Origin of the sequence: Mycolicibacterium setense (genome assembly GCF_000805385.1) — a bacterium.
Lineage (GTDB): Bacteria > Actinomycetota > Actinomycetes > Mycobacteriales > Mycobacteriaceae > Mycobacterium > Mycobacterium setense.
On the sequence record NZ_JTJW01000006.1, the window covers coordinates 111,380 to 338,056 of the forward strand.

The 226,677-nt window shown below is 66.0% G+C and carries 218 protein-coding genes (2 of these 218 only partly in view); 130 read left to right on the forward strand and 88 right to left on the reverse strand.

Annotated features, from left to right (window positions below):
* Both QQ25_RS11215 and QQ25_RS11220 read right to left on the reverse strand, forming a co-directional pair.
* Nucleotides 1-870, reverse strand: the 5' portion of a protein-coding gene (locus QQ25_RS11215; RefSeq protein WP_039378786.1) for an amidohydrolase family protein. It extends 330 nt beyond the left edge of the window; the window shows 870 of its 1,200 coding nt (coding positions 1-870); it begins with the start codon at nucleotides 868-870; its stop codon lies off the left edge, out of view.
* 60 nt (nucleotides 871-930) lie between these two features.
* A complete protein-coding gene (locus QQ25_RS11220; RefSeq protein WP_039379812.1) occupies nucleotides 931-1,593 on the reverse strand; it encodes a cysteine hydrolase family protein in 663 nt (220 codons plus the stop codon).
* Between the two features lie 49 nt (nucleotides 1,594-1,642).
* Between QQ25_RS11220 and QQ25_RS11225 the strand changes: the two genes are divergently transcribed.
* On the forward strand, nucleotides 1,643-2,086 hold the full coding sequence (locus QQ25_RS11225; RefSeq protein ID WP_039378787.1) for a nuclear transport factor 2 family protein: 444 nt from the start codon (nucleotides 1,643-1,645) through the stop codon (nucleotides 2,084-2,086).
* Nucleotides 2,087-2,093: 7 nt separating this feature from the next.
* Here QQ25_RS11225 and QQ25_RS11230 read toward each other — a convergent pair whose 3' ends face one another.
* On the reverse strand, nucleotides 2,094-2,993 hold the full coding sequence (locus QQ25_RS11230) for a TIGR03619 family F420-dependent LLM class oxidoreductase (RefSeq protein ID WP_039379814.1): 900 nt from the start codon (nucleotides 2,991-2,993) through the stop codon (nucleotides 2,094-2,096).
* A gap of 15 nt (nucleotides 2,994-3,008) precedes the next feature.
* A complete protein-coding gene (locus tag QQ25_RS11235) occupies nucleotides 3,009-4,115 on the reverse strand; it encodes an acyl-CoA dehydrogenase family protein (RefSeq protein ID WP_039378788.1) in 1,107 nt (368 codons plus the stop codon).
* Between the two features lie 103 nt (nucleotides 4,116-4,218).
* On the opposite strand from QQ25_RS11235, the gene QQ25_RS11240 reads away from it, so the two are divergent.
* The 7 genes from QQ25_RS11240 to QQ25_RS11270 are packed head-to-tail and all read left to right on the forward strand — an operon-like array spanning nucleotide 4,219 to nucleotide 12,049.
* Complete coding sequence (locus QQ25_RS11240; protein WP_039378789.1) at nucleotides 4,219-5,415, forward strand: amidohydrolase family protein; 1,197 nt, start codon at nucleotides 4,219-4,221, stop codon at nucleotides 5,413-5,415.
* Between the two features lie 45 nt (nucleotides 5,416-5,460).
* Nucleotides 5,461-6,420: an acyl-CoA dehydrogenase family protein gene (locus QQ25_RS11245; protein WP_039379816.1), complete on the forward strand. Its 960-nt coding sequence runs from the start codon at nucleotides 5,461-5,463 to the stop codon at nucleotides 6,418-6,420.
* Entirely contained in the window at nucleotides 6,417-7,616 is a 1,200-nt protein-coding gene (locus QQ25_RS11250) for an acyl-CoA dehydrogenase family protein (RefSeq protein WP_039378790.1), read from the forward strand. Before QQ25_RS11245 ends, QQ25_RS11250 begins: the two co-directional genes overlap by 4 nt.
* A complete protein-coding gene (locus tag QQ25_RS11255; RefSeq protein ID WP_039378791.1) occupies nucleotides 7,616-9,157 on the forward strand; it encodes a class I adenylate-forming enzyme family protein in 1,542 nt (513 codons plus the stop codon). Before QQ25_RS11250 ends, QQ25_RS11255 begins: the two co-directional genes overlap by 1 nt.
* Nucleotides 9,158-9,170: 13 nt before the next feature.
* On the forward strand, nucleotides 9,171-10,049 hold the full coding sequence (locus QQ25_RS11260) for a mycofactocin-coupled SDR family oxidoreductase (RefSeq protein ID WP_039378792.1): 879 nt from the start codon (nucleotides 9,171-9,173) through the stop codon (nucleotides 10,047-10,049).
* 14 nt (nucleotides 10,050-10,063) lie between these two features.
* Nucleotides 10,064-10,930, forward strand: a complete 867-nt coding sequence (locus QQ25_RS11265) for a hypothetical protein (protein WP_039378793.1) — start codon at nucleotides 10,064-10,066, stop codon at nucleotides 10,928-10,930.
* A gap of 27 nt (nucleotides 10,931-10,957) precedes the next feature.
* Entirely contained in the window at nucleotides 10,958-12,049 is a 1,092-nt protein-coding gene (locus tag QQ25_RS11270) for a dihydrodipicolinate reductase (RefSeq protein ID WP_201774222.1), read from the forward strand.
* On the opposite strand, the gene QQ25_RS11275 is transcribed toward QQ25_RS11270, so the two are convergent.
* The 6 genes from QQ25_RS11275 to QQ25_RS11300 are packed head-to-tail and all read right to left on the reverse strand — an operon-like array spanning nucleotide 12,006 to nucleotide 18,305.
* Nucleotides 12,006-13,463: a class I adenylate-forming enzyme family protein gene (locus tag QQ25_RS11275; RefSeq protein ID WP_039378794.1), complete on the reverse strand. Its 1,458-nt coding sequence runs from the start codon at nucleotides 13,461-13,463 to the stop codon at nucleotides 12,006-12,008. The genes QQ25_RS11270 and QQ25_RS11275 overlap by 44 nt on opposite strands.
* Entirely contained in the window at nucleotides 13,460-14,260 is an 801-nt protein-coding gene (locus tag QQ25_RS11280) for an enoyl-CoA hydratase/isomerase family protein (RefSeq protein WP_039378795.1), read from the reverse strand. Before QQ25_RS11280 ends, QQ25_RS11275 begins: the two co-directional genes overlap by 4 nt.
* A complete protein-coding gene (locus QQ25_RS11285) occupies nucleotides 14,257-15,003 on the reverse strand; it encodes an enoyl-CoA hydratase/isomerase family protein (RefSeq protein ID WP_039379819.1) in 747 nt (248 codons plus the stop codon). The genes QQ25_RS11280 and QQ25_RS11285 overlap by 4 nt, the downstream gene beginning before the upstream one ends.
* Entirely contained in the window at nucleotides 15,000-16,244 is a 1,245-nt protein-coding gene (locus tag QQ25_RS11290; RefSeq protein ID WP_039378796.1) for an acyl-CoA dehydrogenase family protein, read from the reverse strand. The genes QQ25_RS11285 and QQ25_RS11290 overlap by 4 nt, the downstream gene beginning before the upstream one ends.
* Nucleotides 16,241-17,047: an enoyl-CoA hydratase/isomerase family protein gene (locus QQ25_RS11295; protein WP_039378797.1), complete on the reverse strand. Its 807-nt coding sequence runs from the start codon at nucleotides 17,045-17,047 to the stop codon at nucleotides 16,241-16,243. The genes QQ25_RS11290 and QQ25_RS11295 overlap by 4 nt, the downstream gene beginning before the upstream one ends.
* 7 nt (nucleotides 17,048-17,054) lie before the next feature.
* Complete coding sequence (locus QQ25_RS11300; RefSeq protein ID WP_039378798.1) at nucleotides 17,055-18,305, reverse strand: hotdog family protein; 1,251 nt, start codon at nucleotides 18,303-18,305, stop codon at nucleotides 17,055-17,057.
* Between the two features lie 195 nt (nucleotides 18,306-18,500).
* Here QQ25_RS11300 and QQ25_RS11305 point away from each other — a divergent pair, with 195 nt between their 5' ends.
* A complete protein-coding gene (locus QQ25_RS11305) occupies nucleotides 18,501-19,223 on the forward strand; it encodes an enoyl-CoA hydratase/isomerase family protein (RefSeq protein WP_234711893.1) in 723 nt (240 codons plus the stop codon).
* A gap of 2 nt (nucleotides 19,224-19,225) precedes the next feature.
* Here the strand turns inward: QQ25_RS11305 and QQ25_RS11310 are convergent, their stop codons facing one another.
* The gene (locus QQ25_RS11310; RefSeq protein WP_039378800.1) at nucleotides 19,226-20,089 is read right to left on the reverse strand and encodes an SDR family NAD(P)-dependent oxidoreductase; all 864 of its coding nucleotides are present in this window, start codon (nucleotides 20,087-20,089) and stop codon (nucleotides 19,226-19,228) included.
* A 100-nt stretch (nucleotides 20,090-20,189) separates the two neighbouring features.
* Here QQ25_RS11310 and QQ25_RS11315 point away from each other — a divergent pair, with 100 nt between their 5' ends.
* Nucleotides 20,190-21,725, forward strand: coding sequence for a class I adenylate-forming enzyme family protein (locus QQ25_RS11315; protein WP_201774235.1), 1,536 nt, complete (start codon nucleotides 20,190-20,192; stop codon nucleotides 21,723-21,725).
* Between the two features lie 4 nt (nucleotides 21,726-21,729).
* Here QQ25_RS11315 and QQ25_RS11320 read toward each other — a convergent pair whose 3' ends face one another.
* The 3 genes from QQ25_RS11320 to QQ25_RS11330 are packed head-to-tail and all read right to left on the reverse strand — an operon-like array spanning nucleotide 21,730 to nucleotide 24,585.
* Entirely contained in the window at nucleotides 21,730-23,037 is a 1,308-nt protein-coding gene (locus tag QQ25_RS11320) for an amidohydrolase family protein (RefSeq protein WP_039378802.1), read from the reverse strand.
* A 1-nt stretch (nucleotide 23,038) separates the two neighbouring features.
* Complete coding sequence (locus tag QQ25_RS11325; RefSeq protein ID WP_039378803.1) at nucleotides 23,039-23,440, reverse strand: Zn-ribbon domain-containing OB-fold protein; 402 nt, start codon at nucleotides 23,438-23,440, stop codon at nucleotides 23,039-23,041.
* Nucleotides 23,440-24,585, reverse strand: a complete 1,146-nt coding sequence (locus tag QQ25_RS11330) for an acetyl-CoA acetyltransferase (protein WP_039378804.1) — start codon at nucleotides 24,583-24,585, stop codon at nucleotides 23,440-23,442. The genes QQ25_RS11325 and QQ25_RS11330 overlap by 1 nt, the downstream gene beginning before the upstream one ends.
* 77 nt (nucleotides 24,586-24,662) lie before the next feature.
* Between QQ25_RS11330 and QQ25_RS11335 the strand changes: the two genes are divergently transcribed.
* From QQ25_RS11335 to QQ25_RS11350, 4 genes are read left to right on the forward strand one after another with little or no spacing between them, the layout of a single operon-like run.
* Complete coding sequence (locus QQ25_RS11335; RefSeq protein ID WP_234711894.1) at nucleotides 24,663-25,445, forward strand: HpcH/HpaI aldolase family protein; 783 nt, start codon at nucleotides 24,663-24,665, stop codon at nucleotides 25,443-25,445.
* 34 nt (nucleotides 25,446-25,479) lie between these two features.
* Nucleotides 25,480-26,595, forward strand: a complete 1,116-nt coding sequence (locus QQ25_RS11340; protein WP_039378806.1) for a TauD/TfdA family dioxygenase — start codon at nucleotides 25,480-25,482, stop codon at nucleotides 26,593-26,595.
* Nucleotides 26,592-27,689: a hydroxyacid dehydrogenase gene (locus QQ25_RS11345; RefSeq protein ID WP_039378807.1), complete on the forward strand. Its 1,098-nt coding sequence runs from the start codon at nucleotides 26,592-26,594 to the stop codon at nucleotides 27,687-27,689. The genes QQ25_RS11340 and QQ25_RS11345 overlap by 4 nt, the downstream gene beginning before the upstream one ends.
* A gap of 5 nt (nucleotides 27,690-27,694) precedes the next feature.
* Nucleotides 27,695-28,516 (forward strand): enoyl-CoA hydratase/isomerase family protein, encoded by an 822-nt coding sequence (locus tag QQ25_RS11350; RefSeq protein ID WP_039379821.1) that lies wholly within the window; start codon nucleotides 27,695-27,697, stop codon nucleotides 28,514-28,516.
* Here QQ25_RS11350 and QQ25_RS30150 read toward each other — a convergent pair.
* Nucleotides 28,446-29,084: a TetR/AcrR family transcriptional regulator gene (locus tag QQ25_RS30150; RefSeq protein ID WP_082017508.1), complete on the reverse strand. Its 639-nt coding sequence runs from the start codon at nucleotides 29,082-29,084 to the stop codon at nucleotides 28,446-28,448. The two genes, QQ25_RS11350 and QQ25_RS30150, sit on opposite strands and share 71 nt — an antisense overlap.
* Nucleotides 29,085-29,097: 13 nt before the next feature.
* Nucleotides 29,098-30,285: an amidohydrolase family protein gene (locus QQ25_RS11355; RefSeq protein WP_039379823.1), complete on the reverse strand. Its 1,188-nt coding sequence runs from the start codon at nucleotides 30,283-30,285 to the stop codon at nucleotides 29,098-29,100.
* A 191-nt stretch (nucleotides 30,286-30,476) separates the two neighbouring features.
* Here QQ25_RS11355 and QQ25_RS11360 point away from each other — a divergent pair, with 191 nt between their 5' ends.
* Nucleotides 30,477-31,271 carry a TetR/AcrR family transcriptional regulator gene (locus QQ25_RS11360; RefSeq protein ID WP_039378808.1) on the forward strand — a complete coding sequence of 265 codons (795 nt, stop codon included), beginning with the start codon at nucleotides 30,477-30,479 and terminating at the stop codon, nucleotides 31,269-31,271.
* Here QQ25_RS11360 and QQ25_RS11365 read toward each other — a convergent pair.
* Nucleotides 31,260-32,420: an acyl-CoA dehydrogenase family protein gene (locus QQ25_RS11365; protein WP_039378809.1), complete on the reverse strand. Its 1,161-nt coding sequence runs from the start codon at nucleotides 32,418-32,420 to the stop codon at nucleotides 31,260-31,262. The two genes, QQ25_RS11360 and QQ25_RS11365, sit on opposite strands and share 12 nt — an antisense overlap.
* Before the next feature lie 93 nt (nucleotides 32,421-32,513).
* Here QQ25_RS11365 and QQ25_RS11370 point away from each other — a divergent pair, with 93 nt between their 5' ends.
* Complete coding sequence (locus tag QQ25_RS11370; RefSeq protein WP_039378810.1) at nucleotides 32,514-33,527, forward strand: acyl-CoA dehydrogenase family protein; 1,014 nt, start codon at nucleotides 32,514-32,516, stop codon at nucleotides 33,525-33,527.
* 36 nt (nucleotides 33,528-33,563) lie between these two features.
* On the opposite strand, the gene QQ25_RS11375 is transcribed toward QQ25_RS11370, so the two are convergent.
* On the reverse strand, nucleotides 33,564-34,472 hold the full coding sequence (locus tag QQ25_RS11375; protein WP_039378811.1) for an enoyl-CoA hydratase: 909 nt from the start codon (nucleotides 34,470-34,472) through the stop codon (nucleotides 33,564-33,566).
* 89 nt (nucleotides 34,473-34,561) lie between these two features.
* Between QQ25_RS11375 and QQ25_RS11380 the strand changes: the two genes are divergently transcribed.
* The 11 genes from QQ25_RS11380 to QQ25_RS31530 all read left to right on the forward strand — a co-directional run bounded on the left by QQ25_RS11380 (nucleotide 34,562) and on the right by QQ25_RS31530 (nucleotide 45,914).
* Nucleotides 34,562-35,752, forward strand: a complete 1,191-nt coding sequence (locus QQ25_RS11380) for an amidohydrolase family protein (RefSeq protein ID WP_039378812.1) — start codon at nucleotides 34,562-34,564, stop codon at nucleotides 35,750-35,752.
* 11 nt (nucleotides 35,753-35,763) lie between these two features.
* Nucleotides 35,764-36,849: an NAD(P)H-dependent amine dehydrogenase family protein gene (locus QQ25_RS11385; RefSeq protein WP_039379825.1), complete on the forward strand. Its 1,086-nt coding sequence runs from the start codon at nucleotides 35,764-35,766 to the stop codon at nucleotides 36,847-36,849.
* 44 nt (nucleotides 36,850-36,893) lie between these two features.
* Nucleotides 36,894-37,496, forward strand: a complete 603-nt coding sequence (locus QQ25_RS11390) for a nitroreductase family protein (RefSeq protein ID WP_039379827.1) — start codon at nucleotides 36,894-36,896, stop codon at nucleotides 37,494-37,496.
* Nucleotides 37,497-37,739: 243 nt separating this feature from the next.
* Nucleotides 37,740-39,020 carry an MCE family protein gene (locus tag QQ25_RS11395; protein WP_039378813.1) on the forward strand — a complete coding sequence of 427 codons (1,281 nt, stop codon included), beginning with the start codon at nucleotides 37,740-37,742 and terminating at the stop codon, nucleotides 39,018-39,020.
* The gene (locus tag QQ25_RS11400; protein WP_039378814.1) at nucleotides 39,017-40,045 is read left to right on the forward strand and encodes an MCE family protein; all 1,029 of its coding nucleotides are present in this window, start codon (nucleotides 39,017-39,019) and stop codon (nucleotides 40,043-40,045) included. Before QQ25_RS11395 ends, QQ25_RS11400 begins: the two co-directional genes overlap by 4 nt.
* A complete protein-coding gene (locus QQ25_RS11405) occupies nucleotides 40,042-41,136 on the forward strand; it encodes an MCE family protein (protein WP_039378815.1) in 1,095 nt (364 codons plus the stop codon). Before QQ25_RS11400 ends, QQ25_RS11405 begins: the two co-directional genes overlap by 4 nt.
* The gene (locus QQ25_RS11410; RefSeq protein WP_234711895.1) at nucleotides 41,124-42,503 is read left to right on the forward strand and encodes an MCE family protein; all 1,380 of its coding nucleotides are present in this window, start codon (nucleotides 41,124-41,126) and stop codon (nucleotides 42,501-42,503) included. Before QQ25_RS11405 ends, QQ25_RS11410 begins: the two co-directional genes overlap by 13 nt.
* Before the next feature lie 2 nt (nucleotides 42,504-42,505).
* A complete protein-coding gene (locus QQ25_RS11415) occupies nucleotides 42,506-43,666 on the forward strand; it encodes an MCE family protein (protein WP_276015951.1) in 1,161 nt (386 codons plus the stop codon).
* Complete coding sequence (locus QQ25_RS11420; protein WP_039378817.1) at nucleotides 43,666-45,261, forward strand: MCE family protein; 1,596 nt, start codon at nucleotides 43,666-43,668, stop codon at nucleotides 45,259-45,261. The genes QQ25_RS11415 and QQ25_RS11420 overlap by 1 nt, the downstream gene beginning before the upstream one ends.
* Nucleotides 45,258-45,761: an Rv2253/PknI dimerization domain-containing protein gene (locus tag QQ25_RS11425; protein ID WP_234711896.1), complete on the forward strand. Its 504-nt coding sequence runs from the start codon at nucleotides 45,258-45,260 to the stop codon at nucleotides 45,759-45,761. Before QQ25_RS11420 ends, QQ25_RS11425 begins: the two co-directional genes overlap by 4 nt.
* A 27-nt stretch (nucleotides 45,762-45,788) precedes the next feature.
* Nucleotides 45,789-45,914 carry a hypothetical protein gene (locus QQ25_RS31530; protein WP_264020554.1) on the forward strand — a complete coding sequence of 42 codons (126 nt, stop codon included), beginning with the start codon at nucleotides 45,789-45,791 and terminating at the stop codon, nucleotides 45,912-45,914.
* Between the two features lie 13 nt (nucleotides 45,915-45,927).
* Here the strand turns inward: QQ25_RS31530 and QQ25_RS11430 are convergent, their stop codons facing one another.
* A complete protein-coding gene (locus QQ25_RS11430) occupies nucleotides 45,928-46,506 on the reverse strand; it encodes a TetR family transcriptional regulator (RefSeq protein WP_039378818.1) in 579 nt (192 codons plus the stop codon).
* 184 nt (nucleotides 46,507-46,690) lie between these two features.
* Here QQ25_RS11430 and QQ25_RS11435 point away from each other — a divergent pair, with 184 nt between their 5' ends.
* Entirely contained in the window at nucleotides 46,691-48,289 is a 1,599-nt protein-coding gene (locus QQ25_RS11435) for an FAD-dependent oxidoreductase (RefSeq protein ID WP_039378819.1), read from the forward strand.
* On the opposite strand, the gene QQ25_RS11440 is transcribed toward QQ25_RS11435, so the two are convergent.
* The 3 genes from QQ25_RS11440 to QQ25_RS11450 form a co-directional block, all read right to left on the reverse strand.
* Nucleotides 48,267-49,169, reverse strand: coding sequence for a DMT family transporter (locus tag QQ25_RS11440; protein WP_039378820.1), 903 nt, complete (start codon nucleotides 49,167-49,169; stop codon nucleotides 48,267-48,269). The genes QQ25_RS11435 and QQ25_RS11440 overlap by 23 nt on opposite strands.
* A gap of 90 nt (nucleotides 49,170-49,259) precedes the next feature.
* A complete protein-coding gene (locus QQ25_RS11445; RefSeq protein ID WP_039378822.1) occupies nucleotides 49,260-50,399 on the reverse strand; it encodes an acyl-CoA dehydrogenase family protein in 1,140 nt (379 codons plus the stop codon).
* Nucleotides 50,400-51,632 carry an acyl-CoA dehydrogenase family protein gene (locus QQ25_RS11450; RefSeq protein ID WP_039318011.1) on the reverse strand — a complete coding sequence of 411 codons (1,233 nt, stop codon included), beginning with the start codon at nucleotides 51,630-51,632 and terminating at the stop codon, nucleotides 50,400-50,402.
* A 198-nt stretch (nucleotides 51,633-51,830) separates the two neighbouring features.
* On the opposite strand from QQ25_RS11450, the gene QQ25_RS11455 reads away from it, so the two are divergent.
* The gene (locus tag QQ25_RS11455; protein ID WP_201774236.1) at nucleotides 51,831-52,193 is read left to right on the forward strand and encodes a PAS domain S-box protein; all 363 of its coding nucleotides are present in this window, start codon (nucleotides 51,831-51,833) and stop codon (nucleotides 52,191-52,193) included.
* An 11-nt stretch (nucleotides 52,194-52,204) separates the two neighbouring features.
* On the opposite strand, the gene QQ25_RS11460 is transcribed toward QQ25_RS11455, so the two are convergent.
* Entirely contained in the window at nucleotides 52,205-52,858 is a 654-nt protein-coding gene (locus QQ25_RS11460; RefSeq protein WP_039378823.1) for a ScbR family autoregulator-binding transcription factor, read from the reverse strand.
* Nucleotide 52,859: 1 nt separating this feature from the next.
* Nucleotides 52,860-53,570, reverse strand: coding sequence for a TetR family transcriptional regulator (locus tag QQ25_RS11465; RefSeq protein WP_039378825.1), 711 nt, complete (start codon nucleotides 53,568-53,570; stop codon nucleotides 52,860-52,862).
* A gap of 370 nt (nucleotides 53,571-53,940) precedes the next feature.
* Between QQ25_RS11465 and QQ25_RS11470 the strand changes: the two genes are divergently transcribed.
* Nucleotides 53,941-54,813 carry an FAD-dependent oxidoreductase gene (locus QQ25_RS11470; protein ID WP_039378826.1) on the forward strand — a complete coding sequence of 291 codons (873 nt, stop codon included), beginning with the start codon at nucleotides 53,941-53,943 and terminating at the stop codon, nucleotides 54,811-54,813.
* On the opposite strand, the gene QQ25_RS11475 is transcribed toward QQ25_RS11470, so the two are convergent.
* The 3 genes from QQ25_RS11475 to QQ25_RS11485 all read right to left on the reverse strand — a co-directional run bounded on the left by QQ25_RS11475 (nucleotide 54,793) and on the right by QQ25_RS11485 (nucleotide 59,593).
* Nucleotides 54,793-56,592 carry a putative bifunctional diguanylate cyclase/phosphodiesterase gene (locus QQ25_RS11475; protein ID WP_052235779.1) on the reverse strand — a complete coding sequence of 600 codons (1,800 nt, stop codon included), beginning with the start codon at nucleotides 56,590-56,592 and terminating at the stop codon, nucleotides 54,793-54,795. The two genes, QQ25_RS11470 and QQ25_RS11475, sit on opposite strands and share 21 nt — an antisense overlap.
* Before the next feature lie 80 nt (nucleotides 56,593-56,672).
* On the reverse strand, nucleotides 56,673-58,841 hold the full coding sequence (locus QQ25_RS11480) for an Rv1355c family protein (protein ID WP_039378827.1): 2,169 nt from the start codon (nucleotides 58,839-58,841) through the stop codon (nucleotides 56,673-56,675).
* Nucleotides 58,838-59,593 carry a hypothetical protein gene (locus tag QQ25_RS11485; protein ID WP_039378828.1) on the reverse strand — a complete coding sequence of 252 codons (756 nt, stop codon included), beginning with the start codon at nucleotides 59,591-59,593 and terminating at the stop codon, nucleotides 58,838-58,840. The genes QQ25_RS11480 and QQ25_RS11485 overlap by 4 nt, the downstream gene beginning before the upstream one ends.
* A gap of 459 nt (nucleotides 59,594-60,052) precedes the next feature.
* Here QQ25_RS11485 and purU point away from each other — a divergent pair, with 459 nt between their 5' ends.
* The 5 genes from purU to QQ25_RS30590 all read left to right on the forward strand — a co-directional run bounded on the left by purU (nucleotide 60,053) and on the right by QQ25_RS30590 (nucleotide 66,045).
* Nucleotides 60,053-60,943, forward strand: coding sequence for a formyltetrahydrofolate deformylase (gene purU, locus QQ25_RS11490; protein ID WP_039318604.1), 891 nt, complete (start codon nucleotides 60,053-60,055; stop codon nucleotides 60,941-60,943).
* A gap of 22 nt (nucleotides 60,944-60,965) precedes the next feature.
* Complete coding sequence (locus tag QQ25_RS11495; protein ID WP_039318606.1) at nucleotides 60,966-61,418, forward strand: MaoC family dehydratase; 453 nt, start codon at nucleotides 60,966-60,968, stop codon at nucleotides 61,416-61,418.
* A 123-nt stretch (nucleotides 61,419-61,541) separates the two neighbouring features.
* Nucleotides 61,542-62,894: a flavin-containing monooxygenase gene (locus QQ25_RS11500; protein ID WP_039378829.1), complete on the forward strand. Its 1,353-nt coding sequence runs from the start codon at nucleotides 61,542-61,544 to the stop codon at nucleotides 62,892-62,894.
* Nucleotides 62,891-63,814, forward strand: a complete 924-nt coding sequence (locus tag QQ25_RS11505) for an alpha/beta hydrolase (protein WP_039378830.1) — start codon at nucleotides 62,891-62,893, stop codon at nucleotides 63,812-63,814. Before QQ25_RS11500 ends, QQ25_RS11505 begins: the two co-directional genes overlap by 4 nt.
* Before the next feature lie 140 nt (nucleotides 63,815-63,954).
* Nucleotides 63,955-66,045 (forward strand): hypothetical protein, encoded by a 2,091-nt coding sequence (locus tag QQ25_RS30590; protein WP_052235780.1) that lies wholly within the window; start codon nucleotides 63,955-63,957, stop codon nucleotides 66,043-66,045.
* Between the two features lie 24 nt (nucleotides 66,046-66,069).
* On the opposite strand, the gene QQ25_RS11515 is transcribed toward QQ25_RS30590, so the two are convergent.
* The 3 genes from QQ25_RS11515 to QQ25_RS11525 are packed head-to-tail and all read right to left on the reverse strand — an operon-like array spanning nucleotide 66,070 to nucleotide 69,657.
* Entirely contained in the window at nucleotides 66,070-67,548 is a 1,479-nt protein-coding gene (locus QQ25_RS11515; RefSeq protein WP_052235781.1) for a class I adenylate-forming enzyme family protein, read from the reverse strand.
* A gap of 7 nt (nucleotides 67,549-67,555) precedes the next feature.
* A complete protein-coding gene (locus tag QQ25_RS11520) occupies nucleotides 67,556-68,377 on the reverse strand; it encodes a mycofactocin-coupled SDR family oxidoreductase (protein ID WP_039378832.1) in 822 nt (273 codons plus the stop codon).
* A gap of 56 nt (nucleotides 68,378-68,433) precedes the next feature.
* The gene (locus QQ25_RS11525) at nucleotides 68,434-69,657 is read right to left on the reverse strand and encodes an acyl-CoA dehydrogenase family protein (protein ID WP_039378834.1); all 1,224 of its coding nucleotides are present in this window, start codon (nucleotides 69,655-69,657) and stop codon (nucleotides 68,434-68,436) included.
* An 81-nt stretch (nucleotides 69,658-69,738) separates the two neighbouring features.
* On the opposite strand from QQ25_RS11525, the gene fabG reads away from it, so the two are divergent.
* Genes fabG through QQ25_RS11550 form a run of 5 tightly spaced genes read left to right on the forward strand, consistent with a single transcriptional unit; the run spans nucleotide 69,739 to nucleotide 74,826 of the window.
* Complete coding sequence (gene fabG / locus QQ25_RS11530) at nucleotides 69,739-70,527, forward strand: 3-oxoacyl-ACP reductase FabG (protein WP_052235782.1); 789 nt, start codon at nucleotides 69,739-69,741, stop codon at nucleotides 70,525-70,527.
* Complete coding sequence (locus QQ25_RS11535; protein WP_039378835.1) at nucleotides 70,524-71,756, forward strand: acetyl-CoA C-acetyltransferase; 1,233 nt, start codon at nucleotides 70,524-70,526, stop codon at nucleotides 71,754-71,756. The genes fabG and QQ25_RS11535 overlap by 4 nt, the downstream gene beginning before the upstream one ends.
* A complete protein-coding gene (locus tag QQ25_RS11540; RefSeq protein WP_039318043.1) occupies nucleotides 71,753-72,946 on the forward strand; it encodes an acyl-CoA dehydrogenase family protein in 1,194 nt (397 codons plus the stop codon). Before QQ25_RS11535 ends, QQ25_RS11540 begins: the two co-directional genes overlap by 4 nt.
* Nucleotides 72,947-72,949: 3 nt before the next feature.
* A complete protein-coding gene (locus QQ25_RS11545; RefSeq protein WP_039318046.1) occupies nucleotides 72,950-73,618 on the forward strand; it encodes a GntR family transcriptional regulator in 669 nt (222 codons plus the stop codon).
* A gap of 20 nt (nucleotides 73,619-73,638) precedes the next feature.
* Complete coding sequence (locus tag QQ25_RS11550; RefSeq protein ID WP_039318049.1) at nucleotides 73,639-74,826, forward strand: CaiB/BaiF CoA transferase family protein; 1,188 nt, start codon at nucleotides 73,639-73,641, stop codon at nucleotides 74,824-74,826.
* A gap of 1 nt (nucleotide 74,827) precedes the next feature.
* Here QQ25_RS11550 and QQ25_RS11555 read toward each other — a convergent pair whose 3' ends face one another.
* The 7 genes from QQ25_RS11555 to QQ25_RS11585 form a co-directional block, all read right to left on the reverse strand.
* Nucleotides 74,828-75,655, reverse strand: coding sequence for a TIGR03619 family F420-dependent LLM class oxidoreductase (locus QQ25_RS11555; RefSeq protein ID WP_039318052.1), 828 nt, complete (start codon nucleotides 75,653-75,655; stop codon nucleotides 74,828-74,830).
* A gap of 80 nt (nucleotides 75,656-75,735) precedes the next feature.
* Nucleotides 75,736-77,235 carry a class I adenylate-forming enzyme family protein gene (locus tag QQ25_RS11560; protein ID WP_039378836.1) on the reverse strand — a complete coding sequence of 500 codons (1,500 nt, stop codon included), beginning with the start codon at nucleotides 77,233-77,235 and terminating at the stop codon, nucleotides 75,736-75,738.
* Complete coding sequence (locus QQ25_RS11565; protein ID WP_039378837.1) at nucleotides 77,228-78,664, reverse strand: class I adenylate-forming enzyme family protein; 1,437 nt, start codon at nucleotides 78,662-78,664, stop codon at nucleotides 77,228-77,230. The genes QQ25_RS11560 and QQ25_RS11565 overlap by 8 nt, the downstream gene beginning before the upstream one ends.
* A complete protein-coding gene (locus QQ25_RS31335; protein ID WP_039378838.1) occupies nucleotides 78,657-80,105 on the reverse strand; it encodes a class I adenylate-forming enzyme family protein in 1,449 nt (482 codons plus the stop codon). Before QQ25_RS31335 ends, QQ25_RS11565 begins: the two co-directional genes overlap by 8 nt.
* The gene (locus QQ25_RS11575; protein ID WP_039318064.1) at nucleotides 80,105-80,884 is read right to left on the reverse strand and encodes an enoyl-CoA hydratase/isomerase family protein; all 780 of its coding nucleotides are present in this window, start codon (nucleotides 80,882-80,884) and stop codon (nucleotides 80,105-80,107) included. Before QQ25_RS11575 ends, QQ25_RS31335 begins: the two co-directional genes overlap by 1 nt.
* Nucleotides 80,884-81,699 (reverse strand): enoyl-CoA hydratase/isomerase family protein, encoded by an 816-nt coding sequence (locus tag QQ25_RS11580; protein ID WP_039318067.1) that lies wholly within the window; start codon nucleotides 81,697-81,699, stop codon nucleotides 80,884-80,886. Before QQ25_RS11580 ends, QQ25_RS11575 begins: the two co-directional genes overlap by 1 nt.
* Nucleotides 81,700-81,712: 13 nt before the next feature.
* Entirely contained in the window at nucleotides 81,713-82,507 is a 795-nt protein-coding gene (locus QQ25_RS11585; RefSeq protein WP_039378839.1) for an enoyl-CoA hydratase/isomerase family protein, read from the reverse strand.
* Between the two features lie 91 nt (nucleotides 82,508-82,598).
* On the opposite strand from QQ25_RS11585, the gene QQ25_RS11590 reads away from it, so the two are divergent.
* The 3 genes from QQ25_RS11590 to QQ25_RS11600 are packed head-to-tail and all read left to right on the forward strand — an operon-like array spanning nucleotide 82,599 to nucleotide 85,504.
* On the forward strand, nucleotides 82,599-83,372 hold the full coding sequence (locus tag QQ25_RS11590; protein ID WP_039378840.1) for a FadR/GntR family transcriptional regulator: 774 nt from the start codon (nucleotides 82,599-82,601) through the stop codon (nucleotides 83,370-83,372).
* Nucleotides 83,362-84,270, forward strand: a complete 909-nt coding sequence (locus QQ25_RS11595; RefSeq protein WP_039378841.1) for an enoyl-CoA hydratase/isomerase family protein — start codon at nucleotides 83,362-83,364, stop codon at nucleotides 84,268-84,270. Before QQ25_RS11590 ends, QQ25_RS11595 begins: the two co-directional genes overlap by 11 nt.
* A 52-nt stretch (nucleotides 84,271-84,322) precedes the next feature.
* On the forward strand, nucleotides 84,323-85,504 hold the full coding sequence (locus QQ25_RS11600) for a thiolase family protein (RefSeq protein ID WP_039378843.1): 1,182 nt from the start codon (nucleotides 84,323-84,325) through the stop codon (nucleotides 85,502-85,504).
* Between the two features lie 71 nt (nucleotides 85,505-85,575).
* Here QQ25_RS11600 and QQ25_RS11605 read toward each other — a convergent pair whose 3' ends face one another.
* On the reverse strand, nucleotides 85,576-86,340 hold the full coding sequence (locus tag QQ25_RS11605) for a TetR/AcrR family transcriptional regulator (protein WP_198530778.1): 765 nt from the start codon (nucleotides 86,338-86,340) through the stop codon (nucleotides 85,576-85,578).
* 264 nt (nucleotides 86,341-86,604) lie between these two features.
* Between QQ25_RS11605 and QQ25_RS11610 the strand changes: the two genes are divergently transcribed.
* The 9 genes from QQ25_RS11610 (at nucleotide 86,605) to QQ25_RS11650 (ending at nucleotide 96,150) form a co-directional block, all read left to right on the forward strand.
* Entirely contained in the window at nucleotides 86,605-87,366 is a 762-nt protein-coding gene (locus QQ25_RS11610; RefSeq protein WP_039378844.1) for a crotonase/enoyl-CoA hydratase family protein, read from the forward strand.
* Between the two features lie 43 nt (nucleotides 87,367-87,409).
* The gene (locus tag QQ25_RS11615; protein ID WP_039378845.1) at nucleotides 87,410-88,204 is read left to right on the forward strand and encodes an SDR family NAD(P)-dependent oxidoreductase; all 795 of its coding nucleotides are present in this window, start codon (nucleotides 87,410-87,412) and stop codon (nucleotides 88,202-88,204) included.
* Between the two features lie 33 nt (nucleotides 88,205-88,237).
* Nucleotides 88,238-89,245: a dihydrodipicolinate synthase family protein gene (locus QQ25_RS11620; RefSeq protein ID WP_039378847.1), complete on the forward strand. Its 1,008-nt coding sequence runs from the start codon at nucleotides 88,238-88,240 to the stop codon at nucleotides 89,243-89,245.
* 112 nt (nucleotides 89,246-89,357) lie between these two features.
* Nucleotides 89,358-90,179 carry an enoyl-CoA hydratase gene (locus QQ25_RS11625; RefSeq protein WP_039318085.1) on the forward strand — a complete coding sequence of 274 codons (822 nt, stop codon included), beginning with the start codon at nucleotides 89,358-89,360 and terminating at the stop codon, nucleotides 90,177-90,179.
* A 4-nt stretch (nucleotides 90,180-90,183) separates the two neighbouring features.
* The gene (locus tag QQ25_RS11630; RefSeq protein WP_039378848.1) at nucleotides 90,184-91,434 is read left to right on the forward strand and encodes an amidohydrolase family protein; all 1,251 of its coding nucleotides are present in this window, start codon (nucleotides 90,184-90,186) and stop codon (nucleotides 91,432-91,434) included.
* A 9-nt stretch (nucleotides 91,435-91,443) separates the two neighbouring features.
* A complete protein-coding gene (locus tag QQ25_RS11635) occupies nucleotides 91,444-93,063 on the forward strand; it encodes an acyl-CoA synthetase (protein WP_039378849.1) in 1,620 nt (539 codons plus the stop codon).
* Complete coding sequence (locus QQ25_RS11640) at nucleotides 93,060-93,911, forward strand: amidohydrolase family protein (RefSeq protein ID WP_039318093.1); 852 nt, start codon at nucleotides 93,060-93,062, stop codon at nucleotides 93,909-93,911. Before QQ25_RS11635 ends, QQ25_RS11640 begins: the two co-directional genes overlap by 4 nt.
* Complete coding sequence (locus tag QQ25_RS11645; protein ID WP_039318097.1) at nucleotides 93,911-94,972, forward strand: acyl-CoA dehydrogenase family protein; 1,062 nt, start codon at nucleotides 93,911-93,913, stop codon at nucleotides 94,970-94,972. The genes QQ25_RS11640 and QQ25_RS11645 overlap by 1 nt, the downstream gene beginning before the upstream one ends.
* 2 nt (nucleotides 94,973-94,974) lie before the next feature.
* Nucleotides 94,975-96,150 (forward strand): acyl-CoA dehydrogenase family protein, encoded by a 1,176-nt coding sequence (locus QQ25_RS11650; protein WP_039378850.1) that lies wholly within the window; start codon nucleotides 94,975-94,977, stop codon nucleotides 96,148-96,150.
* A gap of 82 nt (nucleotides 96,151-96,232) precedes the next feature.
* On the opposite strand, the gene QQ25_RS11655 is transcribed toward QQ25_RS11650, so the two are convergent.
* The gene (locus QQ25_RS11655) at nucleotides 96,233-98,533 is read right to left on the reverse strand and encodes an MMPL family transporter (RefSeq protein ID WP_039378851.1); all 2,301 of its coding nucleotides are present in this window, start codon (nucleotides 98,531-98,533) and stop codon (nucleotides 96,233-96,235) included.
* A gap of 101 nt (nucleotides 98,534-98,634) precedes the next feature.
* Between QQ25_RS11655 and QQ25_RS11660 the strand changes: the two genes are divergently transcribed.
* Entirely contained in the window at nucleotides 98,635-99,234 is a 600-nt protein-coding gene (locus QQ25_RS11660; RefSeq protein WP_039378852.1) for a TetR/AcrR family transcriptional regulator, read from the forward strand.
* On the opposite strand, the gene QQ25_RS11665 is transcribed toward QQ25_RS11660, so the two are convergent.
* From QQ25_RS11665 to QQ25_RS11675, 3 genes are all read right to left on the reverse strand, one after another.
* Nucleotides 99,231-100,463: an amidohydrolase family protein gene (locus tag QQ25_RS11665; protein WP_039378854.1), complete on the reverse strand. Its 1,233-nt coding sequence runs from the start codon at nucleotides 100,461-100,463 to the stop codon at nucleotides 99,231-99,233. The two genes, QQ25_RS11660 and QQ25_RS11665, sit on opposite strands and share 4 nt — an antisense overlap.
* Before the next feature lie 113 nt (nucleotides 100,464-100,576).
* Nucleotides 100,577-101,722: a thiolase family protein gene (locus QQ25_RS11670; protein WP_039318105.1), complete on the reverse strand. Its 1,146-nt coding sequence runs from the start codon at nucleotides 101,720-101,722 to the stop codon at nucleotides 100,577-100,579.
* The gene (locus QQ25_RS11675) at nucleotides 101,719-102,156 is read right to left on the reverse strand and encodes a Zn-ribbon domain-containing OB-fold protein (RefSeq protein ID WP_039378855.1); all 438 of its coding nucleotides are present in this window, start codon (nucleotides 102,154-102,156) and stop codon (nucleotides 101,719-101,721) included. The genes QQ25_RS11670 and QQ25_RS11675 overlap by 4 nt, the downstream gene beginning before the upstream one ends.
* Nucleotides 102,157-102,286: 130 nt before the next feature.
* On the opposite strand from QQ25_RS11675, the gene QQ25_RS11680 reads away from it, so the two are divergent.
* Together QQ25_RS11680 and QQ25_RS11685 are read left to right on the forward strand one after the other, a co-directional pair.
* Complete coding sequence (locus tag QQ25_RS11680; protein ID WP_052235865.1) at nucleotides 102,287-104,407, forward strand: molybdopterin-containing oxidoreductase family protein; 2,121 nt, start codon at nucleotides 102,287-102,289, stop codon at nucleotides 104,405-104,407.
* Between the two features lie 103 nt (nucleotides 104,408-104,510).
* Nucleotides 104,511-106,046 (forward strand): aldehyde dehydrogenase family protein, encoded by a 1,536-nt coding sequence (locus QQ25_RS11685; protein ID WP_039379839.1) that lies wholly within the window; start codon nucleotides 104,511-104,513, stop codon nucleotides 106,044-106,046.
* A 54-nt stretch (nucleotides 106,047-106,100) separates the two neighbouring features.
* On the opposite strand, the gene QQ25_RS11690 is transcribed toward QQ25_RS11685, so the two are convergent.
* The 3 genes from QQ25_RS11690 to QQ25_RS11700 form a co-directional block, all read right to left on the reverse strand.
* Complete coding sequence (locus QQ25_RS11690) at nucleotides 106,101-106,793, reverse strand: TetR/AcrR family transcriptional regulator (protein ID WP_039318113.1); 693 nt, start codon at nucleotides 106,791-106,793, stop codon at nucleotides 106,101-106,103.
* An 11-nt stretch (nucleotides 106,794-106,804) separates the two neighbouring features.
* Nucleotides 106,805-108,013, reverse strand: coding sequence for a cytochrome P450 (locus QQ25_RS11695; RefSeq protein ID WP_039378857.1), 1,209 nt, complete (start codon nucleotides 108,011-108,013; stop codon nucleotides 106,805-106,807).
* An 89-nt stretch (nucleotides 108,014-108,102) separates the two neighbouring features.
* A complete protein-coding gene (locus tag QQ25_RS11700) occupies nucleotides 108,103-108,888 on the reverse strand; it encodes an SDR family oxidoreductase (RefSeq protein WP_039318119.1) in 786 nt (261 codons plus the stop codon).
* Nucleotides 108,889-109,047: 159 nt separating this feature from the next.
* Here QQ25_RS11700 and QQ25_RS11705 point away from each other — a divergent pair, with 159 nt between their 5' ends.
* Nucleotides 109,048-110,535, forward strand: a complete 1,488-nt coding sequence (locus tag QQ25_RS11705) for an aldehyde dehydrogenase family protein (protein ID WP_039318614.1) — start codon at nucleotides 109,048-109,050, stop codon at nucleotides 110,533-110,535.
* Here QQ25_RS11705 and QQ25_RS11710 read toward each other — a convergent pair.
* From QQ25_RS11710 to QQ25_RS11720, 3 genes are read right to left on the reverse strand one after another with little or no spacing between them, the layout of a single operon-like run.
* A complete protein-coding gene (locus QQ25_RS11710) occupies nucleotides 110,519-112,186 on the reverse strand; it encodes a medium-chain acyl-CoA ligase Mig (protein ID WP_039378859.1) in 1,668 nt (555 codons plus the stop codon). The genes QQ25_RS11705 and QQ25_RS11710 overlap by 17 nt on opposite strands.
* 8 nt (nucleotides 112,187-112,194) lie before the next feature.
* A complete protein-coding gene (locus QQ25_RS11715; protein WP_039378860.1) occupies nucleotides 112,195-112,812 on the reverse strand; it encodes a cysteine hydrolase family protein in 618 nt (205 codons plus the stop codon).
* Entirely contained in the window at nucleotides 112,809-113,849 is a 1,041-nt protein-coding gene (locus tag QQ25_RS11720) for a Rieske 2Fe-2S domain-containing protein (RefSeq protein ID WP_039318128.1), read from the reverse strand. Before QQ25_RS11720 ends, QQ25_RS11715 begins: the two co-directional genes overlap by 4 nt.
* A gap of 259 nt (nucleotides 113,850-114,108) precedes the next feature.
* On the opposite strand from QQ25_RS11720, the gene QQ25_RS11725 reads away from it, so the two are divergent.
* Together QQ25_RS11725 and QQ25_RS11730 are read left to right on the forward strand one after the other, a co-directional pair.
* Nucleotides 114,109-115,314: a cytochrome P450 gene (locus QQ25_RS11725; protein WP_039378861.1), complete on the forward strand. Its 1,206-nt coding sequence runs from the start codon at nucleotides 114,109-114,111 to the stop codon at nucleotides 115,312-115,314.
* A 57-nt stretch (nucleotides 115,315-115,371) separates the two neighbouring features.
* Complete coding sequence (locus QQ25_RS11730; protein WP_039318132.1) at nucleotides 115,372-115,806, forward strand: nuclear transport factor 2 family protein; 435 nt, start codon at nucleotides 115,372-115,374, stop codon at nucleotides 115,804-115,806.
* On the opposite strand, the gene QQ25_RS11735 is transcribed toward QQ25_RS11730, so the two are convergent.
* Nucleotides 115,803-116,723, reverse strand: a complete 921-nt coding sequence (locus QQ25_RS11735; RefSeq protein ID WP_039378862.1) for a TIGR03619 family F420-dependent LLM class oxidoreductase — start codon at nucleotides 116,721-116,723, stop codon at nucleotides 115,803-115,805. The two genes, QQ25_RS11730 and QQ25_RS11735, sit on opposite strands and share 4 nt — an antisense overlap.
* Before the next feature lie 80 nt (nucleotides 116,724-116,803).
* Here QQ25_RS11735 and QQ25_RS11740 point away from each other — a divergent pair, with 80 nt between their 5' ends.
* The 3 genes from QQ25_RS11740 to QQ25_RS11750 are packed head-to-tail and all read left to right on the forward strand — an operon-like array spanning nucleotide 116,804 to nucleotide 120,508.
* Nucleotides 116,804-117,823 (forward strand): NAD-dependent epimerase/dehydratase family protein, encoded by a 1,020-nt coding sequence (locus QQ25_RS11740; protein WP_039378863.1) that lies wholly within the window; start codon nucleotides 116,804-116,806, stop codon nucleotides 117,821-117,823.
* Complete coding sequence (locus QQ25_RS11745; protein WP_039378865.1) at nucleotides 117,820-119,436, forward strand: flavin-containing monooxygenase; 1,617 nt, start codon at nucleotides 117,820-117,822, stop codon at nucleotides 119,434-119,436. The genes QQ25_RS11740 and QQ25_RS11745 overlap by 4 nt, the downstream gene beginning before the upstream one ends.
* Entirely contained in the window at nucleotides 119,429-120,508 is a 1,080-nt protein-coding gene (locus QQ25_RS11750; protein WP_039318147.1) for an acetylxylan esterase family protein, read from the forward strand. The genes QQ25_RS11745 and QQ25_RS11750 overlap by 8 nt, the downstream gene beginning before the upstream one ends.
* On the opposite strand, the gene QQ25_RS11755 is transcribed toward QQ25_RS11750, so the two are convergent.
* Entirely contained in the window at nucleotides 120,491-121,099 is a 609-nt protein-coding gene (locus QQ25_RS11755; protein ID WP_039318148.1) for a TetR/AcrR family transcriptional regulator, read from the reverse strand. The genes QQ25_RS11750 and QQ25_RS11755 overlap by 18 nt on opposite strands.
* Nucleotides 121,100-121,168: 69 nt before the next feature.
* Here QQ25_RS11755 and QQ25_RS11760 point away from each other — a divergent pair, with 69 nt between their 5' ends.
* The 4 genes from QQ25_RS11760 to rox all read left to right on the forward strand — a co-directional run bounded on the left by QQ25_RS11760 (nucleotide 121,169) and on the right by rox (nucleotide 125,240).
* Complete coding sequence (locus QQ25_RS11760; RefSeq protein WP_039378867.1) at nucleotides 121,169-122,215, forward strand: phosphotransferase; 1,047 nt, start codon at nucleotides 121,169-121,171, stop codon at nucleotides 122,213-122,215.
* On the forward strand, nucleotides 122,212-122,583 hold the full coding sequence (locus tag QQ25_RS11765; protein WP_039378869.1) for a nuclear transport factor 2 family protein: 372 nt from the start codon (nucleotides 122,212-122,214) through the stop codon (nucleotides 122,581-122,583). The genes QQ25_RS11760 and QQ25_RS11765 overlap by 4 nt, the downstream gene beginning before the upstream one ends.
* 28 nt (nucleotides 122,584-122,611) lie before the next feature.
* Nucleotides 122,612-123,676 (forward strand): TIGR03857 family LLM class F420-dependent oxidoreductase, encoded by a 1,065-nt coding sequence (locus tag QQ25_RS11770; protein ID WP_039378871.1) that lies wholly within the window; start codon nucleotides 122,612-122,614, stop codon nucleotides 123,674-123,676.
* Between the two features lie 127 nt (nucleotides 123,677-123,803).
* Complete coding sequence (gene rox, locus QQ25_RS11775; RefSeq protein WP_039378872.1) at nucleotides 123,804-125,240, forward strand: rifampin monooxygenase; 1,437 nt, start codon at nucleotides 123,804-123,806, stop codon at nucleotides 125,238-125,240.
* A gap of 55 nt (nucleotides 125,241-125,295) precedes the next feature.
* Here rox and QQ25_RS11780 read toward each other — a convergent pair whose 3' ends face one another.
* Nucleotides 125,296-126,792 carry an acyl-CoA carboxylase subunit beta gene (locus QQ25_RS11780; protein WP_039379841.1) on the reverse strand — a complete coding sequence of 499 codons (1,497 nt, stop codon included), beginning with the start codon at nucleotides 126,790-126,792 and terminating at the stop codon, nucleotides 125,296-125,298.
* A 133-nt stretch (nucleotides 126,793-126,925) separates the two neighbouring features.
* Between QQ25_RS11780 and QQ25_RS11785 the strand changes: the two genes are divergently transcribed.
* Both QQ25_RS11785 and QQ25_RS11790 read left to right on the forward strand, forming a co-directional pair.
* Nucleotides 126,926-127,981, forward strand: a complete 1,056-nt coding sequence (locus tag QQ25_RS11785; RefSeq protein WP_039378874.1) for an LLM class F420-dependent oxidoreductase — start codon at nucleotides 126,926-126,928, stop codon at nucleotides 127,979-127,981.
* Nucleotides 127,978-129,213, forward strand: a complete 1,236-nt coding sequence (locus QQ25_RS11790; protein ID WP_039318162.1) for a cytochrome P450 — start codon at nucleotides 127,978-127,980, stop codon at nucleotides 129,211-129,213. Before QQ25_RS11785 ends, QQ25_RS11790 begins: the two co-directional genes overlap by 4 nt.
* Before the next feature lie 77 nt (nucleotides 129,214-129,290).
* Here QQ25_RS11790 and QQ25_RS11795 read toward each other — a convergent pair whose 3' ends face one another.
* From QQ25_RS11795 to QQ25_RS11810, 5 genes are all read right to left on the reverse strand, one after another.
* Nucleotides 129,291-130,577 carry an amidohydrolase family protein gene (locus QQ25_RS11795; RefSeq protein WP_039318165.1) on the reverse strand — a complete coding sequence of 429 codons (1,287 nt, stop codon included), beginning with the start codon at nucleotides 130,575-130,577 and terminating at the stop codon, nucleotides 129,291-129,293.
* A gap of 91 nt (nucleotides 130,578-130,668) precedes the next feature.
* On the reverse strand, nucleotides 130,669-130,806 hold the full coding sequence (locus QQ25_RS30160) for a CstA-like transporter-associated (seleno)protein (protein WP_216615863.1): 138 nt from the start codon (nucleotides 130,804-130,806) through the stop codon (nucleotides 130,669-130,671).
* On the reverse strand, nucleotides 130,806-133,112 hold the full coding sequence (locus tag QQ25_RS11800; protein ID WP_039318168.1) for a carbon starvation CstA family protein: 2,307 nt from the start codon (nucleotides 133,110-133,112) through the stop codon (nucleotides 130,806-130,808). The genes QQ25_RS30160 and QQ25_RS11800 overlap by 1 nt, the downstream gene beginning before the upstream one ends.
* Nucleotides 133,113-133,225: 113 nt before the next feature.
* Nucleotides 133,226-134,749: an ATP-dependent DNA ligase gene (locus QQ25_RS11805; RefSeq protein WP_039378876.1), complete on the reverse strand. Its 1,524-nt coding sequence runs from the start codon at nucleotides 134,747-134,749 to the stop codon at nucleotides 133,226-133,228.
* A gap of 21 nt (nucleotides 134,750-134,770) precedes the next feature.
* A complete protein-coding gene (locus tag QQ25_RS11810) occupies nucleotides 134,771-135,151 on the reverse strand; it encodes a GatB/YqeY domain-containing protein (RefSeq protein ID WP_039378877.1) in 381 nt (126 codons plus the stop codon).
* A gap of 166 nt (nucleotides 135,152-135,317) precedes the next feature.
* Between QQ25_RS11810 and QQ25_RS11815 the strand changes: the two genes are divergently transcribed.
* A complete protein-coding gene (locus QQ25_RS11815) occupies nucleotides 135,318-136,085 on the forward strand; it encodes an SDR family NAD(P)-dependent oxidoreductase (protein WP_039318176.1) in 768 nt (255 codons plus the stop codon).
* A gap of 71 nt (nucleotides 136,086-136,156) precedes the next feature.
* The gene (gene poxB / locus QQ25_RS11820; protein ID WP_039378879.1) at nucleotides 136,157-137,893 is read left to right on the forward strand and encodes a ubiquinone-dependent pyruvate dehydrogenase; all 1,737 of its coding nucleotides are present in this window, start codon (nucleotides 136,157-136,159) and stop codon (nucleotides 137,891-137,893) included.
* Between the two features lie 4 nt (nucleotides 137,894-137,897).
* Here poxB and QQ25_RS11825 read toward each other — a convergent pair whose 3' ends face one another.
* Complete coding sequence (locus QQ25_RS11825; protein ID WP_039378880.1) at nucleotides 137,898-138,572, reverse strand: winged helix-turn-helix transcriptional regulator; 675 nt, start codon at nucleotides 138,570-138,572, stop codon at nucleotides 137,898-137,900.
* Between the two features lie 160 nt (nucleotides 138,573-138,732).
* Between QQ25_RS11825 and QQ25_RS11830 the strand changes: the two genes are divergently transcribed.
* A complete protein-coding gene (locus QQ25_RS11830; RefSeq protein ID WP_039378883.1) occupies nucleotides 138,733-139,548 on the forward strand; it encodes a class I SAM-dependent methyltransferase in 816 nt (271 codons plus the stop codon).
* 29 nt (nucleotides 139,549-139,577) lie between these two features.
* Entirely contained in the window at nucleotides 139,578-140,642 is a 1,065-nt protein-coding gene (locus QQ25_RS11835; RefSeq protein ID WP_039378884.1) for a phosphotransferase family protein, read from the forward strand.
* A 2-nt stretch (nucleotides 140,643-140,644) separates the two neighbouring features.
* Here QQ25_RS11835 and QQ25_RS11840 read toward each other — a convergent pair whose 3' ends face one another.
* Entirely contained in the window at nucleotides 140,645-141,406 is a 762-nt protein-coding gene (locus QQ25_RS11840; RefSeq protein ID WP_039318186.1) for a sulfite exporter TauE/SafE family protein, read from the reverse strand.
* Nucleotides 141,407-141,629: 223 nt separating this feature from the next.
* On the opposite strand from QQ25_RS11840, the gene QQ25_RS11845 reads away from it, so the two are divergent.
* A complete protein-coding gene (locus QQ25_RS11845) occupies nucleotides 141,630-142,091 on the forward strand; it encodes a 2-isopropylmalate synthase (protein WP_082017563.1) in 462 nt (153 codons plus the stop codon).
* Between the two features lie 83 nt (nucleotides 142,092-142,174).
* Here QQ25_RS11845 and QQ25_RS11850 read toward each other — a convergent pair whose 3' ends face one another.
* Complete coding sequence (locus QQ25_RS11850; protein ID WP_039318190.1) at nucleotides 142,175-143,656, reverse strand: cytochrome P450; 1,482 nt, start codon at nucleotides 143,654-143,656, stop codon at nucleotides 142,175-142,177.
* 128 nt (nucleotides 143,657-143,784) lie between these two features.
* On the opposite strand from QQ25_RS11850, the gene QQ25_RS11855 reads away from it, so the two are divergent.
* Both QQ25_RS11855 and QQ25_RS11860 read left to right on the forward strand, forming a co-directional pair.
* A complete protein-coding gene (locus QQ25_RS11855; protein WP_039318192.1) occupies nucleotides 143,785-144,450 on the forward strand; it encodes a TetR/AcrR family transcriptional regulator in 666 nt (221 codons plus the stop codon).
* An 11-nt stretch (nucleotides 144,451-144,461) separates the two neighbouring features.
* Nucleotides 144,462-145,355: an SDR family oxidoreductase gene (locus tag QQ25_RS11860; protein ID WP_039318193.1), complete on the forward strand. Its 894-nt coding sequence runs from the start codon at nucleotides 144,462-144,464 to the stop codon at nucleotides 145,353-145,355.
* Here QQ25_RS11860 and QQ25_RS11865 read toward each other — a convergent pair.
* From QQ25_RS11865 to QQ25_RS11875, 3 genes are read right to left on the reverse strand one after another with little or no spacing between them, the layout of a single operon-like run.
* A complete protein-coding gene (locus tag QQ25_RS11865) occupies nucleotides 145,352-146,530 on the reverse strand; it encodes an AAA family ATPase (RefSeq protein ID WP_039378888.1) in 1,179 nt (392 codons plus the stop codon). The genes QQ25_RS11860 and QQ25_RS11865 overlap by 4 nt on opposite strands.
* 10 nt (nucleotides 146,531-146,540) lie before the next feature.
* Nucleotides 146,541-147,620: a DNA polymerase IV gene (locus tag QQ25_RS11870; protein ID WP_039318196.1), complete on the reverse strand. Its 1,080-nt coding sequence runs from the start codon at nucleotides 147,618-147,620 to the stop codon at nucleotides 146,541-146,543.
* Between the two features lie 4 nt (nucleotides 147,621-147,624).
* Nucleotides 147,625-148,242: a TetR/AcrR family transcriptional regulator gene (locus QQ25_RS11875; protein WP_039378890.1), complete on the reverse strand. Its 618-nt coding sequence runs from the start codon at nucleotides 148,240-148,242 to the stop codon at nucleotides 147,625-147,627.
* A gap of 89 nt (nucleotides 148,243-148,331) precedes the next feature.
* On the opposite strand from QQ25_RS11875, the gene QQ25_RS11880 reads away from it, so the two are divergent.
* The 4 genes from QQ25_RS11880 to nrdE all read left to right on the forward strand — a co-directional run bounded on the left by QQ25_RS11880 (nucleotide 148,332) and on the right by nrdE (nucleotide 152,239).
* Entirely contained in the window at nucleotides 148,332-148,874 is a 543-nt protein-coding gene (locus QQ25_RS11880; protein ID WP_039378891.1) for an NAD(P)H-dependent oxidoreductase, read from the forward strand.
* A 502-nt stretch (nucleotides 148,875-149,376) separates the two neighbouring features.
* A complete protein-coding gene (locus QQ25_RS11885) occupies nucleotides 149,377-149,616 on the forward strand; it encodes a redoxin NrdH (RefSeq protein ID WP_029111492.1) in 240 nt (79 codons plus the stop codon).
* A gap of 35 nt (nucleotides 149,617-149,651) precedes the next feature.
* On the forward strand, nucleotides 149,652-150,104 hold the full coding sequence (gene nrdI, locus QQ25_RS11890; RefSeq protein ID WP_039318207.1) for a class Ib ribonucleoside-diphosphate reductase assembly flavoprotein NrdI: 453 nt from the start codon (nucleotides 149,652-149,654) through the stop codon (nucleotides 150,102-150,104).
* Complete coding sequence (gene nrdE / locus QQ25_RS11895) at nucleotides 150,071-152,239, forward strand: class 1b ribonucleoside-diphosphate reductase subunit alpha (RefSeq protein ID WP_082017510.1); 2,169 nt, start codon at nucleotides 150,071-150,073, stop codon at nucleotides 152,237-152,239. The genes nrdI and nrdE overlap by 34 nt, the downstream gene beginning before the upstream one ends.
* Before the next feature lie 81 nt (nucleotides 152,240-152,320).
* Here nrdE and QQ25_RS11900 read toward each other — a convergent pair whose 3' ends face one another.
* The 4 genes from QQ25_RS11900 to QQ25_RS11915 are packed head-to-tail and all read right to left on the reverse strand — an operon-like array spanning nucleotide 152,321 to nucleotide 157,194.
* Entirely contained in the window at nucleotides 152,321-154,567 is a 2,247-nt protein-coding gene (locus QQ25_RS11900; protein ID WP_039378895.1) for a molybdopterin-dependent oxidoreductase, read from the reverse strand.
* Between the two features lie 27 nt (nucleotides 154,568-154,594).
* The gene (locus QQ25_RS11905) at nucleotides 154,595-155,221 is read right to left on the reverse strand and encodes a TetR/AcrR family transcriptional regulator (protein ID WP_039379843.1); all 627 of its coding nucleotides are present in this window, start codon (nucleotides 155,219-155,221) and stop codon (nucleotides 154,595-154,597) included.
* An 8-nt stretch (nucleotides 155,222-155,229) separates the two neighbouring features.
* Nucleotides 155,230-156,303, reverse strand: a complete 1,074-nt coding sequence (locus QQ25_RS11910; RefSeq protein ID WP_052235784.1) for an NAD(P)H-dependent amine dehydrogenase family protein — start codon at nucleotides 156,301-156,303, stop codon at nucleotides 155,230-155,232.
* Nucleotides 156,304-156,312: 9 nt separating this feature from the next.
* The gene (locus tag QQ25_RS11915; protein WP_234711897.1) at nucleotides 156,313-157,194 is read right to left on the reverse strand and encodes an SDR family oxidoreductase; all 882 of its coding nucleotides are present in this window, start codon (nucleotides 157,192-157,194) and stop codon (nucleotides 156,313-156,315) included.
* 100 nt (nucleotides 157,195-157,294) lie between these two features.
* On the opposite strand from QQ25_RS11915, the gene QQ25_RS11920 reads away from it, so the two are divergent.
* Nucleotides 157,295-157,735 carry a hypothetical protein gene (locus tag QQ25_RS11920; protein ID WP_039378896.1) on the forward strand — a complete coding sequence of 147 codons (441 nt, stop codon included), beginning with the start codon at nucleotides 157,295-157,297 and terminating at the stop codon, nucleotides 157,733-157,735.
* Nucleotides 157,736-157,764: 29 nt separating this feature from the next.
* Here the strand turns inward: QQ25_RS11920 and QQ25_RS11925 are convergent, their stop codons facing one another.
* Entirely contained in the window at nucleotides 157,765-158,151 is a 387-nt protein-coding gene (locus QQ25_RS11925) for a DUF5997 family protein (RefSeq protein WP_064873132.1), read from the reverse strand.
* Nucleotides 158,152-158,244: 93 nt separating this feature from the next.
* Here QQ25_RS11925 and QQ25_RS11930 point away from each other — a divergent pair, with 93 nt between their 5' ends.
* The 5 genes from QQ25_RS11930 (at nucleotide 158,245) to QQ25_RS11950 (ending at nucleotide 162,005) form a co-directional block, all read left to right on the forward strand.
* Nucleotides 158,245-158,958, forward strand: coding sequence for a LysR family substrate-binding domain-containing protein (locus QQ25_RS11930; protein ID WP_039378897.1), 714 nt, complete (start codon nucleotides 158,245-158,247; stop codon nucleotides 158,956-158,958).
* 51 nt (nucleotides 158,959-159,009) lie between these two features.
* Nucleotides 159,010-159,363, forward strand: a complete 354-nt coding sequence (locus tag QQ25_RS11935; protein WP_039378898.1) for a cupin domain-containing protein — start codon at nucleotides 159,010-159,012, stop codon at nucleotides 159,361-159,363.
* Nucleotides 159,364-159,424: 61 nt separating this feature from the next.
* A complete protein-coding gene (locus QQ25_RS11940; protein WP_052235785.1) occupies nucleotides 159,425-160,297 on the forward strand; it encodes a GNAT family N-acetyltransferase in 873 nt (290 codons plus the stop codon).
* A 78-nt stretch (nucleotides 160,298-160,375) separates the two neighbouring features.
* Nucleotides 160,376-161,089, forward strand: coding sequence for a TetR/AcrR family transcriptional regulator (locus QQ25_RS11945; protein WP_234706065.1), 714 nt, complete (start codon nucleotides 160,376-160,378; stop codon nucleotides 161,087-161,089).
* A complete protein-coding gene (locus QQ25_RS11950) occupies nucleotides 161,076-162,005 on the forward strand; it encodes a class I SAM-dependent methyltransferase (protein ID WP_039378899.1) in 930 nt (309 codons plus the stop codon). Before QQ25_RS11945 ends, QQ25_RS11950 begins: the two co-directional genes overlap by 14 nt.
* Nucleotides 162,006-162,187: 182 nt before the next feature.
* Here QQ25_RS11950 and QQ25_RS11955 read toward each other — a convergent pair whose 3' ends face one another.
* Together QQ25_RS11955 and QQ25_RS11960 are read right to left on the reverse strand one after the other, a co-directional pair.
* Nucleotides 162,188-162,685, reverse strand: coding sequence for a hypothetical protein (locus QQ25_RS11955; RefSeq protein ID WP_039378900.1), 498 nt, complete (start codon nucleotides 162,683-162,685; stop codon nucleotides 162,188-162,190).
* A 205-nt stretch (nucleotides 162,686-162,890) separates the two neighbouring features.
* Complete coding sequence (locus QQ25_RS11960) at nucleotides 162,891-164,069, reverse strand: NAD(P)/FAD-dependent oxidoreductase (protein WP_039318231.1); 1,179 nt, start codon at nucleotides 164,067-164,069, stop codon at nucleotides 162,891-162,893.
* A 151-nt stretch (nucleotides 164,070-164,220) separates the two neighbouring features.
* Between QQ25_RS11960 and QQ25_RS11965 the strand changes: the two genes are divergently transcribed.
* From QQ25_RS11965 to nrdF, 3 genes are all read left to right on the forward strand, one after another.
* Nucleotides 164,221-164,961: a TetR/AcrR family transcriptional regulator gene (locus QQ25_RS11965; protein WP_039318236.1), complete on the forward strand. Its 741-nt coding sequence runs from the start codon at nucleotides 164,221-164,223 to the stop codon at nucleotides 164,959-164,961.
* An 80-nt stretch (nucleotides 164,962-165,041) separates the two neighbouring features.
* Nucleotides 165,042-166,592 carry a flavin-containing monooxygenase gene (locus QQ25_RS11970; protein ID WP_039378901.1) on the forward strand — a complete coding sequence of 517 codons (1,551 nt, stop codon included), beginning with the start codon at nucleotides 165,042-165,044 and terminating at the stop codon, nucleotides 166,590-166,592.
* A 75-nt stretch (nucleotides 166,593-166,667) separates the two neighbouring features.
* On the forward strand, nucleotides 166,668-167,630 hold the full coding sequence (gene nrdF / locus QQ25_RS11975) for a class 1b ribonucleoside-diphosphate reductase subunit beta (RefSeq protein ID WP_036477774.1): 963 nt from the start codon (nucleotides 166,668-166,670) through the stop codon (nucleotides 167,628-167,630).
* 22 nt (nucleotides 167,631-167,652) lie between these two features.
* On the opposite strand, the gene QQ25_RS11980 is transcribed toward nrdF, so the two are convergent.
* Nucleotides 167,653-168,114, reverse strand: coding sequence for a hypothetical protein (locus tag QQ25_RS11980; protein WP_234711898.1), 462 nt, complete (start codon nucleotides 168,112-168,114; stop codon nucleotides 167,653-167,655).
* Complete coding sequence (locus tag QQ25_RS31340; RefSeq protein ID WP_039378902.1) at nucleotides 168,111-168,497, reverse strand: hypothetical protein; 387 nt, start codon at nucleotides 168,495-168,497, stop codon at nucleotides 168,111-168,113. The genes QQ25_RS11980 and QQ25_RS31340 overlap by 4 nt, the downstream gene beginning before the upstream one ends.
* 144 nt (nucleotides 168,498-168,641) lie before the next feature.
* On the opposite strand from QQ25_RS31340, the gene QQ25_RS11990 reads away from it, so the two are divergent.
* Nucleotides 168,642-170,015, forward strand: coding sequence for an alpha/beta hydrolase (locus QQ25_RS11990; RefSeq protein ID WP_039378903.1), 1,374 nt, complete (start codon nucleotides 168,642-168,644; stop codon nucleotides 170,013-170,015).
* 15 nt (nucleotides 170,016-170,030) lie between these two features.
* Here the strand turns inward: QQ25_RS11990 and QQ25_RS11995 are convergent, their stop codons facing one another.
* Nucleotides 170,031-171,482: an LLM class flavin-dependent oxidoreductase gene (locus QQ25_RS11995; protein ID WP_039318245.1), complete on the reverse strand. Its 1,452-nt coding sequence runs from the start codon at nucleotides 171,480-171,482 to the stop codon at nucleotides 170,031-170,033.
* A gap of 144 nt (nucleotides 171,483-171,626) precedes the next feature.
* On the opposite strand from QQ25_RS11995, the gene QQ25_RS12000 reads away from it, so the two are divergent.
* A complete protein-coding gene (locus QQ25_RS12000; RefSeq protein ID WP_039378904.1) occupies nucleotides 171,627-171,977 on the forward strand; it encodes a DUF3349 domain-containing protein in 351 nt (116 codons plus the stop codon).
* A gap of 63 nt (nucleotides 171,978-172,040) precedes the next feature.
* On the opposite strand, the gene QQ25_RS12005 is transcribed toward QQ25_RS12000, so the two are convergent.
* The 3 genes from QQ25_RS12005 to QQ25_RS12015 all read right to left on the reverse strand — a co-directional run bounded on the left by QQ25_RS12005 (nucleotide 172,041) and on the right by QQ25_RS12015 (nucleotide 174,225).
* Complete coding sequence (locus tag QQ25_RS12005) at nucleotides 172,041-173,090, reverse strand: NAD(P)-dependent alcohol dehydrogenase (protein WP_039378905.1); 1,050 nt, start codon at nucleotides 173,088-173,090, stop codon at nucleotides 172,041-172,043.
* A 171-nt stretch (nucleotides 173,091-173,261) separates the two neighbouring features.
* The gene (locus QQ25_RS12010) at nucleotides 173,262-173,537 is read right to left on the reverse strand and encodes a YciI family protein (protein WP_039379852.1); all 276 of its coding nucleotides are present in this window, start codon (nucleotides 173,535-173,537) and stop codon (nucleotides 173,262-173,264) included.
* A 10-nt stretch (nucleotides 173,538-173,547) separates the two neighbouring features.
* Nucleotides 173,548-174,225: a TetR/AcrR family transcriptional regulator gene (locus QQ25_RS12015; RefSeq protein WP_039318671.1), complete on the reverse strand. Its 678-nt coding sequence runs from the start codon at nucleotides 174,223-174,225 to the stop codon at nucleotides 173,548-173,550.
* A 223-nt stretch (nucleotides 174,226-174,448) separates the two neighbouring features.
* Between QQ25_RS12015 and QQ25_RS12020 the strand changes: the two genes are divergently transcribed.
* The 11 genes from QQ25_RS12020 (at nucleotide 174,449) to QQ25_RS12070 (ending at nucleotide 186,232) form a co-directional block, all read left to right on the forward strand.
* Nucleotides 174,449-176,500, forward strand: a complete 2,052-nt coding sequence (locus tag QQ25_RS12020; RefSeq protein ID WP_082017511.1) for a dipeptide ABC transporter ATP-binding protein — start codon at nucleotides 174,449-174,451, stop codon at nucleotides 176,498-176,500.
* Nucleotides 176,500-177,372 carry an ABC transporter permease gene (locus QQ25_RS12025; RefSeq protein WP_039378906.1) on the forward strand — a complete coding sequence of 291 codons (873 nt, stop codon included), beginning with the start codon at nucleotides 176,500-176,502 and terminating at the stop codon, nucleotides 177,370-177,372. Before QQ25_RS12020 ends, QQ25_RS12025 begins: the two co-directional genes overlap by 1 nt.
* A gap of 144 nt (nucleotides 177,373-177,516) precedes the next feature.
* Complete coding sequence (locus tag QQ25_RS12030; RefSeq protein ID WP_039378907.1) at nucleotides 177,517-178,521, forward strand: ABC transporter permease; 1,005 nt, start codon at nucleotides 177,517-177,519, stop codon at nucleotides 178,519-178,521.
* Nucleotides 178,522-179,157: a cysteine hydrolase family protein gene (locus tag QQ25_RS12035; protein WP_039318677.1), complete on the forward strand. Its 636-nt coding sequence runs from the start codon at nucleotides 178,522-178,524 to the stop codon at nucleotides 179,155-179,157. It abuts the gene before it with no gap.
* Nucleotides 179,154-180,734 (forward strand): ABC transporter substrate-binding protein, encoded by a 1,581-nt coding sequence (locus QQ25_RS12040; protein ID WP_039378908.1) that lies wholly within the window; start codon nucleotides 179,154-179,156, stop codon nucleotides 180,732-180,734. Before QQ25_RS12035 ends, QQ25_RS12040 begins: the two co-directional genes overlap by 4 nt.
* Nucleotides 180,734-181,585 carry an N-acyl homoserine lactonase family protein gene (locus QQ25_RS12045; RefSeq protein ID WP_039378909.1) on the forward strand — a complete coding sequence of 284 codons (852 nt, stop codon included), beginning with the start codon at nucleotides 180,734-180,736 and terminating at the stop codon, nucleotides 181,583-181,585. Before QQ25_RS12040 ends, QQ25_RS12045 begins: the two co-directional genes overlap by 1 nt.
* A complete protein-coding gene (gene allB, locus QQ25_RS12050; RefSeq protein ID WP_039378910.1) occupies nucleotides 181,578-182,873 on the forward strand; it encodes an allantoinase AllB in 1,296 nt (431 codons plus the stop codon). The genes QQ25_RS12045 and allB overlap by 8 nt, the downstream gene beginning before the upstream one ends.
* Entirely contained in the window at nucleotides 182,870-183,619 is a 750-nt protein-coding gene (locus QQ25_RS12055) for an aspartate/glutamate racemase family protein (protein WP_039378911.1), read from the forward strand. The genes allB and QQ25_RS12055 overlap by 4 nt, the downstream gene beginning before the upstream one ends.
* Nucleotides 183,616-184,641 (forward strand): allantoicase, encoded by a 1,026-nt coding sequence (gene alc, locus QQ25_RS12060; RefSeq protein ID WP_039378912.1) that lies wholly within the window; start codon nucleotides 183,616-183,618, stop codon nucleotides 184,639-184,641. Before QQ25_RS12055 ends, alc begins: the two co-directional genes overlap by 4 nt.
* Complete coding sequence (locus QQ25_RS12065; RefSeq protein ID WP_039379855.1) at nucleotides 184,638-185,171, forward strand: hypothetical protein; 534 nt, start codon at nucleotides 184,638-184,640, stop codon at nucleotides 185,169-185,171. Before alc ends, QQ25_RS12065 begins: the two co-directional genes overlap by 4 nt.
* Complete coding sequence (locus tag QQ25_RS12070) at nucleotides 185,168-186,232, forward strand: isopenicillin N synthase family dioxygenase (RefSeq protein WP_234711899.1); 1,065 nt, start codon at nucleotides 185,168-185,170, stop codon at nucleotides 186,230-186,232. Before QQ25_RS12065 ends, QQ25_RS12070 begins: the two co-directional genes overlap by 4 nt.
* On the opposite strand, the gene QQ25_RS12075 is transcribed toward QQ25_RS12070, so the two are convergent.
* The gene (locus tag QQ25_RS12075; protein ID WP_039378913.1) at nucleotides 186,225-187,298 is read right to left on the reverse strand and encodes an iron-siderophore ABC transporter substrate-binding protein; all 1,074 of its coding nucleotides are present in this window, start codon (nucleotides 187,296-187,298) and stop codon (nucleotides 186,225-186,227) included. The genes QQ25_RS12070 and QQ25_RS12075 overlap by 8 nt on opposite strands.
* A gap of 176 nt (nucleotides 187,299-187,474) precedes the next feature.
* On the opposite strand from QQ25_RS12075, the gene ctaD reads away from it, so the two are divergent.
* Genes ctaD through QQ25_RS12090 form a run of 3 tightly spaced genes read left to right on the forward strand, consistent with a single transcriptional unit; the run spans nucleotide 187,475 to nucleotide 190,837 of the window.
* Nucleotides 187,475-189,202, forward strand: a complete 1,728-nt coding sequence (ctaD, locus tag QQ25_RS12080) for an aa3-type cytochrome oxidase subunit I (protein WP_039320334.1) — start codon at nucleotides 187,475-187,477, stop codon at nucleotides 189,200-189,202.
* 42 nt (nucleotides 189,203-189,244) lie between these two features.
* Nucleotides 189,245-190,489, forward strand: coding sequence for a phosphoserine phosphatase SerB (serB, locus tag QQ25_RS12085; RefSeq protein WP_039320335.1), 1,245 nt, complete (start codon nucleotides 189,245-189,247; stop codon nucleotides 190,487-190,489).
* Between the two features lie 39 nt (nucleotides 190,490-190,528).
* Nucleotides 190,529-190,837, forward strand: a complete 309-nt coding sequence (locus QQ25_RS12090; RefSeq protein ID WP_039318690.1) for a hypothetical protein — start codon at nucleotides 190,529-190,531, stop codon at nucleotides 190,835-190,837.
* A 10-nt stretch (nucleotides 190,838-190,847) separates the two neighbouring features.
* Here the strand turns inward: QQ25_RS12090 and yczR are convergent, their stop codons facing one another.
* Entirely contained in the window at nucleotides 190,848-192,287 is a 1,440-nt protein-coding gene (gene yczR, locus QQ25_RS12095; RefSeq protein WP_039378914.1) for a MocR-like transcription factor YczR, read from the reverse strand.
* 64 nt (nucleotides 192,288-192,351) lie between these two features.
* Here yczR and QQ25_RS31090 point away from each other — a divergent pair, with 64 nt between their 5' ends.
* From QQ25_RS31090 to QQ25_RS12130, 8 genes are all read left to right on the forward strand, one after another.
* Nucleotides 192,352-192,498 carry a hypothetical protein gene (locus QQ25_RS31090; RefSeq protein ID WP_165612185.1) on the forward strand — a complete coding sequence of 49 codons (147 nt, stop codon included), beginning with the start codon at nucleotides 192,352-192,354 and terminating at the stop codon, nucleotides 192,496-192,498.
* Entirely contained in the window at nucleotides 192,495-193,214 is a 720-nt protein-coding gene (gene yczE / locus QQ25_RS12100) for a membrane protein YczE (RefSeq protein WP_039378915.1), read from the forward strand. Before QQ25_RS31090 ends, yczE begins: the two co-directional genes overlap by 4 nt.
* Nucleotides 193,145-194,014 carry an ABC transporter ATP-binding protein gene (locus tag QQ25_RS12105; protein WP_198530786.1) on the forward strand — a complete coding sequence of 290 codons (870 nt, stop codon included), beginning with the start codon at nucleotides 193,145-193,147 and terminating at the stop codon, nucleotides 194,012-194,014. The genes yczE and QQ25_RS12105 overlap by 70 nt, the downstream gene beginning before the upstream one ends.
* Nucleotides 194,011-194,892, forward strand: coding sequence for an NUDIX hydrolase (locus QQ25_RS12110; RefSeq protein WP_052235786.1), 882 nt, complete (start codon nucleotides 194,011-194,013; stop codon nucleotides 194,890-194,892). The genes QQ25_RS12105 and QQ25_RS12110 overlap by 4 nt, the downstream gene beginning before the upstream one ends.
* Nucleotides 194,889-195,560 (forward strand): enoyl-CoA hydratase, encoded by a 672-nt coding sequence (locus QQ25_RS12115; protein WP_039378917.1) that lies wholly within the window; start codon nucleotides 194,889-194,891, stop codon nucleotides 195,558-195,560. Before QQ25_RS12110 ends, QQ25_RS12115 begins: the two co-directional genes overlap by 4 nt.
* Before the next feature lie 91 nt (nucleotides 195,561-195,651).
* Nucleotides 195,652-196,608 carry a class I SAM-dependent methyltransferase gene (locus QQ25_RS12120; RefSeq protein ID WP_101906304.1) on the forward strand — a complete coding sequence of 319 codons (957 nt, stop codon included), beginning with the start codon at nucleotides 195,652-195,654 and terminating at the stop codon, nucleotides 196,606-196,608.
* A gap of 12 nt (nucleotides 196,609-196,620) precedes the next feature.
* Nucleotides 196,621-197,793: a THUMP-like domain-containing protein gene (locus QQ25_RS12125; RefSeq protein ID WP_039378918.1), complete on the forward strand. Its 1,173-nt coding sequence runs from the start codon at nucleotides 196,621-196,623 to the stop codon at nucleotides 197,791-197,793.
* Between the two features lie 74 nt (nucleotides 197,794-197,867).
* Nucleotides 197,868-198,557 (forward strand): esterase, encoded by a 690-nt coding sequence (locus QQ25_RS12130; RefSeq protein ID WP_039378919.1) that lies wholly within the window; start codon nucleotides 197,868-197,870, stop codon nucleotides 198,555-198,557.
* A gap of 5 nt (nucleotides 198,558-198,562) precedes the next feature.
* On the opposite strand, the gene QQ25_RS12135 is transcribed toward QQ25_RS12130, so the two are convergent.
* The gene (locus tag QQ25_RS12135; RefSeq protein ID WP_039378920.1) at nucleotides 198,563-199,846 is read right to left on the reverse strand and encodes a BamB-related PQQ repeat family beta-propellar protein; all 1,284 of its coding nucleotides are present in this window, start codon (nucleotides 199,844-199,846) and stop codon (nucleotides 198,563-198,565) included.
* Between the two features lie 164 nt (nucleotides 199,847-200,010).
* Between QQ25_RS12135 and QQ25_RS12140 the strand changes: the two genes are divergently transcribed.
* Nucleotides 200,011-200,754 carry an acyltransferase gene (locus tag QQ25_RS12140; protein ID WP_039378921.1) on the forward strand — a complete coding sequence of 248 codons (744 nt, stop codon included), beginning with the start codon at nucleotides 200,011-200,013 and terminating at the stop codon, nucleotides 200,752-200,754.
* A gap of 5 nt (nucleotides 200,755-200,759) precedes the next feature.
* On the opposite strand, the gene QQ25_RS12145 is transcribed toward QQ25_RS12140, so the two are convergent.
* The 6 genes from QQ25_RS12145 to QQ25_RS12170 all read right to left on the reverse strand — a co-directional run bounded on the left by QQ25_RS12145 (nucleotide 200,760) and on the right by QQ25_RS12170 (nucleotide 207,405).
* Nucleotides 200,760-201,350, reverse strand: a complete 591-nt coding sequence (locus tag QQ25_RS12145; protein WP_052235867.1) for a hypothetical protein — start codon at nucleotides 201,348-201,350, stop codon at nucleotides 200,760-200,762.
* Nucleotides 201,351-201,436: 86 nt separating this feature from the next.
* Nucleotides 201,437-202,195 carry an ArsR/SmtB family transcription factor gene (locus tag QQ25_RS12150; protein WP_039378922.1) on the reverse strand — a complete coding sequence of 253 codons (759 nt, stop codon included), beginning with the start codon at nucleotides 202,193-202,195 and terminating at the stop codon, nucleotides 201,437-201,439.
* Entirely contained in the window at nucleotides 202,188-203,582 is a 1,395-nt protein-coding gene (locus QQ25_RS12155; RefSeq protein WP_039378923.1) for an MFS transporter, read from the reverse strand. The genes QQ25_RS12150 and QQ25_RS12155 overlap by 8 nt, the downstream gene beginning before the upstream one ends.
* A 40-nt stretch (nucleotides 203,583-203,622) precedes the next feature.
* A complete protein-coding gene (locus QQ25_RS12160) occupies nucleotides 203,623-204,864 on the reverse strand; it encodes a glycosyltransferase family 4 protein (protein ID WP_039378924.1) in 1,242 nt (413 codons plus the stop codon).
* Nucleotides 204,865-204,964: 100 nt separating this feature from the next.
* Complete coding sequence (locus QQ25_RS12165; RefSeq protein ID WP_039379859.1) at nucleotides 204,965-206,476, reverse strand: 1,4-alpha-glucan branching protein domain-containing protein; 1,512 nt, start codon at nucleotides 206,474-206,476, stop codon at nucleotides 204,965-204,967.
* A 131-nt stretch (nucleotides 206,477-206,607) separates the two neighbouring features.
* Complete coding sequence (locus QQ25_RS12170; protein WP_039378925.1) at nucleotides 206,608-207,405, reverse strand: class I SAM-dependent methyltransferase; 798 nt, start codon at nucleotides 207,403-207,405, stop codon at nucleotides 206,608-206,610.
* A gap of 229 nt (nucleotides 207,406-207,634) precedes the next feature.
* On the opposite strand from QQ25_RS12170, the gene QQ25_RS12175 reads away from it, so the two are divergent.
* The 12 genes from QQ25_RS12175 (at nucleotide 207,635) to QQ25_RS12230 (ending at nucleotide 217,498) form a co-directional block, all read left to right on the forward strand.
* A complete protein-coding gene (locus QQ25_RS12175; RefSeq protein ID WP_029111438.1) occupies nucleotides 207,635-208,426 on the forward strand; it encodes an electron transfer flavoprotein subunit beta/FixA family protein in 792 nt (263 codons plus the stop codon).
* Nucleotides 208,427-208,471: 45 nt separating this feature from the next.
* The gene (locus QQ25_RS12180; protein WP_039378927.1) at nucleotides 208,472-209,428 is read left to right on the forward strand and encodes an electron transfer flavoprotein subunit alpha/FixB family protein; all 957 of its coding nucleotides are present in this window, start codon (nucleotides 208,472-208,474) and stop codon (nucleotides 209,426-209,428) included.
* A gap of 184 nt (nucleotides 209,429-209,612) precedes the next feature.
* Complete coding sequence (locus QQ25_RS12185) at nucleotides 209,613-210,356, forward strand: SDR family oxidoreductase (protein WP_039318718.1); 744 nt, start codon at nucleotides 209,613-209,615, stop codon at nucleotides 210,354-210,356.
* Nucleotide 210,357: 1 nt separating this feature from the next.
* Entirely contained in the window at nucleotides 210,358-210,768 is a 411-nt protein-coding gene (locus QQ25_RS12190) for a cupin domain-containing protein (RefSeq protein WP_029111435.1), read from the forward strand.
* Nucleotides 210,768-211,427, forward strand: coding sequence for a nitroreductase (locus tag QQ25_RS12195; protein ID WP_039378928.1), 660 nt, complete (start codon nucleotides 210,768-210,770; stop codon nucleotides 211,425-211,427). Before QQ25_RS12190 ends, QQ25_RS12195 begins: the two co-directional genes overlap by 1 nt.
* An 86-nt stretch (nucleotides 211,428-211,513) precedes the next feature.
* Nucleotides 211,514-212,374 carry a GNAT family N-acetyltransferase gene (locus QQ25_RS12200; protein WP_039378930.1) on the forward strand — a complete coding sequence of 287 codons (861 nt, stop codon included), beginning with the start codon at nucleotides 211,514-211,516 and terminating at the stop codon, nucleotides 212,372-212,374.
* A complete protein-coding gene (locus tag QQ25_RS12205; protein WP_201774224.1) occupies nucleotides 212,371-213,252 on the forward strand; it encodes a lysophospholipid acyltransferase family protein in 882 nt (293 codons plus the stop codon). Before QQ25_RS12200 ends, QQ25_RS12205 begins: the two co-directional genes overlap by 4 nt.
* 47 nt (nucleotides 213,253-213,299) lie before the next feature.
* Nucleotides 213,300-214,526, forward strand: coding sequence for a cysteine desulfurase family protein (locus QQ25_RS12210; protein ID WP_039378932.1), 1,227 nt, complete (start codon nucleotides 213,300-213,302; stop codon nucleotides 214,524-214,526).
* Entirely contained in the window at nucleotides 214,523-215,593 is a 1,071-nt protein-coding gene (mnmA, locus tag QQ25_RS12215) for a tRNA 2-thiouridine(34) synthase MnmA (protein WP_039318726.1), read from the forward strand. The genes QQ25_RS12210 and mnmA overlap by 4 nt, the downstream gene beginning before the upstream one ends.
* Nucleotides 215,594-215,603: 10 nt before the next feature.
* A complete protein-coding gene (locus QQ25_RS12220) occupies nucleotides 215,604-216,614 on the forward strand; it encodes a uroporphyrinogen decarboxylase/cobalamine-independent methonine synthase family protein (RefSeq protein WP_039378933.1) in 1,011 nt (336 codons plus the stop codon).
* Between the two features lie 69 nt (nucleotides 216,615-216,683).
* Nucleotides 216,684-217,178: an SRPBCC family protein gene (locus QQ25_RS12225; protein WP_039378935.1), complete on the forward strand. Its 495-nt coding sequence runs from the start codon at nucleotides 216,684-216,686 to the stop codon at nucleotides 217,176-217,178.
* Nucleotides 217,175-217,498: an ArsR/SmtB family transcription factor gene (locus QQ25_RS12230; RefSeq protein ID WP_039378936.1), complete on the forward strand. Its 324-nt coding sequence runs from the start codon at nucleotides 217,175-217,177 to the stop codon at nucleotides 217,496-217,498. The genes QQ25_RS12225 and QQ25_RS12230 overlap by 4 nt, the downstream gene beginning before the upstream one ends.
* A 34-nt stretch (nucleotides 217,499-217,532) precedes the next feature.
* On the opposite strand, the gene QQ25_RS12235 is transcribed toward QQ25_RS12230, so the two are convergent.
* Entirely contained in the window at nucleotides 217,533-219,107 is a 1,575-nt protein-coding gene (locus QQ25_RS12235) for a 4-coumarate--CoA ligase family protein (protein WP_039318734.1), read from the reverse strand.
* A gap of 12 nt (nucleotides 219,108-219,119) precedes the next feature.
* The gene (locus QQ25_RS12240; RefSeq protein ID WP_039318736.1) at nucleotides 219,120-219,521 is read right to left on the reverse strand and encodes an MmcQ/YjbR family DNA-binding protein; all 402 of its coding nucleotides are present in this window, start codon (nucleotides 219,519-219,521) and stop codon (nucleotides 219,120-219,122) included.
* Between the two features lie 82 nt (nucleotides 219,522-219,603).
* Here QQ25_RS12240 and ligA point away from each other — a divergent pair, with 82 nt between their 5' ends.
* Complete coding sequence (gene ligA, locus QQ25_RS12245) at nucleotides 219,604-221,706, forward strand: NAD-dependent DNA ligase LigA (protein WP_039378937.1); 2,103 nt, start codon at nucleotides 219,604-219,606, stop codon at nucleotides 221,704-221,706.
* A gap of 6 nt (nucleotides 221,707-221,712) precedes the next feature.
* Here the strand turns inward: ligA and QQ25_RS12250 are convergent, their stop codons facing one another.
* Nucleotides 221,713-222,381 carry an ACT domain-containing protein gene (locus QQ25_RS12250; RefSeq protein ID WP_204354908.1) on the reverse strand — a complete coding sequence of 223 codons (669 nt, stop codon included), beginning with the start codon at nucleotides 222,379-222,381 and terminating at the stop codon, nucleotides 221,713-221,715.
* A 94-nt stretch (nucleotides 222,382-222,475) separates the two neighbouring features.
* Between QQ25_RS12250 and gatC the strand changes: the two genes are divergently transcribed.
* From gatC to QQ25_RS12265, 3 genes are read left to right on the forward strand one after another with little or no spacing between them, the layout of a single operon-like run.
* The gene (gene gatC, locus QQ25_RS12255) at nucleotides 222,476-222,814 is read left to right on the forward strand and encodes an Asp-tRNA(Asn)/Glu-tRNA(Gln) amidotransferase subunit GatC (RefSeq protein WP_039318740.1); all 339 of its coding nucleotides are present in this window, start codon (nucleotides 222,476-222,478) and stop codon (nucleotides 222,812-222,814) included.
* Between the two features lie 5 nt (nucleotides 222,815-222,819).
* Nucleotides 222,820-224,301: an Asp-tRNA(Asn)/Glu-tRNA(Gln) amidotransferase subunit GatA gene (gatA, locus tag QQ25_RS12260; RefSeq protein ID WP_039320342.1), complete on the forward strand. Its 1,482-nt coding sequence runs from the start codon at nucleotides 222,820-222,822 to the stop codon at nucleotides 224,299-224,301.
* A 55-nt stretch (nucleotides 224,302-224,356) separates the two neighbouring features.
* Entirely contained in the window at nucleotides 224,357-225,388 is a 1,032-nt protein-coding gene (locus tag QQ25_RS12265) for an ATP-dependent 6-phosphofructokinase (protein WP_039379863.1), read from the forward strand.
* Nucleotides 225,389-225,394: 6 nt separating this feature from the next.
* On the opposite strand, the gene QQ25_RS12270 is transcribed toward QQ25_RS12265, so the two are convergent.
* Nucleotides 225,395-226,087 carry an NAD(P)-dependent oxidoreductase gene (locus tag QQ25_RS12270; protein ID WP_039378939.1) on the reverse strand — a complete coding sequence of 231 codons (693 nt, stop codon included), beginning with the start codon at nucleotides 226,085-226,087 and terminating at the stop codon, nucleotides 225,395-225,397.
* 74 nt (nucleotides 226,088-226,161) lie between these two features.
* Here QQ25_RS12270 and QQ25_RS12275 point away from each other — a divergent pair, with 74 nt between their 5' ends.
* Complete coding sequence (locus QQ25_RS12275) at nucleotides 226,162-226,635, forward strand: MarR family winged helix-turn-helix transcriptional regulator (RefSeq protein ID WP_039378940.1); 474 nt, start codon at nucleotides 226,162-226,164, stop codon at nucleotides 226,633-226,635.
* Between the two features lie 25 nt (nucleotides 226,636-226,660).
* Nucleotides 226,661-226,677: the start of an Asp-tRNA(Asn)/Glu-tRNA(Gln) amidotransferase subunit GatB gene (gene gatB, locus QQ25_RS12280; RefSeq protein ID WP_039318746.1), read on the forward strand. Its footprint extends 1,495 nt past the window's final position; 17 of the gene's 1,512 nt are visible here — the first part of the coding sequence; the start codon lies at nucleotides 226,661-226,663; the stop codon falls past the right edge of the window.

Sequence of the window (226,677 nt, forward strand, 5' to 3'; positions counted from 1 at the left end):
CACCACCAGCACCCGTAGGTCCGGGAACCGGGATAGTGCCCCGTGGCAGATGAGCGCGGCCAGGGTGTCCTCCATCGCGCGGAAGCCCATGACGACCTCGCGAAGTGCGCTGGGCTTGAAGGACAAATACTCGTCGCCGCCCTCCCACTCCATCAGGTGCTTCTGATAGCCACTGTCGGACGCATGGAATGTCACCGGGATATCGGCCTTGACCACTTCCGCCCAGAACGGATCGAACTCGGGCAGGCCCATCGACCGCGATCCGCCGAAGCGGCTCGGCACCGGCGCCGGCCGCACCAAGAACGTCTTCATCCCGCGCTCAAGGCACCAGTGGAATTCCTTGATCGCCTCGTCGACCAGCGGGAGGCAGATGACGGGTGTCGCGAAAATCCGGTCCTGATAGTTGAACGTCCAGTGCTCGTGCATCCATTCGTTCAGGGCGTGGATGATGGCGTGGGTCAGCACCACGTCCTCGGTGGTGCGTTCCTCGATGAGGCTGGCAAGGGTGGGATACATGACGCACTGGTCGATGCCCATCTCGTCCATGAGCTCCAAACGCGGTGCCGGTGACTGATAAGCCGGAATGATATCCATTGCCTCGCCGACGAACTCGCGGAAGTTCAGGCCCTCGGGGTTGTTGCCGAGGAAGTAGTTCTCGGCGCTGCCCGGCCGGGCCACGCGCGAGAAAGTCGGGTTCGGGATCATGTGGCTGATGTGGTCTTTGACGACCAGCTTGGTGCGTCCGTTGACCTCGACATAGCCGACCTTGCCTCGGTGCTGCTTCGGCAGGTACTTGAGCAGTGCGTCCGTCGTCTCGTACATGTGGTTATCGATGTCGAACACCGGATACGGAAGCGAGCGGGAAGGCATGTGGCTAATCCTCCTCGGACCAGTGAAAATGATCATTTACATGTTTCGAGAACGACGTTATCACCCTCCTGTATGAACATCTACATCCTGGTCGGATCGTGCGCCCGACCAGGCCTGTATCACCTCTTCGGTCGTCGTGACCGTGACAAGTAGCGCCAGCGTGTTATCGATCACGGCCTCGGCGTACTCCCGGGGGTAGCCGGCTACCGCATCGCGGGGGAGCACGAACTGGTAGCTGCGGTTCACGGCGTCCATGACGAAGTTGGTCATCGCCACGTTGATCGAAACGCCCACGCCGACAATGGTTGTGATCCCCATGTTCCGTAGCACGGAGTCGAGGTCGGTGCCCGTCATCGGGCCGGCGCCATGGGTTCGGGCGAGCACCAAGTCGGAATCGTCAGGGCCGAGTCCGGGCAGCAGGGACGCTCCCGGGCTGCCTGGACTCAGGTCGGCATCGAAGGACTTGCCTGCGGCGAACAACCTCGCATTGGAGTTCGAGCCGCGACCGTCGGGCCGGCGTTGGATCAGACAGTGCACAACGGCCACGCCGGCCGCCCGAGCGGCCGGCAGCAACTTGACGATATTTGGGATCGCCTGGCGCTCCGCCTCGTGGGCCAGCATCGGCAATCCGGCCTGTGGGCCTATCACGCCGCCCTGGCATTCCTGGGTGACAACGGCTGTCGTACGTGGCGAGATGAGGTCGCTAAGTTTGGGGCGAGGCATGAGAACAGACGTTATCGTCTGTGCCAAGGCAATTTCCAGAGGAGAATCGATGTACGAGTGGGAGCTCTCGATCCGAGAGGCCGCGCGACAGCTGTTGGCGGACTACACCGCTGCGACTGACCGTTTCGACCTCCGGGGGCTGGCTGAGTGTTTCGCCTCCGATGGGATTTTAGAGTTCACCGGGGGCGACGATCCCCTGACCGGCCCCGCCGCGATCGAAGCCGGACTCGGTGCCGCGATGTCTGCGCCGCAGGACGCCACTCGTGCCAGGCCGACGTTCGTGCGACATCACGTCTCAAGTATCAGATTCGGAGCTGTCAGCACCGAGCGGGTCGAGGTCAGCAGCTATTTCGCGGTGCACACCGATATCGGGCTCGACCATTGGGGCCGGTACCGTGACCTGTTGGTGCCTGAAGAAGGGCGCTGGCTGTTCGGGTATCGCCGAATCTCGGTGGATGCCTTCGCGCCGGCCAGCCTGATGCGATCCGGATGATTGTCGTTCAGTCGCAGATGAATTCCTTGGCGAACGCTTGCGCACGTTCGATGTACCCATCGCGGTCATCGCCATTCGGCGCGATGGGAAGCCAGGTGACGCCGGCCGTGGTCAGCCGCTCGATCAGGGCGTGGCGTTCATCGGTCGATCTGCTCTCGTCGAGCATGTTTCCCGCAGAGAAGCAGATGTCCAGCGGTGCGGTGCGCCCGATCTCGTCGGCGTAGCCCTTCGCCCAGGCGATCGCTGCCTCAAGTTCCTCGACGGTCGAGATCTCGGCGGTTCGGGACGCGGTGGCGTAGCCGAAGGTGTTGAACGGTGCCCAGCCCTGGCCCCGTGTGATCGCGCGGCGCACGGCAGGTTTGCTGTTGCCGCCGACCCACACCGGCGGAGGTGCCGCGACGGGACGCAAGCGCACGCAGCGTGCGGCGAATGATGAACCGGCATAAGCGATATCGTCACCGCTGAGCACCTTTTCCAAGACGTCCAGTGCCTCGTCCAGCAACGCGCCACGATGATCGAACTCCACCCCGAGTGCCCGGAACTCGGGCTTGAGATAACCGGCGGCGGTGCCGATGATGAGCCGACCATCGGACAGTACCTGCAGGCTCTGAATCGATTTCGCGCCGAGGAACGGATTGCGGTACGCGGCGATGTAGACGTTGGTGAGCAGCCGCAGTGTGTCGGTAGCTGCGGCCGCGAAGGACAGTGCGACGAACGGATCAAGCGCATGATGCCCGCCGTGGTCGAGCCATCTGGCATCCGGTGCGGGATGGTCGGTGACGTGTACCGCGGCATACCCGGCGGCCTCGGCGACGCGTGCGATATCGGCGATGGCTGCCGCGGTGACGAATTCGTCCGGGGCGTCGACGCGTTGGGTGGGTAGCTCGAGAGAAAACGAAACGGTCAAGAGATGTTTCTCCAATCAGACAGGTGTCGAAGCGATGAGGTCGGCCAGTCGCGATGCGTGGTGATCGGCATCGCCGAACATCAGCGCGCTCGCCTTGGCGCGCCGCATGTATAGGTGTGCGTCGTGTTCCCAAGTGAAGCCGAGTCCGCCATGGATGCGCATGTTGTCGAAGGCCACATGCATGAATGCCTCGGAGGCCGCCAGTTTGGCCACTGACGCGGCAATCGCCAACTCGTCGGGAGCCGTCGTCGCCGCTGCGTGCACCACCGCCGAGCGGGCGCCCTCCACCTCCACGAGCATGTCCGCGCACCGGTGTTTTACGGCTTGGAAACTTCCGATCGGTCGTCCGAACTGGATGCGGTCCTTGGCATATCCGACTGCGGTATCCAGGCAGCGGACGGCACCCCCGAGTTGCTCGGCGGCCAACAGTACGGTTGCGATGTCCGAGCACAGGGCCAGGCCGTGCGCCGCAGCTCCCGGGCGACCGATGAGCCGGGCCGGTGCGCCGTAGAAATCGAGATGGGCGATCTTGCGGGTGCGATCCATTCCGGCCAGTGGCGTGCGGGTCAGTCCCTCGGCGTCGCCTGCGACCGCGAACAGCGACGTGCCGGCGCTGTCGTGGGCCGCGACCAGCACGATCGCCGCGGTATGGCCGTCGAGGACCATCGGCGCCGAACCGCGGATGGTGTAAGCCCCGCCCTCGTCATGCGCGGTCAATGCGACCGTGGTCGGATCCCACGGCCCGAGCCGGCTGTTGAGAACCAGCGTCGCGGTATCGGTGCCGTCGACCAGTCGCGGGATGAGGTCCGCCGCGGCCTGTTCGTCGCCGCTGGTCAGGATGGCCGGAATGGCAAGGGCCACGGTGGCGAAAAACGGTGCGCACACCAGGGCCGCACCCATCTCCTCGAACACCACGGCGAGTTCAGCGGCAGTCGCGCCGGCGCCACCGAACTGCTCTGGAACCGCGATGCTGTGCAGGCCGAGTTCGGCTGCCATCCGCCGCAAGGTGGTCTCGTCGTAGCCCACGTCTGTGTCCATCAGGCGCCTGACCACCTCGCTGGGGGTTGTGGCGGCTAGGAATTCGCGGACGGCCTGCCGGAGTTCGTCGGCCGCTGAGGTCATGGTCTCCCTAACTGTGTGCCGCCCTGATATAGGCATTTCCGGATCAGGATAGTATCTTTTCGGAAAACAGAGAATAATCATTCTCACCGAAGGGAGATGACCGGTGACGGCGAAACTCGACTACGGGATTTTCGACTGCGACACCCATTGCTACGAGACGCGTGATGCGTTTACCCGGTATCTGCCCAAAGAGTTTCATGATCGTGCCATCGCGCCGGTGAGGGGTGTCGACGGCAAGGAGGTCATCCTTGCCGGGCACCGGATCGCAACGTTCAACAGTGAGGCGGGGCTGGGCTTCGACCTGGCCTACCGGCCGGGGTCGCTCAAGGAGATGCTCAAGCAGATGGGCTCGGGGAACCCGGACGAAACCTATGAGCCCCAGCCCATGCAGCCGGAGTGGCTGGAGCGCGATGCGCGATTGAAAGTGATGGCCGAGCAGAACGTCGAGCGCGCCGTGATCTTCCCGGCGGGCATGGCCCTGGCCGCCGAACACTACGTCGACGACACCGAGGCGCTCTACGCGAACCTGAGATCCTTCAACCGCTGGTTCGACGACACCTGGGGTTTCAACTATCAGGACACGATCTACGCGACCGCGCTGCTGTCGCTGCGTGACCTGGAGTCGTCCATCGCCGAAACCGAGGCGATCATCGCCCAAGGTGCGAAAATGGTGCTACTTCCCACCGGCCCGGCGCACGGGCGCTCGCCCGGAGATCCGTACTTCGACCCGATCTACGCCCGCCTCCAGGAAGCCGGCTGCACACTGGTCTTCCACATCCAGCCGTTCTGGTACTTCAACGCCATCTCGCCCGCGTGGGGACACAACCCGGACCCCGCTGCGTGGCATATGTCGGCATGGCAGTGGATGAACATCTATGGTCAGCGCCCCATCGAGGACACCCTGTCGGCGTTGGTGTTCGACAACCTGTTCGGCCGGTTTCCAGGCCTCAACGTCCTGGTGGCAGAACACGGCGCGGAATGGGTACCGCAGTTCGTGATCCATATGGACAAGAGCCGCGGTATGGGCCGCAACGGGCCGTGGATCGGCGGCAAGCTCACCGAGCGCCCGTCAGAGATCTTCCGCAGGCATGTCGGCGTCGTGCCCTATCCCGAGGACGACATCCCCACCATCGTGGACCGACTCGGTTACGACGAGTGCCTGCTGATGGGGTCGGATTATCCGCACGCCGAAGGTCTGGCCGAGCCCGCCGACTTCGTCAAGCTCCTCGACCCGCTCGACGATGCCGCCAAGAAGCGGATCATGCGGGACAACGCCGACGCGCTGCTCGCTCGGAGCTAATCGGCGGTGACCGTCGACGAACGCTCCCATGGCGTCCTGGACTACATGAACACTGTCGATCTGGAATTCCTACGGGATTCGGCACGCGAATTCCTCACCGGCCGCGGTGAGAAGGATTCGCTGACCGAGCTTGCCGGCATGGACTGGACGGGGCTGCTGGTCGATGAGTCACTCGGTGGAGCCGGCTGGCGGCCGGTGGAGGCGACCGTGGTGGCCGAGGAACTCGGGCGCGCCGGCGACCGGTCGACGTGGCTGGGCGCTGTAGTGGCCGCTGCGGCGCTGGAATCGGCGCCGGCCGAGATTCGCGAACGCTGGCTCGGCGGAGTTCTGGCCGGCGCTGCGCCGTCGGCAGTGGCGCTGGGCGGCGATACCGTTCGGGTCATCGGTGCGGATTCCCTGCGAGTCTTGATCACGCTGGGAAGCAACGGAATTCAGCTGTTCGAGATATCCGATAGGGTGCCGAGGACCCGCGACGACGAACTACTGGAGGTCAGCCGGCCGGCCTGGCGTGTCGAGCTCGCGGGCACAGACGGTGTGGCCATCGGAGGACCGCAGCGGGCCGAACAGCTGCTGGCGGTGGCCAGGGTCCTGCTCAGCGCGGACTCGCTGGGCGCTCTGTCGCGGACTTTCGCTCGGTTGGTGGCGTATCTGAAGGAGAGGATCGCCTTCGGTGCGCCCATCGCGAGCTTTCAAGCGGTGCAGCACCGACTCGTCGATCTTCTTGTCCTGGAGGCGAAGGCACGCGCAGTGACCATGAAGGCTGCTCGTGCGCTGGCACGCGCGGACCTGACGGCCGACGCGACTGCGTTGTCCGCCACCGCGCACGCCTTCGTCGCGTCGAAGGCTACCGCTGCCGTCGACGAATGTATGCAACTGTCCGGTGGTATCGGATTCACCTGGGAGTACCCCTTGCACCACGAATTGCGCCGTACCTTCACCAATGGCCATCTACTCGGCTCGGCCCGCACGAGCCGGGCGGATCTGGCGGAGAAGGCCGGCTGGTGAGTATCACGGTCGACCGGCCCGGTGCGGTGCAACTGTCGGAATTCAGGCAGCGTTTGCGGACGCATATCGAGGAGCACGCGCCGCCCTTTGCCGCACGCGAGGGGCGCCGGGCACCGGAGAATGCCGAGCAGGAGGCTCAGCTTCGCAGCTGGTTCGCGAGCCTGTTCGCAGCGGGTTTCGTCGGCGCGGACTGGCCGGTCGAGTACGGCGGCAGGCCGGATCACCATCCGCTGCACGATCGCATCGTCAGCGAAGAACTCCTGCGGGCCCGGGTGCCCCGGCCGGTCGATCAGGTCAACCTGGCGGCACACGTGCTGCTTCACTTCGGGTCTGACGAGCAGAAGGCCGCCCTGCTGCCGCCGATCCGGCGCAGCGAGCACGTGTGGTGTCAGTTGCTCAGCGAGCCCGATGCCGGCAGCGACATCGCCGGGGTGCGCTGCCGGGGTGTGCGCCGCGCCGACGGCTCCTGGGTTCTCGACGGGCAGAAGACCTGGATCACCGACGGACATTGGGCCGACATGGGTCTTGCCTTGATCCGGACGGACCCCTCGTCGACACGGCATCACGGATTGTCGGCGTTCATCGTCCCATTGTCGGCGCCGGGGGTGCAGGTGCGGCCGATCCGGACGATCAACGAAGCGATCGAGGTGAACGAGGTCTTCTTCGACGGTGTCACCATCGCCCCGGACGGGCTCATCGGCGAACCCGGCCAGGGATGGTCGATCATCATGGCAGGCCTGGACTTCGAACGCTTCGGTATCGGTGGCAACGTCATCCTGCTGGAGTTGCTGATCGACGATCTGGTGACGGTGGCTCGGCACGCGACCCTCGGGGGCAGGCCCGCCCTCGACCATGACGACATCCGTCAGATGGTGACCGAACTCGCCGTCGAGGTCGAGGTGGCCAAGGCGTTCATCGATGATCATGTCGAACGGATGACCGCCGGTGCCGATGAGATCGGCGACGGCTCCATCGCGAAGCTGAGTTTCGCCGAGACATACCACCGGGTTTCGGCGTACGGCACCGAACTCGGTGCGACCGTGTGTACCGTTGCCGCCGATGTCGATGTGCAGCAGGCGAAACAACGGCTGCGCGAGTGCTGGTTGTGGTCTCGTGCGTACACCGTGTCCGGCGGGAGTTCGGAGATGATGCGAAACATCCTCGCCAAACGCCGGTTGAACCTGCCGAGCCGGTGATGTCGCAAACATATTGGGATCTGGTTGAAACCGCGGCCCGGCACCATCCCAACCGGTTGGTCCTGATCGACGATTTCGGCCGCAGCCTGACCAGCGCGCAGTTGCGCGATACCGCGCTGGACACCGCGGCGGCGTTGGCGCAGCGCGGGGTGTCGGCGGGCACCGTGGTGTCCTGGCAGCTACCCACGACCATCGAGACGATGGTCGTGATGGTGGCACTGGCTCGGTTGGGCGCGGTGCAGAATCCCATCCTGCCCATCTGGCGGTCAGCCGAAGTGCGGTTCGCGACAACGCAACTCGACACCGAGGTGATGATAGTCCCGGGGAAGTGGCGGGGTTTCGACCATGCGGCGCTGGCCGCCGAACTCGCCGCCGAACGTGAGATGTCGATCGTGATCGTCGATCACGACGCACCCATCTCGGACGGCCTGCGACTACCCGCTGCTGACCCCGCCGGGCTTGGACCCCCGCCCACCTCGGCGGAGCAGGCGCGCTGGGTGTACTACTCGTCGGGAACGACCGCTGCCCCCAAGGGCATCCGGCACTGCGACCGGTCGGTCATCGCCGGGTCCGCCGGGGTCGTGGAGATGGTGGGTGCCTCCAGCGACGATGTCAACCCGATCGCGTTCCCGGTGTCGCATATCGGGGGAGCCGCCGTGCTGGCTGCTTCGCTGCTGACCGGGATGCGGCTGGCGCTGTTCGACGCGTTCGACCCGGTGGACACGCCGAAGGCCATAGCGGCTCACGGCGCCACCATTCTGGGTTCGGCCACACCGTTTTTCGTCGCCTTCATGGCTGCGCAGAGGCGGCACGGCACCGAGCCGCTGTTCGATCGTCTGCGCGGCTGTGTGGGCGGCGGAGCGCCGATCACCGCCGAGCTCGGCCACCAAGTGCGCGAGACTCTCTCGGTGCCCGGTGTGGCGAACGCATGGGGACTCACAGAGTTCCCGGTCGCGACCTCACCGCGACCGGACGCCGATCCGGATGTGCTCGACCACACGGTGGGCAGTCCGGTGCCCGGGGTATCGGTGCGGATCGTCGACGAGTCTGGGCACGAGGTGAAAAGGGGCAGCGAGGGCGAGTTGCGGCTCAAGGGGCCGCAGTGTTTCCAGGGGTACGTCGACGCCACTCTGGATGCCGATGCGTTCGACGCCGACGGCTGGTTCCGCAGCGGTGATCGAGGGCAGATCGATGTGCGGGGGAACATTATCGTGACCGGCCGGATCAAGGACGCGATCATCCGCAACGCCGAGAACATCTCCGCACTGGAGATCGAGAACGTGCTGGCAACCCACCCCGCGGTGGCAGATGTCGCCGTCATCGGGGTACCCGATGAGCGCACCGGAGAGCGGGTGTGCGCCGTCGTCGTCGCCCGCCCCGGCGCCCCGGTCACCCTCGACTCGTTGTTCGCGCACTGCCAGAGCAGCGGACTGAGCAAACACAAGGCACCCGAGCGCCTCGAGTTGATGGAGGCGCTGCCGCGCAACCTCACCGGCAAGGTGCTCAAGACCGAACTGCGTGCGCGGTTCGCATCTCGATGAGACAGGAGAAGTCATGGGCGGACGTCTGGCGGGCAAAGTCGCATTCATCACCGGAGCCGCGCGCGGCCAAGGCCGGGCACATGCACTGGCCATGGCGCGCGAGGGTGCCGATATCGTCGCGGTCGACATCTGCGCCGATATCGCTTCGAACCCATACCCGCTGGCGACGCCCGATGACTTGGCCGAGACCGAACGTGCCGTAAAGGAGATCGGGCAGCGCGTTTACGCCAGAGTCGCCGACGTCCGGGAGCGGCAGGGCCTGCGTGAGGTCCTCGATTCGGCATTGGCCGACTTCGGCAGGCTCGACATCGTCGTCGCCAACGCCGGCATCCTGCCGATGGCGATGGGGGCACCGGATCCGATGCACTTCGTCGATGCGACCGACGTGGACCTGGTGGGCGTGCTGAACACCGTCGCCGTATCGCTGCCGCACCTGTCCGACGGTTCCTCGGTCATCATCACGGGATCGACGGCCGGGATGATGCCCGGCAACGCCGACAGTCCCGAGATGGGCCCGGGCGGCGCCGGCTATGCGTGGAGCAAGCGGACCCTGATCGAGTACGCCGAGCAGATGGCGATCCACCTGGCGCCCAGACTCATTCGGGTGAACGTGATGCATCCGACCAACGTCAACACCGACCTGCTGCACAACGACGGTATCTACGGCGTCTTCCGGCCGGACCTGGTCGCGGAGGGGAAGAAACCGACCCGCGAGGACGCCGACCTGGCATTCACCTACTTCCAGGCGATGCCCATTCCGTATGTCGAGCCGGAGGATATCGCCAACCTGGCGGTATTCCTGGCCAGTGACGACAGCCGCTACCTCACCGGCCAGCAGATCCGGGTGGACGCCGGGTCATTCCTCAAGTTCCCTAACGGCCCGGGCCGTTAGCACACGGAGGCAGCATCATTCGCGATATCAGGGAACTCACCGACGACCCGGTTGCCTACGCCGCCGAACTGCAGCGGCGCTGGGGTGGCCTGCTCAGCTACCGGTACATCGGCCGAAACCACGGTTCGATGAACGTCGGGCCCGCGGACGACACCGTCGCCGTGCGCTCCGATATGCACGATGACGCCGGCGCAATTCTGATGTGCGTCTTCGGTATCGCCTCGCCCGAGGGCGGCTTGGTGTCAGATTTGGAGGCGGTCCCGAACCCGGTGGTGCACTCGTGCCAGGTTCTGGACACAGGTGCGGGCGTGACCCGGTTCGAGGTGCGCACCGAGGACTTGAAACGCGGCCGGAGCATGGCCTACAGCCGGTCTCTGATCGTGGACGCCGACGAACCGGCCCGCGTGCTGGCGGTCACCGAAGGCCAGGGCGTGACGATCGGCATCCCCCCGGACGGTCTGCAGAAGATGACCGTGGAACCGATCGAGGTGGTCGACTCGCCGGATCTGCCTCCGTTATGGCAGGTGTTCGGTGGCCGCCGGGTAGATGCCGGCACCTGGCTGCTGCCCGAACTGTCGGCCGAGGTGGCCTCGCCGGATGCGGCGCTGCACGTGGGCCCGCAGTTCGTGATGACCGAGACAGCGGCCCGCAGCAGCGCCGCCGAACTGGCACAGACGGACACGCTCACCGGAGTCTCGTCGCACACCATGTTCCTGGCCAGGGCCAAGGTGGGTCCGTTCCGTTTCGTGGCCGAACCGCTCGCGGGGGCCGATGGCACCGTGGCGGCACGCACGCAGGTCTACGACGATGGCGCTGGTGGGAAGCTGGTCACCGTGTCGACACACGTGTTTCGGCCCTTATACGAGCGCATTCAGCTGTAACCCGGTGCGTCATCGAGGAGGGGTTCTATGGCAGTCACCGTCGTCCATGCTGGAACAGGTTTGACCGGACGCGAAGCGCTTCGCGGGGTGATCGATGACCCGGATCTGGCACTCGTCGGGTTGCTCGTATCGAACCAGGGCAAGGTGGGCAGAGACGCGGGTACCTTCTGCGGACGTGGCGACACCGGTGTGCTGGCCCATGCTGATCTCGATGCCGTGCTGCGGCAGAAGCCGGACTGCGTTTCGTACTGCGCGACGGCTGTCGGCCGTGAAGAAGCGGCATACCAACAGATCGCACAGCTCCTGCGGTCGGGGATCAACGTCGTGACGATCTCGACGATTCCGATGGTCTACCCGGCCGCGGCGCCGGTACCTTGGCGCGATCTGCTCGAAGCTGCTTCTCTGGCAGGAGATTCGACGTTTTACGCATCGGGGTGCGAGCCGGGGATCGTCAGTATGAATCTACCGGTCGCGCTATTAGCCGGTGCCGGCCGGGTCGACAGCTACCGAATGGGCGAGTACGCCGTGAACATGGACCTGGCGTACCCGATCTGGGATGTGCTGCACGAGTCCATGGGTTTCGGGAAGCCGGATGGACACGTGCCGGCACGTATCGCGTCGGGCAAGGTTCGTCATGACTGGGAGCCGGTGGTGCGCTATATCGCCGACGTGCTACGGCTGCAGCTGGATTCGGTGGACCTGGACTGGGAGACGCTGCTCGCGCCCAAGGACCTGGAGACATCGTTGGGAGTGATAGCCCAAGGAACGATTTCTGGTCACCGGTGGCGATTGGCCGGCATTGTCGACGGACAACCGGTCGTGGCTGTGCAGTACTTCGCCACGGTGTCGTCCACACCGTGGCCGGACTCGTGGCCGAAGCCCGAAGGCGGCGCAGGAATGGTTCACCGGATCGTCGGACGCCCCGGTCTGAGGATGCAATTGTGCTTCGAAGACGGACCCGGCGACCGCGCGAACCCATCGCTGGCGTTCACCGGCCAAGCCATCGTCAACGCGATTCCACATGTCGTCGCGAGCGCACCCGGACTGCTCGAACCCGTTCTTGGTCGGTCCGTCGTCACACGACAATCCCGTGCCGGCCATCAACCAGATCACGCTTGACCACCTTGCCGACATCGTTGCGCGGTAGCCGCTCCACGAACACGATGCGGGCGGGTACCCGATAGGGCGTCAGTCGCTCCCGGCACCACGCCTCCAGGGTCTGCTCGGTGACCGTGTCGTCGAGGCGGGCCACGAAGGCCCAGGGCACCTCGCCGAGGCGTTCGTCGGGCATGCCGACCACGGCGGCTTCGCGTACCCCGGCGGCAGCCAGCAGGACATCCTCCACGGTGCCGGGGAACACTTTCAGTCCACCGCGGTTGATCATGTCCGACACCCGGCCGTCGAGCCACAGGAAACCGTCGTCGTCGAACCAGCCCAGATCGCCCGTGTGGAACCAGCCGTCATCGGTGAGCCTATCCAGGAAGGCCGGGTCGATCTTGCGGGCGGCTGTTGTCGGGGTGCGCACCATCACCTCGTCTTCGGTGACGGTGACATCGATACCAGGCAAAGGGCGACCGACCGAACCGAGTTTGGTCTCACCCCATTCGCGGGCGTCGGCAGCCGACCAGCCCACCACCTCGCCGCCGAGCTCGGTCTGTCCGTACGAATTCAGCACCAGCACACCGAATCTCTCGCGGAACCGCGCGGCCTGAACGGGCGAGAGCGGCGCGGTGATGGACCGCACGATCTTCAACGGCGACAGGTCGGTCACCGTCTCGTCGTGCAGCACCATCGTCAGCGCGGCCGGCGGCAACACAGTGGAACGCAACTGGTGTCGTCGAACCAGCGCGGCGAAATCCCCCGGGGCGAAGCGGTTCATCAGTACGACTCCGGATCCGGCCCGGAACGCGAACAGCACCTGATAGATACCGGCCCACAGTGACAACGACAGTGGGACCAGATTGGGCATGGGCGCACGTTTGGGTTTGTCGGGGTCCGGTTTGCCACGCAGTTTGGTCAGTAGCCGGTCGATGAGATCGAGCACCGTGGCGTGGCGTAGTGGCACCGGTTTGGGTTGCCCTGTGGTGCCCGAGGTGAACTGCAGCAGTGCCACGTCGGCGTCGTATTGTCGCGGACTCTCCTGCGCCCCACCTGTTGCAGCGAGTTGCCAGGACAGCCCTGAGCCGACGATGACCGGCAGCGCTGACGACGAGAAGCGATGTGCCAGTTCGGGTGTCGTGATGACGGCGACCGGTCGAAGGGTGGCCAGCTGGGATGTCACCTCGGCGTCGGCAGCCCGCGGATTGAGCGGGGTGTAGACGCCACCGGCGCACCAGGTGCCGAAAAGTCCGGCGATTGTGGTGGCTTCGTTGGGCAGCATCGCCGCGACCACGCGGCCGGTCTCAACTCCGGCCTCTGTCAGCAGCTCGCCGAGCCGGCGGGCTGAGGTCACCAGATCCTCCCGCGGTACCTCGAGATCGACCGTGTACACGGCGACAGCGGGCAGGTCCGCCAGTAGTTCGGTCAGGCTCATGACTGCGCCGCCAGGGGAAGCCAGTTGGGACTGCGTTTTTCGGCAAAGGCTTTCGGGCCCTCGTCCTGGTCGGGGTGACCCCACATCGAAGTCAGGTGTTCTGCCCCTGCGCGGCACGCGTCGGTCAGCCCGTATTCCAAGGCGCCCCACAGTGCCCGTTTGGTGGCCCGCATCGCCGCGGGTGAGTTCCTGGCGATCTTCTCCGCCAGTTCCTGTGCGACATCGCGTAGATTCTCCGGCGGATCCACCACCTGGCTGACCATGCCGAGTTCGTAGGCGCGTTGCGCTGTGAGCCGCTCATGGCTGCCGACCAACGCCATCCGCAGCACAGCCTCGGCGGGCATCTTGCGCATCAGGGCGATCGTCTCCAGAGCGCTGACCTGACCGATCGACACATGCGGGTCGACGAACGTGGCGTTCGAGGAGGCGATGACGATATCGGCGTCAGCCACCCAGTGCAGGCCGCCGCCGGCGCACACACCGTTGACCGCGGTGATGACCGGTTTGCCCACATTGCAGTGCCAGCTCGTCAGACCGAGATCGAGGGAGGCCATGGTCTCCTGGAATTGCTGCACGGCATCGCCGTCGAGTTCCTCGACATCGGCGCCCACCTGGAACGCGCGTCCGTTTCCGGTGTGCACGATGACGCGGACATCGGCGTCGGCATCCAATTCAGCCCAGGCTCTGCGGAATTCGTCGCGCATGATGACGTCATAGGCGTTCAGTCGATCGGGCCGGTCGTTGATGATCCACCCGACCGGACCGCGCCGCTCGACGATGAGTCGCTGGTAGGTCATGACACCTCCGTGGGCTGGTTGTGCATCTGTCGGATCGCTTCCGCCGCCTCTTGGCGGGCCTGGGTCAGTCCGACCTCCAACGACCGCCACAGCGCCTTCTTGGTCACGCGCATCGCGGTAGGGGAGTTATTCGCGATCGCGGCGGCCAGCGTTCCCGCCGCCGCGCACAATGCGTCGTCTGCCACGACCTCGGAGACGATGCCGAGCTGATAGGCACGCTGGGCAGAGATCCGTTCACCCCTACCGCTCAACGTCATTCGGGTGATCGCCTCCATCGGTGATTTGCGCACCAGGGTGATCGCCTCATAGGCAACGGCCTGCCCCACGGAGACGTGCGGGTCGACGAATGAGGCTTGTTCGGCGGCGATCACGATGTCGGCATCGGCGACCAGGTGCAGGCCGCCGCCGGCACAGACCCCGTTGACCGCGGCGATCACCGGCTTCCAGACGTCGCAGTGCCAGGACGAGATCTTCAGCTCGGCGTCCCTGGTGCGCCGGGAGTGCTTGCGCATCGCTTGTTTGTCGCGGGCGACTTGCACGACGTCCATCCCAGTGCAGAAGGATCGTCCGTTGGACGTGTTGACGATAACCCGCACATCAGGGTCGGCGTCGAGGTCGGCCCACGCGCTTTCCAATTCGTCGAGCATCAACGCATCGAAGGCATTGCCCGCATCCGGGCGATTCAGGATGAGCCAACCGACCCCGTCGGACTTCTCCACCACAATCCGTTCGTAGTCGGTCACGATCGCGGGATGTCCTTCCAGGGCTTGCCCTTCCACGGATCGGGCTCCTTGGGCAGACCGAGCACACGTTCGCCGAGAATGTTCTTGTTGATATCGGTGGTGCCGCCTTCGGTGCCGTTGGCCAGGCTGCGCATCCACCCGCGGACCTCCCTCGGCAACGCGTCTGGGTCCTCGGTGGCGGGCCAGGCCAGCGCTCCCGTGCCGACCATGTCGACCATCAGATCCTGGATCTGCTGGTTCAGGGTGGCCTGATGGACCTTGCCGATAGAGGATGCCGCTCCGGGTGACTGGCCGGCCTTGAGCGCCTCCCGGACCCGGGCATTCGTCCAGCCGCGGATCTGCTCCTGCGCCCACAATCGCATGACCTTGTTGCGGATCACCGGATCGGACCAGCGGCCGGTCTCCTGTGCGAGCGTGATCAACCTTTGCGCGCTGGAGCCGCCGAGGCGGCCCATACCACCCGAACCCGAGCCCGACACCATCTGGCGTTCACTCGACAGCGTCGATGCGCTGACTCGCCAGCCGTCGTTGATTTCGCCGACCCGATGCGCATCGGGCACCCGGGCGCCATCCAGGAACACCTCGTTGAACTCGCGCTCACCGGTGATCTGCCGCAGCGGTCGCACCTGGACGCCGGGCTGGTGCATATCGAGCAGAAAATAGGTGATGCCTTGGTGTTTGGGCTGGTCCGGGTCGGTGCGGGCCAACAGTAGGCCGAAGTCGGCCTCATCGGCCCAGGTGGTCCATACCTTCTGGCCGGTGACCACCCAATCATCACCGTCGCGGACGGCGCGAGTGGCCAGCGATGCCAGGTCCGAACCGGCGCCGGGTTCGCTGAACAGCTGGCACCACTTCTCTTCGTTGGTCACGATCGGCGGGAGAAAACGCAGGCGCTGTTCCTCGGTGCCGTGGCTGAACAACGCGGCTGCGGCATTGTTGAGGCCCAACGGGTTCAACCTGGTCAGCCGCAGCGGTGCGAGCACAGACTCGATGCCGCGGGCCACCGCGTTGGAGATGCCGAGGCCACCGTGTTCGGGAAGCCAGGTCGGCGCGACGAGGCCGGTCGCCGCGAAGGTGGGATACCAGGCTCGATAGTCGGCGGGGGTCCGGACGGCGCGCAGTGCCTGGGCGCCCTGCGCTGCAGCGGTCCGCCAGAGCGCGGGTACCTCGGCCTCTGCCCACATCCGTACCGCTGCGACCGCATCGTCGGTACTGGTGGTGTTGTCGATAGGTAGTGTCATCGGCCCTGAAACTCCGCATTCCGTTTGTCCCGGAAGGCGGCCAGCCCCTCCTTGAAATCGTCACTTCGGCTTGATAATTCGAGGGCCATGGCCTCGTTGTGCAGGTGCCGGTCCAGGTCCAGCCCGCGGCCGCTCTGCAGCAGCCACTTCGTCAGCCCCAGGGCAACCGTGGGTGCCGCGGCCAGCTTGCCCACCAGTTCGTCTGCCGCCGAATCCAATTGACCGACGGGATGGGCACCGTGGATGATGTCCCAGTCGGCGGCGTCGGCCCCGGAGATCTCCTCACCGAGCATCAGCAACCGCCGGGTGCGCACCATCCCGATCACGCGGGGCAGTAGCCACGCCGCGCCGCTGTCGGGGCTGAACCCGCGGGCCATGAACGGCTCCCAGAACCGGGCATCGGTGGCGGCCACGCAGAAGTCGGCGGCCATGGCGATGTGGAATCCGAGTCCGGCGGCCCAGCCTCGTACTACGGCGACGATGGGCACCTGTGTCTCGAGCATCAGTGGGATCAGCCGGTTGGCCTTGTTCGGCATCCGGCGCTGCGTGCTCCCGACCCGCGGTTTACGTTCGGAACGTGCGTTGTTGGCGATAAGGTCAGAGCCCGCGCAGAAGTCGGGACCGTTGGCGTCGATGCGGATGACGCGGACCGTCTCGTCGATACCGGCGGCCGCGACATGTTCGATCATGGCGTCCAGAACGGTGTCGTTGACGGCGTTGCGGCGGTCGGCGCGGTCGAGTGTGAGATGCAATTCGGGGCCGCGGTGTTCGACCACGAGTCCGTCGACGCTGGAGTAGGCCATCTGCGTATCAGCGCTCGGCGAACTGCGCGGAGACAGCGGTCAGCAACTCGGCGAGGTCGGTCGCCCCGCCGGGGGGATCGGGAAGCCGAACCGGTCCGCGCTCGCGACTGGGCAGCAGGATGGTGGCGTGGCCGGGCGTCGTGATCTGGCCCCGCTGGTTGGTGGCAGCGAGTTCGAGTTCGACGGCCGGCCGGTCACCTTCGGCGAGGAACTTGCGTGTCACGGTGCCGCTGATGGTGTGCAGATCGCCGACGTAATTGAACAGCCGGAACTCACAGTCCAGTTTCCACAGCCATGCGTCGTCACCCATCCAGTCTGTGCACAGGTGGATGAGCCAGGTCTCGCGCATCCTGCCGTAGTCGAATGTGGTGGGATTACCGGCATTACGGGCGGCGTCGGGCTCCCAGTGCACCCGCTGCTGGACGTCGGGGACGCCGTGCTCGTTGGGAGTGTAGAACCGCGGTATGCGTTGCCGGTTGCGCCATGCCAGCCGCAGTGGGCGCACGCCGTACATTCCGGTTCCCATGCCGACGTGCCAGCAGACCATATCGGTCACCGTGAGTGGGCCCTTGGTCAGTGGCCCGACGGCGTCGCCCTCGGCCACGTCTTCCCACCAGCGTGGTTCGGCGCCGCGCGGGGTCTCGTGTGGATAGCGGGCGTCGATCTCGGCGATCTGCTCCGGGGTCCAGGCCGTGAGTTCGACAGCTTCGTACTTCTTGCGGCCGCGCGCCTTGCTGCGTTCGGTGCGGATCATGTTGCGGTACTGGCCGCCCAGGATGGTGCCTTCGTCATCGCGGAACACCTGGGCAGACCACTCGTGGATGGCGCGCCCGGCGAAATCGCTGCTCTTGTCCAGGGCCGCCACCAGGGCATTGCGTCGGAATACCCGATGCCCGGCACGCAGCGGTGCCCACCATTCCCGGGAGGAGGACGCGTAGAACGCGTGCACGCCGCGGAGCGGATCGCCTTTGGTCAGCGCCCGGTCGGCGTCGGACAGTTCGGTGACCTCGTCCTCGCCGATCAACGTGTCGCCGCCGACGAGGGCAGGCGGCGCGATCGGCTGGCCCCAGACCGACTTGGTGGCGTAGTCGGGCTCGCACCACAGCGGGTTGGCATCTCCGTAGCTCTCCGCGACATGGCGGAAGGCGTCCTCGTTGGGACGATGGTAGTGGGGTGGCTGAGTGTGGGGGACTGCGATGCCGACAGTGGCCCGCAGCCGGTCCAGGCCCGCGTCGGTGATCTGGCCGGTCTCGGTCATCGAGCAGCCTCCTCGTAGTGCGTGTCCTTGGTCATGACCAAAGTGAGAATTAAGATACCCGAAAAGTGGAAATGCCGTTAACGGAGTGTGAGTGGAATGTCAGAAGAATCGGCAGGGATCAGGGTCGACGCTGGGGATGATGGCGTGTGTCGCATTGTGATCGATCGTCCGGATGTCGGAAATTCGTTGTCGCCCTTGGCACGAGACGCCCTCGCGGACGCCCTGGCCGACGCACACGCGGACACCGACACGCGAGCCGTGCTCTTGACCTCGGCCGGGTCGCGACACTTCTGCGCGGGCGCCGGACTGGCGTCCCGGCCCGCCGGCGCGAGCGCCGTGCTACCTGCGGACAGGCGGCCGGGCGATATCGCCCGCATGCTGGCGCAGGGCTGGCAGCGGTTGGTGAATGCCGTACTCGACTGCGACAAACCGGTTGTCGCGGCCGTTAATGGGACCGCGGTAGGTGCCGGTGCCAGCCTCGTGCTGGCCTGCGACATCGTGGTGATGGGCCGCCAGTCAACCCTCGTGGAGGCGTTCGTGCACCGCGGAATTCTGCCTGATTCCGGGGCGGTGCACCTGCTCACCAGGATCGTGGGTCTGCGCAAGGCAACCGAACTGTTGATGCTCGGCGAACCGGTGGATGCCGATGAGTGCCTTCGGCTCGGTCTGGTGAACCGCGTGGTGCCGGCGGAACAGGTGGATCAGGCAGCGGATGCACTGGCAGTGCAGTTGGCAGCGGGCCCCTCGGTGATGCTCGCGCTCACCAAGCGTCTGCTGTCGGTCTCGTCGGAGTCTCCGCGTGAGCGTGCGTTCGAGCAGGAGGCCTGGGCGGCCGAATTGATCTCCCGGACAAGCGATCTGCAGGAAGGGCTGCGCGCGTTCGCCGAACGCCGACCGCCCCGCTTCACCGGACGCTGACCTCAGCCGACGGCAGGTCCGCCGCGGATGATGAACGACGAGCTGTCGTCGATCCGGTCGATGGCCTCGGCAACCCCTTCGGCGGTGAGGGCGGTGTCTTCGATTCCCTTGGTCACGCCGATGAACACCCTGGACACCTTGCCCGCCCCGACCGAATAGATGTGTGCCGTGCGCTCGCAGGTGCGGTGTGCCAGATAGATCACTACCGGGGTGACCAGTTCCGGGTCCATCGCCTTGCCGGCCTCGCCCATGATGTCCTCGGTCATCCGGGTCCGCGCGATGGGGGCGATGGCGTTGACGGTGATGCCGTTGCGTGCGCCCTCGATCGCCAGTACATGCATCATGCCGACCATACCCATCTTGGCCGCACCATAGTTGGCCTGACCGAAGTTGCCGAAAAGTCCGGTACCCGAGGTTGTTTGCACGATTCGGCCGTAGTTCTGCTGCCGCATCACCGGCCACACCGCGCGTGTGACGTTGAACGCGCCGACCAGGTGCACAGCGATCACCGCGTCCACCTGGTCGGCGGTCATGTTCTTGAAGGCGGCGTCGCGCAGGATGCCGGCGTTGTTCACCAGGATGTCGACGCGCCCGAACGCCTCGGTCGCTGCCTCGACGATGGCCTGGCCTCCAGCCTCGGTGGCCACCGAGTCACCGTTGGCGATGGCGGTGCCGCCTTCGGCGGTGATCTCGTCCACCACCCGCTGCGCAGCCGACGTAGAAGCTCCGCTGCCGTCGACCGCGCTGCCGAGATCGTTGACCACCACCCGCGCGCCGCGCCGCGCCAGTTCGAGCGCGTGGCAACGGCCGAGGCCCCCGCCCGCTCCGGTGACGATGGCTACCTGGTTGTCGAATGTGATTGTCATGAGTGAGAGGTTACATTTGCATCAACGAGAATATGCATTTGCATCGGAGGATTTCATGACAACCGATCTGCTGGGTGATGCGCCATCCCGCGCCGCGCGCATGCGCCCGCGATACCGCGCGGCCGGCGTGTGGTCCGAACGGCCGCTGGACCTCGTTCGCTTCACCGCGGCAAGGTATCCCACGCGGCCCGCGCTCATCGCGCGTGGCGTCGAACTCAGCTACTCGGCATTGGACGAACGCGTCGACCGGGTCTGTCAGACGCTGATCCAGGCCGGCGTGGCGCCGGGCACGCCGGTTGTCGTCGTGGTCGGCAATGACGTCGACTCGGTGGTGGCCATCCATGCCGTAGAACGTGTGGATGCCGTGGTGCTGCTGGTGCCACGCAGCGCCGGCGCCGCACAGGTCGCCGATATCGTCGATCGCACCGGAGCGGCGTTCGGCCTCGCACCGAATTGGCCTGAGACCGCGGAACCGAACCTGGCGGCGCGCTGCATCTGGATCACGGTCCCGGCAGCGACCAACCCGGCAGCGACCAACCCGGCACCGGCACCGGCCCACTCGCAGCGGCCTGCCGACGAACCGTCGTTCGTGCTGTTCACCTCCGGAACCACCGCGAAACCCAAGGGGGTGGTGCACTCGCTGAGCACCCTGCAGAAGGCGTCGGCCAACTACATCGCGGCCGCCGGGCTGGGGGCGCGGGACCGGATCTTCCTGATCAGTCCGCTGGCATCGGTCACCGGGGTCGTGCAGGCGCTGTTCATCGGTCCGATGCTCGCGGTGCCGGTGGTGCTGGAGGATCGTTGGGATCCCGCGGCCACTTGCGAATTGCTATTGGCCACAGGTGCGACGTGGTACGGCGGGCCCGACCGGCTGCTGGACCGACTGCTCGACGAAGCGGTGGCACGGGATCGGGCGGTACCGTTGCGGGCGGTGTATCTGGGCGGCACGATGCTGGACCGCCGGATCGTCGAGCGCATCGAGGACGAGTTCGGGATCGTCGTGATGCGTGCCTACGGGTCGTCGGAAGTTCCGGTCAGCACCTCCGGTCGGCGCACCGATACCCTGCGGGCACGGCATGCCGATGACGGAATGCCGCTGGCGGACGTCGAGGTCCGGCTGGGCTCGGCCGGCGATCCCGCGGAATGCTGCATCCGCGGCCCGCACACCTTTCTGGGCTACACCGACGCCGAGGCCGACACGGCCGCTTTCGAGGGGGAGTGGTTCCGCACCGGCGATATCGCCGAGGTGGCGGACGGCCACGTGCGTATCGTGGGGCGGATCAAGGACATCGTGATCCGCAACGGCATGAAGATTCCGGCCGCTGAAGTGGAGGAGGCGGTGGCCAGGATCGCAGGCGTGCGCGAGTGCGCCGCGTACTCGGTGCCCGACGCGACCACCGGTGAGCGGCTCGCCGTTGCGGTGGTGCTCGAAGGGTCCACGGAACTTTCCCTGCAAGAGGTGACGGCAACGCTGGTCGCGGCCGGCCTGCCCAAGTACAAGCTGCCCGAGGAATTGGTGTTCTGGGACCGGCCGCTGCCGGTAAACGCCAACGGCAAGGTGGAACGAAAAACATTGCACCAGAATGCAAACGGTCGGCCCCGCGCGGTAGCCGACCGCCTGGCTGCGACGCCCTGACGCGCTAGCCCTTGGCGCCACCGCTGACGTTGATGGTCGCCTTGTTCATCTGGGCCTGCCAGTCTGACGAGCTGTCGCTGTGCTCCCGCTTGGACAGCGCCTGGATGGACACGTCGTGGCCCTCGGCGGCCTTACGCAGGCTCCCGACTGTCGCCTGCTCCTTGCTGATGTGGGTGAAGGGATCCCAGTGGTACCAGCGCATTGCATTTTCATACGTCATCTTGTTGATGTCGGCGTCCGGAACGTCGAACTTCTTGAGGACCTCGTCGAGCGCTTCGGGGGCGTCCGGCCACATCGAGTCGCTGTGCGGGTAGTCGGCCTCCCAGCAGATGTTGTCGATACCGATCTGATGGCGCAGTTCCACGCCGACGGGATCGGAGATGAAACAGGTCAGGAAGTGCTCCCGGAAGAACTCGGACGGCTTCTGATCCCCGAAGTCCTGCCCCGTCCACGTGGAGTGCATCTCGTACGTCCGGTCGGCACGGTCGAGGAAGTACGGGATCCAGCCGGTGCCGCCCTCGGAGAGGGCGATCTTCAGGCCGGGGTAGGTCTTCACGGGCTTGGACCACAACAGATCCGCCGCGGCCTGCACGATATTCATCGGTTGCAGGGTGATCATCACGTCCATCGGGGCGTCAGGCGCGGTGATCGCCAGCCGGCCCGATGAGCCGATGTGCACGTTGAGCACCGTGTCGGTGTCGACAAGCGCTTCCCACATCGGTTTCCAGTAGTCCAGATCGTGGAAGCTCGGATAGCCCATAGCGGCCGGGTTCTCGGTGAAGGTCAGCGAATGTACTCCGCGGGCGGCGTTGCGACGGATCTCCTGTGCGCAGGCCTCGGGGTCCCAGATGACCGGCAGGGTCATCGGAATGAAGCGGGCGGGATAGGCCCCGCACCACTCCTCGACGTGCCAGTCGTTGTAGGCCTGCACCAGGGCCAGGGAGAACTCGTGGTCCTCGGTGGCGAACAGCCTTCCGGCGAAGCCCGGGAACGACGGGAAGCACATCGAGCCGAGGATGCCCCCGGCGTTCATGTCCTTGACGCGCTCGTCGACCTGAAAGCAACCGGGCCTGATCTCGTCGAGTCCCTGTGGTTCCAGGCCGTACTCTTCCTTCGGCCGGCCGGCCACCGCATTGAGTGCGACGTTGGGGATTACGACGTCGCGGAACTGCCAGGTATCGCTGCCGTCAGCGTTGTGCAACAACCGTGGCGCGTCGTCCTGATACTTCTTGGCCAGGTGGTTCTTGAACATGTCGGGCGGCTCGATGATGTGGTCGTCGACGCTGACCAGGATCATGTCGTCCTTGTTCATGTCATTTCCTCTCGAGTGCGGCTGTGAGGGGCTTGAATACGGGAACGGCGAAGCCGTCGTCGTCGTGCCGGAAGTCGAGTTGCAGCGGCAGTCCGGCCTCCAGTACGTCGGGGGAGCAGTGCTCGATCTTTGTCATCAGCCGGGGCCCCTCGGCCAGGTCGACCATGGCGACCAACGAGGTTGCAGAGCCCTGGTGGACGACCGTCCAGGTGTACAGCGTGGCGCGACCGCTGGCGGGGATCGAGGACACTTCTTCACTCCAGCAGTAGGGGCAGAAGGGTCTGGGATACAGGGAATTCCGGCCACATGATGCGCAAGTAGTGACCAGCAACGTGCCGTTCTGGACGGCGGCCCACCACGTTTCGCTGTCGCTGTCGGTTGTCGGCCGGTCGGGAGCGCTCATCAGTTCCTCCCCAGAATCATGGTGGCGCTGTGGCTGAAGAAGCCGCCCATCGCATGTACGCAGGCGAGTTCGGCATCGTCGACCTGGCGGTCACCGCATTCGCCGCGCAGTTGCCGAACGGCTTCGACGAGAAGGAACATGCCGCGCATACCCGGGTGACAGGACGCCAGCCCCCCTCCGTCGGTGTTGGTGGGCAGCGCCCCACCGGGCCGCAGTACGCCGGATTCGATGAACTTCCCGCCATCGCCCTTGGCGCAGAACCCGAGATCCTCAACGGTCAAAAGGACTGTGGCGGTGAAGGAGTCGTAGAGCTGGCAGACGTCGATGTCCGCTGGCCGCACTCCGGCCCGGGCGAAGGCTGCCGGTCCGGACACCGCGGCCGCCGACGTGGTGAAATCACCCCATTCACTCATCCTGACATGCGAGGCCGCGTCCGCGGATCCGAGGATCCATACCGGGTCCTTGGCGCACGAGCGGGCGACGGCTTCACTGGCGAGTACCACAGCGCCGCCGCCGTCGGTACGCAGGCAGACGTGCTTGGCGGTGAAAGGGTCTGCCAGCATGGGGGCCGACGCGACGTCGGCCAGGGTGATGCGGTCGCGTTCGAACGCATCGGGGTTCATGGCGGCCCACTCGTGCGCTGCCACCGCCACCTCGGCGAGTTGCTCTACGGTGGTGCCGAATTCGATCATGTGCCTGCGCGCTGCCATGGCGTATTTGGCTATCAGGGAGGCGCCGTACGGGGCCTCGTACTGCATGGCGCCGCCGGTGCTCATCGCCGCAACCGACCCGCGCACCCGGCGTTTGACATCGGAGCGAGCGGTGGACCCGTAGGTGAGCAGGATGACGTCGACCTCACCTGTCGCGATGGCCGCGACCGCGTGTCGAGCCATTACCTCCCAGGAGGATCCGCCGACATTGGTGGCGTCGACCCAGCGCGGCCGCAGCCCTAGGTATTCGCTGACCTCGATCGGCGGGAGCAATGTGCCGTGGCCACCGAAGCCGTCGATATCGTCCTTGGTCAGTCCCGCATCGCTGACGGCACGGCGCGCGGCCTGGGCCATCAACCCCATCGCAGTCATCTGGGGAACCCGCCCGCATTCGGAGAGGCCGGCCCCCACGACGGCAACACGTCTGGTTGGCATAGCCCATGTTAACCACACCGATAATGGCGTATGCGAATCGGTGCAAATGATCGTTCTCGTTGCGTAAGGTGAACCCGGTGCAACAGAATTTCAGGGCGAAGCTGCGCGACGATCGGTTGCTACTGTGCCTGGCCCTGTTGAACTCCCGAACTCCCGAGGTCCCCGCCATCGCCGCCTCCTGCGGTTACGACGCGATCTATGTCGACCTCGAACACACGTCGACATCGCTGGATACCGCCGCGCTGATGTGTGCCGGAGCGGCGGGGGCCGGCATTGCGGGCTTGGTCCGGGTGCCCTCGCATGATCCGAGTGTGATCGCCCGAGTGCTCGATGCGGGAGCGGTGGGAATTATTGTGCCACATGTTGATTCGGCAGACGAGGCGTTCGCTGTGGTGGACGCGGCCCGATTTCCTCCCATCGGGCGGCGGTCGATCTCCGGTCCCAATGTGGTCAGCGGATTCGGTCCGCGAAGTCCGTCGGAGCTTACCGCCGCACTAGAGGATCAGACTGTGGTAGCGGTGATGGTCGAGACTCCTGACGCGGTTGCGGACTGCGAGGGTATCGCCGCTGTGCCGGGACTCGACATGATCCTGCTCGGACCGAGTGACCTGACCGCCGAGATGGGAATTCACGGCGACTATGAGAATGAGCGTTTCCGTTATGCGGTAAGCTCTGTTGCAGCGGCCTGCCGTAGGCACGGCGTGGCACTCGGGATAGCCGGTATCAAGTCGGTTGACCTGCTGGAACGTTTCGTCGGCTTGGGCCTGCGATTCATCTCGGCCGGTACCGATATCGGGATGATGACGGAGGCGGCCACCTCCCGGGCGCTGGCGCTTCGTGCCCTGTCGGCCGGTCGCTGACAGCACAGGCCGCGTCACGACGACAGGAGCACGGATGCCCACCGCGATTTACACCGAACAGGTCACCGACTCGATGGCCTGGACCGGCGCCGATTTCACCAGCAAGGAAGACTTCTGCTTCGATCTGTCGGCACGCAACGTGGCGGCGCTGGAGTCGATCCTGGTGAAGACGGCCGCCAAGGACCGGGATGACATCACCTTTGACGACGTCCGCCACCCCGACCTGGATGACGACCTCGGGAAGTTGTATCGGGATCTGATGTTCGGCAAGGGGCTGGCGTGCGTCCGCGGGTTCCCGGTCGAGCAGCATTCGGTGGAGGATCTCGAGCGCATCTACTGGGCGTTCTGCTGGCACCTGGGTTATCCGGTGTCCAACAACTCCTTTGGGCATCGACTGGTGCGGGTGCAGGAGGAGATCCTGCCCAACGGGGTGCAGCCGGCACGCGGTACGAAATCCAGCGCGGAGTTGGCCATGCACAACGATGCTGCCGACATTCTGTCGCTGCTGTGTGTGTACCCGGCGCTCTCCGGCGGCGAAAGTCAGTTCGCCAGCGGCCCCGCCGCGCACAATCGGATTCTCGTCGAGCGGCCGGACTTGCTCGAGGTGCTGTACCAGGGCTTCCCGCACCATCGCCGCAGCGAGCAACCCGATGACCAGCCCGACGTCACACCCTATGACGTGCCGGTGTTCTCCCAGATCGACGGCCGCATCTGCATCAATTTCACCTACAGCAGCATCCTTCCCGCGATGAAGACGATCGGTCGTGCATTCACGCCGATCGAGGAGGAGGCGATCGAACTCCTGCGCAACATTCTCGTGGAGCAGCAGGCGGAGTTCCGGCTCGAATCGGGTGAGGCGGCGGTGGCCAACAATTTCGCGATGTGCCACTCACGTTCGGACTTCGTCAGCAGCAACGACCCCAAGAAGGCGCGTTGTTTCCTCCGCGCCTGGATGGAGGTCCCGCGGGAAGACCGTCGACTGCCACTGGGGCGTGAGTACTTCCACATGGAAAACAAGGATCTGCGGCTCGGCTACGACGTCGTCGAAGGTCGTGACGGCGCCATCGCACGCAATGACTACAAGAACGTCGACCCCGCGCTGGCCGACATGTTCAAGGCCGCGCAGGCCAAGCCCAAGCTGAACAGGTGACCGGACATGGGCCGCAACCGCGGCTGGTCTATGAGCGGTGGACCGACCCGATCGCAGGTGACGTGCTCGGGCTCGCCGATATCGAGGTGGTCAAGCTGGAGCTGTCGGCGCCGGACGAACAGAATTGGGCGGCGCTCGAGTCGGCGCACGGCTACCAGGTAGCCACCCGCACCGACACGGCCTCGGTATCCGGCGGAGCGCAGTGGCTCGTCGGAGGTGAGCTGATCTCGCGCTGTGAGAACCTGTTGGCCGTCTGTTCGGCCGGCGCCGGCTACGACGTCATCGACGTCGAGGCCTGTACCCGTGCCGGGGTGGCGGTGTGCAACAACTCGGGCCCGGGTGCGGAGGCCGTTGCCGAACACGCACTCGGATTCATGCTCGACCTGGCGAAGAAGATCACGGTCTCGGACCGGGCCCTGCGCGCGGGCCCGCTGGAGAACCGGTTGACGTTGCGGGGCACCCAATTGCTCGGCAAGACACTGGGTGTGATCGGACTGGGGGCCATCGGAAGTCGGTTGGTGGAACTCTGCGCACCGTTCGGGATGGAAGTCCTGGCCTTCGACCCGTACCTGGACGAGGTGACGGCCGCCGGTCGCGGGGTGACCCGGGTCGCCCTCGCGGAGTTGGTACGACGATCGGATTTCGTGCAGGTGACCTGCCCGCTCACAACGGAGACCACGGGCCTGATCGGTCGGGCAGAGTTCGCCGCCATGAAACCCACCGCGTACTTCATCACGACCGCACGCGGACCGGTACACGACGAGTCAGCTCTGTTGGACGCCCTACGGAGTGGTGGTATCGCCGGGGCGGGCCTGGATGTCTTTCATACCGAGCCGCCACGGGTCGATGATCCGCTACTGCAGATGGCCAATGTGGTGGCCAGCCCGCACACAGCGGGGATCACCGTCGAGGCCGCCCGCGATATCGCCTTGGCCACGGCCTCCCAATGGTCCACGATCTTCGGCGGTCAGCTGCCGCCGCGATTGCTCAATCCAGATGTGTGGCCTCGCTATTGCGAGCGTTTCCACGACGTGTTCGGGTTCCGTCCCAGTACCGATCTCGACGCGGCAGATCTCGATCCGAACCGAAGGTGACCAGCGTGGGATATCAGACAATCGAGTTCGAGGTGCGTGGACACACGGCTTGCGTGACCCTCAACCGACCCGAGGTGCTCAACGCCATCAACGATGAGATGATCGCCGAACTGGCCGAGGTCTACACCGAGATCGAACTCTCGCAGGACATCTGGACGGTTATCGTCACAGGTGCAGGCCGAGCGTTGTGTGTGGGTGCCGATGTCAACAAGGCTGCCGACCACGACATGGAGAACGCACCGGGTATCGACAACCAGGGTGAACCCATCCTGAGCTCTCTGCGGCAGTGGGATGCGCCGCAGGAAGCTACTCCGCCGTGGCTTCAGATGACCAAACCGATCATCTGTGCGGTGAACGGGATCGCCTGTGGCGCCGGAATGGATCTCGTCACCACGGCCGATATCACCATTGCCTCGGAGACGGCGACGTTGATGGATCCACATGTGAGCATCGGTGTGACATCCGGCCGCGAAGCCGTGCGGCTGGCCAGGATCCTCCCGCTGCCGGTGGCCATGCGACTGGTGCTGATGGGGCGGCACGAACGCCTGGACGCTCGGCGTGGCTATGAATTGGGCATCTTCACCGAGGTGGTACCTGCCGAAGCGTTACTGGACCGGGCTTGGGAGATCGCCGGCATCGTGAATGCGAATGCGCCGCTGGCGGTGCGCGGTTCGCGTATGGCGGTACGGAAGGGTCTGACGCTGCCGATCTATGAGGCCGAGCTACTTGCCGAGAACTACCGTATGAAGGTGGCGCTCACGAAGGACGCGGTCGAGGGTCCGCGGGCATTCCTGGAGAAGCGCACGCCGCAGTGGCGAGCGCGCTAGCGCGAACTCCGGAATCCTGGCGCGCGAGCAGGCGCACTGTCACGGCTAGCCGACGACGCAACTCAGTCGCGCTTATCCTGTTGTGGGACAACGCCAGTACGTTGGCTGCCCATACGTCGGAGAGCAACATCCCGACGGCTTCGTGATGGCCGGAATCGTCGTCACCGAGGGCGGATGCGAAGATTTCGATCAGCCTGGTGCGGATATTCTCGATCTGATCCGCCGCGTTGACATCGGCGGCGGCATATGCGCGGGCCATTGCCTCGGCAAGCAGTGGACTGTGACGTAGTGACGCATACAGCGCATCGACCACAGACCACAGCCGATCGAATGGGTCGTCCGGCACCGATATCTCGCGCGCGGCGCGGATTTCGAATTGTTCCAGCCAGCGCTCAAGTGCGGCCACCAGAATGTGGTGTTTGGACGGGAAGTACCGGTACAGCGTCGCGGTGGAGAGGTCGGCATGCGCCGCGACGGCCCGCATGGTGACCGCGTCATATCCGCCGGCCGCCGCAAGAGAACCGGCAGCAGCGACGATGCGAGCCCGGCGATGATCACTCGGCCTCATCGGAAGCCGCGAGCTACGTCAAGCCGAAGAAGTTCTTGGCATTGGTGGACAGCACTTTTCGTTTGGTCTCTTCATCCAGCCCGGCGGTGGCTTTGTTGGCGACGTCGGTGCTGTGCGGCCAGTTGGTGTCGTTGTGTGGGTAATCGGTCTCGAACATGAGCTGATCGGGTCCGACCAGGTCGAGGATTCGGAACGCCACCGGGTCGCCGAAGGTCGAGAACCACACCCGGCCCGGAACCTGACTGCTCGGTGGCTCGGTGAGCAAGGGATGAATGCCACCCCAGGCCCGCCGATCTTCCCAGACCTCGTCGACGCGTTGCAGGTAGTAGGGGATCCACCCGGCCTGCGCTTCGGCGAATGCCAGTTTGAGCTTGGGGAATTGCCTGAGCTTGGCGGAGAAAAGCCAGTCCACCAGCGCGATGGTGCAGTTGACCGCCATGAGCGCACTGGTGACGACATGCGGGGAATCGGGCGAGGACTTTGTCAGCGAGGAACTCGACCCAATGTGCAGCATGATGCCGACATTGTTGCGCTCGCAGGCGGCAAAGAACGGGTCCCAATAACCGCTGTGGATGGACGGCAGGTCCAAGCGCGCGGGCAGTTCTGAGAAGCAGACGGCCGGCATCCCTTTGGCGGCGACTCGTTCAACTTCCTTGGCGGCCAGCTCGACATCCCAGAGGGGGATGATGCCGAGCGGGATCAGCCGCCCGTTCGAGCCCGCTCCCCACTCGTCGATCTGGAAGTCGTTGTAGGCCTGCACACACAGCAGGGCGAGATCTTTGTCCTTGCCGTGCAGGAACCGCTGTCCGCAGAAGCGCACGAGTGTGTTGGGGAAGCAGGCCGAGGCTTCGATCCCGGCGATGTCCATGTCGGCAAGGCGATCGGCCGGACGGTAGCAGCCGGGCCGCATCTCGTCGTAGGTGATCGGGTCGGTTGTCAGCTCGTCGATTTCATAGCCGACCGCCGCACTTATCAGCGGGATCGGGATGATCGCGTCTTCGTAGTGCCAGATGTCGGCATCTCGGCCGTCCTCGTCGTCGATGAACGCGACATCCGAGGTAACGGTCGGGTCCATGCGCCCGCGGTGCCGGATGATGCGTGGACCGACGTCCCGAAAGCGTTCCGGCAGTCTGCTCGTCCACAGATCCGCCGGCTCCACCAGGTGGTCGTCGGGCGAGACGATGGGGATATCGGTAGAGATCGCTGAGCTCAAGGCTGCACTCCTTAGGGGCGCCGATACAAGGCATTCCCGATTACGAGAATGATCGTTATCACGATAGCGCACGCCGTCTGGCTGCGTGTCGCGCGGGCGAGTGTGGTGCGTGAAAATCAACATACCCGTGAATGTAGATCGCAAATTCTCGCTGACGATCCCGTATTCTCCTAGGCATCATGAACGCGAAAAAGGGCACGACTGCCGGCGGTGCGGGGGCCGGCTTGGAGATCGTCGACGCCGAGTTGGACATCCCCGCGACGACCTGGCAGCAGCGGACCATCGAACGGCGGCTCAGTACCGCGCGGGCGCGTGCGTTGGCGCGCAGCTCCCGGTTTCTGGCCACCGCGCTGGAGCTCGTAGAGGAATCCGGTCGAGCCGACTTCACCATCCAGGCCCTCATCGACCGCTCGAACTTGAGCTTGCGGGCCTTTTACCAGCATTTTGCTGGTAAGGAAGAACTGCTCCTGGCGCTGTATGAGAACGTCACCAGCCAGTTCACCGAGAGCATCCGCCAAGAGGTCGCGGCCGCGGATGGTCCGATGGACCAACTCGAAGCCTTCTGCCGGGGGTTCCTCTCCCGGGCGGAGTCCTCGGAGAAGGTGGGCGGCCGGGTGATGACCATTTACAACCTCAGCCTGGAGATCGAGCGTCCCGCTGACTTCGCGAAGATCTGGGAGCCGCATCAGAAGCTGCTCACCAAGATCGTCACCTCCTGCTCACGGGCCGGACTGGTGCGCAAGGACCTGACCCCCGCCCAGTTGACCACGCTGTTGAACTCCACGCTGACCGCGCTCGCGCAGATTGGGGTTTTCCAGGTCGGGACCAAAAGCGTCGCACTCAGTGAGGATCAGCTCTGGGCCTGGTGCAAGCAGGCAGTCTCGCCGCCTGCCGGCGAGAAGCCGAAACCGGTGCGGGCGAAGTCTGCGCCGCGCAGCGGTACGGCTCGCCGGCCCGGCAAACTAACGGGGTAGGCCGAGCCCCCGCTGGGCGATTATCGATCGCTGCACCTCGCTGGTGCCCGCATAGATCGTGGTACCCAGGGAGAACCTCAGCAACTGCTCGAATCTGCCCTCTTCGGGTGCAGTGGGGTCGAGGAAGCTGCGTACCCCGTCTGGCCCGAGTAGTTCGACGATGTCCTGGCTGGCGCGCTCCAACGCCTCGGTGCTGAATACCTTGGACATCGGGCCCTCCGCCACCGGGTGCCTGCCCTGTTCACTCATCCACACGCAGCGTCGTAGCAGCAACTCCGAGACCTCTGTTTCCATTGCGACCCTGGCGATTCGGCGTCGCACATCGGAGTTGGCGATGGGCGGCTGACAACCCTCTGCCGGGGCTGTCTGCGCCCACCGCTCGGCGTGGTGCAGAAGCCTGGCAATGTGGGGCCCCCACCCCGACGCGTGTTCATCCTGCAGGGACAATCCGAGAACCTGCCAGCCGCCGTCGATCTCGCCGATCCGCCACTCGTCGCCGATGCGGACGTCACTGTAGAAGGTGATGTTGGTGCGCTCTCCGGATAGCGTCCAGACCGCCTGTGCCTCGAATCCTGTGCTGTCCAGCGGCACCAGGAACATGGTGAGCCCCTTGTGCTTGGGCTTCTCCGGGCTGGTGCGGGCGAGCAGGAACACGTAATCGGCGATGTGGCCGTTGGTGGTGAACATCTTGGAGCCGTTGATCACCCAGTCCTCGCCATCACGTACGGCGCGAGTGGCCGCCGCGGCGACATCTGAGCCGCATTCGGGTTCGGTGAAGCCCAGCGCGATCGTGACATCCCCGTTCATCGCGGCCGGAACGATCCTCTCCTGCAGCTCCGCGGAGCCGATGGCGCGGATGATGGATGCCACCATCCTGGTGGTCTCCGACAGGTAGACCGGTGCGTCGAATCGCATCATGAGTTCCTTGACCACCTGCTCGGCCCATGGACCGCGATCCTGGCCGCCGAATTCCACCGGCCAGCCCGGGGCGAAGTAGCCCTTCTCGACCAAACCCTTGGCGAAGCCGTCGTCATGGGCGACGCCGCTGCGATAGTTCTGCTCCTCGAACTCCGGCGTAAGGACATCCTGTAGGTATGCGCACACCTCGTCGCGGAATGCCGTGGTCTCCGAGTCGAGCCGAAAGTGCATGTCCTCACGCCTATCTGTCGTCAAACCGATTGCATCGATACTGATATTCTCAAAAGTAAGAGCAATCATATCCGCTGGAACGGGGCAATTGACGTGGACCTGACTCTGTCCGAGGAACAACGCCAACTCGCTGATTCATTCGCCGCCTTGTACGTGCGCGAATCCAGTTCGGACCGGGTGCGTGACGCCGAACCGCTGGGATTCGACCCTGACCTGTGGGCCGCACTGAGCGCCACCGGTGTGGTCGAAATGGCGGTCCCCGAGGGCCATGGCGGCTGGGGCGCGTCGGTGCTGGACCTGGCGCTGCTAGCCGAACAGCACGGCAGGGCAACGGGTTCCGCCCCACTGGTCGAGACGCAGGTGGCCGCCTGGCTACTGGCCCGATGCGGCGCGGCCGGAGCAGACTTGTTGGCCGCGGCGATGTCGGGGGACAGGTTGATCACCTTCGCTCCTCGCCGTGTCACCCGGCAGGAACTCGCGTTGGTGCCGGCAGGCGCCGTCGCCGACGTGGTGATCGCACTGATTGGAGACCGACTGGTGGCGTCGCCGATTCGGACGCGCACCATCGTCGAGAATCTCGGCACTCTTCCGCTGGCCGATGTGGAGATCGATGCGGAGGCGGTCCTCCTGGCCGAGGGGGATGTGGCGGCGGCAGCGTATTCGGCAGCGCTGGATCGTTGGCTCGCGCTGACGGCGGCCGCGCTGGCCGGCATAGGGGCCCGTGCCATCGAGGTAGGCGTGCAGTACGCCAAGGAGCGGCACGCGTTCGGCACGCCGATCGGGACCTTCCAGGCGGTCGCCCATCCGCTGGCAGACGGTGCCACCGCCGTCGACGGTGCGCGGCTGCTGGCGCTCAAGGCGGCCTGCGCTTTCGGCGATGAGCCCGACCGGGCAACCGAACTGTCCGCCATGGCATTTGCCTTCGCCGCCGAGTCCGCCCGCGCCGCGACCCGCACCAGCCTTCATGTGCACGGTGGGTACGGCTTCGGTATGGAGGCCGATGTTCAGCTGTACTACCGCCGCGCCCGCGGATGGACGATGGTGTACGGGGATCCGATGACTGCATTGGACAGGGTCGCCGACGCCCGCTACGGCACCGCCTGCTGATCGGCGGCCCGCGCCCGCACCATCGCCGCCACGGTGTCATTCGTGGGCCCGGACCTGATCCTTGTGCGCCAGCACCACGGGCGGGGCGCTGCGCCAGTCCGGCACGCCCTGTTCCGGGCCCGCGGTGGCCAATTTGTCCTCTCGAATACCGGCCCAATGCGAGTGATTGAGCTGGTGGAGGGTGAAACATGATTGCAGAGAGTTGTAGAAACCCATGTTGTCCTGGGTCTGGTTGACCGACTCCTTGATGAGCAGCGCGGCCATGGTAGGCACCGCGGCGATGCGACGCGCGAGCTCAAGTGTGTTGTGGGCAAGATCATCGCGGGTGAACACCTTGCTCACCATGCCGATTCGGTGTGCCTCGTGGATGTCGATGGCATCGCCGGTGAGCATCAGCTCCTTGGCCTTTCGCGGACCGAACTCCCAGGGATGACCGAAGTACTCCATTCCGCACATGCCGAGCCGGGTGCCGACTACATCCGCGAACCGCACGTCATCGCTGCCGACGATGAGGTCGCACGCCCACATCAACATCAGACCGGCGGAGAATACGTCGCCATGCACCTGGGCGATGGTGATCTTGCGAAGGTTGCGCCACCGCAGGGTGTTCTGGAAGAAGTAATGCCATTCCTGCAGCATGCATTTCTCGGCGCCCTCGCGAGTCCCACCGTTGATAGCCGCGGTCGGATGTTGGTCGGGCCCGGGCAGATACTCCCTGATGGCCTGCTTTGATCCGATGTCGTGGCCGGACGAGAACATTTTGCCCTCGCCGGCCAGGATGACCACCCGGACGGTGTCATCGGCCTCGGCGGCGCCGAAGGCCTCGTCGAGCTCCGCGAGCATGCCGCGGTTCTGGGCGTTGCGCTGATCCGGGCGGTTCAGCGATATCCGCACGATTGCGCCGTCGTCGTAGGTTTGCCACTTCAGGAACCGGTATCCGCTCATTGTTCTCCCTATTCTCCCCACGCTGCGTGTGGTAATGATGTTATCGGTTAATGAGAAGCAATATTCTCACAACGTGTCAGGAGAGCCCCATGGCCCAGCCGATCCGTGAGATCTGGGATGCCGACAATCACCTGTACGAACCCATGGATGCCTACACCCGGCACCTGCCGAAGCGGTACCGCAGCGCGATCCAGTGGATTCAGGTCAACGGTCAGACGAAGCTGATGATCAAAGGCCAGCTCACCGACACGATTCCGAACCCGACCTACGATGTGGTCGCGTCGCCAGGAGCCTGGGCCGACTACTTCCGCGGGATCAATCCGGATGGAAAGTCATTGCGGGAGTTGGCCAATCCCATCGCTTGCCCGGAATCGTTTCGGCGGCCCGACGAGCGGTTGGCCCTGCTCGAGGAGCAGGGTGTGCACGCCTGCGTGATGTTCCCGACCACCGGCGGCATGCTCGAGGAACGGATGACCGACGATATCGAACTGGCTCACGCTGTTGTGCACGCGTACAACGAATGGCTGCTGGAGGAGTGGAGCTTCGACTACGCCGGACGCATCTTCGCCACCCCGGTGATCACTCTGCCCGATGTCGACAAGGCGGTGGCTGAACTGGACTGGTGTGTGGAGCGGGGTGCGCGTGCGGTACTGGTGAACCCTCGACCGGTGGCGACGGTCTCCGGTCGCACCACGTCGATGGGTCAGCCGTACTTCGACCGGTTCTGGGCGCGACTGGCGCAACACGGCATCCCGGTGCTCATGCACGCCTGCGACTCCGGCTACGACCGGTACAGCCGCGACTGGGAGGGGGCCGGGGCGGAGTACCTGCCGTTCAAACCCGACGCCTTCAAGACGATCGTGTACGAGGACGCACGATCGATCCTGGACAACTGCGCGGCGCTGGTCGCCCACGGTGTCTTCACCCGTCATCCGGGCGTCCGTGTCGGTGTCGTCGAGAACGGCGGCAACTGGGTGCCCAGACTAATCGAACTCTTCGACCGTGTTTACCGGAAGATGCCCGGAGAGTTCGCCGAACACCCAGTCTCCCAATTCAAACGGCACGTATGGGTGAATCCCTTCCACGAAGAGGACATGACCGGACTCATCGACCTGATCGGTGCCGACCGGGTGCTGTTCGGATCGGACTATCCGCATCCGGAAGGCCTGGCACACCCGGCGGAGTTGACTCCCGAGATCGCTGCCCTGGACGAACACGTGATCGGTCGCATCATGGGCGCCAATCTGCGTGAGCTGCTGACGGCGGTGCCGCGGATATGAGCAATCCGAGGGTGATCCTCTGGGGGCCAGGCCAAGTCGGCGTCGGGGCACTGCGCGCGGTCATCACGCATCCTGGGCTCGACCTCGTCGGGCTGATCGTACATTCGGAGGCCAAAGACGGCCGCGACGCCGGCGATATCTGCGGCATGCCCGACACCGGCGTGATCGCCACCCGCGATATCGATGCCGCGCTCGCGATGGACGCCGAAGTCGTGGCGTTCTTCGCCTCCGGCGACTACCGCTACCGAGAGGCGGCCCAGGACGTGGCTCGATGTCTGCGTGCCGGCAAGAATGTGGTGTGCACATCGCTTGTGCCTCTGTGCTATCCGCCAGCCGCCGATCGTGAAACCGTAGAACTGTTGGAGGCCGCCTGCCGCGAGGGCGGCACCAGCCTGTTCAACAGCGGCGTCGATCCTGGCTGGGCCAACGATGTGATCGCGCTGACCATGACGGGATTCAGCAGCCGAGTCGATACCATCACGATGCTGGAGATTCTCGACTACGGTCCGATAGCGCAGCCCGAGATCATGTTCGACTTCATGGGCTTTGGCCACGAACCCGACTACCCGGCGCCGCTTTTCGATACGACCCGACTGGCCGCGCTGTGGTCTCCGATCGTTCACCTGGTCGCCGACGGTGTCGGGCTGCCGCTCGATGATGTGGTCACGACCATTGACAAATGGCTGGCGACCGAACGCTACGAGGTCGCCTCCGGATCGATCGAACCGGGCACCATGGGCGGCATGCGATTCAAACTCGCCGGCATCGTCGACGGAGAGGAACGAATCATGTTGGAACACATCACCAGAATGGGGAAACAGTCTGCCCCGGACTGGCCGCGACATCCTTCACCGCACGGTGGCTACCGCGTGATAGTCGACGGGTTGCCCACCTACACCGTCGATCTCGAGATGCACGGACGTGGCAACAACATGCGCGGGCTCACCTACGCAACGGTGATGCGCGAACTCAACGCCATCCCGGCCGTCATCGAGGCTGAACCGGGCCTGCTGTCCACGCTGGATCTGCCCCTGATCACTGGACCGGTGCGTGAAGGCAGCCGGCGAGGGGGCCGGCACCGGACGGTACACGCGTGACCCGTCAGGCGGCCGACCAGGTTTCGGATGACCTCTGGACAGTCATGAGGACCGCGACTGCCGTCAGGCGGTACCGCGACGAGTCCGTCCCGGATGCAGTTCTGGAGAAGTGTCTGCTCGCGGCATCTTGGGCGCCGTCGGGCGGCAACGGGCAGCCATGGCGATTCGTGGTGCTCAATTCCCCCGAACTCCGTGAGCTGGTCACGGCCGCGGCACGGCGTACCTGGGAGGTGATGAAGGACTTCTACAAACTGCCGGCAGTCATCGATGGCGCTGGCGATCCGAGATCGCGCATGCTGCGGACCATGGCCGAACACATGCAGGTCGGCGGCGCAGCACCCGTGCTGGTGCTGTTCTGTGTACAGCCGCAACGTGGAACGACCGAACTGCAACAGGGCGGGTCGATCTTCCCCGCCGTGCAGAACTTCTTGCTGTCCGCTCGCGCTCAGGGGCTGGGAGCTGCCATCACGCTCTGGCACGACGCGTGCGACGCCGAATTACGTTCTTTCATCGGTATTCCCGGCGACTGGAAGATCGCGACGCTGCTGACGGTGGGCTGGCCCGCGGGACGACATCATCCCGTCCGTCGCCGCCCGCTGTCGGAAGTCGCGATGTGTAACCGCTGGGACCGGCCCTGGCTGGCCTGACCGCGTGAAGGCGCCCCTGTTTCAGTCCCGAGAACAACACCACTGCCAAGACGAATACTGTCATTCTCTTTTCAGAGACGAAGTATTTGCATACGATGACCGGTGTGTTGTCCGTCACTGCTCGATGAGGGGGATGGTGATCAGGCGAGTGGACAGCCCGCAGCCCACCGGCACCTCATCGCAGCGGCCATTTGAGCAGCCATACCGTGACCAGAGCGCCTCGACAGCCGGAAAAAGAGTTCAGTGACAAAACATTTCGGACCGGGTCCGATACACCGATCAGAGGCCGACAGCGATGCACGTCCTGTGGGTGGCGAGGTGGGCCGCAGTTTCGGAGCGCGCGGATTCATCCGCCCTCTCGCCGGCATGGCGATGGTTCTCGTAGTTGGCGCGATTGTGACGCTGAGTACGGCGCTGTTCCGCGGGACGTTCGACAACACTGTGCCGATCACTGTTGTCTCTGACCGCGCCGGCCTGGTCATGAACGCAGACGCCAAGGTCAAGATGCGCGACATCCAGATTGGGAGGGTGTCGTCCATCGAACAACGCGCGGACGGCAAGGCGCTCTTGCACCTCGCCATCGATCCGGCTGCCGTGTCGATGATTCCTGCGAACGTGCGTGTCGACTTGGCATCTTCGACCGTGTTCGGTGCGAAGTTCGTTTCGCTGAACTCCCCGCCGAATCCGTCGAGTGAGATTGTGCGTGCGGGCCAGGTGATCGAAGGTGACCATGTCACCGTCGAGATCAACACGGTATTCGAGCAATTGACGTCGGTGCTGTCGACGATCAAACCTGAACAACTGAACGAGACCTTGAGCGCCCTGTCGACTGGCCTCACTGGCCGCGGGCATGCCCTCGGCGTGGTGATTGCCGACGCCAATGCCGGACTCGCCCAAATCCGTCCAAGCCTGCCCAACCTCAGCCATGACATCGCCGTTGCGCCTGAGGTGTTGAGCGCTTATGCGGACGCGGCGCCCGACTTGCTCACCACCATCAACAACGCGAGCCAGATCAGCAAGACGATCGTGGACCAGCGAGACGGATTGGACTCATTGCTTACAAGCGTCATTGGACTCGCCGATATCGGAAACGACATCATCGGAACGAATCGGCCCCCGCTCACCGATGTCTTTCGGTTGCTTACGCCGATAACCGGTCTGACCAAAACCTACAATCAGGCGCTCACCTGCGCGCTTTCAGGGGCAGTGAACATGTCGAACGTCCCGCCGCTGCGGGTGCCGGGGGCAGAGGTGATCGCCGGTCTGCTGTGGGGAGCCGACCCCTACCGATATCCCTCGGATCTGCCGAAGGTGGCGGCCACCGGCGGCCCGCGCTGCGTAGGCCTGCCGCAGGTGCCGTTCGAAACCCGTCCGCCCTACGTCGTTGCCGACGTCGGGACCAACCCATGGGAGTACGGGAATCCGGGCAACGAATTCAACACCGCGGCGCTCAAACAATGGCTGCTCGGTATGCGCGTCGACGGCCCGCCTCGAAACTCGGCGCAGATCGGAATGCCGGGATGAGCCACGGAAGATTCACCCTGCTGAAATTCGGCACCTTCGCCACCGTCATGGCGATCCTGACGGCCGCGCTCATCGCCGTGTTCGCCGACTACCGGGGCGGTACGGATGCTCGCTACTCGGCCGTGTTCACCAACGTCTCGGACCTCAAGGTCGGCGACTCCGTGCGGGTGGCCGGGGTCCGCGCCGGAACGGTGGATGCAGTCACGCTTCGGCCGGACAAGACAGTGGTCGTGGACTTCGACGCCGACACCGCGGTGACACTGACGACTGGGACGCGGGCGTCAGTCCGCTACCTCAACCTGGTCGGGGACCGCTACCTCGAACTCACCCAGGGACCGGGGTCGACGCAAATTATGGCCTCGGGCGCGCAGATTCCGATCGAGCGCACCTCTCCCGCGCTCGACCTAGACGTCCTGCTCAACGGTCTCAAGCCGGTCATGCAGGGGCTCGCACCCCAGGATGTAAACGTCCTCACGACCACACTGATCGAGATCATGCAGGGCCAGGGTGACAATGTGCACTCGTTGATGGCGCGCACGGCTTCCTTCACTCGCACGCTCGCCGACAACGGTCAGGTCATCGAGAGCCTCATCGACAACCTCAACGTAGCGATCGGGACCGTCAGCCAGAGTGGTCAGCAATTCGGCGGTGCCCTCGACCGGCTTCGCCAACTCGTTGGGGACCTCGCGGCAGACCGTGATTCGATCGGCGCGGCGATCGAATCACTGAGCAACGGCACTGCATCCGTGGCCAGTCTGCTCGGCGATGTTCGCCCGCCGCTGGCAGCCACGGTCGATCAGCTCAACAGGTTGGCTCCGGCATTGGATTCCGACAAAGACCTCATTGACAGCGCACTGCAGAAGGCGCCCGAGAACTATCGCAAGCTTGCCCGAATCGGATCCTACGGCAGCTTTTTCAACTATTACCTGTGCGGAGTCACCTGGAGGGTGAGCGATCTGCAGGGCCGCACCGCGGTGTTTCCGTGGATCAAGCAGGAGACCGGAAGGTGCGCGGAGAACCCATGAACAAATACCGCGGAATGGATGTCATCCGTGCTGGATTCATCGGCGTCGCGCTCATCGTCCTCATCATCGCCGTTGGCCTTCAGCCTGAACGACTGACCAATTGGGCGTCCTCGATCAGATATCAGGCGGCGTTCGCCGAAGCTGGTGGACTCGAGCCTGGCAATCCAGTCAAGATTTCCGGGGTCAAGATCGGCACTGTCACCGAGGTCAAGCTCGACCATGGCGACGCGCTGGTCACCTTCGCAGTTGACCACAACATCCGGCTGGGTTCCCAGACTACGGCCCACATCGGCACCGGAACCCTACTCGGTGAGCGCATGCTGACGCTCGAGTCGACCGGGTCGGAAACGATGGCTCCGCTCGACCGAATTCCGTTGACGCGTACCGCTTCGCCATACTCGCTCACCGACATGGTGGGTGACCTCACCACCAACGTCGCGCATACCGATACAGACTCTCTGAACCAGTCCCTCGACGTGCTGTCGAGCACGATCGACCAAATCGCCCCGGAACTGGCCCCGACCTTCGATGGGCTCACCCGGCTCTCGAGAACGCTCAACGGCCGGAACGAGAAGGTTTCCGAACTCCTCCGGAACACCTCGGAGGTGACTGAGATCCTCGCTCAGCGCAGCGACGCGGTGAACACGCTGATACTCGACGCCAACGATCTCACCGGCACCTTGGTTCAGCGCCGGCAGGCCATTGTGAACCTCATTGCCGACACATCGGCACTGGCCCAGCATATTACGGGCCTCATCAAGGAGAACGAGCAGGAGTTGAAGCCAACATTGGACAAGCTGAACTCGGTGACGGCCGTCCTGGAAAAGAACCGTGACAACCTCGCCAAGGCGATTCCGGGTCTGGCGAAGTACGAGAGCGGTCTGAGCGAATTGGTCGCGAACGGTCCCTACTACGTCGCTTACCTCCCCAATCTCACCCAAGGGTCGCTGCTGCAGCCATTTCTCGACTACGCCTTCGGCTTCCGTAGAGGAACCGATGCCGGTCAACCACCGGACAATGCCGGGCCGCGCGCCGAGATTCCGTTTCCTCGCAACGGTATTCCACAGCCGCAGGAGCAGTGGGGCCGGTGATCAGAAGCAGAACTGCCCAACTGACCGCGCTGCTGCTGGCGGCATTGCTGGTCGCCGGCGTGGCGTACCTGGCTCACATGCGTTACTTCGCGCCGAGAGCGTTGACGGCGATCTTCACCACAGCGACCGGCGTATACCCCGGAGATCAGGTGAAGGTCTCCGGTGTTCGGGTTGGCACGATCAAGTCGATCGAGGCCGATGGGGCCTCTGTGCGTGTGACGATGACTGTGGATCGCCACGTGCCGATACCTGCCGACGCGCGTGCTGTCATCGTCGCTCAGAACTTGATTTCCGCGCGATACGTTCAGCTCACGCCGCCGTATCGGTGGAACGGTCCCATGATGTCCGACGGCGCCGAGATACCGTTGGAGCGTACTGCGGTGCCCGTTGAATGGGATGAAGTAAAAGACCAACTCAACAGACTTGCAAGCGAATTGGGCCCCCAGAACGGCGTCTCCGGCACTTCAACCGCACGGGTGATCGACAGTGCCGCAAATGCCATGGCGGGCAATGGACCGAAGCTTCGTGAAACGCTGAACCAACTGTCCGGCGCCGGGAGAATACTGGCCGACGGAAGTGGCGACATCGTCGGGACGATCAAGAACCTGCAGAGGTTCATCACGACGCTGAAGGCCAGCTCGACTCAGATCGTGGAATTCCAGGATCGGCTCGCCAGCTTGACCAGTGTGCTCGACGGCAGCAAGTCCGATCTCGACGCCATGTTGGCGAATGTTTCCGAAGTCGTCGGTGAGGTCCAGCGGTTCGTTCGAGATACCCGCGATCCGGCTGCAGAGCAGGTGAGGGGATTGGCCAGCGTCATGCAGAACGTCGCGGATCATCAGCGCGACCTGAAACAGATCCTGCATGTTGCGCCGACTGCTATCGCGAACACGTTGAACATGTTCGATCCTCGTGATGGCGGTGCCACCGGGGTCTTTACATTTGTCAATTTCAGCAATCCGGTTGAATTCTTGTGCGGCGCGATCGGCGCGATCGAAAACACCACTGCGCCGGAAACCGCGAAGCTCTGTAATCAGTACCTCGGTCCCGCGTTGAAGCAGATGAATTTCAACTACCTCCCGTTCCCCGTCAATCCGGGCTTGACATCGGTCCCGCCACCGGAAGATCTGCTGTACACCGAACCAGGCCTCGTCCCAGGAGGTTCCGGCCCGAAGCCGCAAGCGCCGGAAACGCCACCGGCGGTCTCTGCCTACACCGGCGCCGGGGACGTGCTCCCGCCACCCGGCGACGGGCCACCGTCGGGCCAGTCAGACCTCAGCGGGATTCTGATGCCGGCGTCCCCGCCCGATTTGCCCGTGCCGCCGCCCCCGGAACCGCCACGAGCCGCAGAGGGAGGAGCGCCGTGACCTTGAGCCCCATCGGATCGCTGCGCCGCGGTGCGGTGCTGGGCTGCTGCGCCCTCATCACGGCCGGTTGCAGCTTCGGCGGGTTGAATTCGCTACCCTTGCCGGGTGCTGATGGCCGCGGCCCAGGCGCCATCACCTACCACATCGAGATGTCCAATGTCAGTACACTGGAACCTAATTCGCCCGTACTGCTTGATGACGTCACGGTCGGGAGTGTGCGCAGCCTGCGCATCGAGGGCTGGCATGCCCACGTGGAAGTCTCGGTGCGACCCGATGTCGTCGTCCCGGGCAACGTCAAAGCGTCGGTGGGGCAGACCAGCCTCCTCGGTTCGATGCACCTGTCCCTCGATGTGCCCGCGGACCAGGTGCCGCAGGGGCGCCTTGCCCCCAATTCCACCCTTTCTCTGGACGAAACCACCGCGTACCCCACCACCGAGCGGACACTGACGACACTGTCGGCAGTGGTGAACTCCGGCGGATTGGGACAGATCGGTGACATCATCCACAACTTCAATATCGCGCTGAGCCCGCACCGATCCGACGCGCGTGAGTTGCTCACCAACCTCAACGAGATCGTTGGTGTGTTCGACACCCAGCGAGCCGACATTGTCGCGTCGATCCAAGCGCTGAACCGGCTGGCCGGCGAGCTGGCTGATCAGCGTGACGTAATCACCCGTGCGCTTGAGGACATTCCTCCGGCTCTGAACGTGTTGATAGCCGAGCGGCCGCGAATAACAACAGCATTGGACAAGATGCGTGTCTTCAGCACCACAACGCGCGGATTGATCGACGACAGTCGAAACGATTTGGTCGCCACATTGCACAATCTCGACCCGACAGTTCGGGCGTTGGCAGACGTGGGACCCGACATCGACACAGCATTGGCCTTCTTGCCGGTTATGCCCTTTGGGCAAAACGTGATTGACCGCGGAATCAAGGGTGATTACATGAACTTGTTCGCGGTGTTCGACCTCACCGTACCCAGGTTGAAGCGAGGAGTGCTCTCCGGAACTCGTTGGGGGAACGAGCATATCCAGTTGGTGCCTGCACCCGGCGACCCTGGATACGACGCCTACTACGCGAACAATCCGCTCACTGCACCGTTGCAATCGCCACCGGCGCCGCCCCTACCGACACCCGCACCACCGAGTGGGGGTGGCTGATGCTGACCCGCTTCATCCGTGTCCAGTTGCTGATCTTTGCGATCGCCTCTGTCGTCGGAATGGTAACGATGACCGTGGTCTACATTCAGGCACCGACCCTGCTCGGCCTCGGCCGCATCATCGTCCGACTCGAACTCCCTGCCGGCGGCGGGATTTACCGGATGTCCAACGTCACCTACCGGGGGGTCGAGGTCGGCAAGGTCATCGACGTCAAACTCACTCCTGAAGGTGCCGAGGCGACGATGTCGCTCGCCTCCTCGCCGCGCATTCCCGCAGATCTGGTTGCCGAAGTGCGCAGCGTCAGTGCTATCGGTGAGCAATACGTTGATCTTCGCCCCCGCGCCTCGGCACCTCCCTACCTGGAGACGGGCTCGGTGATCGCGCGTCGCGACGCGAGCATCCCACAACCTGTCGGTCCGATGCTCGACAACGTCAGCGCACTACTTGGCAGCATCCCAAAGGACAAGCTTGCCGCTCTGCTCGATGAGTCCTCCACAGCGCTCGACGATGCAGGATTCGACGTTGGGTCACTCATCGATTCCTCGGCAACTGTGGCCCGGGACTTCCATTCGATCTCCGGGCAGACGCAGGCGCTGATCGATGACTCGGGACCGCTTTTGGATGGTCAGGTGCAGTCCGCCGACGCGACCAGAACATGGGCCCGCAGCCTGGCCGGCGTAAGCGGCCGCCTGGTTGCAGGGGATCCCCATATCCGGACGATACTGCAGCAGGGACCGGGTGCACTGCAAGAGGTATCACGTCTGCTCAATAGCGTGAAGCCGACGTTGCCAGTGTTGCTGGCCAACCTGACGAGCCTGGGGCAGGTGGGCATGACGTATCTGCCTTCCCTTGAGCAACTACTGGTGTTGATCCCGCCGTATTTCGCGGATCTGCAAGCCATCGCGCCGAACAACAATGCGACGGGACTGCCGCTGGCGAATTTCAGGATCGAGATCAGCGACCCCCCGGCGTGCACAGTGGGGTTCCTCCCGCCCTCACAGTGGCGGTCGCCGAGTGACACCACGACCATCGACACACCCGACGGCTTGTATTGCAAACTGCCGCAGGATTCCCCGATCCTCGTACGAGGTGCCCGCAACCTGCCGTGTATGGGTAAGCCGGGTAAACGGGCACCGACAGTCGAGATCTGCGAGAGCGACAAGCCATACATGCCGTTGGCGATGCGCCAGCACGCGCTCGGCCCCGGACCGGTCGACCCCAATCTTCTGGCCCAGGGAGTCCCCCCCGATGATCGGGTGACCTACGACGGTCACACCCACGCGCCACTCGGCGGCACACCCTTGCCACCCGGCGTCGATCCCTCCGCGCCCGTGCCCGACGGCCCGCCGCCTGCACCGGAACCCGTGCCGGGCGACGCTCCGCAGCTCGGGGTACCCGCAGCACCGTCCGCGTATTCCAAATCCTCGCCGGGCCCATCGGTTGCGGTGGCTACATACGATCCGCGCACTGGCCGGTTCATGACACCCGATGGTTCGACACATGTCCAGGCCAACTTGGTCGCACGACCGTCGCAGGAGCAGTCGCAAGACAAGTGGAAGGACCTGATCCTCGATCCTGCGGTCGGTATGTCATGACCGCGGCCTGGTCCGCGATGCGGCATGTCGCCACGGCCGTTACGACCGCAGCCGTGGTGGCCGTAGCGGAGTCGGTTCCTGTCGCACGGGCTACATTTGAGGACATCGCGATCAACGCCACGATGCGGGCCGTATCTGATGGGCAGTGGGCCAAGACCAACGAGATCTTCCACGATGAGCCAACGGTGTCGAGCACCTGGACCATCACCTCGACATGCAGCGGAGCCTATGACTGCGTGGGTCATGTCAGCAGCGACCGCGGCTGGAGTGCCGAGGCGCGCTACGTCAGTAAGCTGTGGTTTGTCACGCGCACCGTCCCTGACTGGGTGCGCTGTGACGATGGCAGCACCGCTCCGGGCAAGCAGATCTTCAAGTTCTACCGAGATCCCAACGATACTGCGATGTTCAGGGGTTGGGACTCGACTGTCGGGCCCAGCGGTGCGTGTGGAATCAATCTGCCCCTGGCCATCGAGATGCCCTTCACGCTGAGCCCCGTGTAAGGCGATTGCCTTCCCGAGTGAGAGCGCATGTGGATGAACTCCGCGCTGGGCGTCGGCGCCACCAATGGGCTGGAGTGGATTCGCAAGCGGATCCTCGCGAGCTCAGAACTGAATTTCGAGCACGCCTGGGTGGTTCCGGCGGGCACCTGTTGAGCCACAGCCTGATTCAGCTCCCGGGCACGATCAGCGAGACCATGGTCTCGAGCTGGCGGGCCATCTGCCGGTAGCTCATCGCCCCCGATTGGGCCTGCAACAGTGCGCCCCAGAACACCGACTCCAACGTGGCGAGTACCTCGGGCCACGCCCCGGCGCCCAAGGCCGTCGAGATCCGGCGGGTGATCTCGGCGGCGATCCGGGAGCGGACGTCGTCGACCATGTCGTCGTCGGTGCTCACCAGCGCGTGGGTGCAAGCCCGTGCCAAGCGGGGCTCATCGGCCATCAGCAACGTCAGGGCCGTGAGTTGCTCGGTGACCCGGTCGGTGGCACTGGCCGCGGGGTCGATGTCCAGCGGCAGCTGAATCACCCGGTCCAGGTACAGCTCGGCGAACACCACCTCGATGGACGAGAAATGTGCGTAGAGCGCCGCGGGCGCCATCTTCGCGCGCGCTGCCAGCGCCGGCACCGAAACGTCGTCGTGTGTATCGAGAAGCTGCGCCGCCGCACCGAAGACACGACGCTGCGTGCGAACACGCTGACATTGTGGGTCGTGTAGGCGAGTGACCGTAGCCACCGCTGGCCTGGACATGTGTCCAAGATATAGACCCACGGCGCAGTTGGCAATCACTGCTTGAAATTGCCTGTATCAACACATTTTCAATACTGAGATTCGTCCAGGTCGACTGCCGGTGGGCGGGCGTGCCGAGGTTCTCGGCTCGCTAAATCGGACAGGTGTCCAGTACGCTCGACGGCAGATCTGAAGGGGAGGCACGATGGCTTACGTGATCACGCAGAACTGCTGCAAGGACGCCAGCTGTGTGCCGGTGTGTCCGGTGGACTGCATCCGTCCGGCTGAGGGCGGACTGGATTCGGCGTCGGCAGAGATGCTCTACATCGATCCGGACTCGTGCATCGACTGCGGCGCATGCTTCGAGGAGTGCCCAGTTGGCGCCATCCATTACGAAGAGGACCTGCCAAGTGAGATGCGGCGGTTCAAGGAACTCAACGCCGCATACTTCGAGCGCCATCCACTTGAGCCGGCGACTCTGCCCGCGCCCGCCTCGCGAGCCCGGGTCGAGGCGGGGTCCCTACGGGTGGCGATCGTCGGATCGGGGCCGGCGGCCTGCTATGCCGCGGCCGAGCTGATCGACGTCGACGGCGTGGAGGTCAATCTGTTCGAACGCCTGCCCACGCCGTTCGGCCTGATACGCGCCGGCGTGGCCCCTGACCACCAGCACACCAAGTCGGTGGTCGACATCTTCGAGCGGGCGTTCATCAACCCGCGGTTCGCCAGCCATTTCAATGTCGAGGTCGGCCGCACCATCAACCATGACGAGCTGCTGGCCCATCACCACGCGGTGATCTATGCGGTGGGTGCGGCCACCAGCCGGCGACTGGGAATCGACGGCGAGGATCTCATCGGGCACCACGCGGCCGCTGAGTTCGTCGGTTGGTACAACGGCCATCCCGACCATGCCGCGCATCAGTTCGACCTGTCGGCCGAGCGGGCGGTCATCGTCGGCAACGGCAACGTTGCACTCGATGTCGCCCGGGTGTTGTTGATGGACCGGGATGCGCTGGCGGCCACCGATATCGCCGAGCACACCCTGGATGCCTTGGCCGACAGCGCGATCCGGGAAGTGGTGATCCTGGCCCGGCGAGGTATCGCTGACGCCGCGTTCTCGGCGGGGGAATTCCTGGCGTTGGGGCACCTCGACGGTGTCGACGTCATCGTGGACGCTCACGACCTTCCCGCCGACGACGACCACGACGACATCGAAACCTCGTTCAAACTCGCCATTGCCCGCGAGTATTCCCAGCGCATCCCGACCCCTGGAAACAAGCGCGTGGTGTTCCGCTGCGGCGCCACCCCGGTCGCCATCCGTGGCACCGATCGTGCCGAAGGGTTGGAGGTCCGCGGCGACAGCGGTACGGAGATGATCGAGACGTCCCTGATCCTGCGGTCGATCGGCTACCGCGGCCTGCCCATTCAAGGACTGCCCTACGACGAGGACTCCGGGACGGTGCCCAACGAGTCGGGCCGCGTCGTCGACGGTGCACCGGTGCGCGGCACCTATGTGACCGGATGGATCAAACGCGGACCGCGTGGGGTGATCGGAACGAACCGGCTGTGCGCCGAGCAGACCGTGGCCCAGCTGTGGGCGGATTTCGACGCCGGCCTGCTGACCCGTGACGTCGCGGGCCGTGAATCGCTCGATGCCCTGTTGGCGGCGCGGGGAGCACAAGCCGTCGGGTGGTCGGGCTGGCGTGCGATCGACGCCGCCGAACGTGACCGCGGGGTCCAGGCTGCGCGGCCCCGGGTGAAGTTCGTTTCGATCGAGGAGATGCTCAGCGCGGGCCGGCGCGGCTGACTTCTTCGGGGTCGATCTCCGGATCGGCTTCGCGGGGCGTGCGGGTGGCCAGGACCGATCCGGCGAGGATCAACGCGAGCCCGGCGGCGTTGTACACGGTCAGCGGCTCGCCGAGCACGATGACTCCGGCGGCCAGAGCGACGGCCGGGTTGATGTAGGTGAACACCAGCGCCCGCGCGCCTCCGACTTCGCGGATCAGCGCGAAGAACACCACGAAGGCCAGCGCGGTGCAGATCACGGCGAGTGCGGCCAGGGCGATGAGCACGCGCCGAGACGGCATCTGGTCGGGCCAGGTCATCAACGCCGGTGTGGTGTAGATCAGCGCCGCTATGGTCAGACACGCCGCGGTCAGCGGAAGCGTGGGCACCTCACCCAGATAACGAGCGGCGATCAGCGGAGCGATGGCGTAACAGGTTGCCACCAAAAGCACTTCGGCGATCGGCCAGCCGTGCCCACCGGCCAGCCCGGGTCCGGCGAGCACAGCAACCCCGGCCAGACCCACCCCAAGTCCAGCGATTCGTTTGGCGCCCAACCGTTCTCCGCCGGTGAGCCGGTCGAGCACCGCGGCGATGATCGGGGCGGTGGCGATCAGCAGGCCCGTCAGCGAGCTGCTCAGGTGGCGTTCGGCATCGGAGAGCAGGTACCACGCCGCGATGATCTCGAAGAACGCGAACGCCAGCACGGGTCGCCAATGCCGCAGCACCGGTGCCCACGCGGCGCGCGACATCACCAACGGCAACAGCACGGCTGCGCCGACGGCCGTGCGGGCCAGGACCAGAACGGGTACCGAGACGCCGTCGACGGCGATCTTGATCAGTAGGTACGGGATGCCCCAGATGATGCTCATGGCGCCCAGCAGCAGCCAGCCCCGCACACTCACCCGATCCAGATTACGGCGCCGGGGTGCCGGCGGAGGCGTCCGCCTCCGGCAACGCCGACTGGCCTGGGTGCGACTCCGCGGCCGCAGCCCTCAGCCCCGGGTCAGCTCCGCGTAGCGGGCGACGTGGTAATCGGTTGAGCCGAACTCGAACTGGACCGCTGTCAACCGCTTGAAGTAGTGACCGATCGCCAGTTCCTCGGTCATACCCATGCCACCGTGCAGCTGCACCGCGTTCTGCCCGACGAAGCGTGCGGCACGTCCGATGGTGGCCTTGGCCGCCGATACCGCCTTGGCCCGTTGCGCGGGATCGGCATCGAGGTTGAGCACCGCGAGATAGACCGCCGCCGAAGCCTGTTCGACTTCCATGTGCATGTCGACCATCCGGTGCTGTAGCGCCTGGAAGCTGCCGATGGGCTGGCCGAACTGCTGGCGTTGCTTGCAGTATTCGACCGTGTCGGCCAGCACCTTGCGCATAGCGCCCACCGCCTCGGCGCCCACCGCCGCGGCTCCTTCGTCGCGAGCCAGTTCCAGCGACGGCCAGGCCCGGCCCTCGGCGCCCAGCAGCGCGCCGGCCGGTACCCGCACGTCGGAGAACGTCAGATCGGATGCCCTGCGGTCGTCCACCGTGCGGTAGTGATGGGCAGTGAATCCTGTTGTCACCGAGTCGATATCAACGAGAAACAGGGAGATCCCGTCGGTGTCGGCGCGTTCCCCCGAGGTACGCGCGGTCACCAGCAGGTGGGTGGCCAGCGGTGCGCTGACGGCCATCACCTTCGAGCCGTTGAGCACCCATTCGTCACCGTCGCGGCGTGCAGTGGTAGACACGTCGCGCCAGTTGTCTCCGGAACTCGGTTCGGTGGCCGCCAGCGCGACGATGGCCGAGCCCGCGACGATTTCCTCCAACAGGTCGGCGGCGGCGTCGCCGGACCGGTGCAGCAGGCCGCCGGCGATCACCGCGGTGTCGACGAACGGCTCGATTACCAGGGCATAGCCCAACGCCTCGGCAATGACCATGGTTTCGACCGGGCCGCCACCGATGCCACCGGCCTCCTCGGGCAGCGTGGCACCCAGGATGCCCAGTTCGTCGGCGAAGCCGCGCCAGATCTCGGGCTGCCAGCCCGGGCCGGTCTTGGCCGCGGCACGGCTCGATGCCAGGTCGTATCGGCCGGCCAGGAACTTGGTCAGCCCGTCGCGCAACAGTTGCTGTTCGTTGGTCAGGTTGAAGTCCATCTAGAGCCCCAGTTCTGCCTTGGCGAGGATGTTTCGCTGAATTTCGTTGCTACCGGCGTAGATCGAGCCGGCCCGGTCGTTGAAGTAGCGCAATGGGGCGACCGCCTGCCACGGCGCGCCGCTGTGATAGCCGTCGGCCGGCGGTTCGTATTCGGCCACCGGGCCGCCCGGGAACGTGGCATGCGGCTGGTAGGCGCGGGCCAGCGGACCCGCGGCCTCCATGGACAGTTCGGTCAGCGTCTGGCTCAATTCGGTGCTCAGGATCTTGAGCATCGACGACGCCGTACCGGGATGGCCGCCTTCGGCAACCGCGGCCAGTACCTGGTACTCCAGGATCTCCAGCACGTCGGTGCGGATACGGGCGTCGGCGAGGCGGCGGCTGAAGGCCGCGTCGTCGATCAGCCGGCCACCGGCCGGTCCGGGCATTTCGGCGGCGACCGCTGCGATCTCGTCACCGAGCACCTGGAGGGCCGGCGCGTTGGCACCGCCGCCGCGCTCGAATTCGAGCAGGTATTTGGCCACGGTCCAGCCATCGTCGATGGCGCCGATCACGTTCGATTTCGGCACCCGAACCTCGTCGAAGAAGACCTGGTTCTGCACCTCTTCGCCGGAAGTCATCACCAGCGGCCGGATTTCGATGCCGGGGGAGGTCATGTCGATCAGGACGAACGTGATGCCCTGCTGTTTCTTGGCGCCACGGGTCGTGCGCACCAGTGCGAACATCCAGTTGGCTTCCTGGGCGTGGGTGGTCCAGATCTTGCTGCCGGTGCAGACGAGGTCGTCGCCATCTGACACAGCGGCCATCGACAGCGCGGCCAGATCCGACCCGGCCTCGGGCTCCGAGTAGCCCTGGCAGAAGAACACCTCGCCGGTCAGGATGCGGGGGAGGAAGTAGTCCTTCTGCTCCGGTGTGCCGAATTTGATGATGGCGTGGGCCACCATGCGGATGCCCATGGGTGACAGTGACGGTGCGCCGGCCAGCGTGGACTCGCGGCTGAAGATGTAGTGCTGGGTAAGGCTCCAGTCGCAGCCGCCGTATTCCACCGGCCAGGCCGGAGCTGCCCAGCCACGTTCGTGGAGGATCTTCTGCCACGCCATGCTCGCGTCGTGGTCGGCGTAGACGCTCGTCATCAGCCGGCCCGCACGCTGGATCTCGGGGGTCAGATTCTTGGCGAGAAAGTCGCGCACCTCGTCGCGGAACTCCTGGTCACTCGTCGACCACTTCAGGTCCATGCCTGCCCCTGTCTGCCGGTGTTGCTCCACAGAGTAAACCTAGTTAGTCAAGTGGCGCAGGCCACCCCAGTCCTTCCCGTGGGTCGACGGATCGCCTTCCCCGCACGTTGCGCAGTGTTGGTGGCGCCGGCCCCGCGCCTGCAGGCGATAATCGACGACGTGGAGCGTCGCCAGAGCGGTCAGGATCCCCAGTCGCCGATGGCACTGCTGCAGAACATTCCGGCCCTGGTGGTTCTGGAGCGGTTCCCGGTGCCGGTTCTGGCCATCGCCGAGGACGGAGCGATCCTCTTCGCCAACACCGCATTCGGCGAGATGATCGGACGCGACACCGATGCCGTCACGAACATGCAGTTTGCTGAGATGTTCCACTCGCTGCCTGCTGACGGGTCGGCCGTCTCGGTCATGCGGGCCAACGCGGGCCTGCTGGTCGACCTGGTCCACCGCGACGGTTCGATCGTGCGCGCGCGCATGAGCAAGTCGGCGCTGCTGCGCGGCGACGATCCAGTGGTGCTGGCCACGTTCCAGGACCTCACCGAGCGGCTGTGGGCCGAAGAGTTGTAGGACCGGCCTACCTAGCCCGCTGCTTGTGCCCGGCGCAACGATTCGCGGGCCAGGAACTCACGGAAGTAGTCCAGCGCTTCGACGCTGGCGATCGCGGGGAGCAGCAGATCCCATGTGCGGGCCACCCGTTGGCGGAGATCCGTTCCGGTCGCGTTTGCGCGCGAGAGAGCTTCGGCGCCCAGCATCGACCCGAGGATCACCTCGGCTGCGCTTGCGACGTCGAGGTTTTCGCGTAGATCGCCTTCATCGGCTGCCTGGGTCAACTGCTGGGCGAGCTCATCGAGCCAGCTCGCGTACACCCGGGTGGCGGCGGGATTGAAACCGCTGAACGTCCGCAACAGCTGCATGCCGATCTGTGCCACCCTGTCCGAGCGGGTGAAGTCGGCCACCACGAACAACCCGTGGATGGTGTTCTCCAAAGCCGGCGCGGAAGATTCGGTGATGGTTCGGAACGCGGTCAGCATCGTGTTGCCGCCATCGGCGATGATCGCCTCGGCCAGTGATTCTTTCGAATCGAAGTGGTAGTAGAGCGCGCCCTTGGTCATCTCCGCTCGCGCGATGATGTCGCCGAGTCCGGTCGCCGGATAGCCGTGTTCGCTGAACAGGTCGACGGCGGCGGCGATGATTTTCTGCCGGGTCAGCTCGGATCGGGCCTGGCGTGCCATTTCAGGTTCGCCCGGCCGCTGCGTCGGGCGCGGTGTCGGGGGAGTGGGGGCGCAGCGGCACCACCTTCTTGACGCCCACCGCGGTGCGACGCCGGATGAACTGCTTGAGGTAGCCGAGCCGCTCCGGTTCGACGAACCCGGGTAGCGCCAGCCGCCAGCTGTGCTCGAGGTCGGTGAGAAAACGCGGGGGATCGTCGAGGTCACTGGTCTGGCGTACGCCGAGGTAGATCGACACCAACAATCGGGCGATCGCTTCCGGATCGCTGTCGGCGGTGAAATCTCCCTCACCAATGGCGCGTTTGGCGATACCGGCGAATCCCTGCACCCATTCCCCGAGGACGCGCGGTCCGAGGTCGTCGGTCCGGCCGATGGACTCGACCAGGTTCAGGCAGGCGCGCGCCATCGGGTCACCGATGTCCTCGGCGGCCACCAGGCACGAGAGGTCGATCAACGTCTCGGCGCCGGACAGGTTGCGGGCCAGGACGTCCTCGACCGACTTGTCCGCCCGCGCGGTGCGGTGCTCGACGATCGAGACCGCAAGCGCGTGCTTGGACCGGAAATGGAAGTACAGCGCACCCTTCGTGACGGTGGCATCGGCCAGGATGTCGTCGAGGCTGACCAGGCTGTAGGGCGTGTGGGCGAACTGTCGGGCCGCCGCCTGCAGGATCTGGAGACGGGTCAGCTCTGCTCGTCGGTCGAGCTGCTCAGTCACCTCAGGGCCTTTCTGACTCTGACCGGCCGGCGCCGTGTCTTATTCGCCGTCGCCACCAGCAGACTCAAAGTCTTCACCGTACGTGCAGATCATTCTAAAGGTATGTATCGTGCTTAGCGTGATAACTCTTGGTTCGTCGCGGGATGCCCGCCCGGCGGCTCGCGCCGCTGCGGCACGGGGCACTGTGGCGAGCGCCACCATTTCTCGGTCGGTGGTTGCCAGGGGCTATCGTGGAAACGTTGCCATGGCCTGCACCGGCAATCCCCCTCGAATCCCGGTGCGGGCCGTGGCAACCCCAAAATTTCTTTGCCACCAAGAGGGTTCGATCTTGATGAGGTACCCGTTGGTGCATCCGGAGTGTCGCTAGCCGATGTGGGATGAGGAAGTCGACGTCGTTTGCTGCGGTTCAGGCTTTGGGGCGCTGGCGGCGGCGGTCGCGGCAGCGGATGCCGGGCTCGACGTGTACATCGCCGGCCAGGGCAGCGCGACCACAGGTTCGGTGACTCCCGGCCCGGAGGCCCCGTGGTTGGGAAGCGGCATCGCCGATCCCGACACCCGCGACTATCTCGATGCGTTGTCGGCCGATCTGAAACCGGTCACCGATGCCGAATATGACAGCGGGCTGACGGTCCGGCCGGTCAGTGACTGGACTCCGGTTTCCGGACGCGGCCGGATCGCCCCGTTCTACGGCGCACGGCTTCAGGAGTGGGCGCAGGACTGCCTGACCTCTCCCTACGGGGTGCTCTACACCCGCTTGGCGGACCGGGGCACGACCTCGATGAAGACCCGCGCCGGCGAGGAGATCCAGGTCAAGGTGCTCGGAACGCTGGATGCGGACAACGCGGCCGGCACCGCAGCGGTGGTCGGTGACTGGCTGTCGGCCCAGGTACTCGACCGGCAGATCCAGGCCCTGGACAACAGCACGCTGCAGAGCCTCGTTTTCGAGGAGGGCGAAATACTCGGTGTGGTGCTCGACACCGCCGACGGTCCACTGGCCCTCCGGGCCCGTCACGGCGTGGCGCTCTCGACCGAACCCCGGGTCGCCGGCCCGGCCGCGGACGGTCAGCTCATCGAGCCCGGCAAGCCCCTGCAGGTGGGCCTGGTCGGCTACAGCGCCAGCAGATTCGGCCGCGTCGAGCTGCTGGACCATCAGCCGGACACGACACGATCGGATTACTGCCATTCCGGGGGAGTGCAGGACGCACCGCGTGAGTCGTATCGATCACGTGCGCGGCGCGGCTGAGAAATGCACGGGCACGCGCCCTTTGGCCAGTAGCGCAGCCATCTCATGGCCGAGGATCGGCTTGGACAGCAAGAAGCCTTGCGCGCGGTAGCAGCCGTGCCGCAACAGCGTCAGTGCCGCGCGTTCGGTCTCCACGCCTTCGGCCACCAGTTGCAGGCCGAAGGCGCCGGCCAAGGCGATCACCGCGCGCACGATCGGCAGGTCTCCCGGGTCCGATCCGAGTCCGGCTACGAAGCTGCGGTCGATCTTGAGGGTGTCCACCGGAAGCGATTTCAGCAGGGACAGCGCGCTGTAGCCGGTGCCGAAGTCGTCGATGGCCACCTGCACACCCACCTTGTGCAGCCCGGTCAAGGTCGAGCGGGTGGTTTCGATGTCCTGCACGACGATGCTCTCGGTGATCTCCAGGCACACCGATCCGCGGGGCAGGCGGAACTCCTTCATGATGCCGGCCACCGACGCGACGAATCCGTCGGTCACCAGCTGCACCGGGGACACGTTGATCCGCAGCACGATGTTGCGGCCCACGCCGTTGGACCGCCACCGGGCGAACTCGGCGCACGCGGTCCGCAGCACCCAGCGACCCAACTCGCCTGCCAGGTTGATGGATTCGGCCACGCCGATGAACGAGTCGGGGGACAACAGGCCGCGGGTCGGATGCTGCCACCGCACCAGCGCCTCGGCGGCCAGCACCTCGCCGGTCCGCATGTCGATCTCGGGAAGGTAGTGCAGCACCAGCGCGCCGCTTTCGATCACACTCTGCAGGTGCAACTCGATGTCGTTGCGGAAGTCGATCTCCATCGCCATCGCATCGGAGAACACCGTGACCCGGTTGCCCCCGGAGTTCTTCGCGGTCAACACCGCATGGTCGGCCCGGTTGAGCAGATCGGAAGTGGAATCACGGCCCGGAATGCCTTGGGCCAGGCCGATACTGACGGTGCGGGTGAGCATCTCGCCGTCGATCGTGACCCGTTCGCGGAGAACCGACTGGAGCCGGTAGGCCAGCGCCGTGGCCGCCTCGGCCGTCATCGGCGCAGCGGGAACCACGACGAACTCGTCGCCACCGAGACGCGCGATGAGTTTGGGTTGGTCGTCGCCGCGCTGCAAACGTTCGGCCAGGATGCTGATGAAGGCGTCTCCGGCGGTATGGCCCAGATAATCGTTGATCGCCTTGAGCCGGTCCAGGTCGAAGAACATCACCACCACCGGGCCGGGCTGACCGGCGGCCAGGCGGGCCTCCAGATGGGCCATCAGCGCCCTGCGGTTGTGCAGCCCGGTGAGGTGATCGTGATCGGCGAGGTACCGCAGCCGGTCCTCGGCCTCGATGCGCGCCTGCACCTGGGCGAACAACGACGCGATCGCCTTGAGTGCGTTGAGCTCTGCGGGGAGCCACTCGCGGTCCCCGAACTTGACGAAACCCAGCACGCCGGTGGTGACATCTCCGGAGAGCAACGGCACGCAGGCCATCGAGGTGCTCGGAATGTGCCGACCGGCCTCGATGGTGCGCTGGTAGTCGTCGGTGGCCGGCTCCGGGCGGAACACCGCGGGTTCCTTGAGATGTTCGGCCATCGCGAACACCGGGTCGGCGTCGGCGAAGTGGATGACCGCGATCGGGTCGGTCTGGGTGTCCGGTGGGCGTGGCGGCCACTCGGCCACCAGCCGGGTCGCGTGTGCCTCATGATCGTTGTGCCGCAGGAAGCTCACGTCCACATCGAAGAACGAGACCAGCTCGGCCAGCACCTGCTGACTCACCGGGACCGACGTCGCGGCGTCCACCGCCATCAGTTGTGTGGCAACGGATGTGACGAGTAGTTCGAGGCTGCCTGGCACCAGATACCTCCGCTTATACCTCAGCACGTGACTCAGCCGTACTGTGGCGTCGAACCCGTTCTGGCTCGGCGCCGGCTGCGTACGGCCGGACGCGGCGCGTAGGACAACCGGAGCACCAGCGCCTGTGATTCGTCGCGCTCGGTGGTGGTCAACCTGCGAAAAGCGTACTGCAGGTCGCGTAGCGCGTCGGCATGCCCGGGCGAGAGTTCGTCGCGGTCCCGGTCATCGTGGGCGTAGAGGAACACCGGCGATACGGGTTGCACGGCGAGTCCGCGGCGCTGCGCGTCGACCCAGACCGCCTCGACAGCCGATCCGGCCTTGGCGTAGTCGGTCAGCCGGCGGCCCCGAATCGAGACGACCGCCAGTGCCGAGCTCGAGGTGACGCGGTCGTATGTGTCCTCACCGAGTGCCGTGCCCGCGTCCCAGTCCGCCAGCTTGGCCATCACCTCGGGCCGGCGCAGGATGTCGAGAATCACCATGTCCGCCGGCGGCAGCCCGAGCGTCGTCACATCGATACCGGTATCGGGTTCCGGATCTCCGGGCCAGCGCAGTTCCGACATCATCTCCCGGTGCAGGTTCGGGGTCAGATAGCGGATCCGGTCCGCCTCGGCGAGTATGCCTGCGGCAGCCTCGATCTCTGCCCGATCGCGCAGGATCCTCAGATCGGCGCCCTCGTTGCGGGCGGATGCCCGCAGACCGTCGAGTACGTCGGTGGGTATCGGAGCCGAGGTGCCGCGGAGTCGGTTGGTCTCCCGGGCCAGCATCGGTTCGTAGAGCGCGGCCAGTTCCGGCGCACTGCCGGGGGAGAACTCCCCGACCCCGTACAGCGGCGTTCCCTCATCTCCGCGGGACCACTCGATGTGGCCGGTGAGGCCGTGCGCGGCGGCGGCCACCCGTGCGTTGAACGCCGCGGCGCCCAGCGCCACCGCGCTGCCGCGGTACCCGACGTCCATGGCCGTGGTGTATTTCGTCGCCAACCGAAGGGTGATCCGATCGTCGCTCGTCTCGATGTGCCACGGCTGGACGTTGCCGCCCGAGGGTGCGCGAGTGGCCGCGTCGGTCAGGATGTCCGCCAGCCCGCCCGGTGCGGCCTGGATGTCTGCCGGGACGGGTGCGGGTTCCGGCGCCGGCGCGATGACGAGCGGATCGCCGATGCGGTCCAGCGCGTCGGCGACATCGACGCGGATCCGCCCCGACGGCATCGGCTCACCCAGCCCGATGCGCCGCACGGCATTGGCGACGACGGTCGCCCCGAGTACGACCTCGGAGGCCAGTTGGGGCCAGGTGCTCAGGGTCTTCCCGACCTCCACCAGTGAGGCCGCCATCCGCGGTGAGAGCTGGGCGGCGTCGAGAATGCGCAGGACATGTGGCACCTTGTCCTTGCTGCTGAGCCCGGCCAGATCGCGCGCGCTGACATCGCCGAGGAGACCATGCAAGATCGGCCGCGCAGGTTCCAGGTCGAACCGCTCGACGTCGAGCAGCCCACGGTCGCCGGTGGTCATCAACACCGGCAGCCGGCGGCCCCGGGCCGCTTCGCGGACAAGAACTTTCGCGTCCAGTGAGTCGCACTCCTCGACGACGATGTCAAGCCCGTCCAGGAACGCCTCGATGGACTCGGGCGCCGCACCGTTGCGATCGATGTCAACCCTGATGTACGGATCGATCTCGGCAATTCGGCGTGCGGCGACCACCGTCTTGTTCAGTCCCAGGTCGAAAACGGTTCCGGGAACCCGGTTGAGGTTCGCCAATTCGAGTTCGTCGAAGTCGGTGAGGCGGATCTCGCCGCACAGGCCTTCGATGGCGAGGTTGTGGGCGATGGCGTGGCCGACGCTGAGCCCGATGACACCGATCCTCAGTCGCGACAGTCGCCGCTGTTCGTCGGCGCTGACGAGATTGCGGTTGCGGTCCAGGCGTAGTCGGTTGAAGGCCGACGGCCCCAGAATATGGACCAGACACCGACGCCACGGGTAGTAAGCCCATCGGGTCGGCTCGTCGAGCATTTCCTCTCCGACGGCGGGAACCAGCCCGCGCAGCGCGGCCTGCTGCTCGCCACATTCATCGATGACGCTGATGCGCGGGTCCCGCCGGAGCTCGCCGAGGGTGAATTCGTCATTGATGAAGATGGCGCGATGCTGATCGGGGTGGTCGAGCTCGCCCAATTCGGAATTCTCGATGCTTGCCTGAATGTTTCTGGCGCTCATCGTCCCGCCGCGATCCCGGCACCGACGTCGAAGCCGGGTGCGACCGTGTGCGAGCCGATTCGTTGCGCCTCGGCGAAGTAACGCGACAGTTGGCCCGGATCTGCGTGGTTGGCGAATGTTCTGCTGTCCCACCACATCATCTTCGTCTGGTAACGCTCGTCCGGATAGGGGGTTGCCGGAATTTTCGCCGCGAGGACGCCGCCCGAGGACAACCAACGTTTGAGCACATAGGCCGCCGCCGTGGCCATGGCAAACTGAATGTCCAACAGTGTCATCGCATGCAGCGGCATACGCGCCAGCGTATCGGTGAGTGCGCGGCTCTGTTGCGGGTCGTCGCAGACCCACGCGGTCTTCATCTCGACCACTCCGAACGGCAGACGGTCGGCGATCATCTTGCGTACCGAGTCGAGTGCGGGCTGTCCGTTCCATTCGATGAGCGCGTGACTGTCCTCGACTGTCCGATGCGGGCCCTTGGCCCGCAGACCGCCGACGACGCGGCCGGCGCTGTTGATGCCGACACTGAACAGCGCCGTATCCTCGCCCGTTCGCAAGGTTTTCGGATCCAGCGCGCACTCCACACCGTGTTTGCGGTAATTGGACTGGGCTCCGCGGACATATTCGTTCCACAGCTCACGCTCGGCGGACGGTTTGGCCACGACGATCGTGCACTCGCTGTCGGGGTCCCACCAGCTTGGGCTTTCGTCCAATGTCATGCAGCGGCGGCCTGTGGCATCGAGTTGGGGAGCGGTCATCTGCAATCCATTTCGTCGGTCAGCCGTGCCTTCCAACTGGACGGCTGATTTTGTTGTGTAGCACGGTTGTGCGAATACGTGTGATGAGTATTGCGCCGCCTCGCAGTGGAATTCCAGCGAGCCGAGAAATCTTGTCCAGCGGTGTGTTGAATTGCATCGGGGTCACTCCGATTTACTCACGGGTACATGCAATTTTGGCAAATTCAGAAATGGCCGTTTATGCGTGTATATCCGCCTCAGGGTCCGGTATGGCAAAAAATTCGAATTGACGCCGACGCCGAATGGGTGAGCGCTGGGAGGCGGGACAGCCTTTTGCTGCGGAGGCACTCAGCCAGCCCACCGGCGATAGCATGCCGCGGTGAATGGCGATCGACTTCAGGCGGGCCCGGCGCTTTCGCGCGGGTGTTGCATTGGCGGGTTGTGGCTCGGCCATCCCGGCCGGATGAGATTCTTGTGGTGATGACTCAGGAGTATCCGAAAGCAGCGGGCCTGCCGGTCCGCGATATGGGCCGGCTGCTGCTGCGCTGTGCGGACCGGCCGGGCCTGGTGGCGGCGATCAGCGGGTTTCTCACCGGGGTCGGTGCCAACATCGTTTCGCTGGATCAGCACTCCACGGAACAGTCCGGCGGCACGTTCATCCAGCGCACGATCTTCCACCTGCCGGGCCTGGCCGCCGTCCGCGACGATCTGGAGCGCGATTTCCGGCAGCAGGTGGCCGGGCCGTTCGAGATGGACTTCCGTCTCACGGAGGCCGCCAAACCCAAACGCGTGGCATTGATGGCCTCCCGGGAGGACCATTGCCTGCTGGATCTGTTGTGGCGCAACCGGCGCGGTGAGCTCGACATGTCGGTGGTCATGGTCATCTCGAACCATCCCGACCTTGCCGATCAGGTGCGCGCGTTCGGTGTGCCGTTCCTCTACGTTCCGGCCACCCGGGAGAACCGGGCCGAGGCCGAGCAACGGCTCTTGGAGTTGTTGCGCGGCAACGTCGATCTGGTGGTGCTGGCCCGGTACATGCAGATCCTCACGCCGGAGTTTCTCGATGCCGTGGGCTGTCCGCTGATCAACATCCATCATTCGTTCCTGCCCGCGTTCATCGGGGCGGCGCCGTACCGCCGGGCCAAGGAGCGCGGGGTGAAGTTGGTCGGTGCGACAGCGCATTACGTGACCGGGGATCTCGATGAGGGGCCGATCATCGAGCAGGACGTGGTGCGAGTGGACCACCGCCACTCGGTCGGCGATCTGGCGCGGCTGGGCGCGGACGTGGAGAGGCTGGTGTTGTCCCGAGCGGTGCTGTGGCACTGTGAGGACCGCGTAATCCGGTTCGGGAATCAGACCGTAGTCTTCTGACCACGGTTCGAGAGGAGTGAGCGTGAAAGTCTTCGACGGTCTTGACGAGTTCGTGGCGGCAAAGGGCACCGAGCTGGGCCCGACCGAATGGATGGAGATCACCCAGGACCGGGTGAACCTGTTCGCCGATGCCACCGACGACCACCAGTGGATTCACGTCGATCCGGAGAAGGCGGCCGGCGGCCCCTTCGGCGGCACCATTGCCCATGGTCTGCTGACCCTGTCGCTGCTGCCGCATTTCACCCATCAGCTCTACCGCGTCGACAACATCGCGATGGCGATCAATTACGGCTACAACAAGGTTCGATTCATCACTCCCGTCCGCGTGGGCTCCAAGGTGCGGGCACGTGCCGCGATTGCCGATGTCGCCCAACTCGACGGCGCGGTGCAGGCGACCATGACGGTGACCGTCGAGATCGAAGGTTCCGACAAGCCGGCCGCTGTGGCCGAGTCGATCGTGCGCTTCATCGCCTGACGATTTCTCCCGTTCTCCCGCTTGCCGGGGACTGCTCGCGGTTTCTGACAGTTGTCAGAATTCATTGACGGCCGTCAAAGCCCGCTGTTAGTGTTCTGCATCACAACGTGAGGGAGCACTGGATTGCAGCATTCACTGCCGCGGACCGCCATCATCGGCGCGGGCATCAGCGGGCTCACCGCCGGCAAGATGCTCAAGGACTACCGGGTGCCGTACACGACGTTCGAGACCTCGGACCGCATCGGCGGAAACTGGGCCTTCGGCAATCCGAACGGACACAGCAGCGCCTATCGCTCCTTGCACATCGACACCAGTAAGCATCGGTTGTCGTTCAAGGACTTTCCGGTCCCCGAACATTTCCCGTCGTTCCCGCACCATTCCGACATCAAGGCCTACTTGGACGCCTACGCGAATGCCTTCGGGTTGTCGGAGCACATCGAGTTCAACAACGGCGTGGTGCACGCGGCCCGGGTCGACGGCGGTGGTTGGGAGATCGAGGATCAGGCCGGCGCCCGCCGGGAGTTCGATCTGCTCGTCGTCGCCAACGGGCACCACTGGGACCCGCGGCTGCCCGATTTCCCCGGGACGTTCACCGGTGAGGAGATCCATTCGCACCACTACGTCGATCCCAAGGAACCGCTGGAGCTGACCGGCAAGCGGATTCTGGTGGTGGGCATCGGCAACAGCGCCGCCGACATCACCGTGGAGTTGTCGTCCAGGTCGCTGCAGAACCGCGTGACGCTGTCCACCCGATCGAGCGCCTGGATCGTGCCGAAATACATTGCGGGACAACCGGGTGACAAGTACTTCCGCACCAATCCGTATCTACCGCTGTCGTGGCAGCGCAAGATGGTCCAGCTGATCGGGCCCATGCTCGGTACCGATCCGACGATGTACGGGTTGCCCGCACCGAATCACAAACTGTTCGAGGCGCATCCGACGCAGTCCGTGGAATTGCCACTGCGGCTGGGCTCGGGCGACGTCGTTCCCAAGCCCAACGTGTCCCGGCTGGACGGTGACACCGTGCATTTCGAGGACGGGACCAGCGACGTCTTCGATGCGATCGTCTACGCCACGGGCTACAACATCACCTTCCCGTTCTTCGATCGCGATCTGGTCAGCGCCCCCGGCAACCACATCCGCCTCTACAAGCGGATGTTCAAACCCGGGATGGACGATCTGGTGTTCATGGGTTTCGCGCAGGCGATCCCGACGCTGTTCCCGTTCGTGGAATGTCAGTCGCGGTTGTTGGCCGCCTATGCGGTCGGGCGCTACGCCCTACCGCCGGTGCCGGAGATGGAGCGGGTGATCGACGCCGATCAGGAACTTCACGGCGGACATTGCACCGACCGGCCACGGCACACCCAGCAGGTGGACTACTTCTATTACGAGCACGACATCCGCACGCGGGAGTTGCCCGCCGGGGCCAAACGAGCCGCCGATCGCGTCGGCGCTGTCGCGGGGGTGACAGTGTGACCTACACCGAGCTCACGTTCTATTCAGCGGGCGACCGGTGTAGCGCTTGGCATTTCGGCGCCACAGGTGAGGAATTCACCGGGCCCGCGGGGCGACCTGTGGTGGTGATGGCCCACGGGTTCGGCGGCACCAAGGACTCCGGACTGCAGCCGTTCGCGGAGCGGTTCAGTGCGGCGGGCCTGGACGTGCTGGCGTTCGACTACCGCGGTTTCGGAGCTTCCGAAGGGCAACCGCGGCAAAGTGTTTCGGTCGAGCGCCAGATGGCGGACTACGGCGCGGCTGTCGTAGCCGCCCAACAACTGCCCGGAGTGGATCGCAGCCGGGTGGTGCTGTGGGGATCGTCGTTCTCCGGCAGCCATGTCCTGCGGGTGGCCGCACAGTGCGCCGATGTGGCGGCGGTGATCGGCATGACCCCGCTGACGAGCGGGCTGGCTGCCAGCCGCGCGGCGGTGGCGCACCGTGATGTCGCATCGGCACTGCGCTGGACACTGGCGGGCGTGAAGAGTCGGGTGGCGGTGGCAGCGGGCCGGGCGCCGACGTTGATGCCGCTGGCGGCCAAAGCGGGGGAGTCCGGTGCGCTGGCACTCGACGGCGCCTACGACAGTTACCGCGCCATCGCCGGGCCGACGTGGCGCAACGAAGTCGATTCGGCCATCGGGATGGAGCTCGTGCAGATCCGCACCGGGGCCGCGGCCAAGGCGCTGAAATGTCCTGTGCTGATCCAGGTTGCCGACTTCGACCGGTTCGTGCCTGCCAACTCGGTGACGAAGACGGCGGTGCAGGCCAGGGCTCAGGTCCATCACTACCCGTGCGACCACTTCGACGTCTGGCCCGGCCATGACTGGTTCGACACCGCCGCACAGGACCAGGTCAAGTTCTTGGCCCGGACGTTGGGCAGGACTCCAGTGGCATCGGGTTGAGCCGGTCGGATTCGTTGCGCCACAACGGCTGGTTCATGTGGCGTTATACGAATCGAGTAGTCGGCTACTCGCGCCCCGCTCCGGGTACCCGGCCATGCTGAATCCTGCTGGATTTCCCATCCACAGGACAGGACACCGCCATGGCCAAGAATGTCCGACTCGGCATCATCCGGGCACGACACGACACCAGTAAGCCCTACATTCCCGATGCCGCCTGCCTGGCCATGTTCATGACCGGCGAGCACTCCATCTTCAGGTACTGGCAGAACACCACCCGCGGATATCTGGACTTTCTGGATTCGTCGATGTTTCCGTGGGTCGACATCGTGCTGGGTGCCGACACCAGCCGGGACACGCAGGCCACCGCGGCCGTCAACGCGCTGCGCGCGGCATTCCCCGATCCGGACCCGCTCGCCGGCCTGGAGGGCCTGGTCGTCATCACCTACCCCGCGAACAGTGGATTCGACGGCGGTACCACGGGCGTCGCCGGTCTACCGGTCGCTGTCCTGCCTGTGATGAGCAGCGACCACACCTTCATGTGTCACGAGGTGGGCCACGTGCTGGGTTTCGACCACACCTTCGGGCTCGACAACAACGGCACGGACTGGGATCCGAACGATGCCACGATCATCGTCGGACCCGAGTACGGATCGCCGTACGACCTGATGTCCTCGGCCTCGTTCGGCAGTCGCTGGTTGGGTGCCGGGCCGACGTACTCGGCCAACCCGACGTTCGTCGGGCCCAACATCGCCAACTGGCCGAATGCCGCGGCGTTCTCGATGGGTCCGCACCTGTCGCGGGCGAATCTGCACCTGAAGATGCCCGGGGCGCTGGCCGGGCGCGTCATCGAGCGTCCCTTCCCGCAGCCCGGCGCCACCGTCACCGCGAATATCGTGCCCGCATCCGCGTCCTCCGGTAACTGTGCGCTGATTCTCCAACCGCCGGGCGAGCCGGCCAACGGCACCGGGCGGGTGTACGTGGAATACCGGATACGGGACGGGTGGGATGCCGGGATGGATCCGGTGGGTCCGGACGTGGCGCGTGAAGGCGTGGTGGTTCACTCCCTGGTTGACCAGCCAAATGTGGGCGTGTGCGCGTGGTACCGCGGTTGTATTCCATCGGTATCGATGGATCGCGATCTCGCGGTGGCGACGACGTCGCTGGTGGTGCGCGTCGACGCGGTGGGCCCGAACGGCGATTGGGTGGATCTGGCTGTCACGGTCGGGGCCGGTCGCGCCGTCGAGATCGTGCCCGGATACCACTCCGACGACATGGTCGGAGTCGTGGGCGAGCTGCGGGAGGGCACTACGCCGTGCGGCGACATCATTCGGGAGGGCAGCTTCGCGACGGCGACGACTACCCAATTCGGATTGCGAACGGCCGGTTTCGGCGGCGGCGGTGAGCCCGGCGCAGCACCGCCCACCGCGGCCTGGACTGTCGGCGGTATACCCGTGAGCGGCACGGGCGGAAAGATCGATGTTCCCGTCGGGGACGTCACCTTCGAACTGGAATACACGATCGACCCGCTGGTGTTCGAACTCGGGCTGACGTCGCGGGGCGGGGAACGTTACGAGACCCCGGTCACCGTGACCGTTACCGGCGAAGGGACGACGGCCACCACGAGTACGACGTTCAGCGCGCTGGGCTGGTTCGACGGAATCCATCCGGACGACATCGGCATACTCAGTAACTGCCTGCGCCGAATCATCGACAAGTACCGGGTGGTGGTAGCGCCTCCGTTCCGTAAACCCAGCCCGGACCCGCCGTGGGACACGCCACTGCTCCGGCGCCGGCGCGACGTGGTGTGGTTCGACAAGGCAGTCAGGCTCATCCGTCAATTGCCCGGTCTGGTTGTCGAGGGCCGCACGGCATTGATGCAGCTCGTGGAGCTCCAGGTTCAGCCCGTCCCCACCATGCTGGAGCGGTTGGACGTGATCGGCGTGGACTACAGCGTCTCAGCGGCCGACATCACCGACTGGCTGAACAACCCGGAGTTCACTCCCTACCCGGCGCTGGCCGACTCGCTGCTGAATTTGTTTGACGGGAAGCATCTTCGACGTCCGGTGTACCTCGACGTGATCGCGTTCAACTACGAGAGCTCGCCCGGCAACCCCTCGCCGCGCCGAGTGGATGACGTCGACGCCGGTGTGCTCAAAGCCGCCGTCGTCGAAGGCTCGAACAATCGCTATGGCGAGGCGGTGTCGAACTTCCAGGAGCTGCTGGCACCGTGATCGGAGCAGGGCACCGGGACGCCGCTAAGTGTCCGGAGAAAATAATGCCGCGACGTCTCCCGGCCGCACCTTGAGAGCGGCGTTGCGGGGAAGCGCGTCCACGACCGCCACGGCCACCGGCACGTGATGGCTCGGAAGCGCCTCCCGCACCAGATCTTTCAATTCTGTTTCGGTGGGCGTGACGGCATCCCGGCGCAGCTCGACCGCGGCGAACGGAACGGCGCCGAGGCGGACGTCGGGCACGCCGACGACGCAGGCGTCGAGCACGCTGGGATGTGAGATCAACACCCGCCGAACGGTTTCCGGTAGGATCTTGAAGCCGCCGCGGTTGATGGCGCCGTCGCCACGCCCGTGCAGGGTGACGAATCCGTCGTCGTCGATGGACGCCAGGTCGGTCGTGCGCACCCAATCCGGCCCGATGGCCTCCACACGGGCTTCGAGCAGCCCGATGGCGCCGGTGGGAGTCTGGGCGCCGGTGTCGGGGTCGACGATGCGGACGCGTACGCCCGGCAGCGGCCGTCCCACGCTGTCGGGTTTCGCTGCGCCGTACCGGCTGTACAACTCGGGTGTCCAACTGCATACGGACCCGGCGAATTCTGTTGCACCGTAGGCCCACAACAGTGGTATCCCGTAACGATCCTCGAACTCGGCCCGCAACTCGGGCTCCAGAGGCCCGGACCCGCCAGAGAGGCCTTCCAGCGACGCCAGGTCCTCCGCAGGGACGTCGGCCTGCAACAGCATCCGCAGGATCGCCGGTTGCACGCCTGCCCGGGTGATCCGGTAGGTCTTGATCGCCTGGACCCACTCGTCGACGCTGAACTTCTCCAGCAGCACCATGCGCTTGCCGGAGCACGGCGCGGCCAGCAGCTGGCAGACACCGATGCTGCCGAACGGCCAGTACACGAGGGCAGGCGGCGTGTCGGGGCCCACCTCCTCGGTGCCCGCGCCGATCGTCATGCTCAGCACCGTGTGAGCGAGCACGTTGGTGGCCACCGGGATTCGCTTGGGGGGTCCGGTGGTGCCACTGGTCAGTATGTGCAGGCCCGACTGTTCCAGTGCACGGTCGTGGCTGCTTCCCGGTTGCCGTGCTGCGGTCACGCCGACCGCGAGCGGATCGCCCGACAGTGAGAGACCGGCCGATCCCGCTGATGCCACCGCGGCGTGCAGCTCGGGTGTCCAGTCATCGGTGTCGGCGACAATCGCCGGCAGGGCGAGGTTTTCGGCGTCCCGGGCGATCGCGGTCGCGGATTGGTACGAGTAGATCATCACCACCGGGCGCCGTGTCGCGATGAACCCGAGGATGGTCGCGGCGTGGGCCACCCGGTTGCGCACCACGATGCCGACGGGCTCGTCAGGTCCGACGCCGGCATCCGTCAAGGCGACCGAGACCCGCTCGATGAATCGCGTGATCTCATTGCCCGTGTACCACTTTCGGGCGAACTCGATGAACGGACGGTCGCCGTAGGCCTCCAGTCCGGCCGCCAGGTTGTCGGCGAAGTCCATCGCGCAGTCAGTACTGCGAGGACCCGAGATCGACTGAGATCGCCGAAGCGGTAATGCATTTGGATTCGTCGGATGCCAGCCAGCAGACCGTGTCGGCGATGTCCTCGGCGGTGCTGATGTACGGCGGCATCATCGGGGTGCCCATGTGGGCCAGCTGCGGGTTGGTGTCGCCGGCGCGTTGCAGCGCACCGATCATGTCGCCCGTGCCCATGTCGGTGGCCACCGGTCCGGGGTGCAGGCTGTTGACCCGGATCGAGTGGGGCCCGAGTTCGGCGGCAAAGGCGCGGGCCATGCCCGTTACCGCGTGCTTGCTGGCCGTGTAGTGAATCATGAAGGGCTGCATGCTTATTCCTGCTGCCGAGCTGATCAGGATGACCGACCCGCCGTTGCCGCCGTCGATGATGTGCTGGGCGCCGGCCATCACGGCGTTCCAGGTTCCGGTGACATTGATGTCGAGGACGTCGCGGAAGTCTTCGGGAGAGATCTGGTTCCAGGCCTGCGGCGCCGAAACGCCGGCGTTGGCCACGATGACGTCGAGGCCACCGAACTCGGCTACGCCGGTATCGACGGCGGCGGTCAGGGCGCCCAGGTCACGGGTGTCGGCGACGACGGCGTGGATGCGACGGCCGGTCTTCTCCACCAGGCGCACGGTCTCGTCGAGATCCTCCGGGGTGGCCGGGTTGTACGGCACGCACGATGGCAATGGCCCGGCGATGTCGACGGCGATGATGTCGGCGCCCTCGTCGGCCAGCTTGACCGCGTGTGCGCGGCCCTGACCGCGCGCTGCTCCGGTGATGAATGCAACCTTGCCGGACAACCGGTCAGCCATACGCGCTCCTCATATCGTGGACATCACTGTAATGCGTTCGATAGTAGCGTCGCCGTTCAGAGCTGACGCTGGGCGGCCTTGACCAACCCGCCGCCGATAATGAGTCGCTGAATCTCGCTGGTGCCCTCGTAGAGACGCAGCAGCCGGACCTCCCGGTAGATGCGCTCGACCGGGACCTCACGCATGTAGCCGGTGCCGCCGTGGATCTGTACCGCGAGATCGGCTACGTTGCCTGCCATTTCGGTGCAGAACAGCTTGGCCGCGGACGGGGCGATGCGACGGTCCTCACCGGACACCCACTTGGCTGCCGCATCACGAACCAGCGCGCGCCCGGCGAGTACGCCGGTCTGCTGATCGGCGAGCATGGCCTGCACCAGCTGGAAGCTGCCGATCGGCTGGCCGCCCTGGGTGGCCGAGGCGGCGTAGGCGACCGATTCGTCGAGCGCGCGTTGTGCGGATCCCACTGCGAGTGCCGCGATATGGACCCGGCCGCGCGCAAGGGACGTCATGGCGGCCCGGTACCCGACGTCTTCGCTGCCGCCGACCAGTGCGCTGTCGGGGACCCGTACGTCATCGAAGGCGACATCGGCGGTCCAGGCGCCTTCCTGGCCCATCTTGGCGTCTTTGACCCCGACCTGAACACCCTCGGCGTCAGCGGGCACGAGGAAAACGGCGATCCCCGGACCGGCGTCGTCCGCGGGCCGCGTGCGGGCGAACACGACAAACAGGTTTGCGGTGGGTGCGTTGGTGATGAACCGCTTCTGACCGGTGATCACCCAGCCCGCGTCATCCGCGGTGTTGATTCCCCGGTCGCTGCGCTCCTGCCCGCCGATGCGAACCGCCTTGGTGCGCAAGCCGGCCGGGTTGGATCCGGCCCCGGGCTCGGTCAGCGCGAATGAGGCGACGACATCGCCGGAGGCGATGCCTTCCAGCCACCGGGTCTTCTGCTCATCGGTTCCGAACGCCACCAGCACCTGCCCGGCGATGCCGTTGTTGGTACCGAACATCGACCGCAGGGCCAGCGACGTGTAGCCGAATTCCATTGCCAGTTCGACATCTTGGGCAAGGTTCAGCCCGAGGCCGCCCCACTGCTGGGGTATCGCGTAACCGAACAGCCCCATGTCCTTGGCTTGCTGGCGCAGGTCGTCGGGCACCTGGTCGGTGGCCAGGATCTCGTTCTCGCGGGGGACGACGGCGGTGCGGATGAAGCTGCGGGTCTGCGCGAGGATCTCTCCGAAGTCCTCGTCGCTGACTTCGGTGGTGGCCGCGGTGGTGGACACAGGGCAGCTCCGTTTCTTCGCATGAGATCCGTGGGGATGGCCCGCGTTGGGGCGACTGCTTGCCAATATCGTATATGAAATATGATCTGGGTCGGACAGAGCCCTCACGATCGGAAGTTAGGTGATCAGGTGTCGTTGCTGAGCGGTCGGACTGCAGTGGTGACGGGCGGTGCCCAAGGTCTTGGCCTGGCCATCGCCAGACGCTTCATCGACGAGGGTGCCCAGGTGGTGCTCGGCGATGTCAACCTGGAGGCCACCGAGGCGGCGGCCCAGGAACTCGGCGGTCCCGAGGTTGCCACCGCGGTCCGTTGTGACGTGACGTCCTCGGCTGAGGTCGAGGCGCTCGTGCAGGCCGCCGTCGAGCACTTCGGCGGGCTGGACATCATGGTCAACAACGCCGGGATCACCCGGGACGCCACCCTGCGCAAGATGACCGAGGAGCAGTTCGATCAGGTCATCGCGGTGCATCTGAAGGGCACCTGGAACGGCACCAAGTCGGCTGCGGCGATCATGCGGGAGAACAAGCGCGGGGCCATCGTGAACATGTCCTCGATCTCGGGCAAGGTCGGCCTGGTCGGTCAGACCAACTATTCGGCGGCCAAGGCCGGCATCGTCGGCATGACCAAGGCCTCGGCCAAGGAACTCGCGCACCTCGGGGTGCGGGTCAACGCCATCCAGCCGGGGCTGATCCGCTCGGCGATGACAGAGGCCATGCCGCAACGTATTTGGGATCAGAAGCTGGCCGAGATCCCGATGGGACGCGCTGGTGAACCCGACGAGGTGGCCAAGGTCGCGCTGTTCCTGGCCAGCGACCTGTCGTCGTACATGACCGGCACGGTGCTCGAGGTGACCGGCGGTCGGCACGTATGAGTACCAGTGTGAGTTCCCGCGAGGCGGTCATCTGCGAACCGGTCCGCACCCCGATCGGCCGCTATGGCGGCATGTTTCAATCGCTGACCGCCGTCGAACTCGGTGTCGCCGCACTCAAGGGGCTGTTTGAACGCACCGGTGTGGCGCCCACAGATGTGGACGATGTCGTTCTGGGCCACTGCTATCCGAACAGTGAGGCCCCGGCCATCGGCCGGGTGGTGGCTCTCGATGCCGGGTTGCCGGTGACGGTTCCCGGCATGCAGGTGGACCGGCGGTGCGGTTCCGGATTGCAAGCGGTGATCCAGGCCTGCCTTCAGGTGCGCAGCGGAGACAACGATCTCGTGGTCGCCGGCGGCGCCGAGAGCATGAGCAACGTCGCGTTCTACTCGACCGACATGCGGTGGGGCGGCGCTCGCAGCGGCGTCCAGATCCACGACGGGCTCGCACGCGGACGTACCACGGCCGGTGGACAGTTCTATCCGGTGCCGGGCGGAATGCTGGAGACCGCCGAGAACCTGCGCCGCGAGTACGGCATCACCCGTGCCGAGCAGGACGAGCTTGCGGTGCGTTCGCATCGCAGCGCCGTGGCGGCCCAGGAGTCGGGTGTCCTGGCTGAGGAGATCATTCCGGTGACCGTGCGCTCACGCAAAGGCGAGACGGTGATCGATACCGACGAGCACCCGCGTGCCGACACCACGGTCGAGGCGCTGGCCAAGCTCAAACCCGTTCTGCTCAAGCAGGATCCGGAGGCCACCGTGACCGCGGGCAACTCCAGCGGCCAGAACGACGCCGCGTCCATGTGCATCGTGACGACTCCGGAGAAGGCGGCCGAGCTCGGCCTGCGGCCGCTGGTCCGGCTGGTGTCGTGGGGATGCGCGGGCGTCGCACCCAACGTCATGGGTATCGGTCCGGTGCCTGCCACCGAGGTCGCCTTGGCCAAGGCAGGCCTGCAACTCAGCGAAATCGATCTGATCGAGCTCAACGAGGCGTTCGCCGCCCAGGCATTGGCCGTGATGAAGGAATGGAAGTTCGGCGAGGCCGACTTCGAACGCACCAACGTGCGGGGATCCGGTATCTCGCTGGGACATCCGGTCGGGGCGACCGGCGGACGGATGCTCGCCACCCTGGCCCGGGAACTCGATCAACGTCAGGCCCGCTATGGGCTGGAGACCATGTGCATCGGCGGCGGGCAGGGCCTGGCCGCTGTATTCGAGAGGGTGGCACCGTGACCAGACTCGCGCAGACGTTGGGGCTCAGCGAGTTCCAGACCGAGATCGTCACGACCGTGCGGCAATTCGTCGACAAGGAAGTGATCCCCACCGCCCAGGAGCTGGAGCACTCCGACACCTACCCGCAGGCCATCGTCGACAAGATGAAAGAGATGGGCCTGTTCGGGTTGATGATCCCCGAAGAGTACGGCGGGCTCGGCGAATCGCTGCTGACCTATGCGCTGTGCGTCGAGGAACTCGCCCGCGGCTGGATGAGCGTGTCGGGGGTGATCAACACCCACTTCATCGTCGCCTACATGATCCGCCAGCACGGAACCGATGCCCAGAAGCAGAAGTTCCTGCCGCGCATGGCCACCGGTGAGACACGCGGCGCATTCTCGATGTCCGAGCCCGAGTTGGGTTCGGACGTGGCGGCCATCCGGACCCGGGCCAAGAGGCACGACGACGGCACCTACACGATCGACGGCCAGAAGATGTGGCTCACCAACGGCGGCAGTTCAACCCTGGTGGCCGCGCTGGTCCGCACCGACGAAGGGGCCGACAAGCCGCACCGCAACCTGACCGCTTTCCTGGTCGAAAAGCCCACCGGCTTCGGTGAAGTCGTTCCCGGGTTGACGATTCCCGGGAAGCTGGACAAGCTCGGATACAAGGGCATCGACACCACAGAGCTGATCTTCGACGGCTATCGAGCCAGTGCCGACGATGTCCTCGGCGGCGCCACCGGGCAGGGCTTCTTCCAGATGATGGACGGGGTGGAGGTAGGTCGGGTGAATGTGTCTGCGCGTGCTTGTGGGGTGGGCATCCGCGCCTTCGAGTTGGCGGTGCGTTACGCGCAACAGCGGGAGACCTTCGGCAAGCCGATCGCCGAACACCAGGCGGTAGCCTTCCAATTAGCCGAGATGGCAACAAAAGTCGAGGCCGCGCACCTGATGATGGTCAACGCCGCCCGACTCAAGGACTCCGGCGAACGCAACGACGTGGCTGCGGGCATGGCGAAGTATCTTGCCAGTGAGTTCTGTTCCGAGGTCACCCAGCAGAGCTTCCGAATCCACGGCGGCTACGGCTATTCCAAGGAGTACGAGATCGAGCGGCTGATGCGCGACGCACCTTTCCTGCTGATCGGTGAGGGCACCAGCGAGATTCAGAAGAACATCATCAGCAAGCGGCTGTTGTCCGACTATCGGGTCTGAACCGTGTCCATACCCGATTTCGCGGCACGGCCGCAGCTGGCCGAGGATGTGGCACGGCTGATCCGGCGGCGGATCTTCGACGGCACCTACCCGGCGGGCAACTACATCCGGCTCGAGCAGCTGGCCGCCGAGCTGGGTATCAGTGTGACGCCGGTGCGGGAGGCGTTGTTCGGCTTGCGAGCCGAGGGGCTGCTGACCCAACAGCCCCGGCGCGGGTTCCTGGTGCTGCCCGTCACCCGCCGGGACATCGACGACGTGGCCGGTGTGCAGGCCCACATCGGCGGACAGCTGGCGTTGCGGGCCGCCGGCCAGATCAGCGACGCGCAGCTCGATGAACTCGACCGGATCCAGCGGGAGCTGGAAGAGGCGTATGCGCGCGACGACCATGAGGCCGCGGTCCGGCTCAACCACGCCTTCCATCGTGGCGTCAACCGGGCGGCCGAATCGCCGAAGCTCGCTCAGCTCATGTCCCAGATCACCCGTTACGCACTGGAATCGGTCTACCCGACGGTCGAGGGCTGGCCCGAACAGTCCACGCACGACCACCGCCGGGTGCTGGCCGCGCTGCGGGCCCGCGACGGGGATTCGGCTCGCGATGCCATGGCCGAACATCTGTGTGCGGCGTCCAAGCCGTTGACCGATCACCTCGACCGGTTGGGTGTGTTGGAGTAGCCAAGAGAAAAAGGTGCGTAATGGCAGGCGTTCTCGACGGGATACGGGTGCTCGACTACGGGCGGTTCATCGCCGCGCCCTGGTGCAGCGCGATCCTGGCCGACATGGGCGCGGACGTGCTGCGAGTGGAGAAGCGCGAAGGCGGGGAGGATCGTTGGGTTCAGGCCGTCACCGAAGGCGGTGAAGGCGGAACCTTCCTGCAGTGCAACCGCAACAAGCGCTCGCTGACGTTGGACTCCACCACCGCGGAGGGCGCCGAGATCACCCGGCGACTGGTGGCGAGCGCCGACATCGTGGTCGCCAACATGCCCGCGGCCGGAATGCGGGCCAGCGGTTTGGATTACCAGACGCTGAAGGCGGTCAAGCCCGACATCATCCTGGCCAGCGCGACGGCCTACGGTGAGGGTGGTCCCTACAGCGACAAGATCGGCTTCGACGGGGCCGGGCAGGTGATGTCAGGGGCGGTCTATCGGCAGGGTCTGCCGGAACAACCCATCCGAACCGTCGTGCCCTACGCGGATTTCGGGACGGCGCTGACGTTGACGATCGGTGTGATGATGGCGTTGTATCACCGCGACAAGACCGGGGAGGGCCAGCACGTCGAGGGTGCGCTGCTCCCCACCGCGCTGATGCTGTCGAACGCCTTTCTGATCGAGCGGGAACTACTGCAGGTCGACAAGCCCCGGATGGGCAACAAGGGCGCTTCGGTCGCGCCGTGCGACCTCTATCGCACCGCTGACGATCAGTGGGTCCTGTTGCAGGTCGCCGGACAGCCCATGTTCAAGCGCTGGTGCCGGCTGGTGGGGCGCGAAGAACTGTTCGACGATCCGCGCTTCGCCAACGACGACATCCGCTGGGCCAACGGCGACGTCCTCAACGACATCATGGCCGACTGGTGTGCCGACAAGACCAAGGCCGAAGTGATGGACCTGTTGGAGAAGGCGAAAATGCCTGCCGCGCCGCTACATTCCCCGCAAGACGTGCTCGATGACCCGCATGTGCAGGCCATGGGCTACCTCCAGCGGGTGCCGTTCCCCGGCGCATCGCGCGACGTACCGATCATCGAAACGCCGTTCCGGATGTCGGCGACGCCGGGCACGATCCGGCATCGGGCCCCGCTGCTCGGCGAGCACACCGACGAGGTGCTCGCCGAGATCGGCTATGACGCAGGCGCGATCGCGGGTCTGCGAGCGAACCAGATCGTGTGAGTCAGAGACTCTCGCCGATGGACTGCAGAGCCTCGAGTTGATCGCAGAAATGCTCGGCGCTGCTCGCCTGCACCGAGCAGTTGGCGATCGTGGCACCGACGTCGCGTAACCGGCCCAGCCGTGTGCGTGCGGCATCCGGGTCGCCGAGCGGGTCCAGCGCCGCACCGGGGGACAGGACGATGTCGAAATCCGCGGGCAGCTGACGAGACCCGAGGAACTCGGCGATGGTGTCAGGCGACAGGCCGAAAGGCATCCAGCCGGTGCCGAATTCGACGGCGCGACGTAGCGAGCGTTTGGTGCGACCGCCCACCCACACTGCGAGATCCGTCCTGGGCGCGTGGGGCTCGATGGCGAAGCCGTCGACCACCGGCTGCCCCCACGCGTCCCGCAGCTTGGCGATGTCGCGGTCGGCCGCGGCTCCGCGATCGTTCCACCGGGCACCGAGCAGCTCGAATTCCTCGGTGAGCGACCCCACGCCGACGCCGAGGATGAGGCGTCCACCGCTGAGCCGGTCCAGGGTCCCATAGCTCTTGGCCAGCGCCACCGGATGGTGGTACGGGAGTACCACCACCGCGGTGGTCAAGCGAATGCGTCGAGTCCGCGCGGCCAGGAATGACAAGGTGGCCAGAGGATCCCAATAGACCGTCCCGCGCACTGCTGCGGCCGAGGCTGGTATTCCCGTGTGCTCGGCACACGTGAGGTGGTGAAACCCCAACTTGTCTGCCGCCTCGGCGACCAACGCCAGCTCATCGGGGCCGGCGCCGGCCTCCCACGGGGAGAACTCGCCGGGGTGTTGCATCACGATGGGTGTGGATAGCCCGAGTTTCATGGCGCTGCCTCCTTGATTGGATCCTTGCAAAGCTGACGGCGGCGACGACGGCCAGGTCGGTGGCAGCCTGCCGTTGGTGGTCACCGCTCACGGTCCCTCAGCATCGCGCGCAGCGCGGCGTTGTCGATTTTTCCGGTTGCGCCGCGCGGGACGGCGTCCTCGTCGTCGAGGAGCAGCCACAGCGTCGGCACCTTGAATGAACTGATGGCTTCTCGCGTGGCCGCACGTAGTGCCTCCACCGACAACCCGTCGCCCACTATCGCCGCACCGACCTGATTGACCTGGCCGTCAGGAACATTGGCCACATACGCCTCGCGGACCCCCGGAATCGATCTCAACGCCCGCGCCACCTCACTCGGATACACCGTGGCGCCGCGGACCTTGAACATGTCGTCGGATCTACCGCGGTAGAACAGGAATCCGTCGTCGTCGAAGTATCCGAGATCGCCGGTGGGGTAGTAGCCGTCGGCGGTGAACACCTGCTCGCGGCTGCGCCGGCAGATTCCCCGCATCACGTGCGGGCCGCGTATCTGGATCGCCCCGATTTCGCCATGGGGCAGCGCCCCGCCGGTCGCGGTGTCGACGATGCGCACGTCCATGCCGTCGAACGGCTTTCCGCAGCTGCCCCACGCCGATGCGGGCATGTCGGTGTCCGCCCGGAATCCGCAGTACGGGCCGAACGATTCGGTCATCCCCAACAACGCCGCCCGTGCCCCGGGCCGTGACCGCATCCCCTCCGGCAGCAGCGCCTCCAGGCTTCCTGGTCGCAATGAGCTCAAGTCTGCGGTACCGGCGTGGCGGGCCAGTGCCTCGGCCTGCTCGGGCCAGCCGCGGAACAGCGTCACCCGTTCGCGCTGAAGCAGTGCGAGAGTCGAGTCGGGGGTGGGTATCGGTTCGGTCACCAGAGTCGCACCGGCCACCAGGGCCGACAGGATGCCTGCGCCGAAGCCGCCGACCCAGAAGAACGGCATGGGCAGGTACAGGCGGGTGTCGGCGGTGATGCAGCGTGCATCGAGGCCGGCCCGGGTGGCGCCCAGAGCATTTCGGTGCGAGTGCACCGTTCCCTTCGGGGGACCGCTGCTTCCCGAGGTGAACATGATCACCATCGGATCGCTCTCTCGTACCTGCGCGGACATCGCGTCAGCCACACCGCGGGGCCCGGCGAATCGCAGCGCCTGCTCGGCGGTCCACACGGTGTGCAGGGCAGGCAACCGATCCGGGTCCACCGCATAACGATGTCCACGGAACTCCTCGACCACGATGAGGAACTGCACCGAGGCCATCCGCAGCTGGGCTGCCAGTTCGGCCGGACGCAGCAAGGTGCTCAACGGCACCAGCACCGCACCGATCCGCATCAGCGCGAGGGCGATGCGCACCCAGTCCACCCCATTGGGCATGACGAGGCCGACGCGTGACCCCTTGGTGATGCCCTGCGCGATGAACCCCGCGGCCAATTCGGCTGTACCGGCGTCAAGTTCGGCGTAGGTGAGGCCGGCATCGGGGTCGACTACCGCGGACGTCGTGGACGACGAATGAGCGCGCAGCAGTGCGTCGATGGTGTCGGGTTCTCGATCAGACACCGAACAACCTCGCCAGTGCGGGCACGTCCGGTTTGCCACTGGACAGTGTCGGCAACTCGGCGGGACGGCACACCGCGAATACGCGGGGAATCTTGTAGGCCGACAGGGTGCCGCGCAGTTCGGTCCGGACCGCTTCGATGTCGACTCGGCCATCGGTGACGATGACCGCGGCGACGATCTGTCCGCGCTCGTCGTCGGGCAACCCCAGGACATGTGCGGTGAATCCCAATGCTGCCAGCGCCTTCTCGATCTCACCGGGGGTGACGTTGGCACCGGTCGTCTTGATCATCGCGCCCGCGCGGCCGAGAAAGTAGAAGTAGCCGTCGTCGTCGATGCGCACCAGATCACCGGTGTGAAACCAACCGTCGGCGTCGAAGCAGTCCTCACGATTGCGTCCGTAGTAGCCCTGCATGACATACCGACCGCGGACACACAGTTCGCCTGATGCCGTCACTTTGGTCTCGAACCCGGGAGCGGGCTTGCCATAGCTGCCGCGCCGCTGCTCAGGTTGGTCACCTTCGTCGGCGTCGATCAACAGCACGCTGCCGGTTTCCGTCATTCCGAGCATGTTGTGACGAAGTTCTGGGTCGGGAGGTCGGGCGTCGGGGGCCATGATGGGGTAGAGGTTGCCGCGTCGTGCCGAAAAGTGCCGGTCCGGATAGCTCGGGTGACGGGCCAGGTGGGCGATGCCGGAGACGAATCCGTTGGTGATGGTGGGGTTTTCGGCCTCGATGAGATCGAGAGTGGCGCCGGCATCGTCCGCGTTCGAACAAATCAGGGTCGCCCCGGCTGCGATCGTGGCCAGCAGACCGAACGCGAAGCCGCCGACCCAGAAGAACGGCGAGTTGCAGAACAGCCGGTCAGCGGCGGTGAGCCCACGGATCTCGTTGAGATTGCGCTGATGTCCGATCAGCGACCCGTGAGTGTGCACGACACCTTTGGGAGAGCCGGTGGATCCTGAGGTGTAGATGATGGCCAGTGGATCGCATCCGTCCACATCGTGCTCGATATCAGCCAAGGTCGGGATGTCGGCGCGCGGCATATCGAACAACACGTGCCGAAGACACGGTGTCTCGATATCCGCGAGGCGTTGCACGTAGTCGTGATTGCGGAAGGTGCGCGCCGACAGCAGGATCGCGGTATCGCTGTCGCGAAGTTGGGTATGCAACTCGGTGGCGGTCAGGAAGGTGGAGTACGGCACCACGACCGCACCGATGCGTGCGGCAGCCAACATGCCCACCACGAAATCGACACCGTTGGGATAGAGCAGTCCGATGTGCGTGCCCTTGCCGGCGCCGAGCGCGATCAGGCCGCCGGCCACCTCGGCCGAACGCCGCTGTGCCTCGGCGTAGCTGATCCGCTCGTCATCGCAGTTCAGCAGTGGGCGCTGACTCGCCCCACGCAGCAGCCCGGCAACAGTGTCAGACACGAGAGGCGAAATGATCCCGTACTGCGCCCAGATCGGCTTTCCCGGAAGGTGTTCGGGGAATCGTCTCGACGATGACGATGTCGGTGGGGATTTCGTAACGCGCCAGACGGCCGTGTAGGTATTCGAGCAGAGCGTCGACGGTGGTCGTGCCGTGCAGCTCCACCATGGCCACCGGTGTCTCGCCCAATCGGTCATCGGGCATGCCGATCACGGCCGCCCCGCGGACGGCCGTGTGGCCCTCCAGCGCCGTGCGGACATCGTCGGGCATCACCTTGAACCCGCCTCGGATGATGGCCTGATCGGCACGGCCGAGGATCCAGACGAATCCGTCGGCGTCGATACGGGCCAGGTCGGTGGTGCGCAACCAATCGGCATCGGCATCGAACTGTGCCGGTTTGACCTCCAGCAAGCCTGTCTCGTCCGGCTTGAGCGGAGTGCCGTTCTCATCGACCACCCGCAGCCGGGCGCCGGGATTGGCCCGCCCGACACTGCCACGCTTGGCTTTCCAGTATTTCTGGTGATCGGCAAGCGTCCAGCCGGCCACCCCGCCGCCGAACTCGGTGGCGGCATACGACGTCAGCACCGGGATACCGAACTTCTCGGTGAATGCGTCGGCGTCGTCGGCGGACAGGGGCGCGGTACCCGAAGTGACGGCGCGAATACCGGCGAGGTCGTCGCGGGTGAGGTCAGAGTGCAGCACCATGCGCAGCGCAGCCGGCACCAGCGAGACCGCCCTGGGCTGATGCTCGCGGACCGCAGCAGCCCAGCGCGCCAGGTCGAACTTGGGCAGCAATACGAAAGGCCGGGCCTCGGCGATGCACAACAGCACCCGGAACACGCCGCCGACATGCACCAGAGGAGAGTTGACGATCGCCACACCCCGCCGCAGTTCGGTTGGTGGCGGCGCGGTTTCGGGATCGCGGCCGATGACGCTGCGGGCCAGCATGTCGTAGGTGAGGTCGACGCGTTTGGGTGGGCCGGTGGTGCCGCTGGTCAGCATCCACACCGCCACACCCGGGCGCCCTGCGTCCTGGGACGGTCGGGTGGCGGGGCTGATCTCAGGCTCGGTATCGAGATCGTGGATCGTCACCGTCGTCGTCGTGGCCGACGGCGTTGCCAGGGTGGCGATGTCCTCGGCCAGGCCGACGAGTACCGGCAGCCCGAGGGCGTCGATGTCGGCACGGGTGCGCTCATCGCCGCGGGATGGATTGATCACGACGACGGTGCCGCCCGCGGCCAGTACACCGAGCAGTGCCGCCACATGCGCGGGCTGATTGCGCAGCATGATGCCGACCCGCATGCCGGAAGACGCCGCGCTGATGCGCCGCGCCAGCGTCGCGACCTGGCCCCAGGTTGCCCACCGGCCGTCGAACTGGATGGCGTGCGCGGCCGGATCCAGATCGAGAACCGCATCGATGCGCCGTGAAAGGGGATGGGCCATCAGCGGATCCGGGGCGCTGTCTTGGGCACAGGACGGCCGGCCAGTTCCGCCTTGGCGATCGGGTTGCCGAGCCGGGTGTAGATGAGTCCCTGATCCATCGCGGCACGGTAGGGCTTGTCCAGGGACTCCCAGATCGCCTTCACGGTTCCCTGCGTGGCCGTTGGGGGTTTCGCGGCGATGGTGGTGGCGATCTCGTTCGCGCGGTCCCACAGCTGATCCCTCGCGACCACCTCGGTCACCAGGCCGATGCGCAGCGCGGTATCGGCGCCCACGCGTTCGTCGTTGCCCATCAACGCCATTCGCAAGGTATCGCCGAGCCCGATGCGGCGCATCAGCCCGACCGGCTCCAGCGCCGACACCAAACCGGCACTGACGTGGGAATCGAAGAACGTGGCCTCCTGCGAGCAGATCACCACGTCGGCTTCGTTCACGAAATACAGCGCGCCTGCCGTGCACATGCCCTGCACCGCGCACACCACGGGCTTCCACATCTTCTGCCACTTCGGGCTGAGAAGTTCGCCTGGGTCTTCGTGGTTCCAGACGATCTCGGGCTGGCCGTAGCTCGACTTCACGTCCAGGCCGGCACTGAACGCCCGGTCACCGGCTGCGCGCAGCACCACGGCGTTGATGCCCTCGTCGGCCTTGATCGTGTGCCAGGCGTCGCGCATCTCATTGCACATCGTGCGGTTGAACGAATTCAGCGCTTCGGGGCGGTTCAACGTCACCGTGGCAACGCGAGATCCGTGATCGAGGTCGAGGAGGATGGTGTCGAATGACATTACCGCGCCTGCCAGTTGGGCTTGCGCTTCTCGACGAACGCCCGCGGCCCTTCGAGGGCATCCTCGGTGCGCACCACGCGCTCGCGAAATGTCTCGGCCAGGATCTCGGCCTCGTGCAGCGGCAGGTCAAGCGTCTTGTGGATGGCCAGCCTGGTTCCCCGGACCGCCAGCGGCGCGTTGAGACACACGGTGTCGGCGATCTCGTGTGCGCGTTCCAGCAGGCGAGAGTGTTCGACGATCTCGGTGATCAACCCCAGCTCGTAGGCGCGTTCGACGGTCATGCGTTCGTGCTTGCCCATCAACGCCATTCGCAGCGCCACCGAGCGGGGGAGGGCGCGGGCCAGGCGCACCATCTCGCGGGCCGCCACCAAGCCGATGCTCACATGCGGATCGAAAAACGTTGCCTTGTCCGAGGCGATCACGATGTCGCCGGTGGTGACCCAGTCCAAGCCGGCGCCGCAGCAGATGCCGTTGATCGCCACCACGACCGGCTTGGCCATGGTGCGGAACGGCGGGGTGCCCTCCTGCGGTGCCTCCCATTGCTCGTAGGTGGACAGGTAGGGTCGCTCGTTGACGACCTTGCCGTCGCCGGGGATTTCCTTGACATCGGCCCCTGTACAGAACGCACGGCCGGTGGCGGTGACGATCATCAGCCACACGTTGTCGTCGTTCTCGGCCTCGGCGTAGGCGGTCCGCAACTCGGTGATCATGTGTGGTGACAGCGCATTGAGCGCGTCGGGCCGGTTCAAGGTGATGGTGGCCTTGTGGCCGTCCACCTCGTACTTGATGGTCTCGTACGTAGCAAAAGTGGTCATCTGTTCCTCGTGTTCATCGGCCCTGGAAGTCCGGGTCTCGCCGTTCCCGGAACGCGGCCAGGCCTTCTTTGAAATCGCTGGTACGGCAGGAGAGTTCGAGGTTCGACAGCTCTTGATTGAGCGACTGCGACAGGGTTGCGTGCTGTCCGTAGGCGATGGCTTGTTTGGCCAGCCCGATCGCGACGGTCGGACCGGCGGCCAGCCGGCCCACCAACGTGTCGAGCGCCGTGTCCAATTCGTCGGCCGGAACCGCACTGTCGATGAGTCCCCAGTCCGCTGCCTGGGTACCCGTGACCTTCTCACCCAGCAGCAGCATGCGCTTGGCCCGGGCCACCCCGGCCAGCCGGGGCAACAGCCAGGTCGCCCCGGAATCGGGGGTGAATCCCCGGCTCATGAACGGCTCCCAGAACGTCGCTGCCGTATCGGCGACGGTGAAGTCGGCGGCCAGGGCCAGATTGCATCCCAAGCCCACCGCCCAACCCCGGACTGCGCACACCACCGGCAGTTGGATGGTGGCGACCAATTCGATGACGCGGTGGGCGGTGTGCGGTATCCGGCGGACCAGGTCGCCGGTGCGGGGCCGCCGGTCTGAATCGTTGGTGGCCATCCAATCGGCTCCGGTACAGAAGTCGTCACCGGCCCCGGTGATCGCGATGGCACGCAGCGAATCGTCGTAGGCGGCGGCGGTCAGGATGTCGACCAGGTCGTCGATCATCTGATGGCTCAACGAGTTACGTCGCGACGGACGGTCGAGGCCGATGCGCAGCACGGAGTCCGCGCGGGACGTGGTCACCGAACCGTCGCTCACCTGGAACCCAGCCTTTCCCTATCCATACAGTTGCCCATACAGTAGGCGATGCGGTTACTATCTTGTACAAGTTAGCAAGGAAAGGTCGTCGATGGAAGGACGCATACGGCGCATCCGGCAGCCCCGGGTTGCCGAGATCGTCGCGTCCAAATTGCGCGACGACATCCTGTCCGGCCGTCTGCGCGAAGGCGACATCCTGCCCACCCAGGAGAGCCTGTTTCAGGAGTTCGGGGTCAGTCCACCCGCCTTGCGCGAGGCCATCCACCTGCTCGAGACCGACGGACTGATCTCCGTGCGCCGCGGGAACGTCGGAGGTGCGGTGGTGCAGACGCCGTCGGCCGAGCGCACCGCGCACATGATCGGCATGGTGCTGCAGACCCGTGCCGCTACGCCGGCCGATGTCAGTGAGGCGCTGCTGCGCCTCGAGCCGATCTGTGCGGGGATGTGCGCTGCCCGGGAGGACCGGGCGACCGAGGTGGTTCCGCATCTGCAGGCCGAGATCGATCTGCAGGCAGCGCAATTCGATGACACCTCGCAGTATGTGCCGAACGCCAGAAGGTTCCACGAAGCCCTGGTGTCTCGATGTGGCAATGAGCCGATGATCCTGCTGATCGGCTCGCTGGAGTTGATCTGGTCCACCCACGAGTCCGGGGTATGGACCGGGGAGGGCGAGGCGGGCATGTCGGACAAGACCATGCGGGCGGCACTTCGTGATCACCAGCGGCTGCTGGACGCGATCGCCGACGGCAACTCGGCGCGGGCGACCAAGCTCGCGGCCGACCATCTCACCGCCGCGCGGCGCACGACGCTGGCTGCCGGCAACGACAAAACCATTGAAGCGAGGTTGATTTCGCATGACAGATGACCGGGTGCTGTTCGAGGTCGATGCGGATCACCGCATCGCCACCATCACGCTGAACAATCCAAGGCAGCGCAACTCCTACGATGCGGCGATGCGCGACGAGATCGCCCGCTACCTCGACATCGTGGCAGATGACGACGATCTGACCGTGGTGTTGCTACGTGGTGCCGAGGGCGTGTTCAGTACCGGCGCGGATATGAACAATGCCTACGGCTGGTATGGCGATGAGCGCTCGCGCGAAGAGCAGAGTGCTGGAGCGGAGCGCTCGCGCGAAGCTGCTCCCAAGAAGTCTCGTCCCAGCCAGCGTCGGCGGCTCACCGTGGACCGCAAGTCTTTTGGCTTCTATCACAACTTCATGGGGTTCCCGAAGGTCACCGTGGGGGAGATCAGCGGTTACGCGCTGGGCGGTGGATTCGAGATGGCGCTGATGACCGACATCTCGGTGATTGCGCGCGATACCAAGATCGGGATGCCGGCCACGCGATTCCTCGGGCCCGCGCTGGGCAGCCTGCACATGTTCTTCCATCGTCTCGGCCCGGTGCTGGCCCGGCGGATGCTGCTGACCGGCGACATCGTCGAGGCCGGATCCATCGAGCACCTCGGCATCTTCACCGACACATGCGACGCCGATCAGGTGCCGGCCCGGGCGCAGTACTGGGCGGCCAAGGCGGCCAAGATGCCGGCCGACGGCGTGGTGATCGCCAAGGAGGCGTTCCGGCTCGTCGAACAGAGCCAGGCATATCAGGGTGAGGAGGTGGCCAGCTACATCTTCCACGCCTACGGCACCAACCTGCAGTTCTCGCCCGGTGAGTTCAATTTCGTCAAGACCCGCGCGCAGCATGGGACGAAGGAAGCGTTCCGGCTCCGCGACGAACATTTCCACGTCCCCGAACCGCAGTAGAAACTCGTCCTGATACCGTTACAGAAACACGATATAGCGTAAAGGTGAAACCATGCCAACACCCGTCATCGTGGGCGCTGCCCGCACTGCGATCGGCCGCTCCTTCAAGGGGACGCTGGTCAACACCCCGCCGGAAACCCTGATCACCACGGTCCTGCCCGAGGTCGTGCGTCGTGCCGGGATCAACCCGGAGGCGATCGACGATCTGATCTTCGCCGAATCCAACTACGGCGGCGGGGATATCGCGCGCTACGCGGCCGACGCGCTGGGCTGGCAGTCGGTGCCCGGTCAGGCCGTCAACCGGCACTGCGCGGGGTCGCTCACCGCGATCGGCAACGCGTCCGCGCAGATCGGCTCCGGCATGGAGCGCGTGCTGGTGGCCGGCGGAGTGCAGTCGCTGTCCTCGTCGCCGCTGATGAAGTGGCGAGTGCCGGGATTCGGTCCCGAGATCGAGTTCATCGAGCCGTGGATGACCCCGACGCATGTCGAGACCCCGGATGCGCCGATGCGCGACATGTCGATCACGGTCGGCTGGAACACCGCGCAGGCCGCGGGCATCAGCCGTGAGGACATGGACGCCTGGGCCGCGCGGTCGCACCAGCGCGCCATCGCCGCCATCGATGCGGGCAAGTTCCTCGACGAGATCGTGCCGCTGAAGGTGAACCAGCCCGACGGCTCGGTCATCGAGTTCAGCGTCGACGAGCACCCGCGCCGCGGCACCACCGCCGAGAAGCTCGCCGAACTCAAGGTCCTGCACCCGGAGATCGAAGGATTCTCCATCACCGCGGGCAACAGCAGCGGCACCAACGACGCTGCCGCTGCTGTCGCGCTGGTCGGCGACGACTACGCGGCCGCGGAAAACCTCAACGTGATGGCCAAGGTCCGGGCTTGGGGTGCGGTCGGCGTGGCCGCCCATGACACCGGCCTGGGCGGCGTCGAGGTGATCGGCAAGGTTCTGGCCCGCGCCGGCCTCAAGCCGTCCGACGTGGCGCTGTGGGAGATCAACGAGGCCTTCGCCTCGGTGCCGATCGCCGCGGTGCGCAAGTACGGCATCGACGAGGAGCTGGTGAACTTCTCCGGCAGCGGCTGCAGCCTCGGCCACCCGATCTCGGCCTCCGGTGCGCGCATGGTGACCACGCTGATCTACGAACTGCAGCGGCGCGGTGGCGGTATCGGTGTAGCCGCGATGTGCGCCGGTGGCGGTCAGGGTGGCGGGCTGGTCATCGAGGTCTAGTTCCGAGGTGCCGAACGTTGGCTTGCGTTCGAGAATTCAGAGAATTTTCGACATCAAGCCAACGTTCGGGCTCAGCTGGCGGCGGCCTTGCGCCGGGCAGGCGTCTTCTTGGCCTTGCCGGAGTTGGCTTCGATCCGCGCTGCGGCGTGGTCGAGGATGCACTCCAGGCCGTACTCGAAGTTCTTCTCGTCGGCCGCGCCGATGCGGTGCCCCTCACTCGTGACCTGTGCCAGCAGCGGGGTGACGTCGGGGTCGATGACCATGGCCTCTTCGTAATCGCCCGGCGCGTTGTCGTTGGCCCGGTTCTTCTCGTAGAGGCGGTGCAGCACGACCGATCCGCGGACATGTACGGACACCGCGGAATACGTGTCGAAGGCATCCTCGACCGACAGCCCGGCCTCGACCAGGCCGGAGATCGCGGTCTCCATCTCCTGCACACCCAGGCGGGCGGCGCGCGGGCTCAATGCCGAGCGGATGAGGATGAGATCACACAGAATCGGGTTACCCATGAAGGCTTTTCGCATGGTTCTGGCGTGGTTGGCCAGCGACTCGCGCCAATCCTTGGCCTCGACGTAGGGGGTGGCGACGACGAACTCGCGCAGCGCGCGGTCGGTCATGGCGTTGAGCAGATCGTCCTTCTTGCGGAAGTACCAGTAGATGCTGGTGACGCCGACGCCCAGATGTTTGCCCAGCAGCGGCATGCTCAGGTTGTCGATCGACACCTGCTCGGCGAGTTCGAAGGCGCCCTTGATGATGTCCTCGGGATTGATGGACCCGCGTTCGCGCCGTTGCCGTTTCTCAGCCGTCGGTTGCTTTGCCACTGCGGGCACCTCCATCGAAGTCGATACTCTCAAGCCGTCCCTGCGCCGCGGTTCAATCGCAGGTGAATTTACCGTCGGCTGCCACCTGAACTGCGCCTATGCGCGCGTGTCGCGGGGTCTTGTCGCTGTCAACCTTACCGGTAGCCCTTCCGTGGGTGCCGTCCACCAATCGCGTCGATGCGTCGCTCGGGCCCTGCCGGCGGGGTGCCGACTCTGTACTGTAATCCCTATAGTAGGCTTTTCCGGGTTATCGGGCTTCGCGAGCGAAGGGGCATTTTGGTGTCGGAAGTAGTTCTGCGGGAGCGTCGGGGTCGGACGCTCATCATCACGATCAATCGTCCGGAAGCGCGTAACGCGTTCAACCTTGCGGTGGTGCAGGGGCTCGCCGATGCCATGGACGAACTGGACGACACCGCCGAGTTGTCGGTGGCGGTCCTCACCGGTGCGGGCGGAAACTTCTGCGCCGGCATGGACCTCAAGGCGTTCGCCTCGGGTGAGCTGCCCTATGTCCCGGGCCGCGGTGCAGGTTTCACCGAACGCCCGCCACGCAAGCCCTTGATCGCGGCGGTCGAAGGGTTCGCGCTCGCCGGCGGTACCGAGTTGGTGCTGGCCACCGACCTGGTGGTCGCCTCCAAGGTCGCCAAGTTCGGCATCCCCGAGGTCAAGCGCGGTCTGGTGGCCGGTGGCGGAGGCCTGTTGCGCCTGCACCAGCGCATCCCGTACCAGAAGGCGATGGAACTCGCTCTCACCGGCGACAGCTTCACCGCCGAGGAAGCTGCCGCGTGGGGCTTCGTCAACAAGCTGACCGAGCCCGGTGGCGCGCTCGACGGTGCGCTCGAACTTGCCGACCGGATCACGGCCAACGGTCCGCTGGCCGTGGCGGTGACCAAAGAGATCATCGCCTCGTCCTCGGAGTGGTCGGCCGACGAGATGTGGAAGAAGCAGGGCGAACTGCTCGGACCGGTGTTCTCCTCGAACGACGCCAAGGAGGGGGCCATCGCGTTCGCCGAGAAGCGCGCCCCCAATTGGACCGGTTCCTGATCCCGGCGGGCAGGAGCGAAGCGACCGGGGAATAGTCTGCGCCATGGATTTGGGATTCGCGGGGACGGCGACCGTCGTCGTGGGCGGTGGCCGGGGGATGGGCTTCGCGACGGCGCAATGTCTGGCCGAGGACGGGGCGCGTATCGCGATCGTCGGGCGGTCGCGCGATGTACTCGACGCGGCGGCAACGAAGTTGACCCGCCTCGGGTCACCGGAGGCAATCGCGATCGTCGCCGACACTTCTGACGGCGCCCAGGTCGAGCAGGCCTTCGCCGAGGTGGCCGAGCGCTGGGGTGAGCTCAACGCCTTGATCAACACGGTCGGCCCGGGTGCTGCGGGCAACTTCGAGGAGTTGACCGACGACCAGTGGCAGGAGGCGTTCGACGCCGGCCTTATGGGCATGGTGCGTTGCGTGCGTGCGGCATTGCCGTTGCTGCGCAACGCCGAATGGGCGCGCATCGTCAACTTCTCGGCCCACTCCACCCAGCGGCAGAGCACCCGGCTGCCGGCCTACACCGCGGCCAAGGCGGCGGTGAACAGTGTGTCCAAGAACCTGTCGCTGTTGCTGGCCAAGGACGAGATCATGGTCAATGTGGTGTCGCCGGGCAGCATCTCGTCGGAGGCGCTGCGGGGCTGGGCCGCCACGGTGGGCGTCGACGGCGACGACCCGTATGCGTTGATGACTGCCATCGATGAGCACTTCGGGCATCCCGCCCACCTGCCGCGTGCCGGACTGCCCAGCGAAATCGGGCCGGTCGCAGCGTTTCTCGCCTCCAGGCGCAACTCCTACATGACAGGGGCGAACATCAACGTCGACGGTGGCAGCGACTTTATCTAGCCTTCATCCGATCCAGGTCCACAGGAGCGCGGTATGGCAACGGCAAGCGAAGCTCGCGACTGGGCCCGCGGTGCCCTGCGCGGTATCGGTGACTCTCTCTACACCCCGTTCTGCGGAACCGACGGTGACGACATCGACTGGGACGCCTACCGGTACCTGGTGCGCTACTGCGTCGGCGATCTGGGCCACCAGATGCTGTGGTGCACCAGTGGTTTGGCCGAGTTCTGGGCGCTCACCCTCGCCGAGCGCAAACAACTGCTCGAGGTCGCGATCGAGGAGGGGCGCCGGGCCAACCCGGACGTCGTGGTTCAGGCGTGCACCGCGGCGACATCGGCCAAAGACTGTCTGGAACTCACACTGCATGCCCAGCAGGCGGGTGCGGACATCGTCTACATCCAGACCCCGATGATGGAGGCACACGGGGGCGAAGGGGTGCTCCGGTTTTTCCAGTACATCGCCGACCGCACCGACATCGCCCTGGGGATGTTCAACTCGCCGTCGTCGGGCTACGTGCTGACACCCGACGAGAGCGCCCGCATCGCCGAGGCGATCCCGGCGGTGTGCGCCACCAAGGAGGGCGCGTTCCGGCCCGCGGCGAGCCGTCGACTGCATGAACTGGCGCCATATCTTGCGGTGTGGGAGTGCGACACCACGGTGTACCGCGCCGGCTGGCTGCGGGACGGCATCGTATGCGCGGCCCAGTTGGGCACTGCCGGATATCTCTACGAAACTCCGCAACGCCGCATTTTCACCGAGTACTGGGGCCTGGTGTATGCCGACCGGCTCATCGAGGCCATGGACTTCGGCCGCGACTCCGGCCTCGATCAGTTCAGCTTTGACATCGGGCCGTGGTTCACGTGTTACCCGGGTCGGGCCGACTATTTCACCCACTGGGCCGGCGCCTTCAAACACGCGGCCTCGGTGTTGGGCCTGCCCATCGGTGACTATCCGCACTCCCGTCCGCCCCAGGTCGTCCTTCCCGAGGCGGCGAAGGCCCAGATCGAGACCGCCTACCGGAAGCTCGGTTTGATCGACTCCTGAGACGTCTTTGCGCAGGTCGAGACCGTAATACCGGGCTTGCGGAATGCGCTACCGATAGGTATACAGTATGTATGTCTGAACGGCTGGAGTGGCATCGGGGAGGTATCGGCGCATGACGGTCGCTGACAGTGTGGGAACTGAGGCGGTGCTGTACGAGACAACGGACGCCGGCGTCGCCGTCATCACTCTGAACCGGCCGGACAGGCTGAACTCCTGGGGCGCCGACATTTCTTCCGGTGTATACGCCGCGTTCGATCGCGCCGAGGCGGATTCCGCGGTACGTGCGATCGTGCTGACAGGCAACGGCCGTGGCTTCTGTGCCGGCGCGTACATGGGAGATATGGCCTCGCTGGGCAACTCGATCAGTGGGGACACCGACGTCAGCAAGCTGGTCGGGGAACGTCACCCCTATTTCCTGACCGAACTGCGCAAGCCGGTCATCGCGGCCATCAACGGCGCATGCGTGGGCATCGGGCTCACCCACGCGTTGATGTGTGACGTGCGGTTCGCCGCTGCCGGAGCCAAATTCGCCACCGCCTTTCCGCGCCGCGGTTTGATCGGCGAGTACGGCATCACCTGGATCCTGCCGCGACTGGCCGGCTGGGGTGCCTCTGCGGATCTGCTGCTGAGCGGGCGGACCTTCCTCGCGGAGGAGGCGCTGCAGCTGGGCTTGGTGAAAGAGGTTGTGGCACCGGAAGATCTGTTGCCTCGGGCACTGGAGTACGCCGAGGACCTGGCTCGCCACTGCTCGCCGGCGTCGATGGCGGTGATCAAACGTCAGCTCTACGGCGATGCTCACGACGATGTGCGCGCTGTCAGTGCCCGCGCCGAGGGCCTCATGCACGAATCCATGGTGCGGCCCGATCTGATCGAGGGCATTACCGCTTTCTTCGAGAAACGGCCTCCGAATTTCCCGTCCCTGAAAGAAGGTTGATGACATGACCGAAGCTCCCGAGCGGCTTCCGTACCTCGCCGTCGACGTCGACAACCACTACTACGAACCGGTGGACGCGTTCACCCGCCACCTGCCCAAGGAATTCCGCAGCCGCGGAGTCCAGATGGTGCAGGACGGGAAGCGCACTTTGGCGCTGTTCGGCGGCACGGTCAACCATTTCATCCCGAACCCCACCTTCGACCCGATCATCGAACCGGGCTGCCTGGATCTGCTGTTCCGCGGTGAGATCCCCGAAGGAGTGGATCCGGCGTCACTGATGAAGGTGGACCGGCTGGCCGATCATCCCGAATACCAGAACCGCGACGCCCGGGTGAAGGTATTGGACCGGCAGCGCCTGGAGACGGTGTTCATGCTGCCGACCTTCGCGTGCGGCGTGGAGGAGGGTCTGAAACACGATATCGAGGCCACTATGGCCTCGGTGCACGCCTTCAACCTGTGGCTGGACGAGGACTGGGGTTTCGATCGTCCCGACGGCCGCTTCGTGTCCGCGCCGATCATCTCTCTGGCCGATCCCGAAAAAGCCGTCGAGGAAGTCGAATTCGTACTCAGCCGGGGCGCCAAGCTGGTGTGCGTGCGGCCGGCCCCGGTGCCGGGCGAGGTCAGGCCGCGATCCCTGGGCGATCCGCTGCACGATCCGGTGTGGGCGCGGCTGGCGGAGGCCGGAGTGGGCGTGGTCTTCCATCTGTCGGACTCCGGGTACATGGCGGTCCCTGCACTGTGGGGCGGCAGCGGCGTGTTCAAGGGATTCGGCAAGCGTGATCCGCTCGACATGGTGATCATGGACGACCGGGCCATTCACGACACCATGGCCTCGATGATCGTGCACCAGGTGTTCACCCGGCACCCCAAGCTCAAGGTCGTCAGCATCGAGAACGGCTCCTACTTCGTCTACCGGTTGATCAAGCGATTGAAGAAGGCGGCCAACAACGCGCCGTACCACTTCAAGGAGGATCCGGTCGAGCAGCTGCGCAACAACGTCTGGATCGCCCCGTACTACGAAGACGATGTGAAGCTGCTCGCCGAGACCATGGGCGTCGACAAGATCCTGTTCGGCTCGGACTGGCCGCACGGCGAGGGCCTGGCCGATCCGACCACCTTCACCGCCGACATTCCGCAGTTCCCCGAGTTCAGTCACGAGGACACCCGAAAGGTCATGCGCGACAACGCCCTCACCTTGCTCGGCGATCCCGAGCGCACCGCTCCCGGTGCTCAGCACCTCTCGGTGTCGGTGTAACCGCCCACCATGGCCGAATGGACCATCGGTGCCGTCGTCGACGCGATCGCCGAGGCGGTACCCGACCGCGAGATGACGGTGTGCGGGGCACGCCGCACCACGTTTGCCGAAGGTGCTGACCGGACCCGTCGGCTGGCGAACTTCCTTGCCTCCCAAGGGCTGGGCGCGTACCGGGAGCGCGGGGATCTGAACCGCTGGGAATGCGGTCAGGACGTGATCGCGCTCGTCATGCACAACGACCGGTACCCCGAGATGGTGATCGGCTGTCTCAAGGCGCGCACCGTCCCGGTGAACGTCAACTACTACTACTCACCGGGCGAGGTGGCCGACCTGCTGGCGTATCTGAAGCCTCGCGCGGTGATCTACCACCGCTCACTCGGGGCGAAGTTCGCTTCCGTGTTGAGGGATGAGGCGCTGCAGGCCGAATTGCTCATCTCGGTCGACGACGGTGAGGGCGCCGAGTTGCCGGGCGCGGTGTCGCTCGAAGACGCTCTTGCCCAGGGTGATACGGACCGAGTGGGCCCGGCGTCGCCCGATGACCTGCTGATGGTCTGCACCGGCGGCACGACCGGCCGTCCCAAAGGAGTGATGTGGCGCCAAGGCGATATCTACGTGTCGTCGATGAACGGCGCCGATCATGCCCACGTGAGTGAGATCCACGACAAAGTGGCCAATGCCGGTCCGCCCTGGTTCGCGGTATCCCCGTTGATGCATGCCGCCGGGATGTGGACCGCGTTCTCCGGCATGTTGTCCGGCCAGACTGTGGTGCTGCACGACACCAAGCCACGCTTCGACCCGCGCACGGTGCTCGAAACCGCGCAACGGGAGAAGATCGGCTTGATGACCATGGTCGGCGACGCCTATGCCGCACCCATCGTCGAGGAGCTGGGCAGGCGATCTTACGATCTGTCGTCGATGTTCGCCATCGGCACCGGCGGTGCGGCCACCAATCCGAAACATCAACGCGCACTGCTGGAACACATCCCGCAGATCACCATCATCAACGGGTTCGGTTCGTCGGAGACCGGCAACATGGGGTTCGGCCACACCCAGCGCGAAACGCCAACCGCCGAGACCTTTCAGTTGCGCGCCGGTGGACTGGTCCTGGCCGACGACTACTCGCATTTCCTGGAACCCGGTGACGCCAGGGTGGGCTGGGTGGCACGCAATGGCCGCATCCCGCTCGGCTACTTCAACGACGAGGCTGCGACGGTGAAGACGTTTCCCGAGGTCGCCGGCGAGCGGGTGGTGACCTCCGGTGATCGCGCCTCGCTCGATGCGGACGGCACCCTGCGCCTCTTGGGGCGAGATTCGTTGGTGATCAACACCGGTGGGGAGAAGGTGTTCGTCGAGGAGATCGAAGAAGCCCTTCGGGCCCACCCTCACGTGGTGGACGCGCTGGCTGTCGGACGCCCCAGTGAGCGGTGGGGTGAAGAAGTCGTGGCATTGGTGTCGATCCGCGGTGCCGTTGACGCCGTCGCGCTGCGGGAGCACTGTGCGACCCGGCTGGCGCGGTTCAAACTGCCCAAGGATGTGTTGTTCGTCGACGAGGTTCGCAGGCTCGGCAACGGCAAGGCCGATTACCGCTGGGCGAAGCGCTTGGCAACGCAGGAAGTGGAGATGGCGTGACGGACACAGTGAACCGAGTGATCGATTGTCTGGCCAACGTGCACTTCGGCGAGACCGAGAACCAGCCCACCTTCATGAAGAAGGTGCGCGACGACTACTTCAAGGGCCCGACGTCGATGTACGACCCCATCGACCTGGCCGAGATGCTCGACGAGATGGACACCCACGGTGTGCAGCGCGCGATTCTCATGGACAACCTCACCAAACCCTCGGTGACGGCCCGCAAGTTCGTTGAGGCCCATCCCGACCGCTTCGCGCTGGCGATGGGCGGGGTGAATCTGCTGCGCCCGATCCCGTCATTGCGCGAGCTCGCGGCGGTGGCCTCGGATCTGCCGGTCGTCTACACGGTTGTCGGACCGAGCTTCTGGGGAGACGGGCAGTACCCGCCGAGCGACGCGGTGTACTACCCGCTGTACACCAAATGCGCCGAGCTGGAACTGCCGTTGTGTGTCAACACCGGCCTTCCCGGCCCGCCGATTCCGGGCGAGGTGCAGAACCCCATCCATCTCGACCGCGTGTGCGTGCGTTTTCCCGAGTTGAAGCTCTGCATGATCCACGGCGCAGATCCGTGGTGGGACATCGCGATCCGGATGCTGATCAAGTATCAGAACCTGCGGCTCATGACCTCGGCCTGGTCGCCGAAGCGGTTGCCCGAGTCATTACTGCATTTCATGCGCACCCGGGGCAAGAACAAGATCATCTTCGCCTCCGATTTCCCGGTGCTGCGTATGCAGCGTGTGGTGCCCGAGGCGCTGGCGCTCGATCTGCCGGCTGACGTGATGGACAACTACCTCTACAACAATGCCGCCGAGTTCTTCTTCGGCGAGAGCCAGGAGAAGGAGCAGTAATGGACCGTTACGAACTGCGCAGGCTGGATTACAGCCTGACCGAGGACCACGTGGATCTTCAGACCGCGTATAAGCAGTTCTTCAAGACGCACTCCGACATCGAGACCGTGCGCGCGGCCGAGCCATCGGGCTTCGACAAGAGCCTGTGGGAAAGGTTGTGCGCCATGGGCGCAACGACGATGGCGCTGCCGGAGTCCGTCGGCGGTGACGGAGCGACACTCGTCGATCTCACGCTGGTGGCCGAGGAACTCGGGCGCTACCTGGCACCCGTTCCGTGGATCGATCATGTGGTGGCGGCGCGGTTACTCGCGCGGCTCGGTGCACTCGAGTCGTCGGAGTCGCAGGGTTCGGAGGACATCCTCAACGGCACCCAGCTGGTGGCGATCGATCCGCAGCAGAACGCACCGACCGCCTCGCGGCTCATCCCGGCGGGCTCGATCGCGGACCACGTCATCGTTCGTGACGGACAAGATCTGGTGAAGCTGGAGTTCTCCACGCGCCCGGCCCGGGTCGACAACATCGGCAAGCTGCCGATGGCCTGGGTGGATCCGGCCGCCGCCGACTCACGGGTGGTACTGGCCAGCGGTGCCGACGCCTTGGCGGCATATCAACGGGCGCTGGATGAATGGCGACTTTTGACCGCTTCGGCACTGGTCGGGCTGGTCGAGGAGACGATGACCATCGCTGCGGAGTTCGCGAAGTCCCGCTATACCCTGGGTGTACCGATCGGGACACTGCAGGGCATCTCGCATCCACTGGCCAACATCGCGATCACCGTTCAAAGCGGGCGTGGTCTGGCCCGTCGGGCGGCGTGGTTCCTCGACAACGAGCCGGACGAGCGGCCGGAACTCGCACCTTCGGCATTCGTCTTCATGGCCGAGGAGGCCGCCAAGGCTGCCACCATGGCGGTCCACGTCCAGGGCGGGCTCGGGGTGTCCGCGGAGGCGGCAGCCACCGCCTACCTGGTGCGAGCCCGCGGCTGGGCGCTGGCCGGCGGTGACCCGGGCGCCACCGCTGTGCACGTCGCCGAAATCGTTGCCGCTCGCGAAAGCAGGGTCTAGACATGGATTTCTCAGTAGTCGAACTGTCCGCGGAAGACGAGGCGTTCCGCGCCGAGGTGCGCGAGTTCCTGGCCAGTGTGGTGACCGAGGATGTCATCCGCCGCGACCGCGAGACCGGTGACAACTTCGACGAAGGTGTGCACCTGGCCCTGGGTGCCGCGGGGTATCTGGAGAAGGAATGGAAGACCGAGGCCGACGGCGGCTTCTCCCGAGTGCGTAGGCGCATCTGGGAATTGGAGAAGCGTCGCGCCGAAGTGCCGTGGGTGACGTGGGGGACCACCGCGATGGTGGCCCGGTCCGTCGCGAAGTTCGCGTCCCCGGAGATCCGCGACGATGTGCTGCGCGGGGTGTTCGACGGGACCGTGCGGCTGTGCCTCGGCTACACCGAACCCGAAGGCGGCTCAGACGTCGCGACGTGCAAGACCCGCGCGGTGCGGGACGGCGACCAATGGGTCATTAACGGCTCCAAGATGTTCACCACGGGAGCGCACAACTGCCAGTACGTCTTCCTGATCACCAACACCGATCCGGAAGCGCCGAAACACAAGAGCCTCACCATGTTCCTGGTGCCGCTGGATTCAGAGGGCATCGAGATCCAGGGCATCCGTACCGTCGACGGTGACCGCACCAACATCGTCTACTACTCCGATGTGCGAGTCGATGACAAGTATCGGCTCGGCGACGTCAACGGTGGTTGGACGGTGGTGCGTGAGCCGCTCGACGCCGAGCACGGGGCCGTCGCGGCCGCCGACGACGGCTTGGCCGACGTGGCGATCATGATGCACCAGGCCGGGTTCATGGCCGAGGCGTTGGACAACGTGGCCGCACTGGTGGGCAGGTCCGGCGCCGTCGACGACGGGTCCGTCGCCTATCGATTGGGGCGCAGCGTCGCTCGAATGGAAGCCTCGCTGTCCTCGCCGAGCATCTTCGGCCGGGTGGCACTGGCGCAGACCATGCGCGATATCGCTCCGGATCTCATGGATATCGCGGGATCTGTTGCCGCACTGCCGATCGGGGCCGACGGGGGAGCCGACGACCGCAGCGAGTACGTCTACCGCTTCGCGCCGCTGGTCGGTATCTACGGCGGCACGCTGGAGGTGTTCCGCAACATGATCGCCCAGCACGTGCTGGGTCTCGGCAAGCCGAATTACTCGGCGCCCAAGGCGAAAGCGTCCTGAGGCAACAACCGCCGAAACGGCATTCCGGCAGGAAAAGTGCGAGTAGCGGCCTGCCGGAATGCCGTTTCGGCGGGATGGCTGGTCAGACTTCGGCCAGCTGCTTGTTGAGCTGATCGCCCTCGATGTCGAGGTTGGGCAGTACGCGCTCCAGCCGCCTGGGCAGCCACCAGGCCTTCTCACCCAGCATCGACATCACGGCCGGCACGATCGCCATCCGCACCACGAAGGCGTCGATCAGCACGCCGAAGGCCAGTGCGAAACCGATCTGCTTGATCATCGGATCGCCGTTGAACACGAACCCGGCGAACACCGACATCATGATCACCGCGGCCGCGACCACGACCCGGCTGGCCTGGGTGAAGCCGTGGGTGACCGCATCGTCGCCGCGGTGCCCGTGAACGTGCGCCTCCTTCATCGACGACACCAGGAACACCTGGTAGTCCATCGCGAGCCCGTACAGCACACCGATCACGATGATCGGCAGCAGGCTCAGGATGGGCCCCGTCGCGGTCAAGCCGAACAACTGCTGGAACCAACCCCATTGGAACAGAGCGGTGGTCGCGCCGAACGTGGCCATTACGCTGAGCAGGAATCCGACGGTCGCCTTGACCGGAACCGCGATCGACCGGAACACCACCAGCAGCACCAGCAATGACAGGCCGACGACGACGCCGATGTAGAGCGGTATGGCCTCGGCGAGGCGATCCGTGGTGTCGACTCCCATCGCGGTGATACCGGTGACGCCGAGGTCGACATCGTGCAACTCGGCCAGCGGTCCGGTGTGGGCCCGGATGTCGCGAACCAGCTGTGCGGTCGCATCATTGGTGGGCCCGGTGGCGGGCACCACCGAGAACAGGGCGAATTCCTCGTCGTCACTGACCTTTTGCAGGCTCACCGATTCGACACCGGCCATTCGGCGCAGATCGTTGTTGGTGTCGACCAGGTCGGCCGTGGTGAGCTTGCCGTTGCCCGCCGCCGGTTCGGCGACCACCACGAGCGGCCCGTTATAGCCCTCGCCGTAGTGGCTGGAGACCAGGTCGTAGCTCTCGCGCTGCGGCGTGCCCTGGTTGTAACTGGCGCCCGCGGGCAGACCCATCGACATGCCCAGTGCCGGCAGCGCCAGCAGCGCGGCGATCACCACGCCGCCGATGGCGACCGGAACCCGGTGGCGCAACACCGCACCGACCCAGGCGGTCGCGAAGCGGTGGTTGGCCGCGTTGTCGGCGGATTGCGTGCGCCGCGACTTGTCGGAGCAGATGCGCTCGCCGACCAGACCGAGCAGGGCCGGCAGCAGCGTGAGGGCGGCGATCACCGCGACCACGACGGTGGCCGCGGCCGCGAGCGCCATCGGGGTCAGCAGCGAGATGCCGACGACGGTCAGCGCAACCAGCGCGATCACCACGGTGGTGCCGGCGAAAATCACTGCACTACCGGCAGTTCCGAGTGCCCGTCCGGTTGCCTCGGAGGCGCTGAGCCCCTGGTCGATGATGAGCCGACGCTGGCGGTTGACGATGAACATCGCGTAGTCGATACCGACGGCCAGGCCCAGCATCAACGCCAGCACGGCGGTCATCGACTGCATGTTCACCAGATGCGAGAACAGGAAGGTTCCGCCGACGCCGACCGCGACGGAGCTCAGTGCGGTGGCCAGCGGCAGACCCGCTGCCACCAGTGAGCCGAGAGTGACGACGAGAACCAACGCGGCAACCGCGAGGCCGACGACCTCGCCCACGCCGACGATCTCGGGCATCTCGACCATGCTGGCCGACGGCAGCACGTCGATCCCGGTGGCAGACACCGCGTCGCGGGCGGCATCCACCGCCTTTTCGACTGTGCCCGACGGCAGCTCGGCAGTCTGCTTGTCGAACTGGAACTGGTACAGCGCAGCCGCGCCGTCGCCGGAGATCAGGACACCGGGGACCGGTTGCCCGTCGACCACCGATGGTTGCGCTGAATCAGGGCCGGCCGGTGCGGGCACCTGAGTTCGGGCAATGGCAGCCGACGCGGTCAGGGTGGGGCTGGCAGGACCCTTGGCCATCTCCCTCTGGGCGAGTGCGCCGGGGTCGAGCACATGCTCGGAATGTGACACCGAATCGACGGCACGCAGTAGTGCCGCCCGGTTGTCTCCCTCGTCCATGCGCCCGCCGTCGGGAGCGGCAAAGGCGATCAGCCCTTGCCCGCCCGAAGACTCGGGCATGCGCTGCGCGAGGTCATCGATGACCTCTTGTGCGGGCGTGCCGTTGATGCGCATCTCGTTCGAGACCTTGGGTGGGTTGGCCACGAGCAGCCCCGCCACCACCGCGATCAGCGCGAGCCAGCCACTGATCACGAGCCACGGACGACTGAAGGCGAAGCGTCCCAGTCGATACAGATAGGTGGACATATAAGTGAGAGTAGGCTCTCAATATGGGAGTAAGCTATCATTTGTTGCCAAACCCATTCCCGGCGCACGAACATGACCTGCGCCACGTCCCCGGAACGGAAATGCCTGCTCGCCCCACCCGCCGTCGCACCGACGCCTATGCCAATGAGAGCCGCATCGTCGCGGCCGCCCGCGAGGTCTTCGCCGAACGCGGCGCAGCTGCGACGTTGACCCAGATCGCCGCGCACGCGGGCGTCGGCAACGCGACGCTGTACCGCCACTTTCCGAACCGGCAGGCGCTGGCGGCGGCTGTGTACGAGGATGCTTTCGCGACCGAGGTGGAACCGGTGATCCTGTCGCTGATCGACAGCGATGCCCCGCGTGAGGCTTTCATCGACGTGATCGAGCGACTGGCCGAACTCATGTACCTGCAGCGTCCACTGCTGCCGTCGCTGGATCACCTCACCGACCTGACGGCCAGGCTGTTCACCCGCAAGCGTGAGCTACTCGAGGCAGTCGTGAGGCAGGGCCAAGCCGCCGGGGATCTGCGCGCTGACCTCACCGTCGACGATGTGCCGACCTTCGTCGCGATGGTGACGGCCGCGTCCGTGGCACTCGATCAACCGCCGCTGTTGCGTCGCCGATATCTGAGCTTGATGCTCGACGCCCTCAATCCCGCGGACGCCCAGCCACTTCCGCCGTTGCCGGACCGATCCGGCTAGGCGCCGGTCAATGCCGGGGGACGAGCGGCTTCGGGATCCGGGTTGGCGATCGGCAGGCCCATGAAGCGCCTGGCGTTGTCACCCATGAAGTCGTAGGTGCGGCGGATGTCCATGCCCTCGGCGTACTTCCAGAAACCCTTGGGCTCGGCCAGCCCTTCGGGGTGGGGGTAGTCCGAGCCGAACAGCACCTTGTCCCATCCGACCGTTTCGACCACGTCGGAAACGCAACCCTCCCAGAACGGGCTGACCCAGATGTTGCGGCGGAACACGTCGTGCGGGTGTTCGGGGAAGTTCTGCGGCATCTTCTTGTACAGGTCGGCGAAATCGTGGAACAGCGGGAAGATCCAACTGCTGCCGTTCTCCACGCTGGCGATGCGCAGCTTCGGGAACCGGGTCAGCGTGCCGTGGCAGATGAGCGCCGTCAGCATGTCGGCGATCTCGCGGTGTCCCAATACCATCCAACGGAAGGCGCTCTGCGCCATGAAGTTCTGGGTGTAGGGCGGTTCCCACTTGTTCACATAGTCATCGAGTGGGGGATAGCTGGCGTGCAGCACGATCGGCAGGCCGGCGGCCTCGACGTCACGCCAGAATGGGTCGAACTCCGGGAGGGCGGGGGAGCGCCAGCCGTGCAGGCCGTTGACCGGGCCGGGCTTGATCAACGCGACCTTGGCGCCATGCTCGAGAATCCATTCCAGTTCACGCTGTGCCGCATCGACTTCGGAGAGGTTGATGATCGGCGTGGAGAACACCCGGTCGGCGTAGTCGAAGCTCCAGTGCTCAAGGATCCACTCGTTGAGCGCATGAACGATCGCCAGCGTCAGCTGCGGGTCGTCGGCGCTCGAGTGCTCGACCAGGCTGCCCAGGGTCGGATAGTTCAGCGCTTCGACCACCCCTTGACGGTCAAGCTCTTTGACACGGTCCTCGGGATTGCGCGTGGCCGCGGGCGCCTCGATGGCCTTGCCCTGCATCTCCCGCAGAGTCTGACCTTCGGTGTTCTCCCCGGCGAAGAACTTCTCGTGCGCACCCGGTGCGGCGACGCGGTCGAAGGTCGGATTCGGGATGAAGTCGGTGACCCGGTTGTTGATCACGATGCGGGTCTGACGGCCGAACTGGGCGTACTGCACGGCGCGGCTGTACTGCTCGGGCAGGAACTTCGTCAGCGCGTCGCCCGTCTCGTACATATGCTGGTCGGCATCGAAAATCGGTGCATCCCTGAACTGTTCAGTCATTTCGAGGTTCCTTTTCTCCCGCGAGCAGTCCCCCGCAAGCGGGAGGGGCCGCCATCAGAGTCATGTGGTGCAGTCGCTGAAAATGCGATTGTGTGTCTGCTCGGCAATGAAAGTCAGCGGGTCAACACGGTGGCACCGGCGGTCCCGGGCGCACCGTAGAGCTGGGCGAAGCCGACGCGCGGGTTACCGGGAACCTGGCGGTCACCGGCCTCGCCGCGGAGTTGGCGTACCAGCTCGTGGATCTGGCGCAGGCCGGAGGCGCCGATCGGCTCGCCGTTGGCGATCAGGCCGCCGTCGGTGTTGATCGGCAACGACCCGCCGATTTCGGTGGCGCCGTCGGCCAGCAGCTTCTCCTGGTCGCCGTCGGCGCAGAACCCGCATTCGGCCATGTGGATGATCTCGGCGCCGGCATCGGTGTCCTGCAGCTGCACGACGTCGACGTCTTCGGGGGCAACCCCGGCCTTTTCGAACGCGGCGCGCGCGGCATAGACGGTGGGCGCGACGTCCTCTTCCACCGGTGCGCACGTGGTGTTCACCTCATAGGCCCCGTAGCGGCGGGTCCGTACCTCGACGGCCTTGAGGTACACCGGCTTGTCGGTGTAGCGATGGGCGATGTCGGCCCGGCACATCACCACCGCGGCCGCCCCTTCGTCGGGAGCACAGAACATGTACTGCGTCAGCGGGTAGTTGAGCATCGCCGAGTTGAGGATGTCATCCTCACTGATCGGCTTGCGGCGGAACGCATTCGGGTTCAGCGCGCCGTTGCGGAAGTTCTTGTTGGCCACCTTCGCGAGCGTCCGCTGCGAGATGTTGTGCTCGTGCAGGTAGCGGTTGGCCTTCATGCCGAAGAACTGGGTGGTGAGGTACTGGCCGTTCTCCGCGTACCAGCTGGGCATCCCGACCAGCGCGGGATCCTCGGTGAACGCACCGCGCGGATGCTTGTCCAAGCCGACGGCGATGCCGATGTCGTAGTCGCCGAGCCGGATTCCGTCAGCACACGCCTTGGTGGCGCTGGCCGCGGTGGCGCAGGCGTTGAACACATTGGTGAACGGGATGCCGCTCAGCCCGACCATCCCGACGATGGCGTCCGGGTTGGCCACCGTCCAACTGCCTCCCGTTGCAGCTTGGATGTGGCGCCACGATATGCCGGCGTCGGCGACAGCGGCGAAAATCGCGTCCACACCCATCTGCATCGCGGACTTGCCCTCGAACCGGCCGAAGGGGTGCAGGCCGACGCCGATGATCGCTACATCGTTCATGAGATTCCTGTCGTGGGCGCGAAGGCGAAGGTGACGATCTGGTTGCCGTCTTCGTCGGTGGTGAAGGGGATCATGGTGAGTTCGACGTCCATGCCGAATTGCAGTTTGGCTGGGTCGTTTTCGGTGAGGCGGCCTTCGACGCGCAGCACGGGTCCGTTGTCGTCGGCGAGTTCGACGACGCCGACGCCGAAGGGTACGAAGTCTTTTCCGGTGGGTCCCTTGTAGGGGGCTCCGGGTGGGAAGCCCTGGGTGGTCCAGGCGATGACGGTGCCGCGGCGGGGGAGGCGGACCTCTTCGGTGTTGCCGCCGGAGCACTCGGGGCAGCGGGCCTGGGCGGGGAAGGTGGTGGCCGTGCAGTCGGTGCAACGGCTGCCGATCAGCTGGGGTTCGGCGTCGGGCCAGGTCGAGATCCCCGGCGCAAGGGCCTTCAGCATGCGTGCGATCCTCCGTGTTCGACCAAAAGCGTATAGCAACTGTAACTCTTACAGTAACCTAGTACCGGTGATCGAGAGCAAGGCCGAGTCCAAGGTGACGTTCTGCCGGATCTGCGAGCCCCTGTGCGGCATGATCGCCACGGTCGAGGACGGCAGGCTCACCGCGCTGCGCCCGGACAAGGACCACCCGCTTTCGGCCGGATTCGCCTGCCAGAAAGGCATCGCGTTTTCCGAGGTCGTCAATGACCCGGATCGGGTGACCACCCCCCTGAAACGCGCTCAGGACGGTTTCGTGCCCGTCAGCTGGGACGAGGCACTCGACGACATCGCCGCCAGGCTGACCGAGATCCATCGCCGGCACGGCTCCGGAGCGCTCGCGTGGTACATGGGCAACCCGGCGGCATTCAGCTATTCGCACCTATTCGCCGCGATGGCGTTCACCAAGGGCATCGGCGGTGACAGCCATTTCTTCAGCTCGTCCACCCAGGACACGAGTAGCCGCCTGCTGGCCAACCAGTTCCTCTATGGAGCCCCGTTCCCCGTGCCGATCCCGGATGTGATGCGTACCGATCTGCTGGTCATGCTCGGCGCGAATCCGGTGGTGTCCCATGGCAGTTTCCTGACCGCGCCGCGGATCAAGGACCGCATGCACGACATCGTCAGGCGCGGCGGCCGGGTCGTGGTCATCGATCCACGGCGCAGTGAGACCGCGGCCCAGTTCGAATGGCTCGGGATCACTCCGGACGCAGACGCGTACTTGCTCTTGGCGATCTTGCAGGTGCTGTTCGCCGAGGCGCTTGTCAGCACGCGGGCCCTGACCCAGGCTGAGGGACTGGACTGGCTGCGCGCGCAATCCGCGCGGTTCAGCCCGGAGGCCACGCACCGGCACACCGGCATCGCCCCGGATACGGTGCGCACGCTGGCGCGCGACCTCGCAGCGACCGAACGGGCTGCGGTCTACGGCCGCCTGGGCACCTGCGTCGGCCGTAACGGCACGCTGACCACCTACCTGCTCGACGCAGTCAATCTCGTCGCGGGCAATCTGGACACCCCGGGCGGCAGCGTGTTCAGCACACTCGGCATCCCCGGGCAGAAATGGGGATCGCTGGCGATGGGTGCCTCGCTGCGGCGCAGCTACCGGAACAAACGGACGCGGGTCGGAGGCCTGCCGCTGGTCATCGGAGCCGAGCCCGCCGCGTTCATGGCCAAGGAGATCACCACGCCGGGCCGCCGGCAGATCAAGGCCATGTTCATCGGTGCCGGTAACCCGGTGCTGTCGGTGCCCAACGGTCGCGAGCTCGAAGAAGCATTGGAGGCAACGGACCTTTCGGTCGGGCTGGATCTCTATGTCAACGAGACCACCGCGCACTGCGACTACGTGCTGCCCGTGACGACGATGTACGAGCGCGACGACTTCGCCGTCACGTTCCAGATGTTCCAGGCCACGCCGTTCCGTCAGGCCACCGATGCAGTGGTCGCGCCACGCGGGCAGACGCGTACCGAATGGGACATCATCGTCGATCTGATCGGCAGGATGGGTGTCCGCACACCGGTTTTCAGTGCCATCCGCCTGGCCGCCAAACGTGCCATGCGACGCGGGAAGCGACTCAGCCCGCGTCCGATGATCGACATGATGATCCGGATGGCCGACGGCGGTGACCGCTTCGGGCTGCGCCGTGGCGGGCTGACGTTCCGTCGCCTGACCGAGCAGCATCCGCACGGTGTGGTGGTGGCACCGGACATCCGCACCGGCGTGCTCGGTGAGGTCGTGGTGTACCCGAAGGGACGCGTCCGGCTCGAGCACGAGGACATCGCCTCCGAGATCGCCGGCCTGTCGCAACGGACGACGCCGGACGGCTATCCGCTGCGCATGATCGGCATGAGGGAATCGCGGTCCGAGAATTCCTGGCTGCACAACTCGCCGTTGCTGATGCGCGGCAACAGGATTCACCGCGCCCTCATGCACGCCGAGGATGCGGCCGCCCGGCACTTGTCCGACGGTGACGCCGTGCGGGTGCGCTCACCGTACGGCCAGATCGACATCGCGCTGTCACTCACCGACGACATCGTCCGGGGCACGGTCGCCATCCCGCACGGTTGGGGTCACAAGGGCAGTGGCGGTTGGCGGATCGCCAATCAGGCGGGCGGTGCCAACGTCAACCAGTTGATGTCGAGTGATCCCGGCGATGTCGAGGCGCTGGCGGGCATGTCCTGGCTGACGGGTGTGCCGGTGCAGGTGGAATCCCGCTGACCTTCCGCGAAACGGCATTCCGGCAGGTGCCTACTCGCACTTTCTCTGCTGGAATGCCGTTTCGGCGGTAGAGGGTATTACTGTAAGTGTTACAGTTGTGCGCGTGAGCGAAGTCGTCGACCAGGCCGCCACCAGTGTGGACATCGGGAAACGTGCCGCCGCGCGGGCAGAGAAGCGCATGTTGATCGATGGCGAGCTGGTGGCCGCGGCCTCCGGTGCCGAATTCGACAACCTCAGCCCCGCCACCGGTCTGGTCCTCGGGACGACCGCCGCCGCGGGTGCACACGATATGGATATCGCGATCGGTTCCGCCCGGCGCGCGTTCGACGAATCCGACTGGAGCACCAATCGTGAACTGCGCCGGCGTGTGCTGGCCCAACTGCAGGAGGCGATCGAGTCCGAAAAGGCCGACCTTCGTGAGGAATTGATCGCCGAGGTGGGATGTCCGGCGATGACGACGGACAATGCCCAACTGGACTGGCCGCTGGCCGATGCGCTGCGGTACCCGGCCCGGCTGATCGATGAGTTCGAATGGGAACGGACCCTCGACGGCGGCGGGCTGTTCGGCGAACGCAACGCCCGCACGGTGATCAAAGAGGCAGTCGGTGTGGTGGCTGCGATCACCCCGTCGAACTTCCCGATCGAGGTGATACTCAACAAGCTCGGGCCCGCTTTGGCGGCCGGCAATACCGTGGTGCTCAAACCGGATCCGAACACGCCGTGGAATGCCACCCGGTTGGGTCGGCTGATCGCGGAGCACACCGACATGCCGCGTGGCGTGGTCAACGTGGTGCCCACGCCGTCCAACGAGGTGGCCGGACAGCTGGGCACCGACCCGCGGGTCGACATGGTGTCGTTCACCGGGTCGACCGCAGTCGGCCGGCATCTGATGCGCGTCGGCGCCGACACCATGAAGCGCACGTTCCTCGAACTCGGCGGCAAGTCGGCGATGATCGTGCTCGACGACGCCAAGCCCGCCCACATCATCCCCGGCGCGATCGGGGCATGCGTACACGCCGGGCAGGCCTGTGCAGCCAACACCCGGATGCTGGTGCACCGCAGCCTGTTCGACGAGGCAGTTGCCAATGTGACGATGGCGTTCGGCGCGGTCCCGGTGGGTGATCCCGCGTTGCCGACCACGCTCGTCGGCCCGCTGATCAGTGCGGCGCAGAAGCAACGTGTGCTCGACGCCATCGACGGTGCCCGTCGTGACGGCGCGGACATCGTGGTCGGCGGAGGCGAGGTCGCCGGTTTGGCCGACCATCTGCGTGACGGGCACTTCGTGGCACCCACCGTGATCGTCGGGGCCGATCCGCGATCGGCGATCGCGCAGGACGAGGTATTCGGGCCGGTGCTGGTGATTTTGCCGTTCGACGATGACGACGAGGCAGTGCGGATCGCCAACGACAGCGCATTCGGCTTGGCGGGCGCGGTGATGTCCGCGTCATCCGAGCGGGCGATGGGCCTCGCCCGGCGGATCAGGACCGGCGCAATCGGTGTCAACGGCGGCATGTACTACGGGGCCGACGCCCCGTTCGGTGGGTACAAGAACAGTGGCGTCGGAAGGCAATGCGGCATAGAGGGGTTCGCTCAGTACACCGAGACCAAGACAATCGGCTGGCGGCTGCCCCGGCACTAGCGATCTTTCCGCGAGCAGACGCAAACTCGCACATTGGCGTACCCGGGAGTGCGATTATGCGTCTGCTCGGCAGAATGCCTCGGCGCGATCGAGAATGCTGTCGAGGATGTGGTCGAAGTTGCCGTCGTCGGCCATGCCGATTCGGTAGCCGCGCCCGGGAATCGAGGCGATCAGCGGCATGGCCTCGGCATCGATCACCTGTTCCCAGTACTCGCGGGGAAACTGGACCTCTGCGGTCCGGCTCTGCAACCGCTGCAGCACGGCGGAACTGCGGACCAGCACCGAGATGGCCGTGTAGGTGTCGAAGGCCTGTTTGGCGGTGAGCCCGGCCGCCACCAGTGCTGCCACCGGCTGCTCGATCTTCTCCAGCGCGGTGCGCGCCGCAGGCACGCCCCGGGTGCCGCGGATCAGGATGAGATCGCACATGATCGGGTTCTCGGTGAACATGTCGCGCATGCGGTGGGCATGGGTGTGCAGCGAGTCGCGCCAGGTGCCCGCGTCGATGGACAGCACGCTGAGGTCGTAATCGAGCAGGACGCGGTCGGTCATCGCGTCCAGCAGCTGATCCTTGCGGCGGAAATACCAGTAGATGCTGGTGACCCCGACATCGAGGTGGCGGGCCAGCTGCGGCATGCTGAGGTTGTCGATCGAGACCTGGCCGGCGATTTCGAAAGCGCCGCGCAGGATTTCGTCGACGCTGATCGACCCGCGTTCGCGGCGCCGGCGACCATTCGCGGGCCTGACCATTGCATCGCCCTTCAGTGGATCGGTTCGAACGTGACGGGTATGGCGGTGGGGGAGCGGAACGGCTGCCCGAAGATGTGCGGGTCGTCATCGGTGACCAGCTCGAGGTTGCGGACCCGCCCGAGCAGGCTCTCCATGGCGACCCGGGTTTCCATCCGGGCCAGGTGCAGCCCCATACAGGTGTGCTCACCGGCGGCAAAGGTGATGTGGGGCAGCCGCTTCCGGAAGATGTCGAACTCCTCGGGCCGTTCCCATCGGTTCTCGTCGCGGTTGGCAGACCCCATGCAGACGTCGATCACCGCGCCGGCCGGCAGCGCCACACCGTCGAGTTCGGTGTCGTGGGTAGCCGAGCGTTGCACGGTGGTCAGCGGCGTTTCGTACCGCAATCCCTCTTCGATCGCCTGGCCGATGAGCCCATGGTCGGCCTGTACCGCGGCGAACTGTTCAGGGTGGGTGAGCAGCAGATACAACAGATTGCCTGAGGACCGGTAGGTGGTCTCCAAGCCGGCGGGCAGCAGTAGCCGTAGGAACGAATAGATGGCCTCGTCGGTCAGCTTCTCGCCGTCGATCTCGGCGGTGACGAGGTCGCCGATTATGTCGTCGGTGGGCTTGGAGCGGCGCAGGTCTATCTGGCCGAGGAAGTAGTCTTTCAACGCCGCGGAGGCTTCGAAAGCGCGCTTGTACTTCACCGTGTAACTGATCAGTTCGACAGCCCGCTTCCGGAACCAGGGCAGGTCTTCGGTCGGCAGGCCGAGCAGCGTCGAGATCACCCGGGTCGGGAATTCGAAGGTGAAATCGCGCACCAGATCAGCGGTTCCGGCTTCGATGAACTCGTCGACGAGCGCCTCGCAGATGGGCCGGACGATCTCGGGTTCCCAGCGCTGCAGCGAACGTGACTTGAAGGCTGCCGAGACCAGGTTGCGGTGGTCGCGGTGGGTTTTGCCCTCCATCGCCAGGATCGTGGGGCCGATGAAGAGGCCGATGGTGTTGTCGTAGATCGTCGAGTTGAACGACTTGCCGTCCCGGAACACGGTATTGACCGCGTCGAATGACACCGCCGCGAATTGGTGTTCCGGCAGTAGGGATTCCGGGGTCTTGGACCAGTCCATCACAGAGCCGCGGAATACCCCGTGCTGCGCGCGGTGCCGCGCGAAGATCGGGTACGGGTCGCGCAGCAGCGCGGCCGCGTCGTCGGATATGGCGTCCTGCACTTCACTTTCCACAGCTCACCCCACCGTCCGCAACGGATCCACGATGCTGATGCATATTACTGTAAATATTACAGTAATGAAGTCGGATCGCGGGTGGGCCGTCAGAGGGCGATCGGAGCCCCATTGCTCATCGACGCGATGAAGCCTCCGTCGACCTGGATGTCCTGACCGTTGACCCAGCGTGCCTCCGGCGAGGCCAGAAAGGCGATGAGTGGAACGACGTCGTCGACGGTGGCGTGCCGGCCCACCGTCGTCCGGACCAGATCGAGAACGTCCTTGCCCATGGTCTGTTCGAAATCGGTCAGGATGGGCGTCTCGACGGGGCCGGGGCTGACGGTGTTGACGCGGACCCCGTACTTGGACCAGGCCGGACCGGCGAGCCGCTTGATGAACAGGATCGCGGCCTGCTTCGACGTGGTGTACACGGGGAAGTTCGGATCCTGTCCGGTCTGCCACTGCGCCACCGCGTCTCCATCGGTGAGCGCGAGCAGTCCGTCGAGGATGTCGAGGCGTTGTTGCCAACCCAACGCGGCGGTCGACGCCACCGTGACGATCGAGCCGCCGTGACGCAACAGCGGCAACATGCCCTCGGCCATCAGACGCATACCGAGGTAGTTGACCTTCAGGACGTCGGGCGCCGGGGCGGTACCCGGCACACCCGCGACGTGTGCCAGCATGTCCCAGCCGTCGCCGATTTCGCTCAACAGCCGGGCGATGTCACCGGCATCCCGTAGGTCGCAGGTGGCGTGCTCCGACGCCGGCGTCTCGTTGTCGCGCACGTCGACGGCGAGCACGTGGTCGCCGCGATGGTGAAAGTGCGCCGCGGTGGCCGCCCCGATTCCGGATCCGGCTCCGACGACGACGATCCTGCGTGCGGTTTCCGACATGCCCCGACCTCTCACTGAATTAACGACAGTAAGGATGACTGTAAACAATTCCGTCCGCTCGGACAATCGCCTCTGACATGCTCGGAGGGTGCTACCGTGAGCCTTACCGGAGTGGCCTTCGGGACAGTGCTGATGCGGGTCTGGCAAGGAGACGAAACGATGAGCGCGACCGAAGAGCGCGCGGCGGTGCAGCCGCAGCGTGACGGGCTGGACGAGCTGCTGGCCGTTGCACGTCGGTCTTTCATCGCCGACGGTCCACCCGATGTCGCGTTACGCCGCAACCGCATCGACCGCCTGCTCGCCATGGTCTTGGACAACTCCGAGGACTTCGTCGCGGCCACCGCGGCCGATTACGGATCGCGATCGCGCTCGGCGGCGTTCTTCGCCGAGATCCTCGGCATGCTCTCGGTCATCGAGCACACCAGAGCCCATGTCCCGCAATGGATGCGTGCGACCAAGCTGATGCGGGCGGCCCGGTTCGCCGGACTGCGCGCGGAGGTGCTGCCGAGCCCGCTCGGGGTCATCGGGGTCATCGGTCCGTGGAACTTCCCGGTCCAGTTGACGGTGCTGCCTGCGGCTGCGGCATTCGCTGCCGGCAACCGGGTGATGATCAAGATGTCCGAAGTCACCCCCTCTACCGCTGAGCTGATGGCGGCAACCGCACCCAAGTATTTCGACGCGACCGAATTGCAGGTCGTGACGGGCGGGCCCGAGGTGGCCGCCGAGTTCGCCGGCCTTCCGTTCGACCACCTGTTCTTCACCGGTTCCCCGTCGATCGGGGCGCTGGTGGCGCGAGCCGCATCGGACAACCTGGTTCCGGTGACTTTGGAGCTGGGCGGCAAGAACCCGGTCGTGGTTGCGCCCGGCGCCGACATCGAGCGCGCAGCAAGCCGAATCGCCCAGGCCCGCATGGTCAATGGCGGTCAAGTCTGCGTCTGTCCCGACTACGTCTTCGTGCCCGACGCCCAGGTGGACCGGTTCGTCGCGGTGGCACGCACGACGCTGAGTGGATTGTTCCCCAGCATCATCGACAACGCCGACTACTGCTCCTCGGTGAACCAGGCCAACTTCGACCGCGTGGTCGGGCTGATCGCCGACGCACGAGGCCATGGGGCGCGAATCGACTCCATCGTGCCGGCAGGGGAGGTGCTGCCGGATCCCGGTTCGCGGAAGATCCCTCCGACCATCGTGCGTGACATCGATGACCGGATGCGGATCGCGCACGAGGAGGTGTTCGGACCGGTGCTCGCGGTCCGCGGCTACTCCGCACTCAGCGAGGCCATCGACCACATCAACGCCAACCCATCACCGTTGGTGGCCTATTGGTTCGGCGCCGACGACGCCGACTTCCGGCACTTCGTCAGCCATACTCGCAGCGGCGGCGTGGCCCGCAACGACTTTGCCGCACACATGATCCCGTCGAGCGCACCGTTCGGCGGCGTCGGGCGAAGCGGAACCGGCGCCTACCACGGCAAGGCCGGCTTCGACGCGTTCAGCCACTACCGCACCGTGGTGGGCAGCGACCTACCGTTCAGCGTCACCGGTCAAGCGGCTCGGCCGTTCACCGCGTCGATGCGAGTAGGTGCCGACCTCAGCTTGCGGCGGGCCCGCAGCCGAACCGCCGCCCGGCTCAAGAAGTTTCGCTGACCGCCTGCTCACGCGCCCAGCGGTAGTCCGCTTTGCCTGCCGGGCTTCGCTCGATGGCGGGGCGGAACAGCACAGCCTTGGGCAGCTTGTAGCGGGCGATCGAGGATTCGGCGTGCCGGATCAGTTCATCGGCATCTACCGGGCTGTCCGCCAACGCCTCCTCGGCCAGACAGACGATGGCGACGACTTCCTGGCCCCAGCGATCACTCGGCCGGCCGGTGACCACCACATCGCGCACCGCCGGATGTGAGGCGATCGCGGACTCGACCTCCTCGGCGAAGATCTTCTCGCCACCGGAATTGATCGTGACCGAGTCACGGCCGAGCAACTCGATGACTCCACCGTCCAGGTGACGGGCCCGGTCGCCTGGCGTCGCATAACGGACGCCGTCGATCACCGGGAACGTCGCCGCGGTCTTGGCAGCATCACCCTTGTAGCCCAGCGGCACGAACCCGCGCTGTGCCAGCCAGCCCAGCCCGTCGTGGCCCGCGGGCAGGACCGCGGTGAAATCCTCGGCCACCACGCAGGTATCGGGCCCGGCGTTGAAGGTTCCGGTCGAGACGGCGCCAGGGGCGGACATGTGGCTCATCTGAGCGCCGGTTTCCGACGATCCCACCCCGTCGACGACGATGAGGTTCTCCTTGGCGTCGATGAGTTGTTGCTTGACGTAAGGAGTCAGCTGCGCGCCCCCGTTGGCCACGACCGACAACGACGACACGTCCGCGCCTCCACTCTTGATCGCATCCAGCAGCGGGCGGGCCATCGCGTCACCCACCACCGTCGCCACCAGAACCTGCTCGCGTTCGATGGTGCGCACCACGTCGTCGGCGTCGAAATGGTCCACCACACCGGGAAATACGACGGTCTGGCCCGTGCTGATCGCTGTCATCACCGCCCACTGGGCCGCACCGTGGATCAGCGGCGGCAGGATCATCAACTTGGTGCCGGGATTGTCGGCCGCGCGGCTGACGATCTCCTCGACGGACGCCGCTTTCTCGCCGGTCATCATGTTGCGTCCGCCGAATGCGGTCATGAAGATGTCGTGCTGGCGCCACAAGACACCCTTGGGCATGCCGGTGGTGCCACCGGTGTAGAGCACATAGAGATCGTCCGGGCTGGGCTCGACGGGCGCGGCATCCTGTGTCGGAGTGCCGACGACCGTCTCGTAATCCACAGCGCCGTCGAGCATTTCATTGCCTGAGCCGTCGGCGATCTGAATCAGCACCCGCAACCCGGGAAGGTCGGGCAGGACCTCGGCCACCCGCGGTGCGAAGGCCGCGTGGTACACGAGCGCGGACGCGCCGGAATCGGCCAGCAGGTACTGCAATTCGTTCTTGACGTAGCGATAGTTGACGTTGAACGGGGCAACGCGGGACCGAAATGAACCGAGCAGAGACTCGACGAACTCGGGTCCGTTGTAGGCATAGATACCCAGCAGATCCTGGCCCACCTCGTGCCCGGCCAGCTTGCTGCGTTCGGTGTGTACACCCAATCCGCGCGAATGCAGATACGCCGCCAGACGATTCGACCGGTCCACGATCTGGCGATAGGTGTAGCGCCTGTCGCCCTGGACGATCAACGCGCGATCTCCAATGGCGGCGGCGACGGCTTCAGTGACGGCCGGAACGGTGAACTGCACGGTTTCTCCTATGGGGCGGATCAGCGCTGCCAGGCGCGCAGCAGGTCGTCGGTGGTGGTGACGGTGGCCAGCAGGGACAGCGTGTTGTCGATGACCGCGTCGGCGTAGGCCGTCGGAATCCCGGCCACGGCGTCGCGGGGGAGCACCACCCGGTACCCGGCATTGACCGCGTCCATCACCAGGTTGATGATCGCGATGTTCACCGAGACACCCACTGCCACGATGGTACTGACGCCGAGATTGCGCAGGGTCGCATCGAGGTCGGTGCCACCCATCGGGCCCAGGCCGTGCCGGCGGGAGAGCACGAGATCATCGGGCTCGGGACCGAATTCGGGTAGGAGGGAGGCACCAGGGGTGCCCGGCAGGATACCGACGTCATTGCGACCGATCGCGAAGATCTTGGCGTTGTGGTTGGAGCCGAGTCCGTCGGCGCGTCGGTGCACCAGACAGTGCACCACTCGGGCGGAGGCGGCCCGCGCGGCCGGCAACAGACGCGCGATGTTCGGCAGCGCCTCGCGGCGGGCTTCGTCGGCGAGTGCGGCCAGCCCGGCATCGGGGCCGACCACCGCACCCTGACATTCCTGGGTGACCACCGCGGTATGCGCGGGTGCGATCAGCTCTGACAGATCAGGTCTCATGCGCCGGCGACAGCGCTTTCGACCGGAGGAACTTCGCCGGGTGGGGTGGCGGGAACTTCGTAGAACTGCGTGGCCCACTTACGCATGGCCATATACGGTTTGGCATCGATCTTGGCCAGCGGCGGGTGTTCGACGTACTTCTGGTAGCGCCAGATGTCGCAGTCTTCCCAGACTGTTTTGAGGAACTGTTTCTCGACCTGTCTGCGTACCTGCTCGGGTGGGATGTCGGACGTCTCACCCGGGATCTTGGGCCACCAGATCGAATAGAACATGTCCGACACCTCGTCGTCGACCGGGGTGCACGCGAAGATCAATCGGTGGTTGGACGACCCTTCGAACGCGCTCATGGCGAAACCGAGGCCCGAGAAGTGGCTGTGGATCCGCAGCGCCATCTTGTCCGGGTCGTCGCTGCGGGCATCGGGCCAGCCGGTCAGGAACCGCCATTCTTCGTCGACGTGTTCCCAGTGCAGGCAGACAGGGGTCACGGTGGCGCCGTGGACATAGCGGAAATGCGAACTGTCCGGGCCGTTCTCGGCCACGATCTGCGGATGCACCGGGATCGCGTCGGCTCGGCTGGAGAACTCCGGATAGGGCCGGTAGTACGCATCCGGATCGGTTTCGAACTGCGGGAACTTGTGGAAGATGTCGGGCAGTTCCCACTGCGGTTCCAAACCGGCGGGCTGGTACCACATGAAGATGCAGCCGTACTGCTCCTTGACCGGGTACGAACGTAGTCGCAGACCGCGGTTGGGCTTGTCGGGCTGATACGGGATATAGGTGTTGTTGCCCTCGGGGCCCCACCGCCAGCCGTGGAACGGGCACTCGACGCAATCGCCGACCACCTTGCCGCCGTGTCCGATGTGGGCGCCCAGATGCTTGCAGTGGGCTTCGAGCACGTGTAGTTCACCGGACTCGTCTCGGTACGCAGCGAGATCCTCGCCGAAGTACTTCAGCGCCTTCACATCACCAACCGCGTACTCCGCTGACCAGCCGATCATGAACCAGCCGGTGACCTTCCAGGTGAACGGCACTTTCATGGCCGGCTTCCTCCCTGCTTGCCCTGCACTCGCCGTAGGTACGGAAGACATTACAGTAGTGGTTTCTGGAGAGAAAGGGCGCAACACGGTGTGCGGACCGCAGCGACGCCTGGGCGGGCGGGGCGTGATGTTGATTCTACTGAATGGCTTACGGTAGCGTTTACAAAAGCAGGTTTGACCGTCCCCGCAACGCCGGGCGACCTGGTCGGAGGTTATGTCGCGGACCGTGACTCGTCACAGAGTCGGAAAAGGATGATCGATGACTGCGGCCACGGTGGTGTTCGACCCGTTTTCTGAGGACTTCTTCAACAGTCCTTACGAGATGTACCGCCAGATGCGCTTGCATGCGCCGGTCTACTACAGCGAGCAGTACGACTTCTATGCGCTGACCCGTCACGAGGATGTCGCCGCCGCGTTCAAGGACCACGAGACCTACTCCTCGGCCTACGGCGTCGACCTCGCCCAGGTCCGCAAAGGCGATGTGACCGAGCATGGTTCGATCATCGCCATGGATCCGCCGGCGCACCGGAGGATGCGCAGCCTGCTCAACAAGGTCTTCACGCCGCGTGCGATCCAGTCCAAACGGGAACTGGTGACCGAGCTGGTGGACAAGCACCTTTCGGCCGTGGACCCGGCCGGGTTCGACTTCGTCCAGGACTTCGCGGCTCTCTTTCCCGTCGACGTGATGACGACCCTGCAGGGTGTGCCTGACGAAGACCACCAACAGGTTCGGCTGTGGATCGACGATCTCCTCCACCGGGAGCCCGGCGAAATCGAGATGAGCGCGGCCGGGATGGAATCGGCCGTCAACATGGCCGTCTACTACTTCCGGCTGATCAAGAAGCGGCGCGAGGAACTGGGTGAGGACCTGATCAGCAAGCTGATCGAGTCTGAGATCGAGCGGGACGACGGTGAGATGTCCCCGCTGACCAATATCGAGATCACCGAATTCGCCACGCTTCTCGGCGGCGCGGGTGCGGAAACGGTGACCAAGCTGCTCGGAAATGCGGCGGTGGTGTTCGCGCAGAATCCCGACCAGTGGCAAAGGCTGCTCGCCGATCGCAGCAAGGTGCCCGCTGCGGTCGAGGAACTACTGCGCTACGAGGCGCCGGCGCAGTACAACGTCCGGCGCTCGATGCGCGAGGTCGAATTGCACGGGGTGACGATTCCGGCCGGCAAGCCGGTGTTCCTGGTGGGTGGTTCCGCCAACCGGGATCCCGAGGCGTGGACCGAACCCGACCGCTTCGACATCGACCGCGATCGTGCCCAGGCGCAGAATCTCGGGCTGGGCTACGGGATTCACAGCTGCTTGGGTGCGGCGTTGGCACGGCTGGAAAGTGTCATCGCGCTGGACAAGATGCTGGACTTCATGCCGCGCTACGAAGTCGACTGGGACGGCTGCAAGCGGGTCAACATGCAGAACGTCGCCGGCTGGAGCAACGTGCCGGTTCGCGTGCTGAGCTGATCGACGCTCGGCCAGGCGAAAGATATAGTCCACCGCAACCGACCAGGAGGTGACCCGTTGTCCGACGACATCGAGGCGATCAAGCAGCTCAAGGCCCGGTACTGCCGATTCTTGGACACCAAGGACATCGAAGCCTGGCGGGGTCTGTTCGCCGACGACGTCGTCGTCACCCTGGACATGGCCGTCTCGACCGGTGGCGCCGATCCGCAGACCGCGCCGCCACTGAACGGCTTCGACGAGTTCTTCCCCGTGGTGTGGGGCGGCGTCGAACACGCGGCGACGGTGCATCACTGCCACACACCCGAGATCACGTTGACCTCTGACACCACCGCAACCGGCATCTGGGCCATGGAGGACATGCTGTTCTTCGCCGACGGCAATGAGCTGCACGGAGCCGGGCATTACCACGAGACGTACGAAAAGCGTGACGGCACATGGCAGATCACCAGCCTGCATCTGACCCGAACCGTGTTGAAGTTCAAGACCGCCTAACGCTTGCTGACAAGGTCCGCCGACTCGCCGAACGCCTTGATGTAGTCGAGCGCGGCCCGCGGGCTGCTGCCGTCCACGTGGATGACTGCCCAGGTGGCGCCGTGACCCTCGAGTTCGGCCAGCGCCTCGCGCACGTGCCCAACCGATGCATCGTCGTCGAGGTCGACCGGTGGACACACCACCTGGATGTCGACGGTCGCTGGGTCGCGGCCGGCATCTGCGAGGCGCTGGTGCAGGCGCCGCACGGCGGCGCCGAACTGATCGGCATTCTCGATGGCTGCGGTGCGCATCGTCGCCGCCATGCCCGGCGTGGCTATGATCGGCATCCACCCGTCGCCGTGATCGACCACACGCCGGATCGCGGCGGCACCGTTCCCGCCGATCCAGATCGGCGGATGCGGACGCTGAGCCGGGTGCTGCAACCACACTGGTCCCACTGCGGCGAAATCAGCACCGGTAACCGGTTTTTCGGGCTCGATCCAGATGGCGCGCAAGGCGGCGAGCGCTTCGTCGAGCAGCTCGGCGCGACGCTCCAGGCTGACGCCCACCGCCGCGAACTCGGACCCCAGGTAACCCGCTCCGACGCCGGCGATGAGCCGGCCGCCGGAGATCAGGTCCACGCTGCCCAGGGCCTTGGCTGACAGGTACGGATTGCGGAAGGGGAGCACGTACAGGTTGGTCATCAGCCGGATGCGGGTGGTGGCCGCGGCCATGAAGCTCAGCGCGGCGATCGGGTCGAGAGTGTTGTGGCCACCGTTGTTCCGCCACTTGACCGACGGGGCCGGATGCTCGCTCAACGCGACCGCTGAGAAGCCCGCCGCTTCAGCGTGGGTGACTACTGCCCGGATGACCTCCGGCTGCAGGAAATCGTCAGGTGCGGTGGGCAGCTCGCTGGGGTATTCCAGGGTGTACTTCAATCCATCTATCCGTTTCGGATTAATACTGTAAGCGTTACCGTAGCATCGATCGCTGATCGTCAACCCGGGATGGAGTAGCGATGGATCGCCGGCGGAAAGTACTCGTCATGGGGGCAAGTGGAAACGTCGGTGCCTGTGTCACCCGCCAACTCGTCGACCGTGGCGATGACGTGCGGGTGCTGCTGCGCCGTAGCAGTTCGACCAAAGGCATCGATGGCGTGGAGGTCGAACGGTGCTACGGCGACATCTTCGACACCGAGGCGGTAGCGGCGGCGATGGCCGACCGCGATGTGGTGTTCTACTGCGTGGTCGACACGCGTGCCCACCTGGCCGACCCGGCGCCGCTGTTCTCCACCAATGTCGATGGCCTGCGCAACGTTCTCGACGTGGCCGTCGAAGCTGACCTGCAGCGGTTCGTATTCCTCAGCACCATCGGAACGATCGCCGTCGGTGACCACGGCGCCACTGTCGACGAGGACACTCCGTTCAACTGGGCCGGTAAGGGCGGTCCGTACATCGAATCGCGGCGCCAGGCCGAAGATCTGGTGCTGTCCTACGCCAGAGAGCGCGGTCTGCCGGCCGTGGCGATGTGTGTGTCCAATCCCTACGGTCCGCCCGACTGGCAGCCGAAACAGGGGGCGCTCGTCGCGATGGCGGCGTTCGGCAAGCTACCTGTCTATGTGCGTGGCGTCGGTTCGGAGGTGGTCGGCATCGATGACGCCGCTGAGGCTCTCGTCCTGGCCGCCGAGCATGGCCGGACCGGCGAACGCTACATCGTCTCCGAGCGCTACATGACGCAGCGCGAGATGTTGACCGTCGCCGCGCAGGCGGTTGGTGCCCGGCCGCCCAGGTTCGGCATCCCCATGGCTCCGCTGTACGTCATCGGATGGTTGGCAGGCATCTCCAATCGCCTACTCGGCACCGACTTTCCGATCAACCTCGCCGCGGCGCGGCTGATCTGGCTGACCTCACCCGCCGACCACAGCAAGGCAACCGGTGATCTCGGATGGAAGCCCGGTCCGACCGAAGAATTCATCGGCCGGGCAGCCCAGTTCTACGTGGACCGCAAGAACCGCAACGAGAAGGTCGTCGACCTGTGAGTAAAGCGGATTTCGACGCCATCGTCGTCGGGGCCGGGTTCTCCGGGCTGTACGCCTTGCACCGGCTGCGGGAATCGGGCCTGCGGGTATGCGTTCTGGAAAAGGCCGATGCCGTTGGCGGCACCTGGCTGGTCAATCGGTATCCGGGTGCGCGGTGCGACATCGAGAGCATCGAATACTCCTACAGTTTCAGCGACGAGATCCAGCAGGAGTGGGTCTGGACGGAGACGATGCCGGCTCAGCCCGAGATCGAGGCGTACCTGAACTTCGTCGCCGACCGCCTGGATTTGCGCCGCGACATCGCATTCGGTACCGAGGTCGTGGCGATGAGGTTCGACGAGGCCATCTCTCAATGGGCTGTCACGACCGCTGACGGTCAGACACTGCACACGCCCTTCGTGGTGGCGGCTACCGGGATCCTCTCGGTCCCTCTGGAGCCCGATATCCCCGGGACCAGTCGATTCACCGGCACATCGGTGTTCACCAGCCGCTGGCCGCGTGACGGCGTCGACCTCACGGGCAAGCGCGTCGGCGTGATCGGTACCGGCTCCACCGGTGTCCAACTGATCCCGGTGGTGGCCGAGCAGGCCGAGCAGCTGACGGTGTTCCAACGCTCACCCGCGTTCACGCTGCCCTGGCAGGTCCGGCCGTTCGAAGCCGGCGAACTGGACCGCCTGAAGGCCGACTACGCACAGATTCGTGCCGCACAACGTGAGCATCCGGTGGGCGCGGCGCGGCTCAGCGCATTCTCGGTGTTGTTGGAGATGCTGTCGCGGCCGCCGGTGAAATCGGCTACGCCAGAGGAGAAACGACAGGCTGTCGAGGAACACGGCGTGATGGGCGCGCTCAACTGGGGGGATGTCTTCTTCGACATCGACGCAAATCGGATGGCGACCGAGCTGTACGGACAGGCCGTGGCCCGCATCGTCACCGACCCGCCGACGGCGGCGGCTCTGGTGCCGAGCCACCCGTTTGCCTGCAAGCGACCGATCATCGATCAGGGCTACTACGAGACGTTCAACCGGGACAACGTCACCCTGGTCGATCTGCGCCGCGGAGCCATCCGCGAGGTGACGGCGAGTGGAATCTCGACCGAGCAGGCCGATTTCGAGCTCGACGTGATCATCTACGCGACCGGGTTCGATGCCATGACAGGCGCCCTGAGCCGAATCGACGTGCGTGGCCGTGACGGGGTGGTGCTGGGGGAGTACTGGGCCAAAGAGGGTGCGCTGTCCTATCTGGGGCTGGCCGTGGCCGGTTTCCCCAACCTGTTCACGATCCAGGGACCGGGAAGCCCTTCGGCGGCAACGAACTTCGTGGCAGCATTGGAACAACACGTGGAATGGATCGCGGACTGCATCGCCTACCTGCGGGCCGGCGGATACCGGAGCATCGAAGCGACGAAGCGGGCACAGGCCGAGTGGGTCGAGCACACCACATCGCTGGTGGCGCCCACGGTGCTGGTGCACCCGAGCTGCAATTCCTGGTACAACGGCGGCAATGTGCCCGGCAAGAAGCGGATGTACCTCGGATACACCGCGGGGATTCCCGAGTACCGCCGCCGCTGTGACGAGATCGCGTGCAACGGCTACCCGGGATTCACCCTTGCATAGGGCGGCACGGATCGCCTGGGAACTCGGGGGTGTGGTGCCGCGCTCGGTCGGTGCTCTGCGCGGTGACTGGAATCCGTTCAGCGTGACCGGAATCCGTCAACTCGGCGAGGTGACGCTCGACGAACTGGTGGTGACCGGGATGACTCTGACCGGTCCACCGCCACAGTTGCCGCGTGCCGTGGGGGACTACCAGGACGCCGCCTCCGAACTCGCCGCACTGGACGTCGACAGTGCCCACATCTGCCCGGAGGCGCTGCAAGTCAAGCACATCCGACCACGCCGGTTCGGCGCGCTGACGTTCGAGGAGCTGGTGTTCGATCACGAGCCCGCGCTGCCTGCTTCGCTGCTCGCGGATGGTCACGGCGGTGTGGCCACGGCCAGAGTGAGGCTGTACCGCTGCGGCGCTGAGACGCGGCCGTGGCTCATCTGGATCCATGGCGCCGGGCAGGGCGATCCGATGGACCTACTGGTCGCACGGGTTCGACGCCTGCGGGATATGGGCTTCAACGTGGCCTTGCCGGTGCAACCAGGCCACGGGTCACGGCGAGATTCCTGGCCCGAGTATCCCGCCCGCGATCCGCTGGCCAATGTGGCGGGCACGATGCGGGCAGTGTCGGAGGTGCGGGCGCTGATCGGCTGGCTCGAACCGCGGGCGTCGTCGATCGCGGTGGCCGGGCTGTCGCTGGGAAGCGCTGTGGCGGCTCTTGTTTCGCATCTCGACGCGCGTGTTTCCGCGGTCGCGGTGTATACGCCCATTCTCGGGCTCAACACCATGATCGGCCTTCATCTCGGGCGCTGGGGATCGGCCGGACAGGCGGCTGCGGTACAGCTGCAATCCGGCATCGTGTCGGCGCTGACTTCGGTGATCGATCCACTTGCCACGGTGCCACTGGCCGAGCGGCGGTTGATCGTGGGGGCATGGCACGATCGGATGGCGATGCGGGCCTCGGCGCTGGCACTGCATGAACGGTGGGGCGGCGAACTGCACTGGCACGACGGCAGCCACGTCGGGCATCTGTTCTCGGGGGCAGTGCAGAAGGCGACCGAACAGTTCCTAGCTGCCGTAGGTTGAGATGATCCGGGCTCTGACACAGTCGATCTCATGGTCGAGATCGTGGTCCTCGGGAAGCACGACCCACTGGAATGCGATCCCGAAGATCGACCCGGTGATGTCCCGCAGTGCCATGTCGACATCGATATCAGGCCGCAGGGAGCCGTCGGCGATACCCGCGTGCAGCCCGGCCTCGATTTTGACCGCGGCCCCGGCCAATTGTGCGCGGACGCCGTCGCGGAGCGGTGATGTGGTCTTCACGGCCTCGAATGCCGACACGAACATCGCGCGCGTCACCGAGGCATCCTCGGAGTGGATCTCCCGCACCCGGTCGAAATGCGCCAACACCTGCTGTAGTCCGGTGGCGTCGGGTTCGGGATCGGGATTGAGACGCGCGACGTACACATCCTGGAAAGCCTCCAGGATGGCGTCCTTGCTGCCGTACCGGGCATGAACCATGGCCCGGCTGTACCCGGCCCGCCGGCCGATCTCGGCGGCTGTGGTTGCTTCCCAGCCTTTTTCGACGATCAGTTCCGCGGCGGCCTGCAACAGTCTGCGTGAGGACAGCTCGACGCGCTCCGGCTGAGTCAGGCCATGGGCTGGGGAAGGCACCCTTGCATATTAGACGGCCGACAACTAACTTAGTTGTTCAGCGTCAAATTTCTCCGGCGGAGGTCATGGATGACACCGATCGCGGTGCCTGTTTCCGGGTCGGTGCCGAAAAGCATCGACGGTGTCACCGCGTCCTGGCTGTCCGAGGCGCTGGCCACGCAGGTGCGCGCGGTGCGGGCCGAACGGATCGCGGAGGACACCGGTTTCTCCGCGGCGTTGTACCGGCTCCACCTGAGCGGATCCGATGATGTGCCAGAGACTTTGATCGTCAAGTTGCCCGCCGAGTCTTTGGCTCGCGGCGGGATGGAGATGCTCGGCGGATATCGGCGCGAGCTGGACTTCTACCGGTGCGTCGCGCCAGATGCGCCCATGGCCACTCCGCGCTGTCACGTCGCGCGGATGTCCGGAGCCGACTTCATCCTGGTGCTCGAGGATCTGCGGGACTGGGAGAACGCGGACCACCTGGCCGGGTTGTCGATGGAACGTGCGCAGCTGTGTATCGAACAGTTGGCCGGCTTGCACACATGGTCGGCAGGCGTCGATGACACTGTCCTGAACAAATTTCCGAGCATCGACAGCGCCTTGACGCGAGACCTTTTTCTACCGGCCTTCGCGGCGGGCTGGCAGCTCTATCGAGATCACACCGAGCAAACAGTTCGGCCGGAGGTGGCGCGTTTCGCTGAACGGTTCACCGATCTGGCGCCCGCGGCGCTCGTCGCACTCTCGCACCGGAACATGTTGCTGCACGGAGACATCCGGGCCGACAACATGTTCTTCAGGGGCGGCGCGCTGAAGGTGGTCGACTTCCAGTTGACGGTGCGCGGGGCCGGCGCGGCCGACATCGCGTATCTGGTCAGCCAGGGTCTGCCCACCGAGGTGCGCCAAGGCCGCGACGAAGAGCTGGTGGGTGCGTACGTCAGCCAGGTCGGTGGATACCCGTTCGACGAGGCGTGGCGGCATTACCGTTTGGCGACCGCCCTGCTGCTCTACATGCCGGTGGTCGCCCTGCTGACGTGGGATGTCGCCCCCGAGCGGTCCCGGCAACTGTGCCTGACCCTCATCGACCGGGCTGTCGCGGCCATCGAAGACATCGGTGCGTTGGAGGAATTTTCATGAGGACAGCGCGCGAAGTGGTCGAACAGTACAACTGGGTGGTCTGGAACGAGAAGGACTTCGCTCTCGCCGATGAACTGTTGGGGGACACCGTTACCCGCCACGATGTGGGCGAGGCGAAGGTGCTGACCCATGGGGAGGCGGTCAACCGGGTGATCGACCACTGGGCGATGTTCGAGACGATCCGGTTCGACCTGAACCTGATCGTCGCGGGTGACGACGGCGAGCACGTCGCGATCGTGTACCAATCGCCGATGACGACCACCGATGGCCACTCGTTGACCATCAGCAGTATGGAGATCTTCCGCGTGGTCGATGGGCGGATCACCGAAGTGTGGAATTGTGGTTACAGGCAAGGAGTTTGGGTATGACCGACGAGCGCTTGCGCGAGGAGCCGAAATGACCGACCGAGTCCTCGACGAACTGGGCTACTACCTGTTGGCCGGTGCGGGCGGTGAAGGCCCGGCCTCTTTGATGGACGAGGCGCGTCGCGGTGAGGAACTCGGCTTCGGCACCGCGTTCATCTCCGAACGGTGGAACGTCAAGGAGGCGTCCTCGCTCGTCGGCGCCGCCTGCGCGGTGACCGATCGCATGCAGATCGCCACGGCGGCAACCAATCACAACACCCGCCATCCGCTGATCACCGGATCGTGGGCCACCACGATGCACCGGCTGTCGCGCGGCCGGTTCACCCTCGGCATCGGCCGCGGGATCGCGGCCATGTACAACGCGTTCGGCGTGCCTGCCGTGACCACCGCACAGATGGAGGACTTCGCGCAGGTGATGCGCAAGCTGTGGCACGGCGAGGTGATCTTCAACCACGATGGCCCGATCGGCAAATACCAGGTGCTGTTCCTCGACCCTGACTTCAACGAGGACATCCGCTTGGCGATCGTGGCTTTCGGACCGCAGACGCTGGCCTTGGGTGGGCGGGAGTTCGACGACGTCATCCTGCACACCTACTTCACCCCGGAGACGTTGCAACGCGCGGTGAAGACCGTCAAAGATGCCGCCGAACAAGCCGGCCGCGACCCCGACAGCGTGCGGGTGTGGTCGTGCTTCGCCACGGTGGGCGATCACTTGCCCGAGGAACTGCGGCTCAAAAAGACCGTGGCCCGGCTCGCGACGTATCTGCAGGGTTACGGCGATCTCCTGGTGAGCACCAACAATTGGGATCCCGCTGTGCTGCAACGCTTCCGGGAAGATTCCGTCGTCACCTCGATTCTGGGGGGCATCGATCACAAGGCCAGCGCCGAGCAGATCGAGCACATTGCCACGCTCATTCCCGACGAATGGCTGGAACCGTCGGCCACCGGAACGGCACAGCAGTGCGTGGACCGTATCCGCAAAGAGTTCGACTACGGCGCCGACGCGGTGATCATGCACGGGGCGACACCCGACGAGCTCGAGCCGATCGTCACCGAATACCGGGCCACCCGGGCGTCGGCGGGATCCGGCAAATAGAAAGGCAGGAACGTCGACCGCTTCCTGCCACTTCCAACATATAGCGCACCCCGGGGCTTGCGGCAAGGCCCCGGGGGTGATGCAGAATCTCCTCCCGCAGTGCTGAGCTGCGAGAACAGGGGGATTCATGATCGACGTGATCATTGCCGGCGCGGGACCGACCGGGGCGATGCTCGCCGCCGAACTACGACTGCACGGTGTGGGCGTGCTGGTGCTGGAGAAGGACCACGAGCCGTCGAAGGTGGTCCGCGGACTGGGGCTGCATGCGCGCAGCATCGAAGTGATGGACCAGCGCGGCCTGCTGTCCCGGTTCCTCGAACACGGTCAGAAACACCCGGTCGGAGGGTTCTTCGCCGGTATCGCCAAACCTCAGCCCGAAGGCCTCGACACCGCCCACGCGTACGTCCTCGGGATCCCGCAGACGATCACCGAACGTCTGCTGCTCGAGCATGCCCAGGAACTCGGCGCCGAGATCCGTCGCGGGTGCGAGGTGATCGGAGTGAGCCAGGACGACGACGGGGTCACGGTCGAACTGGCCGGAACAAGGTCGCGGTTGAGGTCGCGCTATCTCGTCGGCTGCGACGGCGGACGCAGCACGGTGCGCAAGGCGATGGGCATCGGCTTCCCCGGTGAGCCTGCGACGGTAGAGACGTTGTTGGGTGAGATGGAGCTGGACGTGCCGCCCGAAACGCTCGATGCCGTGATGGCCGAAGTCCGCAAGACGCAACTGCGATTCGGGGCGATGCCGCTGGGCGACGGCGTGTACCGCGTCATCGTCCCTGCCGATAAGGTGGCCGAGGACCGCGCCACGGCACCGACGCTGGACGAGTTCAAGCGTCAGTTGGTGCTCACCGCGGGCACTGACTTGGGTGTCCATTCCCCGCGCTGGTTGTCGCGATTCGGCGACGGCACGCGGCTGGCCGAAGACTATCGAAGCGGACGGGTGTTGCTGGCCGGCGATGCCGCTCACGTGCATCCACCAACGGGTGGCCAGGGACTCAATCTCGGTGTCCAGGACGCCTTCAACCTCGGTTGGAAACTGGCAGCCGAAGTGGCCGGTTGGGCTCCGGAGGGGCTGCTGGACAGCTACGGCACCGAACGCCGACCGGTGGCTGCTGACGTGCTGGACAACACGCGCGCACAGATGGAGCTGATGTCGCTGGAGCCGGGCGCTCAGGCGGTGCGCCGACTGGTGACCGAATTGATGGACTTCCCCGGGGTGAGCCGGTACCTGACGGAGAAGATCATCGCGATCGGCATCCGTTACGACTTCGGTGAAGGGCACGACATGCTCGGTCGCCGGTTACGGGACATCCCGCTCAAGCGCGGGCGCCTCTACGACCTGATGCATGCCGGGCGCGCAATGCTGCTGGACCAGACCGGGCGACTCGCGGTGGACGGCTGGGCTGACCGCGTCGACCACGTCGTCGAAGCCAGCGAGGAGTTGGACGTGTCCGCGGTGCTGCTTCGGCCCGATGGGCATGTGGCCTGGGTGGGGGACGATCAAGCGGATCTGATCGCCCACCTCGAGAAGTGGTTCGGCTCTCCCCTCGAGCAGACGTGAAACTGCCTGTTCGGCAATGAAAATGGGCATTTTTATGTCTGCTCACCGTCCGAGTTCACGGCATGATCAGGCTGCGGGACACCGGCTCGGCCACCGCTTGGCGGCTGAAAATGCCGTGTTGAAGGGTGACCAGCAGCGCGTTGCGGGTTTCCTCGGGGGAGATGAGTTCATCGAAGCCGAGGTGGCCGGCCGACCGGAAGGACGCCTCCAGTTCCATCCGCTTGAGCACCTCGGTGTAGTCCTCGCCGGCATGGGTGGCAGCGCTCAGGGCGGCCGCACCCATCGCGCCCATCGTCGCGCCCGGATAGGCGAAGGTGGCCACCTGATCGTCGAAACCCAAGAGCGACATCACCATCGAGCCGAAACCGAACGCTTTGCGCAGCGTGACGTGCAGCTTGAGCGTCGTCGCGGCGGTCTGCGCGGCGAACATGCGTGCGCCACTTCGCAGTACGCCGCTGCGCTCGGACTGACTGCCCGGCAGCATGCCGGGGTTGTCGGCGAGAAACACGATCGGCAGATGGAACGCGTCGGCCACCGCGATGAAGTGGGCCGCCTTGTCCGCGGCGTCTGCATCGATCGAGCCGGCCATCACCTGTGGTTGATTGGCCACCACCGCAACCGGATAGCCGCCGAGATGAGCGAGTGCGCAGATGATGGCGCGCCCGAACTTGGGTTGCACCTCGAACCAGTCGGGGCGGTCGAAGATCTCGTCGAGCACCGAGCGCATGTCGTAGATCTGCCGATTGTCGCGCGAGATGATGTCGAGGAGTTCGGGGGTCGGTCGGGGATCAGCGGTAGCGTCGGCGAGGCGGGTCGGCGGATACGACCATGCGCTCGACGGAAAGTAGGACAAGTAGCGGCGGATATCGTCGATGACCGTCTCGTCGTCTTCGGCGTAATTGTGGATCACGCCGCTGGCCAACGCGACATTCGGTCCGCCGAGGTCCTCCTTCGAGATGTCCTCTCCGGTCGACTCTTTCACCACCGGCGGTCCGGCGGTGAAGATGGCTCCCTGATCGCTCATGATCGTGAAATCGCACACCGGAGCCACCAGGGCGCCGTGACCGGCCGACGGCCCGAGCACTGCCGAGACGGTCGGGACCTTCCCCGAACACTTGGCCTGAGCGATGAGGTCGGTGGGTGTACGCCCATAGTGCTCGCCGCTGGGGCGAAAACCCGCTCCCTCCAACAACATCACCAGCGGAATCTTGTTGCGCAGCGCCAGCTCCGCGAGTCGGTAGCGTTTGGCGTTTCCACCGGGCCCGATGCTGCCGGCCAGCGTGGTGAAATCCTCGGCGCCCACCATCACCGGTGTGCCGTCGATCCGGCCCGAACCGGCGATGAGACCGTCGGCGGCGATGTCGCCACCCGCCAAGGTGCCGAATTCCTGGAAGGTGTCGGCGTCGAGCAATCGTGCAATGCGCGCTCGGGCATCGAGTTTGCCCTTGGCGTGGTGCTTGGCCAGTCGTTCGGGCCCGCCCATGCCGAACGCCTGTTCACGCCGTCGAGCGAGGTCCTCGAGCGTTTCCTTCCACTCGGCGGCGTTGGTCATGATCTCTCCACTTCTCGAACCGGCGGTTGGCTTGTAGCCTAACTCGTTGACCATACTGAATTGCTTACTGTAGCGTCGATGAGGTGTCCGGATTGCGCACGGCGGTACAAGCTGGCAAAGGAATGCACCGCTGATGAGTGAACCGGCTCTCCGCGCGGTCAAGATCGACCGCGGTATCCCCAGTCGGCTGGCCGAAGTGCCGCAGATCGCCCGCGAGCTCGAAGCCCACGGCTACGACGGCTGCTGGACCGGAGAGATCAACCACGACCCGTTCCTGCCGCTGGCACTTGCGGCCGAGCACACCGAGCGGATCCAGATCGGCACCAGCATCGCCGTCGCCTTCGCGCGCAATCCGATGACCATGGCTCAGCTGGGCTGGGATCTGCAGACGTACTCGGGTGGACGCTTCATCCTCGGGCTGGGCACGCAGATCCAGCCGCACATCGAAAAGCGATTCAGCATGCCGTGGAGCCACCCGGCTCGCCGCATGCGCGAGTACATCGAAGCGCTGCAGGCGATTTGGGGATGCTGGCGTGACGGCACGAAGCTGCGGTTCGAGGGGGAGTTCTACACCCACAAGATCATGACGCCCATGTTCACCCCGGAACCGTCGGACCTGCCGTTCCCCAAGGTGTTCCTGGCCGCGGTGGGGGAGCTGATGACCGAAGTATGCGGTGAGATGGCCGACGGGCTGCTGGCGCATGCGTTCACCACCCGGCGCTATCTGGACGAGGTGACCACGGTCGCGTTGCAGCGCGGAATGGACCGCGCCGGTCGTGATCGCGCCGACTTCGAGCTGTCCTGCCCGGTGTTCCTGGTGACCGGTGCCGACGAACAGGAGATGGCCGCGGCGTCGATCGCGACCCGTAAACAACTCGCGTTCTACGGCTCTACGCCGGCCTACCGCAAAGTCTTGGACCTGCACGGCTGGGGCGATCTGCACACCGAACTGCATCGGTTGTCCCTGGCCGGTCAGTGGGACGCGATGGGTGGGCTCATCGATGACGAGGTGCTGGGCACCTTCGCCGTGGTCGCCCCGGTTCCCGAGCTTGCCGCGGCGTTGCGGCGCCGCTGCGACGGTGTCATCGACCGCGTGCTGCCAGGTTTTCCCGCCGCGGTGTCCCCGGACACCGTGAACGCGGTGCTGCAGGAGTTTCGAGAATGCCCGCCAGTGAGGAGCAACGTATGACCGTCCGTGCGATCGACGATGTCGCCAAGATGTTCGCCACCCCGTCGGCGTACACCGACGAGGTGACATTGCACGCGGACCTGGCCCACCTGCGGGCCAACGCCCCGGTGTCCTGGGTCGAGGTACCCGACTATGCCCCGTTCTGGGCGATCACCAAGCACGCAGACATCATGGAGATCGAGCGTGCCAACGACATCTTCACCAACTCGCCGCGCCCGGTATTGGTCACGCGCGAGGGTGACGAGCAGCAGGCCGCCATCGGAATCCGGACGTTGATCCACACGGACGACCCACTACATCGCGACCTGCGGGCCATCGGAGCCAACTGGTTCCGGCCAAAGGCAATGCGCGCGTTGAAGGATCGCGCCGACGAACTGGCCAAGCGGTTCGTCGACAAAATGGTCGATGAGGGGCCAGAATGCGATTTCGTGCAGCAGGTCGCCGTGAACTATCCGCTGTACATGATCATGACGCTGCTCGGGGTGCCCGAGTCCGACTTTGCGTTCATGCTCAAGCTCACCCAGGAGCTGTTCGGCAGCGACGACGACGAGTTCAAGCGCGGGGCCAGCATGGAGGAGCAGGGCATGGCGCTGCTCGAGATGTTCCAGTACTTCACCGAACTGACGGCCTCGCGTCGGGCGAATCCGACCGATGACTTGGCTTCCACGATCGCCAACGCCACGCTGGACGGCGAGCCGCTGTCCGATATCGACACCGTTTCCTATTACGCGATCATCGCCGCTGCCGGCCACGACACCAGCAGTGCCAGCATTTCCGGCGGCATGCACGCGCTGCTACAGAATCCCGACCAACTGGCCCGGCTGCAGAACGACATGAGTCTGATGCCGCTCGCGGTTGAGGAGATGGTCCGGTGGACGACGCCGGTCAAGGAGTTCATGCGTACCGCACAACAGGACTACGAAATTCGTGGTGTACGCATTGCGAAGGGTGAGTCGGTACTGCTGTCCTATGTCTCGGGTAACCGCGACGAGGACGTCTTCGTCGATCCGTTCCGCTTCGATGTCGGGCGAGATCCCAACAAACACATAGCGTTCGGCTATGGTGTGCATTTCTGTCTCGGTGCCGCACTGGCCCGGATGGAGATCAACAGCTTCTTCTCCGAGTTGCTACCGCGGTTGCGCTCCGCTGAGCTCGTCGGCGTACCGCAGCACATGGCCACCACGTTCGTCGGCGGGCTCAAGCACCTGCCGGTGCGCTACTCGCTGCGTTAGGCGCGCCGAGCAGACGTAGAGTCGCACAAAACAACGCTGTTTCGTGCGACTCTACGTCTGCTCGCGGGAAGCTCGCGCTACTCGGAGCCCGAGTTCCCCCGCGCTGCGGCATGCAGCGCGTCACCGCGGCTACCCTGCTCATGGTGGCTCAGCGCCTGGATCGAAACATCATGACCCTCAGCAGATTTGCGCAGTGCGCCCACGGTGGCCTGCTCGCGCGAGATGTGGGTGAACGGATCGAACGAGTACCAGCGCATGGCGTTCTCGTACGTCATCTTGTTGATCTCGTCGTCGGGCACATTGTTTTCGGTCAGCACATCCCACAACTCCTCGGGTGCACCTGGCCACATCGAGTCGCTGTGCGGGTAATCGGCCTCCCACGCGATGTTGTCGATGCCGATCTTGTTGCGCAGGGTCACGCCGACCGGGTCGGAGATGAAGCAGGTCAGGAAGTGCTCACGGAACACCTCGCTGGGGAGCTTGCCGCCGAAGTTCTGGTGCGTCCAGGTCGAGTGCATCTCGTAGGTGCGGTCGACGCGCTCCAGGAAGTACGGGATCCAGCCCGTGCCGCCCTCGGACAGTCCGATCTTGAGATCCGGATAGTCCTTGACGGGCTTGGACCACAACAGATCCGCGGCGGCCTGCACGATGTTCATCGGCTGCAGGGTGATCATCACGTCCAGTGGCGCGTCCGGGGCGGTGATGGCCAGCTTGCCCGACGACCCGATGTGCACGTTGAGCACGGTGTTGGTGTCGCACAACGCCTTCCACAGCGGGGTCCAGTAATCGTCGTGGAAGCTCGGGTAACCCATCGCCGCCGGATTCTCGCTGAACGTCAGCGCGTGCACACCCTTCTTCGACACCCGGCGGACCTCGGCGGCGCAGGCCTCGGCATCCCAGATCACCGGCAGCGCCATCGGAATGAAGCGGGCCGGGTAGGCGCCGCACCACTCGTCGATGTGCCAGTCGTTGTAGGCCTGGACCAGAGCCAGGGAGAACTCCGGATCCTCGGTGGCGAACAGGCGGCCGGCGAAACCGGGGAAGGACGGGAAGCAGATGGAGCCGAGGATGCCGCCGGCGTTCATGTCCTTGACGCGCTCATCGACGTTGAAACAGCCCTTGCGGATCTCGTCCAAGCCCTGCGGTTCCAGGCCGTATTCCTCCTTGGGTCGGCCGGCGACCGCGTTCAGTGCGACGTTGGGAATGACGATGTCGCGAAACTGCCAGGTATCGCTGCCATCCGGGTTGTGCACCAGGCGTGGCGCCTCATCGGCGTACTTCTTGGGAAGGTGATTCTTGAACATGTCAGGTGGTTCGACGATGTGATCGTCCACGCTGATCAGGATCATGTCGTCTTTGTTCACGAACGCACTCCATTCACGACGGCCTTACCGTATGGACGACAGTTTAGCCGGACGCGACGGCCTCAGGCCAGGCCATCAGCACATTCGTCCCTCAGCAGCAGCGCGCGCCCGGATTGGCCTCCGTGTTGCGGTGCCGCATCTTCCAGTAATCCCGCTCGGACAGCACCGGCTCGCCCGGGTGGGTGCGTTCGCGGTGTGCGACGTAGCGGCGATAGTGGTTGTCGCCCATCAATGTTGACCAGTACCACCCGATGTGGCGTGCGGCCTGGCGTGTGCTCCGGGCAAGGCGTCCCACTGCTTCTGCACCTCCTTCTCGGCCGGTGAGGCGATCAATCCTGACGGTGCGAACATGCGCGATGGGACTTCCTCGTCGACTGCCAGCGGCCGGCCGGCCCCTCGCAGCGCCTGTAGAGCCATCACCACGCCCGCGATGAACACGATCAGCACCAGCACCGCGAAGACCACCGACAGGGTGCCCTGGATGAAGGTGTTGCGGATGACCGCGTCGATCTGATCGGGGTTCTTCGCCGCGCCGAACGTCGACTTTCCGGCCTCCTGCGCCGCGACGTACTGCGAATGCTGCTTCCAGTAACCGACTTTCGGATCGGCGGAGAAGATCTTCTGCCACGATGCCGTCATCGTCACCGTGAGATCCCACAGCAATGGAAGCCCCGGAATCCAGGCCCACTTCACCAATCCGCGCTTGATCACCACCACCGTGACCACGGTCAGCGCGATCGCCGCCAGGAGCTGGTTGGCGATGCCGAACAGCGGGAACAACGTGTTGATGCCGCCCAGCGGGTCGGTGACGCCCATCAGCAGAATCGAACCCCACGCGGCGACCACGATGAGGCTGCAGGCCCAGGCGCCCACTCGCCAGCTGGGATTCTGCAGCTTCTTCAGCGGGCCACCGAGATTGCCCAGGCCATCCGACAGCATGAACCGCGCGACCCGGGTACCGGCGTCGACCGTGGTGAGGATGAACAACGCCTCGAACATGATCGCGAAGTGGTACCAGAAGGCCTTCAGGCTTTCCCCGCCGAACACCTGGTGCAGCACCTCGGACATGCCGAAGGCCAGAGTCGGCGCACCGCCGGTGCGCGACACGACGGAATTCTCACCCACGCCCTCGGCCGCGGCGGTGATCTCCTGCGCGGTGATCGGCTGACCGGACAGGCCAAGGCCATTGACATAGTCGGCCGCGGTCTGGGCTGTCGTACCGGTGGAAGCGGTCGGTGCATTGATCGCGAAATACAGGTGCTGGTTGAGGATGGCCGCGGTGATCAGGGCCATGATCGCGACGAACGACTCGGTGAGCATGCCGCCGTAGCCGATCAGCCGCATCTGGCTTTCCTTCTCCAGCAGCTTCGGCGTGGTGCCCGAGGAGATCAGCGCGTGAAAGCCCGACAGTGCACCGCAGGCGATGGTGATGAACAAGAACGGGAACAACGAGCCGGCGAACACCGGGCCGGTACCGCTGGCGGCGAACTGCGAGATCGCGGGCGCCTGCATGACCGGCCGGGCGATCAGGATGCCGACGGCCAACAGCGCGATGGTCCCGACCTTCATGAACGTGGACAGATAGTCACGCGGGGCCAACAGGAACCAGACCGGCAGTACCGAGGCGGCCAGGCCGTAGATGATGATGCACCAGGACAGCGTGACCTTCGAGAGCGTGAACCAGTCGGCACCCCAGGATGTTTCGGCCACCCATCCGCCGGAGATCACCGCGAGCAGCAGCAGCGCGACGCCGATCAGCGACACTTCCGACACCCGGCCGGGCCGGAAGAACCGCAGGTACAGGCCCATGAAGATGGCGATCGGGATCGTCATCGCGATCGAGAACACGCCCCAGGGGCTTTCCGCCAGCGCGTTGACCACGACCAGGGCCAGCACCGCCAGCAGGATCACCATGATGACCAGCACGCCGACGATCGCCGCGACACCGCCGACCACGCCGAGCTCGTCGCGCGCCATCTGCCCGAGCGAGCGGCCGCGGCGACGGACGGAGATGGACAACACCAGGTAGTCCTGGACGCAGCCGGCCACCACGGCGCCGATGATGATCCAGATCGTTCCCGGCAGATAGCCCATCTGCATGGCCAGCACCGGGCCGACCAGCGGACCGGCGCCGGCGATCGCGGCGAAGTGATGACCGAACAGCACCCGCCGGTCGGTCGGCATGTAATCCGTGCCGTTGTCGAAAAGCTCTGCCGGCGTGGCATTGTCGTCACGCGGCCGGACGATCTTCATCTCGATCAGCCGGGCGTAGAACCGGAAGCCGATGACATAGGTGCAGATCGCGGCGATCACGAACCAGACCGCGTTGACCGTCTCCCCGCGGAAGAACGCGATCACCGCCCAGGCGATCGCGCCCAGTACGGCGACGGTGGCGAAGATCGCCTTGTGCTTGGCGCCGATCGGAGAGCGGTCGACGATCGCCACCGGCGGGAGGTCCTTGTCGGTGCGGATATAGGTGATGTCGCCGTCGTGCTCCTCGATGCGATCCGCCGGTGGGGCATCCGGTGTTGCCACGGTCTCTCCTTGCTTGCCCAGTGTCGTGCGCGTCGCCTGAATCCTTCCATCGCGCCAAACCGCGTGGCATCGAATCCCGGTTTCCGCACCCTAACCAGGAAACCGAGGACAGGTCAGGTGAGGAATGCGCGCACGGTATCGATCGTGTCCGCTTCGTCGGGAGTCTTGTCGTCGCGGTAGCGCAGCACTCGGGCGAACCGCAGGGCGACCCCACCGGGGTACCGGCTCGACCGCTGGACGCCGTCGAAGGCGATCTCGACGACCTGCTCCGGCCGGACCGTGACCACCCAGCCGTCGTCGCCGACCTGCAGTTCCCGGAAGCGCTCGGTCTGCCACGCCAGCATCGCATCGGTCATGCCCTTGAACGTCTTGCCCAGCATCACGTATCCGCCGGTGTCCGGATCTCTGGCCCCCAGATGAATGTTGGAGAGCTTGCCGGTGCGTCGCCCCGAGCCGCGTTCGACGGCAAGCACGACGAGATCGAGCGTGTGCACGGGCTTGACCTTGAGCCAGCCGGCACCGCGGCGGCCCGCTTCATACGGGGCCGCCGGCGACTTCGCCATCACGCCCTCATGGCCGGCGGCCAGGGTACGGTCCAGAAACTCTTGCGCGACCGCGGTATCCGAGGTGACGACGCGATCGACGCGCCGGTCGTGCGGGACCAGTGCGTCGAGTGCGGCCAGCCGCTGATCGGTGGGCAGATCGAGCAGGTCCCGGCCATCGACGTGCAGCAGATCGAAGAAGAACACCGACAACGGTTCGAGGTCGTTCGGGGTCTTGCGGCCGAACCTGGCGGCGGTGACCTGAAAGGGGTGCGGGCGGTTGTCCGGGCGCAGCGCGATGGCCTCGGCGTAGGCGATCAGATCGGTGGCCGGCAGGGCCAGCGTCGCCGCGACCACCTCGGGCAACCGGATGGTGACATCGTCGAGGCTGCGCGTGAACACCGACACCTCCGATCCCTTGCGATGGATCTGTACCCGGGCGCCATCGAGCTTTGCCTCCAAAATTACTGTGCCGCCCAGCCGTTCGAGCGCATCCTCCACCGCGGTCGCCGTCTGCGCGAGCATCGGGCCGACCGGGCGGCCGACCTGCAGCTGGAACTCCGCCAGGGCTTCGCGGCCGCCGGTGGCCGCCGCGGCGGCAACGGCGGGCAGATCACCCGCGAGCATCGCGGCGCGCCGTACCTCGGCGGCGGGTATGCCGGAGGCACGGGCCACCGCGTCGGCCATCACCCCGGCCAGGGCGCCCTGGCGTAGCTCGCCGCCGAGGAGCCGCCGTAGGAAGGTCTGCTCGGTTTCCGTGGCTGTCGCGAAAAGGCCCCGCACCAACTCGGCACGCTGAGCCTGCGAGCCCTTGCCCGCGGTGTTCTTGATCTCGCTGAACGCCGCGTCGACGCCGGTGACGGTCAAGGAGGGGATCTCGGCCGGCGGCGGTAGTGAGCGCAGCGCCGCCCACCCGACACCGATCTGGCGTTGGGGGAGCTCCCCGGACAGCCAGGACACCGTGACCGCCACGGTGCGGGCGTCTGCCTCCGCGGCGGCCACGGCCAGCACGGCCGCGATGCGGTCGATCTTTGTCAGGCGCGCGGATGTACCCGCGATGTCGGCAGATGCGGCGGCGACGTCGGCGAGCAACACGTGATCAGCGTGCCACGAGGCTCAGACAACCTCCGGCGTTTGGTTGAGCACCTGCGTCAGCACGGCGGCCTGCGACTGCAGATCCGACGCTCGTTCATGGTGCCCGTTGGCGATGTATTCGTCTGCCGCCGTGAGCCGTTCATCGACCTCGGCCTGAATGAGGCCGCGAATCTCGCGATCGCTGAGCACCCGGCGGGCGACCTCGGTCGAGCCCACGCCCGACACCGCGCCTGCGATCGGTCCGCCGGTGCGGGTATCGGTCTGATCGGGCGCCGGTGTCTCGGCATTGTCGATGGCACTCAACGCCGACCGGATCGCGGTGACGCCGGTGGTGTCACGGGATTTGCGCGCCGACAGCAGCGTCTCGCGGAGTCGGTCGCGCCAGCGCTGGGCAGGTGTCATGGCAGGCGAACCTAATCGGGTCGTGGGCCGGCGTCGAGGGATTTACGCACGGTGGCGGTGCAACGGAGATCGGCGCGGGCATCCGGAGAGAACCCGAAAGGCTTACGGGAAGGGTTGATGAGATAGGTTGCATTACGATTTCGGTCATTTTTGGAAAGGAAGCTAGATGGAGATCGAAGGCAAGAAGGCCATCGTCGTCGGCGGCGCGTCGGGCTTCGGCCGGGCCACCGCGGAGGCATTGGCCAAGCGTGGAGCGAGCGTGGCCGTGCTGGACCGGCCGCAATCCAAGGGGCAGGAAGTGGCCGACGCGATCGGCGGCTCGTTCTTCCCCGTCGACGTCACCGACTTCGACGGCACCGAGAAGGTGCTGGAAGAGGCGGTCACCGCCCTGGGGGGCCTGCACATCATCGTGACCACCGCAGGTGGGGGTATCGGTGAGCGCACCATCAAGAAGGACGGCCCGCACAGCCTGGACTCGTTCCGCTCCACCATCGACCTCAACCTGATCGGCACGTTCAACATCAGCCGGCTCGCCGCCTGGCACATGAGCAAGAACGAGCCCGTCGATGCCGAGGCCGAGGAGCGCGGCGTCATCATCAACACCGCCTCCATCGCGGCGTTCGAGGGCCAGATCGGGCAGGTCGCCTACACCGCGTCCAAGGCCGCCATCGCCGGCATGTGCCTGACCATGGCGCGCGACCTGGGCAGCCTCGGCATTCGCGTGCTGGCCATCGCGCCGAGCCTGTTCGCCACCGGCCTGACCGAGGGCATCCCCGACGAGTTCGCCGCGGTGCTCACCAAGGACGCCGCCTTCCCCAAGCGCCTGGGCAAGCCGGAGGAGTACGCCAAGCTCGCGGTCGCGATCGCCGAGAACCCGATGCTCAACGGGCAGTGCCTGCGTTTGGACGCCGGTCAGCGCTTCGCCCCCAAGTAGAGTGAATTCCGGCGTGATCGAGGACGCCCAGCGTCACCGATCACGCCGGAATCGCATACCGGGGAGGCGCAATGGCGACCATCGCAGACCAGGTCATCTCCGCACTGACACTGAGCGGGGTGCGACGGGTCTACGGCCTGCCCGGCGACAGTCTCAACGGCTTCACCGACGCCATCCGCCGCAGCGGTGACATCGCCTGGGAACACGTCCGGCACGAGGAGACCGCTGCCTTCGCCGCGGCCGCCGATGCCGCGCTGACCGGGCAATTGGCCGTATGCGCGGGTAGTTGCGGTCCAGGCAATCTGCACCTGATCAACGGGCTGTTCGACGCCAACCGCAGCCGCGTCCCGGTGCTGGCCATCGCCGCCCACATTCCGCGGACCGAAATCGGGTCGGAGTACTTCCAGGAAACCCACCCGCAGGACCTGTTTCGCGAGTGCAGCGTGTACTGCGAGCTCGTCAGCACCCCCGAGATGCTGCCGCGAATCCTCGCGATGGCCATGCGTGCCGCGATCGAGGACAGCGGCGTCGCCGTCGTCGTCATCCCCGGCGAGATCTTCCTGCAACGCGCCGGGGGCACCGATTGGACGTCGCGCCCGGTGCGGCCCACCCGATCGATCGCGCGTCCGGACGATGAGGCGGTGCGCCGGGCTGCCGACATCCTCAACAACGCCGAGCGCGTCACGATCCTGGGTGGTGCCGGCGTGGCCGGATCGCACGACGCCCTGATCGAACTGGCGTCCACCCTGCAAGCCCCGATCGTCCATGCGTTGCGGGGCAAGGAATTCATCGAGTACGACAACCCGTTCGATGTCGGGATGACGGGACTCCTCGGTTTCGCCTCGGGTTACAAGGCCATCAAAGAAGCCGACACCCTGCTGATGCTGGGCACCGACTTTCCGTATCAGCAGTTCTATCCCGAGGGTGCCACCGTCATCCAGGTCGACATCCGCGGCCGCAACCTCGGCCGCCGCACGCCGATTGATCTCGGCCTGCGCGGCAGCGTCAGAGACACCTTGGCCGCCCTGCAGCCGCTGCTGCGACCCAAGAGCAACCGGGACCACCTGGACCGGTCACTACGCCACTACCGCAAGACCCGCGCCACGCTGGACTCACTGGCGGTCAACGACCGGGACAAGACCCCGATCCGCCCGGAATATGTTGCCGCGCTGGCCAACCGGCTCGCCACCGACGACGCGGTGTTCACCTGCGATGTCGGGTCCCCTGTGGTGTGGGCGGCCCGATACCTGACCATGAACGGCCGGCGCAGGCTCATCGGATCGTTCAACCACGGCACCATGGCCAACGCACTGCCGCACGCGATCGGCGCGCAGACCGTGTTCCCCGACCGGCAGGTGATCGCACTTGCCGGCGACGGAGGCCTGACCATGCTCTTCGGTGAGCTGGTCACGCTGATCCAGAACGGGCTGCCGGTCAAGCTGATCGTGTTCAACAACTCGTCGCTGAATTTCGTCGAACTCGAGATGAAGGCCGCGGGCATCGTCACGTTCGGCACCGACCTGGTCAATCCGGACTTCGCCGCCGTGGCCCGGTCCATGGGCATCTTCGGAAGGCGGGTCACCGAACCGGCAGACCTCGAAGGCGCCATTGCCGACGCCTTCGCGCACGACGGCCCCGCCCTCGTCGACGTCGTCACCGCCCGCCAGGAACTGTCGATACCGCCGGCCATCACCGTCGAACAGGCCAAGGGCTTCTCGCTCTATGCGATCCGCACCATCCTGGCCGGGCGCGGCGACGAACTGCTGGACCTGGTCACCACCAACGTCGCCCGCCGCATCCTGGACTGACCGCTCAGGCCGGCCGCGGAATCGCGGCGGCGGGGCTCTGGCCCAGCCATCTGGGGATGGCGCGGCGCACCTCGCTGGGTCCCGAGAGCGCGACACTGCCGTCGAGCACGGCCCGGGCCCAGCCGGCATCGCCGCGCCAGATCTCGATCAGCGTGCGCAGGTGGGCCTGCACCGTGCCGGCAACCTCGTAGCCGGGATCGAAATCGCAGACATCGGCCTGTCCGTCACTGACCGTCAGCCACCATCTCGACGCCTTGGGCGCGACGCCGTCGAGGACGAACGCGATCGTGGTGCGTGCGCGCGGCCAGTCATCGATCGGGATAGTGCGCCGCATGTCCCACATCAACAGGTGCGGATCGAGATCCTGCTCGCCGAGTTCACCGATCCACCGCACACCCCACGCGCCGAGCGCGGTCACCACGCCGGCCAGCTCCTGACCGCACGGGGTGAGGGAATAGGTTGCACGGCCGTCGGTCTCGTTGCGTTCGACAACACCGGCGCGGGTCAGGGACTTCAGCCGTTTGGACAACAGTGCCGGCGACATCTTGGGCACGCCGCGCCGCAGATCGTTGAAGTGGGTGCTGCCCAGTAGCAGTTCCCGGACCACCAGCATGGTCCAGCGCTCATCGAGCAGTTCCATGGCCTTGGCCATCGGACAGAACTGGCCGTATGTCGACATCGGCGGTCTACCTCCCCGGGAAGTGCGCAGTGTCATAAGTACACCGCTGTCGGGGCTCCGAAGCCAGTACAGATCCAGAAGCGGGCCCACTACAGATCTGGTACTGGATCGGCCGCACCGTGCGGGATGACGATGAAACCGACCTGCGAAGGGAGCTGCCATGAACGTCACGACAACCGACCGTGAGCTCGAGGCCAAACACCGGGCGTTGTGGGCGCTGGGAGACTACGCGGCGATCGCCGCGAACATCGTGCGCCCGCTGGGGCCTGTCCTGGTCGAAGCGAGCGGCATCGGCCCTGGTGACCGCGTGCTGGACGTGGCGGCCGGGACCGGCAACGCCGCCATTCCCGCCGCTGCGACCGGTGCGCAGGTGACCGCCAGCGACCTGTGCCCGGAACTCCTCGAACAGGGGCGGCGGCTGAGCGCGGAGGCCGGCGTGACAATCGACTGGGCCGAGGCCAACGCCGAGGCGTTGCCCTATGACGACGATTCCTTCGACACGGTGCTGTCCTGCATCGGGGTGATGTTCGCGCCGCACCACCAGCGGGCCGCCGACGAACTGCTCAGGGTGACCCGTCCGGGCGGGCGGATCGGCCTGATCGCGTGGACGCCGGAGGGATTCATCGGGCAGCTGTTCGCCACCATGAAACCGTATGTGCCCGCGCCGCCGCCCGGGGTGTCCCCGCCGCCGCGCTGGGGCGACGAGGAGTACCTGCGTACCCTGCTGGGCGATCGGGTCGGCGAGTTGACCTGTGAGCGGCGGGAACTGGCCGTCGACGCCTACGCCGACGGAGCCGCGTTCCGCGACCATTTCAAGGCGAACTACGGCCCCACGATCTCGGCCTACCGGGCCATTGCCGCCGACGCCGAACGGGTTGTGGCACTGGACGCCGAGATCGCCGCGCTGGGCGACCGGTTCCTCACCGGCTCCACGATGCCGTGGGAATACCTGTTGACAGTGGCGAACGTGCGCTGATCCGGAAGGGCAGCTGGCACCATGGCTTCATGCCCGACGATGTCCAGGAATTGCCGACCCTCAGTGCCACCGATCAGGACGCCATTGCGCGTTGGTTGCAGGCAGAGCGAATCGGCACGACCCTGACCGACGTCGCACCGTTGACCGGCGGCACCCAGAACATCGTGGTGGGCATGTGCGTCGACGGCCGACGAATGGTGTTGCGCCGCCCGCCATTACACCCGCGGCCGACCAGTGACAAGACCATGCTGCGGGAGATCGCGGTGCTGCGCACGTTGGCCGGCTCTTCCGTGCCGCACCCGGGGTTCATCGCCGCCTGCACCGATCTCGACGTCATCGGCGTGGTGTTCTACCTCATGGAGGAGGTCGACGGATTCAACCCGGGTACCGAGGTGAGCCCGGCGTATGAGGCCTCGGCCGACCTGCGGCACCGCGTCGGCTTGTCGTACGCCGGCAGCCTGGCCGAACTCGGCAACGTCGCCTGGGAGAACAGCGAACTGGCGGCCATCCGTCGACCGGGATCGTTTCTGGCCCGCCAGGTTCCGCAATTTCTGGGGCTGCTGGACAGCTACCGGCACGAGCACTATTCACCCGACACGTTGACCGGGGTGCGAGAGTTGGCGCAGTGGTTGGAGGACACCCGGCCGGCAGATGCAGAGCCGGGAATCATGCACGGCGATGCGCACCTGAACAACGTGCTGCTGCGCCGGGACACCCCCGAGCTGGCCGCGTTCATCGACTGGGAGATGTGCACGGTCGGTGACCCGCTGCTCGATCTCGGGTGGATGCTGGTGTGCTGGCCCGATGATCCCAACCCCATCAACGCGGGATCGGCCCTGGCGGCCCTGGGCGGCCTGGCCCACCGCAGTGAGCTGGTCGAGGCCTACCGGTCTGCCGGGGGCAGGCAGACCGGGCAACTGGACTGGTATGTGGCGCTGGCCTGCTTCAAGCTCGGCATCGTCATCGAAGGCACCTGGTCGCGGTATCTGGCCGGGCGGGCCAGCCGCGAAGCCGGGGAGCAGCTGCACGCCTCGGCGGAGAACCTCATCGCGCTGGGGGCGCGGGTGGCCAAGGGCGACAACCCCTTCGGCTGATCTCAGTACGTGTCGAGCGCGAGCTTGACGGCAAGGGCCACGCCCGCTGCGCCGATCAGGAACCGCAGCGGGGCGGCGGGGGCACGACGCACGATCATCGGCCCGAGGCGTGAGCCGATCAGGCAGCCGGCACCCAACGGGATGACGGCCGGCCAGTACACCGGGGCGACCACGATGAACGCCACCGCCGCAACCGAATTGGCGACGCCGAGGATCACGTTCTTGGAAGCGTTGGCATGCGCGAGCGTCGCACCGCCGGTCCGTAGCAGCAGCGCCAGCAGCAGCACCCCGGCCGCAGCACCGAAATAACCGCCGTAGATGGTGATCAGGAAGATGGCCCCGGCCTCCATGGTGACCTTGATCCGATGCGCGCGATGATCGGCCACCCGCGTCGGCTCCGGGCGGCTACGAGGCAGCAGGATCGCCACCGATGCGAAGGCCAGCAGCAGCGGGACCACCTTCTCGAAGCCCTCGGCCGGCGTGCACAACAGCAGCGCCGCGCCGAGTGCCCCGCCGGCCACCGCGACCGGGATGATCCGTTTGATCCAGGCGCTCTGCCCGGCGAGCTCGGGCCGCGACCCCAACACCGAGCCGATGCCGTTGAACACCAGCGCCACGGTGTTGGTCACGTTCGCGGTGACCGGAGGCAAGCCGATCAGCAGCAGCGCGGGATAGGTGGCCACCGAGGCCAGGCCGGCGATACTGCCGGTGAGCCCGCCGGCGATCCCGGCCAGGACGAGCAAGACGACGTCGCCGATGCTCATGCGGTTTTCACGCCGCCGAGAATACGGAGCGAAAGTGTTTGCATGACCGCCCGGGCTGCGTCTAGCATCGCCAACGTGCCAAGGCGACTTGTAGTAGCAACCCGCAGCGGGGTCTGATCAGACCGACCCCTCGCTGTGGGTCGTTCGCTACTTCGTCGGTCACTTTCCTCTAACCAGAGAAGACCGGCACATGCACATCGCTTCATCAGCCCAGCAATCGGACATGGCACCGACGTTCGCGGCCCATTTCTCCAACCCTCTGCCGCGCGGCCTGCGAGAGGCCGGCGAGGCCGCCTCCTGGGAACAGTTCCTGGCCGAATACGCGACCGGCCCGGGTGCGTTGAAACTGGGTCAGTGGACCTGCACCGACACTGAGCGTTCAGCGGGCAGGTTGGGCCCGCAGGCGCGGCACTACCAGGCCACGCTGGCCTTGGGCGACACCATCAGTACGTTGACCGTGGCCGCGAGCGGACCCGTCGCCGCGCTGACCGAGATGCTCTACGCGCGCGGGATCCCGGTTGAAACCCGGTCGTTTCACCAGCTGCCCACCGGCGATCGGACCGCGACTTTCATCGAAGGCAGCGACGGCGTGCACAGCGAGTGGGCCATGGGCCTGGCCGATGATCCGGAGCAGTCGGCGCTGCATGCGGTGATCGCGTGCGCCAATCGGCTGCTGGCTGCCTGACCCCGGCCTGACAGCGCCGAGTGGCCAGTTGTGCCACGCAAATTCCAAGCAAGCGTGTAACAACTGGCCACTGGACCGCCAAATCAGCGCAGCGGGCGCAGCACGATCGGCATGCCGTCGATCGGCACCGGCATGCCGCCGTAGTCGTAGCTCGGCTTGTAGTCCGGGCTGGCGAGTTCCAGCTTGTAGCGGCGCAGCAGCCGGTGCATCACGGTCTTGATCTCCAGCTGGCCGAACACCATGCCGATGCACTTGTGCGCGCCACCGCCGAACGGCGCGAACGCGTAGCGGTGCTTCTTGTGTTCGCTGCGCGGCTCGGCGAAGCGATCCGGGTCGAACTTGTCCGGATCGGTCCACAGTTCGGGCAGGCGGTGGTTGATCGACGGCCACGTCACCACGCTCGTCCCGGCCGGGATGAAGTGGCCCAGCAGGTCGGTGTCGCGCACCGCCTGGCGGAAGTTGAACGGCAGCGGCGTCATCATCCGCAGCGACTCGTTGATCACCAGGTCGTAGGTTTCCAGCTTGTCCAGCGACTCGAAGTCCAGGGGTCCGTCGCCGATCCGGGCGGAGTCGTCGCGCAGCCGTTCCTGCCACTCCGGATTGGCCGCCAGGTGGTAGCACATCGTCGTCATCGTCGAAGTCGACGTGTCGTGTGCGGCCATCATCAAGAAGATCATGTGGCTGATGATCTGATCATCGGTGAAGGACTGCCCGTCCTCGTCGGCGGTATGACACAGCACGCTGAACATGTCGGTGCTCTCCGACTGCCGCTTCTCGGCGATGCGGCTGGCGAAGTACTCCTCGAGGGTCTTGCGGGCCTGGATGCCCCGCCACCACTTCAGCGGCGGCACCGGGGTCCGCACGATCGCGTTGCCGGCCCGAGTGGTGGTGGTGAACGCGTTGTTGACGGTGGTGACCAGGGCCCGGTCGGTGCCGGCCGGTACACCCATGAACACCTCGGAGGCGATGTCGAGCGTGAGTTCCTTCATCGCCGGGTGCAGAAGGAAGCGCGGGTCGTCGGCCACCCAGTCGTCGGCCAGCACGGCCGAGGCCACCGAATCGATATGGGAGATGTAGCCGCTCAGCCGCGTCCGGGTGAACGCCTCCTGCATGATCCGGCGGTGGAACATGTGCTCGTCGAAGTCGAGCAGCATCAGGCCGCCCTCGAAGAAGGGTCCGATCACCGGATCCCAGGCACGCTGCGAGAAGTCCTTGTTGCGGTTGGAGAACACCGCCTGGGTGGCGTCGGGGCCCAGCGCCATCACCGACGACAACGCGGGGGACTGGGCGTAGTAGATCGGACCGTGCTTGCGGTAGAGCTCCAAAATGAAGTCCGGACCGCCGCGGAAGATCTCGATCATGTGGCCGATGATCGGCAAACCGGAGTCGCCGCTGATCGGCTTGAGTCCACTGCCGGCCGGGGGCTCGGCGAACACGAACTGGTCCCACTGCTTGGCCTTGAGGCGCTTTTCCAGCGCGCCCATGCCCGGCAGGGTGTTGGGTGTCGGGGTGAACCGGCGCTTGGCCTGATCGAGCAGGTAGTGCGGGGTGCTGATGGTTGCCATGGGCCGCTCCTGACCATAAAAGGCTGACGAAGTGTGGTCGATGTCACCACTTGAGGCCATCCTGACTGTCAGACTTGACGCATGTCAAGTTTTGAAGTGGCGCGTCGTGGATGCAAAGGTCTAATGCCATGACCGCCGAATCGATACCCGGGAGCAGCAATGGCTCCGCCGGGCGTCCACAGGCCCGTCGCAGCCGGGGCGACCGGCAACGCGAGGCCATCGTGGCGGCCGTGCGGGACCTGCTCGAGGAGCAGTCGTTCGCCGATCTGTCGGTGAGCACCATCAGCGAACGCGCCGGGGTGGCCCGCTCGGGCTTCTACTTCTACTTCGACTCGAAGTACGCGGTGCTGGCCGTGATCGTGTCCGACGTGATGGAACAACTTGCCGCGTTGACGCACAACTACGCGCCTCGGGATTCCGGCGAGACACCAGCGGCCTTCGCCAAACGGATGGTCGGCAGCGCTGCCACCGTCTTCGCCACCAACGACCCGATCATGTCGGCCTGCACCGTCGCGCAGAACACCGACGCCCAGATCCGGGAAATCATGAACGACTACGAGGACGCCGTCATCGGCCAGATCGTCGGCCTCGTCGAGCAGGACGAGGGTGCCCGCCCGATCTCCGACGATCTGCCGGCGCTGGTGCGCACCCTGGTCGCGACGACGGCGATGACGCTGGCGCACGACTCGGCATTCGTCGGGCGTGGCACCGATCCGGCACGTGCGCTCGACATCGTCGAGCGGCTGTGGCTCAACGCACTGTGGGGTGGCCAAGAGGCCGAGCGTCACAGGTAAGGTTCACCGGCATGGGGAGCGATACCGCTGGTAACGGTCGGGCGACGCGTCGCGCGGACTTCCAGGGAAAAAGGTGTCTGATCACGGGTGCGGCCAGTGGCATCGGCCGGGCCACGGCGCTGGCGCTGGCGCGTCGGGGTGCCGAACTCTATCTGACCGACCGCGACGAAGTGGGGTTGGCGCAGACCGTCGCCGACGCCAGGGCGCTGGGCGCCCAGGTGCCCGCCCACCGGGCCCTGGACATCTCTGATTACGACCAGGTGGCAGCCTTCGCCGCGGACGTCCATGCCGCGCACTCGTCGATGGACGTGGTGATGAACATCGCCGGGATATCGGCGTGGGGGACCGTCGACCAACTCACCCATCAGCACTGGCGCTCGATGATCGACGTCAACCTGATGGGCCCGATCCACGTGATCGAGACTTTCCTGCCGCCGATGGTGCAGGCACGCCGCGGCGGGCACCTGGTGAACGTCTCCTCGGCCGCCGGCATTGTCGCGTTGCCCTGGCACAGTGCCTACAGCGCCAGCAAGTACGGGCTGCGCGGGCTGAGCGAGGTGCTGCGGTTCGACTTGGCGCGACACCGCATCGGGGTCTCGGTCGTGGTGCCGGGCGCGGTGAAAACCGGTCTGGTGCAGACGGTTCAGATCGCGGGCGTGGACCGCGAGGATCCGAACGTGCAGAAGTGGGTGGACCGCTTCGCCGGCCACGCCATCTCACCGGAGAAGGCCGCCGAAAAGATCCTGGCCGGCATGGCGCGCAACCGCTTCCTGATCTACACCTCGGCCGACATCCGCGCCCTGTACGCCTTCAAACGCGTGGCGTGGTGGCCCTACAGCGTGGCGATGCGCCAGGTCAACGTTCTATTCAGCCGGGCGCTGCGGCCGAAGAGCGTGCAGCGCTAGCGCTTTCCCCAATGCCAGGACGGTGTGTTGAGCATGCCGAACCCGGTCACCTTCGTTTCCCCCCACTCTTTGTAGAGCTCCACCTCGATCGCGGTGCTCCGCTCTTCGTCGGCGGCGGGTGTGGTTTCCAGGAAGTCGAGCAGCGCACGGGAGTGCGTCACGACCACCACCTGGGTCTGTTTCGCGGCAGTCTTGATGAGCGAGGCCAACGGCCGGACCAGGTCGGGGTGCAACGACGTCTCCGGCTCGTTGAGCACCATCAGCGATGGTGGCCGAGGGCTGGCCAGCGCCGTCGCCCACAACAGGAAACGCAGTGTGCCGTCGGACAATTCGGCGGCGCGCAACGGTCGTAGCATGCCGCGCTGGCGCAGCTGCAGATCGAACAGGCCATCGTTGACCGAGACCGAGATGGTGGCCCCGTCGAACGCCTCGGCCACCGCTCGGGCCAGATCGTCGAAGGTCGTTTCGACGATCGTCTGAACTGCCGCGGCCAGATCTGAGCCGTCGTCGGAGAGCACCGGGGTGCGGGTGCCGACGTGGGGTTGGCGGGCCGGCGCTCCGGCGTCGACCCGGAACCCGTCGTAGAACCGCCAGTCACGCAGCCGGTCGGAGACGGCCGACAGTTCCGGCAGCGCGTCCGGGTGGGCGTATTCGGCGAGCACGCTGCGGTAGGACGGCAATGAGCGGGTCAGCTCATCGAAGCCGCGGCCCGATTGCGCGGCGACCTCGGCGTACTCGCGGGTGCGGCTCACCAGCGTCGAGGCCGGGCGCAGCACCGGCCCGGCGAACACCACCTCGCGTTTGATCTCGGGATCCTGGGCGAAGGCCGACGGCTCGCCACCAGAGCCGGCCATCTGTGGCAGCCCCAGATCCACCAGATAACCGAAATCGTCTGCGGCGAAGCCGAGTTCGAGGGATACCGGACGGGTTCGGACGGTGCCCTGGGTCTGTGCGTTCGGTTGTTCGGGCCCCGCCCACAAGACGGACTGCAGGCCGCCCTCGCGGGCGAGCGATCCGATCACCTGACCCCGTCCGCAGTCGGCCAGCAGCCGCAGTGCGCGGTAGATGGACGACTTGCCGCTGCCGTTGGCACCGGTGACCACCGTGAGTTCGGCCAACGGCAGGATCACCTCCCGCAGCGAGCGGTAGCCCCGAACCGCGATGGTCTGCAACATGGGGTCGAGGTTATTGGTCGGCGGGGACAATCGGGTCGGTGACAGTCGGGCCGGTGGGAACCTCGTCCATCGCCAACTCCAGCCGAACGCCCAGCAGCCGGATCGGTCGGTCCGGCTCGAACTGACCGAACACCGCGAGCGCGGTGTCGGTGATGACATCGACGTCAGTGCTCGGCGCGGCGAGCTTCCGGATCTTGGTACGGGTATAGAACGTCGCCGTGCGTACGGTGACCGCCACTCGGGTGACGATGCGGCCCTGCTCGACCACCTCGTCCAGGGTCCGCCGGGTCAGGTCGCGGATCGCGTCCTCCATCTCATCGCGGTCGGTGAGGTCCCGGGGGAACGTGATGACGTGACTGCGTGACCGCGGAACCCATGGCTCGGAGCTGACCTCTGTATCGCCGCCGCCCTTGGCCAGCAACAGGATCCACAGCCCGGTGCTGGGCCCGAAGGTCGAGGTGAGGACCGTGGCGTCGGTCGACGCAAGGTCGGCGACGGTGGTAATACCCAGCGCGGCAAGCTTTTTGGTGGTCTTGGGTCCGACACCCCACAGCGCATCGGTCGGACGGTCGCCCATCACCGACATCCAGTTGGCCTCGGTGAGCACGTAGACACCGGCGGGTTTGGCCAGCCCCGTCGCCACCTTGGCGCGCTGTTTGTTGTCGCTGATCCCGACCGAGCACGACAACCCGGTCTCGGCGGCGATCACGGTGCGGATGCGCTCGGCCAACTCGACGGGATCGTTGACCTCGGCGCCCAGATAGGCCTCGTCCCAGCCCCAGACCTCCAGTGGGTGGCCGAGATCGCGCAGCAGACCCATCACCTGTTCTGATGCCGCGTCGTACGCCTCCGGATCCGACGGCAGGAAGGTGGCGTCGGGACATTTGCGCGCCGCCGTGCGCAACGGCATGCCGGCGTGCACCCCGAACTCGCGGGCCTGATACGACGCGCAGGTGACCACCTTGCGGGGCTCGGTGGGATCTCCACTGCCGCCGACGATGACGGGCAGGCCCTCAAGTTCGGGATGGCGGCGCAACTCCACCGAGGCCAGGAACTGGTCGAGGTCTACATGCAGCACCCAGGCGGTCATCGCACTAATGGCCACACAACTTGCGGGCAGTGTCCTGCCAGGCGGTGACCATGTCGTCGAGACTGCGGCCGAGGGAGAGTTGATATGCCAGGTAGTCAGCGTCGAGCAGCGCGATCAGGGCATCGGCCTGCGCGTCGAGGTCGCCTGTGGTGCCCGCGGTTTCGAGCAACATCCGGACGTGGGTGCGGTGCAGGGTGAACGGCCCGGTGTAGCGCAGCGCGGGGTCGCGGATGGCATCGGACAGGAGCGCCTGATGGCAGTGCACGAACCGGAGTCGATCCGCCCCGTAGGCCAGCAGCCGTTCCAGTGGAGGCGCGCCGGGGCCCAGCGGGGGCGGGCCGAACATGAAGGCGTTCTGTTCGGCGGTCTCGTCCTCGTCGAGCAGCACCATCATCAGCCCCGCGCGGCTGCCGAACCTGCGGAACACCGTTCCCTTCCCGACGCCCGCTGCGATCGCGATATCGTCGGTACTGACCGCGTCGGGCCCGCGTTCGGCAATGAGTCGCCGTGCGGCGTCGAGGATCAGTGCGCGGTTGCGGGCGGCATCGACACGCCCTGGGCCACGTTCCTGTGGCACCGGGTCGATGCCCGCGAGCCGGGGCGGGCGGTCGGTGGCTGCCACAACTGCACTTTAACTCAGCCGGAATTAATCGGACCACAGTCCGGTTGATTGTTGCGAAGATCGGGCGAAGCGAACAAGGAGACTGAAACATGGCCGATATCAAGGTGCTGGTGTTGATCGGAAGCTTGCGTGCGGCATCCATCAACCGGCAGCTCGCCGAGCTCGCGGTGGAGCAGGCGCCTGACGGGGTGGAATTGCGGATCTTCGACCGGCTCGGAGAGCTGCCCTTCTATAACGAGGACATTGATGGGGACGGCGTGGCCGAGCCTGTGGTCGCGCTACGGGCAGCAGCCGCCGAGGCCGACGCGACGCTCGTCGTCACTCCCGAATACAACGGCAGCATCCCGGGCGTATTGAAGAACGCCATCGACTGGCTGTCCCGGCCGTGGGGCAACGGCGCGCTCAAGGACAAGCCGCTCGCGGTGGTCGGCGCCGCGCTCGGTCAGTACGGCGGCGTGTGGGCGCACGACGAGACCCGCAAGTCGTTCGGTATCGCCGGACCGCGTGTGGTCGAGGATCTCAAGCTCTCGGTGCCGTCCAAGTCGCTCGACGGCAAGCATCCGAGAGAGAACGCAGAGGTCGCTCAAGCGCTCCGCGACATTGTGGGCAAGCTCACAGTTGAGGTCGGCTGAGGGTTCGTCTTGGCGTTTTGCCGTTGGCGACGCTTTCGGGCAAAATTCCTGCCGCCGGTTGGGTCCTGGGACCCGGCCGGCGGCTTTGCTATTGAGGGACCGGCGGCTGTATGTGAGGCCACCTTGTCGGTGGCTGGTGGTACATCTAGGGGTGCGGCGCGACACGGTCTGTCAAGTTGGGCGCGACACGCCGTCGGCGTGGTTGCTGGCAAGCTTACGACCTGGGAATTTCAGAAATGTTATTCAGAACATGTTGTATGACTTCGAACTGTCGGCCACTAGGTGTAGTGTCTGTGAGACCGACAGGCCACCACAGTTCGGGAGCCGGCCGGAGCGCAGCGAATCCGGCCGAGTCGGTTTCAAGACCAGCCGGAGAGCGGCTTCGACCGGCAGGAATTTTGGCGGCCCGAAGGTCGCTGAACTTAAGCGAAACGTAAGACCCGATCAGTTGCCAGTCACCTGTCTAGTTTTTTCACTTTCCGCAAGAGGAGCCGTACCGAAGATGACCGTCACCGTGTACACCAAGCCCGCATGCGTGCAGTGCAACGCCACCTACAAGGCGTTGGAGAAGCAGGGCATCGAATTCGAGAAGGTCGACATCACCCTTGACAGCGAGGCCCGTGACTACGTCATGGCGCTCGGCTACCTGCAGGCCCCCGTTGTGGTGGCCGGCAACGAGCACTGGTCGGGCTTCCGGCCGGATCGGATCAAGGCACTCAGCACAGTCGCGGCCAGCGCGTAACGGAAGGTCATCAACGGGGGAGGACGGAGAACACGATGAGTCATCTCGTCTACTTCTCCAGTGTCTCGGAGAACACCCACCGCTTCGTCGAGAAGCTGAAGTGGCCCGAAGACCGAGTCACCCGGATCCCGCTGCACGGCCGCATCGAGGTGCACGAACCCTACGTTCTGATCCTGCCCACCTACGGCGGCGGCCGTGCCACCCCGGACATCGACAACGGCGGCTATGTGCCCAAGCAGGTCATCGCTTTTCTGAACAATGAACACAATCGGTCGTTGATCCGCGGCGTCATCGCCGCGGGCAACAACAACTTCGGTGCGGAGTTCGCGTACGCGGGCAATGTGGTCTCGCGCAAATGCGGTGTGCCGTACCTCTATCGCTTCGAACTCATGGGAACCCCGGACGATGTCGAAGCTGTCCGCGCGGGGTTGAAAGACTTTTGGAAGGACCAGACGTGCCACCAACCGTCACAGCTGCAGAGCCTGTAACCAACGCCGGGCACGCTCTGCCTGGAGAGACTGATTACCACGCGCTCAACGCGATGCTGAATTTGTACGATGCCGACGGCAAGATTCAGTTCGACAAAGATGTGCGGGCCGCGCGGGAGTACTTCCTGCAGCACGTCAACCAGAACACGGTGTTCTTCCACAGCCAGGACGAGAAGCTCGACTACCTGGTCGAGAAGGAGTACTACGAGCGCGAGGTGCTCGACCAGTACAGCCGCAACTTCGTCAAGAGCCTGCTGGATCGGGCCTACGCCAAGAAGTTCCGGTTCCCGACGTTCCTTGGTGCGTTCAAGTACTACACCTCCTACACGCTCAAGACCTTCGACGGAAAGCGCTATCTGGAGCGCTTCGAAGATCGCGTCGTGATGGTGGCGCTGACCTTGGCCGCCGGCGACACGGTGCTGGCCGAGAAACTCGTCGACGAGATCATCGACGGCCGCTTCCAGCCGGCCACCCCCACGTTCCTCAACTCGGGCAAGAAACAGCGCGGCGAGCCGGTCAGCTGCTTCCTGCTGCGCATCGAGGACAACATGGAGTCCATCGGGCGCTCGATCAACTCGGCGCTGCAGCTGTCCAAGCGCGGCGGCGGAGTCGCCTTGCTGCTCACCAACATTCGTGAGCACGGCGCCCCGATCAAGAACATCGAGAACCAGAGCTCGGGCGTCATCCCGATCATGAAGCTGCTGGAGGACTCGTTCTCCTACGCCAACCAGCTCGGCGCCCGCCAAGGTGCCGGTGCGGTGTACCTGCACGCTCACCATCCCGACATCTACCGGTTCCTCGACACCAAGCGCGAGAACGCCGACGAGAAGATCCGGATCAAGACGCTGAGCCTCGGCGTGGTGATCCCGGACATCACCTTCGAGCTGGCCAAGAATAACGAGGACATGTACCTCTTCTCGCCGTACGACGTCGAGAAGGTCTACGGCGTGCCGTTCGCCGACATCTCGGTGACCGAGAAGTACTACGAGATGGTCGACGACGCGCGGATTCGCAAGACCAAGATCAAGGCGCGCGAGTTCTTCCAGACGCTGGCCGAGCTGCAGTTCGAGTCGGGCTACCCGTACATCATGTACGAGGACACCGTGAATCGGGCCAATCCGATCGCCGGCAAGATCACCCACTCCAACCTGTGCTCGGAGATCCTGCAGGTCTCCACCGCCTCGGAGTTCAACGACGACCTGTCCTATTCCAAGGTGGGCAAGGACATCTCGTGCAACCTCGGGTCGATGAACATCGCCAAGACGATGGATTCCCCGGATTTCGCGCAATCCATCGAGGTGGCCATCCGGGCACTGACCGCGGTGAGCGATCAGACGCACATCTGGTCGGTGCCCTCGATCGAGCAGGGCAACAACACCTCGCATGCGATCGGCCTCGGGCAGATGAACCTGCACGGTTACCTGGCCCGCGAGCGGATCCACTACGGCTCCGAAGAGGGCATCGACTTCACCAATATCTACTTCTACACCGTGCTGTTCCACGCCCTGCGGGCGTCGAATCTCATTGCGATCGAACGAGGTACGAGCTTCGGCGGGTTCGAGGACTCCAAGTACGCCTCCGGTGAGTTCTTCGACAAGTACACCGAGCAGGCGTGGGAGCCGGCCACCGACAAGGTCCGACAGATCTTCGCCGACGCCGAGATCCACATCCCGACGCAGGACGACTGGAAGCAGTTGAAGGAGTCGGTGCAGAAGCACGGCATCTACAACCAGAACCTGCAGGCCGTTCCGCCGACCGGTTCGATCTCATACATCAACCACTCGACGTCCTCGATTCACCCGGTGGCATCGAAGATCGAGATCCGCAAGGAAGGCAAGATCGGTCGCGTCTATTACCCGGCGCCGTACCTGACCAACGACAACCTGGAGTACTACCAGGATGCATATGAGATCGGGTACGAGAAGATCATCGACACTTACGCCGCGGCGACTCAGCATGTGGATCAAGGTCTTTCGCTGACACTGTTCTTCAAGGACACCGCCACCACCCGCGACGTCAACCGGGCGCAGATCTACGCCTGGCGCAAGGGCATCAAGACGCTGTACTACATCCGGTTGCGGCAGATGGCGCTGGAGGGGACCGAGGTCGAAGGTTGCGTCAGCTGCATGCTGTGACGCACGACTAGCGCGCTCCGAATGGCCAGTTATGGCACGTCATTCTTGAAAAGACGTGCCATAACTGGCCATTCGGTGGTGTCAGGCCGGGCTCACGTGGCAGGGAACGCCGTTGATGGCATGGGTGTTGCTCGGCACATCGATGATGTCCGTGGGATTGAGCAGGTTGTTGTTGATCCCCGGATGACAGTTGGCGGTGGTCAACTGCGTTCCGTCGAGGCCGTGACCCCAGCCGTGGGGGAGGGACACCACGCCGGGCATGACCTCGTCGGTGACCTCGGCAGCCACGGCAACGGCGCCTTCGGAAGTGGTGACGTTGGCCATCGAACCGTTTTCGACACCGACACGCACCGCGTCGACGGGGTGGATGAGCAGGGTGCAACGGTCACGGCCCTTCATGAGGGCAGGGACGTTGTGCAGCCAGGAGTTGTTGGACCGCAGGTGTCGTCGGCTGATCAACACGAGCTCGGGCGTTCCGCGTTCCATGCGCGACAGCAGCCGGGGTATATCGCTCACCAGATGGTCGTGCAGCAGTTCGACCTTTCCCGAGGGTGTCGTCACACTCGTCTCGAGCCGTCCCCCTTCGAGTTCGGCCAGCCGCAGTCCGTCGGGATGCCGCCGGACCTCGCTCAGGGTGAGACCACCCGGCCGGTCGCCCAGTTGATCACCCCACGGCCCCACTCGAATGCCCAGATCCATCAAGCGTTCTGGCCCCTTGCCGGCCAGTGCGGCCATGACCTGCCCGGCGTCGCGACCCGTCAGCGGGTTGCCTGGAATGGCGGACATGGTGGCGACCATCCCACCGACGTAGAGGTCGTCGAGCGCGGCGGTGTCCACCTCGGGCACGGGCGTACCGAACATCGCGCCGCCGAGTCGCAGTAGCAACTCCCACTCAGGGGGACGCTGGGGGTCGGGTTCGAAAACCGGTTCCGAATACTTGATGCAGGAGGCGACGGAGTACATCCAGTAGAGGTCGTCGAAGTGGGGTAGTTCCAGAGGTGACGATCCGGGCAGGATCACGTGGGCATGCCGGGTGGTCTCGTTGAGCCAGTTGTCCACCGCGATCAACGCGTCGAGGCGACCCAAGGCCGCCGACAACCGCCCGGCTCCCGGCGCCGAGACCGCGGGGTTACCGGCAACGGTGATCAGCGCGCGAAGCCGACCTTCGCCCGGAGTGTCGATCTCCTCAGCCAGGCAGCCGACCGGAAAGCTGTTGAGCACCTCGGGCGCTCGCCGGACGCGGCTGTGGTAGCGACCGAACTGCCATCCCGACCCGGCCTGGTCGGGCGGCTTGGCGAACATCGGCGCCCAGACCGCCGGTTTCGGGAACACCGAACCGCCGGGGCGGTCAAGCACACCGAGGGCGGTGTTGATCACGAATACCAGCCAGGTGGCCAGGGTGCCGAATTCCTGTGTGCAGGCGCCGATTCTGCTGTAGAGGACGGGGTGCTCGGCATGTGCGAGGTCAGCGGCCAGCCGGCGGATCGTGCTTGCGTCGATACCGGTTGTGCCGGCGACTTTTTCGGGCACGAAGGGCTCAGCCATCGTGACGATCTCATCGAGCCCAGCGACTTTTCCGCGCAGATGCTCGGGGCGCCGGACCCAACCGTTCTCGGCCAGCGTGCGCAGAATGGCGAACAGCAGCAATGCGTCGGTGCCGGGTTGGATCGGCACCCACTCACTCGCGCGCTGCGCGGTCGGAGTGCGGCGCGGGTCGACAACCACCACGCGGCCGCGCTGTGCGACGCCGGCCAGCAGACCCATGATGTCGGGTGCCGACAGCATCGACCCCTGCGACGCAGCCGGATTGGCGCCGAGGATCATCAGGTGGTCCGTGCGGTAGAGGTCGGGGATGGGCCCGTTCCACATGCCCCCGAACAACAGAGTGCTCACCACGTTCAGGGGCCACTGGTCGACGGTGCCGGGCGAGTAATACCCCTTCATGCCGGCCGCCTCGGCGAAGCCGATCAGCGCCCCGATATAGGTGGCCAGGTGACTGTTGTGTGCGACGGGATTCCCGACGTACACACTCAGCGCGCCGGCACCGTCGGTATCGAGGACCGGTCGCAGCACCCGTTCGGTCTCGGCGAGTGCGTCATCCCAGGACACCGCCACGTGACTGCCGTCGGGCCGACGCACCATCGGCCGGCGCAGTCGGTCGGGATCAGCGTGAAGATGCCCGAGCGACACCCCTTTCGGACAGATGTGCCCGCGGGACCACACATCGTCGGGATTGGCGCGAATGCCTTGGACGTGGCCGTCACTCACCGTGACGTGCAAACCGCACATCGCTTCACACAGCGGGCACGTCACTTTGTGAGCAGGCATGTCGTCGTCTCCTGACCGGTTGGGCGTCTAGGGGCGCGTGCGCTGTGCCCGGATGTACGTGTTGAGCACATCGACCAGGGCCTTGCGATCTCTGCTGGTGTCCAGGGGCGTCGGCGAAACCATCTGGGCGAGCGCAATTCCCCGTAATGTCGCCCAGATGAGGTTGCCGATCTCGGTGGCCTGTGGAGCGTCGAGATCTTCGCCGAGATGTCTGCCGAGTTCGGTGAATTGCCGCATCGTGTCGGACAGTTGGGCGTTGACCGCACTGTCGCGCGCCGCGCGGGTGGAGATGAGGATTTCGAGCGCAGCCATCGAGGTCGGGCTTGAGAACGCCTGCCACAGGGCGTCCACGACCACCTTGGTGCGGCGATCGGGGGGCAGGTCCGCGGTCTCGTGTCGAAGCCTTTCTAGTGCCTCGGTGAGTTCGGTGATTCCCTGGTCGACCACGGCCATCAGCAGCCCGCCCAGGTCTCCGAAGTGGTACTGCACCACCCCCCAGGTGAGACCGGCGCGCTCGGTGATCCGCCGCACGCTGGGGGCTGCGAAACCTTCTTCGAGGATGTAGCGCACGGTTTCGTCGATGACGGTGCGGCGTGTGCGCTCGGCGCGTTCCTGGTTGCCGCCGGGCGGCCGCCGGGGTGCTGGCCCTGCCATGCCTGATGTCACCACATCGTGCCGGCAAGGTGGTCCAGCGGCCGGAGGTCGTGAGCAGCGCGGATACCGGCGGGGGCGCGGCACACCGCCTCGATGGCGTTGACGGCCCGCGCCGCGGTGGCCACGACGCCGCCGATGTTGTGATCGACGCCGGATCCGCCGACGTGAGTGTCGATTCGGATGCCGGGATCGCCGTCGATGGTGACGCGGTGGACGCCGGGCCTGCCGTCTGGGGGACGGGCCCAGTCCGGTGCATCGTCAGGGGTGAGTCGGTTGATGTGCTCCATGGTGATGATGACCTCGCCGTCGCGGATGCCTTCCACCGCGAACCGGACTGCGGCCACCCGGCCGGGCGCGACGTCCATCATGGTGGTGGAGATCGGTTCCGGCGTCACCCATTTTTCGTGGCGCTCGCGTACTTCGTCGAGTGTGACGCCGAGGTCGCAGGCCAGGCTGCGCACCTGAATTCCCCACATCGACGCAAGTACTCCCGGTGCGAAGAGGATGGGTTGGTGGTCCGGATCGGTGCCGAAACCGAAACTGACACCGGTGAACTCGGCGTCGTCGTAACTGCCGTATTCGCAGATCTCCTGGACGGTGATCGCGGTGGCCCGGCCGGCGAGGCTCAGCGCTGAATAGACGAGGGTATCGCCGGAGAAGCCCGGGTCGATGCCGTTGACGTACAGCGTCGAGTGGCCGTCTCGGCACGCCTGCTCGAGTGGTTCGCGCAGCCACGCATCGGTGAATTCGGGTGCAACCAACCAGACAAAGGATGTCCCGACGACATTCGTCCCCGTACTCAAAAAGCGGATCAGGTCCGCCATCGCCTCATGCGGACGTGTCTCGGCCTGGGAGGTGTAGACGACGCAATCCGCTTGCAGCGCAACGAGTTCCTCGACGTCCGACGTGGTGATCACTCCGGTCGGAGTGGACAAACCGCACAGGTCCGCGGCGTCACGCCCCACCTTGTCCGGCGATGCCGCGTGCACACCGACGAGCTCGAGATCTGGTCGCCCGATGATGGTCCGCAGGGCGTGGACACCGACGTTGCCGGTGGAGAATTGAATGACTCGGCGGGTCAACGTGTTTCCTCACAGTAGGTCGGTGATGGTCTTGAGCCCGGCGTCGTAGAGGACTCCGGGGAGCATGCCGCCGTCGATCTCGATGGTGGTGCCGTTGATGTAGTCGGCCGCTCCGGAAGCGAGGAAGACGCAGGTGCGTCCCACTTCGGCGGGTTCGCCACCTCGTTTGAGCGGGATCGGCTCGAAGTACTTCTCGCCGTCCGGGTCATCCTTGGGCAGGACGAACGACTGGAAGTTCGCGGTGACGGTGGGACCGAGCGCCACACAATTCACCCGCACCGTCGGACCCCATTCCTGGGCCAGCGATCGCGTCATGTGATTGAGGCCGGCTTTCGCCGCGCCGTAGGACACCAGCGTGGGGGAGCCCGCGGCGTGGCTCGCCCCGCTGGAGATGTTGATGATGCAACCGGTGCCGTCTTGGGTTTTCATCTGCCGGTACGCGCGGATGGCGAACCACAGCGGACTGATCAGGTTCATCTGGACGGCGAAGGCGTGGAACAGCACGCTGCGTTCATACTCGTCGTCACTGGCTGGTGCCCCTTGGATGCGCGAGACCAAGGCGGGTACTGCATCGACCGATGGCGAGGGGACGGTGCCGCCGGCGTTGTTGACCAGGATGTCGACGCGTCCGTAGGTATCCGCCACCCGTGTGACGAAGGCGTCGATGGCCCGGTAATCCGCTTGGTCACAGACCATTTGAGCGGAACGGTCCGCCCAGTCCGGGTTGGTCTCGGTGCCGGGAAGTGCGTCCAACGGGGCGCGAGAGCAGCCGATCACCGTCGCACCGGCGCGAAGGAGTTCGTGCGCGATACCCACTCCGACGCCACGGCTCGTGCCCGTGACAATCGCGACTTTTCCGTCCAGTTCGGGAGATGCATCGGAGATGGCCACGCTAAAAGATTACGTCTGTTATTTTTATTGCGTCGCGAAATCGCCGACATCGGCCGGTAGCTCGGGGGCGGCCGGGCGCACATTGGAGAGGACCTCGACGATGAGCAACGTTCCGAGTCGGCGCGCACGATTGGCGCACGCGGCAAAGCACGCTGAGCTGTGGAACGCCGGCAAGAAGGACGAGTGGGTGGCGTCGTGGCGCACCATCTGCCCGGGCGAGGTCCGGATGTTCGATCCCGTCGGCACCGAGGAGAAGCACGGTTTCGCCGCCGCCACCTCCGACGCGTTCGACATGTTCCAGTCGATCCTGAAGATCAGGATGGTCACCGTCCAGGTGAACGGCGACGAAATGGCCTGGGTCTGCGAGAACTCTTTCGGTACACAGCCCGACGTCCAGTCGGCCTACAGCATCGAGACCTTTGCCTGGGACCAGGCGGGCAATCTGCTGATCAAGACCTACTATCCGATGCCCGAACATGTTGGGCCGGACGAAGATCCGTACGCACACCTGCTCCCGGCCGACACGCCGGAACCCCACTGATCCATCGAGCGATCAGCGCGGTTCCAGAATCAGCTCTCGCGAGCCTGCTCCGCACGTGCCGCCTTCAGGCGTCGCTGCTCCTGCAACACGTTCGTGTAGCTCTCGCGTTCGGCGACGAGCCATTCTGGCTTCTCCTCGAGCAGCTTGTCGATCTGCTCGGTGGTCAGCGCATCGCCGACACCGCCACGGGCCAGACCGGCGATCGAGATGCCCAGCTTGGCGGCCACCAGGTTCTTCGGGTGCGGGCCGTTCTTGCGAAGGTCCTTCAGCCACTGCGGGGGATCCTCTTGCAGGGCGGCGAGCTCGGAGCGGGTGATCGCGTTCTCCTGGAACTCCGCAGGTGTCGCGGGCAAATACACGTCCAGTTTCTTCGCCGCCGTGGCGGGTTTCATGGACTGCGCGTTCGGCCTGCTCATGCGGCATCCTCGCAGGCTCGGTTGCCGCATGGCTGCCGTCGATTCGCTCCGCAAGCCTCGCTCATGTATTCAGCGTATCGGTAACCTGAGGCAGTGACCCCGCAGTCCCTCACCCTCGGGTACGTCCCTGGCGGGACGCCCGCGAAGTGGGCGCGGATCTGGGCGGAACGACACCCCGGGGTGCCGTTGCGGCTGCACGCCGTCGCCGCAGCCGACGCGGCGGACGCCGTGCGGGACGGGACGGTCGACGTGGCGTTGCTCCGGCCGGCTGTCGACACGTCCGGGCTGGCGGTCATCCCGATCTACGAGGAGACGACGGTGGCCGTGGTGCCGACCGAGCACCTTCTCAGTGCCGTCGACGAGATCACCGCCGCGGACCTCGATGGCGAGCCGACCCTGCTGCCGCTCGACGATGTCGTCGCGTGGGCGGGTGCTCCCGGCAGCCCCGTCGACCACCGGCCCGAGACCACGAAGGACGCGACAGAACTCGTCGCCGCGGGGATGGGCGCACTCATCGTTCCGCAGTCACTCGCGCGGCTCTATCACCGCAAGGACCTCACGTACCGCCCGATCACCGATGCGCCCACGTGCCCGGTGGCGCTCGCCTTCCCGGAAGGGCCGCAATCGGAACTGATCGAGGAGTTCATCGGCATCGTGCGGGGCCGCAAAGCCAGTTCGTCACGGGGGCAGGCGCAGTCGGCCCCGAAACGCACCGCCCGGGAGAAGACCCTCGCGAAGCAGGCCGCCCGGGCCGCTGCGGGCAAGGTCGCCCGCAAGCCGGGCCCGGCCAAGCGCGGTCGACGCTGATACGCCGGGCGGGTCGGGAATCCTGGCCCGGCGTCCACGGTTCGTGCACACATGACAACTAACGGTGACCTTGCGTCGTTTGGCCCCAATGCGCCTGGATATGTCTGGAAGTCGACGGCCGACGTCGAACCGATTGAAGTTTCTCCCGGCATCACCGTCCAACTGCTCTGGCAGGGCGACAACGGTGCCAAGGCGGCGGTCACCACCATCGCACCGGGCGCGATCTGGGTCGGGGAAGACCTTCATGACCCAGGACCCGAAGAGGTCTACGTCGTCTCCGGTGTGTTCAACGACGGCGTCAACGACTACGCCGCAGGCACGTTCCTGCACGCCCCCGCCGGATCGTGGCATGTACCGCAGTCCACGGAAGGCTGTGTGCTGTTTCTGTTTTATCCAGAGGGCTAGCCATGGCGGGCTGACGCGAAAACCAGTAGCGATCATCAGGGTGAGTCTCCACGATTGACGGGTGGAGGCTCACCTGTATCAGTCGCCGACCGACTTCGATCCGGTCGCCAGGGCTGTGTATCGCCTGGACCCGGTGGTGTTCACCTCTGAGCTGACCACGCTGCGTACCTCTCCGTGGCCGGCGGATCGAATCCTGTTGTCGGTCGGCAACGGTGACGGTGCGGCGGGCGCGGCGGTACAGACCCACGACTCGGTGCTGCTGGTGAATGGCCTGCCACCCGAGGTGGCGCCGACAGCGGCCTGTGCGCTCGCCGGCGTCGAGGCCGATCTGTCAGGGGTACGTGGAACGCCCGCGACGGTAATGGCTTTCATCAAGGCCTGGCATGCGGTCACCGGTGTCCGGGCGATCATGTCATCGCGCGATGTGCTCTACCGGTTGGGGGAGCTGACGCCGCCCAGTGGCGTCGCCGGTGCCTGGCGGTCGGCCGAGACCGCGGACTCCGACGTGGTCATTCACTGGCTGGACGCGTTTTTCATCGAAGCCTTCGGCGAACCCTCGAATCTTCAGGCGAGCCGCACGTTGCTCACTGCGATAGACGAAGCCGGCGACCACGTGCTGCTGTGGTCGGTGGCCGGGGAACCGGTCAGCATGGCGCGGGTCCGCGCTCCTGTCGTCGGCGCCTCGCGCATCGGCCCGGTCTATACCCCGCCCGAACACCGTGGCCACGGCTATGGGGCCGCGGTCACCGCCGCCGCCTCGCAGTTCGCCGTGCACGAAGGGGCCCGCGAGGTGGTGTTGTTCGCCGATGCCGACAATCCGGTGTCCAATCGGGTCTATCGGCGCATCGGTTTCGAGTCGGTCGCCGAGAACCTGCGGTACGCGCTGGTGGAAACGGATCGGCCGCCGGCCGATTCGGGCGTCATTCCGGCTTGAAGACCCTCCTCGGCCGTGACGGTTGACCAAAAACGTATTTTGGTCAAAACTGGGGTCAGCGGTTCAATGGGAGGTGCGATGCCGGACACGCGGCAGGAACGAGCGGACCGGATCCTCGATACGGTGTCGGACTTGTTGCTGCGCTGGGGTTATCGGCGGATCAGGATCGATGAGGTCGCCAGACGGTCGGGAGTTGGCAAGGGGACGGTCTATCTACATTGGCGTACCCGTGAGCAGATGCTCGCCGCCGTCGGATCGCGGGAAACCGCCAGGATGGTGGACGCGGTAACGGAATCCATGCGGGCCGATCCGGAGACAGTTCTGCCGCATCTGCTCGTGCGACGAATCTTCGTCGAGGCGATGGGTCGTCCCGTCCTGCGCGCAATCTATACGCAGGACATCGAGACGGTGGACGCACTGGCCACCGACCGCTCCCAAAAGGCAATGGGAGGAGCGAATTTCGTCGGGTGGCGGGAGTATCTGGAGATTGTCCACGGGCACGGACTGCTGCGAGAAGGTCTTCAGCCGGCCGATGTGCACTATCCGCTCACGGCGACCGTCTACGGCTTCTTCGCGGCTGAGCCGCTGCTGCCCGACGAACTCGAACTGAGTCTGGACGACAAGGCCGATCAACTGGCCGGGACGGTGCGCCGGGCTTTCGAGCCGTCTCGGCCACCGGCTCGAAAACATGTGGACGCCGCGGCGCGGGAGGCCGTCGCCATCTATGAACGGATCGCCGAGCAGTTCCGGACACTCACCTACGCGCAAGGAGGACGCGATGAACCGAAGTGACAATGACAGTTGGGATCTGACGTCGAGCGTCGGCGCGACCGCCACTGTGGTGGCCGCACAGCGTGCCATTGCCTCGCGAGGGCCGCATCCACTGATCACCGACCCCTATGCGGAGCCTCTGGTCCGTGCGGTGGGCGGCGATGTCGTCGCAACCATGCTCGACGGCGAAGACGGACGGGACGGAGTCGCCGCACTCAGTAGGAAACAGCTGTCGGAAGCCATGGCGGTCCGGACCCGGTTCTTCGACGGCTTGTTCACCAGCGCAACGGATGCCGGCGTGCGTCAGGCAGTGATCCTGGCCTCCGGCCTTGATACGCGTGCCTACCGCTTGCCGTGGCCGGCCGGCACTGTCGTGTACGAGATCGATCAGCCTGCGGTGATCGAGTTCAAGACCACGACGCTTGCCGGCCTGGGCGCCCAGCCCACCGCCACGCATCGTGCGATTGCCATCGATCTTCGCGACGATTGGTCAAAAGCATTGGTGGACAATGGGCTAGACCCCGGCAAGCCAACGGCGTGGATTGCCGAAGGCTTGCTGATCTACCTGCCGTCCGAGGCTCAGGATCAGTTGTTCGACAACATCACGCGGCTCAGCGCTCCGGGCAGTTATATCGCCACTGAGTACATCCCCGACGCCTCGGCCTTCTCCGAAGACCGTTCGCGAGGTGTCACGGATGGCTTCCGCCGGTTCGGCTTCGATGGCGAGCTGTCCCAGCTCGTCTACCACGGGCGGCGCAGCTCCGTCGTCGAGTACCTGACGGCGCGCGGTTGGGATGTGTCGGCCCAGTCACTCGAAGAGGTGTACGCAGCCAACGGCTTTGAACTCCCCGGCGACGAAATGTTCGCCGCGTTCGCCGATGCTCGCATCGTCAGCGCGGTGCTTGCGGGCAGGTCGTCGCCCGCCACGCTCATCTAACGCTTCGAGCGATAGTTCGGGGTGTAGCCGGCCGAACCTGGTCATGATGTCGTTGACGCCCAACGTGGCGAGCAGGCTGGCAGCGAGGTAGGCGAAACTGGCGGCGTGGATATTGGTTTTACAGGGCATTCCCCGAGTCTCCGAATGTTGGCGGTGCCCGCCTAGCGAAGCGCCCGGACGAATCAGGCGGGGAGCGACTCGAGGATCTGGGATGCTGCCCGTGTCCACGCCGCGATGTCGGGCGGCCCGGGGATGTTGCCGGCCACGAGCACGACGTTCGCCAGATACCTGTCGGTGGCTAGCCGCATCACCGGAAAATTACTTGGGGGCGTGAGGGGTTCGATGACCATCCGTCGTCCGATGCCGGGCACCTCTGTGGCACCCGGCTTACCGATGTTGGCGAGAAGTTGCTCGGTGATGACTCCGCTGGACGGTGACATCACCTTGATCGATGCCGTGAACGACAGCACTCCGCCAGCGGCAGCGTAGTACTTGCAGCTACGTCCGATGGTTCCGTCGGGGTTCTTGATGTCGGTGTCCCGGCCGTCGTCGATCTCGACGCCGGACAGGACCGACATCTGCTCACCGCTGAGCAGGCAATCCGATGGCAGGACCTTCTCCCGCCACACCCGGGCGGACGCGGAGCGGGCGTCGCTTCCGGCGACGGGTTGTCCGGTCACGACATGCGAACAGGCAGTGGCACATGCGAAAGCAGCGAGAACTACTGCGGATGCGCAGTTCCTGCCGAACCGGCCGAACCAATGCACGGTGCCACGTTATCCGATGTGTGGATGAGGTCGGGTCGTCTGCAGCGTCGAATGGCCAGTTATCACACGCGTAAGCCGAAGCAGCGTGCGTTAACTGGCCATTCGGCCACACGAGCAACTACGTGTGCTGCGGGCTCTGCGCCTTCTTGTACAACGACTTGAGCAGCATGTCGCGGAACGTGTGATTGTCCAACGCCTTCAGACCCGCACCCGCGACCGCGGGAATCCCGGCGAGCTTGTTGAAGAACCGGCCGCGGCGGTATTCACGACCCCACGCCGCACGCATCCGCTGCTCGTAGTTGGTGAAGTCGTCGGGGCCGCCGTTGGTCAGTGCCGCGATCGCGCATTCGCCTGCGGTCAAACCGGATTCGAGTGCCTTGGAGATACCCGCACCCGACACCGGCTTGCCGGCACCCAGTGAGTCGCCCACGAACAGCACCCCGGGACGCCACGGCGGCCAGGCGGTGAAGCCCATCGGCAATCGCCAGGCCCGCACGCTCTTGTTCTTCTTGAGCTCCTCGATCGGTGGCAGCTCCCATTCGGCGGGCAGGGTCCGCAGGAAGTCGCCGAGGAACTGGGTGGCGTTGATCGACTGCCAGTTCTTGTAGCTGTTGACGTAGCCGAGACCGATGTTGAACCGGCCCCCGCCCATCGGGAAGATCCAGCCGTAACCAGGCAGCTGATCACCCTGGAAGAGCAGCTTGAGGTAGATCTCGAAGGCATCGCTGTCGGGGCGGTTGGCGTGCATCTCGGACCGGATGGCGATGGCCGAGTAGCCGTTGTACTCCGAGTCGATCTTCAGCGCGCGCTTGATGGGGGAGTAGGCACCGTCAGCCGCGATGACCGCGTCGCCGTAGAACTTCTCACCGTTCTTGAGCACCACACCGATCACGCGCCCCTTGGCGTCGAACTCGGGTCCGGCGACCTCGGCGCCCTGGCGCACCTCGGCACCAGCCGACTCGGCGTGCTTGAGCAGCAGGGTGTCGAGTTCGGTGCGGCTCACGGTGTGACCGTGGTCGGGCATACCTGGACGCCGCGGGAAGGACAGCTCCCACTCACTGGGGCTGAACACGGTCACCTTGTTGACCCGATGGAACTTGGCGACCTCGTCGGCCAGCCCCATCTTCTGCAGGTAGCTCACGGCGCGGGCGGTGAGCCCGTCGCCACATGGCTTGTCGCGGGGGAACTCCGCCTTGTCCAGGACCAAAACCTTGGCGCCGGTCTGAGCGGCCTGCCACGCCGCGGCCGACCCCGATGGGCCGCCACCTGCTATGACCAGGTCGTATCGCTGCGTCATGAGCCTCGTCTCATTGGTTGACTGTGGCTGCGATAGTACCCAAGCGCGGTGTCGGTGGCTTGACGGGCGAACGACCGGGTCAAACGGCAAAACCGCGTGTTGTGGGGCGGTCTGGGCAGGTCAGCGCTATCAGGGCGGGTACAGTGATCGCGTGCGGCGAACGTCGAGATCACATTCCAGCGATGGCCCGGGCGTCAAGGTTGATGCCCGGAGCGAGCGCTGGCGTGAGCACCGGAAGAAGGTGCGCTCCGAAATCGTCGACGCCTCGTTCCGGGCGATAGACCGGTTGGGCCCCGAAGTCAGCCTGCGGGAGATCGCCGAGGAGGCCGGTACGGCCAAGCCGAAGATCTACCGACACTTCGCCGACAAGTCCGACCTGTTCCAGGCCATCGGCGAGCGGCTACGCGACATGTTGTGGTCGGCGATCTTTCCGGCCATCAACCTCGGTGCCGATCCCGCCCGGGAAGTCATCCGCCGCAGCGTCGAACAGTACGTGCTGTTGGTCGACGAACACCCCAACGTGCTGCGGTTCCTGATCCAGGGCCGGTTCGCCGAACAGAGCGAATCGACCATGCGGGCGCTCAATGAAGGCCGCGGCATCACCCTGGCGATGGCCGACATGTTCTCCAACGAGCTGCGCGAGATGGAACTCGACGGGGCGGCGATCGAGCTGGCCGCTTTCGCCACCTTCGGCGCGTGCGCCTCGGCCACCGACTGGTGGCTGGGTACCGACGAGGACAGCCCGCGCCGGATGCCGGCCGAGGAGTTCGTCAACCACCTGACCACGATCATGGTCGGTTCCATCAACGGCACCTGTGAACTGCTCGGCATCTGGATCGACCCGGATCTGCCGCTTCACGAGGGCGTCCAGCGCCGCCAGCACGCCAGCTGACCGTCTCGTTGACAGTCGGGTCCCAGGTCCGGAGACTGGGAAGTATCCGGTACCGCCGTTCCCAGAAAGGGACCTGAGCTATGACGGCTGCCCAACCCTCGCCGCAGGGTCAGCAACCAATCCAGACCCGCACCTTGATCATCGGCAGCGGGTTCTCGGGAATGGGAATGGCGATCGAGCTGCAACGCCGAGGCGTCGATTTCCTCATCCTGGAGAAGGCCGGCGAGTTCGGCGGCACGTGGCGCGACAACACCTATCCGGGGTGCGCCTGCGACATCCCGTCCCACATGTACTCGTTCTCCTTCGAGCCGAAGGCGGACTGGAGCCACATGTGGTCGTTCCAGCCCGAGATTCAGGACTACCTGCTGGGTGTGGCCGCCAAGTACGGGTTGCGCCGCTACACCCGGTTCAACACCCACGTGGACCGTGCGCACTGGGACGACCAGGAGCTGCGCTGGCACGTGTTCAGCGATACCGGGCAGGAATTCATCGCCCAGTTCCTGGTGTCGGGCGCCGGCGGCCTGCACATCCCGCAGATCCCCGACATCGAAGGACGCGAGGAATACTCGGCCGCTGGAGGTACGGCCTTCCATTCCGCGCAGTGGGATCACAGCGTCGACATCAAGGGCAAGCGCGTCGCTGTCATCGGCACCGGTGCCAGCGCCATCCAGATCGTCCCCGAGATCGTCAAGGACGTCGCAGAGCTCCACCTCTACCAGCGCACCCCGCCGTGGGTGATGCCACGGGTGAACAACAAGTTCCCGCAATGGATTCGGCGCACATTCAGCTATGTGCCCGGCACCCGGGCGGCAATGCGCGCCGCCATCTACTGGATCCACGAGGGCGTCGGCTTCGCCATGACGCAGCAGCCCTGGCTGCTCAAGATCGGCGAGGCGATGGGCCGCTACAACATCAACCGCAGCATCAAAGACCCCGAGCTGCGCCGCAAACTCACCCCGAACTACCGCGCCGGGTGTAAGCGAATCCTCAACTCCGACACCTATTACCGCGGGATCGCCAATCCCAGGACGCAGGTGATCACCGAGTCCATCAGCCGGATGACCCCGACCGGCATCGTGACCGCCGACGGCGTCGAGCATCCGGTCGATGTGGTGGTGTTCGCCACCGGGTTCCATGTCACCGACTCCTACACCTATGTCGACATCAAGGGCGCCGGCGGCGAGGACCTGGTGGACCGCTGGAACCGGGAGGGGATGGCCGCTCACCGCGGTGTCGCCGTGTCGGGCATGCCCAACCTGTTCTTCCTGCTCGGCCCCAACACCGCGCTCGGGCACAACTCGGTGGTGTTCATGATCGAGCAGCAGATCCGCTACGTGGGCCAAGCGATCGCCGCCGTCGACAAGGCCGGCGCCCAGGCCCTCTCACCCAACCCCCGCGCCCAGGCCGAGTTCAACACCGAGCTACAGCACGACCTGGCCCACACGGTGTTCAACACCGGAGGTTGCCGGAGCTGGTACATGGACAACCACGGTGTCAACCGGACCCTGTGGAGCGGCATGACCTGGCAGTACTGGCTGGCAACGCGCAAGCTGGACCCGGAAGAGTTCGATTTCATCCATGAGGCACGCGACACGAAAACACAAGGTGTTGCGGTCACCGCTGGCCATTAGCCCCAGGGGTAGTGTCGTGGGGACTGTCCGGCAAACACAACGACCTGGTGAAATGAGGTTCCGGTGAGCGAAGGCATGAAGCTGATCGACCGTGTGTCAGCGATCAACTGGAACCGCCTCCAGGATGAGAAGGACGCCGAAGTCTGGGATCGGCTCACCGGCAATTTCTGGTTGCCGGAGAAGGTGCCGGTGTCCAACGACATCCCGTCGTGGGGCACGCTGACCGCCCACGAGAAGCAGCTCACCATGCGGGTGTTCACCGGACTGACCCTGCTGGACACCATCCAGGGCACGGTCGGCGCCGTCAGCCTCATCCCCGACGCGCTCACCCCGCACGAGGAAGCCGTCTACACCAACATCGCCTTCATGGAGTCGGTGCACGCGCGCAGCTACAGCAACATCTTCTCCACGCTGTGCTCGACGGCCGAGATCGACGACGCGTTCCGCTGGTCGGAGGAGAACCCGAACCTGCAGCGCAAGGCCGAGATCGTCATGCAGTACTACAAGGGTGACGAGCCGCTGAAGCGCAAGGTGGCCTCCACACTGCTGGAGAGCTTCCTGTTCTACTCGGGCTTCTATCTGCCGATGTACTGGAGCAGCCGGGCCAAGCTGACAAACACCGCCGACATGATCCGGCTGATCATCCGCGACGAGGCCGTGCACGGCTACTACATCGGCTACAAGTACCAGCGTGGTCTGGCCCTGGTCGACGAGCAAAAGCGTACGGAGCTCAAGGATTACACCTATGAGCTGCTCTTCGAGCTCTACGACAACGAGGTCGAGTACACCCAGGATCTCTACGACGAGGTCGGCCTCACCGAGGACGTCAAGAAGTTCCTGCGCTACAACGCCAACAAGGCGCTGATGAACCTCGGGTACGAGGCGCTGTTCCCCAAGGACGAGACCGACGTGAATCCGGCGATCCTGTCCGCACTTTCGCCGAACGCCGACGAGAACCACGACTTCTTCTCGGGCTCGGGTTCCTCGTATGTGATCGGCAAGGCCGTCAACACCGAAGACGAGGACTGGGACTTCTAACCTTCTCGCACGAGCAGGTGATCTAGGGTTCGGGTTCGGCCCGTCGTGGCGTCAGCAGGCTGCCGAACAACACCAGCAAGGCTGATTGGGCCAGTACGGCCGGTGCCAGTGGTGGTGTCGGGCCCACGCCTTTGGTTGCCGCGTACCACCACTGTTGCGTTGTGGACGTCGAATCCCACTGCGCCGCATAGCGCTGGTCCAGCGGCCCGGAGTGGTGGTTGACCGTGATGTGGTCGATCACGCCGTAGGCCGACGCCGCGATGACGAGAACAGTGAGTAGGCGCGCACCCAAATGGGCGGCGCGCGCCGGCAGCAGCGCCAACACGATCGCGCAGGTGAGCACCGCCAGGGCGGCCCACGGGATCAACTGCTCCGTGCTGTTCCAGTGTTGCTCGGTCGCGAGCTCGAAAGCCGTTGCCGCGACGCCTAATACCGCAATGATGTAGAGGCCGCGCCGCACGAGCGTCACTCGGCGCGGTGTCACGGCGTCAGCGCTGCGACGATCTTGTCCACCGTTTCCTGCCCGGGGTTGTACTTGGCCAGGTTGTCGCGCAACTTCGTCAGGTTCGGGTCGTCGGCGGGGTAGGGCCGATACTCCACCACCTCTTCGGCCCACCGTTCCGGGTTGCTCACCCCGGCGCCCTCAAGCGCTGACGCGATCTCATCCTCACTGGCGGTGTTGGCCGACACCTTCGACGGCGTCGCCGTCGGTGCCTGCGCCGCGCTCGTGGTGGCAGTGGCCGACGTAGCGCCCGCGGAGGTGGTGGCGGACTCGGTGGTCGACGAGGTGGAACCCCCGCACCCGGCGACGCCGAATGTCGCGGCGACCACCGCACAGATCACAGCCATCCTGGTCGTACCTGTCATGCCGGCCCTCCCGCGTCTCGGATTTGCTTCAAGGTACGACGAAACGGCCCACGATAAGGCAGGAATGGCCGCGGTGGCGCCGCGGGCGGCTCGCGCAGAATCCACTCAGCGAGCTGACAGCCCGCGTTGATATGAAGTGAACCGATGCACCGGCTGATTGCGCAGATCTCACTGATCCACGGCTGGTTCCCGTTTGCCGTGCAGGCGATCGCCGCACTGGTGCTGGGAGCTGCCGTGGGCTGGCGCTCGTCGCGCTGGCGTTTGCGGACGTTGCCGGCGCTGGTGGCGGCTGCCGTGTTGCTCGCAGGTGTGACCTACTGGTACATCGACTCGATCGGAGTGGCCGGTAACGCGGGGCCGCCGGAGCTGTGGATCTGGATCGCGTTGACCGCCCTGGCTGTCGGCGTCGCACTGCTGGGTTGGGTGAGCGCACGATGGTGGCGGCGCACCGCTTCCGTGGCCGCCGTCGGGGCCTGCGGGTTGGCCTGTGGACTCACACTCAACATGTGGGTCGGATATTTCCCGACGGTGGACGGGCTGTGGAAGCAGCTCACCTCGAGACCGCTGCCGGGGCAGACCGACCGGTTGACCGTGACGAAGATGCAGCTCGCCCACTTCCGGCCGCCGAGCGGCGTCCTGGTCCCGGTGACCATCGACTCCGAGGCGTCAGGCTTCAGCCACCGCGGTGAACTCGTCTACCTTCCACCGGCGTGGTTCGCCGACAATCCGCCGCCGCAGCTGCCGACGGTCATGATGATCGGCTCACAGCTGAACACCCCGGCGGACTGGCTGCGCGCGGGCAACGTGCTCGGCATCCTCGACGGATTCGCGGCCGCACACGACGGCAATGCCCCGGTGTTCGTATTCGTCGACGCCACCGGCTCATTCACCAACGACACCGAGTGCGTCAACGGCGTTCGGGGCAATGCCGCCGACCACCTCACCAAAGACGTTGTGCCGTACTTGATCTCGAACTTCGGGGTGCGTCCTGATCGTGACGGGTGGGGGATCGCCGGATGGTCGATGGGCGGCACCTGCGCGGTGGACCTGACCCTGATGCACCCGGACATGTTCCGATCATTCATCGACATCGCCGGTGACCTGCGCCCGAATGCGGGCGACAAGGCACAGACGATCACTCGCCTGTTCGGTGGGGACGCCGACGCCTGGGCCTCGTACGACCCGGTCACCATCATGCGCCGCCACGGCCCGTATTCCGATGTCACGGCGTGGTTCGAGGTGCCGCACCACGGTGGGGTAACCCATGACCCCACGGCCAACCCCGAGGGCCAGGATGCCGCTGCCACCACGTTGTGCGAGGCCGCCCGGATCACCGCGATCACCTGCTCGGTGCAGACCGCGCCGGGACGCCACGACTGGGCTTTCGCCGCAAACGCTTTCGGCACCGCATTGCCGTGGCTGGCCGGTCAGCTCAATACACCCGGCGTTGCCCGGACCGAGCTGCCGTCATCGTCGGTGGGCCAACAACCCACCAGCGTCCAGGCGGCCCCGCGCTAGAGTTTCTCGGAGAATTCAGCGGCCTCGTGCGGGTTGGGCGGCTGTCGACGCCGAGGACGAGGGCAGTGTCGACGGACGCTCGATGATCGTCGAGTTCGCCCCTCCCACACGGTAACTGGCACCGCGATGCTCATCGGCCAGACGATCGCCTTGACCCAGCAGTTTGTTGCGCAGGCTGCCCGGTGCATACGCCGTCTGGTAGGCGCCGCGCTCGGTGAGCACGGGTACGACGTGCTCGATGAACTCTGCGAAAGATCCGGGTGTGATGGCATACGCCAGGTTGAAACCGTCGACGTCGGTCTCCTCGACCCACTCCTGCAGGGTGTCGGCGACGTGTACACCCGAGCCAACGATGCGCGGTCCCATGCCGCCGATCTCACCCCACTCGGCGATATCGCGCACGTTCCACTCACCACCCTTGTCCGAGGCCGACTGAAATGCCTTGACGGCAGACAGGATTGCATTGGAGTCGACATTGCCGATCGGCTCGTCGAGGCCGTACTGGGCCAAGTCCACGCCCATCCAGCCGGACATGAACACCAGCGCACCCTCGGGATCGCCGTAGGCCAGATACTCGGCGTGTCTGGCGTGGGCGGCTTCGTCGGTGTCGGCGGTGATGATGGTGGTGAGGTTGAAGATCTTGGCCGAGTACGGGTCTCGTCCGGCCAGCTCGAGTTCGGCGCGGATGGTGGAAACCGTCTCGCGCAGAAGCGCTTTGGTGGGCGCGGCGGTGAAGATGGCCTCAGCGTTCTCGGCGGCGAAGCGCACCCCGCGCGGCGACGAGCCGGCCTGGTAGATCACCGGTGTGCGCTGCGGTGACGGTTCGGCCAGGTGGACGCCGGGCACGCTGAAGTGGGTGCCGGAATGGCCGATGTGATGCACCTTGGCCGGGTCCGTGAAGACGCCGCGTTCGGCGTCACGCACCACCGCACCGTCCTCCCAGGAGCCCTCCCACAACTTGTAGAGCACTTCGAGGTACTCATCGGCGTGGTCGTAGCGCGCGTCGTGGGCCGGCTGGTCGGTCTGCCCCATATTGCGTGCCGCGGCAGGCAGATACCCGGTGACGACATTCCAGCCCACCCGGCCGTTGGTCAGATGGTCCAGCGTCGACATGCGCCGGGCGAACGGATACGGATGCTCGAATCCGGTTCCGGTGGTGATTCCGAAGCCCAGGTTCTCGGTGACCAGCGCCATCGCCGACACCAGCAGCATCGGGTCACCGACAGGGATCTGCGCGGCCTGGCGGATCGCCGCTTCGTCGCTGGCCCCGTACACGTCGTAGGTGCCCAGCACGTCGGCGATGAACAGGCCGTCAAAGCGCCCGCGTTCCAACAACTTCGCCAGCTCGGTCCAGTAGGTGATGTCTTTGTAACGCCAGGACTGGTCCTCTGGATGACGCCACAAACCGGGCGACTGGTGGGCGACACAGTTCATGTCGAAGGCATTGAAACGGATCACGCGGGTCACTGTGCCGAGGATGCCGGGCGGCCACCGGGCAGTCACCGGTTGCGCTCAGGGGGATTGTTTTGGCGGTGAATCAGGTATGAATGGCCACCCAACTGTCGACTCCTCCAGTGGAGGGCTCGCCGGACAACCGCGTAACTTAGCCGGGTGTCCACAAAGTCGCTGCTGATCTCGGTCCTGAACTGGCTGCGCGCCGGCTACCCGGAAGGCGTCCCGGGCACCGATCGGGTGCCCCTGCTCGCGCTGCTGCGGGCCACGCCGCTCACCGAAGAGCAGGTGGCCGAGGTGGTGCGCAATATCGCCGAGGCCTCGGCGCCCGCCGACATCGACGACCCCATCGAGCGCGACGACATCGCGGAATTCATCGCCGAGGTCGCCCACCACGACGCCGGGCCGGAGAACATTCAACGAGTGGCGGCCCGACTGGCCGCCGCAGGATGGCCGCTCGCCGGCGTCGACCTTGAGGCAGACCCGACCCCCGACGCTGAGGGCACATAACGCACAACGCCGAGGATCGCAGTCACTGGGTGACTGCAAACCCCGGCGTTGACGTGGTTTCGACTAGCCGCGCAGCGAGGCGGTATCGATCACGAAGCGGTACCGCACATCACTGGCCAGCACGCGCTCGTAGGCCTCGTTGATGTAGTCGGGCTGGATGACCTCGATCTCGGGGGTCACGTTGTGCTCGGCGCAGAAGTCGAGCATCTCCTGGGTCTCCGGGATGCCGCCGATCATCGAACCGGACAGGCTGCGGCGGTAGGCAGCCAGCGGGAAGAACGGCACCACCAGCGGCTTTTCCGGCGCGCCGAGTTCGACCAGGGTTCCGTCGGTCTTCAGCAGGCCGAGGTATGCGCCGAGGTCGAGATTGGCCGACACGGTGTTGAGGATCAGGTCGAAGCGGCCGGCCAGCTTGGTGAACGTGTCCGGGTCGCTGGTCGCGTAGTACTCGTCGGCGCCCAGGCGCAGGCCGTCTTCCATCTTCTTCAGCGACTGCGACAGCACGGTGACGTGCGCGCCCATCGCGTGCGCAAGCTTGACGCCCATGTGGCCCAGGCCACCGAGGCCGATGACGGCGATGTTCTTGCCCGGCCCGGCCTCCCAGTGCCGCAGCGGCGAGAAGAGTGTGACGCCGGCGCACAGCAGGGGAGCGGCCTTGTCCAGAGGAATCGAATCGGGGATACGCAGGACGTAGTTCTCGTCGACGACGATCGCGCCGCTGTAGCCGCCGTAGGTCGGGGTGCCGTCGCGACCGATCGCGTTGTAGGTGCCGATCATGCCGCCGCCGGTGCAGTACTGCTCCAGCCCGGCCTTGCAGTTGTCGCACTCCCGACAGGAGTCGACGAAGCAGCCGACACCGACGTGGTCGCCGACCTTGTACTTGGTGACCTCCGAGCCCACGGCGGTGACGACGCCGGCGATCTCATGACCGGCCACCACCGGGTAGTTCGGGGTGCCCCACTCGGCCTTCACGGTGTGGATGTCGGAGTGGCAAATACCGGCGAAATGGATGTCGAATGCCACGTCATGCGGCCCTACCTCGCGGCGGGTGATGGTGGTCTTGGTCAGCGGTTCGGTCGCCGAATTGGCGGCATAGGCATAAACAGTGCTCATCAAAGCCCTCTTTGCTCGTCGTCTGTGTGTCCCGGAAAAGATTAGTCCGGTTAACTGACTACTGCCTGAGAGGCAGTCCGCAGGGTGCAACGACGCAGGCTGGGGCGGTAATCCCGCGATCCGGTGTGACATATATCCCGGATCGCCAGGCCGGGATGACCCCGGGACAGGTCACAGCCCGGGCGCGCGGACCGATCCGTTGAAGGACAGGCGCTCGCAGCGGATCAGCCCGGCCAACGTGTAGGGATCGCGGGCGATGACATCCTCGACTTCCTCGTCGGTGAGGTCGCCGGTGATCAGCACGGCGCCCGTCGCCGTCTCCAGACGGCCCGCCAGCAGGATGCGGCCTGCCGCCACTTCTTCCTTGAGCCACGCGACGTGGGCAGGGCGGGTCTGGTCGACGACATCGACGGGTTTCAGGTATGTCGTGGTGAGCACGTGGAACATGAACAGCACCCTACGGGGCGGATGCGGACGCCCTGTTGTGCCTCTCGATCTCCCGACGGCTACGTGTGCGTAGGGCTGACGTGGCGACGTCGGGGATGCCCAGCACCCGGATACAGGCATCCGCGACATGAAACGGCATCGCTGCACGCTCCGGCCCCGCCGGCATCGACCACACGTTGACCAGTGATTCGACGAGCCGGAACGGGAGGTCCCCGGCGGCTTCGTGAATTCCGGTCCGCCGACTCAGCGCCCGACTCAACGACAGGTAGTGCAGCCGCAACCGCTCGCGGTCCGACCAGAACGGTTCGAGCTTTGCCTCCCGCAATTCCGGCAGCAGATAAAGCGCACCGAGGTTCCACCTACCCGACATCAGCTGAGCGCCGTCGAAAGCGGCCAATGCGTGCAGATGCTCGTCGGCGGTCAAGGCGGGCTCGCTGCCCAGCAGGCTCGGGATGAACTCCAGGGTCGGCGCGACTGTCTGCTCGAGCAGGGCGCACAGGATGTCGTCCTTGGTCTTGAAGTAGTGGTACAGCGATGCCTGGCGGACACCGACCGCTTCGGCGATGGCCCGCGTCGAGGTTCCTGAGTAGCCGGTCGTGGTGAACAATTCCCCTGCGGCATCGAGGATTTCGTCACGAGCGGTGTCGCCGTGTCGGCGCTGGGCGTTCACCCGAGGTCGTCCTGCCATAGAGCCATGGTTGGCCTTTGGGTGACAAAGGGCCAGCTCGGCGGGTATCGGTCACTCGATAGAAACGCGCGACACCTGACAGTTACCGGACCCGTCAATTCCTTTACACCTCATTAACGCCTGTGACACCCGACGACGTCGCCATCGGTGAAAACTGTCGCTCGACAGGCTGCGGCACAGGGTGGTGACGCGGAATTGCCAAATCGCTTCTGGGAGGCCCACGATGGCTGAGGCCACGATCGACGTCACCCTCCCCGCGGATCTCGGTCGCAGCGAACCCGCGGATGACAGCTCGCCGACATGTGCTGGGGCATCGCCACTCTCACCGCCTCAACCGATCGCCACCATCGACAACCTGCACGTGACCTTCCGTCGCAACGGCCACGACATCCATGCGCTACGCGGTGTCTCCCTCACGATCGCCCCTGGCGAGATCATTGGCCTGGTCGGCGAATCCGGCTCCGGGAAAACAGTTCTGGGTTTCACCATGCTCGGTCTACTGCCCACGAGCGCCGTGATCGGCGGAACGGTCCGGGTGGCGAATACCGACATGGTCAACAGCGGAAACAAGGAGTTGCGCAAGGTGCGCCGCCTCGATCTGGGTGCGGTGTTCCAGGATCCGATGACCTCGCTCAACCCCACGATGCGGATCGGCAAGCAGGTGGCGGAGGCGGCCGGCGGTGAGGAGGAGGCGCTGCGTCTGCTCACCGCGGTCGGCATTCCCGAACCCCAGCGCCGCATGCGGGCATACCCACACGAACTCTCCGGCGGGCTGCGTCAACGCGTGATGATCGCGATGGCGGTCGCAGGGAATCCCGAACTGGTCATCGCCGACGAACCGACGACCGCCCTGGATGTCACCGTTCAAGCCCAGGTGTTGCGGCTGCTTCAGCGGCTCCGCGACGAGATCGGTTGCAGCATCGTACTGATCACCCACGACCTGGGCGTGGCCGCGCAGATCTCCGATCGCATCGCCGTGCTCTACGCCGGGCGCATCGCCGAAATCGGTCCTGCCGCCGAGGTCCTGGCCCGCCCCGCCCATCCCTACACCCATGGACTGCTCGGCAGCCGGCTCACCTTGGATACCCCCCGTGACCGCATGCTCGCGGCCCTGCCCGGCGCGGTGCCCAGCCCGGCCGCGCCGTTGGCCGGGTGTGCATTCACGCCGCGCTGCACAGCGGCGATCGGCGACTGCGCGACATCAGCACCGGAGCCTGTTGTCGTTGCACCCCAACGGGTCAGCGCCTGCATCCGGCCCATGGCCGACATCGCGGCCACATCGAGCACCGCGGGGGCCGGCACTGCGGTGTTGTTCGCGGCCAAGGAGCAGGGCAGCGGTGAGCAGTCACCGGCGGTGGCGTTGGCCAACATCACCAAGACGTTCTCGGTGTCGCGGCGATGGCTGGACCGTTCGGCCGACAATCGCGGAAAGCTGCACGCGCTGCGCGGCGTGACGATGCGCGTGGGCCAGGGAGAATCCGTGGCGCTGGTGGGCGAGAGCGGCTCGGGCAAGTCGACACTGTTGCGGATCATCGCCGGACTGGAGAGTCCGACGTCGGGATCTGTCCGGTTGGCCGGCGGTGAACGGCCGCAGATGGTCTTCCAGGACGCCGGCGCCTCACTGACGCCGTGGTTGTCGGTGGGGGAGCTGATCGCGGAACGGCTGCGCGGAAGCAAGATGTCAGCCGCTCAGCGTCGCACCGCCGTGAGCGAGGTGCTCGAACGGGTCGGCCTGCCTGCCGAGGTGGCAAAGGCACGGTCGGGGGAGCTGTCCGGCGGTCAGCGTCAACGGGTTTCGCTGGCGCGGGCGACTGTCGTACCACCCTCGGTGCTGCTGTGTGACGAGCCGACCAGTGCGCTCGACGTGTCGCTGGCCGCGTCCGTCCTGAATCTCATCGGGGATCTGCGCCGCAGCCTGGACATGTCAGTTGTCTTCGTGACCCACGACCTGTCGGTGGCCCGGGTGGTGGCCGACAGGATCGCCGTGATGTATCTGGGCCGCATCGTCGAGATCGGCCCCGCGGATCGCGTCATCGGCGACCCCGCCCATCCCTACACCCGGGCCCTCGTCGACGCGATACCCGACCTGGGCCGCGAATCACGTGTGCTGTCCGGCGAACCCGCGAGCCCACTGTCACCGCCGGACGGCTGCGCATTCCATCCGCGATGCCCGATCGCGGTACCGGCGTGCGGCGGTGGCGAACTCGACGTCCGGTTGGAAGGCACACCGGGCAATCCGCATCTCGTGGCATGTATCGAAAGGCGGGCCGTCTGATGGCGATAGCGATCGCATTCCCCACTCTGGCCCGTGGTGGTGCACGCCGCCGGCTGTCCTGGTCGTGGCCGCGTTCCACGGTTCTGAACTGGGCCGGATTCTCGACGGTGATCGTGCTGACCCTGCTCGTGGTCGCGGTGCCGATACTCGCCCCGCACGACCCACTCACCCCGGTGGGTATGCCACTGCAGGCTCCGGGCAAGAACGGATTCCTGCTCGGCACGGACAGCGTCGGCCGCGACATTCTGTCGCGAGTGCTCTACGGCGCACGTTCGAGCTGGTTCGCGGCACTGGTCGTGGTGGTAGTCGGCCTGTTGATCGGCGGGCTGGTGGGCTTGATCGCCGGCACGTCGGGAGGCTGGATCGACTCGATGCTGATGCGCATCACCGATGCGTTTCTCTCCCTGCCCGCGCCGGTGCTCGCGATCGCCGTTGTCGCCGCACTCGGACCGGGTTTCGTGCACACCCTGATCGCGGTGTCGATCGTATGGTGGCCGTTCTACGCCAGGCTGGTACGCGGCGAGGTGGCCCGGATGGCCGCCCGGCCCCATGTCGAGGCCGCGAAACTGGCCGGGGTGAGCCGTTTCCGGCTCGCCACGCGCCATCTGTTGCCCGGCGCGCTGCCGAACGCCTTCGTCGCCGCCAGCCTGGACCTGGGCACCCTGATCCTCACCGTGGCCGCACTGTCGTTCCTCGGTCTGGGACAGTCGGCCCCGGCACCTGAGTTGGGTGCGGACTCGGCCCGCAACCTCAGTTATTTCCTGCAGCAGTGGTGGATTCCGGTGATGCCGGGCCTCGGTGTCCTGGTGCTGGCGCTCGTGGGGAACGTCGCGGGGGACTGCCTGCGCAACCTGATGAAGAGCCACCGATGAGCGCTTGCGCGAAGAGAAAGTGGGGCCGATGAGCGCTTGCGCGAAGAGAAAGTGCGACCGATGAGCGCTTGCGCGAAGAGAAAGTGCGACCGATGAGCGCTTGCGCGAAGAGCAAGTGGGGCCGATGAGAGAGGAGCAATTGGCTTGAAGACTTTTGTGGCTTCCCGTATCGGCGCGATGATGGCGATCCTGATCGCGCTGACCGGGGTGATGTTCGTGCTTCAGCAGATCTCGCCGCTGGATCCGGTGAAGGCCCAAATGGGTGCCCAGGCCTCGGCGCAAGCCGTCGCCGCCAGACGCGAGGAACTCGGCTTGAACCAGCCGGTGCTCGTGCAGTTCTGGCACTACCTGACCAACGCGGTCACCGGTGATCTGGGAACGTCCTACCGCACGCGGCACCCGGTGTTGGCCGACCTCGGCAGTTTCCTGCCGGCCACCCTGGAGCTGGCGATCTTCGGGATCGTCATCGCGCTGGTGCTGGCGGCGCTACTGGCGTTCAGCACCACGCTGAAATGGCCCGGCGCACAGGTGCTCCGGGCAGTCTTGTTCACCGGCGCCGCGGCTCCCATGTTCCTGCTCGGCATCCTCGGGCTGATCGTGTTCTACCAGAACCTGGGTTGGGTACCGGCCAACGGCCGGATCGCCGTGGCGAATCCACCCAGCGGGCCGACCGGTCTGCTCACCGTCGACGGACTCCTTCACGGCCGGTTCGACGTGGTGGCCGACGCACTGCGACATCTGATGCTGCCGGCCTTGGTGATCGCCATCGGGCCCGCCGTAGCGATCGGGAGGGTGCTGCGCAGCAGCCTGATGACCGACATCGACAGTGACTACGCGCGCACGGCCCGCGCCAAGGGGCTGTCGGAGGGACGGATCATGACGCGTCACGTGCTGCGCAACTCCGTCGGATCGGCGCTGTCGATGACCGGACTTCAAGTGGGCCTGATGTTCTCGGGTGTGCTGGTGGTCGAGCAGGTGTTCGGGTGGCCGGGTATCGGCCAGTACATCGCCCAGAGCATCCCGGTCGCCGACTTCCCGGCCATCGCGGGCGTGACCCTGATGTTGGGCGCGCTCTATGTAGTCATCAACACCGCCGTGGACCTACTCCAGGCGGCAGCCGATCCACGTATCGCAGCAATAGGAGGTTAGGTGCCCAAACAGCCACTCATCGTGGGTAATCCAGTTCTTGTCGTGGTCGACATACAGGAAGGCGGGGCAATGTCGGCCGAGGATGCCGGGATTCCGGTGATGCCCGGCCATGCCGAGCGTGTCGCCGTCGCGGAAAAGCTGCTCGCCGCAGCGCGTTCGGCGGGCGTCCCGGTGGTGTTCTTCCAGGAGGTTCACCGGCCCAGCGGAATCGACTTCGGCCGCGAGCTCGACGGCACCGAGGGTGTCCACTGCGTCGAGGGGCAGCCCGGAACCGACCTCGAACCCACCCTGCGGCCGCTGCCCGATGAGTTCCACATCGTGAAGCGGCGCTACTCCGGTTTCATCGGAACCGATTTCGAGATCGTGTTGTCCGGTCTCAAGGCCTCGACGCTCATTCTCATCGGCGGACTCACCGACGTGTGTGTGCATTACACATTCGCCGATGCCCACCAGCGCGACTTCTACGTCCGGGTCGTCACCGACTGCGTGGGCGGGTCGTCGCAGTACAGGCATGACGCCGCACTCGATGCCATGGAGTACCTGCAGACCGGTGCGCTGCGAACCTCCGACGAGATCCTCGCCGCGTTCGAGGAGCTCACCACGTCCCAGCCCGTGCTCGAAGGAGCTGCCCGATGATCAAGCAATGGAAGACCATTGCCGCCGCGAGTGCGCTGGCGGTGCTGACGCTGAGCGCCTGCGGCGGTTCGGATTCGGGAGGCGGCACGCCCAGTGCGGCGCCCACCGACAAAGTGCTGCACCTGTCCTTCCTGCAGGACCCCGGCCAGCCACCGGACCCGGATATCTATTACGCCGGTCAAGGTCTGCTGCTGACCACCAACACCTACGAGGGGCTGTTGCAGTACAAGGCCGGGACCGACAAGCCCGAACTTGAACCGTTGCTGGCCACCGAGTGGACCGCGTCGCCCGACAACAAGGTCTTCGATTTCAAGCTGCGCCAAGGCGTCAAGTTCCATGACGGCACAGCGTTCACCGCGGAGGCCGTCAAGGCGTCCTTCGATCGCAGACTTGCTGTCAACCAGGGCCCGTCCTACATGGTCAAGGATGTGGAATCGGTTACCGCACACGGTGACTACGACGTCACCATCACCTTGAAGGCGCCCAACGCAGCGTTTCTCGACTATCTCGCGTGCGCGTACGGGCCCAGGATGATGAGTCCCGCGGGCCTGCGGCAGAACGCCGGTGCCGACCATGCCCAGAGCTACCTGACCAGCCACGACCTCGGGACCGGTCCGTACACACTCACCGCGGCCGATGTCGGATCCCGTTATGCGCTGGCGGCATTCCCGGAGTACTGGGGAGCCAAGCCGTACTTCGAGAAGGTCGAGATGCCGGTGATCACCGATGTCTCGGCGCAGCAACTCCAGTTCAACAACGGGCAGCTCGCGGCCATCCTGCATGATCTGCCCTCGTCAGCGGTCCAGTCCTACCTGGACAACAAGGCATTCGCCAACTACTCGTTGCCGACCATGATGTCGAACTACCTCTACGTGAACCCGCACAAGGGCATGATGACCGATGCCGGTAACCGCACCGCGGTACTTCAGGCGATCAACGTCGACGAACTCGTCAAGCAGACGTACTTCGGACGCGGAGATGTGGCGAGCCAGATCTACCCGCCCAACATGATGGCCTCGGACTTCGCCAAGCAGGCGGTGGCACACGATCCGTCGGCGCTCGCGGGTATCGCGGCGGGACTGCCCGCCGACCAGAAGGCCATCACCATCGGGTACGACTCGAGCAACCCCGACAATCAACTGGTCAGCAATCTGCTCCAGACCCAGCTAGCCGCAGCAGGTTTGACCGCGAAGGTACAGGCCTACCCGACGTCAGAGATCTACGGCTGGGTCGGCACCGACGGTCAGTCCGCTCCGGAGATCTTCACCGCTCTGGCCTGGCCTGACGCTCCGTCCCCGTACACCTGGGGTCACATCTCGTGGGACCCCGACGGCGGCCTGAACTACCTGGGCTGCTCGGCACCGCCGGTCACCGACGCACTGGCAACCGGCCTGCCCACCGGGGATTCCGCCGTGTTCTCGCGGGCCGGACTGGAAGCCGTCAAGACCGGCTGCTGGCTCAACATCGCCGACGTCAACGACTTCGTGGTGGCCCAGCCGTGGCTCAAGGGCGTCGAACAGTCCCACGTGGTGACCAACCCGAACTCGCTGCGGCTCGCCGCGCTGTCGGTGGGCTGATGGCGACGCTGATCCGCAAAAGCGGAGTCCGCCACATCATCCTGCTCACACTGGGCTGGGAGGAACTGCCCAAATCGGTATCGGTGTACGGGGCGCCGGCCGGCCAGCGCATGCGCGAACCCGTTCCGGGAGTGCTGCTTCAGACCGACGGGGGCTGGGTGCTGCTCGACACGGGGTTCAACACCGCCCTGGTGCGTGACCCGGCGTTGTATCGGCGGTTCTTCCCGACAGTGGAGTATCGGCCGGTGCTGCCCGGCCCCGGCGAGCCGATCGAACAGCGGCTCGCCGAGGTCGGAGTCGCATTCGACGACATCCATACCGTCGCGGTGAGTCACCTGCACCACGACCATGCCGGTGGGCTCAAGTTGTTCGCCGGCAAGGTGCCGGTGCATGCCCAGCGCCGCGAGCTCGACTACGGTCTGTCGAATCATCCGGAGCCCGAACGCAATGCGATAGTCCGTGTCGACTTCGACGATCCGAACATCGACTGGCGACTGGCCGACGGCGAGGCCGCGATCGCGCCCGGTATCACCGCGATCCCGACGTACGGGCATACGCCGGGGCATCAGAGTTTCGCGGTGGAGCTCGACGAGTCCGTGGGCGGTGGCGGGTTCGTGTTCGCTTTCGACGCCGCGGATCTGACCGAGAACATCGAGCACGAGCTGCCGATCGGCGGGTTCATCGACGTCGCACCGGAGGAAACGGTCGAGCCGATCCGCAAGCTCAAGAGGCTGGCGCGCGACAAGGGGTACCAGTTGATCCCCGGCCACGACCCGGAGGTGTGGCCCGGGCTGACGGAGCACTTTCACGAGCGCTTCGGGCCCGTGACGTCGGGGACACACCATGGCTGATCTGGTGATCCGGGCCGAGCGGGTGCTCCTGGATGGACGGCTTTGGCCGGCATCCGTGGCGGTCACGGGTGGGATGATCACCGAGATCGCTGCGGTCGATGCTCACGTGCGGGCAACCGATCAGGTGACAGTGCCATCGCGCGCAGTGTTGTTACCAGGTTTCGTCGACACCCATGTCCACGTCAACGACCCCGGCACGGACTGGGAGGGCTTCGGCACGGCGACAGCCGCGGCGGCTGCTGCCGGGATCACAACCATCGTCGACATGCCCCTGGACTGCCGCCCGGTGACCACGACCGTCGCGGCACTGCGCACGAAACAGGCAGCTGCGGAAGGGAACTGCCGTGTCGACGTCAGGTTCTGGGCCGGTGTGGTACCCGAGAATCTCGGTGAGCTCGAATCGCTGGCGGCGTCGGGCGCGCGCGGGTTCAAGTGCTTCCTCGCCGACTCCGGCAATCCCGACTTCGGACACCTGACTCCCGCCGACTTCCGTACCGCCATGAACCGGATCGCCGAACTGGGCTCGGTGCTGCTGGTGCACGCCGAAAGTCACCACGTGATCGCGGGTAGTCCACCTCCACAGGGGCGACGCTACGCATCGTTTTTGCGGTCGCGCCCGGATGCCGCCGAAGAGGATGCGGTGCGGCTCGTGGTCGAGACCGCGGCTGCAACAGGGGCACGCGCCCACGTCGTGCACGTGTCCAGCGCGAACGTGCTTCCGTTGCTTGCCGATGCCAGACGTTCGGGCGTCTCGGTGACAGCCGAGACCTGTCCGCACTACCTGACATTCGCCGCGGAGACGATCCCCGACGGCGGCACCGAGTTCGCGGCGTGCCCACCAGTTCGAGACGCCGCAAACTGTGACCGATTGTGGGATGGGCTGCTGGATGGGACGTTGGACATGGTGGTGTCCGATCACTCGCCGTGCGCTCCGAAGCTCAAGGCCGACGGGGATTTCGGGATTGCCTTCGGTGGCGTCAGCTCACTGCAGGTCGGGCCGGCCGCGGTGTGGGCCCATGCCGCGCAGCGCGGTTTCGGACTGCCCGATCTGAGCCGCTGGATGGCGCAAAAGCCTGCCGAGCTGGCCTGTCTCATCGACCGGGGACGCATCGCGACGGGACTCAGGGCCGACCTGTGTGCCTTCGATCCGGACACCGAAACATCCGTGCACACCGACGATCTGCACCACCGGCATCGGGTGACCCCATATGCCGGTGTGACGATCCGGGGTGAGGCGATCCAAACCTGGGTGGCCGGCATTCCGGTATTCGAGAAGGTGCCGGCATGAGAATTCTGGTACTCAACCCCAACACCTCGGTGTCGATGACCACCGAGATCGCCAAAGTGGCCGTGGCAGCGGGGCGCTGTGACGCCGAGATTGTCTGTCGGGCACCTTATTTCGGAAGTGTGGCGATCGACTCGGGCGCCGAGAGCTACCTGGCCGCGGTCGGCATGATGGACCTGGTCGCCAGGTTGACCGAAGCGGGTGAATTCGATTTCGACGCCGTCGTGGTAGCGGGATTCGGAGAGCACGGCAGGGATGCGCTCGCCGAGATGCTGACCGTGCCGGTATTCGACATCGCCGAGTGTTCGGCGCACATCGCCCACTTGATCGGCAGGAGGTTCTCTGTGGTGACCACGCTGGCCAGATCCATCGCGCCCATCGAGGATCGGCTGAGGCTGGCCGGGCTCGACGCGCACTGCGCCTCGGTACGCGCGTGCGGTCTCGATACCGCGACCGTGGATTCCGACCCCGAAGGCGCCATCCAGTCCATCGTGGACGAGGCGGCGCGAGCGGTCACCGACGACGGTGCCGATGTGATCTGCCTGGGATGCGCAGGGATGTCCGGGATCGCCGAGGCGGTCACCGCCAAACTGGGCGTACCGGTCATCGACGGTGTGGCCGCCGCGGTCGCCCTCGCTCAGGCCGTCGTCGGGCTTGGATTGTCGACCAGCAAGGCCGGCGTCTACGCACCTGGGCCGGAGAACTCGCGGAGTCACTGGCCGATCTCGCACGCGCTGGGCCTCGCATGACGCCCGCAGCAGCGGGAGTGGATCTTGCCTCCCGCGTCGTCGGCGGCAGCGTCGTGGCCGCCAGCGACGAATCGTTCGGCTTCAAGGAACGGCTGGTCGACCCGGCCGAACCGGCGTTCGTACCGGGAAACTATGACCTGCGTGGGGAAGTCGTGGACGGCTGGGAAACGCGCCGTCACGCCGGGCCCGGGGGCGACTGGGCCATCGTTCGGCTCGGCACGCCCGGCCGTCTGCGGGCGATCGACGTCGACACCCGGTCGTTCTCCGGCAACCACCCTCAGGCCTGCCGGCTCGACGCGGCCGTACTCGAGCCCACCGGTGACGCGACGGATCCGTCTGTGGCCTGGACGACCATCGTGGAATCCACGGCGTTGAAGGCGGATTCGAACAATCTGATGACGGTGACCGATGGCCGTCGTTGGACGCATGTGCGGCTCGCGCTGGCGACCGACGGCGGCGTTGCGCGGTTGCGGGCATACGGCGACGTGATCCCCGATCCGGCACTGTGGTCCGACGTCACGGTCGAAGTATCGGGACTGGAGCAGGGCGGACGTGTCGAATGGTGCAGCGACGCGTTCTATTCCGACGCCGGATCGCTGGTGGCCCCCAACCGGCCGCGCAACATGGGCGATGGTTGGGAAACGCGCCGCCGCCGCGACGTCGGCCCGGAGGATCACGACGCGGTGGTGATCTCCTTCGCCGTGCCGACCGATCTGAAGCGCATCGAGATCGACACGTCCTACTTCGTGTTCAACGCCTCGCTGGAGGTGGCCGTTCTCGGCACCGGGGTACGGGCTGACGACGAACATGGCTGGGCGGCGGTGCCATTCGACATTCCGGTGCTCGGCCGCGTCCGACTGGCCGCCGATGCCAGGCAGGTGTTCATCGTCGATGCCCGTGGCGTCACCGCATTGCGGGTGCAGGCGTACCCCGACGGCGGGATCGCCAGGGTGCGCGCATCGGGCACGCCAACCGCCCAAGGGCTGCAACAGCTTCGAGACCAATGGACGGAGTGCTCGTGAGCGATGTTCTCGCATCGGACTGCGCCGGACTGTGGCGGCGCACCCTGCTGATCGAGGCCGACGGATCAAGTGACACGGACACCGCCGTCACGTGGCTACAAGCCGGCAGTGCCTACGTCGACTCCCGTGGCTTCGGTGGCGAGCTGACCCAGCGTGGCGCCGTCTTCACCTGGCGGCGCGACGTCGAGCTCGAACCTTCGGGTCCGCTCCCCGACGAGGGTGAGATGCATTGGGATGGAGAAACTCTGGTCGAGACCGGAGTGCACGAGGACTACGTCGAACACTGGGTACGGGACGCAGGGTCAACGGCACCGCACGGTGGGCTGTTCCTACGGACGCCTGACGGCGACCGGGCTGTCCTGGTGCGCGTCGGGCCGACATTCGGCTGGCTCGGCGGTGGCGAGGTGGCGATCGACACAGTGGGCGGCCCGCGATGGTCCGCGCTGGCGATAGATCTGGGCGGCAAAAAGATTCAGGCCAACGGCGTGCACTGGGTCGTGGAACGATCTGAAGGGACAGTGGGACTGTGAGTGGCAATGCATCAACGTTGGCGGCTTTCAGCGCCGTGCCGGTCATCGACATCAGCGGGCTGCGTTCGGACCGGCGGGAAGAGCGCGAACGCGTAGCGGCCGAGATCGGCACCGCGGCGCGCGAGGTCGGCTTCTTTTACATCAGTGGGTCCGGGATCGACGAGGCGGTGTTCGAGCGGATGCTCACCGCCACAAAGGAATTCTTCGCGCTGCCGCTCGAGGAGAAGATGCGCAGCTACATCGGATTCTCCCGCTGTCACCGCGGTTACGTCCCGGTGGGGGAGGAGGGCCTCGAATCCGACAGCCCGCCCGATCTGAAGGAAGCCTTCGACACCGCGCTGGACCTGCCGGCCGACGACCCCGACCATCTGGCCGGCAATCCGATGCTCGGGCCGAACACCTGGCCCGACCTTCCCGGGTTCGCCGAGGCGGTGACGTCCTACTACCGGGCTGTCATCGACGTGGGCCGACAACTGTTGTGGGCCTTCGCGGTGGCGTTGGGGGAGGACCCCGAGGTGTTCTCTCGTCACGCGACCAAAACACCCAGCCAGCTGCGGTTGATGCACTACCCGTACAACGCGGACGCGCACGACGGGCAGGGCATCGGCGCCCACACCGACTACGAGTGCTTCACCCTGCTCAAGCCCACCGCGCCGGGGCTGGAGGTGCTCAATGGCGCCGGTGAGTGGATCGACGTGCCGCCGCTGGACGGCACATTCGTCGTCAACATCGGGGATCTGCTCGAACTGTGGACCAACGGGACATTCGTGGCCACCAGCCACCGGGTGCGGCGCGTTTCACAGGAGCGCTACTCATTCCCGCTGTTCTTCAACGTCGACTACCACACCGAAGTGAAACCACTGCCTCGGTTCGTCACGGCCGACCGCGCACAGCGCCCGGCGCTGCGCGCCGGTGAGCATCTGTTCGCCCAGACCGCGCAGACCTTCACGTACCTGCGTCGCCGCATGCAGGCCGGGGAGCTGGTGCTGCCAGACGGGGCGCTCGCCACCGGCCAATTCGGCCAGCAGGCGGTGCACGGGGTCGACGGACGGGTCAGTTGATCGGGGCGTTGACCCAGCGCAGGTCATCGAGAATGCCGCGGGCGGCCACGATGTTCTGCCCGGTCTGCCACACCTCGTTGTTCACCACGAAGACCCGGTTGTCCTTCGTCGCCGACAATGCCCGCCAGGCCGGGCTTTCGAGGATCTTCGGCGCATTGTCCTTGGCCGCGGGGGACGCGAACGAGACGTAGACGATATCTGCGTCGGCGATCCGGAAGTCGGCGTCGGTGGTGCTGAGCTCCTGGTAGGGCCTGTCGGTAAACCGTTGCGGGGCAGGGCGATCCAGCCCGACCGCGGCCAGCACGCTGCCGGGGAAGGTGTTGGCGCCGTACACCCGGACACTGTTCTCCGTCAGCTGCACCACCGAGGCCTGGAAGTGACCGGCGTCGTTCTGCGCCCCGGTCTCGCGGGCGGCGTCGTCGAACTTCGCGATCAGGTCGTCGGCGGCGTCCGCGCGGCCCGTCGCCGCCCCCACCGCGCGCAACGTGTCACGCCAGGCAGCGCCCGGCGCCCCCGTGAACACGGTCGGGGCGATGGCCGACAACGCCCCGAAGGAGGACGGCGTCATCGACGCGGAACCCAGGATCAGCTCTGGGTTGGCCGCCCTGACGGCGTCGAGGTCGGGCGCCGTCCGGGAACCGGCCGGGGCGACCCCGTGCACGACGGCACCCAGATAGGACGGCTGCTCCGACGAGCCGTCCGGCACCGCGGCCGCGACGATGCGGGACTGCAGCCCCAGCGCGCACAACGCATCCAGTTGGTCGCCGGACAGCGCGACGATGCGTTGCGGGTCGCCGCGCACCTCGGTGGACTCGGGAATTTCCGCACCTTCGGCGCGCGCGTTGCGGATCTCCCGCGCCGACTGATCGGCGGCCGCCGGCTCGGGCGCACACGATTCGTCGGGTCGGCGCTGGTTGCCCAGCACGCCGGCGTCGGCGATCTTGGTGACACTGGTGGTCATCGACGTCTGCGCCTGTGGCGTCTGCTCGGCAGAGCCGCAACCGCCGGCGAGGGTCGCGGCCGCGGCGATCACCGCGACAGCGGCGCGAGGTCGGTTGGTCAGCACCGGGCGACCGTAACATTCAGCACTTAACGGCTGGTCAGGACGTCGCGGACGAAAGAACTGCCGCCGGGCAGGCGCGCAGTACGACAGTTTGTAGGACCCAGGGACGCAGAGACCGCCGGGAGCGTTAGGATTCAGGTCGATAAGCGGGATTTCCCGACGAATCTTTGGAGGATCTCTTGGTAGCCGAAGCGCCCCCAATCGGAGAACTCGAGGCACGTCGTCCTTTTCCGGAACGGATGGGCCCCAAGGGCAACCTGATCTACAAGCTCATCACCACGACCGATCACAAGTTGATCGGCATCATGTACTGCGTCGTCTGCTTCGCCTTCTTCTTCATCGGCGGCCTGATGGCACTGTTCATGCGTACCGAGTTGGCGATGCCCGGGTTGCAGTTCCTGAGCAATGAGCAGTTCAACCAGCTGTTCACCATGCACGGCACGGTGATGCTGCTGTTCTATGCCACCCCGATCGTGTTCGGGTTCGCCAACCTGGTGCTCCCGCTGCAGATCGGCGCGCCCGACGTGGCGTTCCCGCGGTTGAACGCCCTGTCGTTCTGGCTGTTCCTGTTCGGTGCGCTGATCGCCCTCGGTGGCTTCATCACCCCGGGCGGTGCGGCCGACTTCGGTTGGACGGCCTACTCGCCGCTGACCGATGCCATCCACTCCCCGGGTGCCGGCGGTGACCTGTGGATCCTGGGTCTGGCCGTCGGTGGTCTCGGCACCATCCTCGGTGGCGTCAACATGGTCACCACCGTGGTCTGCATGCGTGCCCCCGGTATGACGATGTTCCGGATGCCCGTGTTCACCTGGAACATCCTGGTGACCTCGATCCTGGTGCTGATCGCGTTCCCGATCCTGACCGCCGCGCTGTTCGGCCTCGCCGCCGACCGCCACCTGGGCGCACACATCTACGACCCGGCCAACGGCGGTGTGCTGTTGTGGCAGCACCTCTTCTGGTTCTTCGGTCACCCCGAGGTGTACATCATCGCGCTGCCGTTCTTCGGCATCGTGTCCGAGATCTTCCCGGTGTTCAGCCGCAAGCCCATCTTCGGTTACACCACGCTGATCTACGCCACCATCAGCATCGCGGCCCTCTCGGTTGCGGTGTGGGCACACCACATGTACGCCACCGGCGCCGTCCTGCTGCCGTTCTTCTCCTTCATGACGTTCCTGATCGCGGTCCCCACCGGCATCAAGTTCTTCAACTGGATCGGAACGATGTGGAAGGGCCAGCTGACGTTCGAGACGCCGATGCTGTTCTCGGTCGGCTTCCTGATCACCTTCCTGCTGGGTGGCCTGTCCGGCGTGCTGCTGGCCAGCCCGCCGATCGACTTCCACGTCACCGACAGCTACTTCGTCATCGCGCACTTCCACTACGTGCTCTTCGGCACCATCGTGTTCGCCACCTACGCGGGCATCTACTTCTGGTTCCCGAAGATGACCGGACGTCTGCTCGACGAGCGCCTGGGCAAGCTGCACTTCTGGCTGACCTTCATCGGCTTCCACACCACGTTCCTGGTGCAGCACTGGGTCGGTGACGAGGGCATGCCGCGCCGGTACGCCGACTACCTGCCCAGCGACGGCTTCACCACGCTGAACGTGGTGTCCACCATCGGTGCCTTCATCCTGGGCATCTCGACGCTGCCGTTCGTGTGGAACGTGTTCAAGAGCTGGCGCTACGGCGAGCCGGTGATGGTCGACGACCCCTGGGGTTACGGCAACTCGCTGGAGTGGGCGACCTCCTGCCCGCCGCCGCGGCACAACTTCACCGAGCTGCCCCGGATCCGTTCGGAGCGCCCGGCGTTCGAGCTGCACTACCCGCACATGGTCGAGCGGATGCGTGCCGAGGCCCACGTGGGCCGCGAGCATCATCCAGAGCTCGAGTCTGCGGACCGCTCCAGCTGACGGGTGGCAGCATCCGGGGGTGAGCACGTCGAGGATGTTTCGATGACCGGTGCTCCACGACCGCGCTCGTCGGTGCTGATCACCGTCAGCGGAGTCGACCGGCCCGGTGTCACATCGGCGCTGTTCGAGGTGCTCTCCCGCCATCAGGTGGAACTCCGCAACGTCGAACAGGTCGTTGTCCGCGGCCGGCTCACCCTGGGTGTGCTGGTCGCGGCGCGGGCCGAGACGGTTGACGGCGATGCGCTGCGAAGTGACGTCGAGACGGCGATCCACCGCCTCGGCCTCGACGTGACGATCGAGCGCAGCGACGACATGCCCGTCATGCGCGAGCCGTCGACCCACACGATCGTCGTGCTGGGCCGTCCCATCACTGCCGAATCATTCAGCGTGGTGGCCCGGGCGGTCGCGGGTCTGGGTGTCAACATCGACACCATCCGCGGCGTATCCGACTACCCGGTGACCGGCCTGGAACTTCGGGTGTCGGTGCCTGCGGGAGCCGCATACAGCCAGCTGCAAACCGCACTGGCCCAGGTCGCCGTCGACGAAGGCGTCGACATCGCGCTCGAGGATTACAGCCTGTCTCGGCGGGCCAAGCGGCTGATCGTCTTCGACGTCGACTCCACCCTGATCCAGGGCGAGGTCATCGAGATGCTGGCCGCCCGGGCCGGCATGGAGGCGCAGGTGGCCGCCGTCACCGAGGCGGCGATGCGCGGTGAACTCGATTTCGCCGAATCCCTGCACCGCCGGGTGGCGACCCTGGCCGGTCTGCCCGCCTCCGTGCTCGACGATGTCGCCGAACAGGTGGAGCTGACCCCAGGGGCCCGGACCACCATCCGGACCCTGCGCCGGCTCGGCTTCCACTGCGGCGTGGTGTCGGGCGGCTTCCGCCAGGTCATCGAGCCGCTGGCGCACGAACTCATGCTGGACTACGTGGCCGCCAACGAACTTGAGGTCATCGACGGCAAGCTGACCGGGCGGGTCATCGGCCAGGTGATCGACCGGCCCGGAAAAGCCAAGGCGCTGCGCGATTTCGCCCAGCAGGTCGGTGTGCCCATGGAACAGACCGTGGCCGTCGGCGACGGGGCCAATGACATCGACATGCTGGCGGCAGCCGGCCTCGGCGTCGCATTCAACGCCAAACCCGCGTTGCGCGAGGTCGCGGACGCGTCGCTGAGCCATCCCTACCTGGACACCGTGCTGTTCATCCTCGGCGTCACGCGCGGGGAGATCGAAGCCGCCGACGCCCTGGACGGGGTGCTGCGTCGCGTCGAGATTCCCGAGGACTAGACACCGCTGGTTAGGCCGGCCTCAAGTAGGGTGTGGGGCATGGCGAACCTGAAGCACACGGTCGTGGTTGGCGTGTTCGCCGTTGCGGCAGTCCTGGGACAGCTGGCGGTCGCGGCCCCGGCCGAGGCCAAGCGATGCCCGTCGGGCACGGTGCAGACAAAGTTCGAGGGAGTGTGCGTGGCCGGTTCGTCCGGCGGCGGGATGGGTGCGGTGGCGCCGCCGGTGATGGCGCCGGGCACCGGAGATGCCAACATTCAGAACCGGCCCGGCCAGCTGCCGACGGTGAACGGAATTCCGTGCACCATCGAGCATTACAGCACCTGCTACGCAATGTCACAGCAGCCGTAAGGCCCCGAGGCTAGACCACCAGAGTCCGCGGCTGAGCGCTGAGCGTGCCGGTGATGCTGTGCCAGGCCCGCGCCAGGAGTTGCACCGCCTCTTCGAGTTCGGGCTCCGGCAGCGCATAGGGCAACCGGATGAACCGCTCCAGCGTGCCGTCCACCCCGAACCGGGGGCCCGCGGGCACATCGAGGCCGAGCCGCATCGCGGCGGCCGACAACGCGGTACTCATCGGCGCAGGCAGCTTCACCCACAGCGACATCCCGCCGCGGCCGCGTCCGGGCTGCCAGTCCGGCAGTTCACGGGCCAGCAGCGCCACCAGGAACTCACGACGGGCCAGCAGTATCTCGCGCCGCTCCGGTAGCACCTCGTCGTGCATCGCGAGCAGCTTTGCCGCAGCGAGCTGTTCGAGGATCGGGGTGCCGAGATCCACCGAAGGGCGGATCGCGGCAATGGTGGCCAGCGTGGCGCGCTCGGCGCGAATCCAGCCGACGCGCAGACCACCCCAGAACGATTTCGACATCGAGCCGATGGTCAGCACCAGATCGTTGCGGGGCACCGAGGCCGCCAGCGGTTCGGGCGGCGCCGCATCGATCCACATGTCGACGATCGACTCGTCGACGATGGTGCGGGTCCGGGTGTCGGAGATGATCTGTCCCAACCGTTTTCGTTCCGCGGCGGGCAACGTGAACCCGGTCGGATTGTGGCTGTCGGGAACCAGGTACGCCAGGCTCGGAGCGAGCTGACGCAGCGCGGCCTGCACGGCGTCGAGTTCCCAGCCGTCATCGGCGAGCGCGACCGGCACGGCCCGTGCTCCCGCTGTCGCGATCGCCGACAGCGCGCCGTGATAGGTCGGTTGCTCGACGAGGACCCGGTCGCCGGGCTGGGTGTGGCTGGCCAGGATCAGGCCGATCGCATGCTGGGCCCCGCTGGTCACCATGATCTGGCTCGGATCGGTGGGAAGCCCTCTGACACAATATCTTTCGGCGATCGCCGCACGCAGTGGGACGACGCCCATCAGTTCGTGGCCCGGTTCGCGGAGATATGGGGCAATATCGCGAGCGGCCTCGGTGAATGCCTCCAGCACGGCGGTACCGGGCGCGGACAGCGCAGCTGCGGCCAGGCTGACCGTCGGCGTCCCCGCATCGAGTTCGATGTGGCCGGCGGCGGGCAGGGCGGTGATGCTGCGGGCGCCGCGGCGGGCGTGCAGGTAACCGTCGTCGCGGAGCTGAGCGAAGGCCGCGGTGACCGTGGTGCGCGACACCCGCAGTGACTCGGCCAGCGCACGTTCGCTGGGAATGCGTGACCCCACCGGTACCCGGCCGTCCACGATGAGCAGCCGGATGGCGTCGGCCAGGCCGAGGTAGGCGGGTCCACTTTGACTGGAGGTGCGCCAGTTACCCAGTTCTCGGGCCAGCAGGTCCACATCGAGGGCTCGAGCGGCCATATCCGTCGACATAATAAGGCCAGTATGGGCGGACTGGATATTGAAAGGCAAGCCAGATCGTCATGAAAATGGCGTCATGCAATCAAAGTGGCTATCTCGATTGGCTGACTCGCTGGCCCGGGTGTTCAGCTGGCAGGGACCGGACGGGTATCTGGATCGCGACGAGGAGCGGGTCCGGCGTGAGCTGGAGCTGATCCGTCTGCGCTTCCAGCACCACTCATGACCGCACGCGCACTCAAGCGCGCCACGCTGCTGCTGATCGGCCTGTGCGGCTATGGCGCCTCGATGGCCATGATGGTGCGCGCGGGTCTGGGACTCGACCCGTGGGACGTCTTCCATCAGGGGCTGACCAGGCACACGCCGCTGTCCCTCGGGATGGCTTCGGCCGTCGTCGGCGTCGTCGTCCTGCTGGCCTGGATCCCGCTGCGCAACCGGCCCGGCATCGGGACCGTCGCCAACGTCATCGTCATCGCCGTCACCGTCGATGCCACCCTCGCGGTGCTCCCCGCACCCACGGCGCTGCCGCTGCGGATCGCGATGATGACCGGCGCCGTCGTGCTCAACGCCATCAGCACCGTGCTCTACATCGGCGCCGGCCTGGGCCCCGGACCCCGGGACGGTTTGATGACCGGGCTCGTCGCCCGCACCGGGTTGTCGGTGAGGCTGGTACGCACCGCAATTGAGGCGACCGTCCTGGCGGTGGGCTGGCTCATGGGCGGCACCGTCGGGATCGGCACCGTGGTCTACGCGTTCGGGATCGGGCCGCTCGTGCAGCTGTTCCTGCGGCTGACCCCGCGATCACTGCTGTTCCACGATTTCAGCGGCGGGCGTGCCCGAGCGGATCGTGAGCCGGTCACTACGATGAGCGAGTGGCCTCAGGGGAACGTACCGACTCGACAATCAGCGCCGACGGAGACGGAACCGACCCCGACCTGTTGATCGACTTCGCCAGGGTCACTCTGCGACGCGGCGGCAACACGCTCGTCGGGCCCATCACCTGGACCGTCGAGCTCGACGAGCGCTGGGTGGTGATCGGCCCCAACGGCGCCGGCAAGACCTCACTGCTGCGGATCGCGGCCGCCACCGAACATCCCTCGTCGGGCACGGCCTACGTGCTCGGTGAACGGCTGGGCCGTACCGACATGTCAGAGTTGCGGGCCCGGGTCGGCCTGAGCAGCTCGGCACTGTCACAGCGGATCCCCGACAGCGAGGTGGTGCGCGACCTCGTCGTCTCGGCCGGCTACGCCGTGCTGGGGCGGTGGCGTGAGGACTACGAGGACGTCGACTATGCCCAGGCCATCGACATGCTGGAAAGCGTGGGAGCCGAACACCTCGCCGAGCGCACCTACGGGACGCTGTCAGAAGGCGAACGCAAACGGGTCCTGATCGCCAGATCGCTGATGACCGATCCCGAACTGCTGTTGCTCGACGAACCGGCGGCCGGCCTCGATCTGGGCGGCCGCGAAGAACTGGTGGCGCGGCTGACCGACCTGGCCGCCGACCCCGATGCGCCGGCCATGGTGCTGGTCACCCATCATGTCGAGGAGATTCCGGTGGGATTCAGCCATGCGCTGATCCTGTCGGAAGGCAAGGCGGTTGCTTCGGGTCTGCTGACCGAGGTGTTGACTGCTGAGAACCTGTCCAAGGCGTTCGGCCAGTCGATCGCGCTGGACGTCATCGACGGGCGCTACTTCGCCCGGCGGACCAGGAGCCGGGCAGCGCACAGGAGGCGGGAATGACAGTGAGTGACGATCCACTGGTGCCGCGGCCGGCCGCCACGGTGATGCTGATCCGCGATGCCGCCGAATCGATCGAAGTCTTCATGATGCGCAGGCACGCGGCGATGGAGTTCGTCGCCGGGGTGATGGTGTTTCCGGGCGGGGGAGTTGACGACCGCGACCGCAACGCCGACATCGCCTGGTTCGGACCCGAACCGGACTGGTGGGCACAGCGCCTCGGCGTGGACACCGGGCTGGCCGAAGCGCTGGTCTGCGCCGCGGCCCGCGAGACCTTCGAGGAGTCCGGGGTGTTGTTCGCCGGGCCGCACAGCGAATCCGGCGACCCGGGCATCGTGTCGGACGCCTCGGTCTACGGCGAAGCCCGCGCAGCGCTGGCCAACCACTCACTGTCATTCGCCGACTTCCTGCGCGACGAGAAACTCGTGCTGCGTGCCGACCTGCTGCGGCCGTGGGACAACTGGATCACGCCCAAAGAGGAGCGCACTCGCCGCTACGACACCTTCTTCTTCGTCGGCGCACTGCCCGAGGGACAGCGGGCCGACGGCGAGAACACCGAAACCGACCGTGCGTTCTGGAGCACCCCGCAGGCCGGGCTCGACGACTTCGAGCAGGGCAACTCGTTCCTGCTGCCACCGACCTGGACCCAGCTGAACTCCCTCGCCGGCCGGTCCGTCGCCGACGTCCTGGCAACCGAACGCAAGATCGTGCCCACCGAACCAAACCTCTCCCTCGGCGAAGGGAGTTGGCAGATCGAGTTCTTCGACAGTGGCCGCTACAACGCGGCCAGGAACCACCGGGCGCCCCTGGGCCGGGGCGCGGCGGCCGGGGAGTCAGCCTCGGCGGGCAGGAGCGAAGCGACCGGGGGATCCGACCAGTGAACGAATTTGTCAGGGCGATCACCGGGGTGACGCCGGAGCAGGACCGCGTCGGCACCCTGATGCTGTCGCGCCCCCCGACCAATGCCCTGACCCGGCAGATGTACCGCGAGATCATCGCGGCCGCCCACGAGCTGGGCGAGCGCACCGACATCTCAGCCGTAATCCTGTTCGGCGGGCATGAGATCTTCTGCGCCGGCGACGACGTTCCCGAGCTGCGCACCCTCGACACGGGCGAGGCCGCCGCCGCCGACACGGCGCTGCGCCAGTGCATCGAAGCCGTGGCCGCCATCCCCAAACCCACGGTGGCAGCCATCACCGGTTACGCCCTGGGCAGCGGGCTGAGCCTGGCGATGGCCGCGGATTGGCGGGTCAGCGGCGACAACGTCAAATTCGGGGCGACCGAGATCCTGGCCGGACTCGCGCCCCGCGCCGGTGGCGGTGCGCGGCTGGCCGAGGTGATCGGGGCCAGCAAGGCCAAGGAACTGGTGTACAGCGGCCGGTTCGTCGGCGCCGAGGAGGCACTGGAACTCGGCTTGATCGACCAGATGGTGGCACCCGACCACGTCTACGACGAGGCACTGGCCTGGGCCAGGCGATTCCTCGACCACCCGGTGGACGTGCTGGCCGCGGCGAAGGCCGCTGTCGACGGACTCCTGGACCGGCCCTGACGCCCACCCCACCCGGGCCGTTAGGCTGCCCTTCATGACTGACATCAAGGACTCCGGCGCCGACGTTGACGCGGCGGTCGATGTAGCTGGCATGCCGACTCCTAACCCGCACGCCACGGCAGAGCAGGTCGCGGCCGCGATGCACGACAGCAAGCTCGCGCAGGTGCTGTACCACGACTGGGAAGCCGAGACCTACGACGACAAGTGGTCGATCTCCTACGACCAGCGGTGTATCGACTACGCCCGCGGCCGGTTCGACGCCATCGTCCCCGAATCCGAGCAGCGTGAGCTGCCGTATGACCGGGCCCTCGAGCTGGGCTGCGGCACCGGGTTCTTCCTGCTCAACCTGGTCCAGTCCGGTGTGGCCCGGCGCGGATCGGTGACCGACCTGTCCCCGGGCATGGTCAAGGTGGCCACCCGCAACGGGCAGTCGCTCGGCCTGGACATCGACGGGCGGGTCGCCGACGCCGAGGGCATCCCGTACGACGACAACACCTTCGACCTCGTTGTCGGGCACGCCGTGCTGCACCACATTCCGGATGTCGAACTCTCGCTGCGCGAGGTGGTCCGGGTGCTCAAGCCCGGCGGCCGCTTCGTGTTCGCCGGTGAGCCCACCACGGTCGGCAACAAGTACGCCCGTGAGCTCTCCACGCTCACCTGGCACGCCACCACCAGCCTCACCAAGCTGCCTTGGCTGAGCGGCTGGCGCCGGCCCCAGGCCGAACTCGATGAGTCCTCCCGCGCTGCTGCGCTGGAAGCCGTCGTCGACCTGCACACCTTCGACCCCGCCGATCTGGAGCGGATGGCGACCAACGCCGGTGCGGTCGAAGTGCGCACCGCCAGCGAGGAATTTACCGCGGCGATGCTGGGCTGGCCGGTGCGCACCTTCGAGGCCGCGGTGCCGCCGGGGCGCCTCGGCTGGGGTTGGGCCAAGTTCGCATTCGGCAGTTGGACCACGCTGAGCTGGGTCGATGCCAACGTGTGGCGCCGCATGGTGCCCAAGGGCTGGTTCTACAACGTGATGGTCACGGGAGTTAAGCCTTCCTGAAGGGTGGGATAGATTTTCGATCTGACCCACGTCGCGTATCTGAGGTCTGAGGCGGGAACGCGAGCCTTGGGTGAGGTGGCCGGGCGCCGCCTCACCGGAGCCAGTCTGATCAACGACATCGCTTCTGTCCGAACGCAATTCGGTGATCACGCGACGGTGCTGGTAGAAACCGTGCAACTGCGCCGAAGGGCGCGGGCCAAGTTCGACGACCCGGATCGGTGGCTGTTCACCGACGAGGCGCTGCAACAAGCCACGGCCGCACCGGTGGCCACGCACCGGGCCCGGAGACTGGCTGGGGCAAAAGTGCACGACGCCACCTGCTCGATCGGCAGTGAGCTTGTGGCACTGCGTGATTGCACTGCGCAGTTGGTCGGCAGCGATCTCGATCCGGTTCGGTTGGCGATGGCCGCGCACAATCTGGATGACGGCGGCGCCGCTGTCCCACTGTGCCGGGCCGACGCGCTCGCACCGGTCACCCGCGACACCGTGGTGATCATCGATCCCGCGCGCCGGTCCGGCGGTCGGCGGCGCTTCGACCCACGTGCCTACACCCCGGCACTCGACGCGGTGCTCGACGTCTACCGCGACCGCGACCTCGTGGTGAAGTGCGCTCCGGGAATCGATTTCGACGAGCTGACCAAGATGGGGTTCGCCGGGGAGATCGAAGTGACCTCCGCCGGCGGCAGTGTGCGCGAAGCCTGTCTGTGGTCACCCGGGCTGACCGAACCCGGTGTGCGGCGGCGGGCCACCCTGCTCGAAACCGGGGAGCAGATCAGCGACGCCGAACCCGATGACTGCCCGGTCGCCGCGGCCGGGCGCTGGATCGTCGATCCAGACGGCGCGGTGGTGCGGGCCGGGCTGGTCCGGCATTACGCGGCGCGGCACGGCCTGTGGCAGCTCGACCCCGACATCGCCTACCTGTCCGGTGACGAGTTGCCCGCCGGAATGCGCGGTTTCGAGGTGCTCGACCAGTTGCATTTCCAGGAACGGCGGTTGCGGGCGGCGTTGACGGCCCGGTCGGTGGGGGCGCTGGAAATCCTGGTTCGTGGCCTCGACGTGGATCCCGATGCATTGCGGGCCCGGATGCGGCTGCGCGGCACCGAGCACCTGGCGGTGGTGATCGCGCGGCTCGGTTCCGGGGCGTCCAGCCGGGCAACGGCATTCATTTGTCGCCCGTCGCGATAACGGCCACGTACCCTTGACGAAACACGTCGGTGGATCCACCGGTGTGAGTTGATCGCCTGCGAGGACGACTGACGATGCGAATTCCCCCTGTGACAGCCCTGCTGGCGGCCGGTGCGCTGCTCGGCTGGCTTGGTATGCCGGTGGCAGCTGCGCAGTCGGCATGCGCCGATCTCGGCGGCACCGTCGACGGCGACCAGATCTGCCAGGTGCACACCGCCAACGCGACCTACACACTGGATTACACGTTCCCGATCGGCTATCCGGATCAGCAGGCAGTCTCGGGCTACCTCACCCAGACCCGCGACGGATTCGTCAACGTCTCGGACATGCCCGGCTCACGCGATCAGCCCTACGTCCTGGATGCCAAGGGCACCGCCTACAGCTCCGGAATACCGCCGCGTACCCAGAGCCTGGTGTTCGAGGTGTATCAGAACGTCGGCGGCGCCCATCCGCAGACCTGGTACAAGACGTTCAACTACAACGTGGCCACAAGGGCACCGATCACCTTCGACACCCTGTTCAAGCCGGGCTCCAAGCCGTTGGACGTGATTTTTCCGATCGTGCAACGCGAATTGCAGAAGCAGTCCGGCGTCGAACAGGCCATTCCGTCGGCCGTCGGCCTCGACCCCGTGCACTATCAGAACTTCGCGATCACCGACGACTCGGTGATCTTCTTCTTCGGCCAGGGTGAGCTGCTGCCCGAAGCCGCCGGAGCCAGCCAGGCCAACGTCCCGCGGTCCGCCGTGGCCGCCCTGCTGAGCTGACGGGATCAGGCCGGCGCGAAGCCGTACACCTGACCGTCACTCGTCGCGGTGACGATCCGGTGGTCGTTGCCGATCGAGACCCCGACCGGCCAACCCGTGGCTTCCGGAACGGGATAGGCATTGCGCGTGTGCCCGTCGGTGGCGTCGAACACCAACAGTGACTGGCCGTGCCCGCCTTCGCGGGCCACCACGTAGCCCACGCCGCCGGCCCGGCTCGACGTGGTCAGCGGGACCACATCGTCACGGGTCCAGGCCACCTCGCCGTGATCCCCGGCATCATGCACCGCGGTCAGCTTGGCCTCCGGCCCGCCCCCGGCCACGATCAGGCCGTCCGGCGAAACCGATGGCGGGGTCTGCGCCAGATAGTTCAGCGGCAGCGACCATTTCGGCGAGCCGTCGGCGGCGTTGAGCGCCCAAAGGTGCTGGTCGCGGCCATTGACGTACACGGTCGAACCGTCGGCGGACAGCACCGGGCTGGCCAGCGGTCCGCGGCCCACGGCGTTGCTGGTCCACTCCTGAGTCAGCAATGTCTTCTCGCCGGGGTGATAGCGCAAGCCCATCAGCACCGGCGCCTCGGCCCCGGGCTGCCACACACTGAGCACCACGAGGCCCGCCTCATGGGAGAACGCCGGCGCGGCAGCCACCGGGCACCGCGACCGGGCCGCCTGGCAATCGCCGAGACCACGCTGCGAATCGGTCGGATCCACGCCGGAGACCAGATCCAGCGGTGTTCCCTCGATCGTTCCGCGGTGTCCGTCGAACACCAGAACCTGGCCCAGGTGGGTGACCACCAGTAGCTGGCCGTCATCGAGGAGCCTGGGCGTGGTCGGCATGCCGATCACCGGCTGGCGCCAACGGATCCACTGGGTCGGCGGGAAAGACAAGATGGTGCCGGGTTGGCCGACGTAGACGTTGTCGAACCCGTCGAACAGGGGGCTGGACCAGCCGCCGCCCAGCACCAGCCGCGTGCACCAGCGCTGGCGGGCGTTGTTGTCGGCCTCCCACACCATCAACGAACAGCCGCCTGCTGTCTGGGCGTTGGCGGCGAGGCGGTTGTCCGCGCTCAGCGCCACCTGGGCACCCAGCTCGCCCTTCACGGATCGGCTCCATTCCAGGCGCAGCGCCTCGGGCCCGTGGGAGCGGGTGTAGCTGCTGTTGGCGGCGTCGCCGTACTGCGCTGACCAGCCTTGTGCGGCGTGTGGGTCCACCCATGAATCGGTGTTCTCGCAACCGGCGAGCAGGCCTGTGAACAGCACCGCGACCGCCAGTGCAAGGTATCGCCGGAACACGATGTCCTTTCGTCGCCGAACACGCAGGGGACTGGTTTTTGGGGCCCAGGTGAGGTTACCCGGCCGCTCGGCGGGCATGAGCGCAGCGACCCTGGAATCGGACGAGGCGGTGCAGTACCGGCGACCGGCAAGTGGTCGAGCGTCCTCGGCTAGGCTGTCCGGCCATGACGACGATGTGGGGCGCCCCGATTCACAAACGCTGGCGGGGCTCCCGGCTACGTGATCCGCGCCAGGCCGACTTCCTGACCAAGGCGTCGCTGAAATGGGTGATCGACAACCGCGCCTACACCCCGTGGTACCTGGTCCGGTACTGGCGGCTGCTGAAGTTCAAGCTGGCCAACCCACACATCATCACTCGCGGCATGGTCTTCCTCGGCAAGGGTGTGGAGATCCAGTGCACCCCGGAGTTGGCGCAGATGGAGATCGGCCGCTGGGTGCACATCGGTGACAAGAACACCATTCGCTGTCACGAGGGCTCGCTGCGGATCGGCGACAAGGTGGTCCTGGGCCGCGACAACGTGATCAACACCTATCTCGACATCGAGCTCGGCGACTCCGCGCTCATGGCCGACTGGTGCTACGTGTGCGACTTTGACCACAAGATGGACAACATCGACATGCCCATCAAGGACCAGGGCATCATCAAGGGCCCGGTGCGCATCGGTCCCGACACCTGGATCGCCGCCAAGGTCACCATCCTGCGCAACACCTCGGTCGGTCGTGGCTGTGTGCTGGGCGCCCATGCCGTGGTCAAGGGTGAGATCCCCGATTACTCGATCGCCGTCGGGGCGCCGGCCAAGGTGGTCAAGAACCGCAAGCTGGACTGGGAGACGTCGGCCGCCGAGCGCGCCGAACTGGCCGCCGCGCTGGCCGACATCGAGCGCAAGAAGGCGGCCAACAGCCACTGAGGGCCTCAGGCCCCGTTGCACACCCCGGAGTCGCGGATCACGTTTCCGTAGACGTTGGCGGTGGCGATGTTGGCGTTGATGACGCCGGCCGGCTGCTGCTTGGCGATCTTGTCGCTGATCTGGGTCAGCTGATACCACAGGTGATAGATCGAGTCACCGTTGTAGAGCGGCGAATACTGGCTCTGGTCCGGGTAATTGGTGATGTACAGGGTGTGGGCGCGCGGATCCAGGAACGCCGCGGACTGATCGACGTTGGCCTTCACGGCATCGCCGGCGGCCTGCACCCCGGGTGCGGTCCAATAGTCGTGTCGGTCGCCCAGGAACTTCTGAAAGCCCACGATCTGGGTCATCAGCGTGCCGTACTGGGCGTTGAACCACTGGCAGGACTCACGCTGCGCGTCGATCTGCTCTGCGGTGACGCGCACCTGCCACAGGTTGTAGGGGAACACCGTGTAGTTCGGCGACCAGTCCGAGGGATGGGGCACGAACGCGGGCAGGGTGGGCGCGGGCTCAGCGGTGGCCGGTGCGGCCTGGACGAGGGTGAGCGAGGCGCCGACGAGTGCGGCACACACCGAATGTGCGCCGAGTCTCCAGATCCGGGTCACTGCTCGATTGTGCTTGCTGGACTCCGCCGTCGACGGTGGTTCGGCGAATCTCGGACCCAACTGTCAAGACCTGCGGGTCAATCGGTCCAGACGATGCCGAACCGATCGCGCAGCGCGGCCCGGCCGGAGTCGGTCACGGTGAGGGCGCGGTGGCGCGGGGTGCGGCGCAGCCATCCCGCGGCCAGGAAACGGTCCAGCAGCGCCCGGCCCAGTCCGCCGGCGATGTGGTGTCGCTGCTCGGTCCAGTCCACGCAGTAGCGCACCAGTGGCCTTGGACCGCTGGGTAATTCGATGCCCATCCGATGAAGCACGGCGTGACTGCCGTCGGCGAGTCGGTAGGGCACGTCGTGGCCCGGGCTGCTGAGCCGGTCGGTCCCGCCGGGGTGGAACCAGCCGTCCCCGCCGGTGAGTACGCCGCGATCGAGCAAGCTGCCCATGAGCTGAACGCCGAGCCGGCCGGCGATGTGGTCATAGCAGGTTCGGGCCGAACGCAGCCGCGCCGCACGTGTGCCCTCCCGCAGCGAGGTGACCGGCCGGGTAGGCGCCAGCCGGCCGAGCTGCTCGATGAGCGCGCCCACCTCAGGGCCGGCCAGGCGGTAGTAGCGGTGTCGGCCCTGCGCGCGGACCGCGAGAAGCCCGGCATCGGTGAGCTTGGCCAGATGACTGCTGGCGGTCGCACGGCTGACACCGGCTTCCTCGGCCAACACACCGGCCGGAAGCGCACGACCGTCGTCGAGCGCCAGCAGCACCTTGCAGCGCGCCGGGTCCGCCAGCAGGGCGGCGACCGCGGCGATGTCGACCTCGGTCGCCGAGACCAGTTCCTGGACCTCACGCATGACACGACTCCTTCCCGACGGTGTGGCTGCTCCGGTCCGCGGACGCCCGTCTGCCTTGGGTAAGCCGTAGGGCCAGCACCGCACCCACCAACTGGCATGCGGCGCCGGTCAACAACGCGGTCCGCACTCCGGCGGCACCGCCCACAACCGTCATGGCACTACCCAACACCGCGACCCCGACAGTGATACCCAACAGCCTGGCCAGATTCACCACACCCGCGGCCAGGCCCGTCCGGGCCGGCGGGATCGCCTCCATCGCCAGCGTCACCGCCGGTCCGGTGTTGAGGGCCAGTCCGGCACCCGCGAGCACGAATGACAACTCGAGCCATTCGATCGGGCCCAGCGGCCCCGCTGTGGCGTAGATCAGTGAGCCCGCCGCCATCAGAGCCAGTCCGGCAGCCATCGGCGGGCGTGGTCCGGTGCGGCGGGCCAGCGTGTTGGCGGCCGGTATCAGCAGCAGGTAGACGATCGCCATCGGCAGGAACCACACCGCCGTCTCCAACGCGCTGAAGCCCCGGAGTTGTTGGAAGGCAAAGCTGTTCACCAGAAGAAGGCCGTAGATGCCGAACGTCATCGCGAACGTCGCCAGCAGCGCGCCGACCAACTGGCGGCTGCCGAACAGGTTCAGCGGCAGCATCGGGTGCCGGCTGCGGCGCTGGACGCCCAGGAATGCGACGAATGCGGCCAGTGCCACGGCCGCGACTGCCACGGTCTGCTGCCAATGCCAATCGTGTCCCTCGACCAGCACCAGCGTCGTGGCACCGAGCGCCAGGATGGCCAGACACTGACCCGGTAGGTCGATGCGCCCAGCGTCCGGATCGTGCGAATCCGGCAGATGCGTGGCGCTCGCCGCCAACGCCAGCAGACCGACGGGCACATTGACCCAGAAGATCCAGCGCCAGCCGACCGATTCGGCGAGGAACCCGCCCAGTACCGGCCCCAGCGCGGTGCTGCTCGCGGCGGCCATCGCCCACGCGGCGGTGGCGCGGGCCCGCCCGCGCGGGTCCGGAAAGGCCGCCGCGGCGATCGCCAGGCCCTGCGGCAGCATCATCGCGGCGCCGACACCCTGAATCGCCCGCGCCACCAGCAACAGGGTCAGTGACGGCGCGATCGCACAGGCGATCGAGGCCCCTACGAACGTCGCCAACCCGATCCGCAGCATCCGGCGCCTGCTGAACCGGTCGCCGAGGGATCCCGCGGTGAGCAGAAACGCCGCGAACGTCACGTTGTAGGCGTCGATGGTCCATTGCGCACCGGCCACCCCGCCGCCGAGGTCACCGGCGATCGCCGGTAGTGCCAGGTTGACGGCGTTCGCATCGACCAGGCCGATGAACAACCCGAGGTAGGCGGCGGTCAGCGTGATCGCGGCTGAACGTTTGGGTGCCATACCCGCACGCTAGGTGCGGAATGATTCGACGCCGGTCGAATCAGCGGTCGGGCAGTGCGTGCTCGACGATCGGCCGGCGCGGATGCGGCTCCCGCTCGGCACGTTTGGCGGCCAGATAGACCTGGCTGGTCTCGGCGGCCACGGTGTGCCAGTCGAAGTCGGAGCTGAGCCGCTCGCGCGCCGCGATCGCCCGTCGCTGGGCCGCCTCGGGATCGTCGAGCACCGCGCGGACCGCCGCGGCCAGCCCCACCACATCCCGTGGCGCGAACGATATTCCGGTCTGCCCGTCGATCACGGCCTCGCCCAGACCGCCCACGTTGGAGGTCACCAACGGCGTCCCGGTGGCCGCCGCCTCGAGCGCCACGATCCCGAACGGCTCGTAGTGGCTGGGCAGCACCGCCGCGTCGGCAGCCTGCAGCGCCTGCAGCAGTTCTTCGTGCCCGAGCCGTCCGACGAATCGGGTTGCCTTGAGCACCTTGTGCTTTCGCGCCTGCTCGATGAGCCACTGCTGCTGGGTTCCGTCGCCGGCGATGGTCAGCGTGGTGCCGGGATGTGCGCGGCGGATCCGGGGCAGCGCCGCGATCGCATCGTGCACACCCTTTTCGTATTCCAGACGGCCGAGGTACAGCAACTCGGGCGGGCCGGTGCGGGAGCGCCGTGGCGCGAACGGCCACAGATCGGCGTCGATCCCGTTGCGGATCACCCTGATCTCGGACAGTTCAGGCCCGAACAGCTCGGTGATCTCTTCACTCATCGACGCCGAACACGTGATCAGCGAATCGGATTCGCGCACCAGCCACGACTCGACGGCATGCACCTGGCGGCTGATCGGCCCGGACACCCAGCCGGAGTGCCTGCCTGCCTCGGTGGCGTGGATGGTGGAAACCAGTGGCACATCGAAGTATTCGGCCAGGGCGATGGCGGGGTGGGCCACCAGCCAATCGTGGGCGTGCACGAGGTCGGGGACCCAGCGGTCACCCGAATTGTCTTTGACGGCAAGGCCGGTGCGCACCATGGCATGGCCCATGGCCAAGGTCCAGGCCATCATGTCCGTACCGAACTCGAACTCGTGTGGGTCCTGCGCGGCGGCCACCACCCGCACGCCCTCGCTGATCTCGTCGGTCGACGGATGGGTGCTCGGATCGGTATCGGTGGGCCGCCGGCTGAGGACGACAACCTCGTGGCCGGCCTCGGCCAGTGCGGTGGCCAGGTGGTGCACGTGCCGGCCCAGACCGCCGACGACGACGGGCGGGTACTCCCATGACACCATCAGGATCTTCATGACTGCGTGCCTTCGTGCCGGTGCGAGCGTCCGATCAGTGCCATGGTTTCGCGGCGTGTCGACGTGCGGACACGGGCGCTCGCGGAATGTGGGGTGAATGTCATCTTGGCAGACGCCGGGCGTCGAGGGCACCGAACAATCCGTCGGCCTTGTTCCAGCCGTCGGCGAGCCGCTCCGCATGGTCGCGACGGCCCGAGGCCAGTGCATCGGAAATCTCGCGGGTGGCGTGCGCATGCAGATGCGCCCGGTAGCGGGCATAGTCGGCGGCCGAGTCCTTGCTCACCATGAACGGCCAGTCACTGGACACCGTCAGCAGGGTCTCCCGCAGGATCTGATCGGCCACGCGATCGCGGGCCGTCGGCGCACCGACCGCGGCGTGCTGGGTGAGCGCCTTGTCCACGGTGCTCAGGGCGCCATCGACCACCTCGCTGTTGAGCTGCACCAGATCGGCCACCTTCTCGCCGTTCCAGACCTGCCAGTTCTTACCCGAACCCCAAGAGCTCGGCGGCAATTCGACCGGGGTCCCGATGAAACCGTCGGCCTTGGCGTCTGACAGGGTGCCGACCCGGACACCGGCCGCAGGCAATGCCCGCAGCACCCGGCAGAGCCACTCCGGGCCCTCGTACCACCAGTGCCCGAACAGTTCGGTGTCGAAGGCGGCCACCACATGTGCCGGGCGGCCGATTCGCTCGCTCTCGCTGATCAGCCGGCGTCGGACCACGTCGACGAAGTCGGCGACATGCTCGTCGATCGCGCGGTCGGCGCGCTGCGGGTCATAGGGCGCCTTCTCGTCGGACGGGACGTTGCGCCCGGTGACCCGCGCGGGCTTGAGGCCCGTGGTGTGGTCATAGGTGTGGAAATCGCGGTAGGCGGCGTGGCCGGGATAGCCGGACTTGGGCGACCACACTCGGTAGCTGACCTGCAGGTCACGTCCGAAGGCCACCACGTCGGTGTCGCCGACGGGCCGGCCGAGCGCGGTGTCGCCGTGTAGGGACGGGCCGTCCACCATGAAGTGCCCGACCCCGGCGGCGGCGTAGCCGGTCTCCATGCCGGGGGCGTACGCGCACTCGGGCGCCCAGATACCGACCGGGGTGTGGGCGAAACGCTGCTGTGCGTCGGCCAGGCCCTCACGCAGCGCGAACTCGCGCAACCGCGGGTTGAGCAGTGGCTGGAACGGGTGGGCCAGCGGTCCGCCGAGCAGCTCGATGGTCTCGGCGTCGATCAGCGAACGCAGCAGCCCGCTGGCTCCGTGGCGCCAATGTGTGGTGAATTCCTCGATGGCCGCCCCGGCCTCGGCATATTCGCGAATCCCGAACTGCTGCAAGCCTTCTTGGGTGCGCAGCGTCGTCGCCTCCTGGGCGCGCAGCTGCCAGTTGGCCAGCCAGTGATGCATGCCCGTCAGGCAGTACGGGTCATCGAGCTGTGCGGTGACCACGGGCGTCATGCCAAGGGTGATCAGGTGGCTGCGGTCCTCGGCGGCCAGGCCGCGCAGCACCCGCATCAGCGGCAGGTAGGCCGCGGCCCAGGACTGGTAGAGCCATTCCTCGCCGACCGGCCAGCGGCCGTGATGGGCCAGCCAGGGGAGGTGGGTGTGTAGGACGAGCGTGAACAATCCCGGAGCCGGATCGCCGGCGACATCGGGCCGGGGAGCCGGATCGCCGGCGACATCGGGCCGGGGAGCCGGATCGCCGGCGACATCGGGCCGGGGTACAGGTCCGGGTTCGGGCTCCGGGGCGGACGGTGTCACGGCCGCACCGCGATTGCCACCAGGTCGAGGCTGTCGTCAATGTCGCGCTCGCCGGCCGGGGTCAGGTCGAAGTCGTCGATACTCACCGCGGCCACATCGGCGAGCAGTTGTTCGGACCACGGCGCGTCGGCCACGGCACGCTGCACCTGCGCCTCGATGATCGAGCCGCCGTGACGGGCGTCGAGTTCGGCCAGCCCGGCGCCGTGAAATACCCCGAGCATGGATTCAACGGTGAAGCCTGCGTCGTGCAGCAGCTCGGTGAGCTCCGCGGCGTTGAGTTCGCGGGTGTGGAACGGGTTGAGCGGGGTGTCGCGGCCGGGGGAGAAGGTGATCCGGTTGGGGGTGGAGACCAGGAACACGCCTCCTGGGCGCAGCACCCGGAAACACTCGGAGACGAATTGCCCCTGATCCCACAAGTGCTCGATGACCTGGAAGTTCACCACGACGTCGACAGAAGCGTCGGCCAGCGGCAGTTCGGCCAGGTTGCCGTGTGTGATCTCCACTCTCGGGTAGCGGGCCCGCACGTGTGCCACCGTGGCCTCGTCGTAGTCGAGCGCGGTGACCTTGCGCGCGACGTCCGCCAGGAGATCGGCACCGTAGCCCTCACCGCAGCCGGCCTCCAGGACCTCGCGATCGACGCACCGGCCGGCCAATCGCCGATACACCACCTCGTGACGGCGGAACCAGTAGTTCTCCTCGGCCAGGCCGGGGATGGTCCGCTCTCCGGTCAGAGGCAGGGCCTGGGGTAGGGCTTGGGTGAGGACACTGTCCGGGCCCTCCGCGTTTGCGCTCATTGCAAGGCAGGCTAACCCAGCCTTGCCCAGGTTGAAGGGGTCGGTGGCCATTCAACCAACGGTTCCCTCACCTGTGGGGTGTGGTAGGGGAGGCCGGAATACAAAGTCCGACCAGCTATGGTGTTCCTGCGAACCATCAAAAGTTACCGACCGGTAACATGATGCTAGTTGCCTAGAACGTGATATGAGCCCGGGCCACCGGTCTCATCGAGGAGGACGAACCAGAGTCATGACGAACATCGTGGTCCTGATCAAACAGGTCCCAGACACTTGGTCGGAGCGCAAGCTGTCCGACGGCGATTTCACCCTCGACCGCGAGGCTGCCGACGCCGTGCTCGACGAGATCAACGAGCGCGCCGTGGAAGAGGCGCTGTTGATCAAGGAGCGTGAGGGCGGAGACAGCACCGTCACCGTGCTGACCGCCGGGCCGGAGCGCGCCACCGAGGCCATCCGCAAGGCGCTGTCCATGGGTGCCGACAAGGCCGTGCACCTCAAGGACGACGGCCTGCACGGCTCCGACGTGATCCAGACGGGCTGGGCGCTGGCCCGCGCGCTGGGCACCATCGAGGGCACCGAGCTGGTCATCGCCGGTAACGAGGCCACCGACGGTGTCGGCGGCGCGGTCCCGGCCGTGATCGCCGAGTACCTGGGCCTGCCTCAGCTCACCCACGTGCGCAAGCTGAGCGTCGAGGGCGGCAAGGTCACCGCCGAGCGCGAGACCGACGACGGCGTGTTCAGCCTCGAGGCCTCGCTGCCGGCCGTGGTCAGCGTCAACGAGAAGATCAACGAGCCCCGCTTCCCCTCCTTCAAGGGCATCATGGCCGCGAAGAAGAAGGAAGTCACCGTGCTCACCCTCGCCGAGATCGGCGTGGAAGCCGATGAGGTCGGCGTTGCCAATGCCGGTTCCAAGGTGCTGTCTTCGACCCCGAAGCCGCCGAAGACCGCCGGTGAGAAGGTGACCGACGAAGGTGACGGCGGTACCAAGATCGCCGAGTACCTGGTCGCACAAAAGCTGATCTAGCAGTTGATTCCTTACTTCCACTCCCGAAAGACGTAACGAGAACTCATGGCTGAAGTACTTGTGCTCGTTGAGCACTCCGAAGGCGCACTGAAGAAGGTCAGCGCCGAACTAATCACCGCCGCCCGTGCCCTGGGTGAGCCTGCCGCTGTCGTGGTGGGCAAGCCGGGCACCGCGGCCCCGCTGGTCGACGGCCTGAAGGCCGCCGGTGCGGCCAAGATCTACGTCGCCGAGTCCGACGACGCGGAGAACTACCTGGTCACCCCGGTCGTCGATGTGCTGGCAGGACTGGCCGAGTCGGCCACCCCCGCCGGCGTCGTCATCGCCGCCACCGCCGACGGCAAGGAAATCGCCGCCCGCCTGGCCGCACGTATCGGCTCGGGCCTGCTGGTCGACGTGGTCGAGGTCCGTGAAGGCGCAGTGGGTATCCACAGCATCTTCGGTGGTGCCTTCACCGTGGAGGCCCAGGTCACCAGTGACACCCCGGTGATCACCGTCCGTCCCGGCTCGATCGAGGCCGCCCCGGCCGACGGTGCCGGCGAGGTCGTCAACGTCGACGTCCCGGCCCAGGCCGAGAACGCGACCAAGATCACCAAGCGCGAGCCCGCAGTTGCCGGTGATCGCCCCGAGCTCACCGAGGCCAGCGTCGTGGTCGCCGGTGGCCGTGGTGTCGGCAGCGCCGAGAGCTTCTCGGTGGTCGAAGAGCTGGCCGACTCGCTGGGCGGTGCCGTCGGTGCCTCCCGTGCCGCGGTCGACTCCGGTTACTACCCGGGCCAGTTCCAGGTCGGTCAGACCGGTAAGACCGTGTCGCCGCAGCTGTACATCGCCCTGGGTATCTCCGGTGCGATCCAGCACCGCGCAGGCATGCAGACGTCGAAGACGATCATCGCGGTGAACAAGGACGAGGAAGCCCCGATCTTCGAGATCGCCGATCTCGGCATCGTCGGCGACCTGTTCAAGGTCAGCCCGCAGCTGACCGAGGCGGTCAAGGCCCGTAAGGGATAGATCCCCGACGCGTCAACGCAGAACCCCGGTGCACCTGGTGCACCGGGGTTCTGTGCTCTCCGGGGCAACTGGGCGGGGCAGGCGGGCACACCAGCCGTGCCGACTACGGACTTTCCAGGGTTTGCATCTCGGCAGGCAGTGCCAGTGTTGGTTCTGTCAGCACGTCGAGAAAAGGATTCGCACAATGAAAATCACAGTCATAGGTGCCAGCGGCCAGATCGGCTCGCGGGTGGTGCGGTTGCTCACCGAAGCCGGGCACGACGTAGTGGCCGCCTCCCTGTCGTCGGGCGCCGATGTCCTCACCGGCGCGGGCCTGGTGGAGGCGCTCAGCGGGGCCGAGGTGTTGGTCGACGTGGTCAACTCGCCCTCGTTCGAAGACGGTCCCGTGATGGACTTCTTCACCAAGTCCTCACACAATCTGGCGGCCGCCGCCAAGGAGACGGGTGTCGGGCACTACGTCGCGCTGTCAATCGTGGGCGCCGACGGCTTGCCGGACAGCGGCTACATGCGGGCCAAGGTGGCTCAGGAGAACAACATCACCGGCTCCGGGTTGCCCTACACGATCGTGCGGGCCACGCAATTCCAGGAGTTCGCCGAGGCCATCACCGGTTCGTTGGTGGTGGGCGACGAGGTACGTGTCCCCGACGCGCGGATCCAGCTGATCTCCGTCGACGACGTCGCCGCCGAGGTGGCGAAGGTGGCGCAGGCCGCGCCGCGGGACGGCATCGTCAACATCGGTGGGCCAGAAAAGCTGTCGTTCGCCGACATGGCCCGCGCGGTGCTGGCCAAGCAGGGTGACGACAAGCCTGTCGTGATCGATCCGCAGGCAACGTATTTCGGAACGGCGGTCGACGACAACAGCCTGGTGACCGGCGACGACGGAATCTTGGGTGAGATCCGTTTCGCCGACTCGATCGCGGCGAACTGACATGCCCGTCTCGGCTGAGCGCGAGCAGGCGCTCCACGATGCGATGACCGTGATCGCCAGTGTGACACCGCCGTTCATCCCGCCGAACGCCGAGGTGATGACGACGATCATCGAGTGGCCCGCCGGGTCGCCCGGGGCGCCGCCACACCGCCATCCGGCCGGACCCGCCTTCGGCTACGTGCTCGAGGGTGAAATGCTGTTCGAGTTGGAGGGTGAGGCTCCGCGGGTGGTCAAGGCGGGGGAGGCGTTCTGGGAACCGGGCGGTGACGTCATCCATTACTCGGATGCCAACAACCGCGACGATATCCCGCTGCGATTCCTCGTCAACATGCTGTGCGTACCCGGTCAACCGATGCTCGTCATCGTCGATGACGAAGAACTCGAAGCCCGCAAGGATCAGCGAGTCCGCTGATGGCCGAGTTTGCAGACGTCGTCCGATCGCGTCGATCGTCACGAATGTTCTTGCCGGACAAGGCTATTCCGCGCGAACTTCTGGAACAAGCACTCGCGCTGGCGATCCGGGCGCCGTCGAACTCGAACACACAGCCCTGGCACGTCTTCTTCGCCACCGGTGAGCGGCGCGTCCGATTGGTGGACGCGCTGCTCACCGCGGTCGAGGCGGCGCCGCCGGAGATCGGCTCGGCCGGCCTGCCTGCACGGTTCGCCCATCTGCGCCGGGAGAGTGGCGCCCTGGTCTATGGGGCCATGGGGATCGCCCGGGACGACGCCGAGGCCCGCTGGGCGGCTCAGAAGCGCAACTGGACGTTCTTCCACGCGCCGGTCGCCGGGGTGGTCTGCATGCACCGAGACTTCACCAACGTCGACGCGCTCGGGGTCGGGATGTTCCTGCAGACCCTGTTGCTGGCGTTGAACGAAAGGGGTGTCGGCAGTTGCGTGCAGGTGTCCATCTCGTTCTATCCGGACGTGCTGCGTGAACACCTCGGCATCCCGGACGAACTGACGATTCTGTGCGGGGTGTCGATCGGCTATGCCGACCCCGGTTTTCCGGCCAACCACCTCGATACCCCGCGCAACCCGATCGGCGAGAACGTGGTGTTCCTCGACGACTGAGGGCCGTCCAAAAAGTCACCTGGCGCTCACAGACATGTCACACGGGCGATGCCGTACGGAGACCCCACTGGGCGACCGTGCAGGTTATGAGCACTGCATCTGTACTCATCGCCGCTGATCACACCGACAGCGCGGCGTCCGATGCGCCGCGCTACACCCTTTTGTTGTCCGCCGATTCCGAGCTCATCGAAGCCGCCCAGCGGCTCCGGCACGACGTGTTCACCTCCGAACCCGGATTCGCCTTGGCCGGGGGGAGCCCGGAATTCGCGGCCGGACGTGACGCCGACCGGTTCGACGAGCACTGCGACCACCTGCTGGTGCGTGAGGACCGCACCGGTGAGTTGGTGGGCTGCTACCGGATGCTGCCCCCGCCCGGCGCCATCGCCGCCGGCGGGCTCTACACCGCCACCGAGTTCGACGTACGCGGGCTCGACCCGCTGCGCCCGTCCCTGGTCGAGATGGGCCGCGCGGTGGTGCGGGCCGATCACCGCAACGGTGCCGTGGTCCTGCTGATGTGGGCGGGCATCCTGGCCTACCTCGACCACTCCGGGTACGACTACGTGGCGGGCTGTGTTTCGGTGCCGGTCGCGGGGAACTCCGACGGCCCGCCTGGAACCCAGATCCGGGGAATCCGTGACTTCGTGCGGCGTCGCCACGCCGCTCCCGCCGAACACACGGTGTATCCGTACCGGCCGGTGGTTCTCGACGGCAGGGGACTCGATGACATCGAGCCTCCGTCGCGGACCACGGTGCCGCCGCTGATGCGCGGTTATCTGCGGCTCGGCGCCCAGGTATGCGGGGAACCGGCCCACGATCCGGACTTCGGGGTGGGGGACTTCCCGGCTCTGCTGGACAAACGCCGCGCGGACGTCCGCTACCTCAAGCGCCTTCGGTCGGTCTCGGCGGCCGCCGACCTGGCCGACGGGATGAGCGGGGGCGCGTCGTGACCACGCCCCGGACGCGGGGAGCGCAGCTGGATCCCGTACGCGAGCATTCCTGGCTGCCCAAGGCCTCGTGCGACGCCAGTTGCGTACATGCAGGTGGCGCCGACGCGGGACGTCGGTTCGTGGTCTGGATCCGCACCACGGTGCGGGTGGTCATGGCGGTACTGCTGGCACCCGGCGTGCCGCTGCTGGCGGTACCGATACCCGGCCGCTCGCACGTACAGCGGTTCTACTGCCGGTTGATGCTGCGCTGCTTCGGGGTGCGAATCACCTTGTCGGGCGGGCCGATTCGCAACCTGCAAGGCGTTCTGGTGGTCAGCGGCCATGTGTCCTGGCTGGACATCTTCACAGTCGGTGCGGTGCTGCCCGGATCGTTCGTGGCCCGTGCCGACCTGGTCGAGTGGCCCGCGGTGGGGCGGTTGGCGCGGGTGATGAAGGTCATCCCGATCGACCGGGGCAGCCTGCGCCGGCTGCCCGCGGTGGTGCAGACCGTGGCCGAACGCCTGCGCGCCGGGCACACCGTGGTGGCCTTCCCGGAGGGCACCACGTGGTGCGGGCTGGGGTACGGATCGTTCCGGCCGGCGATGTTCCAGGCTGCCATCGACGCGGCCAGGCCGGTCCAGCCGTTGCGGCTGGTCTACCGCCACCGCGACGGACGGCCGTCGACGATCCCGGCTTTTGTTGCGGAGGACACCCTGCTGCGGTCGGTGCGGCGGGTCATCACCGCACGTCGCACGGTGTGCCACGTCCACGTGGGATCGCTGCAGCTGCCCGGTGACGATCGACGGGCACTGGCCGGGCGCTGCGAGGCCGTGGTCCGTTCAGATCGGACCGAGCGCCAGGAGCGCCCTGATGCTCCCGCGCACGTTCTGGTGGCATGAGGCGGCCGGAAAGCGGGTAGTTCGCCAGCGGCTATCCTAGGAGGGTTATGGCCTCCATCCTGACCTCCTCCTCAGGCGGGCCGGTCTATCTCGATCACGCCGCCACCACCCCGATGCACGCCGCTGCCATCGAGGCGATGACCGCTGCGCTGGCCGCCGTCGGCAACGCGTCCTCGCTGCATGGTTCCGGCCGGCTGGCGCGTCGGCGGATGGAGGAGGCGCGCGAGACGTTGGCCCAGCTGCTGGGTTGCCGTCCTTCGGAGGTGATCTTCACCGCCGGTGGCACCGAGAGCGACAACCTCGCCGTCAAGGGCATCTACTGGGCTCGCCGCGATGCTGAGCCGACGCGGCGCCGGATCATCACCACTGCCGTCGAGCACCACGCCGTTCTCGACGCCGTGCAATGGCTGGTCGACCATGAAGATGCCGAGGTGACCTGGCTGCCGGTCGACGCCGAGGGAGCCGTGGCACCCGAGTCGCTGCGCTCGGCCCTGCAGGCCGGCGACGGACCCGCAGACGTCGCGCTCGTCAGCGTCATGTGGGCGAACAACGAGGTCGGCACGATCATGCCGATCGCCGAGCTGGCCGCCGTCGCGGCCGAGTACGACGTCCCGGTGCACAGCGATGCCATCCAGGCCGTAGGCCAGATCCCGGTCGATTTCGCGGCCACCGGCCTGGCGGCGATGAGCGTCGCCGCGCACAAGTTCGGCGGCCCGATGGGCGTCGGCGCCCTGGTACTGCGTCGCGACACCGCCTGTGTGCCGCTGCTGCACGGTGGCGGGCAGGAGCGCGACGTCCGTTCCGGTACGCCCGACGTGGCCGGCGCGGTGGCGATGGCGGCGGCCGCCGAGGTGGCCGTCGGCGGGCTCGCCGAGCACGCTGCGCGGGTGCAGGCACTGCGGGACCGGCTGATCGACGGTGTGCTGGCCACGATCGAGGACACCCATCTCAACGGTCCGCGAGGTGGCGGCCGGCTTCCCGCCAACACCCACTTCACTTTCCGCGGTTGCGAAGGCGACTCGCTTCTGATGCTGCTCGACGCCAAGGGTGTCGAATGCTCCACCGGCTCTGCGTGTACCGCCGGCGTGGCGCAGCCGTCGCACGTCCTGATCGCCATGGGTGCCGATCCGGCGACGGCGCGGGGCTCACTGCGGTTCTCGTTGGGACACACCAGCACTGACGCCGACATCGACGCAGTGCTCGAGGTGTTGCCCGCGGCTGTCGAGCGGGCCCGGCAGGCGGCCCTTGCCAGTGCGGGGAGGACTTTCTCATGAGGGTCCTGGTCGCGATGAGCGGTGGCGTGGATTCCTCGGTGGCCGCCGCCCGGATGGTCGACGCGGGCCATGACGTCGTCGGTGTCCACATGGCGCTGTCCTCGGCGCCGGGAACATTGCGCACCGGATCGCGGGGGTGCTGTTCCAAGGAGGACGCCGGCGATGCCCGCCGGGTGGCCGACATTCTCGACATCCCGTTCTATGTATGGGATTTCGCCGAGCGGTTCAAGGACGACGTGATCGACGACTTCGTCGAGTCGTACGCCCGGGGCGAAACTCCGAACCCTTGTGTGCGCTGCAACGAGCGGATCAAGTTCTCCGCGCTGGCCGCGCGGGCGCTGGCGCTCGGTTTCGACGCTGTCGCCACCGGTCACTATGCGCGGCTGGCCGACGGGCGGCTGCGCCGCGCTGTCGACGCCGACAAGGACCAGTCCTATGTGCTGGGCGTGCTGACCGCCGAACAGCTGGCGCACGCGATCTTCCCGATCGGCGACACACCCAAGTCGCAGATCCGCGCCGAGGCCGCCGAGCGTGGCCTGGCCGTCGCGAAGAAGCCCGACAGCCATGACATCTGCTTCATCCCCTCCGGGGACACCCAGGCGTTCCTGGGCGCCCGCATCGGAGTTCGGCGTGGCGCGGTCATCGACAACGAGGGCACCGTGCTCGCCGAACATGAAGGCGTGCACGGTTTCACGATCGGGCAGCGCAAGGGTCTGGGCATCGCCGGACCGGGTGCGGACGGCCGGCCGCGGTATGTGACCGCGATCGATGCCGAGACGGGCACCGTGCGGGTGGGATCGGTCGAGGACCTCGAGATCTGGGAACTGGTCGGCGACAAGCCGGTGTTCACCAGCGGGGTTGCCCTGCACGGGCCGGTGGAGTGCCAGATTCAGGTGCGTGCGCACGGCGGGATCACCGACGCGGTGGCCGAGCTGCGCGACGGCAGGCTGTCGGTATCGCTGCGGGCACCGTTGCGGGGCGTGGCACCCGGGCAGACCATGGTGCTGTACCGGCCTGACGTCGAGGGCGACGAGGTCATCGCCAGCGCGACCATCACGCGCGCGTGAGCGTTTTCGAGTGAGCATTTTCGCAGCGGCGACCGGTATCGGTTCCTGGCCCGGCACAGAGCCCCGCGCGGCCGCAGAGGTCGTGGTCGGTGAACTGCACACCCTGTCGCACCTCGTGGAGCTTCCTGCACGCGGAATCGGCGCCGATCTGATCGGGCGGGCCGGGGCGCTGCTGGTCGACATCGGCATCGACACCGTGCCGCGCGGGTACCGTATCGCCGGCGGTCGCAGCACTGCGCTACGGCGGGCGGTGAGCCTGCTCGGCGAGGACGTCGACGCGCTCGAAGAGGCCTGGGAGCGTGCCGGACTGCGGGGCAGTGGCCGTGCGGTCAAGGTGCAAGCTCCCGGCCCGATCACGCTGGCCGCTCACCTCGAACTGCCCAACGGGCATCGGGCCATCACCGATCGCGGTGCGCTGCGCGACCTTTCGGCCTCGCTCGCCGAGGGGCTGGCGATCCACCGCGCCGAGGTGGCCCGGCGGCTGGAGACTCCGGTCGTGGTCCAGCTCGACGAACCGTCGCTACCCGCGGCGCTCGCCGGCCGCCTTTCCGGAATCACCAGCTTCACACCGGTGCATCCGGTGGATGAGCCGTTGGCGATGAACCTGCTCGACGCGTGTGTCACGGCGGCCGGCACGGACGTCGCACTACACAGCTGCGCGCCTGACCTGCCGTGGAAGGCGTTGTTGCGCAGCGCTGTTCACGCGGTGTCGGTCGATGTGTCGACCCTGACGCCGGCTGATCTGGACGGTATCGGAGAGTTCGTCGACTCGGGACGCACCGTGCTGCTCGGCGTGGTGCCATCGACCGCTCCCCAGGACGGACCGTCAGTCGAAGAGGTCGCCCGGTCAGCAGTGACGCTGACCGACCGGCTCGGCTTCAACCGGGCAGTCCTGCGGGACCGCATCGGCATCACGCCGTCGTGTGGGTTGGCCGGCGCCACCGCGCAATGGGCGCGTACCGCGGTGGAACTCGCGCAGAAGGCGGCCGATGCTTTCGCCGAGGACCCGGACGCCATCTAGAAAAGGCAACCAAAAGGTTGCGCATGGCTCGCTATGGACTTAGGCTAAAAGGCAACTGAAAGGTTGCTTATGAGTACTGATCGGATCGAGAAAGAAGTCCTGCTGAAGGCGCCCCTGGACCGGGTGTGGCGGGCCATCAGCGATTCCGACGAATTCGGCCGCTGGTTCGGAGTCCGGTTCGACGGGCCGTTCGTCGCCGGGAGATCGGTCAACGGAGTGATCACGCCGACCGAGGTCGACGACGAGGTCGCGGCCATGCAGGAGCCCTACGCCGGTGAAGCCGACGCCTGGCACATCGTGGCGGTCGAGCCGCCGCATCGGTTGGCCTTCCGCTGGCATCCGTTCGCCGTCGAACCCGGCTCCCGCGAACCGGAGGCGCCAACCACGCTCGTCGAGTTCATCCTGGCCGAGGCTGACGGCGGGGTGCTGCTCCGGATCGTCGAATCCGGGTTCGATGCGATTCCCGCGGCGCGGCGGAAGTCGGCGTTCGACGCCAACAGCGAGGGTTGGGCCCACCAGGCTGAGATGGTGCGCAAGTACCTCGCGCTCGGCGAGCCGGTGTGAGCATCACCGTCGCCGAGCGCGCACCAATTTTCGACGCGCTCGGCGATCCCAACCGGTTGCGCATCGTCACCCGGCTCTGTGAGGGTGGACCGTGCTCGACAGTGCAACTGACGCAGGTGATTCCGGTGACGCGTCAAGCCGCGACCAAACACTTGCTGCTACTGGAGGCGGTGGGCCTGGTGACCAGCGATCGCAAGGGCCGGGAACGCATCTGGCGGATCCAGCCCGAACCACTGGTGCAGGCAAGCGACTACCTGACAGCCCTTTCACGCCGCTGGGACAATGCGATCGACCGCTTGCGGGCCTACGTCGAGGACTGAGCGGTCCTGCGCTCAGCATGACAATAGACGACGACTATCTGCTGCGGAGCTCCCGGCGCAGGATCTTGCCGGCCGACGACTTGGGGATCGCGTCGATGAACTCGACCTGGCGCACCTTCTTGTAGGGCGCGACCAGTCCGGCCACGAACGCCATCACTTCGTCGGCGCTCAACTCCGACGAAGGCTGTTTGACCACAAAGGCTTTCGGTACTTCCTCGCCGGATTCTCTGTCCTGCACCCCGATCACCGCAGCATCGGCGATACCGGGGTGGCCGAGCAGCACGGCCTCCAGTTCGGCGGGCGGCACCTGGTAGCCCTTGTATTTGATGAGTTCCTTCAGCCGGTCCACGACGTAGACGCAGCCGTTGGCATCGACCTGGGCCAGATCTCCGGTGTGCAGGAACCCGTCGGCGTCGATGGTCTCCTCGGTGGCCGCGTCATTGTTGAGGTAACCGGCCATCACATTGGGCCCCTTGAACCACAGTTCGCCGGTCGCGCTCAAACCCTCTGCCGGGATCTCGATTTCATCGCCGGTGTCGGGGTCGACCAGCTTGCTGACGCTGTTGGGCACGGTCCAGCCGCACGAGTCCAGCGGCGCCACCGTGCCGCACGACGCCAGTCCACCGTCGTGCGGAGTGATGTGGCTGACCGGACTCAATTCGCTCATGCCGTAACCCTGAGACACGGTGCAGCCCAGGCGATCTGCCACGGCGCGGCCGAGGTCGGCATCGAGCGATGCGGCGCCGGACAAGACTGCCCGCAATGAGGACAGGTCATAGGAATCGACCAGCGGATGCTTGGCCAGGGCGACGGCCACCGGCGGGGCGATGTAGACGAATGTGCACCGGTGGTTGGCGATGTTGCCCAGGAAATCGCCGAGATCGAACGACGGCATGATGACCAGTTGGGCGCGGGCGTGCAGGGCGGCATTGAGCAGCACTGTCATGCCATAGATGTGGAAGAAGGGCAGCACGGCCAGCAGTCGGTCATCGGCGGTCAGACCCTGTAGCGGTCGGATCTGTGCGACATTGGCCGTCAGATTGGCGTGGGTGAGCATGACGCCCTTGGGATTCGCCGTGGTTCCCGAGCTGTAGGGGAGGGCGGCGAGATGAGTGGCCGGATCGAAGCTCACATCCGGTGCGGGGCCCTCGGCGCCGAGGCCGTCGCCGTCGAGCACCACCACGAGATCCTCGGTGAGGCCGGCCCCTGCTGCTCCCTCGAGCGCTTGGGGCAGCAGAGCGCTGACCGTGACCAACAGGCGGGCATTCGAATCCTTGAGCTGCTTGGCGATGTCGCGGGCGGTGAACAACGCGTTGACGGTGGTGGCGGTGGCACCCGCGCGCAGGATCCCGTGAAACGCGATCGCGAAACCCGAACTGTTCGGTGACAGCAGTGCCACCACGTCGCCGACACCGATTCCGCGGGCGGCCAGGCCGCCGGCGAACGCGTCGATCCGGCTCACCAGCTCGCCATAGCTGGTCTCGGTGCCGGACTTGGCGTCCACCAAGGCGATCCGGCCGGCATCGGCTGCCGACATGTCGGCGAACAGGTAGTCGTAGACGCTGACCGTAGGCAGATCGACGTCGGGGAATGGGCTGGCGATACTCATGGCTGCTTCCGATCAGTTCTCGTCGAGTTGTTTGATGAGCCGGCGCGAGGCGACCAGGCGGAACGAGGCGTCGACAAGTTCGCGAACCTCGCCCCAATCCACCTTCGCCGCAGTGAAGTCCAGACCAAGCCAGCCGAAGGGCCCCATGTAGGCCGGGAAGAAGAAACGGCTGTCCTGTTCGAGTGCCCGTCGGTCGCTCTCGTCGACCTTGATCAGCAGTGAATGCGGATACGGCACCATCTCGCCGCGGCCCTCGGGTTTGACGTTGCCGCCGTACATGGCGAACATCTTCGGCGCGCAGAACACCGGCCTGCCCCACGAGATCTTCTCGAACGCTTCGGGAAATCCCAGGGCAACGGTGCGGAGTTCGGCCAGGCCCAAGTCGTCGTCGCTGAACATGATCGGGTGCGGCATCCCCTCAGATTAGTGGGACGCCCGGTACCGTCTGCGACCAGCGGCTGACTCCCGTGTCATAGCCCTGGACTAACCTGCGGGGGTGACCTCGAACGACACTGGAGACGCTGACCTGCGACGACGTTGGCAGGAACTCGCAGAAGAGGTGCGAGGCCACCAGTTCCGGTACTACGTCAAAGACGCGCCGATCATCTCCGACGCCGATTTCGACGTGCTGCTGCGGCAGTTGCAGGCACTCGAGGAGGAGCACCCCGAGCTGCGGACCCCGGATTCCCCGACCCAACTCGTCGGCGGCGCCGGGTTCTCCACCGAATTCGCCCCGGCCGAGCATCTGGAACGGATGTTGTCCCTGGACAACGTGTTCGATTCCGACGAGCTGTCGGCCTGGGCGGCGCGGATCAGCGGGGAGACAGGCAACGCCGCGCACTTTCTGTGTGAGCTGAAGATCGACGGCGTCGCGTTGGCGCTCGTCTATCGCAACGGCCGGCTGGTCCGGGCGGCCACCCGCGGTGACGGGCGCAGCGGCGAGGATGTGACGCTCAACGCCCGCACCATCTCCGACATCCCGGAGCGGCTCACGGGCTCCGATGAGTTTCCGGTGCCCGAGGTGCTGGAGGTGCGCGGCGAGGTGTTCTTCCGGGTCGCCGACTTCGAGGAGCTCAACGCCGGGTTGGTCGCCGAGGGCAAACCGCCGTTCGCCAACCCCCGCAACAGCGCAGCGGGCTCGCTGCGGCAGAAGAATCCGGCGGTCACCGCGCGCCGGCGGCTGCGGATGATCTGCCACGGTCTGGGGCACATCGAAACCCCGGCGGGGTTCCCGTTCAAGTCGTTGCACGACGCCTACCGGGCGCTGGGCCAGTGGGGCCTGCCGGTGTCCGAGCACACCGCGAAGGTCTCCGATGTCGCCGCCGTCGCCGAGCGCATCGCCTACTGGGGTGAGCACCGCCACGACGTCGACCATGAGATCGACGGTCTGGTGGTCAAGGTCGACGAGGTGGCGCTGCAGCGCCGGCTCGGCTCGACCTCGCGCGCGCCTCGCTGGGCGGTGGCCTACAAATACCCGCCGGAAGAGGCGACCACGAAACTGCTCGACATCCGGGTGAGCGTCGGCCGCACCGGCAGGGTCACCCCGTTCGCCTACATGGAGCCGGTCAAGGTGGCCGGTTCGACCGTCGGGCTGGCCACGCTCCACAACGCGACCGAAGTTCAGCGCAAGGGGGTGCTGATCGGCGACACCGTGGTGATCCGCAAGGCCGGCGACGTCATCCCCGAAGTGCTCGGCCCTGTGGTCGATCTGCGCGACGGATCCGAGCGTCCGTTCGTCATGCCGACCAACTGCCCTGAATGTGGCACGGTGCTGGCGCCGGCCAAGGAGGGTGACGCCGACATCCGCTGCCCGAACACCCGCAGTTGCCCAGCCCAGTTGCGGGAGAGGGTGTTTCATGTCGCGGGCCGCGGCGCGTTCGACATCGAGGGGCTGGGCTATGAGGCGGCCACCGCGCTGTTGCAGGCCGGGGTGATCGCCGACGAGGGCGACCTTTTCACCCTCACCGCCGAACAGTTGTTGCGCACCGAACTGTTCACCACCAAGGCCGGCGAGCTGTCGGCCAACGGCAAGCGGCTGCTGGCCAACCTGGACAAGGCCAAGGCCCAGCCGCTGTGGCGGGTGCTGGTGGCGTTGTCGATCCGCCATGTCGGCCCCACCGCCGCGCGGGCGCTGGCCACCGAGTTCGCCAGCCTGGACGCCATCATCGCGGCCCGCGAGGAGCAGCTTGCCGCGGTGGAAGGTGTGGGCCCGACCATCGCCGCGGCCGTCGTCGACTGGTTCACGGTCGACTGGCACCGCGCCATCGTCGACAAATGGCGCGCGGCCGGGGTCAGGATGGCCGACGAGCGCGACGCCAGCATCGAACGCACCCTGGAAGGGCTGTCCATCGTGGTGACCGGGTCTCTGCCCGGGTTCTCCCGGGACGAGGCCAAAGAGGCCATCATCAGCCGCGGCGGCAAGGCCGCCAGCTCGGTCTCCAAGAAAACCGCGTATGTGGTCGCGGGGGACGCACCGGGATCCAAGTACGACAAGGCGGTGGAACTCGGCGTCCCCATCCTCGACGAGGACGGCTTCCGGACCTTGCTGGCCGAAGGCCCGCCGTCGACCCCGGACGAGTCAGAGCCTGACGACAGCTAGGGGCACTCAGCGCAGGATCGTGGCGACGATCCCGGCCAGGTAACCCAACCGGGCGACCTCCGACGGCCGGAATCCCGGACCGCCGGGACGGCCCAGCACGACGGCGGTGTTGTGATCGCCCAAGGGCGCGGCGGCCAGTGTGGTGTCCATATCGCGCCACACCTGAGGCACCCAGTCCTCGGTGCCGTCGAGCGCGGCAGCCTGCTCGAGCGGCAACCACGGCGCCGAGCGGGCCTGCGTCTCGGGCGCGCCGTGGCTCCCGGCGATACGTTCGACGCCGGTCGCGGTTGCCCGGACCACGACGCACCAACTGACGCGCAGAACCCGGGGCGCCTCTTCGGCGAGGACCCGCAACCGATCGGCCTTGGCACGTGCGGCCGCGACGTGGTCGATCAACTCGAGCTCGCGGTGCGCCTCCAGCAGCCCGATGTGGGGACGGATGCTGTCGACATAGACCCCGGAGAGGTTCTCGGCGGCGGTGATCAAAGTGTCGGGCATCGAGCCCTGCGGCAGGTCGACGACCAGATCGTCGATCGCATAGCCGGTTCCGCGCTCGACGACGTCGAGCGACAGGATGTCGGCACCGACCGACCCGAGCGCCACGGCGAGCGAGCCGAGGCTGCCTGGTCGGTCCTCTAGCTGGACCCGCAGCAGATACGAAGGCACGCGCATCACCTTCGCACAGCGCGCAGTCCGCGGCATGCCGATAACCCGCCGGGAGTACCGCCGAGGCGAGGCCGGTTTGGTGGCTTGACTAGGCTGCTTTGTCGTGTCGAAGATCTCCCGAGACGAGGTAGCCCATCTGGCGCGTCTGGCGCGTCTGGCGCTGACCGACGACGAACTGGACAGTTACGCCGGCCAGCTGGATGCCATCCTCGGCCACGTCAGCCAGATTCAGTCCGTCGACGTCACCGGTGTGGAACCCACGGACAACCCCCTGGCTCGGCGGGCAGGAGCGCAGCGACCCGGGGAGGAGTCCGGGATCGTCAACGTCAGCCGGCCTGACGTCGTTCAGCCGTGCCTGACCCAGGAGGAAGCGCTGGCCGCCGCGCCGCGCGCCGAAGACGGGCGCTTCGCCGTGCCGCGAATTCTCGGAGAGGGTGAATGACGGGCATGAGTGAGCTGACCCGCCGCGACGCGGCGACACTGGGTGCACAGATCGCGGCCAAGGAGGTCTCCTCAACCGAGGTGACCCAGGCCCATCTGGACCAGATCGCGGAGACCGACGACCGCTTCAACGCCTTCCTGCATGTGGCGGCGGATTCCGCGCTGGCCGCGGCGGCCCGGATCGATGCCGCCGTCGCCGCCGGTGAGACGCTGCCCTCGCCGCTGGCCGGGGTGCCGCTGGCGCTCAAGGACGTCTTCACCGCCACCGACATGCCGACGACCGCAGGGTCGAAGATCCTGGAGGGTTGGCGTGCGCCGTACGACGCGACGGTGACCACCCGGTTGCGCGCCGCAGGCATCCCGATTCTGGGCAAGACCAACATGGACGAGTTCGCCATGGGGTCGTCGACCGAGAATTCGGCGTACGGCCCGACGCGCAACCCGTGGAACACCGAGCGGGTGCCCGGAGGTTCGGGTGGCGGTAGCGCCGCGGCGCTCGCCGCGTATCAGGCGCCGCTGGCCATCGGCACGGACACCGGCGGGTCGATCCGCCAGCCGGCCGCGCTGACTGCGACCGTCGGTGTGAAGCCGACGTACGGCACGGTGTCGCGCTACGGCCTGATCGCCTGCGCGTCCTCGCTGGATCAGGGTGGTCCCTGCGCCCGCACGGTGCTGGACACCGCGCTGCTGCACCAGGTGATCGCCGGTCATGACGCGCGTGACTCCACCTCGGTCGACGCGCCGGTGCCCGACGTGGTCGGTGCCGCCCGGGCCGGTGCGGCGGGCGATCTCAAGGGCGTGCGGGTCGGCGTCGTCAAGCAGCTGCGCGGCGAGGGCTACCAGCCCGGCGTGCTGGAATCGTTCAATGCCGCCGTCGCTCAGCTGACCGCGCTCGGTGCGGATGTCACCGAGGTCGACTGCCCGCACTTCGACCATGCGATGGATGCCTACTACCTGATCCTGCCCTCGGAGGTGTCGAGCAACCTGGCACGCTTCGACGCGATGCGGTTCGGGCTGCGCGTCGGCGATGACGGCACGCACAGCGCCGAGGAGGTCATGGCGTTGACCCGGGCCGCCGGATTCGGCCCAGAGGTCAAGCGCCGGATCATGATCGGCACCTACGCGTTGTCCGCCGGCTATTACGACGCCTACTACAACCAGGCGCAGAAGGTGCGGACGCTGATTGCCCGCGACCTGGAGCAGGCCTACCAGAGCGTGGACGTGCTCGTCTCCCCGGCGACGCCGACGACGGCGTTCCGCTTGGGGGAGAAGGTCGACGATCCGCTCGCCATGTACCTGTTCGACCTGTGCACGCTGCCGCTGAACCTCGCCGGGCACTGCGGCATGTCGGTGCCGTCGGGTCTCTCACCCGACGACGGCCTGCCCGTCGGTCTGCAGATCATGGCCCCGGCCCTGGCCGACGACCGGCTGTACCGCGTCGGCGCGGCCTACGAGGCCGCCCGCGGCCCGTTGCCCAGCGCGTTGTAGGCGGGCCCGCCCCTATCCCCGGCATGGCGGTGTCAGTCGGGGCAAGATGGTGCTCATGCGCATCGGAGTTCTCACCGGCGGTGGTGACTGTCCTGGCCTGAACGCGGTGATCCGGGCGGTGGTGCGTACCTGCGACCAACGGTACGGCTCGTCGGTGGTCGGATTTCTCGACGGCTGGCGAGGTTTGTTGGAGGATCGCCGAATCCAACTGGCCAACGACGATCGCAATGATCGCCTGCTGGCCAAGGGCGGCACCATATTGGGCACCGCGCGGGTCAATCCGGACAAGTTGCGGGCGGGTCTGGACCAGATCAAGCAGACCCTCGAGGACAACGGGATCGACGTGTTGATCCCGATCGGCGGCGAGGGCACGTTGACCGCCGCGCACTGGTTGTCCGAGGAGAATGTCCCGGTGGTCGGGGTGCCGAAGACCATCGACAACGACATCGATTGCACTGACGTGACTTTCGGCCACGACACGGCACTGCAAGTGGCGACGGAGGCCATCGACCGGTTGCACAGCACGGCCGAATCGCATCAGCGCGTCATGCTGGTCGAGGTGATGGGCCGGCATGCCGGCTGGATCGCGCTGAACGCCGGGCTGGCCTCGGGTGCGCACATGACGCTGATCCCCGAGCAGCCGTTCGATGTCGAGGAAGTCTGCCGCTTGGTCAAGAAGCGGTTCCAGCACGGGTCCTCGCACTTCATCTGCGTGGTGGCCGAGGGCGCGAAACCCGCCGAGGGCACCATGCAACTGCGCCAGGGCGGCATGGACGAGTTCGGCCACGAGAGATTCACCGGCGTGGCGCAGCAATTGGCGCTCGAGGTGGAGAAGCGGATCAAGAAGGACGTCCGGGTCACGGTGCTCGGTCACGTCCAGCGCGGCGGAACGCCGACGGCCTACGACCGGGTGCTGGCCACCCGGTTCGGCGTGAATGCCGCTGACGCCGCGCATGCCGGCGAGTTCGGGATGATGGTGGCGTTGCAGGGGCAGGACATCGGCCGGGTATCCCTGGCCGATGCAACGCGCCACCTCAAACTGGTACCGCAGTCCCGTTACGACGACGCCGCCGAGTTCTTCGGCTGAGGGAATTCATGCAGTCTTGAGAGCTTCGCGGCGCAGCAACTGCCACATCGACGGAGTGTCGACTGTTGTCGAAACCGTCACGGTGGCACCGGTTTCGACTGGTTCGGCCAGCTTCAACAGATAGTCGGCGAGATCGGTGCGCGAGGTGAAAGCGCCTACCGGGTCACGCCGCCCGGCGATGTAATCGGTGACATAGGGCAGGTCGAACAGTCCGGACGGCTGCACGATGGTCCAGTCCAGCCCGCTGGCGGCCACGATGTCCTCCATCCGGCGCATGTCCGCGTAGAGCGTTTTGCCGAAGATGCGGGTGATCACGGGCTGGACCACACGCAGCGCGATGGGCATATCGGTCCGGCCGGGGTAGTCGGCGATGGCGGTGGAACTCACCACGGCAAGGCGGTCGACTCCGGTCGCGCGCATCGCGGTGACGATGTTCCCCACACCGACCGAGTACGTGTCGACGGGATCCATGGTGAACGTGACGCCCAGGGTGGACAGCACCGCGTCGGCGCCCTCGACCACGGCGCTGACCGCTGCCGCGTCGTGCACATCGGCTTCGGCCACCGTGAGCGCGGCAGCGCTGATCGGAAACTGTCCGGGGTGGCGGGTGACCGCCACGACGGTGTGCCCGGCGTCGAGGGCGCGGCGGGTGAGCAGACGTCCGGTTGCCCCGTTGGCGCCGAAGATGACGATTCGCATGTGGCCTCCCAAATAGTCACTAATAGTGACAATCACTATAAGGGACAATCATCGATGGTGCTAGTGTCCGCTACGTGGCTGATGAACCGATCGGCGTCTGCGCGCTGGATCAGCGCATACCGTTCCTGCTGTCCCAACTCGGCGCACATGTCGCCGAGGAGTTCAAAGCCAGGCTCGAACCACTGGGCCTGCACCCCCGGGCCACCGCGGTCCTGCTGGCGCTGGCCGCCGCTGACGGACAATCGCAGCGCGAGCTCTACGAACGCCTGGGTCTGCACCGCAATGTCATGGTCACCCTGATCGACACGCTGGAAGCCGAGGAGCTCGTCGAACGCCGGCCACACCCCGACGACCGGCGCGCATTCGCCGTCTCACTGACCGGGCGGGCGCGTGAACTGATCCCGGCGCTCGACGACGCGGGCCGTGCGCTCGAGGGCGAGCTCACCGCACCGCTGTCCGATGACGAACGCGAGGCGTTGCGAGACACGCTGCGGCGGCTGTCCGCTGCGGCCGGCCTGATCCCCGGCGTCCACCCCGGACTGGCCTGAACGGGCGCCCATTAGGATCGACGCCATGTCTGCCGCTACCGC

Excerpts from the sequence above, each read along its gene's own strand:
- yczR (WP_039378914.1), bottom strand. The coding sequence starts at position 192,287 with ATGTCGACGGATATGGCCGCTCGAGCCCTCGATGTGGACCTGCTGGCC.
- QQ25_RS12240 (WP_039318736.1), bottom strand. The coding sequence starts at position 219,521 with ATGCCGCACCCGATCATGTTCAGCGACGACGACTTGGGCCTGGCCGAA.
- nrdF (WP_036477774.1), top strand. The coding sequence starts at position 166,668 with ATGAAGCTGATCGACCGTGTGTCAGCGATCAACTGGAACCGCCTCCAG.
- QQ25_RS11475 (WP_052235779.1), bottom strand. The coding sequence starts at position 56,592 with ATGGCGGTGGACGCCGCGACGTCGGTCCCGGTGAGTCAGCAGGTGCTG.
- QQ25_RS11785 (WP_039378874.1), top strand. The coding sequence starts at position 126,926 with ATGAGTGAACCGGCTCTCCGCGCGGTCAAGATCGACCGCGGTATCCCC.
- QQ25_RS11935 (WP_039378898.1), top strand. The coding sequence starts at position 159,010 with ATGACAACTAACGGTGACCTTGCGTCGTTTGGCCCCAATGCGCCTGGA.
- rox (WP_039378872.1), top strand. The coding sequence starts at position 123,804 with ATGATCGACGTGATCATTGCCGGCGCGGGACCGACCGGGGCGATGCTC.
- QQ25_RS11860 (WP_039318193.1), top strand. The coding sequence starts at position 144,462 with ATGGGGAGCGATACCGCTGGTAACGGTCGGGCGACGCGTCGCGCGGAC.
- QQ25_RS11535 (WP_039378835.1), top strand. The coding sequence starts at position 70,524 with ATGAGTACCAGTGTGAGTTCCCGCGAGGCGGTCATCTGCGAACCGGTC.
- QQ25_RS11300 (WP_039378798.1), bottom strand. The coding sequence starts at position 18,305 with ATGACCGAGACCGGCCAGATCACCGACGCGGGCCTGGACCGGCTGCGG.
- QQ25_RS11310 (WP_039378800.1), bottom strand. The coding sequence starts at position 20,089 with ATGACAATCACATTCGACAACCAGGTAGCCATCGTCACCGGAGCGGGC.
- QQ25_RS11405 (WP_039378815.1), top strand. The coding sequence starts at position 40,042 with ATGAACAAATACCGCGGAATGGATGTCATCCGTGCTGGATTCATCGGC.
- QQ25_RS11390 (WP_039379827.1), top strand. The coding sequence starts at position 36,894 with ATGAGGACCGCGACTGCCGTCAGGCGGTACCGCGACGAGTCCGTCCCG.
- QQ25_RS12015 (WP_039318671.1), bottom strand. The coding sequence starts at position 174,225 with ATGGCAGGACGACCTCGGGTGAACGCCCAGCGCCGACACGGCGACACC.
- QQ25_RS11885 (WP_029111492.1), top strand. The coding sequence starts at position 149,377 with ATGACCGTCACCGTGTACACCAAGCCCGCATGCGTGCAGTGCAACGCC.
- yczE (WP_039378915.1), top strand. The coding sequence starts at position 192,495 with ATGACCGCACGCGCACTCAAGCGCGCCACGCTGCTGCTGATCGGCCTG.
- QQ25_RS12120 (WP_101906304.1), top strand. The coding sequence starts at position 195,652 with ATGCCGACTCCTAACCCGCACGCCACGGCAGAGCAGGTCGCGGCCGCG.
- QQ25_RS12270 (WP_039378939.1), bottom strand. The coding sequence starts at position 226,087 with ATGCGAATCGTCATCTTCGGCGCCAACGGGGCAACCGGACGTCTGCTC.
- QQ25_RS11470 (WP_039378826.1), top strand. The coding sequence starts at position 53,941 with ATGTGGGATGAGGAAGTCGACGTCGTTTGCTGCGGTTCAGGCTTTGGG.
- QQ25_RS11605 (WP_198530778.1), bottom strand. The coding sequence starts at position 86,340 with ATGGAGGTGCCCGCAGTGGCAAAGCAACCGACGGCTGAGAAACGGCAA.
- QQ25_RS11400 (WP_039378814.1), top strand. The coding sequence starts at position 39,017 with ATGAGCCACGGAAGATTCACCCTGCTGAAATTCGGCACCTTCGCCACC.
- QQ25_RS12225 (WP_039378935.1), top strand. The coding sequence starts at position 216,684 with ATGAGTACTGATCGGATCGAGAAAGAAGTCCTGCTGAAGGCGCCCCTG.
- QQ25_RS11865 (WP_039378888.1), bottom strand. The coding sequence starts at position 146,530 with ATGTTGCAGACCATCGCGGTTCGGGGCTACCGCTCGCTGCGGGAGGTG.
- QQ25_RS12170 (WP_039378925.1), bottom strand. The coding sequence starts at position 207,405 with ATGAGCGCAAACGCGGAGGGCCCGGACAGTGTCCTCACCCAAGCCCTA.
- QQ25_RS12040 (WP_039378908.1), top strand. The coding sequence starts at position 179,154 with ATGATCAAGCAATGGAAGACCATTGCCGCCGCGAGTGCGCTGGCGGTG.
- poxB (WP_039378879.1), top strand. The coding sequence starts at position 136,157 with ATGGCGACCATCGCAGACCAGGTCATCTCCGCACTGACACTGAGCGGG.
- QQ25_RS11360 (WP_039378808.1), top strand. The coding sequence starts at position 30,477 with ATGAACGCGAAAAAGGGCACGACTGCCGGCGGTGCGGGGGCCGGCTTG.
- QQ25_RS12200 (WP_039378930.1), top strand. The coding sequence starts at position 211,514 with ATGAGCACTGCATCTGTACTCATCGCCGCTGATCACACCGACAGCGCG.
- QQ25_RS11680 (WP_052235865.1), top strand. The coding sequence starts at position 102,287 with ATGATCGCCACGGTCGAGGACGGCAGGCTCACCGCGCTGCGCCCGGAC.
- QQ25_RS11295 (WP_039378797.1), bottom strand. The coding sequence starts at position 17,047 with ATGGCCTACTCCAGCGTCGACGGACTCGTGGTCGAACACCGCGGCCCC.
- QQ25_RS12155 (WP_039378923.1), bottom strand. The coding sequence starts at position 203,582 with ATGGCACCCAAACGTTCAGCCGCGATCACGCTGACCGCCGCCTACCTC.
- QQ25_RS12020 (WP_082017511.1), top strand. The coding sequence starts at position 174,449 with ATGGCTGAGGCCACGATCGACGTCACCCTCCCCGCGGATCTCGGTCGC.
- QQ25_RS11870 (WP_039318196.1), bottom strand. The coding sequence starts at position 147,620 with ATGACCGCCTGGGTGCTGCATGTAGACCTCGACCAGTTCCTGGCCTCG.
- QQ25_RS11330 (WP_039378804.1), bottom strand. The coding sequence starts at position 24,585 with ATGCCAACCAGACGTGTTGCCGTCGTGGGGGCCGGCCTCTCCGAATGC.
- QQ25_RS11970 (WP_039378901.1), top strand. The coding sequence starts at position 165,042 with ATGACGGCTGCCCAACCCTCGCCGCAGGGTCAGCAACCAATCCAGACC.
- QQ25_RS30160 (WP_216615863.1), bottom strand. The coding sequence starts at position 130,806 with ATGGGCGACAACCACTATCGCCGCTACGTCGCACACCGCGAACGCACC.
- QQ25_RS11425 (WP_234711896.1), top strand. The coding sequence starts at position 45,258 with ATGACCGCGGCCTGGTCCGCGATGCGGCATGTCGCCACGGCCGTTACG.
- fabG (WP_052235782.1), top strand. The coding sequence starts at position 69,739 with ATGATCTGGGTCGGACAGAGCCCTCACGATCGGAAGTTAGGTGATCAG.
- QQ25_RS11325 (WP_039378803.1), bottom strand. The coding sequence starts at position 23,440 with ATGAGCGCTCCCGACCGGCCGACAACCGACAGCGACAGCGAAACGTGG.
- QQ25_RS11275 (WP_039378794.1), bottom strand. The coding sequence starts at position 13,463 with ATGAGCCTGACCGAACTACTGGCGGACCTGCCCGCTGTCGCCGTGTAC.
- QQ25_RS11625 (WP_039318085.1), top strand. The coding sequence starts at position 89,358 with ATGACGGTCGCTGACAGTGTGGGAACTGAGGCGGTGCTGTACGAGACA.
- serB (WP_039320335.1), top strand. The coding sequence starts at position 189,245 with ATGACCGGTGCTCCACGACCGCGCTCGTCGGTGCTGATCACCGTCAGC.
- QQ25_RS11580 (WP_039318067.1), bottom strand. The coding sequence starts at position 81,699 with ATGACCACTTTTGCTACGTACGAGACCATCAAGTACGAGGTGGACGGC.
- QQ25_RS11845 (WP_082017563.1), top strand. The coding sequence starts at position 141,630 with ATGGCACCGACGTTCGCGGCCCATTTCTCCAACCCTCTGCCGCGCGGC.
- QQ25_RS11920 (WP_039378896.1), top strand. The coding sequence starts at position 157,295 with ATGAGCAACGTTCCGAGTCGGCGCGCACGATTGGCGCACGCGGCAAAG.
- QQ25_RS11220 (WP_039379812.1), bottom strand. The coding sequence starts at position 1,593 with ATGCCTCGCCCCAAACTTAGCGACCTCATCTCGCCACGTACGACAGCC.
- QQ25_RS11460 (WP_039378823.1), bottom strand. The coding sequence starts at position 52,858 with ATGGCACGCCAGGCCCGATCCGAGCTGACCCGGCAGAAAATCATCGCC.
- QQ25_RS11900 (WP_039378895.1), bottom strand. The coding sequence starts at position 154,567 with ATGCCTGCTCACAAAGTGACGTGCCCGCTGTGTGAAGCGATGTGCGGT.
- QQ25_RS11235 (WP_039378788.1), bottom strand. The coding sequence starts at position 4,115 with ATGACCTCAGCGGCCGACGAACTCCGGCAGGCCGTCCGCGAATTCCTA.
- QQ25_RS11600 (WP_039378843.1), top strand. The coding sequence starts at position 84,323 with ATGCCAACACCCGTCATCGTGGGCGCTGCCCGCACTGCGATCGGCCGC.
- QQ25_RS12180 (WP_039378927.1), top strand. The coding sequence starts at position 208,472 with ATGGCTGAAGTACTTGTGCTCGTTGAGCACTCCGAAGGCGCACTGAAG.
- QQ25_RS11760 (WP_039378867.1), top strand. The coding sequence starts at position 121,169 with ATGACACCGATCGCGGTGCCTGTTTCCGGGTCGGTGCCGAAAAGCATC.
- QQ25_RS11770 (WP_039378871.1), top strand. The coding sequence starts at position 122,612 with ATGACCGACCGAGTCCTCGACGAACTGGGCTACTACCTGTTGGCCGGT.
- QQ25_RS12195 (WP_039378928.1), top strand. The coding sequence starts at position 210,768 with ATGGCCGAGTTTGCAGACGTCGTCCGATCGCGTCGATCGTCACGAATG.
- QQ25_RS11650 (WP_039378850.1), top strand. The coding sequence starts at position 94,975 with ATGGATTTCTCAGTAGTCGAACTGTCCGCGGAAGACGAGGCGTTCCGC.
- QQ25_RS12055 (WP_039378911.1), top strand. The coding sequence starts at position 182,870 with ATGAGAATTCTGGTACTCAACCCCAACACCTCGGTGTCGATGACCACC.
- QQ25_RS11660 (WP_039378852.1), top strand. The coding sequence starts at position 98,635 with ATGCCTGCTCGCCCCACCCGCCGTCGCACCGACGCCTATGCCAATGAG.
- QQ25_RS11880 (WP_039378891.1), top strand. The coding sequence starts at position 148,332 with ATGGCCGATATCAAGGTGCTGGTGTTGATCGGAAGCTTGCGTGCGGCA.
- QQ25_RS11835 (WP_039378884.1), top strand. The coding sequence starts at position 139,578 with ATGCCCGACGATGTCCAGGAATTGCCGACCCTCAGTGCCACCGATCAG.
- QQ25_RS31340 (WP_039378902.1), bottom strand. The coding sequence starts at position 168,497 with ATGACAGGTACGACCAGGATGGCTGTGATCTGTGCGGTGGTCGCCGCG.
- mnmA (WP_039318726.1), top strand. The coding sequence starts at position 214,523 with ATGAGGGTCCTGGTCGCGATGAGCGGTGGCGTGGATTCCTCGGTGGCC.
- gatA (WP_039320342.1), top strand. The coding sequence starts at position 222,820 with ATGAGTGAGCTGACCCGCCGCGACGCGGCGACACTGGGTGCACAGATC.
- QQ25_RS11705 (WP_039318614.1), top strand. The coding sequence starts at position 109,048 with ATGAGCGCGACCGAAGAGCGCGCGGCGGTGCAGCCGCAGCGTGACGGG.
- QQ25_RS11630 (WP_039378848.1), top strand. The coding sequence starts at position 90,184 with ATGACCGAAGCTCCCGAGCGGCTTCCGTACCTCGCCGTCGACGTCGAC.
- QQ25_RS12190 (WP_029111435.1), top strand. The coding sequence starts at position 210,358 with ATGCCCGTCTCGGCTGAGCGCGAGCAGGCGCTCCACGATGCGATGACC.
- QQ25_RS11790 (WP_039318162.1), top strand. The coding sequence starts at position 127,978 with ATGACCGTCCGTGCGATCGACGATGTCGCCAAGATGTTCGCCACCCCG.
- QQ25_RS11520 (WP_039378832.1), bottom strand. The coding sequence starts at position 68,377 with ATGGCTGACCGGTTGTCCGGCAAGGTTGCATTCATCACCGGAGCAGCG.
- QQ25_RS11555 (WP_039318052.1), bottom strand. The coding sequence starts at position 75,655 with ATGAAACTCGGGCTATCCACACCCATCGTGATGCAACACCCCGGCGAG.
- QQ25_RS11550 (WP_039318049.1), top strand. The coding sequence starts at position 73,639 with ATGGCAGGCGTTCTCGACGGGATACGGGTGCTCGACTACGGGCGGTTC.
- QQ25_RS12185 (WP_039318718.1), top strand. The coding sequence starts at position 209,613 with ATGAAAATCACAGTCATAGGTGCCAGCGGCCAGATCGGCTCGCGGGTG.
- QQ25_RS11450 (WP_039318011.1), bottom strand. The coding sequence starts at position 51,632 with ATGGACCTGAAGTGGTCGACGAGTGACCAGGAGTTCCGCGACGAGGTG.
- QQ25_RS12210 (WP_039378932.1), top strand. The coding sequence starts at position 213,300 with ATGGCCTCCATCCTGACCTCCTCCTCAGGCGGGCCGGTCTATCTCGAT.
- QQ25_RS11720 (WP_039318128.1), bottom strand. The coding sequence starts at position 113,849 with ATGAAAGTGCCGTTCACCTGGAAGGTCACCGGCTGGTTCATGATCGGC.
- QQ25_RS11635 (WP_039378849.1), top strand. The coding sequence starts at position 91,444 with ATGGCCGAATGGACCATCGGTGCCGTCGTCGACGCGATCGCCGAGGCG.
- QQ25_RS11675 (WP_039378855.1), bottom strand. The coding sequence starts at position 102,156 with ATGCTGAAGGCCCTTGCGCCGGGGATCTCGACCTGGCCCGACGCCGAA.
- QQ25_RS11810 (WP_039378877.1), bottom strand. The coding sequence starts at position 135,151 with ATGACACCTGCCCAGCGCTGGCGCGACCGACTCCGCGAGACGCTGCTG.
- QQ25_RS30590 (WP_052235780.1), top strand. The coding sequence starts at position 63,955 with ATGGCCAAGAATGTCCGACTCGGCATCATCCGGGCACGACACGACACC.
- QQ25_RS11365 (WP_039378809.1), bottom strand. The coding sequence starts at position 32,420 with ATGCACTTTCGGCTCGACTCGGAGACCACGGCATTCCGCGACGAGGTG.
- QQ25_RS11435 (WP_039378819.1), top strand. The coding sequence starts at position 46,691 with ATGGCTTACGTGATCACGCAGAACTGCTGCAAGGACGCCAGCTGTGTG.
- alc (WP_039378912.1), top strand. The coding sequence starts at position 183,616 with ATGACGCCCGCAGCAGCGGGAGTGGATCTTGCCTCCCGCGTCGTCGGC.
- QQ25_RS11480 (WP_039378827.1), bottom strand. The coding sequence starts at position 58,841 with ATGAGCGCCAGAAACATTCAGGCAAGCATCGAGAATTCCGAATTGGGC.
- QQ25_RS11670 (WP_039318105.1), bottom strand. The coding sequence starts at position 101,722 with ATGAACGATGTAGCGATCATCGGCGTCGGCCTGCACCCCTTCGGCCGG.
- QQ25_RS11765 (WP_039378869.1), top strand. The coding sequence starts at position 122,212 with ATGAGGACAGCGCGCGAAGTGGTCGAACAGTACAACTGGGTGGTCTGG.
- QQ25_RS11255 (WP_039378791.1), top strand. The coding sequence starts at position 7,616 with ATGTCGCAAACATATTGGGATCTGGTTGAAACCGCGGCCCGGCACCAT.
- QQ25_RS11950 (WP_039378899.1), top strand. The coding sequence starts at position 161,076 with ATGAACCGAAGTGACAATGACAGTTGGGATCTGACGTCGAGCGTCGGC.
- QQ25_RS12005 (WP_039378905.1), bottom strand. The coding sequence starts at position 173,090 with ATGAGCACTGTTTATGCCTATGCCGCCAATTCGGCGACCGAACCGCTG.
- QQ25_RS11315 (WP_201774235.1), top strand. The coding sequence starts at position 20,190 with ATGCGCCCGCGATACCGCGCGGCCGGCGTGTGGTCCGAACGGCCGCTG.
- QQ25_RS11815 (WP_039318176.1), top strand. The coding sequence starts at position 135,318 with ATGGAGATCGAAGGCAAGAAGGCCATCGTCGTCGGCGGCGCGTCGGGC.
- QQ25_RS11840 (WP_039318186.1), bottom strand. The coding sequence starts at position 141,406 with ATGAGCATCGGCGACGTCGTCTTGCTCGTCCTGGCCGGGATCGCCGGC.
- nrdI (WP_039318207.1), top strand. The coding sequence starts at position 149,652 with ATGAGTCATCTCGTCTACTTCTCCAGTGTCTCGGAGAACACCCACCGC.
- allB (WP_039378910.1), top strand. The coding sequence starts at position 181,578 with ATGGCTGATCTGGTGATCCGGGCCGAGCGGGTGCTCCTGGATGGACGG.
- QQ25_RS11740 (WP_039378863.1), top strand. The coding sequence starts at position 116,804 with ATGGATCGCCGGCGGAAAGTACTCGTCATGGGGGCAAGTGGAAACGTC.
- QQ25_RS11830 (WP_039378883.1), top strand. The coding sequence starts at position 138,733 with ATGAACGTCACGACAACCGACCGTGAGCTCGAGGCCAAACACCGGGCG.
- QQ25_RS12110 (WP_052235786.1), top strand. The coding sequence starts at position 194,011 with ATGACAGTGAGTGACGATCCACTGGTGCCGCGGCCGGCCGCCACGGTG.
- QQ25_RS11430 (WP_039378818.1), bottom strand. The coding sequence starts at position 46,506 with ATGTCCAGGCCAGCGGTGGCTACGGTCACTCGCCTACACGACCCACAA.
- QQ25_RS11595 (WP_039378841.1), top strand. The coding sequence starts at position 83,362 with ATGACAGATGACCGGGTGCTGTTCGAGGTCGATGCGGATCACCGCATC.
- QQ25_RS11380 (WP_039378812.1), top strand. The coding sequence starts at position 34,562 with ATGGCCCAGCCGATCCGTGAGATCTGGGATGCCGACAATCACCTGTAC.
- QQ25_RS11445 (WP_039378822.1), bottom strand. The coding sequence starts at position 50,399 with ATGGACTTCAACCTGACCAACGAACAGCAACTGTTGCGCGACGGGCTG.
- QQ25_RS11925 (WP_064873132.1), bottom strand. The coding sequence starts at position 158,151 with ATGAGCAGGCCGAACGCGCAGTCCATGAAACCCGCCACGGCGGCGAAG.
- QQ25_RS11655 (WP_039378851.1), bottom strand. The coding sequence starts at position 98,533 with ATGTCCACCTATCTGTATCGACTGGGACGCTTCGCCTTCAGTCGTCCG.
- purU (WP_039318604.1), top strand. The coding sequence starts at position 60,053 with ATGACTCAGGAGTATCCGAAAGCAGCGGGCCTGCCGGTCCGCGATATG.
- QQ25_RS12010 (WP_039379852.1), bottom strand. The coding sequence starts at position 173,537 with ATGTTCCACGTGCTCACCACGACATACCTGAAACCCGTCGATGTCGTC.
- QQ25_RS11665 (WP_039378854.1), bottom strand. The coding sequence starts at position 100,463 with ATGACTGAACAGTTCAGGGATGCACCGATTTTCGATGCCGACCAGCAT.
- QQ25_RS11280 (WP_039378795.1), bottom strand. The coding sequence starts at position 14,260 with ATGACCTACCAGCGACTCATCGTCGAGCGGCGCGGTCCGGTCGGGTGG.
- QQ25_RS12235 (WP_039318734.1), bottom strand. The coding sequence starts at position 219,107 with ATGAGTATCGCCAGCCCATTCCCCGACGTCGATCTGCCTACGGTCAGC.
- QQ25_RS11690 (WP_039318113.1), bottom strand. The coding sequence starts at position 106,793 with ATGGTCAGGCCCGCGAATGGTCGCCGGCGCCGCGAACGCGGGTCGATC.
- QQ25_RS11780 (WP_039379841.1), bottom strand. The coding sequence starts at position 126,792 with ATGACCAACGCCGCCGAGTGGAAGGAAACGCTCGAGGACCTCGCTCGA.
- QQ25_RS12025 (WP_039378906.1), top strand. The coding sequence starts at position 176,500 with ATGGCGATAGCGATCGCATTCCCCACTCTGGCCCGTGGTGGTGCACGC.
- QQ25_RS11290 (WP_039378796.1), bottom strand. The coding sequence starts at position 16,244 with ATGACACTACCTATCGACAACACCACCAGTACCGACGATGCGGTCGCA.
- QQ25_RS11645 (WP_039318097.1), top strand. The coding sequence starts at position 93,911 with ATGGACCGTTACGAACTGCGCAGGCTGGATTACAGCCTGACCGAGGAC.
- QQ25_RS11270 (WP_201774222.1), top strand. The coding sequence starts at position 10,958 with ATGGCAGTCACCGTCGTCCATGCTGGAACAGGTTTGACCGGACGCGAA.
- QQ25_RS11455 (WP_201774236.1), top strand. The coding sequence starts at position 51,831 with ATGGCACTGCTGCAGAACATTCCGGCCCTGGTGGTTCTGGAGCGGTTC.
- QQ25_RS11905 (WP_039379843.1), bottom strand. The coding sequence starts at position 155,221 with ATGGCAGGGCCAGCACCCCGGCGGCCGCCCGGCGGCAACCAGGAACGC.
- QQ25_RS12045 (WP_039378909.1), top strand. The coding sequence starts at position 180,734 with ATGGCGACGCTGATCCGCAAAAGCGGAGTCCGCCACATCATCCTGCTC.
- QQ25_RS11375 (WP_039378811.1), bottom strand. The coding sequence starts at position 34,472 with ATGAGCGGATACCGGTTCCTGAAGTGGCAAACCTACGACGACGGCGCA.
- QQ25_RS11700 (WP_039318119.1), bottom strand. The coding sequence starts at position 108,888 with ATGTCGGAAACCGCACGCAGGATCGTCGTCGTCGGAGCCGGATCCGGA.
- QQ25_RS11945 (WP_234706065.1), top strand. The coding sequence starts at position 160,376 with ATGCCGGACACGCGGCAGGAACGAGCGGACCGGATCCTCGATACGGTG.
- QQ25_RS12090 (WP_039318690.1), top strand. The coding sequence starts at position 190,529 with ATGGCGAACCTGAAGCACACGGTCGTGGTTGGCGTGTTCGCCGTTGCG.
- QQ25_RS11320 (WP_039378802.1), bottom strand. The coding sequence starts at position 23,037 with ATGAACAAGGACGACATGATCCTGGTCAGCGTCGACGACCACATCATC.
- QQ25_RS12175 (WP_029111438.1), top strand. The coding sequence starts at position 207,635 with ATGACGAACATCGTGGTCCTGATCAAACAGGTCCCAGACACTTGGTCG.
- QQ25_RS31090 (WP_165612185.1), top strand. The coding sequence starts at position 192,352 with ATGCAATCAAAGTGGCTATCTCGATTGGCTGACTCGCTGGCCCGGGTG.
- QQ25_RS11990 (WP_039378903.1), top strand. The coding sequence starts at position 168,642 with ATGCACCGGCTGATTGCGCAGATCTCACTGATCCACGGCTGGTTCCCG.
- QQ25_RS11515 (WP_052235781.1), bottom strand. The coding sequence starts at position 67,548 with ATGGACTTCGCCGACAACCTGGCGGCCGGACTGGAGGCCTACGGCGAC.
- QQ25_RS11245 (WP_039379816.1), top strand. The coding sequence starts at position 5,461 with ATGAACACTGTCGATCTGGAATTCCTACGGGATTCGGCACGCGAATTC.
- QQ25_RS11855 (WP_039318192.1), top strand. The coding sequence starts at position 143,785 with ATGACCGCCGAATCGATACCCGGGAGCAGCAATGGCTCCGCCGGGCGT.
- QQ25_RS31335 (WP_039378838.1), bottom strand. The coding sequence starts at position 80,105 with ATGGCCCATCCCCTTTCACGGCGCATCGATGCGGTTCTCGATCTGGAT.
- QQ25_RS11420 (WP_039378817.1), top strand. The coding sequence starts at position 43,666 with ATGCTGACCCGCTTCATCCGTGTCCAGTTGCTGATCTTTGCGATCGCC.
- QQ25_RS11340 (WP_039378806.1), top strand. The coding sequence starts at position 25,480 with ATGCCCACCGCGATTTACACCGAACAGGTCACCGACTCGATGGCCTGG.
- QQ25_RS12140 (WP_039378921.1), top strand. The coding sequence starts at position 200,011 with ATGACGACGATGTGGGGCGCCCCGATTCACAAACGCTGGCGGGGCTCC.
- QQ25_RS30150 (WP_082017508.1), bottom strand. The coding sequence starts at position 29,084 with ATGAGGCCGAGTGATCATCGCCGGGCTCGCATCGTCGCTGCTGCCGGT.
- QQ25_RS31530 (WP_264020554.1), top strand. The coding sequence starts at position 45,789 with ATGTGGATGAACTCCGCGCTGGGCGTCGGCGCCACCAATGGGCTGGAG.
- QQ25_RS11850 (WP_039318190.1), bottom strand. The coding sequence starts at position 143,656 with ATGGCAACCATCAGCACCCCGCACTACCTGCTCGATCAGGCCAAGCGC.
- QQ25_RS11590 (WP_039378840.1), top strand. The coding sequence starts at position 82,599 with ATGGAAGGACGCATACGGCGCATCCGGCAGCCCCGGGTTGCCGAGATC.
- QQ25_RS11575 (WP_039318064.1), bottom strand. The coding sequence starts at position 80,884 with ATGTCATTCGACACCATCCTCCTCGACCTCGATCACGGATCTCGCGTT.
- QQ25_RS12150 (WP_039378922.1), bottom strand. The coding sequence starts at position 202,195 with ATGCGTGAGGTCCAGGAACTGGTCTCGGCGACCGAGGTCGACATCGCC.
- QQ25_RS11825 (WP_039378880.1), bottom strand. The coding sequence starts at position 138,572 with ATGTCGACATACGGCCAGTTCTGTCCGATGGCCAAGGCCATGGAACTG.
- QQ25_RS11485 (WP_039378828.1), bottom strand. The coding sequence starts at position 59,593 with ATGACCGCTCCCCAACTCGATGCCACAGGCCGCCGCTGCATGACATTG.
- QQ25_RS11260 (WP_039378792.1), top strand. The coding sequence starts at position 9,171 with ATGGGCGGACGTCTGGCGGGCAAAGTCGCATTCATCACCGGAGCCGCG.
- QQ25_RS11225 (WP_039378787.1), top strand. The coding sequence starts at position 1,643 with ATGTACGAGTGGGAGCTCTCGATCCGAGAGGCCGCGCGACAGCTGTTG.
- QQ25_RS11715 (WP_039378860.1), bottom strand. The coding sequence starts at position 112,812 with ATGAGACCTGATCTGTCAGAGCTGATCGCACCCGCGCATACCGCGGTG.
- QQ25_RS12130 (WP_039378919.1), top strand. The coding sequence starts at position 197,868 with ATGCGAATTCCCCCTGTGACAGCCCTGCTGGCGGCCGGTGCGCTGCTC.
- QQ25_RS12160 (WP_039378924.1), bottom strand. The coding sequence starts at position 204,864 with ATGAAGATCCTGATGGTGTCATGGGAGTACCCGCCCGTCGTCGTCGGC.
- QQ25_RS11615 (WP_039378845.1), top strand. The coding sequence starts at position 87,410 with ATGGATTTGGGATTCGCGGGGACGGCGACCGTCGTCGTGGGCGGTGGC.
- QQ25_RS11725 (WP_039378861.1), top strand. The coding sequence starts at position 114,109 with ATGACTGCGGCCACGGTGGTGTTCGACCCGTTTTCTGAGGACTTCTTC.
- QQ25_RS11620 (WP_039378847.1), top strand. The coding sequence starts at position 88,238 with ATGGCAACGGCAAGCGAAGCTCGCGACTGGGCCCGCGGTGCCCTGCGC.
- QQ25_RS11960 (WP_039318231.1), bottom strand. The coding sequence starts at position 164,069 with ATGACGCAGCGATACGACCTGGTCATAGCAGGTGGCGGCCCATCGGGG.
- QQ25_RS12265 (WP_039379863.1), top strand. The coding sequence starts at position 224,357 with ATGCGCATCGGAGTTCTCACCGGCGGTGGTGACTGTCCTGGCCTGAAC.